The sequence below is a fragment of the Leptospira venezuelensis genome, from assembly GCF_002150035.1.
Classification (GTDB): domain Bacteria; phylum Spirochaetota; class Leptospiria; order Leptospirales; family Leptospiraceae; genus Leptospira_B; species Leptospira_B venezuelensis.
This window is the reverse complement of record NZ_NETS01000010.1, coordinates 1,553,662-1,784,347: the sequence shown is the minus strand read 5'-3', so window position 1 is coordinate 1,784,347 and position 230,686 is coordinate 1,553,662. Positions and strand designations below refer to the sequence as shown.

Annotated in this window: 214 protein-coding genes and 1 pseudogene (2 of these 215 running past the window's edge); 91 read left to right on the top strand and 124 right to left on the bottom strand. The window is 39.0% G+C overall.

All coding sequences use genetic code 11. The features are described from left to right. From B1C82_RS15710 to B1C82_RS15695, 4 genes are all read right to left on the bottom strand, one after another. A protein-coding gene (locus tag B1C82_RS15710) for a sulfurtransferase (protein WP_086448430.1) crosses the window boundary here: on the bottom strand, window positions 1–1,071 show its 5' portion. Its footprint begins 477 nt before the window's first position; 1,071 of the gene's 1,548 nt are visible here — the first part of the coding sequence; its start codon is at window positions 1,069–1,071; its stop codon lies off the left edge, out of view. 306 nt (window positions 1,072–1,377) lie between these two features. Next, window positions 1,378–2,472 carry a hypothetical protein gene (locus B1C82_RS20850; RefSeq protein WP_234008407.1) on the bottom strand — a complete coding sequence of 365 codons (1,095 nt, stop codon included), beginning with the start codon at window positions 2,470–2,472 and terminating at the stop codon, window positions 1,378–1,380. Between the two features lie 94 nt (window positions 2,473–2,566). Next, a complete protein-coding gene (locus B1C82_RS15700; protein ID WP_086448429.1) occupies window positions 2,567–3,151 on the bottom strand; it encodes a helix-turn-helix domain-containing protein in 585 nt (194 codons plus the stop codon). 127 nt (window positions 3,152–3,278) lie between these two features. After that, window positions 3,279–4,661, bottom strand: a complete 1,383-nt coding sequence (locus B1C82_RS15695) for an MptA/MptB family glycosyltransferase (RefSeq protein WP_086448428.1) — start codon at window positions 4,659–4,661, stop codon at window positions 3,279–3,281. 136 nt (window positions 4,662–4,797) lie between these two features. Between B1C82_RS15695 and B1C82_RS15690 the strand changes: the two genes are divergently transcribed. Genes B1C82_RS15690 through B1C82_RS15680 form a run of 3 tightly spaced genes read left to right on the top strand, consistent with a single transcriptional unit; the run spans window position 4,798 to window position 7,788 of the window. Beyond that, window positions 4,798–5,682 carry a sulfurtransferase gene (locus tag B1C82_RS15690; RefSeq protein ID WP_086448427.1) on the top strand — a complete coding sequence of 295 codons (885 nt, stop codon included), beginning with the start codon at window positions 4,798–4,800 and terminating at the stop codon, window positions 5,680–5,682. Between the two features lie 10 nt (window positions 5,683–5,692). After that, on the top strand, window positions 5,693–7,051 hold the full coding sequence (locus tag B1C82_RS15685) for a multiheme c-type cytochrome (protein ID WP_086448426.1): 1,359 nt from the start codon (window positions 5,693–5,695) through the stop codon (window positions 7,049–7,051). A gap of 5 nt (window positions 7,052–7,056) precedes the next feature. Next, window positions 7,057–7,788, top strand: a complete 732-nt coding sequence (locus tag B1C82_RS15680; protein WP_086448425.1) for a glycosyltransferase family 2 protein — start codon at window positions 7,057–7,059, stop codon at window positions 7,786–7,788. A gap of 38 nt (window positions 7,789–7,826) precedes the next feature. On the opposite strand, the gene B1C82_RS15675 is transcribed toward B1C82_RS15680, so the two are convergent. Both B1C82_RS15675 and B1C82_RS15670 read right to left on the bottom strand, forming a co-directional pair. Continuing rightward, window positions 7,827–9,032: an EAL domain-containing response regulator gene (locus tag B1C82_RS15675; RefSeq protein WP_086448424.1), complete on the bottom strand. Its 1,206-nt coding sequence runs from the start codon at window positions 9,030–9,032 to the stop codon at window positions 7,827–7,829. Then, complete coding sequence (locus B1C82_RS15670) at window positions 9,029–10,888, bottom strand: PAS domain S-box protein (protein ID WP_086448423.1); 1,860 nt, start codon at window positions 10,886–10,888, stop codon at window positions 9,029–9,031. Before B1C82_RS15670 ends, B1C82_RS15675 begins: the two co-directional genes overlap by 4 nt. A 107-nt stretch (window positions 10,889–10,995) precedes the next feature. Here B1C82_RS15670 and B1C82_RS15665 point away from each other — a divergent pair, with 107 nt between their 5' ends. After that, on the top strand, window positions 10,996–13,083 hold the full coding sequence (locus B1C82_RS15665) for a PP2C family protein-serine/threonine phosphatase (RefSeq protein WP_234008408.1): 2,088 nt from the start codon (window positions 10,996–10,998) through the stop codon (window positions 13,081–13,083). Here B1C82_RS15665 and B1C82_RS15660 read toward each other — a convergent pair. The 4 genes from B1C82_RS15660 to B1C82_RS15645 form a co-directional block, all read right to left on the bottom strand. After that, window positions 13,080–14,321, bottom strand: coding sequence for an SMP-30/gluconolactonase/LRE family protein (locus B1C82_RS15660; RefSeq protein ID WP_086448422.1), 1,242 nt, complete (start codon window positions 14,319–14,321; stop codon window positions 13,080–13,082). The genes B1C82_RS15665 and B1C82_RS15660 overlap by 4 nt on opposite strands. Next, complete coding sequence (locus tag B1C82_RS15655; protein ID WP_086448421.1) at window positions 14,318–15,208, bottom strand: M24 family metallopeptidase; 891 nt, start codon at window positions 15,206–15,208, stop codon at window positions 14,318–14,320. Before B1C82_RS15655 ends, B1C82_RS15660 begins: the two co-directional genes overlap by 4 nt. Window positions 15,209–15,295: 87 nt before the next feature. After that, window positions 15,296–16,042, bottom strand: a complete 747-nt coding sequence (locus B1C82_RS15650) for a helix-turn-helix transcriptional regulator (protein ID WP_086448635.1) — start codon at window positions 16,040–16,042, stop codon at window positions 15,296–15,298. A gap of 175 nt (window positions 16,043–16,217) precedes the next feature. Beyond that, window positions 16,218–16,616 (bottom strand): hypothetical protein, encoded by a 399-nt coding sequence (locus tag B1C82_RS15645; protein ID WP_086448420.1) that lies wholly within the window; start codon window positions 16,614–16,616, stop codon window positions 16,218–16,220. Between the two features lie 139 nt (window positions 16,617–16,755). On the opposite strand from B1C82_RS15645, the gene B1C82_RS15640 reads away from it, so the two are divergent. The 6 genes from B1C82_RS15640 to B1C82_RS15615 all read left to right on the top strand — a co-directional run bounded on the left by B1C82_RS15640 (window position 16,756) and on the right by B1C82_RS15615 (window position 22,796). Continuing rightward, window positions 16,756–17,847 carry a hypothetical protein gene (locus tag B1C82_RS15640; RefSeq protein WP_086448419.1) on the top strand — a complete coding sequence of 364 codons (1,092 nt, stop codon included), beginning with the start codon at window positions 16,756–16,758 and terminating at the stop codon, window positions 17,845–17,847. Window positions 17,848–17,906: 59 nt separating this feature from the next. Next, window positions 17,907–19,085 (top strand): NnrS family protein, encoded by a 1,179-nt coding sequence (locus tag B1C82_RS15635; RefSeq protein ID WP_086448418.1) that lies wholly within the window; start codon window positions 17,907–17,909, stop codon window positions 19,083–19,085. 75 nt (window positions 19,086–19,160) lie between these two features. After that, on the top strand, window positions 19,161–20,159 hold the full coding sequence (locus B1C82_RS15630; protein ID WP_086448417.1) for a sterol desaturase family protein: 999 nt from the start codon (window positions 19,161–19,163) through the stop codon (window positions 20,157–20,159). A gap of 105 nt (window positions 20,160–20,264) precedes the next feature. Then, window positions 20,265–20,717 carry an LIC_11090 family protein gene (locus tag B1C82_RS15625; RefSeq protein WP_086448416.1) on the top strand — a complete coding sequence of 151 codons (453 nt, stop codon included), beginning with the start codon at window positions 20,265–20,267 and terminating at the stop codon, window positions 20,715–20,717. A 79-nt stretch (window positions 20,718–20,796) separates the two neighbouring features. Further along, entirely contained in the window at window positions 20,797–21,579 is a 783-nt protein-coding gene (locus B1C82_RS15620) for a hypothetical protein (protein WP_086448415.1), read from the top strand. Window positions 21,580–21,638: 59 nt separating this feature from the next. After that, a complete protein-coding gene (locus B1C82_RS15615) occupies window positions 21,639–22,796 on the top strand; it encodes a transporter (RefSeq protein ID WP_086448414.1) in 1,158 nt (385 codons plus the stop codon). 51 nt (window positions 22,797–22,847) lie between these two features. Here B1C82_RS15615 and B1C82_RS15610 read toward each other — a convergent pair whose 3' ends face one another. Genes B1C82_RS15610 through B1C82_RS15580 form a run of 7 tightly spaced genes read right to left on the bottom strand, consistent with a single transcriptional unit; the run spans window position 22,848 to window position 29,039 of the window. Next, window positions 22,848–23,633, bottom strand: a complete 786-nt coding sequence (locus B1C82_RS15610; protein WP_086448413.1) for an ABC transporter permease — start codon at window positions 23,631–23,633, stop codon at window positions 22,848–22,850. Then, the gene (locus B1C82_RS15605; RefSeq protein ID WP_086448412.1) at window positions 23,630–24,337 is read right to left on the bottom strand and encodes an ABC transporter ATP-binding protein; all 708 of its coding nucleotides are present in this window, start codon (window positions 24,335–24,337) and stop codon (window positions 23,630–23,632) included. Before B1C82_RS15605 ends, B1C82_RS15610 begins: the two co-directional genes overlap by 4 nt. Then, the gene (locus tag B1C82_RS15600) at window positions 24,334–25,626 is read right to left on the bottom strand and encodes a nitrous oxide reductase family maturation protein NosD (protein ID WP_086448411.1); all 1,293 of its coding nucleotides are present in this window, start codon (window positions 25,624–25,626) and stop codon (window positions 24,334–24,336) included. The genes B1C82_RS15605 and B1C82_RS15600 overlap by 4 nt, the downstream gene beginning before the upstream one ends. Next, window positions 25,610–26,050, bottom strand: coding sequence for a nitrous oxide reductase accessory protein NosL (locus B1C82_RS15595; RefSeq protein ID WP_086448410.1), 441 nt, complete (start codon window positions 26,048–26,050; stop codon window positions 25,610–25,612). Before B1C82_RS15595 ends, B1C82_RS15600 begins: the two co-directional genes overlap by 17 nt. Then, window positions 26,037–26,645 (bottom strand): hypothetical protein, encoded by a 609-nt coding sequence (locus B1C82_RS15590; RefSeq protein WP_086448409.1) that lies wholly within the window; start codon window positions 26,643–26,645, stop codon window positions 26,037–26,039. The genes B1C82_RS15595 and B1C82_RS15590 overlap by 14 nt, the downstream gene beginning before the upstream one ends. A 12-nt stretch (window positions 26,646–26,657) precedes the next feature. Then, complete coding sequence (gene nosZ / locus B1C82_RS15585; protein WP_411550341.1) at window positions 26,658–28,538, bottom strand: Sec-dependent nitrous-oxide reductase; 1,881 nt, start codon at window positions 28,536–28,538, stop codon at window positions 26,658–26,660. 54 nt (window positions 28,539–28,592) lie between these two features. Next, window positions 28,593–29,039, bottom strand: coding sequence for a c-type cytochrome (locus tag B1C82_RS15580; protein WP_086448407.1), 447 nt, complete (start codon window positions 29,037–29,039; stop codon window positions 28,593–28,595). Between the two features lie 214 nt (window positions 29,040–29,253). On the opposite strand from B1C82_RS15580, the gene B1C82_RS15575 reads away from it, so the two are divergent. Further along, a complete protein-coding gene (locus B1C82_RS15575) occupies window positions 29,254–29,877 on the top strand; it encodes a Crp/Fnr family transcriptional regulator (RefSeq protein ID WP_086448406.1) in 624 nt (207 codons plus the stop codon). A 23-nt stretch (window positions 29,878–29,900) separates the two neighbouring features. On the opposite strand, the gene B1C82_RS15570 is transcribed toward B1C82_RS15575, so the two are convergent. The 3 genes from B1C82_RS15570 to B1C82_RS15560 are packed head-to-tail and all read right to left on the bottom strand — an operon-like array spanning window position 29,901 to window position 33,781. Then, the gene (locus B1C82_RS15570) at window positions 29,901–30,407 is read right to left on the bottom strand and encodes a copper resistance protein CopD (RefSeq protein WP_234008409.1); all 507 of its coding nucleotides are present in this window, start codon (window positions 30,405–30,407) and stop codon (window positions 29,901–29,903) included. After that, window positions 30,404–32,137, bottom strand: a complete 1,734-nt coding sequence (locus B1C82_RS15565; protein ID WP_086448404.1) for a thiamine pyrophosphate-binding protein — start codon at window positions 32,135–32,137, stop codon at window positions 30,404–30,406. The genes B1C82_RS15570 and B1C82_RS15565 overlap by 4 nt, the downstream gene beginning before the upstream one ends. Before the next feature lie 15 nt (window positions 32,138–32,152). After that, complete coding sequence (locus B1C82_RS15560) at window positions 32,153–33,781, bottom strand: FAD-binding dehydrogenase (RefSeq protein ID WP_086448403.1); 1,629 nt, start codon at window positions 33,779–33,781, stop codon at window positions 32,153–32,155. Window positions 33,782–33,989: 208 nt separating this feature from the next. Here B1C82_RS15560 and B1C82_RS15555 point away from each other — a divergent pair, with 208 nt between their 5' ends. The 3 genes from B1C82_RS15555 to B1C82_RS15545 are packed head-to-tail and all read left to right on the top strand — an operon-like array spanning window position 33,990 to window position 36,721. Continuing rightward, on the top strand, window positions 33,990–34,880 hold the full coding sequence (locus tag B1C82_RS15555) for a patatin-like phospholipase family protein (protein WP_086448402.1): 891 nt from the start codon (window positions 33,990–33,992) through the stop codon (window positions 34,878–34,880). Further along, the gene (locus B1C82_RS15550; RefSeq protein WP_086448401.1) at window positions 34,877–35,236 is read left to right on the top strand and encodes a hypothetical protein; all 360 of its coding nucleotides are present in this window, start codon (window positions 34,877–34,879) and stop codon (window positions 35,234–35,236) included. The genes B1C82_RS15555 and B1C82_RS15550 overlap by 4 nt, the downstream gene beginning before the upstream one ends. Before the next feature lie 51 nt (window positions 35,237–35,287). Continuing rightward, a complete protein-coding gene (locus B1C82_RS15545; RefSeq protein WP_086448400.1) occupies window positions 35,288–36,721 on the top strand; it encodes an OmpP1/FadL family transporter in 1,434 nt (477 codons plus the stop codon). Here the strand turns inward: B1C82_RS15545 and B1C82_RS15540 are convergent. The 10 genes from B1C82_RS15540 to B1C82_RS15495 all read right to left on the bottom strand — a co-directional run bounded on the left by B1C82_RS15540 (window position 36,666) and on the right by B1C82_RS15495 (window position 46,469). Then, window positions 36,666–37,598 (bottom strand): SGNH/GDSL hydrolase family protein, encoded by a 933-nt coding sequence (locus tag B1C82_RS15540; RefSeq protein ID WP_086448634.1) that lies wholly within the window; start codon window positions 37,596–37,598, stop codon window positions 36,666–36,668. The genes B1C82_RS15545 and B1C82_RS15540 overlap by 56 nt on opposite strands. A 116-nt stretch (window positions 37,599–37,714) precedes the next feature. Then, complete coding sequence (locus B1C82_RS15535; protein WP_157894145.1) at window positions 37,715–38,110, bottom strand: hypothetical protein; 396 nt, start codon at window positions 38,108–38,110, stop codon at window positions 37,715–37,717. Between the two features lie 269 nt (window positions 38,111–38,379). Then, window positions 38,380–38,742 carry a hypothetical protein gene (locus B1C82_RS15530; RefSeq protein WP_086448398.1) on the bottom strand — a complete coding sequence of 121 codons (363 nt, stop codon included), beginning with the start codon at window positions 38,740–38,742 and terminating at the stop codon, window positions 38,380–38,382. Window positions 38,743–38,776: 34 nt separating this feature from the next. Continuing rightward, complete coding sequence (locus tag B1C82_RS15525) at window positions 38,777–39,655, bottom strand: hypothetical protein (protein ID WP_086448397.1); 879 nt, start codon at window positions 39,653–39,655, stop codon at window positions 38,777–38,779. Window positions 39,656–39,679: 24 nt separating this feature from the next. Further along, window positions 39,680–41,005 (bottom strand): N-acetylmuramoyl-L-alanine amidase, encoded by a 1,326-nt coding sequence (locus tag B1C82_RS15520; RefSeq protein WP_411550342.1) that lies wholly within the window; start codon window positions 41,003–41,005, stop codon window positions 39,680–39,682. A gap of 128 nt (window positions 41,006–41,133) precedes the next feature. Then, on the bottom strand, window positions 41,134–41,889 hold the full coding sequence (locus B1C82_RS15515) for a hypothetical protein (protein ID WP_086448395.1): 756 nt from the start codon (window positions 41,887–41,889) through the stop codon (window positions 41,134–41,136). A gap of 54 nt (window positions 41,890–41,943) precedes the next feature. Further along, window positions 41,944–42,630, bottom strand: a complete 687-nt coding sequence (locus B1C82_RS15510) for an O-methyltransferase (RefSeq protein WP_086448394.1) — start codon at window positions 42,628–42,630, stop codon at window positions 41,944–41,946. A 1-nt stretch (window position 42,631) separates the two neighbouring features. Beyond that, complete coding sequence (locus B1C82_RS15505) at window positions 42,632–43,462, bottom strand: MBL fold metallo-hydrolase (RefSeq protein ID WP_086448393.1); 831 nt, start codon at window positions 43,460–43,462, stop codon at window positions 42,632–42,634. Next, window positions 43,462–44,895, bottom strand: coding sequence for a M16 family metallopeptidase (locus tag B1C82_RS15500; protein WP_086448392.1), 1,434 nt, complete (start codon window positions 44,893–44,895; stop codon window positions 43,462–43,464). Before B1C82_RS15500 ends, B1C82_RS15505 begins: the two co-directional genes overlap by 1 nt. Then, entirely contained in the window at window positions 44,892–46,469 is a 1,578-nt protein-coding gene (locus B1C82_RS15495; protein WP_086448391.1) for a M16 family metallopeptidase, read from the bottom strand. Before B1C82_RS15495 ends, B1C82_RS15500 begins: the two co-directional genes overlap by 4 nt. Window positions 46,470–46,576: 107 nt before the next feature. Between B1C82_RS15495 and B1C82_RS15490 the strand changes: the two genes are divergently transcribed. Beyond that, window positions 46,577–47,185, top strand: coding sequence for a hypothetical protein (locus tag B1C82_RS15490; protein ID WP_086448390.1), 609 nt, complete (start codon window positions 46,577–46,579; stop codon window positions 47,183–47,185). A 17-nt stretch (window positions 47,186–47,202) separates the two neighbouring features. Then, window positions 47,203–47,622, top strand: coding sequence for a lipoprotein (locus tag B1C82_RS15485; protein WP_086448389.1), 420 nt, complete (start codon window positions 47,203–47,205; stop codon window positions 47,620–47,622). Between the two features lie 95 nt (window positions 47,623–47,717). On the opposite strand, the gene mpl17 is transcribed toward B1C82_RS15485, so the two are convergent. From mpl17 to B1C82_RS15455, 6 genes are all read right to left on the bottom strand, one after another. After that, window positions 47,718–48,113 (bottom strand): cell surface protein MPL17, encoded by a 396-nt coding sequence (gene mpl17 / locus B1C82_RS15480; protein ID WP_086448388.1) that lies wholly within the window; start codon window positions 48,111–48,113, stop codon window positions 47,718–47,720. A 37-nt stretch (window positions 48,114–48,150) separates the two neighbouring features. Next, window positions 48,151–48,645, bottom strand: a complete 495-nt coding sequence (locus B1C82_RS15475) for a YajQ family cyclic di-GMP-binding protein (RefSeq protein ID WP_086448387.1) — start codon at window positions 48,643–48,645, stop codon at window positions 48,151–48,153. Between the two features lies 1 nt (window position 48,646). Beyond that, on the bottom strand, window positions 48,647–51,406 hold the full coding sequence (gene alaS / locus B1C82_RS15470; protein ID WP_086448386.1) for an alanine--tRNA ligase: 2,760 nt from the start codon (window positions 51,404–51,406) through the stop codon (window positions 48,647–48,649). An 83-nt stretch (window positions 51,407–51,489) separates the two neighbouring features. Beyond that, window positions 51,490–51,888, bottom strand: coding sequence for a 30S ribosomal protein S9 (gene rpsI, locus B1C82_RS15465; RefSeq protein ID WP_086448385.1), 399 nt, complete (start codon window positions 51,886–51,888; stop codon window positions 51,490–51,492). 13 nt (window positions 51,889–51,901) lie between these two features. Next, a complete protein-coding gene (rplM, locus tag B1C82_RS15460; RefSeq protein WP_008594822.1) occupies window positions 51,902–52,351 on the bottom strand; it encodes a 50S ribosomal protein L13 in 450 nt (149 codons plus the stop codon). A 67-nt stretch (window positions 52,352–52,418) separates the two neighbouring features. Continuing rightward, window positions 52,419–53,234 carry an LA_0442/LA_0875 N-terminal domain-containing protein gene (locus tag B1C82_RS15455; protein ID WP_086448384.1) on the bottom strand — a complete coding sequence of 272 codons (816 nt, stop codon included), beginning with the start codon at window positions 53,232–53,234 and terminating at the stop codon, window positions 52,419–52,421. Between the two features lie 403 nt (window positions 53,235–53,637). Here B1C82_RS15455 and B1C82_RS15445 point away from each other — a divergent pair, with 403 nt between their 5' ends. The 5 genes from B1C82_RS15445 (at window position 53,638) to B1C82_RS15425 (ending at window position 57,246) form a co-directional block, all read left to right on the top strand. Further along, window positions 53,638–54,282, top strand: coding sequence for a hypothetical protein (locus B1C82_RS15445; protein ID WP_086448382.1), 645 nt, complete (start codon window positions 53,638–53,640; stop codon window positions 54,280–54,282). Window positions 54,283–54,439: 157 nt separating this feature from the next. Continuing rightward, window positions 54,440–55,018: a hypothetical protein gene (locus tag B1C82_RS15440; RefSeq protein WP_234008412.1), complete on the top strand. Its 579-nt coding sequence runs from the start codon at window positions 54,440–54,442 to the stop codon at window positions 55,016–55,018. Window positions 55,019–55,225: 207 nt separating this feature from the next. After that, complete coding sequence (locus B1C82_RS15435) at window positions 55,226–55,786, top strand: hypothetical protein (RefSeq protein ID WP_234008413.1); 561 nt, start codon at window positions 55,226–55,228, stop codon at window positions 55,784–55,786. A gap of 57 nt (window positions 55,787–55,843) precedes the next feature. Continuing rightward, on the top strand, window positions 55,844–56,518 hold the full coding sequence (locus tag B1C82_RS15430; protein ID WP_157894144.1) for a hypothetical protein: 675 nt from the start codon (window positions 55,844–55,846) through the stop codon (window positions 56,516–56,518). A gap of 59 nt (window positions 56,519–56,577) precedes the next feature. After that, window positions 56,578–57,246 carry a hypothetical protein gene (locus B1C82_RS15425; protein WP_086448378.1) on the top strand — a complete coding sequence of 223 codons (669 nt, stop codon included), beginning with the start codon at window positions 56,578–56,580 and terminating at the stop codon, window positions 57,244–57,246. 69 nt (window positions 57,247–57,315) lie between these two features. Here the strand turns inward: B1C82_RS15425 and B1C82_RS15420 are convergent, their stop codons facing one another. Then, window positions 57,316–57,960 (bottom strand): YceI family protein, encoded by a 645-nt coding sequence (locus B1C82_RS15420; protein ID WP_086448377.1) that lies wholly within the window; start codon window positions 57,958–57,960, stop codon window positions 57,316–57,318. A gap of 58 nt (window positions 57,961–58,018) precedes the next feature. Between B1C82_RS15420 and thiL the strand changes: the two genes are divergently transcribed. The 3 genes from thiL to B1C82_RS15405 are packed head-to-tail and all read left to right on the top strand — an operon-like array spanning window position 58,019 to window position 61,490. Then, window positions 58,019–58,939, top strand: a complete 921-nt coding sequence (gene thiL, locus B1C82_RS15415; RefSeq protein WP_086448376.1) for a thiamine-phosphate kinase — start codon at window positions 58,019–58,021, stop codon at window positions 58,937–58,939. Window positions 58,940–58,988: 49 nt separating this feature from the next. After that, window positions 58,989–60,317, top strand: a complete 1,329-nt coding sequence (locus tag B1C82_RS15410) for an MFS transporter (protein ID WP_086448375.1) — start codon at window positions 58,989–58,991, stop codon at window positions 60,315–60,317. Window positions 60,318–60,326: 9 nt separating this feature from the next. After that, window positions 60,327–61,490, top strand: a complete 1,164-nt coding sequence (locus B1C82_RS15405) for a DUF418 domain-containing protein (RefSeq protein ID WP_086448374.1) — start codon at window positions 60,327–60,329, stop codon at window positions 61,488–61,490. A 6-nt stretch (window positions 61,491–61,496) separates the two neighbouring features. Here the strand turns inward: B1C82_RS15405 and B1C82_RS15400 are convergent, their stop codons facing one another. Continuing rightward, a complete protein-coding gene (locus B1C82_RS15400) occupies window positions 61,497–65,336 on the bottom strand; it encodes a PAS domain S-box protein (protein WP_086448373.1) in 3,840 nt (1,279 codons plus the stop codon). 166 nt (window positions 65,337–65,502) lie between these two features. Here B1C82_RS15400 and B1C82_RS15395 point away from each other — a divergent pair, with 166 nt between their 5' ends. Further along, the gene (locus tag B1C82_RS15395; protein WP_086448372.1) at window positions 65,503–65,937 is read left to right on the top strand and encodes an MAPEG family protein; all 435 of its coding nucleotides are present in this window, start codon (window positions 65,503–65,505) and stop codon (window positions 65,935–65,937) included. Here B1C82_RS15395 and B1C82_RS15390 read toward each other — a convergent pair. From B1C82_RS15390 to B1C82_RS15325, 14 genes are read right to left on the bottom strand one after another with little or no spacing between them, the layout of a single operon-like run. Beyond that, window positions 65,921–66,541, bottom strand: coding sequence for a hypothetical protein (locus B1C82_RS15390; protein ID WP_086448371.1), 621 nt, complete (start codon window positions 66,539–66,541; stop codon window positions 65,921–65,923). The genes B1C82_RS15395 and B1C82_RS15390 overlap by 17 nt on opposite strands. A gap of 27 nt (window positions 66,542–66,568) precedes the next feature. Further along, a complete protein-coding gene (locus B1C82_RS15385; RefSeq protein ID WP_086448370.1) occupies window positions 66,569–67,078 on the bottom strand; it encodes an SseB family protein in 510 nt (169 codons plus the stop codon). A 1-nt stretch (window position 67,079) separates the two neighbouring features. Continuing rightward, window positions 67,080–68,558 (bottom strand): NADH-quinone oxidoreductase subunit N, encoded by a 1,479-nt coding sequence (locus B1C82_RS15380; protein WP_086448369.1) that lies wholly within the window; start codon window positions 68,556–68,558, stop codon window positions 67,080–67,082. Continuing rightward, a complete protein-coding gene (locus tag B1C82_RS15375; protein ID WP_086448368.1) occupies window positions 68,555–70,204 on the bottom strand; it encodes a complex I subunit 4 family protein in 1,650 nt (549 codons plus the stop codon). Before B1C82_RS15375 ends, B1C82_RS15380 begins: the two co-directional genes overlap by 4 nt. Next, entirely contained in the window at window positions 70,205–72,136 is a 1,932-nt protein-coding gene (gene nuoL / locus B1C82_RS15370; RefSeq protein ID WP_086448367.1) for an NADH-quinone oxidoreductase subunit L, read from the bottom strand. Window positions 72,137–72,140: 4 nt separating this feature from the next. After that, window positions 72,141–72,476 (bottom strand): NADH-quinone oxidoreductase subunit NuoK, encoded by a 336-nt coding sequence (nuoK, locus tag B1C82_RS15365; RefSeq protein ID WP_162494910.1) that lies wholly within the window; start codon window positions 72,474–72,476, stop codon window positions 72,141–72,143. Then, complete coding sequence (locus B1C82_RS15360; RefSeq protein ID WP_086448366.1) at window positions 72,473–73,084, bottom strand: NADH-quinone oxidoreductase subunit J family protein; 612 nt, start codon at window positions 73,082–73,084, stop codon at window positions 72,473–72,475. The genes nuoK and B1C82_RS15360 overlap by 4 nt, the downstream gene beginning before the upstream one ends. After that, window positions 73,078–74,136 carry an NADH-quinone oxidoreductase subunit NuoH gene (gene nuoH / locus B1C82_RS15355; RefSeq protein ID WP_086448365.1) on the bottom strand — a complete coding sequence of 353 codons (1,059 nt, stop codon included), beginning with the start codon at window positions 74,134–74,136 and terminating at the stop codon, window positions 73,078–73,080. Before nuoH ends, B1C82_RS15360 begins: the two co-directional genes overlap by 7 nt. 3 nt (window positions 74,137–74,139) lie before the next feature. Then, window positions 74,140–75,435, bottom strand: a complete 1,296-nt coding sequence (gene nuoF, locus B1C82_RS15350) for an NADH-quinone oxidoreductase subunit NuoF (RefSeq protein ID WP_086448364.1) — start codon at window positions 75,433–75,435, stop codon at window positions 74,140–74,142. Between the two features lie 11 nt (window positions 75,436–75,446). Then, on the bottom strand, window positions 75,447–75,926 hold the full coding sequence (locus tag B1C82_RS15345; RefSeq protein ID WP_086448363.1) for an NADH-quinone oxidoreductase subunit NuoE family protein: 480 nt from the start codon (window positions 75,924–75,926) through the stop codon (window positions 75,447–75,449). After that, on the bottom strand, window positions 75,926–77,140 hold the full coding sequence (locus B1C82_RS15340) for an NADH-quinone oxidoreductase subunit D (RefSeq protein WP_086448632.1): 1,215 nt from the start codon (window positions 77,138–77,140) through the stop codon (window positions 75,926–75,928). The genes B1C82_RS15345 and B1C82_RS15340 overlap by 1 nt, the downstream gene beginning before the upstream one ends. Before the next feature lie 10 nt (window positions 77,141–77,150). Beyond that, complete coding sequence (locus B1C82_RS15335; RefSeq protein ID WP_086448362.1) at window positions 77,151–77,672, bottom strand: NADH-quinone oxidoreductase subunit C; 522 nt, start codon at window positions 77,670–77,672, stop codon at window positions 77,151–77,153. Beyond that, window positions 77,669–78,229, bottom strand: coding sequence for an NADH-quinone oxidoreductase subunit B (locus B1C82_RS15330; protein ID WP_008595348.1), 561 nt, complete (start codon window positions 78,227–78,229; stop codon window positions 77,669–77,671). Before B1C82_RS15330 ends, B1C82_RS15335 begins: the two co-directional genes overlap by 4 nt. Beyond that, window positions 78,220–78,597: an NADH-quinone oxidoreductase subunit A gene (locus B1C82_RS15325; protein ID WP_036089115.1), complete on the bottom strand. Its 378-nt coding sequence runs from the start codon at window positions 78,595–78,597 to the stop codon at window positions 78,220–78,222. The genes B1C82_RS15330 and B1C82_RS15325 overlap by 10 nt, the downstream gene beginning before the upstream one ends. A 537-nt stretch (window positions 78,598–79,134) precedes the next feature. On the opposite strand from B1C82_RS15325, the gene B1C82_RS15320 reads away from it, so the two are divergent. Further along, the gene (locus B1C82_RS15320) at window positions 79,135–79,599 is read left to right on the top strand and encodes a MaoC family dehydratase (RefSeq protein WP_008594866.1); all 465 of its coding nucleotides are present in this window, start codon (window positions 79,135–79,137) and stop codon (window positions 79,597–79,599) included. A 17-nt stretch (window positions 79,600–79,616) separates the two neighbouring features. Continuing rightward, window positions 79,617–80,042, top strand: coding sequence for a MarR family winged helix-turn-helix transcriptional regulator (locus B1C82_RS15315; RefSeq protein ID WP_008594860.1), 426 nt, complete (start codon window positions 79,617–79,619; stop codon window positions 80,040–80,042). Between the two features lie 6 nt (window positions 80,043–80,048). Here the strand turns inward: B1C82_RS15315 and B1C82_RS15310 are convergent, their stop codons facing one another. Continuing rightward, complete coding sequence (locus B1C82_RS15310) at window positions 80,049–81,761, bottom strand: HsdM family class I SAM-dependent methyltransferase (RefSeq protein WP_086448361.1); 1,713 nt, start codon at window positions 81,759–81,761, stop codon at window positions 80,049–80,051. Between the two features lie 147 nt (window positions 81,762–81,908). Then, on the bottom strand, window positions 81,909–82,877 hold the full coding sequence (locus tag B1C82_RS15305; RefSeq protein ID WP_086448360.1) for an ankyrin repeat domain-containing protein: 969 nt from the start codon (window positions 82,875–82,877) through the stop codon (window positions 81,909–81,911). A 207-nt stretch (window positions 82,878–83,084) separates the two neighbouring features. On the opposite strand from B1C82_RS15305, the gene B1C82_RS15300 reads away from it, so the two are divergent. Next, a complete protein-coding gene (locus B1C82_RS15300; protein WP_086448359.1) occupies window positions 83,085–84,575 on the top strand; it encodes an amidase in 1,491 nt (496 codons plus the stop codon). A gap of 5 nt (window positions 84,576–84,580) precedes the next feature. Here the strand turns inward: B1C82_RS15300 and B1C82_RS15295 are convergent, their stop codons facing one another. Beyond that, window positions 84,581–84,919 carry a hypothetical protein gene (locus tag B1C82_RS15295; protein ID WP_086448358.1) on the bottom strand — a complete coding sequence of 113 codons (339 nt, stop codon included), beginning with the start codon at window positions 84,917–84,919 and terminating at the stop codon, window positions 84,581–84,583. Window positions 84,920–85,030: 111 nt separating this feature from the next. Between B1C82_RS15295 and B1C82_RS15290 the strand changes: the two genes are divergently transcribed. The 4 genes from B1C82_RS15290 (at window position 85,031) to ileS (ending at window position 91,195) form a co-directional block, all read left to right on the top strand. After that, window positions 85,031–85,510, top strand: coding sequence for a flavin reductase family protein (locus tag B1C82_RS15290; protein WP_086448357.1), 480 nt, complete (start codon window positions 85,031–85,033; stop codon window positions 85,508–85,510). 70 nt (window positions 85,511–85,580) lie between these two features. Then, entirely contained in the window at window positions 85,581–87,812 is a 2,232-nt protein-coding gene (gene purL, locus B1C82_RS15285; protein ID WP_086448356.1) for a phosphoribosylformylglycinamidine synthase subunit PurL, read from the top strand. Beyond that, window positions 87,809–88,453 carry a leucine-rich repeat domain-containing protein gene (locus B1C82_RS15280; protein WP_086448355.1) on the top strand — a complete coding sequence of 215 codons (645 nt, stop codon included), beginning with the start codon at window positions 87,809–87,811 and terminating at the stop codon, window positions 88,451–88,453. Before purL ends, B1C82_RS15280 begins: the two co-directional genes overlap by 4 nt. Window positions 88,454–88,456: 3 nt before the next feature. After that, window positions 88,457–91,195, top strand: coding sequence for an isoleucine--tRNA ligase (gene ileS, locus B1C82_RS15275; protein ID WP_086448354.1), 2,739 nt, complete (start codon window positions 88,457–88,459; stop codon window positions 91,193–91,195). A gap of 34 nt (window positions 91,196–91,229) precedes the next feature. Here ileS and B1C82_RS15270 read toward each other — a convergent pair whose 3' ends face one another. The 3 genes from B1C82_RS15270 to B1C82_RS15260 all read right to left on the bottom strand — a co-directional run bounded on the left by B1C82_RS15270 (window position 91,230) and on the right by B1C82_RS15260 (window position 93,101). Continuing rightward, entirely contained in the window at window positions 91,230–91,916 is a 687-nt protein-coding gene (locus B1C82_RS15270) for a DUF1003 domain-containing protein (protein ID WP_086448353.1), read from the bottom strand. 17 nt (window positions 91,917–91,933) lie between these two features. After that, window positions 91,934–92,677: an LA_1326/LA_4305 family lipoprotein gene (locus tag B1C82_RS15265; RefSeq protein WP_086448631.1), complete on the bottom strand. Its 744-nt coding sequence runs from the start codon at window positions 92,675–92,677 to the stop codon at window positions 91,934–91,936. Window positions 92,678–92,738: 61 nt separating this feature from the next. Next, entirely contained in the window at window positions 92,739–93,101 is a 363-nt protein-coding gene (locus tag B1C82_RS15260; protein WP_086448352.1) for an STAS domain-containing protein, read from the bottom strand. A gap of 113 nt (window positions 93,102–93,214) precedes the next feature. On the opposite strand from B1C82_RS15260, the gene B1C82_RS15255 reads away from it, so the two are divergent. The 4 genes from B1C82_RS15255 to B1C82_RS15240 all read left to right on the top strand — a co-directional run bounded on the left by B1C82_RS15255 (window position 93,215) and on the right by B1C82_RS15240 (window position 97,695). Beyond that, window positions 93,215–95,041, top strand: coding sequence for a hypothetical protein (locus B1C82_RS15255; protein ID WP_086448630.1), 1,827 nt, complete (start codon window positions 93,215–93,217; stop codon window positions 95,039–95,041). A 21-nt stretch (window positions 95,042–95,062) separates the two neighbouring features. Then, the gene (locus tag B1C82_RS15250) at window positions 95,063–95,779 is read left to right on the top strand and encodes an amidohydrolase (RefSeq protein WP_086448351.1); all 717 of its coding nucleotides are present in this window, start codon (window positions 95,063–95,065) and stop codon (window positions 95,777–95,779) included. A gap of 66 nt (window positions 95,780–95,845) precedes the next feature. Beyond that, entirely contained in the window at window positions 95,846–96,157 is a 312-nt protein-coding gene (locus tag B1C82_RS15245; RefSeq protein WP_086448350.1) for a DUF485 domain-containing protein, read from the top strand. Next, window positions 96,157–97,695 (top strand): sodium:solute symporter family transporter, encoded by a 1,539-nt coding sequence (locus tag B1C82_RS15240; protein WP_086448349.1) that lies wholly within the window; start codon window positions 96,157–96,159, stop codon window positions 97,693–97,695. The genes B1C82_RS15245 and B1C82_RS15240 overlap by 1 nt, the downstream gene beginning before the upstream one ends. Before the next feature lie 24 nt (window positions 97,696–97,719). Here the strand turns inward: B1C82_RS15240 and B1C82_RS15235 are convergent, their stop codons facing one another. Genes B1C82_RS15235 through B1C82_RS15215 form a run of 5 tightly spaced genes read right to left on the bottom strand, consistent with a single transcriptional unit; the run spans window position 97,720 to window position 102,648 of the window. Beyond that, window positions 97,720–98,814, bottom strand: coding sequence for an AI-2E family transporter (locus tag B1C82_RS15235; protein WP_086448348.1), 1,095 nt, complete (start codon window positions 98,812–98,814; stop codon window positions 97,720–97,722). Then, entirely contained in the window at window positions 98,807–99,334 is a 528-nt protein-coding gene (locus tag B1C82_RS15230) for a cyclic nucleotide-binding domain-containing protein (protein WP_086448347.1), read from the bottom strand. The genes B1C82_RS15235 and B1C82_RS15230 overlap by 8 nt, the downstream gene beginning before the upstream one ends. A 2-nt stretch (window positions 99,335–99,336) precedes the next feature. Then, a complete protein-coding gene (locus B1C82_RS15225; protein ID WP_086448346.1) occupies window positions 99,337–99,894 on the bottom strand; it encodes a lipoprotein signal peptidase in 558 nt (185 codons plus the stop codon). Next, window positions 99,891–101,594, bottom strand: a complete 1,704-nt coding sequence (locus B1C82_RS15220; protein WP_086448345.1) for an ABC1 kinase family protein — start codon at window positions 101,592–101,594, stop codon at window positions 99,891–99,893. The genes B1C82_RS15225 and B1C82_RS15220 overlap by 4 nt, the downstream gene beginning before the upstream one ends. 4 nt (window positions 101,595–101,598) lie before the next feature. Next, complete coding sequence (locus B1C82_RS15215) at window positions 101,599–102,648, bottom strand: Gfo/Idh/MocA family protein (RefSeq protein WP_086448629.1); 1,050 nt, start codon at window positions 102,646–102,648, stop codon at window positions 101,599–101,601. Between the two features lie 90 nt (window positions 102,649–102,738). On the opposite strand from B1C82_RS15215, the gene B1C82_RS15210 reads away from it, so the two are divergent. From B1C82_RS15210 to B1C82_RS15200, 3 genes are read left to right on the top strand one after another with little or no spacing between them, the layout of a single operon-like run. Then, a complete protein-coding gene (locus B1C82_RS15210) occupies window positions 102,739–104,151 on the top strand; it encodes a UDP-N-acetylmuramoyl-tripeptide--D-alanyl-D-alanine ligase (RefSeq protein ID WP_086448344.1) in 1,413 nt (470 codons plus the stop codon). A gap of 48 nt (window positions 104,152–104,199) precedes the next feature. Next, the gene (purE, locus tag B1C82_RS15205) at window positions 104,200–104,688 is read left to right on the top strand and encodes a 5-(carboxyamino)imidazole ribonucleotide mutase (protein ID WP_086448343.1); all 489 of its coding nucleotides are present in this window, start codon (window positions 104,200–104,202) and stop codon (window positions 104,686–104,688) included. Further along, entirely contained in the window at window positions 104,685–105,803 is a 1,119-nt protein-coding gene (locus tag B1C82_RS15200) for a 5-(carboxyamino)imidazole ribonucleotide synthase (protein ID WP_086448342.1), read from the top strand. Before purE ends, B1C82_RS15200 begins: the two co-directional genes overlap by 4 nt. 58 nt (window positions 105,804–105,861) lie before the next feature. Here the strand turns inward: B1C82_RS15200 and B1C82_RS15195 are convergent, their stop codons facing one another. From B1C82_RS15195 to rsmH, 15 genes are all read right to left on the bottom strand, one after another. After that, window positions 105,862–107,895 (bottom strand): acyltransferase family protein, encoded by a 2,034-nt coding sequence (locus tag B1C82_RS15195; protein ID WP_086448341.1) that lies wholly within the window; start codon window positions 107,893–107,895, stop codon window positions 105,862–105,864. A gap of 52 nt (window positions 107,896–107,947) precedes the next feature. Continuing rightward, window positions 107,948–109,987, bottom strand: coding sequence for an acyltransferase family protein (locus B1C82_RS15190; RefSeq protein ID WP_086448340.1), 2,040 nt, complete (start codon window positions 109,985–109,987; stop codon window positions 107,948–107,950). Next, a complete protein-coding gene (locus B1C82_RS15185; RefSeq protein WP_086448339.1) occupies window positions 109,984–110,976 on the bottom strand; it encodes a glycosyltransferase in 993 nt (330 codons plus the stop codon). The genes B1C82_RS15190 and B1C82_RS15185 overlap by 4 nt, the downstream gene beginning before the upstream one ends. A gap of 12 nt (window positions 110,977–110,988) precedes the next feature. Next, window positions 110,989–111,900 (bottom strand): polysaccharide pyruvyl transferase family protein, encoded by a 912-nt coding sequence (locus B1C82_RS15180; RefSeq protein WP_086448338.1) that lies wholly within the window; start codon window positions 111,898–111,900, stop codon window positions 110,989–110,991. A 51-nt stretch (window positions 111,901–111,951) separates the two neighbouring features. After that, window positions 111,952–113,370, bottom strand: coding sequence for a lipopolysaccharide biosynthesis protein (locus B1C82_RS15175; RefSeq protein WP_086448337.1), 1,419 nt, complete (start codon window positions 113,368–113,370; stop codon window positions 111,952–111,954). 111 nt (window positions 113,371–113,481) lie between these two features. Beyond that, window positions 113,482–114,588 carry a glycosyltransferase gene (locus B1C82_RS15170; RefSeq protein WP_086448336.1) on the bottom strand — a complete coding sequence of 369 codons (1,107 nt, stop codon included), beginning with the start codon at window positions 114,586–114,588 and terminating at the stop codon, window positions 113,482–113,484. A gap of 6 nt (window positions 114,589–114,594) precedes the next feature. Then, the gene (locus B1C82_RS15165) at window positions 114,595–115,584 is read right to left on the bottom strand and encodes a glycosyltransferase family 2 protein (RefSeq protein ID WP_086448335.1); all 990 of its coding nucleotides are present in this window, start codon (window positions 115,582–115,584) and stop codon (window positions 114,595–114,597) included. 151 nt (window positions 115,585–115,735) lie between these two features. Next, window positions 115,736–117,337: an LA_3751/LA_3752 family putative glycosyltransferase gene (locus tag B1C82_RS15160; protein ID WP_086448334.1), complete on the bottom strand. Its 1,602-nt coding sequence runs from the start codon at window positions 117,335–117,337 to the stop codon at window positions 115,736–115,738. 329 nt (window positions 117,338–117,666) lie between these two features. Beyond that, window positions 117,667–119,076 (bottom strand): UDP-N-acetylmuramate--L-alanine ligase, encoded by a 1,410-nt coding sequence (gene murC, locus B1C82_RS15155; protein ID WP_086448333.1) that lies wholly within the window; start codon window positions 119,074–119,076, stop codon window positions 117,667–117,669. Then, window positions 119,076–120,152 (bottom strand): UDP-N-acetylglucosamine--N-acetylmuramyl-(pentapeptide) pyrophosphoryl-undecaprenol N-acetylglucosamine transferase, encoded by a 1,077-nt coding sequence (locus B1C82_RS15150; protein WP_086448332.1) that lies wholly within the window; start codon window positions 120,150–120,152, stop codon window positions 119,076–119,078. Before B1C82_RS15150 ends, murC begins: the two co-directional genes overlap by 1 nt. Next, window positions 120,149–121,300: a peptidoglycan glycosyltransferase FtsW gene (locus B1C82_RS15145; protein ID WP_086448331.1), complete on the bottom strand. Its 1,152-nt coding sequence runs from the start codon at window positions 121,298–121,300 to the stop codon at window positions 120,149–120,151. Before B1C82_RS15145 ends, B1C82_RS15150 begins: the two co-directional genes overlap by 4 nt. Continuing rightward, on the bottom strand, window positions 121,297–122,409 hold the full coding sequence (gene mraY / locus B1C82_RS15140; RefSeq protein WP_086448330.1) for a phospho-N-acetylmuramoyl-pentapeptide-transferase: 1,113 nt from the start codon (window positions 122,407–122,409) through the stop codon (window positions 121,297–121,299). The genes B1C82_RS15145 and mraY overlap by 4 nt, the downstream gene beginning before the upstream one ends. A 154-nt stretch (window positions 122,410–122,563) precedes the next feature. Continuing rightward, window positions 122,564–124,054, bottom strand: coding sequence for a UDP-N-acetylmuramoyl-L-alanyl-D-glutamate--2,6-diaminopimelate ligase (locus B1C82_RS15135; RefSeq protein WP_086448329.1), 1,491 nt, complete (start codon window positions 124,052–124,054; stop codon window positions 122,564–122,566). Beyond that, entirely contained in the window at window positions 124,032–124,391 is a 360-nt protein-coding gene (locus B1C82_RS15130; RefSeq protein WP_086448328.1) for an FtsB/FtsL family cell division protein, read from the bottom strand. Before B1C82_RS15130 ends, B1C82_RS15135 begins: the two co-directional genes overlap by 23 nt. Beyond that, window positions 124,388–125,344: a 16S rRNA (cytosine(1402)-N(4))-methyltransferase RsmH gene (gene rsmH, locus B1C82_RS15125; RefSeq protein WP_086448327.1), complete on the bottom strand. Its 957-nt coding sequence runs from the start codon at window positions 125,342–125,344 to the stop codon at window positions 124,388–124,390. Before rsmH ends, B1C82_RS15130 begins: the two co-directional genes overlap by 4 nt. A 297-nt stretch (window positions 125,345–125,641) precedes the next feature. Here rsmH and B1C82_RS15120 point away from each other — a divergent pair, with 297 nt between their 5' ends. Beyond that, on the top strand, window positions 125,642–127,636 hold the full coding sequence (locus B1C82_RS15120) for a methyl-accepting chemotaxis protein (RefSeq protein WP_086448326.1): 1,995 nt from the start codon (window positions 125,642–125,644) through the stop codon (window positions 127,634–127,636). Between the two features lie 22 nt (window positions 127,637–127,658). Next, window positions 127,659–129,650: a methyl-accepting chemotaxis protein gene (locus B1C82_RS15115; protein WP_086448325.1), complete on the top strand. Its 1,992-nt coding sequence runs from the start codon at window positions 127,659–127,661 to the stop codon at window positions 129,648–129,650. A 25-nt stretch (window positions 129,651–129,675) separates the two neighbouring features. On the opposite strand, the gene B1C82_RS15110 is transcribed toward B1C82_RS15115, so the two are convergent. The 3 genes from B1C82_RS15110 to B1C82_RS15100 are packed head-to-tail and all read right to left on the bottom strand — an operon-like array spanning window position 129,676 to window position 131,199. Beyond that, window positions 129,676–130,026 (bottom strand): rhodanese-like domain-containing protein, encoded by a 351-nt coding sequence (locus tag B1C82_RS15110; protein ID WP_086448324.1) that lies wholly within the window; start codon window positions 130,024–130,026, stop codon window positions 129,676–129,678. Window positions 130,027–130,050: 24 nt separating this feature from the next. Next, window positions 130,051–130,926, bottom strand: a complete 876-nt coding sequence (locus B1C82_RS15105; protein WP_086448323.1) for a CheR family methyltransferase — start codon at window positions 130,924–130,926, stop codon at window positions 130,051–130,053. A 3-nt stretch (window positions 130,927–130,929) separates the two neighbouring features. Then, the gene (locus B1C82_RS15100; RefSeq protein WP_086448322.1) at window positions 130,930–131,199 is read right to left on the bottom strand and encodes an STAS domain-containing protein; all 270 of its coding nucleotides are present in this window, start codon (window positions 131,197–131,199) and stop codon (window positions 130,930–130,932) included. 176 nt (window positions 131,200–131,375) lie between these two features. Here B1C82_RS15100 and B1C82_RS15095 point away from each other — a divergent pair, with 176 nt between their 5' ends. Next, window positions 131,376–132,125 carry a menaquinone biosynthetic enzyme MqnA/MqnD family protein gene (locus tag B1C82_RS15095; protein ID WP_086448321.1) on the top strand — a complete coding sequence of 250 codons (750 nt, stop codon included), beginning with the start codon at window positions 131,376–131,378 and terminating at the stop codon, window positions 132,123–132,125. 140 nt (window positions 132,126–132,265) lie between these two features. Here B1C82_RS15095 and B1C82_RS15090 read toward each other — a convergent pair whose 3' ends face one another. From B1C82_RS15090 to B1C82_RS15075, 4 genes are all read right to left on the bottom strand, one after another. Continuing rightward, window positions 132,266–132,940 carry an LIC11874 family lipoprotein gene (locus B1C82_RS15090; protein WP_086448320.1) on the bottom strand — a complete coding sequence of 225 codons (675 nt, stop codon included), beginning with the start codon at window positions 132,938–132,940 and terminating at the stop codon, window positions 132,266–132,268. Between the two features lie 83 nt (window positions 132,941–133,023). Next, the gene (locus B1C82_RS15085; protein ID WP_086448319.1) at window positions 133,024–134,379 is read right to left on the bottom strand and encodes an ammonium transporter; all 1,356 of its coding nucleotides are present in this window, start codon (window positions 134,377–134,379) and stop codon (window positions 133,024–133,026) included. 141 nt (window positions 134,380–134,520) lie between these two features. Continuing rightward, entirely contained in the window at window positions 134,521–136,377 is a 1,857-nt protein-coding gene (locus B1C82_RS15080) for a SpoIIE family protein phosphatase (RefSeq protein ID WP_086448318.1), read from the bottom strand. A gap of 237 nt (window positions 136,378–136,614) precedes the next feature. Continuing rightward, the gene (locus B1C82_RS15075) at window positions 136,615–137,841 is read right to left on the bottom strand and encodes an alpha/beta fold hydrolase (RefSeq protein WP_086448317.1); all 1,227 of its coding nucleotides are present in this window, start codon (window positions 137,839–137,841) and stop codon (window positions 136,615–136,617) included. 99 nt (window positions 137,842–137,940) lie between these two features. Between B1C82_RS15075 and B1C82_RS15070 the strand changes: the two genes are divergently transcribed. Further along, a complete protein-coding gene (locus tag B1C82_RS15070; RefSeq protein WP_086448316.1) occupies window positions 137,941–138,375 on the top strand; it encodes a hypothetical protein in 435 nt (144 codons plus the stop codon). A 1-nt stretch (window position 138,376) separates the two neighbouring features. Here B1C82_RS15070 and B1C82_RS15065 read toward each other — a convergent pair whose 3' ends face one another. Then, on the bottom strand, window positions 138,377–139,924 hold the full coding sequence (locus B1C82_RS15065) for a glycerol kinase 5 (RefSeq protein ID WP_086448315.1): 1,548 nt from the start codon (window positions 139,922–139,924) through the stop codon (window positions 138,377–138,379). A 106-nt stretch (window positions 139,925–140,030) separates the two neighbouring features. Next, the gene (locus tag B1C82_RS15060) at window positions 140,031–140,459 is read right to left on the bottom strand and encodes a host attachment protein (RefSeq protein ID WP_086448314.1); all 429 of its coding nucleotides are present in this window, start codon (window positions 140,457–140,459) and stop codon (window positions 140,031–140,033) included. Window positions 140,460–140,867: 408 nt separating this feature from the next. Between B1C82_RS15060 and B1C82_RS15055 the strand changes: the two genes are divergently transcribed. The 8 genes from B1C82_RS15055 to B1C82_RS15020 all read left to right on the top strand — a co-directional run bounded on the left by B1C82_RS15055 (window position 140,868) and on the right by B1C82_RS15020 (window position 149,094). Further along, a complete protein-coding gene (locus tag B1C82_RS15055; RefSeq protein ID WP_234008414.1) occupies window positions 140,868–141,620 on the top strand; it encodes a hypothetical protein in 753 nt (250 codons plus the stop codon). 66 nt (window positions 141,621–141,686) lie between these two features. Further along, window positions 141,687–142,334, top strand: coding sequence for an HmuY family protein (locus tag B1C82_RS15050; RefSeq protein ID WP_086448313.1), 648 nt, complete (start codon window positions 141,687–141,689; stop codon window positions 142,332–142,334). Beyond that, window positions 142,334–144,832 carry a TonB-dependent receptor plug domain-containing protein gene (locus tag B1C82_RS15045; RefSeq protein ID WP_086448627.1) on the top strand — a complete coding sequence of 833 codons (2,499 nt, stop codon included), beginning with the start codon at window positions 142,334–142,336 and terminating at the stop codon, window positions 144,830–144,832. The genes B1C82_RS15050 and B1C82_RS15045 overlap by 1 nt, the downstream gene beginning before the upstream one ends. Before the next feature lie 6 nt (window positions 144,833–144,838). After that, window positions 144,839–145,189: a bleomycin resistance protein gene (locus B1C82_RS15040; RefSeq protein WP_086448312.1), complete on the top strand. Its 351-nt coding sequence runs from the start codon at window positions 144,839–144,841 to the stop codon at window positions 145,187–145,189. Continuing rightward, on the top strand, window positions 145,186–146,043 hold the full coding sequence (locus tag B1C82_RS15035; protein ID WP_086448311.1) for a heme/hemin ABC transporter substrate-binding protein: 858 nt from the start codon (window positions 145,186–145,188) through the stop codon (window positions 146,041–146,043). The genes B1C82_RS15040 and B1C82_RS15035 overlap by 4 nt, the downstream gene beginning before the upstream one ends. Further along, on the top strand, window positions 146,040–147,170 hold the full coding sequence (locus B1C82_RS15030) for a FecCD family ABC transporter permease (RefSeq protein WP_086448310.1): 1,131 nt from the start codon (window positions 146,040–146,042) through the stop codon (window positions 147,168–147,170). Before B1C82_RS15035 ends, B1C82_RS15030 begins: the two co-directional genes overlap by 4 nt. Then, window positions 147,167–147,994, top strand: coding sequence for an ATP-binding cassette domain-containing protein (locus tag B1C82_RS15025; protein WP_234008415.1), 828 nt, complete (start codon window positions 147,167–147,169; stop codon window positions 147,992–147,994). The genes B1C82_RS15030 and B1C82_RS15025 overlap by 4 nt, the downstream gene beginning before the upstream one ends. 14 nt (window positions 147,995–148,008) lie before the next feature. Continuing rightward, complete coding sequence (locus tag B1C82_RS15020; protein ID WP_086448309.1) at window positions 148,009–149,094, top strand: hemin-degrading factor; 1,086 nt, start codon at window positions 148,009–148,011, stop codon at window positions 149,092–149,094. A 53-nt stretch (window positions 149,095–149,147) separates the two neighbouring features. Here the strand turns inward: B1C82_RS15020 and B1C82_RS15015 are convergent, their stop codons facing one another. The 3 genes from B1C82_RS15015 to B1C82_RS15005 form a co-directional block, all read right to left on the bottom strand. Further along, window positions 149,148–149,576 carry a DoxX family protein gene (locus B1C82_RS15015; protein ID WP_086448308.1) on the bottom strand — a complete coding sequence of 143 codons (429 nt, stop codon included), beginning with the start codon at window positions 149,574–149,576 and terminating at the stop codon, window positions 149,148–149,150. Window positions 149,577–149,721: 145 nt separating this feature from the next. After that, a complete protein-coding gene (locus B1C82_RS15010) occupies window positions 149,722–150,294 on the bottom strand; it encodes an MORN repeat-containing protein (protein WP_086448307.1) in 573 nt (190 codons plus the stop codon). A gap of 56 nt (window positions 150,295–150,350) precedes the next feature. Next, window positions 150,351–151,586 (bottom strand): metallophosphoesterase, encoded by a 1,236-nt coding sequence (locus tag B1C82_RS15005; RefSeq protein WP_086448306.1) that lies wholly within the window; start codon window positions 151,584–151,586, stop codon window positions 150,351–150,353. A 133-nt stretch (window positions 151,587–151,719) separates the two neighbouring features. Here B1C82_RS15005 and B1C82_RS15000 point away from each other — a divergent pair, with 133 nt between their 5' ends. Beyond that, window positions 151,720–153,483 (top strand): GAF domain-containing SpoIIE family protein phosphatase, encoded by a 1,764-nt coding sequence (locus B1C82_RS15000; protein ID WP_086448626.1) that lies wholly within the window; start codon window positions 151,720–151,722, stop codon window positions 153,481–153,483. 50 nt (window positions 153,484–153,533) lie between these two features. Here B1C82_RS15000 and B1C82_RS14995 read toward each other — a convergent pair whose 3' ends face one another. Then, a complete protein-coding gene (locus B1C82_RS14995; protein ID WP_086448305.1) occupies window positions 153,534–154,679 on the bottom strand; it encodes a M14 family metallopeptidase in 1,146 nt (381 codons plus the stop codon). A 371-nt stretch (window positions 154,680–155,050) separates the two neighbouring features. Here B1C82_RS14995 and B1C82_RS14990 point away from each other — a divergent pair, with 371 nt between their 5' ends. Together B1C82_RS14990 and B1C82_RS14985 are read left to right on the top strand one after the other, a co-directional pair. Further along, a complete protein-coding gene (locus tag B1C82_RS14990; protein ID WP_086448304.1) occupies window positions 155,051–155,335 on the top strand; it encodes an LIC10816 family protein in 285 nt (94 codons plus the stop codon). 63 nt (window positions 155,336–155,398) lie between these two features. Beyond that, the gene (locus B1C82_RS14985; RefSeq protein WP_086448625.1) at window positions 155,399–156,097 is read left to right on the top strand and encodes a DsbA family protein; all 699 of its coding nucleotides are present in this window, start codon (window positions 155,399–155,401) and stop codon (window positions 156,095–156,097) included. 19 nt (window positions 156,098–156,116) lie between these two features. Here B1C82_RS14985 and B1C82_RS14980 read toward each other — a convergent pair whose 3' ends face one another. The 3 genes from B1C82_RS14980 to B1C82_RS14970 form a co-directional block, all read right to left on the bottom strand. Next, on the bottom strand, window positions 156,117–157,280 hold the full coding sequence (locus tag B1C82_RS14980; protein ID WP_086448303.1) for a hypothetical protein: 1,164 nt from the start codon (window positions 157,278–157,280) through the stop codon (window positions 156,117–156,119). Next, complete coding sequence (locus tag B1C82_RS14975; protein ID WP_086448302.1) at window positions 157,277–157,642, bottom strand: hypothetical protein; 366 nt, start codon at window positions 157,640–157,642, stop codon at window positions 157,277–157,279. Before B1C82_RS14975 ends, B1C82_RS14980 begins: the two co-directional genes overlap by 4 nt. 100 nt (window positions 157,643–157,742) lie before the next feature. After that, window positions 157,743–158,765: a zinc-dependent alcohol dehydrogenase gene (locus B1C82_RS14970; protein ID WP_086448301.1), complete on the bottom strand. Its 1,023-nt coding sequence runs from the start codon at window positions 158,763–158,765 to the stop codon at window positions 157,743–157,745. A gap of 90 nt (window positions 158,766–158,855) precedes the next feature. Between B1C82_RS14970 and B1C82_RS14965 the strand changes: the two genes are divergently transcribed. Beyond that, the gene (locus B1C82_RS14965; protein WP_086448300.1) at window positions 158,856–159,467 is read left to right on the top strand and encodes a TetR/AcrR family transcriptional regulator; all 612 of its coding nucleotides are present in this window, start codon (window positions 158,856–158,858) and stop codon (window positions 159,465–159,467) included. Here the strand turns inward: B1C82_RS14965 and epsC are convergent. The 4 genes from epsC to B1C82_RS14945 all read right to left on the bottom strand — a co-directional run bounded on the left by epsC (window position 159,464) and on the right by B1C82_RS14945 (window position 161,281). Then, complete coding sequence (epsC, locus tag B1C82_RS14960) at window positions 159,464–160,009, bottom strand: serine O-acetyltransferase EpsC (protein WP_086448299.1); 546 nt, start codon at window positions 160,007–160,009, stop codon at window positions 159,464–159,466. The genes B1C82_RS14965 and epsC overlap by 4 nt on opposite strands. A 9-nt stretch (window positions 160,010–160,018) precedes the next feature. Continuing rightward, entirely contained in the window at window positions 160,019–160,420 is a 402-nt protein-coding gene (locus B1C82_RS14955) for a phage holin family protein (RefSeq protein ID WP_086448298.1), read from the bottom strand. A gap of 8 nt (window positions 160,421–160,428) precedes the next feature. After that, window positions 160,429–160,617, bottom strand: coding sequence for a hypothetical protein (locus B1C82_RS14950; RefSeq protein ID WP_086448297.1), 189 nt, complete (start codon window positions 160,615–160,617; stop codon window positions 160,429–160,431). 61 nt (window positions 160,618–160,678) lie between these two features. Continuing rightward, entirely contained in the window at window positions 160,679–161,281 is a 603-nt protein-coding gene (locus B1C82_RS14945) for a hypothetical protein (protein WP_086448624.1), read from the bottom strand. Window positions 161,282–161,464: 183 nt separating this feature from the next. Between B1C82_RS14945 and B1C82_RS14940 the strand changes: the two genes are divergently transcribed. The 3 genes from B1C82_RS14940 to leuA2 all read left to right on the top strand — a co-directional run bounded on the left by B1C82_RS14940 (window position 161,465) and on the right by leuA2 (window position 164,482). Further along, entirely contained in the window at window positions 161,465–162,340 is an 876-nt protein-coding gene (locus tag B1C82_RS14940) for a hypothetical protein (RefSeq protein ID WP_234008417.1), read from the top strand. After that, window positions 162,279–162,890, top strand: coding sequence for a tetratricopeptide repeat protein (locus B1C82_RS14935; protein ID WP_199775804.1), 612 nt, complete (start codon window positions 162,279–162,281; stop codon window positions 162,888–162,890). The genes B1C82_RS14940 and B1C82_RS14935 overlap by 62 nt, the downstream gene beginning before the upstream one ends. Before the next feature lie 374 nt (window positions 162,891–163,264). Beyond that, window positions 163,265–164,482 carry a 2-isopropylmalate synthase LeuA2 gene (gene leuA2, locus B1C82_RS14930; protein WP_234008426.1) on the top strand — a complete coding sequence of 406 codons (1,218 nt, stop codon included), beginning with the start codon at window positions 163,265–163,267 and terminating at the stop codon, window positions 164,480–164,482. 256 nt (window positions 164,483–164,738) lie between these two features. Here leuA2 and B1C82_RS14925 read toward each other — a convergent pair whose 3' ends face one another. The 8 genes from B1C82_RS14925 to B1C82_RS14890 all read right to left on the bottom strand — a co-directional run bounded on the left by B1C82_RS14925 (window position 164,739) and on the right by B1C82_RS14890 (window position 174,914). Further along, complete coding sequence (locus tag B1C82_RS14925) at window positions 164,739–165,686, bottom strand: hypothetical protein (protein WP_086448295.1); 948 nt, start codon at window positions 165,684–165,686, stop codon at window positions 164,739–164,741. Next, on the bottom strand, window positions 165,679–165,816 hold the full coding sequence (locus B1C82_RS20590; RefSeq protein WP_157894143.1) for a hypothetical protein: 138 nt from the start codon (window positions 165,814–165,816) through the stop codon (window positions 165,679–165,681). The genes B1C82_RS14925 and B1C82_RS20590 overlap by 8 nt, the downstream gene beginning before the upstream one ends. A 137-nt stretch (window positions 165,817–165,953) precedes the next feature. Continuing rightward, window positions 165,954–166,217, bottom strand: coding sequence for a hypothetical protein (locus B1C82_RS14920; RefSeq protein ID WP_157894142.1), 264 nt, complete (start codon window positions 166,215–166,217; stop codon window positions 165,954–165,956). 89 nt (window positions 166,218–166,306) lie between these two features. Continuing rightward, window positions 166,307–168,727 (bottom strand): hypothetical protein, encoded by a 2,421-nt coding sequence (locus tag B1C82_RS14915; RefSeq protein WP_157894141.1) that lies wholly within the window; start codon window positions 168,725–168,727, stop codon window positions 166,307–166,309. A gap of 20 nt (window positions 168,728–168,747) precedes the next feature. Further along, on the bottom strand, window positions 168,748–169,365 hold the full coding sequence (locus tag B1C82_RS14905; RefSeq protein ID WP_086448291.1) for a TetR/AcrR family transcriptional regulator: 618 nt from the start codon (window positions 169,363–169,365) through the stop codon (window positions 168,748–168,750). 34 nt (window positions 169,366–169,399) lie between these two features. After that, entirely contained in the window at window positions 169,400–170,005 is a 606-nt protein-coding gene (locus B1C82_RS14900; RefSeq protein ID WP_086448290.1) for a TetR/AcrR family transcriptional regulator, read from the bottom strand. Between the two features lie 5 nt (window positions 170,006–170,010). Further along, a complete protein-coding gene (locus tag B1C82_RS14895) occupies window positions 170,011–173,310 on the bottom strand; it encodes an efflux RND transporter permease subunit (protein ID WP_086448289.1) in 3,300 nt (1,099 codons plus the stop codon). Beyond that, window positions 173,307–174,914, bottom strand: coding sequence for a TolC family protein (locus B1C82_RS14890; protein WP_086448288.1), 1,608 nt, complete (start codon window positions 174,912–174,914; stop codon window positions 173,307–173,309). Before B1C82_RS14890 ends, B1C82_RS14895 begins: the two co-directional genes overlap by 4 nt. Before the next feature lie 451 nt (window positions 174,915–175,365). On the opposite strand from B1C82_RS14890, the gene B1C82_RS14880 reads away from it, so the two are divergent. From B1C82_RS14880 to B1C82_RS14865, 4 genes are all read left to right on the top strand, one after another. After that, the gene (locus B1C82_RS14880) at window positions 175,366–177,666 is read left to right on the top strand and encodes a hybrid sensor histidine kinase/response regulator (protein WP_234008420.1); all 2,301 of its coding nucleotides are present in this window, start codon (window positions 175,366–175,368) and stop codon (window positions 177,664–177,666) included. 42 nt (window positions 177,667–177,708) lie between these two features. Continuing rightward, window positions 177,709–178,677 (top strand): YheT family hydrolase, encoded by a 969-nt coding sequence (locus tag B1C82_RS14875; protein ID WP_086448286.1) that lies wholly within the window; start codon window positions 177,709–177,711, stop codon window positions 178,675–178,677. Between the two features lie 113 nt (window positions 178,678–178,790). Continuing rightward, window positions 178,791–180,002, top strand: a complete 1,212-nt coding sequence (locus B1C82_RS14870; RefSeq protein WP_086448285.1) for an acetyl-CoA C-acetyltransferase — start codon at window positions 178,791–178,793, stop codon at window positions 180,000–180,002. 442 nt (window positions 180,003–180,444) lie between these two features. Next, window positions 180,445–181,719 carry a hybrid sensor histidine kinase/response regulator gene (locus tag B1C82_RS14865; protein WP_086448284.1) on the top strand — a complete coding sequence of 425 codons (1,275 nt, stop codon included), beginning with the start codon at window positions 180,445–180,447 and terminating at the stop codon, window positions 181,717–181,719. A gap of 12 nt (window positions 181,720–181,731) precedes the next feature. Here the strand turns inward: B1C82_RS14865 and B1C82_RS14860 are convergent, their stop codons facing one another. Next, the gene (locus B1C82_RS14860) at window positions 181,732–182,940 is read right to left on the bottom strand and encodes a sensor histidine kinase (RefSeq protein WP_086448283.1); all 1,209 of its coding nucleotides are present in this window, start codon (window positions 182,938–182,940) and stop codon (window positions 181,732–181,734) included. Between the two features lie 59 nt (window positions 182,941–182,999). Further along, window positions 183,000–183,578: a chemotaxis protein CheD gene (locus B1C82_RS14855; RefSeq protein WP_086448282.1), complete on the bottom strand. Its 579-nt coding sequence runs from the start codon at window positions 183,576–183,578 to the stop codon at window positions 183,000–183,002. A gap of 651 nt (window positions 183,579–184,229) precedes the next feature. Here B1C82_RS14855 and B1C82_RS14850 point away from each other — a divergent pair. The 5 genes from B1C82_RS14850 to B1C82_RS14830 are packed head-to-tail and all read left to right on the top strand — an operon-like array spanning window position 184,230 to window position 189,687. Then, window positions 184,230–184,760, top strand: a complete 531-nt coding sequence (locus B1C82_RS14850) for a chemotaxis protein CheW (protein WP_086448281.1) — start codon at window positions 184,230–184,232, stop codon at window positions 184,758–184,760. Window positions 184,761–184,803: 43 nt separating this feature from the next. Beyond that, window positions 184,804–186,420, top strand: a complete 1,617-nt coding sequence (locus B1C82_RS14845) for a HAMP domain-containing methyl-accepting chemotaxis protein (RefSeq protein ID WP_086448280.1) — start codon at window positions 184,804–184,806, stop codon at window positions 186,418–186,420. Window positions 186,421–186,423: 3 nt separating this feature from the next. After that, window positions 186,424–188,247, top strand: a complete 1,824-nt coding sequence (locus B1C82_RS14840) for a chemotaxis protein CheA (protein ID WP_086448279.1) — start codon at window positions 186,424–186,426, stop codon at window positions 188,245–188,247. A 6-nt stretch (window positions 188,248–188,253) separates the two neighbouring features. Further along, entirely contained in the window at window positions 188,254–189,300 is a 1,047-nt protein-coding gene (cheB, locus tag B1C82_RS14835) for a chemotaxis-specific protein-glutamate methyltransferase CheB (protein WP_086448278.1), read from the top strand. A gap of 18 nt (window positions 189,301–189,318) precedes the next feature. After that, on the top strand, window positions 189,319–189,687 hold the full coding sequence (locus tag B1C82_RS14830) for a response regulator (RefSeq protein WP_086448277.1): 369 nt from the start codon (window positions 189,319–189,321) through the stop codon (window positions 189,685–189,687). Here the strand turns inward: B1C82_RS14830 and B1C82_RS14825 are convergent. Both B1C82_RS14825 and B1C82_RS14820 read right to left on the bottom strand, forming a co-directional pair. Continuing rightward, complete coding sequence (locus B1C82_RS14825) at window positions 189,684–190,808, bottom strand: acyltransferase family protein (RefSeq protein WP_157894140.1); 1,125 nt, start codon at window positions 190,806–190,808, stop codon at window positions 189,684–189,686. The genes B1C82_RS14830 and B1C82_RS14825 overlap by 4 nt on opposite strands. A gap of 9 nt (window positions 190,809–190,817) precedes the next feature. Then, entirely contained in the window at window positions 190,818–191,840 is a 1,023-nt protein-coding gene (locus tag B1C82_RS14820; RefSeq protein WP_086448276.1) for a DUF2804 domain-containing protein, read from the bottom strand. A gap of 137 nt (window positions 191,841–191,977) precedes the next feature. Between B1C82_RS14820 and B1C82_RS14815 the strand changes: the two genes are divergently transcribed. Together B1C82_RS14815 and B1C82_RS14810 are read left to right on the top strand one after the other, a co-directional pair. Further along, complete coding sequence (locus tag B1C82_RS14815; RefSeq protein WP_086448275.1) at window positions 191,978–192,865, top strand: LIC_13029 family protein; 888 nt, start codon at window positions 191,978–191,980, stop codon at window positions 192,863–192,865. A 39-nt stretch (window positions 192,866–192,904) separates the two neighbouring features. After that, a complete protein-coding gene (locus B1C82_RS14810; RefSeq protein ID WP_086448274.1) occupies window positions 192,905–194,692 on the top strand; it encodes a transglutaminase-like domain-containing protein in 1,788 nt (595 codons plus the stop codon). Between the two features lie 55 nt (window positions 194,693–194,747). On the opposite strand, the gene B1C82_RS14805 is transcribed toward B1C82_RS14810, so the two are convergent. Continuing rightward, complete coding sequence (locus tag B1C82_RS14805; protein WP_086448273.1) at window positions 194,748–195,341, bottom strand: DUF6962 family protein; 594 nt, start codon at window positions 195,339–195,341, stop codon at window positions 194,748–194,750. Between the two features lie 29 nt (window positions 195,342–195,370). Here B1C82_RS14805 and B1C82_RS14800 point away from each other — a divergent pair, with 29 nt between their 5' ends. The 7 genes from B1C82_RS14800 (at window position 195,371) to B1C82_RS14770 (ending at window position 201,041) form a co-directional block, all read left to right on the top strand. Continuing rightward, window positions 195,371–196,720 (top strand): hypothetical protein, encoded by a 1,350-nt coding sequence (locus B1C82_RS14800; protein ID WP_086448272.1) that lies wholly within the window; start codon window positions 195,371–195,373, stop codon window positions 196,718–196,720. Window positions 196,721–196,781: 61 nt separating this feature from the next. Continuing rightward, window positions 196,782–197,603, top strand: coding sequence for an aldo/keto reductase (locus tag B1C82_RS14795; protein ID WP_086448271.1), 822 nt, complete (start codon window positions 196,782–196,784; stop codon window positions 197,601–197,603). Between the two features lie 81 nt (window positions 197,604–197,684). Next, window positions 197,685–198,134, top strand: a complete 450-nt coding sequence (locus tag B1C82_RS14790; RefSeq protein WP_086448270.1) for a MarR family winged helix-turn-helix transcriptional regulator — start codon at window positions 197,685–197,687, stop codon at window positions 198,132–198,134. Between the two features lie 104 nt (window positions 198,135–198,238). After that, window positions 198,239–198,676, top strand: a complete 438-nt coding sequence (locus tag B1C82_RS14785) for a DoxX family protein (protein WP_086448269.1) — start codon at window positions 198,239–198,241, stop codon at window positions 198,674–198,676. 325 nt (window positions 198,677–199,001) lie between these two features. Next, a complete protein-coding gene (locus B1C82_RS14780) occupies window positions 199,002–200,357 on the top strand; it encodes a sensor histidine kinase (RefSeq protein ID WP_086448268.1) in 1,356 nt (451 codons plus the stop codon). Window positions 200,358–200,421: 64 nt separating this feature from the next. Continuing rightward, the gene (locus B1C82_RS14775; RefSeq protein ID WP_086448267.1) at window positions 200,422–200,703 is read left to right on the top strand and encodes a GNAT family N-acetyltransferase; all 282 of its coding nucleotides are present in this window, start codon (window positions 200,422–200,424) and stop codon (window positions 200,701–200,703) included. Continuing rightward, the gene (locus tag B1C82_RS14770) at window positions 200,700–201,041 is read left to right on the top strand and encodes a VOC family protein (RefSeq protein WP_086448266.1); all 342 of its coding nucleotides are present in this window, start codon (window positions 200,700–200,702) and stop codon (window positions 201,039–201,041) included. The genes B1C82_RS14775 and B1C82_RS14770 overlap by 4 nt, the downstream gene beginning before the upstream one ends. On the opposite strand, the gene B1C82_RS14765 is transcribed toward B1C82_RS14770, so the two are convergent. Then, window positions 201,038–202,276, bottom strand: a complete 1,239-nt coding sequence (locus B1C82_RS14765; RefSeq protein ID WP_086448265.1) for a BaiN/RdsA family NAD(P)/FAD-dependent oxidoreductase — start codon at window positions 202,274–202,276, stop codon at window positions 201,038–201,040. The two genes, B1C82_RS14770 and B1C82_RS14765, sit on opposite strands and share 4 nt — an antisense overlap. A 10-nt stretch (window positions 202,277–202,286) precedes the next feature. Next, window positions 202,287–203,153 carry a pirin family protein gene (locus B1C82_RS14760; RefSeq protein ID WP_086448264.1) on the bottom strand — a complete coding sequence of 289 codons (867 nt, stop codon included), beginning with the start codon at window positions 203,151–203,153 and terminating at the stop codon, window positions 202,287–202,289. A 75-nt stretch (window positions 203,154–203,228) separates the two neighbouring features. Between B1C82_RS14760 and B1C82_RS14755 the strand changes: the two genes are divergently transcribed. After that, window positions 203,229–203,699: an LIC13081 family protein gene (locus tag B1C82_RS14755; RefSeq protein WP_086448263.1), complete on the top strand. Its 471-nt coding sequence runs from the start codon at window positions 203,229–203,231 to the stop codon at window positions 203,697–203,699. A gap of 102 nt (window positions 203,700–203,801) precedes the next feature. Next, window positions 203,802–205,505, top strand: a complete 1,704-nt coding sequence (locus B1C82_RS14750; RefSeq protein ID WP_086448262.1) for a hybrid sensor histidine kinase/response regulator — start codon at window positions 203,802–203,804, stop codon at window positions 205,503–205,505. Between the two features lies 1 nt (window position 205,506). On the opposite strand, the gene B1C82_RS14745 is transcribed toward B1C82_RS14750, so the two are convergent. The 3 genes from B1C82_RS14745 to ilvB form a co-directional block, all read right to left on the bottom strand. Then, window positions 205,507–206,097, bottom strand: coding sequence for an anthranilate synthase component II (locus tag B1C82_RS14745; protein WP_086448261.1), 591 nt, complete (start codon window positions 206,095–206,097; stop codon window positions 205,507–205,509). Then, window positions 206,094–207,512: an anthranilate synthase component I family protein gene (locus B1C82_RS14740; RefSeq protein WP_086448260.1), complete on the bottom strand. Its 1,419-nt coding sequence runs from the start codon at window positions 207,510–207,512 to the stop codon at window positions 206,094–206,096. Before B1C82_RS14740 ends, B1C82_RS14745 begins: the two co-directional genes overlap by 4 nt. 209 nt (window positions 207,513–207,721) lie before the next feature. Continuing rightward, a complete protein-coding gene (ilvB, locus tag B1C82_RS14735) occupies window positions 207,722–209,449 on the bottom strand; it encodes a biosynthetic-type acetolactate synthase large subunit (RefSeq protein WP_086448259.1) in 1,728 nt (575 codons plus the stop codon). Window positions 209,450–209,760: 311 nt separating this feature from the next. Here ilvB and tpx point away from each other — a divergent pair, with 311 nt between their 5' ends. The 6 genes from tpx (at window position 209,761) to B1C82_RS14705 (ending at window position 213,677) form a co-directional block, all read left to right on the top strand. Further along, window positions 209,761–210,276: a thiol peroxidase gene (gene tpx, locus B1C82_RS14730; RefSeq protein ID WP_086448258.1), complete on the top strand. Its 516-nt coding sequence runs from the start codon at window positions 209,761–209,763 to the stop codon at window positions 210,274–210,276. A gap of 31 nt (window positions 210,277–210,307) precedes the next feature. Then, window positions 210,308–210,964, top strand: a complete 657-nt coding sequence (locus tag B1C82_RS14725) for an SGNH/GDSL hydrolase family protein (protein ID WP_234008421.1) — start codon at window positions 210,308–210,310, stop codon at window positions 210,962–210,964. A gap of 10 nt (window positions 210,965–210,974) precedes the next feature. Continuing rightward, entirely contained in the window at window positions 210,975–211,781 is an 807-nt protein-coding gene (locus B1C82_RS14720) for a hypothetical protein (protein WP_086448257.1), read from the top strand. 161 nt (window positions 211,782–211,942) lie between these two features. After that, the gene (locus B1C82_RS14715) at window positions 211,943–212,662 is read left to right on the top strand and encodes a sterol desaturase family protein (RefSeq protein ID WP_086448256.1); all 720 of its coding nucleotides are present in this window, start codon (window positions 211,943–211,945) and stop codon (window positions 212,660–212,662) included. Window positions 212,663–212,671: 9 nt separating this feature from the next. Beyond that, window positions 212,672–213,097, top strand: a complete 426-nt coding sequence (locus B1C82_RS14710; protein ID WP_086448255.1) for a DUF3995 domain-containing protein — start codon at window positions 212,672–212,674, stop codon at window positions 213,095–213,097. A gap of 154 nt (window positions 213,098–213,251) precedes the next feature. Further along, window positions 213,252–213,677 carry an acyl-CoA thioesterase gene (locus B1C82_RS14705; RefSeq protein ID WP_086448254.1) on the top strand — a complete coding sequence of 142 codons (426 nt, stop codon included), beginning with the start codon at window positions 213,252–213,254 and terminating at the stop codon, window positions 213,675–213,677. 263 nt (window positions 213,678–213,940) lie between these two features. Here B1C82_RS14705 and B1C82_RS14700 read toward each other — a convergent pair whose 3' ends face one another. Then, entirely contained in the window at window positions 213,941–215,428 is a 1,488-nt protein-coding gene (locus B1C82_RS14700; protein ID WP_086448253.1) for an aldehyde dehydrogenase family protein, read from the bottom strand. A 402-nt stretch (window positions 215,429–215,830) separates the two neighbouring features. On the opposite strand from B1C82_RS14700, the gene B1C82_RS14695 reads away from it, so the two are divergent. From B1C82_RS14695 to B1C82_RS14680, 4 genes are all read left to right on the top strand, one after another. After that, window positions 215,831–217,354 carry an HDOD domain-containing protein gene (locus B1C82_RS14695; RefSeq protein ID WP_086448252.1) on the top strand — a complete coding sequence of 508 codons (1,524 nt, stop codon included), beginning with the start codon at window positions 215,831–215,833 and terminating at the stop codon, window positions 217,352–217,354. A 146-nt stretch (window positions 217,355–217,500) separates the two neighbouring features. Continuing rightward, on the top strand, window positions 217,501–218,793 hold the full coding sequence (locus tag B1C82_RS14690; RefSeq protein ID WP_086448251.1) for an LruC domain-containing protein: 1,293 nt from the start codon (window positions 217,501–217,503) through the stop codon (window positions 218,791–218,793). Between the two features lie 108 nt (window positions 218,794–218,901). Then, a complete protein-coding gene (locus tag B1C82_RS14685) occupies window positions 218,902–219,951 on the top strand; it encodes a PAS domain-containing sensor histidine kinase (protein ID WP_086448250.1) in 1,050 nt (349 codons plus the stop codon). Beyond that, the gene (locus B1C82_RS14680) at window positions 219,948–220,622 is read left to right on the top strand and encodes a response regulator (RefSeq protein ID WP_008594648.1); all 675 of its coding nucleotides are present in this window, start codon (window positions 219,948–219,950) and stop codon (window positions 220,620–220,622) included. The genes B1C82_RS14685 and B1C82_RS14680 overlap by 4 nt, the downstream gene beginning before the upstream one ends. Here B1C82_RS14680 and B1C82_RS14675 read toward each other — a convergent pair. The 4 genes from B1C82_RS14675 to B1C82_RS14660 are packed head-to-tail and all read right to left on the bottom strand — an operon-like array spanning window position 220,619 to window position 225,919. Beyond that, window positions 220,619–221,230: a DUF1554 domain-containing protein gene (locus tag B1C82_RS14675; protein WP_086448249.1), complete on the bottom strand. Its 612-nt coding sequence runs from the start codon at window positions 221,228–221,230 to the stop codon at window positions 220,619–220,621. The two genes, B1C82_RS14680 and B1C82_RS14675, sit on opposite strands and share 4 nt — an antisense overlap. A 3-nt stretch (window positions 221,231–221,233) precedes the next feature. Beyond that, entirely contained in the window at window positions 221,234–222,061 is an 828-nt protein-coding gene (locus tag B1C82_RS14670; protein ID WP_086448248.1) for a hypothetical protein, read from the bottom strand. A gap of 9 nt (window positions 222,062–222,070) precedes the next feature. Next, window positions 222,071–223,582: a FecR family protein gene (locus B1C82_RS14665; protein WP_086448247.1), complete on the bottom strand. Its 1,512-nt coding sequence runs from the start codon at window positions 223,580–223,582 to the stop codon at window positions 222,071–222,073. Window positions 223,583–223,585: 3 nt separating this feature from the next. Beyond that, window positions 223,586–225,919: an adenylate/guanylate cyclase domain-containing protein gene (locus tag B1C82_RS14660; RefSeq protein ID WP_086448246.1), complete on the bottom strand. Its 2,334-nt coding sequence runs from the start codon at window positions 225,917–225,919 to the stop codon at window positions 223,586–223,588. A 152-nt stretch (window positions 225,920–226,071) separates the two neighbouring features. Here B1C82_RS14660 and B1C82_RS14655 point away from each other — a divergent pair, with 152 nt between their 5' ends. Genes B1C82_RS14655 through B1C82_RS14645 form a run of 3 tightly spaced genes read left to right on the top strand, consistent with a single transcriptional unit; the run spans window position 226,072 to window position 228,844 of the window. Then, window positions 226,072–227,091, top strand: coding sequence for a mechanosensitive ion channel family protein (locus B1C82_RS14655; RefSeq protein WP_086448619.1), 1,020 nt, complete (start codon window positions 226,072–226,074; stop codon window positions 227,089–227,091). A gap of 49 nt (window positions 227,092–227,140) precedes the next feature. Next, window positions 227,141–227,998: an LA_0991 family prenyltransferase-like protein gene (locus tag B1C82_RS14650; RefSeq protein WP_086448245.1), complete on the top strand. Its 858-nt coding sequence runs from the start codon at window positions 227,141–227,143 to the stop codon at window positions 227,996–227,998. 42 nt (window positions 227,999–228,040) lie between these two features. Further along, the gene (locus B1C82_RS14645; protein WP_086448244.1) at window positions 228,041–228,844 is read left to right on the top strand and encodes an SDR family oxidoreductase; all 804 of its coding nucleotides are present in this window, start codon (window positions 228,041–228,043) and stop codon (window positions 228,842–228,844) included. A 351-nt stretch (window positions 228,845–229,195) separates the two neighbouring features. Here B1C82_RS14645 and B1C82_RS14640 read toward each other — a convergent pair. From B1C82_RS14640 to B1C82_RS14630, 3 genes and pseudogenes are all read right to left on the bottom strand, one after another. Continuing rightward, window positions 229,196–230,145, bottom strand: a pseudogene (locus B1C82_RS14640) (class I SAM-dependent methyltransferase). A gap of 13 nt (window positions 230,146–230,158) precedes the next feature. Continuing rightward, window positions 230,159–230,434, bottom strand: a complete 276-nt coding sequence (locus B1C82_RS14635) for a helix-turn-helix domain-containing protein (protein WP_086448243.1) — start codon at window positions 230,432–230,434, stop codon at window positions 230,159–230,161. Then, window positions 230,435–230,686, bottom strand: partial view of a type II toxin-antitoxin system RelE/ParE family toxin gene (locus tag B1C82_RS14630; RefSeq protein ID WP_086448242.1) — the 3' portion only. The gene runs 96 nt beyond the window's last position; the window shows 252 of its 348 coding nt (coding positions 97–348); the start codon falls outside the window, past its right edge — the gene reads right to left on this strand; the stop codon is at window positions 230,435–230,437.

The following is a 230,686-nucleotide window of genomic DNA, read 5'->3' as shown; positions in this document are numbered from 1 at the left end:
AGATCCCGCAGCGGAAGCTCCGTATGCGTAAGTGTTATCCAAAGAAGAACGATCTACTAGATTGTAGTGAGGAACGAATACTGCACCTTTCAAGTGACCTTCGAAAGCAACAGCTCCACCTCCTGACTTAGTAGTTCCAGTGGTGTTCTCTCCACCGTTATACTCTTGCCATCCTGCAGCAGAAGTATACACGCTGATATCGTTGTTATTATTTGCAGTTCTGTTGTCCGAGATAAGAACGGTAGATGAAAGTCCTTTCACACTATGGTGTCCGTTATTCTTAGCAACCTCTATCGTATCTTCAATACTCAACGTAAGAATTCTGTTATCCACATTCTTCAGTTGTTTTACGGAGAAGGTTCCGTTTAAAGGTGGAACGGACTCGTCTGTGTCATTACCCAATTCCGCTTCCGGGAATTGTCCTTTGATACTTCCGTTCAGGATTGCGAGATGTTCGTGAGCCACTCCCCAGTATCTTAATGTATAATGTTGGTGCCCAATCGCTCCGTAGTTGTCTCCGTTACCACTTGCGAATACGATCAAGTCCTTAGTAGGATCGACTCCATAAGTATGGAACCATTCATCTACGTTAGCTCCACTTAAGAGTCCGTTTCCTCCAGAAGTTGCTGTTCCTCCAGGGATCGAGATCAAGCCGTTATATCTAGTCTCTCTAAAAGTTTTCCAAGAATAAACTGCAGTATTGTTTCCTGCAACGGAGACAAAAACTTTCACTCCAGTTGTAGGAAGGATCAAACTTTTGTTAGCATCCGCCCCAACCTTGTTAGCTTGGAAGATCACTAAGTTTCCGGTAATACCTGCAGGCTTATTGTTTGCCCAATTGTTTACCCAGCTTCTTAAAGTTGCAGCAGTGATAAGACCAAATTGGTTATCGTTATAATCGTCCGCAGACTCGATCGATAGATCGGAAGCACTAGCTACTTTTACACTTGATGCTCCACCCCCAAGAGCAGCTAATGCTGCAGCGGAACTGTCAGAAGATCCCTCTCCACAATTCCCGAGTAATCCCAGCGCAATTGCCAGGAGGCTCGAATAAATGAGCGTATTTTTCATTTTGTTCTCCTAAATGCTGGTCCGGTCGGGGTTCCCTCATGTTTATTCCACTGCGGACTCTAAGCACAATGTCGAGAAAAGGCTTCGTTTTTACCAAGGTTATTTCAATATAACGAACATATTATCTAATTAATTGAATAATAAATTAGAATTACGGTGCAATTTATTAAACAAAACAGAATAAACCGTAAAAAATAGGAAACAAAATGACTATGGAAAATGGTTTTTGTAACCGGAAGGACTGTTATTCTCCGCTAAAACGGAATATTCAAAAAGTAAAAATTACCTTTTTATAAAGTGTAGGGCTCAATATATGATACGAGGCCCTAAGTGGATCAGGTTTCCACCCCATTTATAAAATGGATCAAAGAGCAGAAGATATACAAATGCCAGAACCAATCCAGAACTCAAGATCCACTTTTCCTGATTCGAGAAACCTTTTCGAGAACGGATCAGCCAAAGAGCAATCCAGGCTGGATAGAATAAATGGGCAAATACTCTTGTGCTATCTGCAGTAAAGAATGTAATGAAGAAGGCCCCAAAACACACGAGCAGGATCGAAACCTTCTTACGTATCACGTTCTCCAGAAACAGAAATAATAAACCATTCCAGAAAGAAACTAAAGTAAGGAGAAGATGGTTCGTATGCATAAAATACCAGCGAGCGAAACCTATGGACTGAGCAGTATCCAATCTTCTTTCGTTCCATTCGATTCCGTTCAGATAAAAAATCAAATAAGAAGAAATTCTCCCTGCAAATATCCCAAGCAAAAAGACTTTTAGTAGATCTAGATCGATCTCTTTCTTCTCCCAAAAATGTAAAAATAAAACTAAAAAAGAAATCGCTAAGAACTGATAAAAATGGGACCAAGATCCCAAAACAAAAAGGAAGAATAAAACATATAAGATAACTTTCCTTTCTTTGTATTGATCATGCAAATCTAAGAACAAAACAAGTAATATAGACCAAAAGAAAGTAAGATGATCCGGAAATCCGACCCAATTGTTTTGGATTAGATAAACAGGAGAAAGAAGTAAAAAGAAGCCAAGAAAGATCCCAGTAAAATACCCTCTATAATAAGAGGTATAACCGATCAAGACTGCAGAGATAAGATATAATAAAAGTTTACAATACCTTTTAAAATCTTCCGGAGAAAGATCATTTTTAAAAATTCGAAGATGGAGAGGAAATAAGAAAGAATCTGAATCGTATTCGCCGGAAAGATCCGACTTAGAAAGATAATAAAACCCTGAATTGATCACTTGAGATTCAGGAGAAGTTTTGTATAAAAAATAAGATGCTTCCTTTAAGAAAAAAATAGAAATAAGTCCGATGAGTATGGACAAAATTATTCTCTTTCGTTTGTGGAAATAATCTTGGATCTTCTCGAAGGCTTTCATCTAACCAAAGACTTTTTCGTTTAATGAAAAGTCCGGATTATACTCTAAAGACCCTCAAGAATTGCAATTAACAAAACGCAAATTACAATGTATTTCAATCATCAGAAAGAGAAGAGGACCAGATCAGGTAGGAGTCCTTCTCCCCTAAATTTGCAAGTTCTTGCAGATCTTTTCCTAAAAAGGTCATGCTGTCTCCTTCTTGCAGGTCAAACCATTTGCCACCTACTTTCAAACGAAGTGCGCCTGATTGTAGGAACAAATTCTGTCTTTGTTTGGATTGCACTTTCGTAATGAATGTTTTGGCAACTCCTGAGAGAAGTTTAATCTCAAACAGTCTAGTTTGAAATCGAGTTTCTTCATGAAGAAGAGGACGGATCACATACTGATTCTCTTCTACAGAATTTTCACTGGAGTCTTCTTTCCTGTAAATTTTAGGAAATTCCTCTTTAGAAAATTCCATGAGGCTGGATAAAGGCAAACGGATTGCTTTCGAAATTTTCCATAATAACGCTATAGATGGGGCGGCCTTTCCTGATTCCACAAGGCTTAACATTCCTCTGCTTACCTGAGATAATTCTGCAAGCTTTCCAAGAGAGAGACCTAACTCCTGTCTTCTCTTACGAACCAAGGTTCCAATAGATTGGATCAGGCCTCTTTCAATCGGATCGATCGTTGGCATACTCGGTTCCTCACTGGATCGGAATCTTGTTTATTCCAAACAGTTATAATAATAATTCATCCAACTTATTGGAAATACTATCCAAAATAACAATCAAAATTCTTTCAAAGGAGAAAAAAATCTTTTCTTAGCCCAAAAGAGATGGTTTTTCGAGGGAATTGATGCTTTTAGGCGAAAATCGAACCCTATACCAAACGAGAAAAATTGGAAAGAAGGCAAAGCTAACCAAAGCCAAGATCCAATCTGGATGGGCATAATAACCTTTTTCTAATACCAATTTCCAATCTCCTAGATTCGCGTAGTTCAAATAAGATATCTGTCCAAAGAACAAAAACACCCAAGATGGCCAAAAGACTTTGGAATCCTTCAGTAAAAAAGGGGACATCCAAAGTAGATACCATGCATTCACAACAGGAGAGAAGTAGAAGAATAAGAAGAACGAAATCCCGATCTTCTCCTCTTCTCCCAAGCAATAAGAATATCTCTCATTCAAAAAGAATAATATACTTATAATTGTTGGGATAATCCAGAAAACCCGAGCTAAATCTCCGAGTAAGCCATGGAGGATATTATAACCTAAAGGAAAAAATGTAAAACTTCCAATAAATCTAGTTAGGGCCGTAAAATCAGTTTCTTGGGAGAAAAGCAGGAAAGGAGAATACGCTAAAAGAAATCCTAGAACCGCAAAACTCAAATCTATTATCACCTTTTTGAAATCACGCTCATTATTCCAATCTGACTTCAATAAAAAAGGTAAAAGGAATACTCCGAAACCTTTTACAGCCATACTGAGTCCCCAAATAAAAAAGCCTAAACGATACCTAGACTTCTCCGCTAAATAAAAAGAATAAAACAAAAGAAAGAATCCTAGTATATCAGGATGAGAATTTAAGAAGACCTCTTTGATCAGGACCGGATTCCAAAAGTATATTGCAGAAGAACGAATCCCATACTTACTTTTGATCAAAAAGAATAGAAAAATATCCGGAACTAAAAGAAAAAGTTTGAGAGCCCATAGTTTCCAAGGAAATAGAAAATGTATTAGATAAAAGTAAATTTCGAGCACAGGACCGTAAATAGTAGGCCAGTCCGGATGATTGATCCTAGAGAGTAATTCAGTTCTAGTTGGATCCGATTCTCCAAAAAAAGATTCCGGAGTAATCCCATAAGGACTCCCCTTTTCAGAACTGACCCATCCATCCCAAAGATAACGCGCCCAATCATCTTCGAAAATAGGTGTAGAAAAGATCAAAAGAACCCTAAGAAGTAACCCTAAAACAAAACTTACCCTTCCGAAAGTTTCGAAAGTTTTAGAAAGAAATAGAGATACATAGACAATACTTAATCCGCAAAATCCAAGAATGTATATATTTCCGGTTAAACTTCTTTCCTGGTTCCTTACCTCCCAAAAAAGAAAAATGCATAGGTACACAGCTGCGGCCAGAATCCAAATCAGGTTTGCGCGATTTAGGATCTGGCTTCTTCTCTCTTTATTCCTCTCGAATTCCAAGGCCTATCTTTCCTTTAACTGTCAAATACCATTAAAAACATCGGGCTTCCGTCTGTAATATTAAAATTATTCTGCTATATAGGATTTATTGTATTGTTTATTGACGATAATTGATCTCAAACCAAGGTAGGTCCAAATGAAACTCATAATCTCCTTTGCACTAGTTTTTCTAATTTCATCTTCCCTTTTCGCCTCCGAAAAACTTTCAGGAGTCAGAGGATGGTTCATTAGCGCACCCGAAGCATTATTCTTACATGGACAAGGTGCGGTGTTCGTAGATGCAAGAGATGGGATTAGAATTTCCACATTCTCCAAGTCAGTATCATTGGGCTGGCAAGAGATCTCTCAAAAAGAATTTCCTAACCAAGGAAATTTAGTCCAAGCTTCAGATGCAAAGGAACTCCTACGTAAAAAGGGTTTGGATACGAACAAGATCATATTGGTATTCGGAGATCCTACGGGAGGATGGGGAGAAGAAGGCAGAATCGTCTGGTCCTTACGCACATTAGGTTTTTCTAAATCTTTTATCGTGGATGGAGGAGTTAACGCTTTACATAAGGCTTCTAATTCTCCCGTTCCAAACCGTCCAGAAATCCTTTCTAAAATAAATACTTCTCCTTCTGAAAATAAAAATTGGTCGGCAGATTCCAAATTAGTCCAAACAGAACTTTCTGATAGAAAATTCGCTTTTATAGATACCAGAGAAGAAAGAGAATTTTTAGGACAAACTCCTTACGGAGAATCCAGAGGAGGACATCTTCCTGGAGCAAAATGGATCTATTACAAGCAGTTTTTAGATAAAGAAGGATATCTATTGAGTGAGGCTAAAATCACAGCAAAATTATATGAATTAGGGATTTCCAAAGATAAGACTGTGATCTCTTATTGTACTGGAGGGGTTAGATCTGGTTGGATGACATCCGTTCTAGTTTCTTTAGGTTATAACGCAAAAAATTATGCAGGATCTATGTGGGAATGGTCTTCCAAAGGGGAGCAAAACCATCCCCTAGTAACTAGATGATATTTTTATAATGTTCTTAAACAAAAGAAGAAGTTTAATATTAGCGGTCATATCTTTATCTTTGACCGCCAGTTTGTTTTATTGTATATTTACTAAATCGAAAGATAAACCAATCCCTGTGGATGAGGTATTCTCCCAAGCTCCTTGGTCCAAACCTTTACCACATTTACCTCCTCTTACTGCAGTCGGAGAAGTTAGGGCAGAGAATTGCGGAAAATGCCATGTAGAAATTTATGCAGAATGGAAAACATCCACTCATGCAAACGCTCTTTCTGATCTTCAGTTCCAATCTGAACTTTCTAAGTCTTCCTCCCCTCGTTGGCTTTGTTTAAACTGCCATACCCCAATCGCAAACCAGAGAGAAACTCTAGTTAACTACTTAAATAATGGGGATTATAGAACTCCGATCGAAGAACCAAATCCAAACTTCGATCCTAAAATGAAAGCAGAAGGAGTTACATGTGCAGTATGCCATGTTCGTATAGACGAACAAGGAAACTCATATGTATTGGGGGCAAACGGAACTACAAAACCTCCTCATCCAGTGAAAATTGATCCAGAAAAACTGAGGAACAGATGCCTCGACTGTCATAATGCAAATTATGTTTTGGATGACCAATTGGTATGCGCTTTCAAAACGGGAATCGAATTGGAACAAAAGGGAAATTCCCATGGAAAGATTGCATGCGGCTCCTGCCATATGGGAGAATTACAGCGTAAACTGGTCAAACCAGAGCTAAACACTCCGATCAGGACTTCTCATAAACATTCTTTTATTGGCGGAGGAGTTCCGAAAAAATTCGAACTCTATGATAATCAGATTCCTGGAGGATATAGAACCGGCTTAAAAATCGAACCTCTTCAATTAAATAAAAAAGGGAATGATCTGAAATATTCAATTTCCCTTACAAATGAAAAGGCTGCTCATAATATTCCAACCGGAGATCCAGAAAGATTTATACTTTTAAAAATTTCATTATTGGATTCGAAAGGTAAATCTCTATCGACAAAAGAGATCAAGTTCGGACAAGAATGGGAGTGGTATCCTAAGGCAAGACTTGTTGCAGATACTCGTATTCTTCCGGGGGAAACCAAGGTCTGGAAGGATCTATTTACCGGAATCGAAGGCCAATCTAAAATCGTATTCGAAATTTATCATACTCGATTGAAAGAATCCAATGCGGAACATATGAGAAAGAATAGTGAAAATATTCACTCAGATCTTCGCAAAAAGATCTCTAAAATAGAAAATTTTTATCCTTTTTCCAGCATAGTTTATAAAGAAGAAATAGATTTAAACTCGGGAAAGAGTAGGATTTATTCTCCCGAGGAACTTTTCAGGATCTCTAAAAACAGAAGAGGAGAATAGATCTTTTGTCAGCTCCCTGGGCAAATTCCAAATTTCTGATCCCAGCCCTAAATGAAGAGGAAACCTTGCCAAAGGTTTTAGACTCTCTTTTCAGATTTGGGATCTTGCCCGAACAAATTTTAATTCTGGATAACGGATCCAAGGATTCCACTCCGGCGATCGCAATTGATGCAGGAGTGATTTTAGTCCAAGAACCAAAGAAAGGTTATGGAGCCGCATGTTTAGCGGGAATACATTATCTTCAGGAAAGAAAAATTTCTCCTGAGTTTATAGTGTTCATGGATGCAGATGGTTCGGATGATCTCAATAATCTTGAGGATCTATTTTCTGTATTCTCACGAGATCCAAATACAAATTTTGTGATAGGTTCCAGAAATTTAGGATATGCTGAACCAGGTTCGTTATCCTTTTTGCAGAAGTTCGGGAACTGGCTTTCCTGTTTTTTGATCCGCTCTTTTTATGGAGTAAAATTTACTGATCTAGGACCATTTCGTATTTTAAGATGGCGATCCTTGCTTGATTTGGATCTGCAAGATCTTACTTGGGGATGGAATCTAGAAATGCAAATCAAGGCAATCCGAAACGGATTTACGATCCAAGAAGTTCCTGTTCATTATCGAAATAGAAAAGGCGGAAAGTCTAAGATCAGTGGAAATTTGATCGGAAGTTTTAAGGCAGGTACAAAAATACTTTATATTTTCTTTAAGTTAACTTTTTTCGAGAATAGGCCGAAATAAGATTTTTACTCGAGGACATGCTGCCTAGGGTTTTATTGTTAACCGAATTTGGAAAGAATTTCTGGGATTTTTTCGGGATGAACAGGCTTAGAATAATAATATCCCTGGCCCACATCACAACCTGCTTCCTTCATTAATCTTTCTACTTCGGCGGTCTCTATTCCTTCTGCTACAACAGTCATTCCTAACTTATGCCCTAGATCAACAGATGCCTGGCAAATAAACAAAGATTCTCTGTCCCTTGGGGAATCCATAACAAAGGACTTATCTATTTTCATTTCTGTAAAAGGAAACCGATGTAATTGCTTCAATGAAGAATAGCCCGTACCAAAATCATCAATAGATAATCCAATCCCACGTATCCTAAGCCTGGTTAAAATATCCTGAGTAAAACGAATGTTCTCTAAAAAGCCAGTCTCGGTGATCTCCATTTGGAATTGGCTTTGCGGGATACCCTTGTTCTTAATTTTCGCAAGGATCCTTTCTGGAAAGTCCAGTTCTGTCAAAGTTACAGGAGATACATTAACCGCCACACGGAGCTTTCGTCCGTTCGTATGCCAGATTCTTGTCTCATCTAATGCTATATCTATAATTTTCTCAGTCATTAGATTCAAGATAGCGGTTTCTTTTTCCATCAAAGGTAGAAAAGAATCGGGAAATACCAATCCTAGTTTAGGATGGTTCCATCTCACTAAGGCCTCAAAACCTTCTACCCTTCCTGTCTTTAGATCGAATTTAGGTTGATAAAATAATACAAATTGATCAGCGCGAACTGCATCCAGAACTTCTTCCTTTTCGAATGTAGGGCCTGATTTTCCTTGCCCACCAGATTTGGTACGAGAAGAAATATCCGATTCTTTTTCAGCTATTGCAGATAACGTATTTCTAATATCAGAAACTCGAATCGGCTTTTCCATAACAGCAGCAATGTGCAGTCCGTATTCTCCAGCCAATGTTTCCGCGCTATGAAGTGTCCTTCTGTCCGCGCCTGAGATCAATATCACGTCAGGATGAACATCCTTCTCAGACAAGAATCGGATGACATCAACTCCATCCATACCCGGGATCATAAGATCCAGGATCACACAATCGAAACTTGGATCCACTTTATCTAGAAAATCGGGAGCAGTATGCGATAATGAAACCTCAAAACCGCAATCAACTGCGATCTCTCCTAAGATCTTTGCGATCTCTTCTTCATCGTCCAGGATCAGAAGTTTTTTAGAATTTCTTGAATCGGTCATGGAAGAATTTCTCCGATACTACGAACCGCTTCTTTCAATGAGGTCTTGGTATATGGTTTTCGGACCAACGGAACAGTATTAGGAAGTTCTAAACTTTCACCCCGCCCCGAGGAAGTAGCGATTATTTTTCCGGAACCAAATCTTTCCAGTTCTTTTTTTAGATCTATACCCTTAGAATCCACAAGTTGGAGGTCCAACAAAACGAATGAGATCTCTGGATCGCCTGAGAAAAATTTTGCCAATCGTTTCATATCCGAACTCACATGAGGTTCGTAACCCAATTCCCTTAAGTATACACAGGCCAACTCAGCAGTTTCTCGATTTTCTTCCATAACCAAAGTTTTCTTTTTGGTAGGGAGAGCTTGTTCATTTTTATCCTGATTATGCACCGGCAAGAAAATTAGAAAACTGGAGCCATATTCCGGTGCAGTGATAACTTTTAAAAAACCGTTCGATTGTTTTACAAAACCATAAACCATGGTCAATCCCAAACCGGTTCCTTTCCCTCCACCCTTTGTGGAAAAAAACGGATCAAATATACGAGCCTTCGTTATATCGTCCATCCCAGTCCCAGTATCAGTAACGGTGACTAAAAAATAATCCTTTGCTTCCAAACCGAAAATTTTAGGCCCCTTTGTATCTCCATTATGCACAAATCCGGTAGAAATAAATATTTTACCACCTTCAGGCATTGCATCTCTTGCATTCAATGCAAGATTCAGAACCGCATTTTCGAGTCCTGTCTTTTCAATGTCGCAAATCGATATCTCGTCGGAGATCTCATACTCAATTTCAATTTTTTCAGTCTTGATCCGATCCAAAATAGGGATAAAGTCCTTTAATACCCGATTTACGTCGCATGACTCAGGATTCAAGGCCTGCTTTCTAGAAAAAGCAAGAAGCCTTTTGTTGACCTCGACTCCTCTTTGAATTGCGTCTTGCGCAGAACGAACTCTTTTCATTAGATCATCAGAATCTTTCAACTTCATTTCAAGAAGATCTAGATTTGCTAATATTACATTTAATAAATTATTAAAGTCATGCGCCATTCCTCCTGCGAGTTGGCCTACTGCTTCCATTTTTTGGGAATGTCTAATTCTTTCTTCGGTATTTCGTCTTTCTGTAATGTCTCTCTCGATCCCCATCAAGTGAGTAACGATACCATGATCGTTTACGATTGGAAAGATATCCATTTCAATCCAATATTCTCTTCCGTCTTTATCGTAATTAATAACTTCTTCGAAACAAGGTTTGGCTTCTGTGACCGCCTTCCGGATCCGATCCAACGTCGCCCTATCTGTTTTAGGGCCTTGCAGAATTCTAGGAGTTTTTCCTAATACTTCTTCTCTTTTATAACCTGTCAGTCTCTCAAATGCGCTATTTACATATACTATCTTTGGTCCAGGTTCATCGATAGGAGAAGCTTCCGTGATCAAAAAAATATCTTTAGATCTCTCGATACCTATCTTAAGAAGATTTAGATTTTCTACTGTTGACTTAGTTTGTAATACAAGCCGAATAGAACGGTCCAAAAGATCAGAATTCACATTTTCTTTAAGCAAAAGATCTGCAAAATGGATCTTAGAATTTTTAAGGACTTCTCTGCTTTCCTGATTTTCTGCAATTACAATTAAGGAGGGAAGGATCTGGGACTTCTCCAAAAGTTCTAAACTATTTTGAGAACTATATTGAAATAGTATAACGTCAAAAAATTCTGTCTTGGTCCTATTCAAGGCATCCTGAAAGTCCAAGGCTCTTGTACAGCTAGGAGTAAAGGATTCGATGCCTCCTAATAGAGTTCGGATCCAGATATATTCTTCTTCCCTATCTTCTATAATTAAAATACTGGACCGCATCAGGCATTCGACGAAAAAACGAGATGTTTAACCCGTCTTTCTCTCCCTAAAAAAAAACCGATCTAATTATTTTTAGCTATCAGAAATCTGCACGGAGCATAAGCCTATTGAAATTTCTTATCAGGAAGATCCGGATTTTGGGCAAGAATAGAATACCGCATTTGTTCTTAGGATCTATACTATTCTTCTTTCTTTTAGGCTGCCAACCAGGAAAGGAAAGCCCCAAAGTCAGTAAGGGTGTCCTGGACCTCAGGCAATGGAATTTCCAGACAGACGGCAATATTAGTCTAGACGGAGAATGGGAATTTTATTGGAATGAACTTCTTCCTAATCCCAAACCTAAAGAACAACCTTCCTCAGTTACTTATATAAAGGTCCCGGCAAAATGGGACAAAGGACGTAACGTCACTCAAAAATACCCAAGCCATGGCTTCGCAAGCTATAGGGCAAAAGTATTATTGCCTGAAGCAAATACACAACTCAGTCTCAAGATATCCTCTATCAGCTCTTCTTACACTTTATTCGTAAATGGAAAAGAAATCTCCAAAGGTGGAAATGTAGGGAAAGAAGAATCTGAATATTCTCCAGGGTATAAACCGGGGGTTTTTAGTTTTATCTCCGACAAACCTGAATTGGAAATTGTGATACATGTTTCGAATTTTAAATATTCGAATGGCTCAGGGATCTGGAATCCAATCCAACTAGGCAACACATCTGATATCCAACAGGTTTCTCTAAGAGCTACTATGTTAGATTCAATCACATTCGGGACCTTGTTTGTGATGTCGCTATACCATTTTACGTTTTATTTAATGAGAAGAAGGGATCCTTCTGCATTATTCTTTGCTCTGCTCTGTCTGTGTATTGCACTTAGAGTTTCTTTTTATGGAGAAAGGATCTTTTATAATGTATTCTCAATTTTCAAAAATTATGAATTTTCAGTAAGAGGAGAAATTCTATTCCTATTCCTACTTTTGCCAGGTACAATTCTATACGTACAATCTATCTTCAAGGAACAATTCAAAAAGGATAAATTATTCAATATTATATTTTATTTAAGTCTTCTTTTAGTATTTTCTGCCGCATTCCTTCCAACAAAATTATTCACCATGTCCTTCTTCATCAATTCTTTAGAAATCCTGATGTTGGGAGTTTTGACCTATTTATTTTTCAGATTAGCTTACATGTCCATAAAGAAGGTAGAAGGAGCCAGAATTTGCTTTTTCAGTCTGGTAGTAAATCTGATCACCGTTGCAAATGATGTTCTATATCTAAATAAGTTTATAGACTCTTTCTATATGGTTCCATACGGAGTTTTGGCACTAGTTCTTTCTCAATGTATATTACTTGCTTCACGATTCTCTAAAGGATTTGTGCTCGCAGAAGATTTAGGAGAAGAGCTTAAAAAACTGAATGTAAATCTGGAACAAATTGTAGTAGAAAGAACAGAAAATCTAAATGAGTCTTTGAAACTTTTAAAAGGAGATCTTTCTCTCGCTAAAAAATTACAGCAAAAGACTCTACCTACTCTTAACTTAAATGGTAAGAAAGTTTCCATTCATCCTTACTATCTCCCTATGTCAGAGATTGGCGGAGATTATTATGATATTTTCGAATTAGAACCTGGTTATTTCCGATTATTCTTAGTGGATGCTACCGGTCACGGAGTACAAGCAGCCCTTCTTACAATGACCATTAAGGCGGAATTTGAGAGTATTAAGTTTGTTAAAGACCAACCTTCTCGCATCTTAGAATTATTAAATGCGGCTTGTTGCCAAAAATATAGAAGTATCAATATTATATTCTCTGCTGTTCTTGCTGATATCGATCTGAATAATAATGTTCTGTATTATTCTTCAGCAGGACATCCTCCTCAAGTTTTAAAACAAAAACAAGAAGGCGCGGATTATCTGTATTCTAGAGGACCAATTATAGGTCTGAAAAAAGAAGCCACTTATAAAAATGTGACTGTGCCTCTTCTTCCTGGAAATCGGATCTTTTTCTTTTCAGATGGAATTTTCGAGGAATTCGATCAGGAGAAGAAAGAATTCGGCGAGAACCGGGTATTATCCATTTTAAGTAGAAATACAGGCATTCAGGAAGTGGCAGAAGATCTAATCTCGGAACTACAAATTTTTGTAGGCCCGAGAGGATTCCAAGACGACGTCACTTTACTCGCCGTAGAAGTTCATTAGAATTCCTTAATTTTCAAGGAAGATATAGGCAAAGAATACAATCCTCTCGAAGTTTTGTCGAAGGAAGGAAAATATACTCTGTCTTCAAAAGGAACCGAAACGGAAATATCATTAACCTTAGATCCATCATGCATAGAATAATAGAGAGGTTTTTTTCCACTCGGATCGATCACAAGTATCCCAGTATTATGAGATATAGGCAAAATCTTTTGGGGTAAGGATAGTATCAATTGTTTCAGCCAAGGGTTTTTATGAATAAAGTTAACAAGCCCTGATCTTTTTTTGATAATCCCAGCCCAAATCCTTCCTTCTGTATCTCTTTCTAAGCCATCAGCAAGGCCCGGCAGATTTTCGAATAATACTTCTGAGCTTCCTTGTTTTTTTCCGGAAAGAAAAGCTCTGATAATCCTAAACTTACTTGTTTCGGTAAATACCACGGACTCTTCTTTTCCTTTCTCAGAATTTTCAATCAAGATACCGTCCACAAAAGTAAATCCGGTTAAAACAAGTGAGATTGTATTTTTACTTCTGTCCAGCATCCAAAGTTTTCCGTGAGGATAAAGACCTATAGCTTCTGGAACGGCACCGCTTCCCATAGCGGCATCTGATCTTTCGAAGGGTTCTGTGATATAGATCCGATTTCCATCATCCGATACAGCCAAGTCATTGCATAAAGAAAATGACCTCGAATTAGAAAGATTCAAATTTTGAAGAGAAAAGGTAGGCATATCTGCATTAGAATACACTTTTTCGAATTCCTCTTTTTCTAATTTAGGAAGATCTAAAATGATCGGATCTATCTTTTTAGTCTCGATATCTATTTCGTAAAGACCTACCCTATTTTTTTCTTCGTAGGTTTCGCCTCCAAGTATAGATGCACATACTAAAATTTTAGACTTAGCTTTATCTGAATATTGCATGCCTGCTGGATTTACCGGGGGTTTTATCCATTGTTCTGCCTTATCAGTCTTTAGATCCAATCTCCAGACCCAACCGTCCATTCCTGATGCGTAGCCAAATCCTTTGGCACGATCGAAAAGCAAATCGTCATGACCAGGAAGGTCTTTCATTTCCACTTTGAGTCCACTTAAGAAAGGATCCTGTTTGTCCTGAACTTCTGAAATTGAAGAAGGGACTTCTCCTAATTTATATGGTTCTCCTATTTTAATCCCAGAAGGATTACAAGCTCCTGTTAATATAAGAATGATAAATATTATAATTATTTGATTTAATTTCATACTGCTTCCAATAATTTCCCATATTTTTTCATATGAGGGACTTCTTCATCCAACCAATATGCTTTGTCTTTTTCAACTACCAGGATCTCTTCAAATTTAAAACCTGTTTTACCTCTTCCCAAATGAGGTTCTATTGCCCAAAGACCTGTTTTTTCCCCTTCATGATCTGGAGTCAAAAGTTCAGGGAGCACCTTATGACTTAGAAACTCCAAAGATCCTTGTAAGCTGAACCAGCTTGCAAAACTAACTGGCAATAGGGGAAAGGAAATATTAGGTAAATGCACTTTATATACTCTATGCCCGAGCACCGCAAAAGGATACAAAGAGTGTACATTATCGAATCCATGTCTTTTGGAATCCTGATCTATCTTATGCCAGATCTCGGAAGAACTCATAGAAGAAGAAAATAGTTTTGGAAGTTCAGATCTAAGCTTTAATAGATATCTCATTCCGTTATCTAATTCAGAATTTCTAGTTAAAGAAGATGAATACCCGATGTCACCGATATATCCATCCACCACGGGAGAAACATCTAAGATAAAGGATTCGTTTGCTTGTAATCTTCTCTTTTTACTCGGATGGAATTGAGTGAATCTTTTATAACCGTCAAATCTCGCATGCTCTCCGAACCAAGCAAAAGGACGATGTAAAAATACTTTAACTCCATGATCTCTCAGGAATGTATTCATACGTTTTGCTGTTTGGAACTCTGTCCAACCTTCTTGCATTTCTTTTTCTATCTCTGTAACACATTGATATGCTAATCTTTGCGCTTTCAAAAACCCTGCCTTTTCCTCTTGATTAGGCGTATGTATCGATGTGGAATTGTATCTGGAAATTTTGGAGGAGAGTTTGGATAAAAATCCTCTCTGTCTTTCTATTGGCATATTGTTTCTCTAAACTCGGATAATAGAAGAGTAACAGAGAATAAGACATTCTGCTTGAATGATTCCGGTATTGGTAAATATTTTTGATTAGATCAGATCGCCTGATTCGCAGAACCGAACCTCAATCGATTTTAGATGCCCGAAAAATAAAGAAGGTACAAACCCAAAATTCTCCTTAAAGGTTCTAGTAAAATGGGCGGAATCTGAGAAACCTGCGGCATGCGCTGCTTCCGTTAAGCTTGTTCCTTCTTTCAAAAGTTTTGCAGTATTCATGATCCTGACCCATAAAAGGTACCTTCTAAGAGGAATGCCTAGATTCTCTTTAAACAAACGGATCAATCTATCTTCAGAGATCGAAAAATCCTTTCCGATCTCTTTCATTCGAATGCTGTCAGGTATTTCAGTTCTGATCTTACGCGCAATTTGAACGATTCGTTCATCTATATTCTTTCCGAGTTTTTTAAAAGGATACACACACTGTAGTAAGTCTAGATGCAGATCCCAAGCTTCCGAGTCCGTTAAATTTCCGTAATATAGATCCCATAATCTTCCCATTAAAGGAAGGAATGAAGAAATTTCCAGACGTTTGACTACACCAACTCCAGCGTATTCGGAAATAGCTCCGTATTCGTAGGTTTCCGGATCTATCAGTAAGGAAACCATTTTTACTCCAGGGGAGATGGTCCTGTGATAAGTATTTGGGGCGACTAGTGCTACACGATATTCTCCTTTTCCTGCTTCTGTCTCTATGCAGATATTTTCTTCGAGCGAGATCGCCAAAGTAGCAGCATAATGCTCGTGAAAATCAGTTTGCATAACACTAGTGGCAAAGATCACTCTACTATTCCATAAATAGAGTATCCCTTTATGAGGAGAGAGATTATTCGATTCCAATTCCACTCTAATCCGAGAAAATGATCTTGGAATAGGAAATGACTTTATCAACAAAAAAATACCGGAATCATTCAAGTCATCAGGTCAACGGCCTTCTTAAAAACAAAATTCATAGTTAAGATTCCTTAACCTGTTTAGAAGGGATAAAATAAGTAATTAAGGTAAGGGCAGAAGCCAGAAAATAGATCGTAGTCGGTCGATTGATTCCGAAGAATAATAGCATTAAGATTGCATAAGAGAAAAAGGAAATACCGAATCCGAGTGGAAATTTTACATTGAACGCGAGTAAAATTAATAAGATCAGCAAAAAGAATGTTTTTGCATAATATGCTTTTTTTCCTGCTTCGATCTCACTAACTTCATTCTCGTAATTTTGTTCCGTAACCTGGTTGTTCTCTATCTTATAATATTTCGCCCAGATATTTCTTCCTGCAAAGAAATCTATCTGCATAAAAACATTCACAAAAATATAGCCGCCTATCACTAAGCGAATTATCACTTTATTCAGATTCATAATAAAAAGTATTACAAATTATGCATTGGATCAAATCGTTTGTCTTGAATGATTCCGGTGTAAATGAATAATTTTGTTGTCCGAAAACCTATATGAAAATCTATATTCATAGATGGCAAAGATGTCGGAATTTCGGTTAATGTGTTTTAGGAGCAGATTTGTATTTTCTATCCCTTTTGTAATATTTACCTCCTGTTTCCAATCTTCTGGCAATCCTCAATTAGAACAACTTGCTACGATCGCAGGATTAACTAGCTTTTCTTCATCTGGACAAATCGAACTTCCAGAAGAAGCTCCTAAAATCCAAATTCTTTCCATAGAGCCTGAAAATTACAAACCAGGGGATTTGATTACAGTTAATTATAAGATCTCACAAGTAGGTACTGGAATTTGGTCAGGAGCCCTCACATCCTACCTCACAGATTCAGTAAATTGTATGGATTATTGCCAATCCATTAAAGATACGCTCAATACTCAATGGATAATACAAGATGTCGGAACTTTTACTAGCTACTTCAATTCCTCTTCTTGGCCATATGGAAAATATAATTTTTCTCTTTTGGTAAATAATCAAATTATGGCTAAGTCGAAGCCATTAGAAAGTGTAATCACCCATGCAACCGCTTCTACATTAACGATGAATGGCGCTGCACTTACTTCTACGATTACTTCTTCAACAGATGAAAAACTTTTCAAATTGAATGTAAGTCCTACGTATAAGGATTTTATAATAGGCATTAAACTTGTTAGCTCAGGGAATTCTCTTAATAAAGTTGCTCTTTATCCACCCGACACGAACGGATCAGACTTAATGGACATGACTTCGGTCACCTCAGGGAGTGATATTAGTTCCAAAGATTCTGTTAATAATCCGAAAACAATTGGAAATTACCAAATCCTAGTTTCGAATAATTCCTCGGTATCATTTTCTATCCAAGCGAAAAATACTCATGTTACTGGAGGAGGAAGCTGCAACTATATAGGCTCTTTCTTCGAAAGCGATGGCTGTTTCGATTATGACGCAGGCACAGCTATGAATACGACAGAATGCGCTACTTTTCAAGGAGTTTGGAGTGCGACCCAAACCTGTGCACAAAGAAATCCAGGACTGACCGTATTAAAAAAATGTACCAGATTTACGAATATCACTTTTTCTAACTATGAATTCGAGACTCAAATATTTTATCCGAGTACTTTTAACAATGGCTGCATTGACGGCATAACAAATTGATCTCTGCTCTTTGATTCAGATCAAAGACAAAATAAGGATTCTTTCTTATAATAGAAAGGATGAAATCATTTTTAGATTTTCGCTCTGCAATTTGGTCCGTTGCCTTTCGTCCATTTTTTTTATTTAGTTCATTTCATGCTATATTCGCAGTTCTTATCTGGATCTTAATCCTATTTTCAATCATTCCTTCTCCATTTCTAACGGGAGGAATTCAAATACATTCTTACGAGATGGTCTTCGGTTTTGGACGTGGAATAATTATTGGATTCCTTTTTACTGCGGGTCAGAATTGGACGAAAAAAGTTCTAGCAAAAGAAGGATATTTAGCACTTCTATTCGGACTTTGGTTATTAGGTAGATTCGGATTCTTATCAAATCCATATCTTTCCTATATTGCACTTACTGCGGATCTGTATTGTGATCTACTTGTTCTCTTCTACCTTGCACCTCCTTTATTTGCAAAAGGCCAGGAGCATAATCGAGTAGTTGTGGTAACTTATTTTCTTTTGTTTTTGCTGCATATACTCACTGCATTTTCATTTCTAAGTATTTTGCCGGAAGGATGGAGTCTACATTTAATACATCTTTCTCTTTTCATAATACTTCAATTTGTAATCTTGATCGGTGGAAGGATTATGCCTTTCTTCTCTTCAGCAGCTATTCCGGGTTCGAATCCAAAACGATTCCTTAAATTAGAAATTTTGATAAGATACGGTGGATTTCTTTTCTTGGCCATAGAAGCTTGCGCCTTCTGGTTTTCGCAAATCGTTCCATTTGCAGGATTATATTGCCTTGCTTTCGGAATGTTAAACTATTCACGCTGGCTTTTCTGGGAACCGTGGAAATCTAAAAAGGTAGCTATCCTTTGGATCTTACATTCAGGTTATTTCTGGTTATGTACTGGATTTTTAGCATATGGACTTTCTCATTTAGGATTTTTTCCCACTTCTTCCGCATTTCATATCTTTACCGTTGGAGGGATTGGAGTATTCATCTATGGCATGATTACAAGAGTCTCTCTAGGGCATACAGGTAGACCCATTAAAGCCTCTAAATCGATTATCTTCGCATATATTTTGATAAACTTAGCGGTTATCGCCAGGGTATTTCTTCCCTTATTAAATAAATACAGGGAAGCTTACTTATTTTCCGCAATATTCTGGATAATCTCGTTTTTGATTTTTGCAGTTAAATATTCGAAAATTTTAATAAGTCCGAGAGCGTTCACCAGTTCCTGAGATTTCTCAGCTTTTCGTTCGAAAATTTAGATTTGACCCGCTCTTTTCCGATACGGAGAATTCAAATTTAGTTTTATGCAGGCTTACTTTACGGAAATTTTTCGTTCTCTTCTTAGTCCAATAAGGATTATATTCCTACCTTCTGTAAAGATATATTGGTTTTATATTCTAAGTTCGATTTTGATTACAATTTTACTGATTGTATGGAGAGGATGGAAGGAAAAAGGATTTAGTTCTCGGGAATACCTGCGAGAAAATTTATCCAAGAAGATCTGGCTACATGAATCTGCTCTATTAGATTATAAGTATTACGCAATAAACACATTCTTATTCGCTCTATTCTTTGGTTACTTCGTTATATCAGGTGCCAGTGTATCCGCTTTTATTAACGGATCTCTGCTCAAAATATTCGGAGAGGCAAATTTTTCCTTCTCTTCACAAACCTCCTTCATTTTCATCTATTCGATCTTATTTTGGCTGGCTAACGATTTCGGTAGATTTTTCGCTCACTGGCTTCTTCATAAAACATTTCTTTGGGAGTTTCATAAGTTACATCATTCTGCGAAAGTATTGAACCCTCTCACGGTGTATAGAGTACATCCAGTAGAAGCAATCTTGGTGAATTCATTAGGGGCTTTTTGTTCAGGGATCGTAACAGGGATTGCTGTTTTTTTATTTCCGAATGGCATCAATATGTTGTCTTTCTTAGGTGTAAATGCCGGAATTTTCGTATTCAATCTATATGCAAATTTAAGACATTCTCATATAGGCCTTAGATTTCCGAGATGGTTGAGCAGGATACTACTAAGCCCTGCTCAACACCAAATCCATCACAGTGTGGATATTAATCTTCAAAACAAGAACATTGGAGTTTCTTTTGCTTTTTGGGATATTCTTTTCGGAAGTCTTTATATTCCGAAAAAAGGAGAAGCAGAAAATATAGTCTTCGGTTTAGAGGAAGAAGAAGATTCCGACTTCCGTAATATATTAAAGATCTACTTTTTGCCGTTCAGAAAAACCCTGAGTCAACTTAAGAATATGATTCGTACACTAAAACAAGAATCCAAATCTTGAGATAAATCAAAAATATATCTTGGTGTTTCAATCTCCCGGATTGATCGTCATCAATGCATTTTATGTTCATAAGGAGTTAAACTTAATTCGTTAGAGTCTTTCGAGATGAAAACGATTACAGCTTGGCTTTTAACTCTGATCTTTTTTCCCCGCTTGCTTGTTCCTGCGGAAGGAATCGTATTCGAAAAATTGTTTTTAGGAAATTCTATCTGCCACTGCAATCATAATTCAAATCGAGAAACTCACCCAAGTAGGGAAGATGATTTTTTCAGCGCGAAAACGGAACTGGCTAAATCTAGTAACTCCCAAAAACAAGACCGTCCGAACTGCCATTCTAAGTCAGAAATAACCACACACGAATGCGGATGCAAAAAGGAGAGTTCAGATCGAATCTTTTCTCAAATCAGAATCTTCTCCTATTATATAATTACCGCTCATATAAATATTGTTCCTGCTCTCCAATCTACTTTTAAAGTAAAGGAAGTATATTCAGGAGCATTATCAAAAGATCATACCCGAAAATTAAAACGTCCTCCCAAAAATCTTTCCTTAGCCTAATCACCCCATCTTCCAAGATTGCCAAGTTCATTTTTGGAAGAATCGTATATGTCTATTCATAATATAAAGGAAAGTAAATATGCTATCTCGCTATATTTCAACAACCGCGATCATTCTCGCATTCTTTCATTTCGACTGTTCCCAGTTGGGTTCTCTCTCAAAGGGTACTTCTTCCGAACAACAACTTATGCAAACCCTCGTTCTCGGAGTCTCTGCTAAGGAAGGATGTTCCATTCAAAATATAACTCCTATTTCGAATTCTCTCTCTTATGTGCATCCAAAGCGTACAAGATACGATATCCAAAATTGTTCTCCAAATGATTTGGAATCTTTAGGATTTACTGGGAATAGCTCTCAACTCGAAAAAGGGCTAAGTGGCAATTCCTCCGACTCAGTATTTTACAGTTTGGGGAATGCTGTTCTTCCTAGTTCAAGCGGAGGAACAAATTTAGAAGTATCCTTCTCTTTAAAATCTGGTGGAAGCATAACTGCTTATGTTTACGGATCAGGAACTCCGATCTCTGGTCCTGCATTTCGTCTAACAAATTCTAGTAAAGAGCAATTCTATTCAGACATGTCCGGCAACTTTGAACTTGTAAGTAAAGGAACAGCTGCCTTATCTCCCGACACAAATTATACGTATTGCATCGATTTCCAATATGCGAGCTCGGAGCAATGGATCAACGCTTGGCCTAAAGCCTGCTCTGAAGTATCTCAATCCGAACGAAATTCAATGATGATGTTTCCTGTCATGCAGATGATGAGCGTGCCTGTGTATTCCGGAAACAGGATAGGTTTCATCTTGAATGGGGCAAAACTAACGTCTTTTACGATTGGATCGATTTTGTCCCAAGTCGATTGATCATTCCACTGGGGCCGCTAAGCGGCCCTCTTTTTTTATAAGGATACTTGGAGGTAATCATGAAGTATCGTATTTTAATTTACTCTTTTTTAATTATATTTTCTTTTAATAATATTCTTTCTAATGAGGTTGATATTCCTAAGCCTGCAGAAGAACCAGATCCGCATGCACTTCATCGAAAAGAGTCTAACGACCAAGCCCATCAACATGAACTAAGAGCAGATCAGATTGCTCCAGCAGGTATAATGTTCCCTCATGTGCACAAAAAAGGGTCTTGGGTTTTAGATTTTCGTTATATGGGAATGCAAATGTCAGGACTTCTAAACGGAAATAAATCCCTAGGCACCTACGAAGCTCTCTGGTTTCCTCAATTCGACCCAAGTGTTTCTATGCCCACCGGAAGTTTGCTAACAGGAGGACCAAATATTCCTCAAACTTCCGTCAACGGATATCGTTATATGTCAGTTCCAAAGACCATGTTAATGGAATCATATATGACAAGCGCGATGTATGGAATTTCTGACGACACTATGATTATGTTCATGGTCCCCGTCGTAAAGAACCAAATGATGATGGAGACTAGCAATTTCGACTCCTCTGCGATGAAGTCTGGAGGTGTAGGAGATATTTCTTTCTCTGCTGCCCATCGTATTCTAAAAAGGAATGATCATGAATTCTTTTTGAATTTTGGGATCTCTCTTCCCACTGGCTCCATAGACGAAAGAGATTGGATGCCAATGATGGGTAATCAAAAAGTCCCGTATAATATGCAACCTGGAACAGGGACGATCAATTATTTACCCGGAGTCGCATACTCAGGAAAATCAAATCGATTTTCTTGGGGATTCGGAGCCAATGCCAATCTGCGCAGCTCCAAAAATCAAAACCAATATCGTTTCGGAAATATTTATGAACTAAGTTCTTGGATCGCTTATTCTTTATCTTCCTGGGTAAGCGTTTCTATTCGAGTGCAATCCGTTAATTGGGATAATATAAAAGGACAGGACGGTTCATTAGACCCTAAAATGGATCCTCAGAATGATCCGAATCGACAAGGTGGACACCGAACAGATGCGTTAGTCGGCATGAATTTCCTTTTGGAAGAAAAAATTCGATTCGGTTTTGAGGCGGGAAAACCTTTCCACCAACATCTGAACGGTCCTCAACTCGCAATGCAGACAATGGTTAATGTATTCGTTCGTTATGATCTGAATTAATAAAAAATGCAGAAGGCCCCAATCAGTTTATACTATAGGCCTTCTTCTCATTTAGAAATTTCGAACTAAAAACCTTTTGTAAGAAATACTCAAAGGCATTGTAATCCAAAATATTAGGAATAAAATAGACAGTAGGACAACAAAAGATATGCCTAAACTTCTGATTAAAAATGCTCCTGAGAATCCAAGCAGTACAGATGCTTTCGTTTGTAGAATGATCAAAATCCGAACTAGATCGACTGGATTAAATAGAATTACAAGTAATGCAGGGATTTCTACCGGATAATCGCCTAAATATATACTCAACATAAAAACAAACGAATCGAATAGTAAAAAGAAATATAACCAAATAAGTAAGGCTCCTGAAACGATCAGCTCTCCCTTTTTAAAAAAAGAAGCTAATAAAAATCCCAGAGAAACAAATACTAAAATTAATACAGTTCCGAAAAGGAGTAACTCAACAAATAAGATCGTAAGCTTAGGTTCAGTGAAAAGAAATGGTAGCCCCGGAATCGCAAGCCCAACTAGAAAACTTAAAAATAAAGATAAACTGACCCCGAAATATTTCCCAAAAAAATATTGGGTTCTAGTCAATGATTTAGAAAGAAGTACTTCCGCAAAAGGAAGTGAATCGTTGAATGTTAGTCCAGCAAACGTAATGGAGAATAAAGGGACTACAAATAAGACCAGATTCATCTGGCTTACAACTAATCTTCCACCGTTCTCGTCCCCGAAATAGTTGAGTGCTCCCGCAGAAATTGCAAGAAAGCCAGCAAACACAAACATCCATTTGCTTCTAATATTTTCTTTTAGTTCAAATAAGATTAATTCGTTCATCTTTTTTCCGAATACTTAGTATTCCAAAATTCCATTAAAGTGTTCTGAAGATTACCTTTATCTTTTATCTTTACAAAATTTACAGGTGAATCATCGATCAATAAAGAACCTTCTGACATTAGTAAAAAACGATCTGCAACCTCTTCCACCTCGCTTAAGATATGTGTTGAAAAAATAATCAAAGCTCCTTCTCTCTTTTTTCTAAGCAAAATTTCTTTTAGAAGATTCGAAATATAAGGATCTAAGCTTGCAGTCGGTTCATCCACTATATAAATAGGCTTTCGACTTGAAAAACATTGCAGTATATTTACTTTTTGTTTTGTTCCTCCAGATAAAGACCCAAACTTTATATTTTCATAATCCTTTAAACCAAGTAGATCAAATAATTCCTGAAACTCTTTCGAATCGGAAGATTCTAGTTTTTTCAAAAAATCTACAAGCTCGGACACCTTTACATTCTTAGGAAATAAAGGAGCCTGGGGCATATATCCGATTCTATAGTTAGCATTCCCTTCTTCTTTCTTAAATTCTATATGTCCATGGACTGGATTTACTAAACCTACGATACTTTTGAGAACCGAACTTTTACCAGAGCCATTTGGGCCAATCAAAGATAGAATATTACCTGCTTCTGCTTCGAAAGAAATTCCTCTAACGGCGATTGATTTTCCATATTGAACGGTTAAATTTTTTACCTGTATCATACATGGCTCCTCATCTTTGGTTTTGGGTCCTCCAAATCTATTGGAGTAACAATTGGAAATGCCTTTTCGATTGCTTGCAAAAAGTTAACAACAGGGGAATTGTAAAGAACCATTAGAAAAGGATAAACCACTACCCAATATCCGAAAAAATGAACAGGCTTATGAGGAATATCACCGAATGTATCCAGATCTAAATCATAACCATCATAATTATCCCAAAAATTTTCTTTGAACGAATTCGTACTATGTTTTGTATTCGTACTAATATCGAATACATTATCCTTGAATTCGTTCTGCACAAATTGATTAGATTCGCTGTTTCCTAATATTCTAACACCCCATCCATTATCTTTCAGCCTATTATGAGTAAAATAATTGCGATTACATCCATCTGCAAAGATCGCAACGGTATTGTGAATGAATGAGTTTTTCGTAAGAATACTCTCTGAGATTTCTTTTAATAAAAGTCCGTATGAACTATCCCCCCAGTTATTCTCGAAGCGATTGTTTTCAATGAGTATATTCTTACTATACATCACCGCAACACCGGCAGAATTGTTTTCAAAACTGTTTCCTCTAAAATCATTATCTGATGAAAACATAAAGTGCATTCCGTAGCGAATATTATCGTGCGAAATATTCTCCTCTATCTTAAGATTACTTGAAAATTCCAGATAGATCCCATCTCTATGCTTTCTTAATTCATTCCTTTCTATCCTGATCCCTTTGGAAGACCAGAGATGGATCCCGTTCCCTCCGGAAACTTCATTTATTGCATTTCCAGAAGAGGTATTTCCTCGGACAGTACAATCTTCTACTTCTGCCAGATAGATTGCGTACGCATTGTCCTCAAATTCATTATTTTCAATTAAACAGGACTTTACTTTTTCTGCATGTATTCCTGCATATTCTGACGTATCAGAGACTCCACCACCTCTGATACTAAGTCCACGAATTATAACATTATTAGATCGGATATCCAATACATGTTTTTCCTTTTTGCCATCTAAGATGGCACTATTGGAGCCTTCCAGAATCAAAGGTTTCGAAATTGATATCATACCTTCTTGGTAGATCCCTTTTTTAATCCGGATAGTATCTCCAGAATTTGAGAAATCAATTGCTGTTTGAACGGAAGAAAATTTACAATTTTCCTTACATACTTCTAGTTCTTTGGAAAAAATATCAAAAGGACTTAGACAAAAGAAGAAGTATAACATCGCAATAAATCGCGAATATTTAAAGCTGATCAGATAATTTTTGAGGTCCAAATCAATGATCTTTTTCATTGTTTCGAGTCCAGATAGAGCCTTTATGCGTATTCAAAAAATCTTTTGCTCGATCCATAGAGGAGAATGCAGCGAGTCCTTCTCCCATAGGCGAACGCAACTCTGATGAAATGACTAATACTGCTGTTTCTTCCGGAAGCATTTTGTCCGGATTTTCAAAATCTGCATACCATACAGATCCGGAAGAATATCTCGCGGACTCTTTAAAAGAATGAGAACATTCAATAGAATCGAAATAATATCTTCTCCCCTTTTCCGTTAACAACTGTGCATGAAAACGTTTGTCAACGATTGCCATGGAACAGTGTGCGCAAAGTTCTCTCCCGAATTCGGGAAGTATCGGTTCTCGTTTGGAACAGAAAACCGATACCGATACTAATAAGGACAAGATGATCACTGACAAACTTGTCCTAGTTCGAAACATCTGCCCTCCTTCTCTCATTCCATATCACATAGATAAGAAGTCCAAGAGACAGAAACAGAATAATCCCTCCCCAAGAAGGAAAACTGCAAGCAGTGATATTCAACATTTCCTTACATCCCAAAAGTGGAGGCTGGTATGCCATACCCGGAACCACAATCGGAGCTTCCGGATTAAGGTTATGACCGTAATTATATTCCCATCTCCAGAAATCATACATTCCTAGGATTCCTAATATTATTATATTTAGAATTCCTAAAATAACCATATATCCTTTTGGATTTAGAAATGTTACGAACGCGCCGAAGATCAGAAATCCCAAAACATAGGGCATAAACAAAAGTTCGGGAACGGATTCCGAAACAATCTCATGCATTCCTATATAATGATTTAGCAAATTAATATTCTGAAGATCATAAGTAGAAGAGCCTGTGATCTTATCGATCCAAATCTTCATTCCCAAACCTTCCGGATACTGAGGAGCGGCTAACGATATATGCCAGATAGGCAAAAAATAAACAGATACAAACAAAAGACCGACTCCTAAAATTAGGAGCCGGTTCATTTTGGAGATCTTCTTTAAGAGAAGTTCCTGCATAAGATCCCTCGTTTAAGGAAGCACCCTTATATATTGCTGCATTTCTTGGTGAAGAGCCGAACAGAAATCAGTGCAATAGAAAGGATATATTCCAGGCTTAGGCGCTTTCCATTTGAAAGTCCTGGTCTGTCCCGGCATGATCAGAAGGTTAGGCATCTCCGGCGCCCCACTCACTGCAAAACCATGTGGAATATCAAAGTCTTGTTCCAAGTTAGTCACATGAAAGAAGACAGTATCCCCACTTCTTACTTCGATAGTATCCGGTTTGAAGTGAGAACGTATCTGTGTCATATAAACACGGACAGTATTACCTTCCCGAACAACTCTCGCGTCCTTCTCATTCTTGATCGCATAAGGATGTTTATTTTCTTCTAATGGATAAATTTTTGCAGCCTTATCCATTAGAAGTTTTGCAGGGATCATTTGAGAATAGTGAGGTTCTCCTACAGTAGGGAAGTCAGAAAGAAGTTCTGCTTTTCCACCGGAAATATCATAGAGCTGAGCACTCTGAGGTAATTCCATACCGACAGGAAGATATCTATCTTTAGTGATCTTATTCAATGCGATTAGATATTTTCCATAAGGTTCTTTCGAACTACCACCTACGATTGAAAGGTGACCAACACTATAGTAAGCTGGAAGATGTTGCTCCACTTCCCAAGTTCCCAATTCCCATTTTACAACTTCTGAACTTACGAAACAAGAAGTGTAAGCATACCCCTTTCCATCAAACTCTGTATGTAAAGGACCTAAACAAGGTTTTTTAACTTCTCCAGCTAGAGTGGATTCGTATTTTAAGATTGGAATATCCATGATCATTCCAGATCTATGTTCAGGTTTATCCTTCACTTCCATAAGTTTAGAGAATGAGTGAACCGGAATAACCGTTGCGAGTTTTCCTCCTCCCACTATATATTCTCCGGTAGGATCTACGTCTGTTCCGTGTGGACTCTTAGGAGTTGGCATATAATACATTACTCCAGGGCAGTCCTTAGGTTGAAGCATTTTTACTCCGCTTAACTTTTCAGAAACAGCAGGTTGGTTCTCCGGCAAATAATTTCTATAATATTCTCCGCCAAAGTTAGACGCCTTTCCTTGGTCTAAACATTGTTTAGCACGAACCCAGTTGAATGCTAAGATATAATCCTTATCATTCTTAGAGGCCCCTACTTCTATCATCTTATATGCTTGTTCAGAGTTATAAGATGTAAAGAAGCACCAGTCATGGGACTTTCCTTTTCCGCAGTGTGATAGATCGTAATCAAAACCAGGAACCATTATTTGTAGTTCCAAAGAAAGTCTTCCTGATTTAGGATCTACCTTCACCATGGTAACCGTTCCTTTAAAATCTCCTTTGGAAAAATTTTCTATAGGAACACTTGCCTGAGGAATTGGAACAGAGAACCTAGTCGCTGCCATTAAATACTCAGTGTTTTCAGTAGCGAATGGAGATGCGTGGTTACCTGCGCTGTTCGGGATCTCAATGATCTCTTTTGTTTCAAAAGCTTTTAAATCGATCCGAGCAAGTCTAGGAGTGTTGTTTGCATTTAAGAACAACCAACGACCATCTTGTTTTCCATCAGTCATGGAAGCTTCTATATGGTGACTATCATCCCAAGGAACATATCCATGAGTAGTTCTAAGCATATTCTTAGTTTCTTCGTCATATCCATAACCATTCTCAGGAAAAACTGAGAAGACCGGAATGATCTTGAATAAACGAGTAGAAGGAATTCCGTAGACCGACATTTGACCGCTGAATCCCCCAGAGAGGAAGGCATAGACTTCATCCTTCTCTCCCGGCGCTACATATACACGCTTCGCCGCATCGGAAGCTAGGGCAGCAGTTGCGGCCCCACCCTTACATCCGTACCCAAGACCGATGAAGATCATCAGTCCAATAGGTACAAGATTTCTGAATTTGTATTTTATCATTTTCTTCCTCCCTTATTTCTTATCCATTTTTCTGAGATATTCTAGGATCTCTCTGGCCTCAGATTCTTGTACATTTTGGAAAGTCATCTGGGTCAAATGTTCTGCGAGAAGTTCTTGAGCGATTGGATCTTTTTGAGTCATCTCTATAGGATTCAAGATCATATTCATGATCCACTCAGGAGCTCTTCTCTCGGTTACTCCCTTTAAAGCAGGTCCTACAACCTTCTCTTCGAATTTATGACAGGCGCTACATTTGGCCTCGAAGTTCTGTTTCCCTTTTTGAGCCATTCCGTCATCAATAGAGCCTAACGTAACAGAACTGACCGGCCCAATCCCTTTACTTCCGACAGAACTCTCTGCTTCTGCCGGTTTTTCTTTCCCACAATAGGAGAAAGCGATTAAACCTAACAGTACCGGAGTGATCTTACCGAATTTTATGATATTCTTAATTATCTTCATAAACACCCGAGAGTCCGGAACTTTAGTTTTCTGCGATCAGATCCATTGACCGGACTTCAACTCATCTAACTACTTTCGGAGAAGAAGCACCTTGACCAGGATCAATCCAATACAAAACCCACGTATGATAATTGTCATACGGTCTGCAGATGGACTGAATCGTTTTCAGATCGTCAAAACCTATAGAAATGAATCGAATGATAATGAGTAAGATATGGGATTAATGATCTTCGATGAAATATCTAAAGAAGAGATGTTATCTATCTTTTCAGGTGGAAGAAAACGTGTCCTTAAAAAAGACGAATTCTTATTTCATCAAGGCGATGAGACTGATTGTTTACATCTTCTCACAGAAGGTAGACTGCAGATATTCAAATACGACTCGAGTTCTAACGAGATCACTCTGAATTTTTTTAATCCAGTTTCCATGATAGCCGAACTTGCACTTATTAACGGGATCCCATTTCCTGCTTCAGGTAGATTCGTAACAGATGGGGCAGTTCTTTCTCTTCCTTTTAAAGAATTGCGCGAAAGAATAAAAACAGACATCCCTTTAAATCATCTTTTAATCCAATCTTTGTTTAGTAAAATCCAAGCTTTAAATCTTTCCATTAATCGCGGAATGACCATGGATTCTCTCCAAAGAGTCGCTCATTTCCTGTATTATCTCCCTGAAAACCAAGCAACACTTGCTCATTCTCAGATCGCATCCATGCTTGCATTGAGGCCAGAAACTTTTTCCAGAGCCCTAAAACAACTCAAAGACCAAGGTATTATAAACCCGGAAAGAGGCTTAATAGAAGTTTTAAAGAGAGAAGAATTAAAAAACTTTTTCTAATACCAATAAGTATAGAAGGTCCGCTAAAAGGTAAACCCTCTAGAATACGCGAGCCCAAGAACTGCAATCAACAAAGAGACCAGAAGATTGATCCTTCCAAAAATAGATGCATATTTCCTACTCCTACTATCTGATCTAACCCCTTGCTCCATATCCTTAAATGCAGTTGGACCAATCAAAAAATCATGAAGGATTGAACTTAAAAGTAGGAGGATGAACAAGATCATTTTCGCAAGAAAGATACTTCCATGAGCTGATACCCAGTAAGAAAACTGAGAATATACCTCAAAATATCCCTTCAGATACGCAATACTAAGTCCTGAACAGATTAATATTATAAATACATAATAAGAAAGTTTTCTAAATTGTAACGCTATCTTAAGTAGTAGCAGAGTTTTCACATCCGAAAGTTCTTTATCTTTATACACAGGGCGAAAAATAAGCACAAAGAAAAGCATTCCACCCACCCAAAAGGCGGCGGCGAAAAAGTGAAATAACAGAGCTACAAAATACATGAAAAGAAAGCTCAACCAGTCAACTTTCTCCAAAGAGCACGACCGATAAATCTGAATTTTTCACCCAAAGGAAATCTGCCTAAATTTGCTTGGACCACTCCTTTGGTAAATCGAGTGGCCTTAGAATAATCTATCTTTATATCCACTATAACAGGTCTACCTTCGTTTGCGACACGAAATGCCTGTTTTAATACAGACTCTATGTCCTCATTCTTCGCAAGTGAAAGATAAGCTGCACCCGTCGCGTTTGCTATACCTTCTAATCTTAATTCTCCAAGAATGGTGCAAGTTTTGCGAGAATATGGTATCTGCTGGCCTTGAGAGATTTGGCTTAGCTCTCCATCATAAAACACACAGATCACTACCCCAATAGAATTTGTACTTGCAGTAAGTAATTCTAACCCAGTCATCAGAAATGCACCGTCACCAACAATACCAACTACATTTCGATCCGAATTTGCAATCTTAGCTCCTATTGCAGCAGGCACACAATATCCCATGGAATTAAAATCGCTAGGAGAGATAAAAGTTTTAGAGCGAATAGCTGGAAATAGTTCAGCAGCCAAGAAAGTATGATTCCCATCGTCCACAACCAGGATATCTTCTTCTTTCATTTGTTTACGCAGCTCACGAAAGAAAAGAGAAGGATTCACCTTATCCGGAACGGAATGTTTTTCCCATTCAACTTCGTATTCTTTTTTCTTTTTTTGAATTAGAGATTTCATTTTTTCGGATCCTTTTTCCTGAAATCCGTCCTTATGAAACTTTTCTAATATTGCACCCAATATATGTTTCGCATCTCCTTCTAATTCATATTTAGCCGGATAGTTCTTAGAAAATACATCCGGATTCACATCTATATGAATCAAATTTTCAGGCACTTTCATGCTGAAACTTCCGGTAGGAATCTCAGAGAATCTTGTTCCGATTGCCAATAAACAATTACAATTTTCGAAAGCGGCTTCTCCCGCTGGAACAGAATAAGCACCAAACCCCATTCCAGTGTGAAGAGGGTGATTCCCTGGAAACACACTTAATCCTTGCAAGGTGGTTGCAACAGGTGCACCGATCAGTTCTGCAAGCTCGATTAATTCCTTAGTTGCTTCTCTCGCTCCCCATCCGACAAAAATTCCCGGATGCGAGGAATTTTTTAAAAGTTCATAAGATTTTTCTAATGCTGCCTCATCAATTTTCCATACATTTCGTTCAGGAGTGAACTTTGGAATATAGGATACATTTCCTGAAAATAATTGTATGTTTACTGGAATTTCAATAAAAACCGGTCCGGCTTCATCCTCTGTTGCCACCTCGTAGGCTTCGAATATGATCGGGATAATTTCTTCATGAGTTTCAACTCGGAAAAATTTTTTAGTGATCCCTTTTAGAAAGCCAGACTGATCAATTTGATGTAATTGGAATTTTCTTCCAGTATCCGTTCTTACTCCACCTGAAATGATCAACATTGGAATCCCATCCAAGTAAGCTTCTCCTATGCCACTTAAGGCGTGAGTCGCTCCTGCTGCAGGAACAATCACCAGAGTTCCAATAGAAGTAGAAGTTCTACTAATTGCGTCAGCCATAAACGCAGCTCCACATTCATGGGTGACTAGATAGGGAGTGATGTCCTTCGAACTATTTAATTCATCGTACAATTCGGTATTATGAACCCCAGGTATTCCAAAAGTAAATTTTACTCCGATCTGCTCCAAGGCATATACAATCAATTCTGCTCCGGTCTTTTTCATAATGATTCCTGTTATTTAAGGTTTTATAATAGAACGAGCGGCAATTCTGGAAGTAAGTATACAACTTCCTAAGAAGGTTCCTTCAAGAGCGCCTTTTCCGTGGATTCCTCCACCACCGAAGCCAGCGGCTTCTCCGACCGCATACAGGCCCTCAATAGGAGATCCTTTCGAATCCAAAACTCTCGATCTTAGATCCGTTTGGATCCCTCCCATTGACTTTCTGGTAAGTATAAATTCACGTATTGCAATGAGAGGCATTGCTTTGCGATCTAAGATTTTTTGGAATTTACAGGTACGAGCACGATCTCCACGATAATTTCTAAGTTGTGTGATCCTTCTGAGTTGATCATCGTTATGGAATGCTTCCCCTCTTTCAATCATCTCATCATATTCCATGATTGTTCTTTCCAATCGATCTGCATTGATGGAGTGATCTTCATTCAGCTGGTTCATCCCCTCTACCAGTTCCGCAACTGAATCAGCCACTACAAAATCGGGACATTCGGAGCTGATCTTTTTTATAAAAGATTCATTCCCCAAAAAGACAGTTTTCAAAAATCCTAAGAAGTCTTTATTGCGGATCGAGTCGTTAAATTCTGAACCTGAAACAGCAAGTTCTTTAACTGCAATTTTCCAATTCATGATCTGCCAAGAAAACTTCTCTTCTTGAGCACAGATCCTTTCCACAAGATACCTAGTATCAAACCCAGTGACCAAAGGGATTGGCCCGATCCTTTCTCCCTTTGAATTCAACCAAAGAGCAGACTTAGGAGGAACCAAGCTGAGTCCTTCTCCTTCCCATTTTGGATCTGGATGGTGAACTCCTGCAGCATAATTCCACATTTTATCCAAATGAGTTACATTCGCTCCTACCTTGGCGGAAGCAGTATGAAGATCTCCAATTGCAAATTTGTGGGAACCGTTCAATATGATCTCAGGTGGTTTTCCAAGAGACTTTGGCCAATGTTTTCTGATCTTCTTCATGTCTCCTGCAATTCCGCCGCTAGCGAGCACGGTATGTTCTGCGAAGATCTCGTATCTTCTTCCGTCTGTTTCAGATTCTGCGATACAGCCTTGTATCCTTTTTCCAGAGCGGATCAGTTCCTTGGCACGAGTTCCAAATAAAAAACGAAGTCGATTCAGATTTTTATGTGAGTATAAATTTCTCTTTAATGCGGAGATCAGGCCGTCTCCTGTTCCCCAAACCATATGGAATCTAGGAACACTATTTCCTGGTTTGAACATTCCTCTTTCCACCCAATGTACAACTGGAAAGAAGCCAACGGATTTTCCCTTAAGATAATAGAATATATCTTCCAAAGATCGGTTAACGTATTCCTGGGCCCAAAGTTTCGGGAACCTATCTTCTTTTGAAAATTCAGCAGTGGAATTCCAATCTGAAAGAGCTAAAGAAACACTATCTTTTATCCCATTCCATCTTTGGATCGGAGTATCAACCATAAAGATCCCACCAAAAGAAAGTCGGGCAAGCCCTCCTAATTGGTCTTCAGAATCGCGATCTACCAAGATCACTCTCTTTCCAGCATCTAATAGATCCAAAGTGAGAACGATACCGGCAAGGCCGGCTCCAATCACCAAGACTTCCGTAGATAATGATGTTTTTTCCTTCTGCTTATCTTCCATTTACAGAATAAATTTTAACTGAAAATCTTCCAGAAGCAATTGATCGATATCAATGTGCGTATTAACATTTATCATGTTTAATAAGTTGTAATGAATTTCTTAATCTCGAAGTCATCTTGAATTTGCAACATTTTCAGAAGAGATGATCTCATATCTTTTATAAACGGAAATACGGAGAAATTTCCAAATTTCGTTTAAAGGAGAAATTATGGAACTTCCTAAAGCAAAAAAGGGAAAGCGGGCATTATTGGTAGAAGGAGGAGGAATGAAAGGAGCATTCGCTGGAGGAGTATTACATTCGCTCAATTGTATTCTACCTGCCAAAAATTTTGATCTAGTCTTGGCCGTCTCATCAGGAGCTTGTTGCGCAGCATATTATGCAACTACTCCTGATCCTGAACCTGTTTCAGGGGATCACACTCTTTCTATCTGGAAGTATGAACTTGCTGGTAAAAAATTGATCTCGGTCTTTCATCCTCTTTTTGGAAAACCATTCTTAGATCAGAAATATTTAATCGATTATCTATTCCGAAAAAAATATAGGATTTTAACTGAAAATTTAGGGAAAAAAGGTCTTCCTGAACTTAGAATTGCAGTAAGCAATCTTCGTTCCAGATCAGTGGAATACAGAAAAGCAACTAAAGAAAATCTTTTTGATCTACTGAAAGCAGCTACATCCCTTCCAATCGCAACAAAAGGGAAATATAAGGTTGAAGGCGAATATTTATCTGATGCAGCTATCTTAAATCCTCTGCCGTTACAAGATCTTATTCAGGCAGGATATAAGGATATAACAGTAGTATTAAATTCTCCAGTTCAACATTCTTCTCCTCCACTTACATCTATTAGTAGATTTTTATCTTTTCCTCTAGATCGAAAATTATCCAAGATCATGAAATTTTCTCATCATACGAATTATAATACAGCAAGAGAGATTGCTTCTAATCCTCCAAAAGGAGTCCGCATTTATACAATCGCACCTGAATCAAAACTTCCAGTCGGACTGATTACCACTAAACAATCCAGGCTAGAAGAAACAGTCGAACTAGGAAAAGAAATCGGAAGAAAGGCCGCTAAATTTTTAAAACGAAAACTATGAAAACGATCTCCTTCCCCTCTCTTAAACCTGCACTCGATCGGATCAATTACGAATTGATAATGGACTTCGAAGAACATCATCCAAGAGTGTATATTCATCTAGAATGGAATTCTCAAGAATATAAAAAAGAGCCGCGTTACGAATTCCCAGAGGGGGGACTTCTTTTTATCAATGTTCCAACTTGGGAATGGATGGATTTTATAGATGGGATCCAGCCTCCCGAGATGGAGATCCGAGACTTCCGGATCGAATTTATCTGCTTTCCAGAAGATAGAAGAAAAATAGAAACTGCGTCCAGGTTCTCCATCCGCTATCCTGCTTATCCGGAACCGATGGTTTATCTCACCAGATTCTAAACAATTGACCTGGATCAATGCAAAACCTGAGGTATTCTTTATAATTTGAGAATGAATCTCGGAATTATTATCAGAATTGATTTTCCATCCAACCGACGCAAACGAAGGTTGTTCCCCTTTTTAATAATCCTTCTGCTCTTCTTCTCCTCAATCTTTTCTTCTCTTTATGGATTCCAAGGAATCATGCCCACTTCATTCGGAGCGAGGCAAGCTGGGATGGGAGGGGCATTTCAGGCAGTCGGTGGATCCGTCATGGACTTGGAATCAAACCCTTCTCATTTAGCGAGACTCACCACCCCTAAATGGGAATTCGGCACTTCTGTTCATTTTGCGAGAATTGAATATTCAGATTCTTTTATAGACAAAGATCCTAATCTTTCCTATCAAAATCAGATCGTGGAAACTCCAAGAGCGGTTTTTCCTTATATGGGTTATATCCAGCCAGTCACAGATCGTCTCGGGATCGGATTTGCATTGTATACACAAGGTGGAGGTGGAGGTTCATTTTCAAATATAAATCGGATCTCCCCAGGCAAAGAAACTTTAAATGAAACATTAGGCAGCGATGTATCTTTCGGAACAGAAAGAAAGATAAAAGAAGATCTTAAATTCAAATTTATGCTTACAAAGTTAACCGTTGGCACCGGATATAGATTCGGAAATCTATCCGTAGGCTTAGGACTTGATCTTGCATATGCATTCATGGAAATGAAGAAGACAAACTTGGATTTAAGCAGGACAGTCGAACTCCCAGGCAGTCTCGCGTATAATAGTGATCCAGCTTATTCTTATGGAGGAAAATTAGGATTTTCTTATGATCTTTCTTCGAATGTTCGAGTAGCTTACTCCTATACGCTAAGGAATGTTTTACATATGGATGGGCAGATAAAAGTAGAAGGAGAAAATCCAATAGTCAAAAATGAATCTCGAGTATCCAGATATATGGTTTGGCCGGATCGGCATATTTTCGGGATCTCCTATAGGAACAATTCCTGGATTTTTGATTTTGATATTAAATTTATTCCTTGGTCCCAAAGTTTTCACACGAATCGATTTATATTAGACCAACCAATATTAACTACTCCGGTTGGGCTCGAAACAAATGTAATACAAATGAATTTCAGATGGAGAGATCAATATTGTTTCGCTCTAGGTGCCGAATACGATTGGAAATACGGATTTAGGTTCAGAGCAGGATACAGTTATGCCAAAACACCAACGACTCCCCAGGGTTTAAATCCAATGCTTGGAACCACAAATGAACACCACCTATCTGGGGGTTTAGGATATTATACTGCGAGTGGAACAGCACTTCATTTCGCGATAGAATATGCATTTCCAAAATCAATGAAAGGAAGTGAGTCCTCCGACTGGACTCTGGCTCATTCTATCTTCTCCGCAAAAGAGATACAGCTTGCTCAATTCCAATTCAGTAAGTCTGTTTCAGTATTAAGCTTAAGCTTAGGTATTGAAAAAAATATTTAAAGAAGAAGGAGTTCTTATACTGATTTTCCGATGGTTCTGTTAATTCCTTCTGGATCATTTCGAGAAGGATGTTACCTGCCCGTTCATTAATATGAATATCATCCGTTAAAAAAATCCGACCCGACTGTTCCGAAATTTGGTCCCAAGTCTGGAACAGACCGAAATGTCTATATATTGCCCAAAACAATCTAGGAGTATTTTTGGCGTATTCCTTTTCCGGATGATTCGGCTCCTTCTGCAACTCGGCCACCAAAGCTTCGTTAAAAGGTAAATAAGATACACCAGATTCTTTCGCTATCTTATGAATAATTTCGGAATAAGCAATGGATTGTTTCAACGGGGAACTTTCCAAGGCCTCTCCTAAAACAGGAATTGAGATCAAATGAATTTTAGAATGTGTCTCCGCCTTGAGACTATGAACGATCTTTCTTAGGTTTTTTTCATATGTCGTAATATTAGGAATTTCTGGAAGATTCCAAAGTTTATTATAACCTTTATATTCTTCTTCATTTAAAGCCGCTTTAGCATCATTGGTTCCTATTAAAATAAAAATATGCTCAGGGGATAAACTGACTGAGTTCGGAACTTTTTCCAGAATCTGATAAGTCAGCCTGCTATTAACTCCTTCATTCACGAAGGTAAATTTTTGCAAGGAAGGATTCTCAGACAATGCGCGAACATAATCAAAGCTCACAGTTCCGTGAGTAATGCTATCCCCTAAGAACAATACAAACTTTTTGGATGACTTATCCGCAGAATTTAAAAAAGAATCCAGATTATTTTTCGGAACTTTACGGGCTGCGAAATTTGTATATATAGCCGAGCTTATTAAATAAATAAAGAAGAGGGTGAGAATCGAATATAAAAACCGTTTCATAAGAACCAAAAGACAATAGGACAAAATTGGTTTGTATAGCAGAATTTGATTAGGTATTCCTTAATAGGGCACAAATTAGAAAATCAAATTCTATTTCAAAATTCGCATTTAACTTTTTAATCATCCCTAAATCTGATAGTTTTGTTGGTATTATTCTGAATACGAAGGTGTTGATCCTTTAAGTGTAATCGACGATTTTCCTTAATTTCATAATCAATAATCTCCTGGAATTGTGCCGGGAATAGACTGAACCGATAAAACTCACTTTCACCAGTTTTGAAAGTTATCATGTCATCGAAGTCAGAATTGCCTTTCTTTTGTTTGAAGTCCTTAAAATCTATAAATCTCAGACTCCCCTCATTCATTAATATAAGCTTTTCTTGGAACTCCAAATCAGGAGCTCCTGATTCACATTTTTTCTTGATCATATCTAAATCTCCTCCATCCAATTGAAGGAATTTATAAAAATAGATATATAGTCCATCCTTGGCCCAGAGATATTCGCCGACCATAGCTCTCTCTTTTTTAATACAAATTTTCGGATCGATTACAAAGACTACCGTTCCTTTTTTGGAAAAAATAAACGTATCGCCAGATCGCAAGTCGTCGACTCCCACTTCTTTCCATACCCCGGACATTTTGACGGGATGAAGCGGGATATCATCATTGCTTTCTGTGCAATAAAATAAACAAAATACTGCCAAGAATATAAAATAGAAATTTTTACAATAACTCATTTCCGAAAGAGAATAAGACAAACTATATCTTATAGAAGAATTTCTTATTCATTGGAAACTTCAGTGATTAAAGTATCCGAATATTTTTCACCCTTATAAACGGATACTATCTCAATGGCCAATATAGATTCCTGCCTGTATTGCTTGTCTGCGCCCGATCCTAATACGATCGGTTTGATTTTGTATGTCGGAATATTCAATTTTTGGTATCCATTCATATCGAGCAGTGTGACTTCATGAACAGAATAACCGATATAGAGATCAGGAATTTTAGAAGTTTTAACTTGTTGGAGTAAAGTTGGGTTTGAGGATTGCTCACAAATAGACCCTCCATATGATTGAGGAAAAATCTTTTCTGCATTAACAATAAAGAGAAAAAGAAAGATAATTTTAGTTTGTTTGATCATGAATTTACATTCGCTCCAAAGAATCTGTTCACTTCTATTTCTTTACTTCTGTCGATATCATACTTTCAGAATCAAGACTAAAAGTAATTTTAGAATCTCTAGTATGAATGATAATATTTGGAAATTCCGAACTAAAACTTGCAATTCCTGTGACTACAAATCGCGCAAGTTCACTAGATTTTTTAGGGTCTATCTGAAATAATTCTGCGTCGGATTTCGGAGAATCTTTGAAGAATCCATTTTTCTTTTTTCCTCCCGGCAACATCTTCCGAATCTGCACATCTGAGGATTTTTGATCATAAATAAAAACATAATTCTGAGAGTTATAATAGACATAGGAGATGGAATCGCAGGCATCAGTACAATGCTCACTACTTATCGAAAAAACTAAATCGGTTTTACAATTTTTCCAATCGAATGAGTAGATACTATCCGAAGAATCTGCTGCTCCGTAATTCCGAATATTACCCCAGTATACTATATGATCATTCTCGTCCCATTGAATGAAATCATAAGCTAATTCCAAAACGAATCCATCAGGTTTACATTTCTGAGAATCTTGAATCGATTTTTTATCCTCACTCAGAGAGATTTCGTATTTAACTTTTTTATCTACAGTGTCCACGATCTGAAATTCGCAAAGCATGGCTCTCTTAATTGTGTCCCCATCGTAAGCACTTGAAGGTTGGTCGGAACAACCTGGGTTTTCACTCGAGTAAATCTTAAGCTCGTATTTTTTCGAGCTGCTCAAAATTGTTCGTTCCAATTTTCGACTTAACGGCTTATTAAGCTCTGCGTTTTCATTTGTCTCCTTAGGTTTAGGAGAACAAGCTACGATCAAAAGAGTGAAGAATATGAAAGGCCAGGCAAAACCCTTTGAATATAGAGATTGATTGTGAGCAAAAAGGTTCATTCTATGTTGATCTCCTCTTAGGAATTATTCATCCCTTACAATACGGAAGTAATTTCCTTCCTTCAAATTCTCATAACGTGCCCAGTCTATCTTCTTTCCTTTAGGAACGTAAGGCAAATCTGCAGGTTTGATTTTGATACCATGAAATAATGAATATATACCAACTGCCAAACTGATCGCAGTATCTTTTTTTCTTTGGGTTAGGATTTTCATATCCTTTTCCTTATCAATATAACCAATCTCCAGATAAGCAGAGATTGCATTGATAAAAGTTGGAAGGCTATAAGTAGAAATATAGGGCTTATTAATCGGTCCCGGGTTGGATAACTCCTCTTCCGAATTAGGCAAAGTCCTAAGACCATATTGCAAAAATCTCATGAGTTCCGTAGCAGCGTAATGATTGTCGCCGCCGAATCCTTCTGCACCGTCTTCTCTTCTCCAGAGTTCAGGCTCTGCTCTTTCTCTATCCCAGAATTTTCCTTTTGCAGAATACTCTGAATGTTTTTTGGCATAAGGACCAGGACCGTCTAACACTGCTTTATCGATCCAACCCGAAGGATCCGCATATTTCCAAGTTACCATGTTTTGGCGATATCCTTCGAAATTAGCAAGGTCCGTTTTTTTTCCGGATTTATTCGGCCAATAACCGTTAAAATAGATCCAAGCATCTGCTACTGCATTTTCCAAACGAGACCATTCCATTTTGAAACGCATCCATTCACTCCAAGGTCCGTCTTCAAAAGACTTAGAAGATTTTCCTTCTGAGATTTTTCTCAATGAATAGAAAGTTCGATAAGAAGGAGAAAGAACTGCGGCCATTCCGCCCGGATGTCCTTTCCAACTAGGATTCAGGTGCAAAGATAAAACTAAATAGGGACGAGCAGCATTGATCCTGGAAATTCTTCCTGGTTTAATCTTTCCGGATTTTTTATCTGGATAGTCGTATAATCTGTAAAAAGCATTCGGGTCAGAAGATAGATCGGCTCCTTCTTCTTTTGCAGTTTCTTCTCTAGTGAGATCTGAATCTATTCTGATCCATGGAAGTGTATCATTCGTGAATTTTTTTGCGTATGATCTGAATGTTTCGAATCCTTCTGGAGTTTTGGTAAGATCCAAAATTTCTTTTACTTCTTTTGCTAGAGCTAATACCACCTCGCTCTCTCTTCTGGATTTTGTTTGGGCACCTGCTTTATAAGGTTCCAGGTATTTATTAGAGATAGGATCGTATTTATCTCCGTGTTCTTCTTTAGGCTTTAAATCCAAACCGCCATGGCCTGGATCTATAACTATATTATAGGTTCTTTTCGGGGTTGTTTCTTGAGAAGAAACCGGGAACGAAAAAATGAACAATAATGGAATAAATAAAATTTTTCGTATCACGTATGGAAATTTATTTCTCCGGGGATATCAGGCACAGCCTGTTATCCCCATGTGATACGTCAAGGAAGGAATCCGAATGTTTTCGGATTGGAGGTCTTTTAAAGTTTAGATTCTGCGTAAACCATATTGCGGTTATCGCTTAAATCCACTTTGTATTTCTCCCGGACATTTTTACTTTCCTCTTCAGTTTTCAATTTGCTGAGGATAGAAATTCCGTATTCTTTTGCGATCCTAAGATGCATCAGGCTATCCTTAAATCTGGAGTCCCTTCTCATCTTCTCCGCTTGGATAAATTGGTAATAAGCAATCTGAAGTTTGTGTTGGTTATTGGAAACTTCTCTTCCAGCATACCCTTTTGCAGCGGCTCCAGGTCCGGACTTTTGCTCTATGGAAACAATCGCATCCGCACATTCTCCCAATAACTGATCCACTTTTTGGTTATAAAGATCGGAGAATTTTCCATATAGCTTGTTTGTCTCGTCTTCCGTTTCTTTCATCTTACGGCCAGCGACAACATATTTGCGCATTAAAGAATATCGATATGCTTCGTTGTATTTTTTCCAGATAGTATCGAAGTCCTGTTGAGAGTTAGATACCTGAGATCCGAAATTTTTTACCACCACTTCCAAAGCACCTAAATCACCTTTGATCTTGTTCTGAGTGGAATCCAAGGTTCTGGCAAAATGAAATTCCTCCAAATAATCTCCCTGGTATTTAGGATCTTCGGCCGCGTTGGCCAAGGTAGAACCCTTACCGTCATTACTTGTAGGTTTATTTTGTGCTGATACGCCGTACGAAATTATAAAGAATGCCGCAAGAACCGCGACGATCCGAGGGAAAGAAATTTTTGTCATGTGATCGACCCTTCGCGGTAATATAACACAACGCTTAAGAAGCAAACAAGCTTTTTATTGCTTAAAATCGAAACATAATATTCCGTCACCAACAGGGAATAAGGTGTATTCTATCTTAGAATTTTTGATTAGGGACCATAATTGGCGCACCGCCCGGTCAGAAGATGCTTGGTTTTCAGGATCGGCAATCCTTCCATGCCAAAGTACATTATCGTAGATCACTCTTAGATTTCTGGTTTTACCTCCTTCCAGGATCATCTCTAAAATTTCCGGATAACGGATCTTATCACAATCCACAAATATCAGTTCTTTCCGATCCGAGGAAGAAGGTTCTAAAAATTCCTTTGCAACCTCTGAACAGTCCGCATTTGTAAATTCTACTCGATTAGAGTTGGGCTCTATCCTGGCAAAAAATTCTTTCGCCACTTGAATGAAGTCTACTTCTCTATCCACCGTTTGGATCTTTGTATCTTTTCTAACTGCAGAGATAAGCCAGATTAAGGAGATCCCATAACCGGTCCCTAACTCCAAAATTGTATCCGGATCCCATGAAGAAGCTAAAAATGCGAGCACCGCCCCCGATGCAGGTGTTAACACCGGAAATTTGTTTTGAGAAGCTCTTTTCTCCAGATCCTCAAGCCATTCATAAGGACGTTTTATTAATTCTGAATGGATCCAATCTTCCAACCCTTCCTTGTAAATGGAAGTCCCGTATTTCTGTTTAGGGTTTTGAGAGGCCATATTATTCAGGGAGGAAAAGATGTATCCTATCTCTTTCGGAGGGAGGGAGTCTTTTAGATAAGATTTTTCGAATATAAGCAGGAGGATAACGTTTCGAAAAATGGATCAGGACTATTTTTTCATTTTTAAAGGAGGAGATATGATGTAAGATTTCATCCAGATGGATATGCCCCCACTCTCTTGCATTCTCTACATTCCTTTCATGATCTATATATGTACATTCTAAAAATAAGATTTCTGATTCTGCTACATCCTTATGGGTCAGCACATATTCAATTTTGGTATCTCCCGAAAAACTGACTACAGGCTTAGAATGAAATTCGTCAACGTCGATACCTTCTTCTTTCTTTTTCAAAAGTTCATTTCGATCTAATCCAATAAACTCAGATCTTAACTTTTTCTTTCTTTCATAGATTGTATAACCCTGGGAATCCACTCTATGAAATGTTTTCCATACTTTAAAAAAATGGTATGCATCTATTTCTATTTCTTCTCCTTCTTCCAATCCTTTCATCTCATAAGAGTAAGGAAAATCTTCTATCTTAGAATAGAGAGATAAAATTTCTCTCATAGGAGCTTCTAACGTTTTAGGAAGATATATTTTAGGAGGTCCTAACTTACGTAAAGACCTTTGCGAAATATAATAAGGGATTCCTGCAGAATGATCCAAATGCGCATGAGTTAATAATAATCTCTCTATATTGATACGGTTCGGATTCTGATGTCCTATATCGAACATCAAACTCAAACGAGGCATTACAATGGAGGTGCGAATCCCTCCTTCCGAAATCCCTTCGAATAAATATCCCTTATGTTCGAACTTACAATCCATTATGGGATCGGATCTTCCGGACCGATCGTTTTTTGTCCAGGTAGCTCAGAAGAGACGGAAGATTTTGGTCCAGAGATCACTGCTGTCAGTTTATCTCTTCTAAAATATATTTTACCAACTCTTCTCAGATCTTCAAGAGTAACATTTTGGATTTTATCTCTATAATTTTTGAGATAATCCTTTGGCATTTTATGTTCTCTAAATCGAACTTCGTTCCTAAGAATTTCTACAGAGTCGGTAAATAAGAAGATAAATTTATTAAGAATCGCTTCTTTTGCATTTTTTAATTCTTCTTCACTTATATTAGAGAAAGTAGAATCTCCCAAAATTTCCCCCATGAGATTATAAACTTCCATGGTACTTTTGGATTTTGTCTGAGTAAAAAAGTAAATCACTGAGTGATCTTTTTCGAACACTGGATGACTAGAAGAAGAGTAAGCGAGCCCCTTGTCCGAGCGGATTTTGCTCATGAAGTAAGAAGTAAATCCTCCACCTCCCACTAAATAATTCAAAACCTGAACTGCATAAAAATCTTTATCGTTATGAGCAGGTCCTACTCCTAAGAATAAGACCACGTTTTGAGTATTGTCCTTGTCTATGATCAGATTCTTAATTTCTTTCTGCTTTAGATTTTTATTCAACTCATCCGGACTGGAACCCTGGGAATCCATTACCGGAGTTCCCGAAAATGCGGGCAAAATATCTCCTAAAAATTGAGGGATCTCTTCCTGATTCCACTTGCCACTTATAAGTATCGAACGTCTGGAACTCAATAATTGATTTTTATAATATACTTCTAGATCTTCTTCTTTTAAATCGTCGAGTGCTGTCAGAGAAAGCGACTTACCTTTTACTTTCCCTTGATAAACAAGCTCATTTGCCTTTCTAAAAGCAAGACCTACAATATTATCGTTTCTTCTTTTGATCTGTTCGCTTAATTGTAATCTTGCGATCTCGAAAGCTTCTTTTCCAAAAATTGGCTGCTTCAAAAATTCTGCGATCAGTGCCTTGGATTCTTGGTCATATCTGGAAAGCCAAGAAAAAGTTAAAGTTACCGTGTCCAAATCAGAATCTACTCTTAACTTAGAGCCATAAGATTCCCAGACTTCTGCAAAACTTTCGCCAGGATGCGAGGTTGTTCCTCCCTTCTTCCAAGCCTCGGGAAAAATTTCGACTAACTCGAAAGAGGTCTTAGTAAAGTAAGAAGGCCCTGCGTAAAATGTGATTTCCAGAGTTTTGATCGGAAACTCGGAGTTTTCCAAATACAAAATTCGAGTATTCGAATCCTTTCCAATCTCTTTAATTTCAGGAAAATGAAATTCTAAGGCTGGAATCTTTACGTCTTTTACGAAATCTCCAGGGGCAGCTTCAGAGCTAACGAAGGAGAAAAGAATTATAGAAACGGAGATAATTAATCTTTTTAGAATATTCATTTTTTCTCTCCGTCAGAATTAATAAGATCGCCAATGGTCAGATTTCGAGGTGTGAAATATTTCTGGGTTACTCTCATGATATCTTCCGGAGTGACTCTATCCAATCGCGCGTAATCGTCGAAAATTTCTGTCCAATCCCCGGCCACTAATTCATAATAAGTAAGAACATCCGCAAGTTTAGAATTGCTATTCAAACCCCTAATATAGTCGGCAACGATCTGATTTTTGATCTTCGCTAATTCTTCTATAGTAACCGCTTCTTTTTTGAGAGTTTCAATTTCTTCCAAGATCGAAGATTCTATCTTATCCGGGTCTGCGCCTCTTACATTGTTCACATAAATTGCGAAAAGGCTTGGGTATCTTTCTCCAGGCTCTCCTGTCCAACATGCAACTCTTTGTGCAAGTTTGTCTCTAAGCACAAGTCGTTTGTATAATCTTCCGGTCTCGCCTTGGGATAAGACTGCATCTATTAATTCCAAAACAGGTTTATCAGGATGAGGGGAGGCGGGAGTCAACCAACCCATCACTTTCATAGGACCGGAAGAATGTTTTACAGTCACTCTTCTAGTTTCATGATCAAAACTTTCTGACTCATGAGAGAGTTTTGGAGAAGGTCCATCCGGAATATCTTCGAAATATTTTCGGACTAATTTTTCTGTCTTATCGAAATCTAAGTCTCCTACAATTCCGATGGCCATCTTATGAGGCCTATAATTCTTTTTGAAAAATTCTTCTGTTTTATCAATGTCCAAAAAAGGAAGATTCGATTCGTAACCGATTACAGGCATTCCATAAGAATGTTTTGGGAAAGCGGCTCCTAAAAATTTCTCTCTCAGTATTCCCATTCCTTGGTTCTCTACTCTCATCCTGCGTTCTTCCAGGACCACATCCCTTTCAGTATAATATTCTCGTAATATAGGATCTTTTAATCTATCCGATTCCAGTTTTGCCCAGATCTCTAATCTATTTGCGGGAAGTAAAATTTGGTAATTTGTTACATCGTTGGTAGTATATGCATTAAAGCCAGTGCCTCCATTCTTCTCGTAGATGTAAGAGTCTTCGTTCGAAACCACAAACTTACGATGGAGTTCCAGCAGATTTTTAAATCTGACTTCTAAGATATTTTTATCTTTGATGAGTTGTTCCGGAACAGGCTCGCCTTTGGCAGCAAGTTCTCTTTCTTGCAAACGATAAGAATCTAAACGTTTTCCCCAAACTCGGATCTGGTCCAAATATACTTTTTCTTTTTTGGCATCAGTGACACCGATATTTTTAGTACCCTTAAAAAGCATATGCTCCAAAAGGTGAGCGGTTCCCGCAATCTCAGGAGTTTCGTCTGCAGCACCTACCAAAAATTTGGTATAAACTGCAACTGTAGGAGAATCGGCTCTTTTCATCATGAGAAGCCTGATCCCATTCTTCAAAGTTACCTTTTTCACTCTGGATTCCAAAGTAGTTCGAATCTCCGAGAAGATGTCTTCATTAGCCGAGGCTTCGAAGTTTATAAAAATGCAAAGAGTAAAAAACAAAAAGCTGAAACGAGAAATGACTGACTTGGAAAGATATTCCCACATAACCAACAAGATTTCCCCTAAAAGTTATGTTGTCCAGAAGATACCGGGAAAAAATCCCGCTGGTTTTTGTAGAGGGGAGCTTTAAACTAGGAACTATGTTGCGGGTTTTGTCGGTCTTATTCCTGACATTTTTTTTAGTACATTGCGAGCCTGCAGATCCTGAATACAGAAGAAAGGTTTGGGATAATCTAAGCGACTCCGGTTTTATTTCTCACGATTATTTCCAAGTAGTGGTAACTGTTCCGGTCCCAAATCAGGAAAAACCTTTATTAGCGTTGAGAGAAGATTGTAAGGCGAGAGCGATCCGTAAAAGAGACGAGATATCGGTGAACTTGCTATTGGCTCAAGTCTCAGAAGAAAAAAAAACTTGGATCGGGGTCGGGGTCAATTCAACAGTCCCCAAATATGAGGCGCCCCCTGGACCTCCCCAAGCAGTTCGAACCAAGTCTAATTCTCCTATGGGTACAGCATCTATCGCTACCCAAAACGTACAAACCCCAGTAGAAGACGATGCTCCGGAAGAAAAAAAAGAAAAGAAGAAGACGGAAATCGTAAATGCTGATTATTTAACCTACCGAGCTTCTTTCGCTTGGCTTTTGGATAAACTGTTCTTATACAGAGAAGATTATAGCGACCCTAAAAGCTGCATTTTTGTTTTTAGAGTTGTGGATGCGGATTTACTCAAGCGAACTTTAGAATCTAAAATAATTCCATAACGAAGGAATCTAACGCTATGCATACAAAAACGATTTTCGCATTACTAATCGTTTCTCTCATCTCCGTATGTAAAACACCTCAAACGGAAGAACCTAAAAAAGAAACATCTAAGAATGTAGTAGAGGAATCCGCTCCGACTGAAGATGACCAATTTGTTAAAGCAACCGAAGGTTTTATCAGTTCTTCTACTTATCAAGTAGTTGTATCTTCCTTGGATGGTAACGAAAGCGAAGCATTGGATCTTGCTAAAAAAAGAGCCTTAAATCTTTTTATAGCGGAGAAGGGAGATTCATTTCGTCCGACAGACCGCAAATTCCTGAAAGAGTTAGTGGATTCAAAAGGGAAGTTCGTAAAAGTTTCCAAACCAATTAATGGAAAGACATACTATCTCTTCCATGTATCTCAACCAGATCTAAAAATAGAAATTAAGAAGTAATTTAAATCGCGACGATCTAGGAACTTCTACAATCAAATTCCAATAAAAAAAGCGGCTATATTGCCGCTTTTTCTTTCCAAACATATTCTATTTAATTATTGGATTGTCTCTTTTTGTAATATCTTTCCCGGAATACAAATATTCCTGTTATAATCGCAGTAAAAAATTTTCGCGTGAATTTCCAGTTCACCCTTCCCTTCCAGTTTTAACTGCATAGGCTCAACTGATTCGAAATATTCTTTTTTGCGGGATGAAGTTTTACCTTTCAGTTTTAGATCCGCGGAAACCACTTTTAATCCGGATCCAGGATTGAGTAGGATACGATGCGGAGCTTCTTTTTGGACCCCGAAATTTTCAGGGTAAACAACTTTCAAAACATAACCAGAAGGAGACGATTTTTCGATCTTGAACTTGATCGGATTTTCCTCCTCTGCAGAGAGTCCTGAGATCAGAAAAATAGAAATAATTGCGAGAAATGTAAAACGTTTCATACCTAAATTAGACCCTTATCTTTCGGAAAGGTTTTGATTAACCCTTAAAATTTTGGAATTGAACATCAAAAGGAAGATCCGCAGATTTTAAGAGTTTCATGATCTCCTGAAGATCATCCTTCTTCTTTCCCTGAATCCTAACACAATTTCCCATAATGGTAGGAATTACTTTTAGTTTAGAATCCTTTACGATCTTAGTAATTTCTTTAGTCTGTTCTTTTTCAAGACCATTACGAATTTTCACTTTCATCCGAACAGTATTGCCTGTAGCAGGTTCCAATTTGGATTTAAAATCAAATGACTTAAGTCCAAGTCCTCTTTTAGCCATCTTATTAATTAGAACATCGATAACACTTTCTAACTTAGCTTCGTTGTCAGATATAAGAGTCAGATTTTCCTCTTCCAGTTTGATCTCAGACTTGGAACCTTTAAAGTCGAATCTGTTTTTAATCTCTGCGATTGCTTGGGTAACCGCATTTTGTAATTCAGGTCTATCTATTTCTGAAACAACATCGAATGATGGATCGCTCATATTATTTTCCCCCGTTCAAGCTGGAACTAGCCTTTTCTAATGCAGACCTGACTGCTTCTTCTACTTTGGAAACTTCTTTTCCTCCGCCTTGAGCCATATCAGGTTTTCCTCCGCCTTTTCCACCTAAAATTTCACAGGCAGTTTTTACGAGTTCTCCACAATGGATCTTTCCAACCAAAGAAGAAGAGCAAGTGATTACTATACTTGCATCTTCTGTATTTTTGCTGGCAAGAATGGCGACTATTTCCTTTTCTCTGACTTTGATATTATCAGAAAGTCCTTTTAATGCTTTTGCATCCTTGGACTCAAAGATCGCAGAAACAATTTTAACAGAACCAATCATTTTCGAATTTTCGAATACTTGCGCGATCACTTCCGGATTATTCTCAAAATCTTTTGATTCTTTATTTTTCTTTTCTTTCAGGAACTTGGATTGTGTTTCTTCCAATTCTAGGGACAGTTCTTCGGAAAGATCTCTAAGAGAAACTACTGCATCTGCTCCTTTGGATTCGAATGAAGATCTGATCTCATCCGGTCCAGGGATAATAGTTTTTATAGAAAGAGCAGTCCCTTCTGCCCCCAACTCTTCTTTGATCTTAAGATTTAGATTTTGGACTGACTCGGTTAACTCTGCAAATCTGTTTTGAAAGGTTTCCACAACCAGCGGGCCCGCAACTGCTTCTATCCTTCTGTTTCCGGCGCCAGGGCTAGATTCTTTTTTTATGAAGAAGTATCCGATATCTCCCGTATTTCCTACGTGGGTTCCGCCGCAGAACTCCAAGGAACGATCTCCCATCTGAAGAACTCTTACGCTATCTCCGTATTTTTCGTCGAAGGCTGCAACGGCTCCTGTTTTCTTGGCTTCTTCAATAGGTAAAACTTTAGTATCTACAGGAATATGGCGACCGATACTTTCGTTCACCCAGGATTCTATATTACGGATTTCTTCTACACTTAAAGGGCTCGGATGAGAGAAATCAAAACGAAGATATTCGGGAGAAACGATAGATCCTTTTTGGAGAACATGATTTCCAAGCAACGAACGAAGTGCTCCGTTTAATAAGTGAGTTCCCGAGTGATGGAATTTGAGTCTTTCTCTTCTTTCCTTCTCTACTTCTAATTTGGCCTTGTCTCCAACCGAAAAACTTCCGGAGAGAACAGTTCCAATATGAAGAATGATATCGTTCTCTTTTTGGGTATCCAAAACCTTAAAGACAGATTGTCCTTTTCGGATAAATCCTAGATCTCCTACCTGTCCTCCACCTTCCGGATAAAATGGACTGGAAGAAAATACCAATGCACCTGACTCACCTTCTTTGAGTGCGTTGGCTTGTTTATTATCTGAAAATATAAATTTAAGATCTGACTCCGCTTCTAAAACATCATAACCCAAAAATTGGGTCTTATCAGTTTTTATTCCTGTGAATAGGGAAACCTTGTTTGCTTTCCAAGTTTCACGAGAAGATTGTCTATCCTTCTCTAATTCTTCTTCGAAACCTTTTTTGTCGAAAGAAAGTCCATGCTCTGCTACGATCTCTTCCGTCATCTCTGCCGGGAAACCATAAGTTCCATAAAGTAAGAAGCTATCTTTTCCGGAGAATGTATTGGAACCTTCGGACTTGGTTTTGGAAACAAGAGCTTCTATCTTTTCCAAACCAATCTCTAATGTTTTGAGGAATAATTCTTCTTCTGCCAGAAGTGTTCTTTCTACAGAGGAGATATGTTTTTCCAGATCAGGATATCTTTCCTTATAAATATTACATACTGATTTTGCAAGTTTGTATAAGAATGGTTCTCTTAGATCCAGTTTTCTAGCGAATAATACCGCTCTACGGATTAAGCGACGAATAACGTATCCTCTTCCGGTTCTATCCGGATAGATCCCGTCGGATACTGTGAATAATACAGAACGAATATGGTCAGTGATTACTCTGAATGGGACTTTTGTAGATTCGTTATAAGTTTTTCCTGAGATTTTTTCTACTTCTGTGATGATTCCGCGAAGTTCATCCGTATCATAAACGGAATCGACGCCTTGCAAAAGTAAAGCTACTCTTTCTAATCCGGAACCTGTATCAATACCTGTTTGTTTGAGTGGATGAAGATTTCCTTCGGTGTCTTGGTTGAATTGGTTGAATACTATATTCCAAAATTCTAAAAAACGATCGCAATCGCAGCCTGGCTTACACTCGTATTTAACTCCACAATCAGGGAGAGCTTTTTCAGGTCCCCTATCTAAGTATAACTCAGAGCAAGGTCCGCAAGCACCGCTGTCTCCTGCAGGTCCCCAGAAATTATCTTTTTTGCCTAAACGAGTGATCCTTTCTTTTGGAATACCTTTGGAAATCCAGATCTTCTCTGCTTCATCATCATTTTCGAATACTGTGATCCAGATCTTTTCCTTAGGGAATCCAAGATGATTTACAGAACAATCTAACGCGTATTCGATAGCTTCTTCTTTAAAATAATCTCCAAAGCTGAAGTTTCCAAGCATTTCGAAAAATGTACAATGTCTTTCCGTTTTACCTACATTTTCGAGATCTGTAGTTCTTAAACATTTTTGAGCAGAAGTCGCTCTTGTGTAAGGAAGTTCTACTGCACCGGTAAATAATGGTTTGAACTGCACCATTCCTGCAGTAGTGAATAGAAGTGTAGGATCTCCTGCAGGCAAAAGAGAAGACGAAGGAACTACAGTGTGGCCCTTCTCCTTAAAATAATCCAAAAAGATTTTGCGGACTTCGGAAACTTTTTTAAAATTCATGATACCCCTAAAAACAGAAAATGCCCGAGGTCTTGCTGGCAAGAACTTCAGGCATTCCCAAAAATAGATCTAAAAAGCGTAGATTAACGTTTAGAGAACTGAGTTCCTCTACGTGCTTTATGTAGACCGTATTTTTTACGTTCCACCATACGTGGGTCACGAGTCAGAAGGCCTTCTTTTTTAACAGTAGCTCTGAACTCGGGATTATAACGGCAGATCACTCTTGCAAGCGCATGACGGATCGCTCCGACTTGTCCGATGATCCCTCCTCCGGAAACATTTACTTTAAGATCGAACTTTTCAGCAACGTTCATCAGAGTTAAAGCGGTAATAGCTTCTTTGATATTAGAGCGGCTGTTTTGCAGATAATCTTTGTAATCTCTATCATTGATTACAATCTTACCGGAACCTTCTTTTAATTTTACGCGGGCGATTGCGTTTTTACGACGACCTACTGCCCAGATTTCCTTGGCGCTTGCCATATTCTAATATCTCCTAGAGTTCCAGTTTGATCGGCTTTTGAGCGCCGAGATTATGCTCGGTTCCTGGGAAAATTCTGAAATGAGTTAACATTTCAGCACCGAGTTTGCTTTTAGGAAGCATACCTTTTACTGCTTCATACAGGATTTTTTCAGGTTGTTTTACTCTCATGTTTTGAAGAGTAGTAGCTGTCATACCACCCGGATAACGAGAGTGATGGAAATATTCTTTTTGAGTCTCTTTATTTCCAGTCACAGCTACCTTAGCAGCATTGATAACAATAATATTATCTCCACAATCAACGTTAGGAGTAAAAGTAGGTTTATGTTTACCGCGGAGTCTAGTTGCGATCTCCGAAGCGAGACGACCTAAGGTTTTGCCTTCAGCGTCGACTACGTACCAAGCTTTATTAGCTTGTTCCTTTTTTAAGGAAGGAGTTCTATGCGGTTTAGATACGATTGGCATGGGTATGTCCTGTATTGGCCAATTTCGCGTACCGGCCTAAGGGGTCAAGGAAATACGAACAAAATTCCTAGAAACCGAGGCTAAAACTTGCTTCCGCGCCCCAGCCTACTCTTGTAGCAGACCAATCAGGTTTAGGAACAACTGTCCAGGTAACTGGATTAGCAGAATTCCCCTGCTCCCAAGCTTTTCCCAGAAAATAAGTCCGAACCAATTGAGCCAGATACACTCCACCCAATACGTACACAGCTGTGTTATATGCATGAACGGAAGTTTCGTAATCTGCTCTTGCTCCAGGGACTACGGTGAGAAGGTAGAAGTTTGCAATACCTCCTCCATAAATAAATGAGCCTGTAGTACTACTCTTGGAAACTGCATCATCATATTTGCTTTTTGCAGATTCTGCTTCGGATCTGGAATATCCTGCATAAGCTAAACTAGCTAAAAATGCCCCGCCTGTGATCTTTGCCTCTAGTTTATTGTCAGTATACCATTGTCCCCAGCCAGGTAGAATTGCAGAACGCCATACTGCACTCCATCTATTTCTGCCCGGTTCCGTAGACGTTGGAGGGGGGATAATTTGAATTGGCTCCTCAACTACTTGAGGGTTTTCCTGGACTTTCTTCTCTTCTTCCTTACGAATGCGATTCTCTTCTTCTTTTGTAATATCTTTATAAATAATTTTTAATATTTCTCTTTTATTGATGATCTGTTTGCCCGTTTCAGACTGAACAGTGATCGTTTTTTCATTTTGACCCACCACGTTACCGATCACCTTGCCGCCTTTGCGAAGAAGAATGGTCTGATCGGCAAAGAGAAGGCTTGGAGTCAGAAACAATACCAATAAGAAAAAAATTATAGAACGGACTTTAAGATTTGGACGCATCTTGGCAGAAGTAAAAACTTTCAGACAATTTAGTCAAGTGTAATGAGAAATTCATTGAACTTTGTATAGCTCCATAAGGAGTATGGATTATGCGAAATCGATTTTTTGTCCTTATAGTCTTAGTATATTCTTCCCTTTATTACAATTGCCTGAGCGATAAAAGCTACAGCACCCAGGCCTTATTTGCTTCTGTTCTTACTATTCCAAACGGAATCTACATTTATTCCACAGCTACAAAATACCAAGGTAATCTTGCAGCTTATGGTAGTACACCGGAGATAAGCGGCCAAAATATATGCAAGAGTGAAAAATTATTTTCCTCTCTTGCGAATCAGTTTTAGTCCGGATACTAGTGTTCCACAATAGCAACAAATTTCTTGTATAAAAAGTAAAGTAGGTTCGAATGTTAGATGTGAAATCGATTGCCCTTCTTCTTTTTTTGACCCTTTTTTCATTTAGTGCATGTGCAGAAGAAAGTATATGTTCTAAAGAAGATAGAGCCTGTAGCTTTACTGAAATTTTATATTCGTTTATCGCTCCTCCTCCAGGGATTTATATTTACTCGTCATTAAATTCCTACCAAGGCGATTTCGCAAAATATGGGCCTACCTTATTCGATGGCCTTATGAATCTTTGTGTAAAGGATCGCGTCTTTGCACCAATCATTTCTTCTTGCGGGAATATTCTTCCGGGAGTCTCGAGTGATCTAATGTCTATCGATCAATATCCAGCAAATTTCCCAGCTTTCGATGGAGACAATCTCACAATTAGAGGTTCGAGAGGAAATACTGTATCTAAAAGTTTTAATTGGCTAATCGCAATAGGACCTGATGTTGCTTCCCTAAGTAAATCCGGGATCATTAATGAGGAATTTTGGACCTTTACCTCTGCCGGCGGAGGTTATTCGGGGAGTTGTATCGATGGTCTTTCCAAAGCCGTTGGCGATACCGGAGAGGTTGGAAACCCTACCACTCAAAATAATATTTGGTTGGGTGCGAATATCGCGACTTGCGATCAATATAGAAAAATTCTTTGCTTCTGTTATTAAGTCCTAAATTAGCTTATTTCATGCGTAAAGAATTTTTATGCCTGAAGTTTTCCTCAGTAAATTTCTTGCAAAACTGAACCGTTTAGTTTTTAATCATGCGGTGAAATTTTTAATTCAGCTATCCTGCTTCTTTTTTATTTTTTCCTCAAACGCATGTATGAGTTCAAAGGTTTGTTCTGATCATGACAAAAATTGCAATATACAAGAACAAATATTATCGATGATCTCCGCTCCTCAAGGGATATATTTATATACAACTCAAACCAGTTACCGAGGGAATCTGGCTGCATATGGATCTAGTTTGGAAAGTAGTCTCCATAATATCTGCACTTCCAATCGTTTATTTGCATCAATCATTAATACAAGCTGTTCCAATGTTCTTCCTGTAGTTTCTACTGCTACACATTCTATTTCTAATTTTCCAGGAGACTATGGTATTCCTGATAATACTAATTATCCTATAAGAGGAGCCCGGGGAGAGATTATTGCAACTTCTTGGACAAATCTTTTTCCGGGTCTACTATTAAGCTTACAGCAAGCAGGTGTTACCTCCCAATCCTATTGGACATTTTCTAACACAGGAGGAGCTTTTAATACTGCAGACAATTGTATTAACGGTACAAGCACAGGAGCTGCGGGAGCAATTGGATCTCCCTCGGACGTAACAACGAGCTGGCTCATTTCAGGAGCGCCAGCATGCACAGACTCTCATCCAATTATTTGCCTTTGTTATTAAGATGAGAGAGGAAAACGGCTTAATAAGTTGAGCTAAAGCTATAAAAGAGAAATATAATTTCTTGCCTATGAACTAACTCTGCTCTATCCTTGTTGGATGATACGGTGCACTCTTCTTATATTATTCCTTTGTGTTTTTTATACTGGCTGTCTTACAGACAAAACTTGCTCAGAGCAAGATAGGGGCTGCAGCCCTACGGCAACATTAATGAGCCTTCTTATCTCAGCACCCGAAGGAATTTACATGTATGCTACAAATACTAGTTATACCGGTAATCTATCGATCCTCGGTCCAGGATCGATAGACGCAAGTTTAAATTTTATTTGCGGGCAACAAAGGATTTTTTCGAATATTATAGATTCCAAATGTTCTAAATATGTTCCTTTGGTTTCAACTTCTCTTGTTGCTGCGTCTTCTTTGAATGCATTACATTCTGATTTGCCTGTTTTAGGAGTTCCGATTAGAGGTCCCTTTGGCACTATTATCGCTGAAAGTTATTCAGTATTATTCACAGCAGATTTAAATACAACTTTGCAAGGAGCAGGATTAGGAAATCAAACATTCTGGAGTTTCGGAGATGGGAATGGCGGTGGCGGTTTAGACACTTGCTCCAACGGAGACGACGGGACCTCTTCCAGCTTGGGACATATCGGAAATACTTTAGTCTATGTCCAAAGCAGTTGGTTTTCCACTGATTCTCGCTCCTGCTCAGAATCACATAAAGTTCTTTGTCTTTGTTATGTTCCTACTTCAGGTGGGGGCGGCTAATAACTTTATATATTCATAATATAAACTCGCAAACATTTCCAGGATATGGCAAAAATAATGAGACAACGAATTTTTTTAATATTGTTTTTAGGATTTTTAACTCAAACTTGTATGAGTACAAAAACCTGTTCCGATCACGACAGGTCTTGTAGTCTTATGGAAAATTTACTTAGTCTGTTTTCTGCTCCGTCCGGGATCTATGTATATTCTTCTATTCCGACTTATGCAGGAAACTTAGCACTTTTAGGTTCGGGCACTTTGGATGCCAGCCTTCAAACGATCTGCAAACAAGAACGAATTTTTGCTTCTGTACTTGATACTGGATGCCAAAATGTTGCTCCTTTAGTATCTACAAGCCTTACATCTGCTAATAATTTAGCATCTTTCTATTCTGATATTCCGACGAATCTTCCAATGAGAGGAGGACCTACAGGTCTTATACTGGCAGATGATTTGGCTTCTTTTTTCACCCTGGATCTACATATAACTATGGAAGCTGCAGGTTTAGGTACCACCGAATTTTGGACCTACGGAGATGGGAATGGAAATTATGCCGCTGGGGTTACCTGTAATGACGGAGACGATAATACTTCCGCTTCCACAGGATATATAGGAAGTCCACTCTTTTCAGCGGCTGGAACCTGGAATAATGTACAAGCTGCAAACTGCGACCAAGCATATAAAGTATTTTGTATTTGTTATAGGCCAAACAATTCTGGTGGAGGTGGCTGAAAAACATTTGTAATTTATAATATATTTTGAATATTCACCGTTTATCTAGGAACAGATTTATGCTGAATCGTTTATTTATACCCTTATTATTCGCCTTCTTTATACAATCCTGTATTACAGAAAAAACATGTTCTGATAAAGATAGAAGTTGTAGCACAGAAGGACTAATCTTATCACTTTTCACAGCTCCAGAAGGAATTTACATTTATTCTACTATAACTTCTTACCAAGGAAATTTATCGATTTTAGGTGCCGGCGCATTGGATGCAAGTTTGCAACAAATATGTAGCCGAGACAGATTATTAGCATCTATTATCGATTTCAAATGCCAAAGTGTGGCTCCTCTTGTATCCACAACTTTAGTTCCTGCAAATAATTTAAATTCTTTGTATTCGACTATTCCTTATAACGGAGTTTCAGTCCGAGGACCAAATGGCACACTTGTGTCTCAAGAAATGTCCACACTATTTGCATACGATTTAAAGGCTAGCCTGACTAGTGCTGGTATCGAAGGGGGACGTTACTGGAGTTTCTCGGATGGAAATGGAAACTATGGAGCGTCCTGTTCCGACGGCACGGACAATAGCTCTACGATAGGATCGGTCCTAGATCCGACTATCGTAACTCAGTCAAATTGGTTTGCCTCACAATCGCCAACTTGCAGCCAGTATCATAAAGTTCTTTGTATTTGCTATGTTCCAAGTTCCAGTTCCGGTGGGGGCGGCTGAAAATTAAGAATATCTTAAATTTCTAATAGAATGCGGAGAAAGCCATATACTCTCTCCGCTTTTTGAATTTTATTTACAATCTTTCTTTAAAGTAGATTTAATTGTAATTTCCACATCTGGCCAAAGAACAGATTTACCGTCTTTGCTCTTATGTAATTCGCTGCAAACTGTGTTTAATGCTGTCAAAGCCTTACCTGCATTCCAATTGTTTACATCCAAGGAACCTTTTGCCTCTAAAACTTCTCCAGTTAAAGTGAACTGTAAAGGAACATCTTTACTCACCCCATTCCATACAAGTTTAACCACTCCGGTTCCAGATTTCCCATCTGCTTCTAGTTTTGCAGAAGATATTGATCCTTCTATCTTTCCATTCTTCTTCAAATTTCCGAAAAATGCTCCCTTGATCTTGGGATCTCTTTCTGCATTTCCGCTATCCAGGTCTAAAGGATCGATAGAGAATTTTAATCCCTTTAATGCATCCGGAAGTTTAGTTGCGGATTTCGTTCCAGAAATGTTTACTTTAGTAAACTTACCACCCACTCCAGTTTTCTCGGTGAATTTGAAAGCTTTCCATTCAAGACCAGTTGCTTCTTGGCTTATAGAATATTTGCAAGACTCCTCTGCTGATAACGAATTGAATTGCAAACTTCCGGAAAGGGAGAATACTGAAAAAATCAGTGCGGATAGATAAAAAGAATTTATACTTGATTTCATGGCCTTATACTAGGGTTGAAATAAAACAAAGTCAAGATTTTTAGACATTGGAAAACATTTGAACGAAGAAGAACTCATCTCCTCTTTATACCCTCCCGGAAAAGAACAGGAAAACGACTGTTATTCGGATAAAGAAGGAAACTTAATCACGACTGATACGATTGTAGAAGGAACTCATTTCAGACTGGACTGGAGTCGTCCTGAAGATTTGGCAAATAAGTTGGTAGAAGTGAACGTGTCCGATATAGCAGCAGCTAACGGAACACCTCAAAAAGCATTTTTCAATTTTGGGCTTTCTCCTTCATGCAATCGAAAAGAATTTTTAGAACCATTTATCGACTCATTTAAGAAAGCATTAAATTCTTACAAGATAGAACTCTGCGGTGGTGACACTTACAGAACACAAGAGTTAAACTTAACTTTAACCCTACTAGGAAAATCAGATTCTCCTGTAGATAGAAAAGGCGGAAAACCGGGGGACAATGTATATTTAAGCGGTCATATAGGCGCTTCTCTTTTAGGTTATAAAATATTAGAAGGAGCGCATATTTCTCTTTCTCCGGATGTAAAAAAGATAGCTCTAGACAGACATTTAAGACCAAAATCAAGGCTGAACTTAAGCCGTTCTTTATATTCAAAAAACCAAATACATGCAGGAATGGATCTTACCGATGGACTCAAACAAGATGTATTCAAATTGGCAAAATCTTCAGGTGTCAAAATAGAATTAGATCTAGACAAACTTCCTTTCGAAAACGGAATAAAAGAAGCGATCGGGATAGAAGGAGTTTTAACCTCGGGGGAAGAATTAGAACTTTTATTTTTATCACCAGACGAATTACCTTCTTCGTGGGAAGGGATCTCTATCCGAAAAATCGGAACCGTTTTTGCCTTGAGGGACGGTGAATCCCCTCAAGTCAGATATTCTTACGAGGGAAAAACTTACTCTCCTAAAGAATCTGGATTTAGACATTTTTAATCAAATTCTACTTGTGCGGCCGACAATATACGATCATTCTTCCTGATCGATGAGAAACGGTCTATTTTCTTGGATTCTACCGAGTCCTTCTAAACCATTACGTCCGAAGTCGGAAGTCCAAACTTTATATCCAAAGTTTCGTTGGAGAATTTTAGAAGCCACATTCCTAGGATATTCTGTCTTTTACACTGTCCGTAACAATTTTCCAGTGGTTTCGAAGGAGATTGGCCAGGCACTCTCCTATTCCCAAGAGCAGATCGGAAACATTCTAGCAATCACAGCAATCTCTTATGGTATTGGAAAATTTCTAATGGGGGCTTTATCGGATAGAAGTAATCCAAAAATATTTATGCCATTAGGTCTTGTTCTAACAGGGATTTGTAATATATGTTTTGGCGCATCTTCAGATTACCAAACTCATTTGATTTTATGGGGACTAAATGGTTTATTCCAAGGAATGGGGTGGCCTCCTTGCGGTAGATCTTTAGGACATTGGTTCTCCGTTAAAGAAAGGGGAGAAAAATTTGCGGTCTGGAATATCGCCCATAATGTAGGAGGCGGACTCGTTGGAGTAATCGCGGCTTATAGTGCCTCTTGGTTCGGATGGAGAAATGCTTTTTATATTCCCGCTGCTCTTTCTTTCCTAACTGCTATCTATTTATATTTCAGATTATTAGATACCCCCCAGTCTGTTGGACTTCCTTCCATCGAAGAATATTCCGGAACTGAAACCGACTCTAAAAAGGTTTCTGAATCAGAAAGAGAGCTTAGCTTTAAGGAAATTTTTATAGATTTGGTACTTTTAAATAAATATATTTGGGTCTTTGCAATAGCGAACTTTTTTGTGTACATAGTAAGGTATAGTCTTACGGATTGGGGACCTTCTTATCTAAAATTTGCTAAGGGGGCGAGCTTGGAAAAAGGAGGGATCAGCACTCTTATCTATGAATTCGCAGGGATAGGTTCCACTTTACTTGTTGGTTGGTATTCTGACAAGGTAGGAGGAAAAAGAGGATTAGTCAGTTTAATTTGTATGGTCCCGATCTTATTCGCGTTATTCGGAATATTACTTATTCCTTCTGGATATTTATGGGCGGATCTTACTTTATTTGGTGTAGTCGGGTTTTTCATTTATCCACCGGTTATGTTGCTCGGAGTCGCAGGATTAGATTTTACTTCTAAAAAGGCTGTCGGGACAGCAGCAGGATTTATTGGGTTATTCGGGTATTTAGGAAGAACAGCACTTTCTAAAGGATTAGGATGGATGAGTTCATATTCTTGGTTCCGCTGGGAATATTCTATATTTATAATATTTTTTTCTGCAATCCTGGCTATAATCCTACTTGCATTTACCTGGAAATGGAAACCCAAACATTAGGAGATAAATATGAGAGATAGGATTGGGTTTATCGACTTTTTAAGAGGATTTGCACTTTTAGGAATACTTGCAGTTAACCTACCCTATTTTTCCAAACCAATGTATTTGGTTGCTTCTTTAGGAGAAAATTCGACTCTTCTGGATTCTATCGGTTCTTGGATTGTAGCATTCTTCTTTGAGTCCAAATTTTATGTATTATTCTCGTTCTTATTCGGTTATGGCTTTTTTATCCAATTAGAGAATAATCCAGAAACAAGTTCAAGAGCCAGGTATTTCAGAAGAATTTTGGGTTTAGGAATATTAGGATTTCTTCATGGAATTTTCTTATTCATTGGAGACATTCTACTTTCTTATGCAATTTTAGGGTCATTACTCTGGTTTTTGAGAAACAGATCTTCTTCTTTAATATTAAAACTTTCTCTATTTTGTATTATGATCGCTGTGTTTTGTAGAATAGGCATGAGTTTCGCAGAAATAGAACTTAAATCCCAGTTAGAAGCAAATCTCCCCCGTCTGTTAGCGGAAAGTAGAAAAGCATATTTAGGCGGATTCTGGGAAAGTAATGTGCAGAGAACCAAGGATACTATTCTCTCTATTCCATTTTTAGTATTTTACCAGTGGCCTACAGTATTCTCAATGTTCTGCTTAGGTTTTTACGCAGCTAAGAATTCCATCTTTACGGATTGGGAAAGTATAAACCCTGGATTTAAAAAACTTTTCCCTTGGATGTTAGTCCTGGGAATTTTAGGAAATTTAGTTTATACATTACATTCTCGTCATATTCTTCCAGAAAATCCAAGTGTATTCTTGAAAATTCTATATGCAATCATTGACACTTTCAGTGCACCTGCTCTCACATTTTGTTATGTATATTTGCTCGGAAATTATTATAACTCAGGGAAAAGTTTTGCTGATCGGATTTGGTTCGAAACAATGGGAAAACTTTCTCTTACCTGTTATTTAGGAGAATCCTTGGTTTGCACATGGATCTTTTGTGGCTGGGGTTTGGGATATTTCGACCAGATAGGCAGTTATATCGTTCTATTATTAACCGTTCCTATTTGGATTTTCTTTGGAATAGTGTCTCTACTTTGGAAAAGTAAACTTTCTTTAGGTCCTATGGAATGGGTCTTAAGATCTTGGACTTATTGGCAAAAGATCAAAATAATTTAAGCACAATCAACTCATCCAGCGGAAGATAATCCGAGCAAAATCAGCTTTTATTGCAGGTTTACTAATATAATCATCCATGCCGGCTTCTAAACATCTTTCTCTTTCGCCGGAAACGATACCTGCGGTCACAGCAATAATAGGGACTCTAATGCCATCTTTTTCCAAAACGCGTATTGCTTTTGTAGCTTCGTATCCATTCATCTCAGGCATCTGGATATCCATGAATATCAAGTCCGGGTTAATTTCTTTATACTTATCTACTGCTTCACTTCCAGTCTGGGCCTCAACACATTTTGCTTTTGGAAGGATCTTTTTAACGATACTTTTTGCGAGCATCATATTTACAGAATTATCCTCTGCGATCAAAACGGTTGCAGTTTTTTCAATTCTAGGAACTCCCTCCTGGTCCCTACCGTTTAAAGGAAAAACAAAAGGCTCTCTTAAAATCTGATTTTTAGCGAGAATATCAAATAATTTCTGCATATGAATCGGCTTAGAGATTACTTCTTGGATTCCTAATTTTCCCGACTTTTCCAAGAGTAATTCACCTTCTCCAGGATCTACAATCAACGCGATCGGTTGGTCTTCACTTCTTATCTTTAAATCTTCCCTTACCTTTCTGACCAATTCTAAACATTCACCTTCTGGCTTATCACATTCCATTAGGATCATATCGTATCTATTACCGCTCGACAATACTTGTAACACTTCCTCTTCGTTTTGAGAGAAATCTGCAGGAATATTTTGTTTAGATAGCATGTCACCGATCAACTTTATGTTCTCTCGATTTTTATCTGCTACCAAGACCTTTTTGATTGAGCGAAGTCTAATCCAATCTTCTCCTAATATTTCTGAAATATTCAACTTTAGATCGAAATAGAATGTACTTCCTTTTCCCAATTCGCTTTTTAACTGAAGTTTACTTCCCATCATCGACAAAAGTTTATTAGAGATGGCGAGCCCTAGCCCGGTACCTCCGAATTTACGAGTTGTAGAAACATCCCCCTGAGTGAAAGCTTCGAATATTTTGTCTCTTGCTTCGGGCGCAATACCAATACCTGTATCTCTAACGGAGAATCTGAACTCTCCCTCCGTTTCTGATGTTCTGTTAAGAAGTTCTATCTTTAATACAATCGCACCTTCCTCAGTAAATTTTACCGAGTTACTAAATAAATTTACTAGAACTTGTCTAAGCCTGACATTATCCACTCTTACGAATCTAGGTACATCCCAGGCTACATTAACAATCAATTCTAATCCCTTTTTCTGAGCCTGGAATTTGATTGTATTCACAATTTGACTGCAAACTTCTAAAAGGTTAGTCTTTTCGTAGGAAAGTTCTAACTTTCCGGCTTCAATTTTTGAAAAATCTAATATATCATTAATAATATCGAGTAACGATTCGGCAGATTGAAATACAGTCATCATATACTGATGCTGAGTAGCATCCATGGATGTCCTAAGTAAAAGGTCTGAGAACCCGATAATCCCATTCAGAGGTGTCCGGATCTCATGGCTCATATTTGCCAAGAAATCTGATTTAGCTTTATTTGCTTGTTCAGCGGCTATTTTCGCTTTTTTTAATTCTTCTCTCTGAAGACAACTTTCAGTGATGTCTTGGGTAAACATCATTATTCCGCCTATAGAACCATCCAATTGATACCAAGGTCTTACTTCCCATCGAAGGTATTGATCATGATCCCAACCTTCAGGTCTCCAGATATCCTCATCATTTTTTGAAACTTCTCCGGATAAACATCTTTGGTGTATGTCCTTCCATTCTTGAGAAATATTAGGAAATACGTCATAATGGGAGAGACCAATTATATTTTTACCAGACAAGTGATACTCGACTAACCATCTTTCGCTAACTGCAACATACTTGATCTCTGCATCAAACATTGCAACAGCAGCAGGCGCATGTTCAACGAATGCAGAAAGTCTTGATCTTTCTTTGATTGCTTCAAGCTCCGCTTTCTTTCTTTTGTCTATATCGTATAAGGCTCCGAATATTCGAACACACTCACCATTTTCAAAATCGGCACTCCCCACTGTCCTGACCCAAAGTTCATTTCCTTTAGCAGTGACGATCTCCATTTCTAAATCGTATGGAATACCTTTTTCTAAAAGTTGCTTAACGGCCTCGGTAATTTTTTCCCTACTTTCCCCTTCTTTAACAAATTTTAAACCTTCTTCGATATTAGGGACAAAGTCAGGAGGCACCTCGTGCATTTCCTTGGTAACGGAAGACCAAGATCCGACATTCCGCTTAAGATCCATATCCCATCCGCCGATTCTGACCAATTTACTAGTCTGTTCTAATAGCTCCTTAGCGTGAATAAGTTGTTCCTCGGTTTTTTTAAATTGATCGATATCCATGATCTGGGAAATGAAATGGTTTGGTTTCCCTTCTGCATCTCGAACCAAAGCTACCGAGAGAAGAACCCAAACTACCTCTCCATTTTTCTTAACATAACGTTTTTCTAAATGATAACCGGATCTTTTTCCTTCCAAGGTTTCAGATACTAACTGCAGATCCTTTCCAAGATCCTCCGGATAAGTAATATCTTTAAATGTCAGTTTAGATAATTCTTCCCAATTGTAACCAAACAGTTTGATTAAGTTTCCATTTACCTGGATCCATTTACCTTCCGGATCCAAAATTGCCATTCCGATTGCTGAATATTCGAAGGCGCTCTTAAAAGAACTTTCCATTCTTTTTCTTTCACCAATATCCCTCGCAATCTCTGCGGATCCAGTCAGCTTGCCGGAAGAATCGAACATAGGAGAAAGTGTAATAAACATTTCTTTCCAATGTCCTTTTTTGTCTTTGCGGACAGACTCAAAACGAATAGTCTCTTTTTCCGCGATCATCCTTTGATTGATTTTTAATTCAGAATCTTTTGAATCTTTTGAAAGTAGACTTTCATAATTCGATCCCAAAATCTCGTTAGCATTATAACCGAAGATCTTTTCCGCGCCTCTATTCCAGGAGTTAATTGTTCCATCCAGATCCTTTCCGATAATTGCATCGTCCGAAGCTTCCACAATCCTCGCCAATTTCAAATTGGCAGCTTCCGCAATCTTGATCTGGGAAATATCGTTTACGATAACTGAAAAACCGACGACCTTACCTTCTCGAATATCAGGTAAATATTTGGCTAAAGAATAGCGGAAACTTTTCCCATCGGCAGAGGGGATCTTTCTTTCGAATAATTGTGGCTCCCCTTTTAGAACCTTTTCAACATGAGGATAATTTAATTTAAATAATTCCTCACCCAAAACAGCCTTCATATGTAAGCCGACTATTTTTTTGGAATCTATTCCGAACCATTTTTGATACGCATCGTTTGCCAGCCGATTAATCAGATTGGAATCCCAGTAACCAATCATGTCTGGCAAGGCATTGATCACCGAAAGGAAATCTAATTCCTTTTTCATCAAATTCAGTTCCGATCCTTTCAAGACCGTGACCCCGCCGATACAAATACGATCTCCGGATTGATCTCCAAGAATGATAATTTTAGTATCTGTCTCTATTTCGTTGCCTAGAAGAGTTTTGTAGCAAATGGATATAGATGCCGATTCAGAAGTTCTTTCCAACTGACGATCGATGAGTTCATAATCGTTTTTAGAAAAAAGATCTTTCCAAGAAAGCGGAGAAAGGTTTTGGTCTTGATTGGGAAGTCCTAGAATAGATCGAAATTTAGGATTGATCCAAAAGCTGGATCTGTCCGAAAGATCCAAGGCCCAGATACCATCCATTCCTTCGGCCTGAGTGAACTGGAAAGCCTCCCAATCTTTTTGTATCCAGTGATAGACTAACTTTTCCAGGGATTTTTGCATTTTGTATATTAGGTTATTAGACGACGATAAAGGGGCCTTAGATTATTCAAAAAGTCGCTGGAGTCAATGAAAATAGAAATGGAAGATTTTGAAATTCTGTGTCTTTTGCTTGCAGATTATAATGCAAAACCATTCCATTTCTATTTTTGATTTAAAAGGTTTATAAATGCAAAAAGAATATTGGCTTTTACCGATCGGAGCGTTAGTTCTACTGACTTTTTTCGTATTACTACAAATCCCAATTCGTCGCTTATACGCAGGATTTATAGGAAAAGTAATCCCGGACGATTTTAAATTCGGAGAATCCAAAAATGTTCCTCAATGGGTGACTATTGCAAATCGGAACTATATGAATCTATTGGAAATGCCCTTATTATTCTATCTAATCTGCTTGATACAATACTTAACAGGTTTCATTGATCCCTTAAATTTTCAACTATCATGGATTTATGTGGCACTTAGGACTTTGCATAGTACCATCCATCTCACCTATAACAACGTTATCCATAGATTAATCATATTTGCGATAAGCAATTTGATCTTGTTCGGGATATGGGTAAACTATTTCAAAAAATTTTTAGAGATCACTTTCTGGGGATAAAAATTTCCTTAGATAATGCTCTATCTAAAGTTTTTAATCCCATAAATCGTCCTAATCTTTCGTATTCTCCACTTGGAGAATAAAAAGGACTTAAAAATATAAATAAAATCTGATAATAGTAATCGTATGTTTCTGTTAAATCTACAGAACCTAAAAGTTCTCCCTTCGCATTGTAAAAATCTGTACTCATTGCAAAGGAACCTTCTTCTCGATAAGGACGGAAACCCCAACCTTTGGAAAATGCGTAATCTATCCCTCGATCTTCTGCTTGAGATTCTACGATCTTAATTTGGACTTTTAGATCTCCATCAACAGAAGTGCCAACCTCTCTAAATAATCCGGAATCCTCGTATGCGGAAATAAGCAGATTAGTCCAAGATTCTTCTCTGTTTTTTTGTTCTTCTTCTTCCAGATTATAAGCATGATCATCCTTTTCAGGGATATAGATCACTTTAAGAGAAACTTTTTTATAATGTTTTAATACTTTGCCCTCGTTTAAAGCAGATGGAGTAGAAAGTTCCGATCTCGAAACAATGATACAATTAGCAAAGAAACCGGATAAAAGCAGAAGATAGAAAATATATATTCGAAAAGTAGAATACATGGGAAGCGTTCGATGAAAAAAGAAGGATTATTTTTCTTTTTGCAATAATTCCAAATGATCTCTGGAGAGCAACCATAACGTAGAACCCGGATCGATAGCCACCCCTGAAACACCCTTATTCTGTAGACCTAAGGCCCATAATTCCCGCGCAGTGATCGGAACAAGTGCAGTCTCTTTTTTGAAATAACGGAATGATTCAGAAGGATGGGAGAATGCAGGCAGGAACACTCTACCATGCTCATCACTTACATATAATAATACGATCGGTTTCGGTCCTTTTTTAGGAGAAGTTTTCTTTTTTTTAGCGGCTACTTTCTTTTTGGGTTTTGCTTTTTTAGCAGCAGCTTCCTCACCTGCATGAGGGATTAGAAAATAAGCTTTAGTAAGTTCGGCGGAAAGTTTTTCTAAATTTTTCTCAGAACGATTTTTAGAATAAAGATAGATTGCCTCTCTGAAGTTCGCATTTTCTCCATCGAATTTAGGTATAGGTTCAAAATATTCTTTAATAGAAGAAAGAATTTTTTTTAAATTGGACATCTTACTTTTGTAATTCAGCGGATTTGTTTGCGAATTTTAAATTATTCAAATCTTTAGGTTGGATAAAATACCAACCTACTAAAACCGCCGCCAAAGAAATTGCAGATACGAATATCACTCCGTAACTTGCTTTAGGAGAATCTAATTTAGATATTTCTCCATCTTCAGAGTTCATATATGTAAATATTCCAACCTTCACATAATAGTATAACGCTAGTGCTGAGTTTGCGATCCCACCGATGAGTAACCATCTTGAGATTTGATCCGTTCCTTCTGTAATCTTTTGGAATAGGAATAATTTTGCCCAGAAGCCTCCTAAAGGAGGAATCCCTGCTAAAGATAGGAAAAAAATGAATAATGCAAAACTAGTCCAAGGCCTGGACTTTGCGAGTCCGCCAATAGATTCATACGTTACATGACGATTGCCTTCTTCCAAGAAAGAAAGAATAGCAAATGCTCCCAGGCTCATAAAAGAATATATGATCAGATAGAATAAAGCTTCTTCTTTTCCACCCAAAGAAATTCCTGCGACTACGTAACCTGCATGAGCAATAGAAGAATATGCCAAAACTCTCTTCAAACTTGTCTGTTTTAAAGCCACAAAATTCCCGTAAGTCATGGACATCAGAGCTAAAATTCCCATGATCCAGGTCCATTCTCTTCCAGAAACGGAACCAGGAAGTTTTGAAAAAACAACTAGTAATAGTCCCATGGAAGCGGACTTAGAGGCAGTAGCCATAAATCCTGTGACTGGAGTTAATGCACCTTCATATGCGTCAGGTGTCCATGAATGATAAGGGAATAACGCGATCTTAAACGAAATCCCAGTTAATAGAAGTAATAATCCGATTTTCGTAAAATTGGAATCAAATCCTGAACTAAGCAAAGGTTTTAAAGAATCTTGCAAATGTGTAGTGCCTGATCCTCCGAATAGGAACGCCATTCCAAATAAGAAAAACCCTGTAGAAAAACTTCCTAAAAGGAAATACTTCAAGCTAGCTTCTAAAGAATAAACATCACTTCTTGCCATTCCAACCAGAACATACAAACACACTGACATTAATTCCAATCCAACAAAGATCGTAACGGTGTCTGTTCCGGAAGTCATCAGGAACATCCCGACTACTGAGAAAAGAAGAAGAGGATAGAACTCCGGAAATTCCATATTATGTTGTTCTAATACTCTTGGAGAAGCAAGAACAGTGCAGAATGCGGCAATTAAATATAATGCTCCAAACCAGAACCCAATCGTAGAAATCTCATAGTGTCCTGAAAAATAAGATCCAATTCCCGGGTTTGACTGAGAAATAAACAATGCTAAGAACGCAGCAATCAATACCAGTCCGGAGGTAAATCTTACGATCCTAAATTCAAATCCTTGGAAAAAGAACTGCAATCCAAGTAACAATATCCCTCCTCCGGAAAGTACCAGAATAGGAAGTATAGAAATTAGATCGTTGGAATTTGGAATTAAATTCATTCTTCCGCCTCTTGGGACACTGTCTTTTTAGCTGGGATCCCCGTTCCTCTTCCAGAACTGATCCTATCCTCGTAACTAGGAGGCTCGACGCCCAAGGTCCTATAATTTATAAATTTCTTCTTGGTGTTTCTCAAATTACCTTCTTGTTCCAAAAAGGCTCTTTCTTGCAATGCTTGATTAGAAGTCAGGTTCAATACCACTCTTGCACTAGGTTTCAAATACTCGAGCAGAATATTAGGGAAAATTCCAGTTAATATTATAATTCCTGCAACTAAGGAGATTATAAATTTTTCCCTCAAATTTAAAGGGGACAAACCTGAAGATAAAGCATTTGGTTCACCGAATAATAAGTGTTTTGCAAAGTATAACATATACCCAGCAGCAAAGATCACTGCAGATCCTGCTAAGAACCCATAAATAAGACTATATTTAAAAGTTCCGATTAGAACTAAAAATTCTCCCACGAAACCGTTCGTGCCAGGAAGACCAGCACTCGCAAACGCTGCCAGGCCAATCGCAACTGCCAAGAACGGTGCAGATTTCGCAAGGCCGGAATAATCTTTTAATTCATTCGTGCCGGTTCTTTCATGCAAAAATCCTAATATAAAGAAGAGAAGTCCTGAAGTGAATCCATGATTCACCATTTGTAACATTCCACCTGCCACACCTTCTTCAGTAAGCGTTAAGATCCCCAAGATACAGAACCCCATATGAGAGAGAGAAGAGAATGCAATTAGACGTTTGCTGTTTTTCTGAGTTAAGGCCACGAGGGCTCCGTAAACAATCCCAGCAACAGCAAGGGCGGTAAGTAAGTTACGATATTCTAAAAATACCTGAGGGAAAATCGGGATCGCAACTCTTACATAGGCGAATAATCCGATCTTTAATAGAATTCCAGCTAAGTCTACAGAACCGACAGTAGGCGCTTCCTCGTGAACATCGGGCATCCAAGTGTGGAAAGGAAATAATGGGACCTTGATCGCAAATGCAAAACTAAATCCTACAAATAACCAAAATTTAATATTTGCAGGGATAGAATTCAGGGAAACTACTGCTAATTCTTCTAAATCGAATGTATGAGTGTAATGATATAGAACCAGAATACTCGCGAGCATGAAAACAGATCCGGTAAAGGAGAATACCAGATATTTCATTGCAGCCTTAATTCTTCCTTTTTCTCCCCAGATCCCAACCATCAAAGTGAAAGGTAAAACCATCCATTCCCAGAAAACATAAAATTGGATCAGGTTAACAGAAAGAAAAACCCCGATAACTCCGGTTTCTACTAAAAGAAGAAGTATAAAAAATTCTCGAATCCTATGCTTTACATTAGAAAAAGCAGATAAAGCCGAAAGAAAGAACAGAAGTGCGGACATCGTCACAAGCAATAAAGAGAATCCATCTACTGCTATATGATAATCCAATCCTCCTGATTGTAATTCCAAGAAGTTCCAGATCTTATGAGTGAATTGTAAGCCGCTGTCCCCTTTTAGGAATTCCAAAAAGAGAGGACCGGTCATCGCAAGAACTCCAAAAGTTACTATCGAAGACCAGAGTCGGATCCACTTTTCGTTTTTAGAAATAAATAAGAAAGGGATCCCTAAAACAGGAAGAAATAATAGAATGCTTAAATAATACTGGGGCACTTAGATTCCCCTCCATAAGAATACGGACAAGATCAACACGGTCCCTAAAACAATTAGAAAAGCGTAATCTACTACGGTTCCCGTTTGGATTCTACGCAGTAGCGAAGATACTCCCCCGGAGAACTTTCCAGTTCCAGTCAAAACTTTATCGATTAAACGTTTTTCCACTACTTCTGATAAGAATTCGGAGAAGGCAAAGATCGGCCCAATCAAAACGTTTTTGAAAATTTCATCTATGAAATACTTATTTGCAGGAAGAATTCTCCAGCCGGTATAAGAAGATTCATCTATAGGTAATTTTTCTTTTTTACCAAAGAAGAACCAATAGATCCCAACTCCTAATAGAATTGCTCCTAAAGAAAGTCCAGCTAGTAGGAGTTCCAACTGATGGCTTAAATGATGGACTTCCAAAACACCTTTTTGCTGAGAATAATACAATAATCCTTTTGCAAAAACAGGAGAGAAGTATCTCTCTAAGAAATCAATCCCGCCTCCCAAGGATTCAGGAACCAATAAATATCCGGAAAATGCTGCACCGAATGCCAGGATCACTAATGGCACTGTCATGGTCCAAGGAGATTCATGCGGATGCACATTGGGAGAAACTCTGGACTTACCAGTAAATGCCAAAAACGTTAGGCGAAACATGTAAAATGTTGTTAAGAATGCAGTAGCAATCCCCATTCCAAAGAATACAGGATGAAAATAGAATGCTTTTTCTAAGATTAGATCTTTCGAGAAAAACCCACTAAATGGAGGAGCTCCTACAATCGCTAAGGTTCCCAAAAGAAAGGTCAACCAAGTGATCTTCATCTGGGATTTGAGCCCTCCCATTCTTCTTAAATCCTGCTCATCAGATAATCCGTGGATTACGGAACCGGATCCCAAAAACAAGAGTGCTTTAAAGAATGCGTGAGTCAGTAAATGGAAAAGTCCCGCCACATAAGCGCCGGTTCCCATTGCAACAAACATATAACCTAACTGAGAAACAGTGGAATAAGCTAAAACTTTTTTGATATCGTTTTGATAAACGCCGATGGTTGCCGCAAAAAAAGCTGTGAATGTTCCAATACAAACGATCCAAAAACCTACTTTAGGAACTAAAATAAAAATAAAATTCAATCTCGCGATCAGGAATAATCCTGCAGTCACCATTGTTGCGGCATGGATCAATGCAGAAACTGGAGTTGGTCCAGCCATAGCATCTGGTAACCAAACATGGAATGGGAACTGAGCGGATTTGCCCATTGCACCTATAAAAAAGCAAATCGCCACAAAAGGAAGTGCGTTCAGCAAAAACTTTGCCTGAGGCAAAGATTCTGAAATTGTAATAAAAGAAACGGAACCTGCCAACCAATAGGTGAGAGCAATTCCCCCAATCATAGCCAAGTCTGCTATCCTATTGGTAACGAACGCCTTGATACTTGCCTGCGCCGCATTTTCTTTATGTGTATCAAAGCCGATCAGAAGATAAGAACAAAGTCCCACACCTTCCCAACCGAAAAACAGGACCACCAAGTTTTCCGCTAAAACCAAATGGAGCATGAAGAATACGAACAAATTCAGATAAGAAAAAAATCTTCCGATGCTTGGATTTCCTTTCATGTATCCAATCGAATAAAGATGGATCAAACTTCCGATCCCTGTTATGATCAATGCCATAAAAAGAGAAAGTTGATCTACTTGGTAAGCAAGATCCGCTTTAAAATTTCCGACTTCTACCCAATTAAATAGAGTTACAATTTGAGCATCTTGTCTTTCTAAAGGATGGAACTGAAAATAAGCGAATACACTCGCAGCAAAGGAAACAAAAGAGAGCAAGGTTCCGATCGAACCAGAAAGACCTTTCCAATATCTTCCGAATAATGCGTTTAGTACGGATCCAAGAAGAGGAGAAAAAACTAAAACCGGTATAAGGATTTCCCAACTCATTGCATTACCATTTCATTAAATTCATTTCGTCTACGAAACTGGTCTTTTTCTTTCTATGAATTGCAACCACTAAGGCAAGACCGATCGCTGCCTCTACTGCTGCGATCGCCATCACGAAAAACACCACCACTTCTCCCTGGACCTGATGAAGTGATTTTGAAAAAACGACAAATACCAAGTTTACCGAGTTTAACATGAGTTCTATACTCATGAAGATGACTACAGCACTTCTTCTGAATAAAACACCGGCAACACCGATAGAAAAAATGATACAGGAAAGGATCAGCAGATATTCCACGGGGATTCCCGCGAGAGTTGGTTTCAGAATTCCCGGATTCATGGCTCCCCTTCTTCTGTTTTTTTACCTAAATTCTTTTTCCCCAATATAACTGCACCGAGTACGGCGGCTAAAAGTAATATGGAAACTATTTCAAAAGGAAGAAGATAATCTAAGAACATAGAACTACCCACCACAGCAGTATTCCCTTCTGCGATTACATCCGCTTTTCCTTCTTCCGATTCGGATAGAGTATATTCGTAAGAACCCGACTCAGAGTATCCTTTGGGAGAGGCTTCCGTATTTGGAATACCTTCTCTCACTGAATGGATCAACACGATTGCAAGCAATGATACCACGGAAAGAACCAAAACTTTTTTAATTGGATGATTCCAAAGTTTTGCGATCCCTTCGTCATGCAAAGAAAGAAGCATCAAAACAAATACTACAAGCACCATTATAGCGCCTGCATATACTAACACTTGCATTGTGGCCACAAAGACGGAACCGATTACCGCATAAATTCCAGCTAACGCAAAAAAGGAAAGCACAAGTAAGACAGCAGAGCTAATTGGATTCGGATGAAAGACTACTCCTAAGGCTCCTGCAACTAACACTCCGCTGAATATAAAAAAGAGCAGAAGCTGAGGATTATCGAATATTCCTACCATTTCCAGAAACCGTCCAAACCAACGTACACGCTTGCGATTATTATATTTGCCACTGCCCAAGGGATCATTTTTTTCCAACCGATTGTCATCAATTGATCGTATCTGAATCTTGGCAGAGTCCATCTTACCCACATAAATAAAAATGCGAAGAATAAAACCTTAAGAGTAAAAAACCCAAGTCCTGCCCAGGCCTGCCAAATAGAACCGCTCAATAAACCAAAAGGAAGGTGATATCCACCAAAAAATAGAATGGTGACCACACAACTCATAGTGATCATATTCATATATTCCGCAATGAAGAATAACGCGAACTTGAACGCGCCATATTCTGTATGAAAACCTACTACTAGTTCTGATTCTGCTTCCGCTAAATCGAAAGGAAGTCTGTTAGTCTCAGCAAACATTGCTACAACAAAAACAGAAAATGCAATAAAGCCAGGAAGTTTAAAAATATTCCAAAGGCCTATCTGCGCATCATTGATATCTGTGAGTTTTAGAGATCCGGTCAAGATCACGATAGCCGCCACAGACAGACCGAGAGGCAATTCGTAGCTAATCATCTGAGCCGTGGCACGTATCCCACCAATCAAAGAATATTTATTATTACTGGACCAACCAGCAAGAATGATCCCATAAACCGAAAGACTAGAGATCGCAAACAAGAACAAGATCCCCGTGTCCGGATTTGCGATCTGCAGATCTAAATATGGAGAACCGATTTCTTTTGCAAGCCACTCTGGCAAAAGAACCGTTCCACCTAACGGAACAACCGCCCAAGCCATGATTGCACAGGTCATAGATATCGCAGGGGCGATCAAATACATGACCCTGTTCACATTTTTAGGAAAGATCTCTTCCTTAGTTAAGAACTTGATCCCATCCGCCAAAGGTTGCAATAAACCTAATGGACCTGCACGATTAGGACCTTTTCTGTCTTGAATAAACCCGGCTACTTTACGTTCTGCTAATGTATAATATGCACAAGCAGTGATGAACACTAAGAAAAAAAGTGCACTCTTTAATAACCAGAGTAGAACTACATTCCAATCCACGGTTTAGACTCCAGTCCGAGCAGGAATTTGTTCTTCTTTGCCTGCTTTGTCTTTTAATCTGGCTTCGAATTCATGTTTGAATTTTAAGATAGTAGGCCTTACTGCACCCACACATGCGTCGGATAAAGGACAGATTGTAGTTCCGCCTTCCATATTTCTAGCCAAAGAAAGAATTAGATCCAAGTCTGCACTTGTGCCTTCTCCTTCTCTGATCTTATGAAGCAGGTCCCTTACCCAATGAGTACCTTCTCTACATGGAGTACATTGCCCGCAGGACTCATGAGCGTAAAATCTTGCAAATCTGTAAGTGGTTTCTACAAGGTCAGTACCTTCTCCGATCACGATCACCGCTCCGGAACCAAGCATTGTCTTATGAGCCGCCATGGATTCGAAATCCATATTTGCGGTTTTACATTCTTCTGCTGTCAGGATAGGAACGGAAGAACCCCCCGGGATCACAGCTTTTAACGGAACATCGTCCAGCATTCCGCCGCAAAGATCATTCACTAATTCTAATAAAGGAGTCCCAAGTTCGATCTCGTACACTCCAGGCCTTTTTACATGACCAGAAACAGAGAACAAACGAGTGCCTGGAGATTTTTCGGTACCTATCTTAGAATACCAATCTGCGCCCTTGTCCAAAATATGAGGAACAGTAGAAAAAGTTTCCACGTTATTCACCACAGTAGGACAACGATATAAACCTGAAACAGCAGGAAATGGAGGTTTTAATCTTGGATGGCCCCTACGACCTTCCAAAGAATTGATGAGAGCAGTTTCTTCTCCGCAGATATAAGCACCTGCTCCTGCATATAATACCAGATCAAAATCAAATCCGCTGCCTAGGATATTTTTTCCCAGATACCCTTTTGCATAGGCTTCATCGATCGCCTTTTGCATGGAGTCGATACCTTTATTGAACTCTCCGCGGATATAAAAAAATCCTTTGTTTGCACCGATCGCTTTAGCACCGATCACCATTCCCTCGATGATCTGGTGGGGAAGGTTCTCAATCAGTTTACGATCTTTGAATGTTCCAGGTTCTCCCTCGTCCGCATTACAGATAAGATATTTTGGTTTTGGAATATCTTTTGGAATAAAGGACCATTTAAGTCCCGTAGGGAAACCAGCGCCTCCTCTTCCTCTCAAACCTGATTTTTTGACGATCTCTATAATTTCTTCCGGCGCAATTGACAGAGCCTTTTTCATTCCGTCATAGCCGTGAACTGATTCATAAAATTCTAATTCATTCGAACGAGGATCATCTATAAATTTAGTAAGGATTTTCATTTCTGCCATAACGTTTCCCCTTAGGTCAAATCCTTCAGGATCTCATCCATTTTTTCGAACGTTAGATTTTCATAATATGCATCGTTGATCTGGACCATTGGAGCGTATCCGCAGGCGCCCAGACATTCCACTTCTTCCAAAGTGAATTTTTTATCAGGAGTAGTTTCTCCCAATTCGATTCCTAAACGAGAGCAAAGATGTTTTTCGAGTTTATCATTTCCTCTCATATAACAAGAAGAAGTTCCGCAGATCTGGATATGATACTTACCCACGGGCTTTTTATTATATAAGGTATAGAAAGTGGCGACTCCATAAACTTGAGCAAGAGAAATAGGAGAGCCGATCTTTTCCGCAAGCGCTTCCATTCCTTCTCTGTCTACAAACCCTTGTTCTTTTTGTAGGAGGTACAACCCTGGAAGGATCACACTTCTTTTATCAGGGAACATCTCCAACAGTTTGTCTAATCTTGCAACTGATTGGGAGGAAAATTGATAACTCATCAGCAGTCCAACTCCCCTGCGATCACATTCATAGAACTCATAGTAGCGACCGTATCCGCAAGAAGTGAACCTTTTACTAATTCAGGGAAAGATTGATAAAACCAGAAACATGGCCTGCGAACATGTACTCTCCAAGGAGACTTCTCCCCTTCGGAAACGATATAAAATCCGAGTTCACCGTTAGCGGCCTCGGTTGCCATATAATATTCACCCTTAGGAACTTTGATACCGTGCATGATCAATTTGAAATGGTAGATCAACTCTTCCATATTCTTATAAACCTTGCTCTTGTCCGGAAGATAAATATGAGGAATGTCCGCATGGTGAGCGCCTGTTGGAAGACCGTTGATCAGCTGTTCTACAATACGAAGAGATTGTCTCATCTCTTCCATACGTACAAGCGTCCTATGAAGAACGGAACCGTCCTCTCCTACAGGAATATCGAAGTCCACCTTATCATAGAACATATAAGGATCGTCCTTACGAATATCCCAAGGAACTCCTGCAGCTCTCAAGTTAGGGCCGGAATAACCGTAAGAGATAGCATCTTCTGCAGAAATACCTCCCACACCTTCCGTTCTATCCATAAAAATTCTATTATTTACGAGTAATGACTGGAACTCTTCTATCGCAGGACGAAGACCCTTGATGATCGTCTTCACATCCTTTTCGAATTCGGGATAAATATCTTTTTCGAGTCCACCTACTCTACAGAATGTAGTGGTAAGTCTTGCACCTGTGAGTTTTTCTAAGACTTGATAGATATTCTCTCTATGATGGAATAAATGTAACATCCCAGAGAATGCACCAAGATCCACACCCAAGATACCATTGCAGATAATATGGTCCATCACACGAGAAAGTTCAGAGACGATCATCCGAACGTAAGTGACCTTATCCGGAACTTCTATCTGGAGCATTTTTTCGACAGTAAGTATCCATCCAATATTATTCAAAGGAGTGGATACGTAGTTCATCCTGTCGGTGCAGACTAAGAACTGATTATAAGTATAACGTTCTCCTAATTTTTCGAAACTGCGATGTACATAACCAATCACAGATTCTGCATCCACTACCCTTTCTCCATCTAGCTGGATCACATTCTGCAAGATCCCGTGAGTAGAAGGGTGAGAAGGCCCTAGGTTTACAAGAAGATGTCCTTCTGGGAGTTTTTTCTGTTTGAGGCTGAAATGTTCCGCTGTCTTTTCATACATCGCTGCCATCTTAAGCCTCCATATCTTCTTTTAAGTGGATTGTGAGAAGGTCCTCTACCAGATAGTCTTGGCCAAAACCTTCTAATGGATAATCTTTTCTTAATGGATGCCCTTGGAAATTATCAGGCATGATGAGACGATCCATTCTAGGATGGCCTGCAAAACGAATACCGAATAGATCATAAACTTCTCTTTCCGGCCAGTTAGCACCTTTAAAAATACTTATAATACTTGGAACTTGCTCATCTTCTTCTAAAGCCACGCGAAATTGCACTTTTGTAGAGGATTTGTTTCCGGAGCGGAGAAGGTAACAGACTTCGAATCTTGGAGTTTTTTTACCCAACCAATCGATTGCTGTCAGATCGTTTAGATAATTCAGTTCAATTCCTGGAGCTGTTTTTAATGCGGAAAGAACAGGGACGATACCTTCCGGCTTTAAGAAGAATGTAGGAAGATTTGTGAGTATTTCTTCTTCCTTGGAAATAAAATGAGAGAATTTGTCTTTTAGGAAACTCTGGATTGTTTCTTTCATTGGACGACCAGGGGTTTGTTTCTTTCGTTCATTTCCCGGATCTTATCCATTACTTCCTGTCTTCTGGCTTCTAAACCTTGGGTTTTTACTTTTTCCTGAAGTTTGATTACAGCATCTAATAGCGCTTCTGGCCTAGGAGGACAACCTGGAACATATAGATCCACAGGAAGAATCCTATCTATTCCCTGTAAAACAGAGTAAGCATGGAACATTCCACCGGAAGAAGCACAAGCTCCGTAGCTGATCACAAACTTTGGTTCGGCCAATTGGTCATAAATTTCACGAAGCACCGGAGCCATTTTATAAGTGATAGTCCCAAGAACTAAGATCATGTCAGCCTGTCTAGGAGAGAAAGAAGGTCTTTCCGCTCCGAATCTGGCAATATCATAATCCGCACAGGAGGTACTCATGTATTCTATCCCGCAACATGCAGTCGCAAAAGGATAAGGCCATAAGGAGTAACTTCTTCCCCAATTGATTACGGAATCAACCGTAGCGATCTGAAAAGAATCTCCGTAAGACGATCCGGGTTGAGCGAGTTGTTCGTTTAATCCCATTCTAAGGCACCCTTCTTCCGAATATAATACAGTCCAACCACGAGGGTGAAAATAAAAACAAACATCTCTATCAGAAGAAAATTCCCAAGTCCCGCCTCTTTGAACGATTTTAAATTCACGGCATATGGAAAAAGGAAGATCGCTTCTATATCGAAAAGTATAAACAGCACTGCAACCAAGTAGAACTTGATATTAAATAATCCTTTTGCATCCCCATAATAAGGCACACCGCACTCAAAAGTATCGTGAGGTTTGGATTTTTTTTTGGGGTTTAGAAGGAACGCGAGTCCGAGTATGAGAGCGGAGAATCCTACTCCCAAGAGGAATTGAATTAGCAGGGGGCCTAGATGGTCCGGCGAACTTCCCATATCTAACTTCTATCAAACTCCTATACTCGCCTATGTCAATCTAAAATCCCGAACGGGGCCTTTGTAAGAGGTCAGAAGACCGGATTCTATCATTTTCGAATTTTACAATTCTCCTTTTTTCGAAATGAGAACGCCTTTCAATACGGTAGTCAGAGCCGCAAAGATCACGCAGAGTTTTTTCGAAAAAAACAGAACGACTGTTCTATCTCTCAAAATGTATTTTAAGTTTTTATAAAATGAATAAACTCCATGCAGAGACACAGCGCTCTTATTCTCACGCAGAGACGCGAAGCCGCGGAGAGAACACAAGAGTCATGGAAAAATATTATTAAAGTAACCCTATACAAAACTCTGCGTCTTTGCGCCTCTGCGTGCCAATTCCTCTCTGCGACTCTTTTTCCTCTTCTTCTCTGCATGAAAACTTTAATAACCAAACAGAACAGTCGTTCTGGTTTTGCCTAAAAAGTTGGTGACAAAACTATTTATGGGCTCAGGATATTGGACATATAGATCCAGCATTGACAGGGACAAAATCAAATGGCTAAACTCGTACTCTCCAGCTTCGCAGAATTACAGGCATACGAAGGAAAAGAACTAGGCGTATCCGACGCTCACGAAATCACCCAGGCACAAATCGATACATTCGCAAACGCGACCTTGGACCACCAATGGATCCATACTGACCCGGCAAGAGCCGCCAAAGAATCTCCTTTCGGGACAACAATCGCTCACGGGTATCTTACACTTTCTATGGCTCCTTATCTTCTAAGCCAGATCTTAGAATTAAGAAACATCAAGATGGGGATTAACTATGGAATGGAAAAACTCCGCTTTTTAGATCCTGTTAAGGTAGGTTCCAAGCTGAAACTCAGGGCAGAATTGGTTGAATTGAAGGACTTAAGAGGTACTGCAAGAATGACCCTAAAGCTTAGCTTCGAAGTAGAAGGTGCGGCAAAACCTGCTGCTATCGGTGAAGTGATCTATCTCTACCAATTCGCCTAATCGCAAGGAATTCTAAAATGAATCCTCGCACGATTATTTATCTGATTTCTAGGATCAGGGACGAATTCCATAGACGTTTGAATTCGGAACTGAAGGACAAGGGGCTGGGCCAGCTAACCACTACCCATGCTGATATTCTATTCGCTCTTGCAATGTCAAAAAGAGTTCCGATGCAGGACATAGCTCGGATGATAGATAGGGATAAGTCTACTCTCACTGCTCTTGTGGATAAACTGCAAGATTTAGGTTATGTGGAGAGAGTAAGAGATACCCAAGACCAAAGGGTAGTCAATTTACAACTTACACGAAAAGCTTACTCTATACGTCCAGTGATGCTTGGAATTTCCAGATCATTGCTTGCAGGTCTTTATAAAGGTTTTACTGAGCCGGAAAAGAAGGACCTAGTTCGGCTTTTAGATAAACTTTATAAAAATTTAAAATAACTACTATTATAGCCCGGTTAAGAATTCAGTCTCGATACTTTTGAGTACTGCTTCTTCTTCCGGGTTTCTGATCCCTTTTTCCCCTTTTTGTCTGCGGCCAGGAGTCCAAGGACGGATCATATTCCTATAATTATGGAGTAATTTTCCGATCTTCTCCTTCTCTGCTTCTTTTAATTTTCTGAAATCAGGTACAAGAAGAGAATTCAGGTCTCCAGGCTCTACTTTTCGTAATCCTTGAGCATACTCTCTAGTTCTGGATTCCAATTCTTTGCGGACATGAGGAGTGATCAGATAAGCAAATAAGTATTCTTCAAAATGAGCATACTCAGGTTTTGCGGAAAATCCATGAAAGCATGTAAGATGAACTGCAGGACTTTGGTTAAACACGAATCGAACTTCCGCTCTATGGAAAGAAGTAGCTAAAATTCTGCAAGGGCCTCTATTCTCCTGAGAATGCCAAGGCCTTCTTTTAGAAGGAAGAAAACGTTTAGGCACACCTCGTTTTATTCCTTCTTCCAGATACTTATTGATACCTTCTTGTTCATTGGGGTTCGGAACTTCTTTTGCATCTAGAAGCCAAACCTTGGCCCCTTGAGATTTCAAAGTGTTCCAATCATCTCCTGTAAAAAATGGAGAAAGTGCATACTGAGCTTTAGGGATAGAAGATCTTAGATAATTTTTAGGAATAGATAAGTTCGAAGCGTCTTTTTCGGATAAAAGAAAATACCCATTGTCACCAGTTGCAATTCCTCTCCTAAAACTTCCAAATTCCTTGATAGGGACCCATCCTTGACGATTCTTTTCGGGCATAGTCACATAATTATTGTTAGGTGAATTTTTATCATCATTTTTTATGTTTTGTATCGGTTCCGAGTCTTCGCTCAATAATCTAGTCCACTTAGCTTCTGCATCAGGACGGATTTTTCTCCAGATCATCTCGGAAAGCTCTATACTTTCTCCTTTAATGAATGAAGAGGTCCTTGACCAAAGAAAACCTTCTTCCTTCTCTCTTGTATTTTCTAAGTATAGTATACAAGAAGAAGTCACAGCTCCAGTGAACAAGGACCAGGAAGAATCTAAGATAAGTATACGACGAAGATATCCTGATTGAATAATCGCTTTTTTTATCGGAACTCCATATCCAGCGTTCAAGAATTCATAAGGAACTAGTATGGAGGCTCTTCCTCCAGGACTTAAAAGCCTTAGTATACGAAGTAAAAAGAAGACATACAAATTTGCTGTCCCAGGAATCTCCTCCTTGATGTCCTCCGCGAATTGACGGATCATTTTTTTTCCATGTTTAGAATGGCTGAGGCGTAGATAAGGAGGATTGCAGAGTATGATATCGTAGTTTTCTTTCTTTTCATTTTGTAGGAAGTCCCCTAACACCAAATGAAAACGATTTTTGGAGATCCCCGCCTTCTCCAAGTTTTGTATACACTTCGCATGTAGTATTGGATCAATCTCCCAACCGTGAAATTCACTATCTAGTTTTGGAAAATGATCCTGGAATTCTTGGAAAAAAATTCCTTCTCCTGTCCCTGGATCTAAAATTTTAATTTTTTTCCCTTCTAAGATAGCTTTGGTTTCTGAAACCCATTCCAACATAGGGCTCACCAGGGCAGAAGGCGTGAAGAATTGTCCTAAAGCTTTTTCTTTGGCTTTAGTATCCGAATTTTCTAGAGGAGGATCAACTTTGTCTTCGCATGGAATGATCATGAAAGAAATTTTCGCCTATATAACGTTGATATGACGACGAATCTACATGACAACCTTACAATTGTTAGAGGTTTTTAGAAAAAAGTATCCTATGCCGAAATATTAGTTCGGTATACTCTAAAAACTGTATACTAAAGAGATTTTGTATTATTGTGTCTTGGAAGAAAGTTTTTCGGCCAAAATCCGCTCTATTTCATCCAGATGATATTCTTTTGCCAGATCTAGTACCGTCTTACCTTGGTTATCCGCAAGAGTAAGATCGGATCCGAGCTGGATCAATTTCTGAGCTGCAGAAATATTTTTTCTTTGGATAGCTTCCATGAGAGGAGTTTTTCCTTCTGCATCTCTATGATTCAGATTTGTCCCAGCCTTTGCTAAAACATCTAAAATTTTTGGGTCGGTTTGTTTAGGCTCTGTAGCATAGTGAAATGCATTTCTTGCACCAATCTGATGTGTTCCGTTTGGAGTATGAACATCCTTTAATCTACTAGTAAAGACTGCTTTTGAACCGTTTGCTAATAAATACTCAGCAATCGCCAAATTTGAAGGAGATGAAGCGCCTCCAACAGCCAAGAAGAGTGGATATTCTTCGATCCCACCGGGATCATGATTCGGGTTAGCACCATTCTCTATTAAAAATTTTACTAGAACGAGGCTCTGGTTCCGGATCGCCATATTGAGAAGAGAAACTGGTTTTTGATCCTCACCTTTGCGCGCAGAATATTCCACGAGAGCGCCAGACTCAATGAGTCGTTTTGCCTCAGCCAGATCGTCCATATCCGGAATTTTTACTTTTAAGATGGGAAGTAAACGATAGAATAATACGGAGTTTCCATCCACATCCTGGGCATTGATATTTGCTCCATGTTTAATGAGAAACTCAACGACGTCCTCACCTTCTGCGAGCATGATCGCAGTACGGCCATCGTCATCCTTGGCATCAACGGTAGCCCCTTGGTTCAGAAGTAACTCGACCTTACGAAGGTCCCCTTCTTTCACCGCGGATAAAAACTGTTTGTCTAGTTCGGTATCGGCCTCGATCGCCAAACTAAAGACGAAAACGAGCACCGCCCAGCTTCCGCGTCTAAGTTTGCCGTATTTTGCCAATAAATCCATTATTCCGATCACCGATATTTACCCATCCTGATTTTAGCTACGATTCTATAAATGAAAATTCCCGTTGGCTGGGGAATATCCTTGACCCTAGTGGGCGAGGCTTTATGCCTCTCTCCCTTAGAGCATTTTATTCGGTAAATGGTTCCCAGGATTCTGCCTTGGATTTGCCACTTCGACCGGGTCCTAAATCCCTTTTGGCGGAAGAATATGAGTATTACAAAATTTCCATTCGATTCCTATGATAGTATAGGCCTTGCCGATCTGATCAGAAAGAAGAAGATCCAACCCAAGGAATTATTAGATTTTTCTGAAGCAAAGATAAATAGATTCAATCCAGAATTGAATGCGGTTGTTTTGAACACAATCGACAAAGCAAGAGAAGAGTTGAGATCCGGCAAGATACTTAAGGGACCCTTTCATGGAGTGCCACTTCTCATTAAAGATTTATTACATCATGTAAAGGGACAGAAGATCACTTCTGGCTCGAGGGCCTACAAAAATTACGTTCCATCTGAGGACAGCGTTTTTGTTTCCAGGCTCAGAAATGCGGGATTTGTTTTTATAGGCACTACAAATGTTCCTGAATTCGCTTTAATGGGAATTACTGAGCCAAAATTCCACGGTCCTACTCGAAATCCTTGGGATCCAGAAAGAACTCCAGGTGGTTCTAGCGGTGGAGCAGGAGCAGCGGTTGCATCCGGAATGAGTTCTATTGCAACCGGTTCAGACGGAGGAGGATCAATCAGAATTCCAGCTGCCTATTGCGGATTATTCGGATTAAAACCAACTAGAGGAAGAGTTCCAGTCCGCCCTTACGGAAGAGTCTGGCAAGGTGCTTCTCAGGATCATGTTCTTACTAAGTCAGTCAGAGACAGCGCAGCAGTTTTGGATCTTGTCTCGGGTGTTGGGATAGAAGAAGCATTCTCCATGGAGAAAAATAAAACTTCTTATCTTTCCGAAGCGAAGAAGTCTCCAGGGAAATTAAAGATAGCGTATTCTTTTACTTCTCCTATTGGGACACCAGTCAATCAAGATCATGTAGATGCGTTACACGACACAGTAAAACTTTTAAAATCATTGGGCCATAAATTAGAAGAAAGTTCGCCTCAAGTAGATGGGAAACGTTTAGCGAAAGCATATGTAACAATGTATTTCGGAGAAGTTGCTTCGGAGATCTCTCGTTTGGATAAAGTATTGGGTAGAAAAGCAAAGATGGGAGATGTGGAATCTACTACTTGGATCTTGGGACTGTTAGGTCGATCCATCTCTGCAGGTGAATTTGTATCGGCGATCCGCTATTGGGATGAGGCAGCTTATATCTCGGAATCCTTTTTAGAAAATTACGATCTATATCTGACACCAACAACAGCAGAGCCGCCTGCCAAAATTGGAGAACTTGCACCTAAACTATATGAAGAAATTGCAATGCAGATTATCGGAAGGATAGGAACTGGAAAATTACTTTTAGCCAGTGGAATGGTAGACCAACTCGTAGAAAAAAATCTTTCTAGAACTCCTTTCACTCAACTTGCCAACCTTACAGGACAACCTTCGATGTCCGTTCCACTTTCCAAAACAACTCTTGGGCTTCCGATCGGAATGTTATTCACTTCCAAAAGAGGAAGAGAGGATCTTTTATTTAGATTGGCTGGTCAGTTAGAAAAGGAAAGACCTTGGGCGGACATCAAAAAGACCTAAAAGGTTCAGAAACGATCCGTATCTATTTTTTGTTCTGTCCCGAAGGTGCTCAAAACTTCGGGAGTAATATCCTTTCCGCCGCTTAGATTTGTAAACAGGGATTGGACACTGTAGATCGGTCCCCAAGGAAATCCCCACCAGCCGAAAAACAAAGTAAGGATGGTGAACCCCAATCCTTTAAAAACCGAATTTTCCCTCGGGCGAATAAAATACACCTTGGAAGGATTTTTAAAAGTCATTATCAAAATAGAAAATGTATAAAGATAATATACAAACTTTCCACCCTTTTGCACCTCCGAACGTATCTCTGCTTCAGATAATCCTTGGATCCCTTGTATGCTCATAAATTCTCCGAATATTCTATTATACTTGAGGTCGGTTTCAGCCAATAAAACCTGATTTTTTTTTCAGAATTCCCACTTTACAAATACTCTTTCTAAAACTATTTACATTCTATGTCTTTCAGCGCGGACGAATTTAAAAATTCTCTCTCTCATTTTGCATCCGGAGTAACGGTGGTGACTTTTTCAGATACCACTAGAGCCGGAGGATTGACGGTTAGTAGTTTCAGCTCACTCTCTTTGGATCCACCTTTGGTCCTATTTAACCTTCAAAAGAATATAGCAAGTCACGATCCATTACTTGCATCTGGCTTATTCACAGTGAATATTCTATCTTCCGACCAGCAGGAGCTTTCCAACCAATTTGCTTCCGGCAAAATAGACAAACATGAACTGATCCAAAAGTTAGCCTGTGATCTAGGGCATAACGGAGTCCCTTACTTGAACGGTACATTATCCAGAATAGAATGTGAGCTGGAAAAACAAGTTGATGGAGGAGATCATACCATAGTGATCGGAAGAGTATTATTTGCCCTATCCGATGACTCTAAAAGACCTCTTTTATATTACCGTAGGAACTACCATAATATCTGAACCATAAGGACTGTATTTCCGCCCTAAAATAGTTTTCAGTGGGGGCCAAGTCAGAAAAACTGGTCCCGTAATGGAAAAAGAATCCGTCTCCCTCCAAGACGCTCTCGAACACGGTCTTACCTCAGAAGAATTTAGCAAAATCCAGGAAATCCTAGGCAGAGTTCCTAACTCTACAGAGCTCGGTATTTTCTCTGCAATGTGGTCAGAACATTGCTCTTATAAAAATTCTATCCTTCAATTAAAAACTCTTCCGACAAAGTCGGATAAACTTTTGGCCCAAGCGGGCGAAGAGAACGCCGGAGCCATGGACATTGGCCGAGGACTTGCAGTTGTTTTCAAAATCGAAAGTCATAATCACCCAACTGCAGTGGAACCTTACCAAGGTGCCGCCACAGGTGTGGGCGGGATCATGAGAGATATTTTTACAATGGGTGCAAGACCTATTGTATCCTTAAACTCTCTTAGGTTCGGGAACCCTGATGAACCTAGAAATAAATACTTATTATCCAGAGCAGTTAAAGGTATCGGAGATTACGGTAACTCTTTAGGGATCGCAGTCTCAGGCGGAGAGTTATTCATCGACGAATGTTTTTCTAAAAACCCTTTAGTGAACGCAATGACTGTTGGGATCGTAAGACATGATCAAATGGCAAGTGCAACCACCGGAGGAAAGGTGGGTAACGCGGTATTCATCGTTGGCTCCACCACTGGTAGAGATGGTATCCACGGAGCATCCTTTGCATCCAAGGACCTGACCAAAGAATCAGAGTCCAAACGTTCTGCTGTCCAAGTAGGAGATCCATTTATGGAAAAACTACTAATGGAAGCATCTCTAGAAGCAATCCAGAAAAAATTGTTAGTTGGTATCCAAGATATGGGTGCTGCGGGAATTTCCTGCGCTACTTCTGAGATGAGTGCAAAAGGAAAATCTGGAATGAAGATCAACCTTGATCTAGTTCCTTTCCGCGAGACAGGAATGAATGCCTATGAGGCAATGCTCTCCGAAAGCCAAGAAAGAATGTTGGTAATCCCTGAAAAAGGAAAAGAAGAAGAGTTAGTTGCTATATTCAAAAAATGGAATCTAAACGCCGTCCAGATCGGAGAAGTCACAGATACCGGTCTTTTAGAAGTTTATAAAGACGGAAATCTTAAAGCTAAGATCCCTGCGGAGACTTTAGTTTTAGGTGGAGGCGCTCCTAGATACGTTAGAGAAACAAAACGTCCTGCATATTTAGACCAAGTTTCTTCCTGGACCCCTGATTCTTCTCCGGACTTACAAGAGAAGGAAGCAGGCCAAAAGCTACTCAAACTATTAAATTCTTGGAATATATCTTCTAGAAAACCAATTATCGAACAGTATGATACTGAGGTTGGCCTAGTAAAACTGATCGGCCCAGGTGCAGATGGAGGACTGTCTGCAATTCCTGATACTGACATGGCATTGGCTACTGCAACAGATTGTAATTCCAGATTCACCTATTTGGATCCATACTGGGGCGCTGCACTCGCAGTTTGTGAAGCTGCAAGAAACGTGGCAGTTACGGGTGCAGAACCTTTAGGTGTAACTAATAACCTAAACTTTGCAAATCCTTATATTCCAGAAAACTATTATATGTTTTCCGAATGTGTTCGGGGAATGGGAGATGCTTGTAGATTCTTAGGACTTCCTGTGACAGGAGGAAACGTTTCCTTTTATAACGAATCACCTGAGGGACCGATCTTCCCAACTCCAACCATAGGAATGGTGGGGATTCTAGACAATCAGAAGGAAGTAGTCTGGGGAGCTCCAAAAAAAGCAGGACTTAGTTTAGCGCTAATCGGTAAATTTAATCCAAGCTTGGGTGGAAGTGAATACCAAAAAGCCTTCTTGGGCAAAGTGCAGGGAAAAATCCCTAAGTTCGAACTTTCCGATGAAAAATCATTATTAGAAGTTTTAGTTTCTCTTAGAAAGAATGGAAGCCTATCATTTGCCAAAGATCTTTCATTGGGAGGGATCGGAGTAGCACTTGCGAAAATTGTAATACTCTCTGGACTCGGGATCAAAGCGAACTTAAGCCCGATCAAACAATCCAGAAAAGATCTTACTCTTTTTGGAGAAAGTTCAGGTTCTGTCCTGATCGGTTACGAAAAAGGAAAAGAGGAAAGTATCAAATCCCTCGTTTCTTCCAAAGGTTTGGACTTCCACTCCATCGGAACTGTAGAGTCAGATGCTAAACTACAAATAGAAGGATACGAAATTTCCTTTGCTTCAAACGAACTGAAATCGGTTTATGAATCCGGTTTAGAGGAAATATTCAGATGAGATCCATCCAAAAAATCGGTATCGCCTATTTAATCCTTTGCGCAGCGTTTATTATTTCCGATTGCAGACGCCCTGCTTCTGAAATTTTGAACGAGGCAGCCAAAAACCCGACCTCAATAGAAAAATTAGATTTAGGTCTTGGCAAATTAGGCAGTGTCCCTCCAACATTATTCAATTTCCCAAACTTGAAATGGTTGGATCTCAGAATGAATGAACTTACTTCTCTGCCTGAAAATGTAGGAGACTGGAGTAATTTAGAACATTTGAATATTTATGGGAACGATATAGAAAAACTTCCAGCATCTGCTTCTAAACTTTCTAAACTCAGATTTTTTTTCGCAGGAAATAACGACTTTGTTGGAATTCCTACAGAATTACCCGCAACTTCCATCGAAGCAATCTATCTAGATTCTAATAAGATAGAATTCAAAGAATCTGATATAGATATCATCATAGGATTTCCAAAATTGGAAGTTTTGGATCTGGCAAGAAATAGAAAGATCGCATCTTTTCCCAAAAATTTTGGATTTTTAGCAAGCCATCCTAAATTAAGATTATTGATCCTAAAAGAGACAGGCTTAAAACCTTCCCAAATAGAATCCGCAAGAAAACTTCTCCCTAAAGTGAAGATAGAATTTTAATCCATGAAAGAAGAAGATAAGAAGAATCCATATTCAAGTACCGTAATACTCCCTCAAACGGATTTTCCAATGAAGGCCGGGCTTTCCACTAGAGAGCCTGATCAGATTAAAACATGGCAATCCGAAAAGATTCTGCGCAAAATGCAGGAGAAAAGAAAGGATAGGCCTCAGTTCATTCTTCATGACGGACCTCCTTATGCAAACGGTAACTTTCATACTGGGCATGCACTTAATAAAATCTTAAAGGATATGATTGTTAAGTCCAAATTTTTCGCGGGCTACCAAACAGATATGATCCCTGGTTGGGACTGTCATGGTCTTCCAATCGAAGTCCAAGTTCTTAAAAATCTGGGCAAAAAAGCAAAAGAGATCGGTCCGGAAGAATTAAGAAAACTTTGTAGAGATTATGCAGAACAATACGTTCAAAAACAAGGACAGGACCTTTCTAGGTTCTTATGTTTTTGGGAAGAAGGTAAGATCTATAAAACGATGAGCCCTGATTTCGAGGCAAAGATCGTAGAAGTTTTTGGAGATCTATTCGAAAAAGGTTATGTATATAGAGGCAAAAAACCTGTTTATTGGTGTATAGAACTTGCGACAGCTCACGCAGAAGCAGAGATAGAATATTATCCTCATAAATCTCCATCCATCTATGTAAAATTTCCGATCAAAGGGCAGGACGGGAAATTCTGCCTGATATGGACTACTACTCCTTGGACTCTTCCTGCAAACTTGGCAATCAGTTTCAATCCTAAGTTCGCATATTCATTTTATACAACTCCGAGTGGAGAAGAGTTACTACTCGCAGATGGACTAAAGGAAGCAGTCGAAAAAGCAGCCGAAGTTCAACTTACAAAAAAGGAATCTGTTTCTCAGGAATCGCTTTCTAAAATGATATTCCGTCATCCTTTCTTAGACCAAGACTCTATCCCTCTTTTCGGAGAGCATGTGACTCTGGATGCAGGAACAGGAGCAGTTCACACTGCACCCGGTCATGGACAAGATGACTATAAAATAGGTTTGGCGGCAGGATTAGAACCTTATTCACCTGTAGACGATTACGGTAGATATACAGATGAGTTCCCAATGATGAAAGGGATCAAAGTCTGGGATGCAAATCCTAAGATCGTAGAACTACTTAAACAAAAAAATCTACTGCTTCATTATTCTGAATTTGAACATAGCTATCCTCATAGCTGGAGAAGTAAAAAACCTCTGATCTTCCGTGCAACCCCACAATGGTTTTTCCAAATGGATTACCAACAGCTCAGAGAAAAATCCTTAGAAGCGATCGATAAAGTAAGTTGGATCCCTAACTGGGGAATTACCAGAATTCGCTCCATGGTGGAAACAAGGCCTGACTGGTGTCTTTCCAGACAACGAAACTGGGGAGTTCCGATCCCAGCATTCACTTGCGAAAATTGTAATGAAACTCATTTAGATGCAAAATCCGTAAAATTCTTCACTGACTTAGTAAGAACCAAAGGAATAGAGATCTGGTATAGCGAACCTGCAGATTCACTTCTTCCTCCTGATACTAAATGTTCCAAATGTGGATCTTCTTCTTTTAGAAAAGGAAAAGATATTTTGGATGTTTGGTTCGATTCAGGAGTTTCTAACTTTGCGGTTTTAAAAGAAAGAGCCAACGAACCTCCTGCAGATCTTTACTTAGAAGGTTCAGACCAACATAGAGGTTGGTTCCAATCAAGTCTCTGGCCATCTATGGCCCTACGCGGAATTCCTCCTTACAAATCCGTACTAACTCACGGATATGTTTTGGACGAACAAGGGAGAGCAATGTCCAAGTCCTTGGGCAATGGAATAGATCCAACTACAGACATCATCAATGTATATGGAGCGGACATACTCAGACTTTGGGTTAGCTCTCAGGATTTCAGAGACGATGTAAAAGTCGGCAAAGAAGGACTTAAGATCATCGCAGACAATTACAGAAAGATCAGAAACACATTCAGATATCTTTTAGGTAACTTGTCAGGACATTCTTCGGACCAAAATCTTGCGGTTTCAGATTTGGAAGAAGTAGACAAATACTATCTATCCAAGTTGGCACTACTAGCAGAAGAACTGAAAAATCACTATGAGAACTATCAATTCCATCAAGTATATCAGAAACTTCTTCTATTCTGTACTGTAACACTTTCCCAGGATTATTTCGAAATGATCCGTGATAGAATGTATTGTGACAGAAGAGATTCCAAAACCAGAAGATCTTCCTGCACTGCACTCCAAATCATATTAGAAACTCTTTGTATATACTCTGCGCCTATCTTAAGTTTCACAACGGAAGAAGTTTGGAAAGAGAATGGTAAGAAAGAATCAGTATTTACGGAAGAATTCCCAGACCTTTCTACTTTCAGAAACAAAGATCTGGAAGCCAAGTTCGAAGAAGCATTAACTGCAAGGGAAACAGTTCACAAATCCTTGGAACTTGCAAGACAGGCCAGTAAATTAGGAAAATCTTTAGAAGCTGCGGTGGAGATCTCCCCTAAATCAGAGAATAAACTTCAAAAAGATTTCTCCTTAGAAGCTCTGGAGTTAATATTTACAGTTTCTCAAGTAAGTTTTGAAAAATCAGGCAGAGAACAATTGTCCGAATACTCGGATGAACATTTCTCAGTTAGAGTTGTAAAACCTAAAGAAGAAGAATGTCCCCGCTGCTGGAGACACCCTGCAGAAGAAAGACATAACGGTCTCTGTAAACGTTGTGCCGCGGCAGTATAAGGCCGCGGAGAATTTACAGACCCGCGACTTAATCTTATTTACGATTCCCTAATATTTGCATCATCTGCATCTGGATTTGTTGGATCTCAGTTAACCTTCTCCATTGGTTTTTGAGAATATGATCTATCTTTTCATGAAGATGTCGTATTTCTAACTCTGCCTTTAGATTGATCTTATAATCCATCTCGGATCTGGCTCTATCCTTAGCTTCTTGTCTATTCTGGCTCATCATAATAATAGGGGCCTGGATAGCCGCTAAAGTAGATAAAAGTAAATTAAGTAAAATGAATGGATATGGATCGAATCTCCAAATGGAGAAGAATACATTGATTCCTATCCAAACCGCCATGGACAATCCGAACATTGATATAAATGTCCAACTTCCTCCGAAGTCCGCTACCTTATCTGCGACTTTTTGTCCGAAAGTCAGCCCAGATTGAAACGTTTGGTTGAGATCTTCTGAGATCAGTTCCTGGTTTTCCAGACTGTTTCTAACTTCTTCTTCTAAAGAACTTAGTTCTGAAGTTTCCTTTTGGATCATACCTTGGATATACTTCATAGTAGCTAGATTTAATTCTCCGAAGGAGACCATCCGGCTACCTTCTTGAAATCTTGAATCTTTTTTGATCAGATCCAAAACTTCAGGATTAATATATTCGAAAGAAATTAAGTCTTTAGGATCATTGATGGAAGGATTTAAACAGCAATATTCCGGCTCCATCTTACTATATTATCGGATCAAGGCCTGTCATTCTCATCGGTGAGTTTGACTGGTTGGTACTGCTTTCTCGGAGTGAACTTGTATTTGCTTGGATTTTTCATATCAAACACAACCCATTTACGCAGCGGAAGTCCTTCTATTTGCCCGAAGTCTACATTCTCACCTTCTGCAATCTCAGTTCCATCAAAGCCATGAGCAAGTCTGATCTTTTCGATCCTCGTCCAACGACTAAAATCCAGGGCAGCATCTCTATCTACAAGTTCCCTCTTCACACGACCAAATAGAAGATTGATCTTACCTTCTGCCGCCCAAAGAACACAGCTGGTAACCTCGTCAAAAGAGATCACTGATTGAGTATCATCGTATTTAGAAATGATAAGAAGAAGTCTATCATCCGGAAGATTTTTTAAAGTATAAGGAAGGTCCCTTGCGAGTAGGTCCAATTCATGATCCGAAAATACAAAATCCGAAAAGTATCCTACAGAAGAACGTTTAGAATATCTTAAATTTCCAAAATAGTCTTTAATTTTGGCCTGGTCCAATTGGATAGGATGTTCCAATTTAATATCTTCGTTCTTGGAAGTTTTATCAAAATCAGGTAAATCAGATATACTAATCGTGAAAAATCCCATTCCCTCGGAACGGAACATTCTGTCTTTGAAGAAGTAAGGATAACATCCGGAGAAACTTAAGGTCAAAAAAAGGATCAGGGAAGTACGGAGAGCTTTTCCCTTCATAAAATCTAAAAGTGAAAAATTCATTACAGGACTCTTGCCGAATTGATTCATCTATTTGTTGGAACTTTTTAGAAGAGTTTCCGGTTCATTCTACTGTAAGAAATTCCCTAAAGTCGGGGTATTTCTCCAGAAATTCTTCGATGGTGTACAGATTTACAATTCTGTCTAGACCGGAAAGCCTAAAAACGGAATGTAGGGACTTATTTAGCCCGAATATATTCACTGTTCCCTGATGGTCCCGGATCTGATTTCTTACTTTGATGATAATGCCTATCCCAGATGAGTCGATAAATTTAACGAGACCCAAATGAAAGCTCACTACAGGGGGGTACCCCTCTCGAACATTGTCCTCGAACTCGAGGTAAAAGTCCCTGGAATTATCCATCAAGATATCCTCCTGGACCGAAAGTACCAGGTGATTTTCTCGGGCGAGACTTTTAAGAATCATGGGAAAATAACAGGCCCAGGAATTCAGAGTATGTCAAGAAATAAGTATCTTTGTTGATTTATTTCGCTAGAAAGCCAAGATACAATCAGAGCGGTTTCCAAGGAATCCAGTCCATGTCCGAATTCGATAAAACAAGAAAAAGTATCGGTGCTAATAACCTAGATGATAAAGCCAGGCGGGAAATGTTCGACAAGTTCCAGTCGGCTGGCGGAAAAGTAGTCTCTGATAAGGATAAAAAAAGGGAAGAATCTCTTCGCAAACAGAAAGAGCAACCCCAGATCCGGCAAGGTGCAAGAAGCCAGGCCGGGGGAAGAGACCCAAGACAAAATCAATCTTCTCAATCCGGAAGATCATCCTCAAAACAAGTACCTTCTAAGCCCAATCCAATTATGGATCGCAAAGCTTTAGAAGATGAGATGGGAAATTTTTTCAATCGAATGGCGGTCCGATTCAAATGTTGGATCTCCCGGGTAACGTCATTTTCTTCCAGTGACCTTCTGCCTGCTTTTATGTCCGAACTAAATATCGCCGGGAAAAAAGCGCTTCTGGAAATGAACTTTGTAGGGAATGATCTTTTAGGAAATCCCGCATACGCTTCTAAGATCGCAAAAGAGTTGGACGGACAAAATCCTCTCTACATAGAACTCCTGGGCAGAATGCACAAAGCATATGATAGCACTGAGTTGAACCAGCTTTTAGAAGGGCATAACGCAGCTCCCGACCTTCCTGTATCGGTCTCTAGAGTAAGACAACCTCTCTATTCTATATTCAAAAAACTGTATTATATGTACCCATTCCAAGGTTCTTACGTGAAAGCGGTGACTTTGGGCTATCAGGCTCTTGAAAAACTAGAGGGTAAACCTGCTACCATTTACAATACAAAAAGAAAAAGAGCCCTTCAGGAATTTGACACTTTATACGGAACCATTTTTGATAAGCTTTATCTTGCGATTCTCAGAAGTGAGGACAAAAATATCCCTCTTTTGAGCACCTATATGGAGAATGTCCTTGGAATTCTTCCGGAAGAAAAACTTGGCCAAAGAAAACAGGGAGAAGAGTTAGACGAAATCTCCGGGGGAGTTCATCCAGAAGAGGAAGATACGGAAGAAGCTCAGGAAGAAAAGCCTGTAGATCCAGAAGAAGGCCTTAGCAAAGAGCTAAAATACGGCCTAAAACTAATGAGGTCCCTTTCCTTAGACCAATTACGAAAACGTAATGATCCTAGGGGAGAACATGAGATAATCCCTGCTGGGGACAAGGCATTATTAACTTGGTTATTTTTCAAGGAATTCGACGAAGAATATTCATTCGTGATGACGACTAAGAAGATCGATCTAAAACCTACGATCGTAGGCGGGTCTAAAATGGATTACCGTGAAAAACTGATCGATCTTTATGAAACAACCAGAGGGATTCACGAACAATTCAGGATCTATGACCAGTATTACAAAGAACTGGAAAACCATCTCAAAAACCCTGGCGCAAATTATATTGAAGCCTCCAAAAAAACTTCTGCCCTGGAAACTAAAAGAAGTCAACAGTCGCGTAACGTAAGAGTTACCGCTAAGGACTTTTTTCAGAAGGGAGCCGAACTTCTTTCCAAATTGATCGCGGATATGAAAGGCAAAAAAGAGATCGTAACCAATATGGAAACTTTAATGACTTTCGATCTGATGGAATCCAAAAAGAGATTGAATAAGAAACCAATAAAGCAGTGTATTATGGAATCTTATTGTTACGCTCTTGCATTTTCCGAACGTTTGGAAAACGGAGATCTTTTCGGCGGAGTTCCTGAACTTTCCGCAGAAGAGATGGAAAAGGAATTCGGTATCAAGGCTGTGAGCACTGCTCCTGAAGCAGAAATCTTAAGTCCAGGTGGCGAGTCCGGCGATGGGGATGACGATAGTTTCGGTGTGGACCCTTCCATACTTTCCGATTAAATTCAAAGTCGCAGGTAAAGAGTGACCTCAGTAAAAATAACCCTTTTCCAAAAGGATCTATCACAACCGGTTTCCCCGGAACAAAGAACCAAACTTTCTAAGGAAAAATCGGATTTCCTCATTCTACCATTATATTTCCCAGGAGGAGGGAATGGTTCTCCTGAATCATTAGCTTCTCGTGCTAAAACTTTTTTAGATGAGATCTACGCAATTTCAGAAGTTTATAAAGGTGCGATCTTTGGCGGAGGAATGTTCCGCAGAGATGACGAAGGTAAATTAAGATTTTCGATTCCGATCGTACAGAATATAGTACTCGTAGATTGGTACGATGTAAAAGGATTATCTTCGGAAGATTCTCCAGCAGTACCAGGCTCGGGAGAAGATTCTCTAATCCTAGGAGGATTTCGTTTTGGGATCTTTGCAGGCAAAGAGATCCAAGATAAGTCTAAGTTAGAAAAATTAAAAACTGATAGGATCAATTTGGCGTTCCATTTAGATTCAATTTCGGATAATGGAACGAACTATTCTCAAGATCTAAAAAATTACGCAGACCTTTCCTCTCAATATGGAATGTTCCTCGTACGTAGTTCGGGTTACGGCATTCCTTTCGGTAAAAAGAGAATTGGACGAAGCCTTCTTTCCACTCCAACTGGAGTCACTTGGAAGGTGGCAGAGACAGAACAAGAAAAAGAGATTATTAAGACAGTTAATATAAACGGTATCAACGGTTTATTTTAAAAAAGCTTTTTATCCTTGCCAACCGGAGGTATAATTTTATTCTCTTCGCCGTTCCAAGGACTTCACATGAAGATAAAAGCTCATCAATTGATCGAATCCATCGAGTTTAAAAAATTAGTTCGTACTAGATGGACAGTTAGTTTCGTTTTATTATTTTTCCTGTTTCTTAACTATTACGGATTTATACTAATCATCGCCCTAAAGAAAGAACTAGTTACTCAAAAACTGGGTATTTTTGGCAACTATGGATTATATGCGGGTGCCTCTGTAATCTTATTCTCTTGGTTACTCACTTTCATATATGTTTTTTGGGCCAATCGATATTATGACAAAGAAGTAGAAGTATTAAAATCTAAATTAGAATCGGAGAATAGATAATGGAATCCTCTTTAGGCCAACCAAACTTAATCTCCGTTCTATTTTTTGTAATATTCGTAGTCCTTACATTAGGAATTACTTATTGGGCAGCTAAAAAAACCAAAACTTCCAGCGAGTTTTATGCGGCAGGCAGATCCATTACTGGTTTTCAAAACGGCTTGGCTCTTTCCGGAGATTTTATGTCTGCGGCTTCCTTCTTAGGAATTTCGGGTATGGTGGCCTTAAAAGGTTATGATGGAATCATCTATGCGGTCGGCTGGCTCGTAGGTTGGCCTGCACTCATGTTCCTTTTAGCAGAACCATTACGTAATTTAGGAAAATATACTTTTGCTGACGTACTAGCTATTCGTTTAAAACAAAAACCCATTCGTATTGTTGCGTCTATCGGTGGAATTTTAGTAACGATCACCTACTCCATCGCTCAGATAGTTGGTTCAGGAAAACTAATCAATCTAATGTTTGGTCTTCCTTATGAGTTAGCAGTTGTGATTGTGGGTGGGGTCATGTTACTCTACGTATTATTCGGGGGAATGATAGCAACTACTTGGGTACAGATTATCAAAGCTTGTCTTCTTCTTTTTGGTGTCACCTTGCTTGTGATCCTGTCATTGGCACAGTTCAACTTTAGCCTGGAGAATTTATTCTCAGCAGTTGAAAACAAATTCGGAAGAACAGCTTTAGAGCCAGGCGGATTTGCCTCTAGCCCGATCGATTCCATTTCTCTAGGACTTGCTTTAATGTTTGGTCTATTAGGCTTACCTCATATTCTTATGAGATTTTATACTGTACCTGATGCAAAGGAAGCCAGGAAATCGGTGGCATATGCTACTACATTCATAGGATACTTTTACATTATCATTCCGATTGTAGGTTTTGCTGCAGCAGTTCTGATCGGAAGAGAACAGATCGCAGGAATAGATAAGGGTGGAAATATGGCGGCTGCTCTTTTAGCAGAACTTCTGGGAGGAACACCTTTCTTAGGATTTATCGCGGCAGTTGCTTTTGCTACGATCTTGGCAGTGGTAGCAGGTTTGACATTGGCAGCTGCTTCTACCATTTCTCACGATCTTTACTTCAATGTATTTACAGAAGGTAAAGCAACCGAAGACGAACAAGTCTCCGTTGCTAAAAAGGCAACGGTAGTTTTCAGTATAGTCAGCATTCTTTTAGGAATCTTATTTAAAGACCAGAATGTGGCCTTTATGGTGGGATTGGCATTCGCAATCGCAGCAAGTGGGAATTTCCCTGCATTATTCCTATCCATTGTATGGAAAAATTTCAGCACAGTTGGCGGAGTACTCTCTATCTTAATCGGCTCTATTTCCGCGACCTTATTTATTATATTCAGTCCTACTGTTTGGGTGGATGTTTTTAAATTCGATCAGGCAATTTTCCCATTAAAAAATCCTGCTATTGTTTCAATGAGTTTGGCATTCGCCTCTGCATTCATTTTTTCTAAACTGTTTCCAGACGAAAATGCTACTGCAAAATATGAATCCGAAAAAGTTAGAGTCTATTTAGGAATTGGAGCCGAGTAAAAAGCTAAGTAAAAGCTGCTTTATTCAAAGCAGCTTATGGTCTTTCATAGATCGATAAAGAGAAGCAATTGTCACTTTCAGGATAGCAGCTAACGGCACTGCAACAAGCATTCCGGCTATTCCGAGTAAACTTCCCCCCACAGTTACAGCACCAACAACAATCACAGGATGTAGAGAAACTGCATCTGAGATAATAACAGGTTGAACAAAAAAATTATCCACCGCTTGTGCGATCAGAACTACTACCAAAATCGCCACCATCAGCTCATACATTCCCATTCCCTCGTTGATACCATTCGGAGTAAAAATCCCGGCTCCTTGTGTCAAGGTCATGAATAATGGAGGGACCATTCCAATGATTGGTCCTAAATACGGAATTGAATTTGCGATCCCAGCGAATAAAGCAAAGATATAAAAGAACTTTAAGCCAATCACATAAAATCCAATCATAGATATCACCGTGATGATCGCACTTTGGATTACGAGACTTCTTAAATAATTGGTAATCTGTTCGTTGATCTTTGAAGCGACCATTAAGGTCATTTCAAAATACCGATTTGGAACAAGACTAACAATATTCTTATATACGCCGTTTCCGTTTAACAGAAACAAGAATGCAAACAGTGGCGTGACCACCAAATACCCAATCAATGTAGGAATTACAGAAACTAAACCGCTAACCTGAGCGTGGATAAATTCCGCCGCTTGTTTTACCAATTCGTCCGGGCGGATTGTATCTTCCCAACTTGCAGGATAATCGTTAAACCTAAGCTGAAAACCAACGACCAAATACTTGAATTTTGCATCATCTATATCCTGTTTCCAGTTCTTTATGATAGGTTGCAAAGTTGATACGATTGGAGGCGCAACTTCTGTCGCAATTAGATAAATAGGAAGGCAGAGTAAGAAGATGAGTATAGCTACTGAAACAATCCTGGGTACTCCCAATGTTTCGAAGTAGTTTATAGATCCGTTAAATATATAGAATAGAATTAAGGAAAGGGCAATCGGCACTATAAGAAGTTGAAGGCCGATTACAAAAAATACGATAGCCGCTCCGACTAAAAAGAAAAATATAAATCGGATTACGTATGTAGAAAGCGGTCTCGTATCAGGCATTTTTTTGTTTGCCCTTATAATATGCTTTTTCTAATAGCTGATTGGTTTTCTGGAGCCTCTCTACTACAACTCCAGTAAGACTTAAGAGTATCTCGATACCTATCTTAGGTTTTGTTTCGATAATTTCTTTCAGGTCAGGTTGGAAAAATCCGAGTAAGGTAGATGGTTCTTGTGCGATCGCAGTCGCAGTCCTTCTCTCTTCGGAGAATAAGGAAAGTTCCCCGAAGAACGAATGTTGGTCTAAATGAGCCAGATCCAATTCCACCCCTTCTCTAATTGAACGAATGGTAACTTTTCCGTCGAAGATCATATAAAATCCTGCTCCGGCTTCTCCCTGTCTAAAAATTTCCTCCCCCTCCGAATATTGTCTAACGTGGACTAGTCTTGCGATCTCATGCAAGGTCCTTCTTTTCAATTTTCCGAATACAGAAGTTTCTCGAAGGAAACGTATGATCTCCGGATTGGAGGTTCCCTTCTTTTTTAATATTTTTTTCCAGATGGGGAGTTGTAGAAAATTCAAAACTATTTCTTATCCTCTTCGATTTTCATGGTCAGGATCAGGATTACCAATCCTACACTCACGCAGGAATCCGCAAAGTTGAACGCCGGCCATCTTTCAATAAAAAGCCAGTTCGGCCAATCGAAGTCTAGGAAGTCCACTACTCCAATAAATCTTCCTTCGTAACGATTTTCTACAAATCCGAACTCTGCTCCGATCCCGATAATTTTTACGAAAAACTTATCTATAAAATTTCCGAATGCTCCTGACATTACAAGCGCCCAGCCAGCAGGATGACCTAAGTCAGAATTTTTCCAACGATATGCAATTAATACTAAGATCGCAACTGCTGTTAGAGACAAAGAGGTCCTTGGAAATCCTTGAAAAAGACCCATCACAAAACCGGTGTTGAAAGTCAGAGTTAAACGGAAAAAATCCCCTAGCAATTCGATGGGGTTATGAGGTCTTAGGTATAGTATAGCGATATATTTGGTAACTAGGTCTATAATTGTTCCAACAATCACGCTGATGATAAAGATAGGCGGGTATACCTCTAAGAACTTCTTTTCGAAATATTTCACGGACGATTCCTTTTAGAGCTGAATTTATTTTTGATAACGGATAGAGCAAGGAGGATTCCGAAGAAAACGGATACTCCATAAGCAGCCATCGCTTGAGTTTCGATCCCTTTATCTAATCTATCGGTTCCATAATGGACACCAAAAAGTATAAATGCAGTGCTAATGATCTGATGACCTAAAGAATACATCTTCTTTGTATGTTGTTCTAGATCCGGAAGTTTATAGGCCTGCTTGCCTCGATTTAAATTTTTAACTGCCTGTAATAATTCCCCAGGAAGAGAAACAGCCTGACCCCAGATACCTCCTTCCTGGACGAGAACTTTCTGCCATTGGTTTTCTCCTTGGAAGACTAAACCTTTAAATGGTTTTTCGCCGTAATCCAAAACCGTACGATAAGGATCCAGGTTTGCAGTAATTCCCACAAGGAGACCAAGTACTCTTTCCAGAGGGACAAGAGCAGTTGGCAATTGGATCATTCGGAGAAGTCCGCGAAGACTAGAATTGATCTCTTTTAAAAATTTCAGATCTTCTGGAGTGTGGATCTGCTCGAACTTTATATTCTTAAATGAATCCGTATCGGATAAGAACTTGGAAAGTTTTTCCATGGAATAACGAACCACTTCTTCCAACTTATCTCTATCCGCTTTTTTGGAAACTAGTCCTAGTTCATCTAGAGCTTCTACAAGTGCAGGATAGTCCTTTGTCATTGCGCAAAGAATGATCTTTCTAAGAGCAACTGCTTGGCTAGGAGGGATCTCTCCCACGGCTCCGAAATCGATAAAACAAAGTTTTTCATCCGGAGTATAGATCATATTACCTGGATGAGGGTCCGCATGATAAAATCTATATTCAAATATCATAAGAATATAGGCCCTAATAAGAAGATCAACCGGCCTAGACTTTGCCTGTCCTTTCTTTAAAGTACCTGCTTGAGTGATTCGTTTCCCTTCTATAAATTGAGCAGTCAAAACACTTTTTCCGCTCCACTCAGGTATTAGTTTAGGAAAAACATAATCAGGTTCTTCTGCAAAATATCTAGCCATACGATCCATGGACTCAGCTTCTAAACGGAGGTCCGTTTCTCTTCCGACTAACTTTGCAATTTCCTTATGAACTATTTTGAAATCGAATGTGACCAAGAATCGATTGATCCGCTTTAAAAATTTACGGACCGCCTTCAGATCTTTTTCGATAATCTCTTCGATACCCGGATATAAAATTTTTACTGCAACTTTTTCACCTTTAAAGGTGGCAGAATGTACTTGCGCGATGGATGCAGAAGCCAGAGGCGCTTCCGAAATATCCGGAAACACTTCTGCGATTTCTTTTCCAAATTCTTTTTTAAATCTTTCCTTAATTTCTAAGAAAGGATGAGGCGGAACTCTGTCTTGCAAGTCCTGCAATGGTTCTGTAAAACTTTCAGGGAATAAATGAGAAAGTGATGCGAAATATTGGCCGAGTTTCACGTATACCCCTCCCATTTTCAGGAAGAAGTCTCTGCACTCTAAACCCAACGATTTATAAAATTCTAATTCTTTCTCTTCTCTTGATTCGGAAGAAAGGAACAATCTTACAAATTTATAATACCAGAATAGGCTTATTATTTTTTTCCAAAGAAAGAAGCTACCTCGATAGTATCTTCCTCTCGCTGAATAAGAAGGCAATTGATTTGAATTTGTAGATTGGGGACTTGCGGGCATAGGCTTAGATTTCCGAAACCGTTCTGATTTCGGCGCCGGCTTTGATCTTATGTAAAAGTTCCATGATACCTAAATTTTCTCCGATATCCCCGGTGATTCTTTCCGACTTTCCCGTAAGAACATTGCGTATCTCCGCATAAAGGTTCATGAACGGGTTCGATCCGAGGAATGATTTTTCGGGAAATGAGACTTCCGTCAAACTATTAAATCCTTTGTATTTTTTAGAGGGTTTGGAAACGAAAAGTCTCATACCGTCGTTGGATAGAAGGATGCGAGCCTCTTCGGTCATAATATCCATTTCGAATTGGAAATACTTCCTCGCACCCCCAGCCTCCAAGAACACCGCTTGCCCGGACTTATATTCTAAGAACGCGAGTGCCCTATCTTCTATTGGAATACCTTTCCTTCTAGTCAAAGAAGAACGAATCCGATCCGGTTTTCCCAAAAACCAATAGATCAAATCTACTGCATGAGTTCCATCATGGAATAATGGGCCAGTCCTTCCTTGGAATGCCCTACCGGGAGCCAAAGCAGAAGTCAAAACGGAAGCGCGGATCGTTCGAATTGGTCCGTATTTTTGAGAGTCCAAAACCTGCTTTGCCCATGCATATTTAGGATGGTATCTTCTCTCATGATTGATCCAAATACGAATTCCTTTCTTACGGGAAATTTTTTCCAAATCCTTAGCTTGTAAGAAAGTTTCACAAATCGGCTTTTCAATCAGAAAATTTTTAATGCCCCTATCGATCCATTCCAATGCATTTCTATAATGATTTTCAGAAGGACTCGAGATGATCGCAAGATCAGGTATGATCTTAGAAGGAAACTGATCTGAACCAGAAAAGGTCATCTCTTCGGAAAGTTTCCACTGTTTGCGAAACTTCTCTATTTTATCTGGATTAGGATCCACTCCTCCCAAAAACTCAAAATTCTTTAACCCCCAAGAAGAGAATAAGACCCCAGAATGAGTACAGGGTTTGGATCTATACGGATCTTTTTCCAAGGAAGAAGCGATCCTTCCTAAACCGATTAAAACGACCTTGGTTTTTCGCATCCACATACTTGAAAACCGGAACCGGAAGCTTGCAAGAGGAATTTTTAAAAATAGACTGCGAGTATTTTAGGTAGGAAGATATTGGGTCTGATGAAAGCCCCATTTCAATATGATCCGGAAACAGTAAGAAGGATACTACAAAGTTCATCCGACTTCTCCTTTCAAAAAGAATCAGAGATCACAAGCATCAGCACTGCTTCTGGAATGGTGGAACCTGGGACTTTATTCGTACCTTTAAGAGGAAATAGAGACGGGCATGAATTTATATTGGATGCCTTGGAAAAAGGTGCCTCTTACTTTTTATGCGAGAAGGATCATCCTATCTTAGAAAGTCTTAGTTCCGAACAAAGATTTAAGGCAATCCAAGTAAAGGACACATTACTCGCATTAGGAAAGCTTGCTACATTTCATAGATCCAGATTTAATCCAATCTTAATAGCGGTCACTGGCTCCAGCGGAAAGACCACCACAAAAGAGATCTTATCCTCTTGCCTTTCATCATTGGAAGAAGGTTTGCTGGTCACTGAAAAAAACTATAATAATGAAATTGGAGTCCCATTCACATTATTTAGAATCAACTCAAAGACTAGATATGTTGTATGCGAGATGGGAATGAACCATGCAGGAGAAATTTCCCGACTCACAAAAATGGCAAAGCCTGATTATTCAATCATCACCACAATCGGAACAGCACATATAGAATTATTAGGGTCCAGAAAAGGAATCGCAAAAGCTAAAGCAGAAGTATTGGAAGGGATGAGTAGAGGTGGAGCGTTATTCTATCCTGAAACGGGTGAATATAAAAATTTCCTAAAACGCAAATGTTTACGATACGGGATTAAATTTAAAGCCATCCCCCTTAAAAGAAGAATCGAAATAATAGAAACAAACAGAGAAGGATTTAAGATCTCTTTTCTGAATTATTCCCTGAACTGGAGCCTTCCTGGAATTAAACTTTTAGAAAATCTAGCGTTATGCGTATCTCTACTGGAAGAACTTGGTACTCCTACAGATTGGATACAGGATGGAATCCAAAACTTCAGAGCCGGCGACAAACGATTGGATTTCCAAGCAGGACATTATAAAATTCTGAACGACACTTATAATGCAAATCGAGAGTCCATGTTATCCTCGCTGGAAGCTTGTTCCCAAATCTCTGGAGAAGAAGGATTTTACGCAGTGTTAGGAGACATGAAAGAAGTAGGAAATTATTCTCGAAAGTTCCATACTGAGATCGGAAGTTTTGCAGCAAGTTTAAAGAACTGCAAAGGAATCTTTCTATTCGGAACAGAATCTTCGCATGCTCTCAAGAGTTTTCGAAAAAAAGCGAATCGAGGTCTTCTATCCTTCTCCTTTCCTGGAGACGAAGAAGGCCTCAAAAACCTAGTGAATACGATCCGCAAGGAAGTGCCTCCCGGCTCTTATCTATTAGCAAAAGCCTCCAGAGGAATGAAATTAGAAAGAGCTGTGGAAGAATTAAATTCAGGAACTATGACGTCATAGAACGTTTTCCGGCTTGCCGGTGAATCGATCTTAAAGGAATTTGCAAGTGTGAAAACGAAAGTTGCTATTATAATGGGAAGCAGTTCTGATTGGGAAACCATGAAAGAAGCCGTATCGATCCTAAAACAATTTGGGATAGAAAGCCATACTGAAATCGTATCCGCGCATCGTTCTCCAGAGTTATTATTCGAATTTTCTAAATCTGCAAGATCCAAAGGTTTTGAGATCATCATAGCAGGTGCTGGTGGAGCGGCTCATCTTCCCGGCATGGTTGCCTCTCTTACTACTTTACCCGTGCTCGGAGTACCCGTACAAAGTAAGGCTCTTTCCGGAATGGACAGTTTATTATCCATTGTGCAGATGCCAGGAGGAGTTCCAGTAGGAACACTTGCCATCGGAACTGCAGGAGCAAAAAATGCGGGATTACTCGCTGCGAGAATATTATCACTTCAAGACGAAACATTATCACAAAAATTGGAACAATACAGAAACGATATCAGAGAAGAAGCATTGTCCAAGAACAAAGATCTAATATGACAAAAATTTTAGTTCCTCCTGCAAGGCTTGGAGTAATGGGATCCGGTCAGCTCGGAAGAATGTTCGCGCAAGAAGCAATCCGAATGGGTTATCAGGTATCCGTTTATTCTCCGGAAAGAAATAGCCCTGCTTCCTTGGTTGGGGCTTTAGAAACAGTAGCTCCTTATGAAGATGAAAATTCACTTCAAACTTTTTTAAAGTCAATAGATGCACTTACATTCGAGTTCGAAAATATACCAGGTGCCGAACTAAACCTTATCTCCGAATATTCCAAAAAAAATTTGCTTCCTGTTTTCCCAAGTCCGGAATGTATACGGATCGCACAACACAGGATCAGAGAAAAAACATTATTTTCTAAATTAGGACTTCCTACTGTACCTTTTTATCCCATCACAAATAAGATAGAAGCTACAAAAGCAGCCGAGACATCCAAATTTCCTGCAGTTTTAAAAACTTCTTCTTTTGGTTACGATGGAAAAGGACAAACCAAATTTAAAACCAAAGAGGAATTTAGAGCTTGGGTAGGCTCACTCGGACAAGAACCTCTTGATCTGATCTTAGAAGAATGGTATGAGTTCGATACAGAAGGTTCTGTGATCTTAGCAAGAGATCAGAAAGGAAATATACTTTGTTATTCTCCTTCTGAAAATATTCATAAGAATCATATCTTGGATCTCACCATTCATCCTGGAAACTTTTCGAACTCTGTCAAAAAACAAATGATAGAATCCGCTAAAATCCTAGCAGAAGGAATTGATTACGTCGGTGTATTCGGTCTGGAATTTTTTATTAAAGGTGATAAGATCGTCCTGAATGAATTTGCTCCAAGACCTCATAACTCTGGGCATTTTTCTCAGAACGGAGCTAATATTTCACAATTCCAACTTCAGCTCAGATGTCTTACTGGACTTCCTCTTCCTTCTGAACTTACTTCTCAACCTTCATCCATGAAAAATATCTTAGGACAAGATTATCTTCCTGATTCTTCTCTTTGGGCAAATTATCTTGCCGATGAAAGATACACTTTACATCTTTATGGAAAGTCCGATCCGAGACAGGATAGGAAGATGGGACATTGGAACTATGTGGGTGAAGGAGCGGAAAAGGCGTTTTAGAAGATAAGAAAGATCAGCTCAGGCAAAAAGCCCAAGCTAATCTTAAAAGAATCAGTACTTATTTTGGATCGTATTTTTCTCCCAACCAGTAAGAGCCTTCCATAGAAAGGTGGTTACTATCCCTATATAAAAGTTTTCCATCGGCCATTGCGTAACAAAACTTTTCGTCGCATAAACTTTTCCAAGCTTCCCAAATCTTAATGTTCGGGAAATTCGTACGTATTGAGTTTACAATTTCATGATATTCTCGATTTCGTTCCTCGAAATCTTTACGATCAATTCTACAATTGGAATCGGAGCTTGTAAAATCCAACCTAAAAGGTCTTAGAGGAACGCAACGTTTAGGATCAAATCCAATTTCTGGAATATCCACAATGTATACGATTTCCTTTCCTGCTTTGGTAAATCTTGTAAGCGTATCAAACATTGCCTGTTTGAATGCTATTTTCGGGTCAGTAATGTCCCGGTATTTTGCACCGCCGCTAGCCTTCGATTCAATTTCCCCATAACCCTTTCCAGTCATATATCTAGGCCCGCGACTGTTTAAGATAATTTTCTTGATCTTGGGGTCTCTTTCCAGTTGCTCGAGTATAAAATTTTCGCTATGACAAGGTCTTTTAGGATCGGCTTCTATTCCAAAGAATGGAGGACAACCTCCTCTTCCCATATTCAACAGATTCAATCCTTCTTTTTCGAATTTTCGGATCAATCCGTAAGCCAAAGAATTTGCATGACTATCACCCATCAGAACTACATCAGGCTCTTTCTCAGTAGATCCAACAAGGCAGCAAAAGATATTTTCGCCGTATTTAGCTCTAAATTTTTTGACACAAGTAGGTTCGTTTATTTGCCAACCTTCGAAAATTTTTGCGTTTTCTTTATACTCTCTTACTCTCCATTCCCAGCCGTTCCTTTTATAGATATTATGCCCAAGGAAAGCGATCACGATTAATAATCCGACCAAGCTACCCAATACAAGACGGCTCTCTCTAAATCGAATGTTCTTTTCTACAAAATGCCATGTTAAGATTGAGAATAGAAACGATAAAATAACAGCTAAGATTCGCCACTCTTGAGCAGGTGTCCCCGCTTCTACAATTGTTGCAAAAGATAATAATGGCCAATGCCATAAATATAATGGAAAGCTAATTAACCCGACAAATACAATCGCTCTCAAACTAAGAATTTTCCGGTTCACAATTCCTTCCGGACCGGACAAAAGAATAAATAGTGCACCTAAAACTGGAAGCAAGGCTGCAAAGCCAGGAAAAGCTGTGTCCTTATTATAAAAGAAGACGGAAATAAGAATCAGACCAAATCCTAAAATCGAAATCGAATTTTGTACGATTCTTTTGTTTAGTAATGGGAAAGAAATTGGGTATTTCGAAAATTCAAATTTTCTAAAATAATTCGGTAACAAATCTCCAACTGTTTCAACTTTACTAGTTTGGAACCAAGCCAAGATCGCACCGAACAATAATTCCCAAACCCTTGTATAAGGAAGATAAAAAGTGAAGATCGGATTCCTATTAAATTCTATCAAATTCCAAAAAAAGGAAACCATTGCGGATACAAAAGTAATAAGAAGTAGATTGAACCTAAATCTCCAAGTGATATACAAAGCCAAAGGCCAGAATATATAAAATTGCTCCTCTATCCCAAGGGACCAAAGATGTAACAAAGGTTTCATCTCTGCCGTTGTGTCAAAATAATCCGTTAAATCATCCAAAAGAGCTATATTAGAATAAAATAAACTACCCGCAACCGTGTGTCTGCCTAATTGTTTATACTCTTCTCCTAAAAGGATAAAATAACCTACAATCGCGCAGAAAAATAACACGACCAGCAAGGCTGGGAAAATTCGGCGAACCCTACGAGCGTAGAAATCACCGAAACTGAAAGTCCCCTTCCCTAAGTTTTTGAAAAGTATGCTGGAAATAAGATAACCAGATATTACAAAAAAAACATCTACCCCGACAAAACCTCCAGTTATTACGGAAGGAAATGCATGGAATAGGACTACGGAGAGAACAGCTAACGCTCTTAACCCGTCTATATCTGGGCGGTATTTCACTAAATCATTATGTTTCATGTTTTTTTCTTAATTTTATAAATATCAAAATATTTCTTAAACTTTGAGATGTTCACTTTGGATCATATTTTTTCCCTAACCAATAGGACCCTTCCAACGAAAGATGGTGACTATCCCAATACAATAACTTCTCATCTTTTAGAGCGTAACAAAATTTTTCGTCACAAAATTCCTTCCACGCCTCCCAGATCTTTACGTTAGGAAAATCCTTTCGAACGGAATTTACGATTTCATGATATTCTTTATTTCTATTATCAAAATCTACTCGTCTGACCCGGCATGATTCTTCCAGATTTTTGGCGCTCAGACGGAATGGCCTCAATTCAACACAACTCTTTGGATCAAAATCCAACTCGGGAAAATCCACAATATAAATAATCTCTTTGCCGGCTTGAGTTAATCTTCTCATCGTATCATAAAAGGCCTGTCGAAATGCTTGTTTCGGATCCGAGATATCCGGTCTGTATTGATATCGAATACCTTTAAGAGTGGTCTTATCATCGTAGGTACTTAAATTTACATACCTCGGACCTGCACTATTCAAAATAATAGTTTTAAACTTCGGATCCTTCTCTATAATTTCCAAAGCCCGATTTTCTTTTTCGCAAGGCCATTTTTCATTTCCAATCATTCCGAAAAATGGAGGGCAACCCCCAGATCCCATGTTTAGTAGGTTCAATCCTTGGCTTTCAAATTTTCGGATCAATCCGTAAGCATAAGAATTTGCATGACTATCACCAATCAAAACAACATCTGGTTCTCGGTCCGCAAAACCTAAAAGACAGTATCCAATATTATCCCCAAATTTTGGCTTAAATTTTTGAATGCATGCGGAAGAATCAACAACTTGCCAACCTTCAAAAATTTGTGCATTCTGTTTATACGCTTTAATTCTCCATTCCCAGCCATTCTTTTTGTTGATATTTTGCCCGATAAATGCAACTACCAATAAGAATCCAATTAGCGCACCTAATACAAGTTTTCCTTCTTTAAAACGAATATTCTTTTCTATAAAATGCCATGTTAATACGGAAAGTAGAAACGATAAAGATATTGCTATAACTCTCCATTCGATAGAAGGAGTTCCTGATTCTACAATTGTCGCAAAAGAGAGTAAAGGCCAATGCCATAAATATAAAGGAAAACTAATTAATCCGACAAAGACCATAGGCTTTGTACTTAGAATTCTTTTATTGATGATTGCATGCGGACCGGAGAGTAGGATGGCGATTGCCCCAATCACGGGGAGTAAAGCCGCATATCCCGGAAAAGAAGTTTCTTTATTATAGAAGAGGACAGCAATCAGAATTAAAACGAATCCCAAAATAGAAAGACTGTTCTGAAATCGTTTTTCACCTAAGAGTGAAGCAGAGATGCTATACTTTGAAAATTCAAATTTCTTAAAATAATTCGGCAATAGTGCACCTATCGTTTCGACCTTATACACTTGGAACCAAGCCAAAATTGCTCCAAATAGTAACTCCCAAACTCTTGTGTTAGGCAAATAGAAGGTGTAAATAGGATTCCTATGAAGTTCTATTATATTCCAAAAAAATGATATAATAGCTACTATGAGAGTGACAAGAAATAGATTGAACCTAAATCTCCAGGCTACATATAATGCTAAAGGCCAAAATATATAAAATTGTTCCTCAATCCCGAGCGACCAAAGATGTAATAAAGGTTTCAACTCCGCAGCTGGGTTAAAATAATCTGCAAATTCATTTAACAAAGCTAGGTTTGAAAAGAAAAGACTGCCTGCAAATGTATGTTTTCCTAATTGCTTATATTCTTCTCCCAACAGAATAAAATATCCCGCGAACAAACAAAAGAATAGAACGACGAGTAAGGCAGGAAAGATACGGCGTATCCTTCTTGCATAGAAATCGAAAAAGCTAAAAGTCCCCTTTTCCAAATTTTTAAAAAGAATACTCGAAATTAGATAACCTGAAATTACGAAAAAGACATCAACCCCTACAAATCCCCCCGTAATTAGGGAAGGAAAAGCATGGAATATTACCACTGATAGAACGGCTAATGCCCTTAACCCGTCTATATCTGGACGGTATTTTACTAAATCATTATGTTTCAAGGGGAGATCCAGCCTAAGTCGTAATACATTTTTTTATACTTTTCAAATGTTAAATCCCAATACTCCAACACCCGACTTCTGAGCATTTCCGGTTTAACTTTTTGAAATGTATCTTTATACAAAAGAAGACCCAATATTTCTTCGATCGAAGTCCCTTCAGGAAATATTCTATCTCCAGGTAATTCGTATTCTGGGATAGAACCCAAAGACCAGCCCACAACAGGAACTCCTAAATAATGTGAAAGAATCAAGGGCCCGTTTGCCTCTCCTACGGAATCAGTTCGGAAACAAGTAACATAATCGGCTTTTAGAATTTCATCATTTAGGACTTCATCGTCACAATAGCCCAACACTTTTAAATTAGATCCCTTATACTTCTGAATAAATTTTCTAGTTTTTTTATCCTTCACACCCCCTGCAATTACCAAGGTAATTTGAGGATATTTCGAAAGAGCTTTTACTAATTCAGGCAACGCTTTAGCTTTTTTGGCAACCCCTGGTTGGCATAAACGAAGGATTGTTTTTCCCTCTTCTACTTCAGCGTTCAACCGAGATGCTCTTTCCATTTTTATCGAGGCATATTTTTCTATATCTAAAGAATCGTTTAAAGGATGAGGTCCCATCGGAAGTACGTCAATGGGTTGATTATATCCTAATCGAGTAGCAAGTCTTTTCGCATACTCGGAATGAACCACTAACTTATGTTTTCGAAGAAAAAATAATTGGATATGCTCTGTAAAAAACCTTAGTATCGGCTGCCTCGGAACAACATCATGCATGGTAACGATCGCTTTTCTTCTATGGCGAAAAGCAGAAGTTAATAGCTCTCGCCCACTATTACCTATATGAAAATGTGCGAAAGAATCAGGACTCGAAGGCTGTTGTAAAAACTTTATGTTTATACCTTTCGATTTAAAAATCGATTCGAAGTCTCTACAGTATCTTGTAATACCTAGTGAATTTTTGGGTGAAATTAATTCAATGGTCACTGAATCGGAACGCTACTCTTTGTCTTTATAACTACTCTTTTGGATCTCTTTGACTTTTTCAATTTCTTTCTCCAAAAGGTTATCTAGTTTATCAATTACCTCATTGTCCGATATAGTAAAGGTTTCGACATGAGAGAGCGCCTGCAAAATTTTTCGCTGAACGACGTTTTTCGCGAAAAATTCGACATTAATTCTATTAAGAGTTGCCTTGCTGATTATTTTTCCCAACAAATACTTCTCATATAACTTAATCCCTGTAGATCTGCTATCCGCCTTATTAATGGATAAGAGCCAATCATTCCACTTGAATTCCGATACTAACGGACCTTCAGTATAGGGAGTAGATAAAATGAGGCGATGCCAAGGCACTCGAAAAGTATCAGCTAAAATAGCACCATGCATAGCTTCCGTTATCAAAAATTTGGATGCCGCGATTTCTTTAAGTGTAAACTCAACCCCTAACTCATTTTTACTTGAAATCAGATGGATTTTCAACTTCTTACAAATCGTTTCCCAATCGATAAAGCTAATGGATTGATAATGTGGCATGAAACTTATTTCGTATTTCTTCTTTTGATTAATTGTATCTCCAAAGAATTGTGTTTGTCTAACGCAGTATGCAGGATCAGTAATATATGAATATCGGTTATCCAAATAACTGGAAGATAAAGGTCCCCTTAAAAATAGAATTTTCCAATTTCCAGTCGGATCAAACGAATCCGGCATTGGACGGATCCCACTTCCAAAAACAATTTTAGTACGATCTTTGCTGAATATTTTATTATTGTTAAAAAGGATTGAACCAATTCCAACTAAATCTAAACCATCAGACTCATCTTCTTTGCCAAAAAGATGCTCCCATAACCACGGGTTCAAATCATCCCCGAAATTTCCCTTCTTAGCTTTGTAGTATATAAATTTCATTTCTAACTCAAATTATTCGTAGATTTGCAAAAATTCCATCAATCGCATAGATCAATTCTCTGCAACTTTAGTCATTCGACTCAATCCAAATCGAATGCCACTATGGATCATCTTTCTATTCAAATATGTAAAATACACAACACATCCAAATGCATTCAATAGCTGGACCCAAAACATGCCTGAAATCGAACAAATTCCAAATAAAATGATAAACACTAAATTAACAAATAAACTTTTGATCGGAAAGGTTATCTCAAAGAAAGATCGAGAATGGAAATAGCGAGCAACAAACAATACTATATTTCCGACTAATAGAGAGATCGCACAACCTAACAAACCTAAATACGGAATTAAGATCAAATTTAAAGTTATATTCACCAAAGCGCCGATCACAGTTGTATAAAATGCACCAGTCGTTTTTTTTGCAGCCAGATATCCTCCTCCATAAAAGCTTCCCAATGCTTGAAAACAAACTGCATAATAAAAGACAGGTAAATACTGCCCGACCTCAAAATAACTTTGGTTTACTATAAACGGCAATAAGAGTTTAGAAAATCCGATCGCGAGTGCCGTTAACCCTAATAATAATTTTAGATATTTATCAATCACATTGTCAAAATATGCTCTACTACCTTCCATCCCATATAAACGAATTACTTTTTCTTGCCATGCCTGATTAAATATCAGATGCAAGATCAGCAAGATATTAGGAAACTTCATTGCAATTGCAAACAAACCATTTGCAGCAATTCCTAGAAAATATAGAATCATATATCTATTAGATTCAGAAATTGCCCACCAACTCACCTGATTAGGGATCAAAGGCACTGTATAACGCAACATAGATCTCAATAAAGATGGGTCGAATACACGAAAACTGAAATAAGAGATGAACTGGGTTTTATATGTAAGAAATAATAATGTTAAAAAGGAAGAGAACAAATTAGCAAAAATAATTCCCTTCAATCCGAAATCAGAGATCGAAATTACGAGTAAGGCACCTAAAGTAAACGCTCCAGAGTAGATCACTCCCGACAAAGCATATACAAAGTTTAGAGATCTAGATCTAGCAAACTGTAAAACAATCGTATAGAATACCTGGCATATTAAAAATAAATAAATAAGTAGGCTAAATGGAATTTCTATTATGAGTGCTAAAATCCAGTATGCTACGGAGAATATAAGGACATTTAAAGAGACCGCTATCGTCGCGCCGGAAATTACTTTCGAAACCTCACTCGAGTCATGGGCCTCATTTAAGCACCATCTAAGAATCCCATCATAAAGTTGTAAGGAGATCAATGGAACTAGCAAAGTGGAGCTGGTTAGAATAAGATCAAAGGCCCCAATTTCTTCCTTTTTCAAAAAGAAAGTGAAAACAAAAAAAATTACAAAAGTTAACCCTTTTGAAAAAATATTAGCCACCCCGTAAATCAGAGTTAGCTTACTTAAGCTTAAGTTATTTCCCATAATGACAATACAAGGTAGTCAGTTTAAATTCGAACTTTTGCAAAATGAAATCAATACCGGTTTATAACGCAGGTAGCAAAAAGCTTTAATCTTTTCTTTTTGTTGGCTATCCTATTTTCTCCATTCGAATCTCAAAACTTTCTCAGCTACATGTTCCCATGTAAGCTCCTTTTTGAAATCGCGGATTGCGTTTTTCATCCCAGCAAGCTCTTTTCTAGAAATCACCTTGAGCTTTTCGGCAATTGCTTCTGCGGAGTCAGGCTCAACTAAATATCCAGTCTCTCCATCTGTTACAATGTCGACAAGCCCCCCTACACGAGTGGCAATAATCGGACAATCATATCGATAAGCAACCGCACCTACTGCAGTTCCAGATGCAGAACGATAAGGAAGAACAACGGCATCCGATCTAAAAAAGTATTCAGCAAGCTCTTCTTCTTTGGTATATGAAAGATGTAGTTCTACATTTTGAAGATCTAAACTTTTAACTATATTATAAATAATATCCTTATCTTCCCAAGTTTCTCCCGCGACCGTCAAATACACTTCCCGATCATTTAATTTAGCAAGGGCATGGAATAAAATATCCAGACCCTTATACGGTCGAATAAAGCCGAAGAATAAAAGCTCTAACCTTCCCCTTTTCTTTAATAGGCCTTTAGGTTCAGGAAATTCTTCATAAGCAGGAATATGAATTTTTAATACAGGTTTTTCGGGATACTTGGATTTTAGGAAATCCTTATGTTCTCCGGAATGGACAATATAACCGTCCGCGTTTGATAATAAAAATTCAACGATTGATTTTTTTAAACCTTTGGACCCATGATCAGATAGGTTATGGCAAAGAAAGATGACAGGGATCTTTTTTCTACGAAGGAGAAAAGCAATAAAAGCAAATCCTGGAGCCCAGAACAAAGTCCACCAGGTAAGAATAACTAAGTCAGCCCTACTTTTAATGATACTATTTGCAACTTTAATTAGGCTGAAAGGATTTAAAGCATCGAGTAAATAATTTACTTCAGGATCTCTACCCATTGAAAAAGGATCAACGTCACTTTCTCCAGGATAAAGAAACTTAGGATATTGCCTTTTAAATGAGATCGTTTGTAAATTACAGATCTTTGAAAGAGAACTTTTTAGGAAAGTTGTATATTGCGCTATCCCGCCTCGATAAGGAGCAATCGGCCCCAAAAGAGAAACATTCTTCACATTCGACATAACCGATTACTGACGAGACTTTGACACTTTAGAAGAACCTAAACTGCCAGCAGAGTAATTTCCTGAAAAAGTTCTCTTCTTTTCAAAATACAAAATCTCTTCACTCAATTTTCGATTGATTCCTATTAAAAAAGCCAGAATCCCAGAAACCAAAAACAATCCTGAAATAATTACTAAAACTACAGCGAACAATAAAGATTGCACATGTCCCTTTCCAATCCCTAAGAAGAAAAAGATAAGAAAGCGTATGGCAATCGCTAAAGCAGGAATAAAAGTAGCAATAGCCAAAACTCCAAAAGAATGAAACGGCCTATATATAATTAAGAGTCTTACCAATGAGGTTCCAGACTTCCACATATGTTGGAATATATTTTTAAACAGCCGAGACTTTCTAGTCGGAGGATTTGTAGGGATCGGAATAGAAGAAACAGTCAGATCCATTTTAACTGCTTGCACGATCGTATCTAAAACATAAGAAAACTTAGTAGTGACGTTTAATCTTAAAAGACTTTCTCTGGAGTAGGCTCTAAATCCAGAAACGGTATCTGGAACATCAGTACCGATTAGATTTCGAACAACTAAATTCCCAAACCATTGAAGTATCTTTTTTAAAGGAGAGAAATATTCTACCTTCCAAGGCACTCTATTTCCAATGGCAATGTCTGCTGAACCGGTCATAACTGGAGTGATTAAATCTGGAATATAGGAAGAAGGATATTGGTTATCCGCATCAGTATTTACAAAAATATCCGCACCACCCTCCAGGGCAGCCTCTACTCCGGACTTGAATGCTCGACCCAATCCTAGGTTTTTTTTGTGCGAAATAATTTTACAGCCGTAGCTTGCCGCAATCTCAGAGGTACGATCCGTAGATCCATCATCCACGATCTGGATTTCTATAGTTTTAATACCGGGAATCTTTTTCGGGATTTCGGCGAGGACCGTAGAAAGAGTTTTTTCCTCGTTATAGCAAGGGATATTAATTACTAACTTCATTCGATAAATTTAGTGTCTACCAGACTAATTCATAATCGAATATAGTCCAATGATTTTTCCACAGATTATCAATCAAAAAGACCGCATTACACCACATAACCTAAACTTTCGACAGGCTCAATCTGGGGCTTCCGTTCAAAATTTATCGTTATTATTTGGTCTCAAAAATATAAATGGAGTAAAATCGAGTTTCCTTACTTTCAAGCAACCTGCTTTTCCTAGAAAAGTAGCCGAGTAATTGTCCAGATTCTTTACTAGTAATATCCGGGTATTGGATTACATGTGGTGTTACATATTTCAGGAATTTGAGAATTATATCTTCTTCTTCCCCATCCATTTCCTGGGCGATATCTTTCGTTTTATATTTAGAAACAACAAACCCGATCTTTTTGTTTGTTTTCTCACTAAATAATCTATCCGAAATTATTTCTCCATCACGAGAAGTTCTGATGTAAAAACAAGGAATTGAAAGTGAAAGACGACCGAAATGTCCGCTAATAATCTCGCTCCCAGTGACAATATAATCAGTCTTATATTTTTCGAATTCTCCGGACATTACCTTAATTTGTTTGTAAGAAGCTCGAATCATCGAAAGCCCCTTAAGGGTAGCTGCAATGGAAAATGAAACGAAGATTATTAAAGCGGCGACACCTAACTTAGAGAATGCTTTTTTCGATTTAATTCGATACCAATCATCCAAAAGGAATAAGCCCGGGAAAATACATAGGGATAAATAACGTGGTCCCCAACTGACAAAGGCTTCCGTACTAACAGAAAAACTTAATAAAGGAATATAAATTAATAATAAAAGTATGATAACCTTCTCACGAAGATTTAGCGCAGTTTCTGAAAAAGTCCGATCAAAAATAACCCATAATAAAATCGGCATATAGCCGAAAAACCCGAGTTTCCAATACCCGAAAAAAGCTATAACGAAAAGTTGTTTTAACTTAACGGAGATATCCCAGGCTACATTACTGTTAACTTCGAAACGAGGTCCTAAATAACTTCCGTACGCGTACGTGTTAAAAAATACAAAGACAAGTATCGGGAGGATAATACCTAACGCAAAAATTCCGTTACCTTTCCAGAAATCTAGACTGAGTATTCTCTTGTATTCTGCTATTAGAATAGCTAAACCGAGAGCCGGAATAAAAATAAAAGGCTCCAACCGAAACCACACTGTAACCCCTAAAAAAAATCCAGCAAGGAAACGATCGGAGAACCTCCAATCCAAACTTGGATTTTTGAAATACAATGACAGTCCAATTCCCGCAAATAGTAAGAACAAGGTATTCTCACTATATTCTAAGGAATAAAGGAATATAGGAGTACAAAGTAATGCGAAGAAGATTGTAAATCGTTCCGGTTTATAGATAATTTTAAATATAGCTATAGATAAAAAATAAATTAAGATACAAAATGGTACTAATGCTGAAGTGCCGAACAGATACAAAATTGGCGCAGTAACCGCTGCGAAAAAAATCGAATACTGTCCCCAATATCCCCCATCCGGTCTTAAAATCAAAAATTTTCTGTTTGGATGAGCTAGATAATCAGGATCCCATTTTTTTCCTAGATAGAATACTTCTTGGTCCGAATAGGAAGTTGCCAAAAGTCCTTTCGCTTGAAATAATTTAAGCGCTGAATCCGAGTTAAATCCATCATTTGTCGGAACAGTAAATAATGTATAAAGTACCAGAGCAATGGGTGCTATCCAATAAGCATTTTCTAATAGAAATTTACGAAACATTAAGCTCCTCAAATATCATCCAACTTATATAAGCAAGTAACGCATGCACCCGAGAGAAATTCTCAAAAAAAATACTCGTTTTCGAAGAGTTTAATTTTGTAATATAGAATATTTCTCTTTTAAAAGCCGAACTTGTTCAAAATTCTTTACGCTGTGGCAATCAGGTTGCTGAAAAAGATCCATCCATATTCCTAACAAACAAAAGTTTATCTCCTGAATGGGGTATTTTAAAAAATCAGAAACAAATCGAATCCCGTTAGGTATCAAATTTCTCTAAAAATAAAATTAGATCTCCATCAAACTAGACTATACCGGAGAATTTTTACAAGTTATTTCTTTTCTTCACTATCCATAAAGGCGAGTCCCCAGTCTCTCACGTTCCCCGCTCCAAGAGTAATCAGCCTATCTCCAAATTTTAAGGTGTTTCTAATAAACGTAATATCTAATTTAAGATCGCCGGACAATAATAGAGGTTTCGTTTTCATAGAATTAGCGATCAACTCGGAAGTTATTCCCGGAATTGGCTCTTCTCCAGCGGAATAAATCGGAAGAAGGAAAACGATATCTCCTGCATCTAAACTTTTTGCAAATTCTCTATATAAATTTTTAGTTCGAGTAAATCGATGAGGCTGAAAAAGGATAACAGCTCTTCCATCTCTGCCAGATAGCTCTTTTATTGAAGAAAGAACTGCCTGGACTTCAGTTGGATGATGACCGTAATCATCATAAATTTCTACACCGTCCTTGTTTCCAATATATTCCAACCTACGCTTGACTCCAGCATACTCGGAAACCGACATGGAGGCCTTTTCAGGATCAGCTCCTAAAGAATAAGCAGCAAGTACTCCCGCAAGTGAGTTTGTAAGATAATGTTTTCCGGGGAATCGAGAAGTGATCTCAAACTCTTTTCCATCTAAAAAGAATATTAGCTTCTTATTTTCAATTTTATAATGTACTAAATTTTTAAAACCATTCGATTTAGCATTTGATCCTAAAGAAGAAGTGAAACCGAAAATTTTAGATTTGTCTTGGATTAGATCGAGACAATCTAATATTCCAGGATCGTCCATATCCAAAACTACAGTGTGTGTTCCGGCAGAAATAAATTTAGAAAATGCTTCTAACAGTTTTTCTCGAGTATGATAAAAATCCAAATGGTCTTCATCTATGTTAGTAAGAATACGCACCTGGGCTTTATGATTTAAGAATGTGCCATCGGATTCGTCCGATTCAAAAACACCTATCTTTCCAGGAGAAAATCTTCCGCCTACACCATTCAAAAAGGAAACATCACCTCCAACCATAACAGAAGGAGAATATCCTAAATCATTAAGTATATGAGCGGTCATAGCTGTGGTCGTTGTTTTCCCATGAGAACCGCCTACCGCAATGCAGGTAAGATGTTCAAAGCATAGATGTAAAACTTCTGATCTATGAAAGAATCGGATTCCTTTTTGTTTAAAAAAATTGGCAATAGGGTGAGAATCCAAACGAATGGCAGACGAATAGATTGCAGAATCGTATCCGATATTCTCTTCGAGATCGGAAAGTTTAGAGAATATTTTTACTCCCTTCTTCTCTAAGTTTTCAGTGACCTGGCTTTTTTTGCCATCGTAACCCGAAACTTCGAGACCTGCATCTGCCAAGATATGAGCCAAACTGGACATACCAGAGCCACCGATTCCTAGGAAAAAAGGTCTGGAAAATCCCAGTCTTTGCTGGATAGATCCGTTTTCCATTATTTAGTATTTTCGAAGAAGAAGCTGGTAGTTTCAGTAGATGCTTCTACATGAGAACATTCTAATGATCTAATGGACATTTCGTTCAAAAGCTCAGGTTTCTCCGCAAACTGATCCAAAATGCGGAATAATTTGCTTTCATCCTCATCTCTTTGCTCAAGCAATGCTGCAGCACCATTTGCTTCCATATACTTTGCATTCGCAGTTTGATGATCATCTTTTGCAAAAGGATAAGGAATTAAGATCATTGGAAGTGCATAAGCGGCACATTCTGAAAGAACTCCAGAACCAGAACGAGCAATCACCATATTGGCCCAATCATAATGTTCTGCCATATTATCTGAATAAGAGATTAGATCTGCATCCTTAGTTTTTTTGGAAACTTCATCGTAAAGAGCAGTGCCTGTTAACATTCTAAAACGGAATCTTTCCTGGATCACTTCATGTTTCATCAGGTTGACTACCATATTATTGATCTGTCTTGCACCCTGAGAACCACCCATTACTAAAACGTTAAATTGTTTTTTCTTTTTAGGATCCCATTTTTCGCTGAACTTCAAAGCAAGTTTAGGTATAGTTTTAGATCTTAAAGGATTTCCTAATATTTCCCAACTACAAGAGACTTTTGTATCCTTTGGAGGGAAACTGAAAGCGACCTTATTTGCAAATCTGAAGAAGATACGATTCACTTTTCCTGGAATACAATTCTGTTCACATAGATATAATTTTTTACCGAATATCACAGCGTATAAAAGAGCAGGAACACTGGAATATCCGCCCATTCCGACAACTGCATCCACACCAAGCTGTCTGAACTTGATCCAAGACTTGAAAAGTTGGAATATATATCTGAAAGGTAATAAAAGAATATTTCCAGAGAGAGACGGAGTATTATGCCAGACAACTTCGCAAGGAGCTTGTTTCAAATCTGGATTATCCTTATTTCGGATAAGAGAATGTAGAAAAACGTTAGAGATACCTAAGGAATCTTTTCGACTTACAAGACTTTCTGCCAGCGCAACCCCTGGGGAAATATGCCCCCCGGTCCCGCCGGCTGCGATTAAAACCGATCTCATACGCCTATGTTTTCTTTTCTGGTTATATTGACAAGAATTCCGAAGGCCGCCAAAACCACGAGAAGTGAAGATCCTCCGTAGCTCATAAACGGTAAGCTAATCCCAGTAATTGGAAAAAGACCCGTTACCACATAACTATTGATAACAAATTGGGTTCCTAAAATAAAAAGTAAACCTGCCCCCAAATAAAAACCAAATGGGTCCTCTACTCTTTTTAACAAAACATAAACCCGAGACAAGAGTATCATCACTAAAGCAAAGAAGAATAAGAATCCAATAAAACCAAAATCCTCTACATAGGTCGCAAGAACGAAGTCTGTATGGCTATAGGTTAAATATCTATGAGCATAACCACTCGCTAATTTATTTCCAAACCATCCACCATCCAAAAACGCTCGAAAAGAAGTTACCAATTGATGGCCTTCATCGTAACGAAAGCGGTATGGATCCAACCAAACTTCCATTCTTTTCCTTCTGTAACCCACTTGGCTAATCAAAAGATATGCCAAAGGAAGAGATACCAAGCCTACAAGTAGAAGATTACGGATTGGAAATCCGAATAAGAATACGAACGCGATCACAACGAATAAAATTTCCATCGTGGTCCCGAAGGCCGGCTCTGCTAAGATCAAAATTAGAACTGTAAGTAATAAAACAGCAGGAAGAATGAACTTCTTAGGATCTCTGCTCTCTTTTAATTTCAGTTTTACTATAAGAGAAGATAGATAGACTACCACAGCCAATTTTGCAATCTCGGAAGGCTGCAATTGATAAGGTCCAATCCCAATCCATCTATGGAAATTTCTTCCATAATAGGTACCGACCGCTTTCCCGATACCTGGAATAAATACTAAAATCAAAAGTAGAACACTGATTACAATTCCGCCTAACGCAAATTTTTCTAAACGTTTATAGGGAAAATTTGCAAAAAAGAAAAATACCACTAGGCCGATGATTGCCCAGGCCAATTGTTTTTTTAAAAAATACTCTGAATCTTGGAATTCTCTCCAAGCAGTCACAGAGGAACTGGAATACATTACGCATATTCCAAATAGTAAAAGAAAAAATACTGATCCGACTAAGACTAGATCGAAGGGGGAATCGGGAGATTCCCAAAAATCTTTGAACTTTCTCCCGAGAGCCTTCATTGTATTTTTAAACTAGATAAGGAGATGATCGCAAGAATGATGGCTGCGATCCAAAATCGGATGACTACCTTAGTTTCTGGGACTCCTCCCAATTCGAAATGGTGATGCAAAGGCGCCATTTTGAAAATTCGCTTCTGGGTAAGTTTAAAAGAACCTACCTGCAAGATTACCGACAAGGATTCTGCAACAAAGATCCCGCCCAAGATAACAAGTAGGATCTCTTTCTTCAACATTACGCAAGTAAGTCCAATGGTTGCCCCTAAAAATAAGGATCCTGTATCTCCCATGAATACTTGGGCAGGATGACTATTGAACCAAAGAAAACCTATCAACGCACCTGTTAATGCGGCAAGGAATACACTATATTCGTGAGCATGAGGAAGGTAAGGAATATTCAGATAATTTGCAGCAACGGGAGTTCCTGAAACATAAGCAATCAATCCAAGAGTCCCAACTACAATCCCGGCAGTTCCTCCAGCAAGACCGTCTAAACCGTCAGTCAGGTTTACTCCATGAGAAGATCCTAATATTACTAAAATCGAAAATGGAATCGCAAAATATCCCCAGGATAGAACAGGGCCTTTTACGAAAGGCAGGAATAGATCCGTCAAATGGAATAAAATTTTACCAGTAGTACCTTTTGGAGCTTCTCCACTAGAATACAAGAAAACTAAACAAAAGATCGCAGCTAAAACTACCGAAACCGCAAACTTAGTGCGGGCTCTCATACCACCTTTGATCTTTTTTACGGATTTCATATAATCATCCATAAATCCCAAGGTCGCAAAAGAAATAGAACAAACGAGCAACAAAAGAATATTAGGATTTCTTAAATTTCCCCAAAGAAGAACGGACGCCACTAGGGCAGATACAATCATGAGGCCGCCCATTGTTGGAGTTCCGGACTTAGCGCTATGAGATTTCGGTCCATCATCCCTTACACTTTCTCTGAATTTTAATCCGTGCAAGAAATCGATCACTCTTCCACCAAACCAAAAAGTCAGGAACATAGAAGTCAGTCCGGCCATTAAAGCCCGAACGGTTACATAGCTAAAAAGTCTTAAAGAATCTAGGTCTTGGAAAAATCTTTCGTATAAAAAGTAAAACATATCATTTCTATGAAGACAGATTCACTCTAGCCGAGCACGAGTAAACGTAAAAAAAGAAAATCGTCTTCTTTGGCTTAATTATCGACGTAAGTCAGGATCTGAGACATTTTTTTTGGATTTAGAGCCGGTACAATGCCGGCTTCCTGGTTTGCGATTATAGACCGAATGCCTTTCGGATCTCTTCCCCATCATCGAAATGCCTTTTCTCTCGGCCAATGATCTGGTAATCCTCGTGTCCCTTTCCAGCCACAAGAAGACATCCCCCCTCTTTTAGGTGAGAGATCCCGAAAGAAATTGCCTTTGCTCTATCAACTTCTCGTAGCAATGGAGAATATCCGGAAGGAAAACCAGCTTGAACATCATCTAAGATGTTTTCAGGATCTTCTGTTCTTGGATTATCAGAAGTGAGAATTACCTTGTCTGCAAGTTCCCAGGCGATCTTTGCCATCTTTGGTCGTTTGGTTTTGTCTCTGTCTCCGCCGCATCCAAAAAGTGCAACGAGCTCCTTAGGCTTAGATTCCCGGATACTTCTTAAAATATTCTCCAGTGCGTCGGGAGTATGAGCATAGTCAACAACAGCCATGCGAGATTTATCTTTGCTATAATAGATCTGAAATCTTCCTGGGATCTGAGGAATACTTTCCAAAGCGGAAAGAAGAGATTTTTTTTCCCAACCTAAACCGAGCGCGGTTACGAAAGCAAGTGCGGTATTCCTTACATTAAAACCGCCCAAAAGATTAGTACTAATATTAGTATCCCCACCCCATTCATCCGGAAGTCGAATTTGGTAAGAAGTTTTTTCTAGTGAGAATGCTTCTGAATGTATCTCAAAATCTTGGGAACTTCTTCCAAGAGAGAAAATTTTTAAATTCGGAGAAGAAGTTTCTACTACAGATTTAAAATCTTTTCCACCTGGAGCATCTGAATCGATTACTCCAAAAGTTTCCGGATGCAAAGCTACGGAAGAGAATAAAAGAGCCTTACTATTTCGATAATCTTCCATATTTGGATGAAAATCCAAATGGTCTTGAGTAAGATTGGAGAATACTCCTACTTTAAAATGGACTCCGTTGGTCCTCCCCAATTTTAATCCGTGAGAACTCGCTTCCATAAAAACATATTCCACTCCAGAATCGTACATCTCTTTCAGAATGGATTGAAGACTGCTTGGATCAGGAGTAGTATATCCTGTGTCAGATAGGACTCCTTTAAATTTAACACCTGTAGTACCAATAATACCGCAGGATTTTCCCTGAGATTCTCCAAGATAAGCTAGGATATGAGTTAAAGAAGTTTTACCATTTGTCCCTGTAACTCCGATCACTTTTAGTTTGGAAGAAGGATCACCCAAAATGAAAGAAGCAATCGGTCCAGCCAAACTTTCTGGATCAAGGTTGCTCTTAAGAACGATCTTGTTTTCTAATTTCGGGATTTTTAATTTAGATCCTATTAATAGATATCTAGAAGAAGAGGCCTTTGCATATTCTACACCTTTATCTCCAGAAGAATCTGGAAGACAGAATAGATCATTCGGTTCTAATTTTCTGGAATCTGTACGAACAAAGTCGAACGTTTCATCCGGAGCATAAGATCCTGAGATTATTTTAATATCTGGAAAAAGATTAAGGAGCTCTGAAAGTTTCAAGTTCCGCCTCGTTTCTTTCTGGAGGAAGAGTAACTGTAATGATCCGATCTCCTACTGTGATCGGTAAATAATGATATGTTTTACGATATAAGGCTTCTATCCTACGGGCAGAAGTATAAGTTGCCATTCCAATTTTTAAATCATCATTCTTCTTTAAAAGTTTTTCTTTTTCTTGGGAAGCGATAGCAAGTTCACGGTTTAATCTGGAAACCTGAACATTTTGCCAAACAAATAAAAGTGCGATACTAAATGGAGCGATAATCCAGCCAAACACTCGGAATAAAAATCCAAGATCGGGCCAAAGACGGAGGGATAAAAATTCTGAAACCCTGCTCATTCTTCCTCATCCTCCTCCTCTTCAGTATCGGTAGGAAGTGATTTATGAATGACACGTAATTTTGCAGAACGAGAAGCAGGATTTTCCTTTGTCTCGATATCTGATGGAAGCACGGGCTTTTTGGTAAGGAGTTTAGCTTCTCCACCTCTTGCGTAATCTCTGAATAAATTTTTAATAATCCTATCTTCCAAAGAATGGAAAGAGATGACTTGTAAGAGTCCACCTTTTGCGACCAGATCCAAAAGTTTTTTAACTCCTATCTCTATATGAAGAAGCTCTTGATTTACTTCGATCCGCAAAGCTTGAAAAACTCTTGTAGCAGGATGTCTTCCTGGAGGCCAAAATTTCCTAGGAATCACTCTGGAGACCAATTGTGCAAGGTCACCTGAGTAACCGATCCTAGAATGTCTTCTTCTTTCTAGGATTGCCTCTACAATCTTCTTAGTCCAACGCTCTTCCCCGTATTCGTAAAAAATTTTACTGAGAGCCTTTTCTGGATAAGTATTGATCACATCTTCTGCAGAGATACCGCCGGAAGAAGAAAGTCTCATGTCCAAAGGTTCGTTCTCCCTAAAACTAAAACCTCTTCCAGCATGTAATAGATGAAATGTAGAAATTCCCAAATCCAAAAGGATACCGTCTGGGGGACTGGAAACACCGAAGCCGCTCAAGAACTCTGAGTCGAGGTCGGAAAAGTTTGCTTCGATAGGAATAACTCTGGGAGAATACGCGGAAAGTCTTGCTTGGGCCCTGGATAACATGACCGAGTCTCGATCTACCAAAACCAGTTTAGAATTAGGGAATTGTTCTAAGAGTAGAAGACTATGTCCTCCTTCTCCTGCCGTTCCGTCCAAAAAAAGGAGTTCTCGATCCTTATCGAATACAGAAAGGAAGAAAGAAATTATCTCCCGATAGAGCACCGAATAATGGACAGGTTCCAATTCGTTTTCCAAATTCTACCTGCTTATCCAAAACGCAACTAAGAACCGTGCCGATTTAGTATTCTTTCTGGGGGTGTCGGAACTCCAACAATCGTGGCAAACCAATACATAGATAATCCGAAGTAAGTAAGCATACAAACTCACTAACGCAAAAGCACTAAAGTCTTGACTGCACCCTTTTCCTAGATACAATTCGCCTTCTTCATAAAGAAAAATCGCTCTAGTGACAAAGAGCCTGAAAGGATTTGTCCAATTAGGCCGACGAATTATTATAACTCTTAGCCTCTTCAGGAAGGCCTTATTATAGGTATGCAAAAAAGCAGTTTAAAGTTCATTCTTCTAGGCGCAGGTATCGTTATTCTTACCGTGCTAACGTTATTGATCTCGGGTAACGCCTATTATTTTGGCCAAAAAAAGATCACAGAAAACCATCTCAATCAAATGCAGAATGTGGTGGCAGTAGTTGCTCAAGAGTTCGATGCATTTTTACTCTCTCATACTAACGTGGCGAAGACATTAGCGGCGGATCCAAGAGCAATACAAACCGCGCTTACAGGAAAACCGATCGCTGGAGATTTTTTTAAAGAAGTTCACCAAAGATATGGGATTTACGAAAACATTTTCGTAATGAGCTTGGATGGAGAAAAAAGAATCTTAGCAGATAGCCTAGGCGGGAAGTCTCTCGGTTATAAGGCCCAAGGTGACGAATTAAAAGATAATATAGAATCCGTAAAAGAAGGAAAATCTTATTTAGGTCCTCCACAAAAATCTCCGATCACAGGACTTCCAGTTGCAGTCATCTCTGTTCCGATCCGAAACGGAGGAACTATTGTAGGAGTATTGAATATCGCGCTCTCCTTCGAGGATGTTTCTGAAAAAGTAATCAATAAGATCCGTATCGGGGAACAAGGTTACGTTTCTGTAATGAGCCAAACGGGCTTAGTGATTGCTCACCCTAAAAAAGAGATGATCATGAATTTGAATGTGGCCAAAGAACCTTATGGCCAGAAGATGCTGGAACTAAAGAGCGGAGAAATTTTTGAATTCAGCTTCAAGGGTGCAGATCGATATTCAACTGTTTACAGATTAGATCAATGGAGGATGTCTGTAATCGCAATCCAGCCCAAAACAGAGATCAGAGAAGCATTAGGAGAATTATTACTTTCGATAGGACTTATAAGTTTAACCACAGTTGGAATTTCTATTTTCTTACTTTATATTCTTCTAAAGAAGAGATTGGATCCATTGGAAAATGCCAGCAAACTTTTCCAAACAATGTCCCAAGGCGATCTAACGGCTGACATCCAAGTTGTGTACAACGATGAGATTGGTGCAATGAGCGCGGATTTGAATTCATTTATCACAAGCCTCAGATCTTCTCTCAAAGATATACAAAGGATCGCGATGGAGCTCGCCTCTTCTGCAGAAGAATTGACAGTTTCTTCTCAGAGTTTTGCTACGGGAGCACAGTCAACAGCTGCCTCTTCCGAACAAATGTCAGCTACTGTAGAAGAGATGTCCGCAGGGATGGAGAATATCTCTTCAGTCACAGATAGACAATATTCAAATATATTAGAATTTCATACTAAAATAAAGGAACTATCCTCTGGAGTAAGAAAGATAGGATCAGAGATCAAAAACACTCTGCAGATCGCCGAGTCTATCTCCCAAGAAGCAAAAAAAGGAGAAAGTTCACTCACAGGAATGAGTAACATGATAGAAAATATCCTGAAGTCTTCCGGAGAGATGAAATCCATCATCGGGATCATCAACGATATCTCCGATCAAACTCAGCTCCTTGCGTTGAATGCAGCGATAGAAGCGGCAAGAGCTGGAGAAGCAGGTAAAGGATTCGCAGTCGTTGCAGAAGAGATATCCAAACTTTCTGTCAAAACCGCATCTTCTATCAAATCGATTGGGGAGATGATCAATAAGAACAATTCCGAATTGGACGAAGGAGCCAAAGGAATTCGGTCCTCAGTGGAGATCCTGCATAGTATCATCAAAAATGTGGATTCAGTTGGCGAAGCGATGAACCATCTATTCGAGATCACTTCTGCGCAAGAATCAGTGAATAGATCTGTAGACGAACAATCGGATCGAGTCGGAACAGAAGCAGAAGGTGTAAAACTTGCGACCGACGAGCAAAAAAGAGCAGTAAGAGAAATTGCACAGGTAATCACTCAAATCAATGAACACACCTTAAATACTGCATCCGGTTCAGAACAGATGTCCTCATCTGCCCAGAACTTAGCCACCACAGCGGAAATACTAAAAAATATAACTGAAAAGTTCAAAATATAATTCGACCCGGTTCGACTCACAAATGCAAAGAAACAGTTTAAAGATCATTATCCTAGCAGTAAGTACAATTACAATCGTTCTACTTACAGTGGGAATTTCCTCATTCGCATATTTTACCGCAAAAAAATATGTGGAAGAAGCCTATATTGATGAGATGAAAAAGATCTCAAAACTCGCAGGAAAACACATTAAGTTCTTCTTCGATCAGCAAACCGTTTTGGCGGAGTTTGTAACTTCCAACAAACCGTTCATAAAAGCTTCAATCGCCAGAGATAAAAACAGTCTTAATCCGGAACTTGCCAATATATTCAAAAATTATAATACATATGAGAACGTATTCCTCTCTACTCCAGAAACAAATCCAATGGTCTTTGCAGATGCCACAGGTAAAGCCAATAATTTCCGCTGGGGAGGAACCGGTTTCGATGATAATATTAAAGCTGCCTTAGAAGGAAAAAGTCTTTTGAGTAAGGTAAACCCTTCTCCGGTTACCGGAGAGGCTGTCGCAGTTCTAACTGTTCCTGCAAAAGACGGAAATCAGGTAGTAAGTATATTAGGTTTTGCCATTTCCCTCAGTAAAATGACGGAGACCGTTGTGAACGGTATCACAATTGGTTCCGATGGATACATTGCAATCACAGACCGACATGGGGTAGTAGTAGGACATCCCGATAAATCCCTCATCTTGAAATTAGATTTAAGTAAAACGGATTGGGGCAAAAAATTAATGACCCTTCCTTCCGAAGAACATATGGAGTATTTTTTCAAAAAAGATAAAATCGCAACTGTTTACGATGTTCCAGAATACGGCTTAAGAGTTTCCGCTGTTGTATCCAAAGACGAACTTGCAGAAGTAGTCCATCAAATGTTATTCAGGATCATTGCATTTGCCTTTATTTTCCTAATCGTTTCTATATTTATTATTTATAGAATAGTGAATGTTCGCCTCCATCCATTACTAGAAGCAAGAGAATTATTCCGTTCCATGTCCACAGGAGACCTTACAGCTAGTTTAAAAATTTATCATGAAGATGAGATTGGAGATCTCAGTAAGGATACCAACTCCTTCTTAGAAAGTTTGAGAACTTCCGTAAGAGATATCCAAAAGATCTCCCAAGAACTTGCCTCTTCCGCAGAAGAACTATCTGCAAGTTCTGAAAATTTCTCTAATGGAGCTCAATCTACAGCTGCTTCTACCGAAGAAATGTCGGCCACAGTCGAAGAGATGTCCGCAGGGATGGATAATATTTCCGGTTCCATCTATAATCAGTACAAAAACATTTCAGAATTCCAGATCAAGATCACAGAACTTTCTCAAAGCGTGAATCAAATCGGCAATGAAGTTCAAGCCACATTGAATATGGCGAAATCAATTTCTCTACAGGCAAAAAAAGGAGAAGAATCACTCTCCGGAATGAACGCAATGATCTCGAATATTCTGAAATCTTCTGGAGAGATGACTGCGATTATCGGAATCATCAACGATATTTCTGAACAAACCCAGCTACTCGCTTTAAACGCTGCAATCGAGGCAGCAAGAGCAGGAGAAGCTGGAAAAGGATTCGCAGTGGTTGCCGAGGAGATTTCCAAACTTTCGGAAAAGACTGCTTCTTCTATTAAATCCATCTCAGCGATGATCAACAAGAACACAGGAGAGTTGGACAGTGGAGCAAAAGGAATCCAAGCTTCGACTGAGATCATTCATGCGATTATCCGAAATGTGGATCAGGTTTCCGATGCTATGGATAGATTATATTCTATCACTGGTTCCCAAACAGATATCAACCAGGCCGTGACAGATAACGCAGGAAAAGTAAGAACTGAATCGGAAGCAGTAAAATTAGCCACGGACGAACCGAAAAAAGCAGTTTCGGAGATCTCTCAGGTGATCATGCAAATAAATGAGCATACGATCAATACTGCATCGGGCGCGGAACAAATGTCCTCTTCTTCCCGAAATCTATCGAATACTGCCGAGATACTCAAAAATATCTCTGAAAAATTCAAACTCTAATCGTTCAGAAAATTAAACTAAAAATTTACTCAGACACTGCGGAGAATAGGCGATCTATTCTCCCTGCGTCCCTTACTTGAGAAAAACCTTCTTCTTCTAAGAAGGTTTTTGCTCTTAAGCTACGGCCACCCGATTGGCAATACAGAATGATTTGTTTGTCCTTAGAGCCAAGCTCATCTACTCTCAACGGCAAACTATCGATCGGAATATTAACAGCTCCAGGAAAATGGCGTTTTTCATATTCAGTCGGAGTTCTAACATCAACTACAAGTGCGCCCTTCTTCACCCATTCTGATAGTTCCTTATCCTCTCTATTCTTACAGGAAGAAAATGAAAATAGAATAACGATTAGAAAAATGTAAAATGATTTAAACATAAAACTTTCTCCGACTAACTATGATCAAATTTTAGGCTTTTTCTGATAAACAGTATGACCTAAGAATTTGTATGCTTCTGAAATACCAAAAAGAGTTTCAGAATGGCCTATCACCAAAAGTCCTCTGTCCTTCAACACATGCTCGAAGTTTTCGAAAATTTTCTTTTGTGTGGGCTTATCAAAGTATATTATCACATTCCTACAAAAGATACAATCCACCTTTTCTCTGATCGGATAAGGAGTTTCCAAAAGATTTACCTTATGAAATTCGATCATAGATTTAATTTCAGGTTTTACTTGATAGGTATCCTGATTTTTTCCGGAGAGATCCTTCACTTTTAGAAAATATCTTTTTTTAAGAGCCTCGCTCACTGGCTCCAATCGGTCAGCTTTGTAAATACCTTCTTGAGCGGTCTGCACAACATTCGTATCAATATCGGATGCAAAAATTTTAATATCCCAGCCTGGCTTATGCATAAAATATTCAGCACAAGTAATTGCGATCGTATAAGGTTCCTCGCCTGTGGAACACGCGCTAGACCAGATACGAAGCTGTTTTTTCCCGGACTTTAGGGCCTTCTCCTCTACGGAAGGAAAGAAGGTTTCTTTCAAAAATTCGAAATGATGGTTTTCTCTGAAAAAATCAGTTTTGTTTGTGGTGATACGATTGATTAGTTCGGTAAGTTCACTTTGGAAAAACTTACGGTCGGCCTGTAGACCTCGGATATATTCCGAAACATTCTGCATCTTATGCATTCTGGCCCTGGAATTCAGCCTGGATTGGACCATTATTTTTTTATGATCCGCCAGGAATATTCCAGTTTCCTTATACATCAAATCCTTGATGAATTTGAACTCTTCGTCTGTAATCTGAGAGAAGCTGGAAAAATTATCATCCATAAATCAACGAATACCCAGTGCCTGGTCCAAAGAGACTAACTTAATAATTTCCAATAATTTAGGACTGACGTTGATCGTTTCCAAAAGCACTCCCTGGCCTCGAAGACGATTTGCGAAAGCAACCAAGGTTCCTAAAGCGACCGAGGTAAGTACTTGCACCTCATCCAGATCCAAAATTACGGAAGCAGGATTTCCTTCTATATGGGAATTCAAATAGGCACGCAAAGCCTCATGATCACCATTTAGGATCTCATAATCTACTTTGATCAGCATCGGTTTCGACGGACTCATTCCATAGATTGGACGAACAGGTCCCTACCCCGGAATACAGTCGGGAAACAGCCTGGAAAAGGAAAGGAAAAAGTAATTTTTCTGGCTTAGATGAGAAGTATCGTTTTTCTGGTAAATAGGCTAAAAAAACGGATCTTTTTTCTGGAAAAAAACAATAAGTGAGAATCGGAATCGTTAAACACCTGAACGCCCGTCCCCTAACCTGGGGATTTGAGCAAAATTCAGAACATAAGGTCGTACCAGAAAATCCCTCCCTCCTAAAGGACTATTTATTGAGAGGCCTGGTAGACGTAGGACTGATATCCTCCATAGAATGCCTACGAAATGAGGACGTACTTTCAGTTTCCATGAAAGTCGGGGTCTGCGCCTCCAAACAGGTCCGCTCCATTAAGTTTTTCAAAAATAAGAAAGAGAACTATCCTCCTTACAGAATCCTCACAGACAACGGATCCAGAACCAGCATGGCTCTGGTCAGAGTATTAGTACATAATGATTCCGGAAAATTGCCCGAAGTAGCTCCGACAGACCCTAAGATCATTAAAGAAGAAATTTCCATAGGACGTGGGTCCCATATGCTTTTCGGGGACAACGCATTATTCGCAGAATGGGATCCGAAAGTTTATGAGGTAAAGGACCTGGCAGAATGGTGGTATGAAACCACGGGAACCTCTTTCATATTTGCACTTTGGGCATCAAAAAAGCCTTTGGAATTACCGGATAGTTTCTATGAGGATTCCTTAAAATACGGGCTCGCACATATCGAAGAGATCATCCAAAAAGAATCCAGACTTCCTTCCGACCTAGTCAGAACCTACCTCACCCAAGAACTACATTACGAAATCACAGAAAGCGATCGAAAAGGTTTTGAACTCTTCGGTAAGTACTGCAGCGAACTGGGGATTTTGTAACAACACCGCCCAACCCAACAACATGGCGGCAACCCAATTTACACAGACGAAAAATTAACCTAAGTACCAGCTTGTCGACGTTGCCCGTAGGGCAATGTGCCGAAGGCCTTGCGACAAGCACCCAATCTTCACTTAAAGAATCAATACACGAAGGTGATCCTGTAGTCCCAGGATTTGTTCCCGAACTTCTCCACAGTGTCTGCGAGAGGTAATCTGTAAGCCAATCTTCCTAAACTTTGTTCTCCACGATTCGTATAACAAACAGAAGTGATAGGAAAATTCACTTTGAAGTTAAGTGCATTTCCACGGATCAGTCTCAAAGTTTCACTTAAGACTTTTTTCTCTCCATCCATCTGCATCGATTCTAGAGATTTGCTGATCGAAGGGAATTCTCTTTTGATATAGATAGTATTCGCCTTCTCTTTTTTGATCTGAACGTTTCCTATAAGCACGTTCTCCAGCTGAGAAATATCGGTGAATTCTAGTTTATAAGAGACTTTTGCTTTTTCACGGAATGCGCCTGGCTCTGCTTCGGAACTTTCTAATTTTTGGAAGGTATAATCTTTTAGTACGAGACTTTTGGCAAAAAAACCTTTGTTCAATCTGCTCTGGATTTCTTCCTGTCTAGTAGGAAGAAATTTGATCAGAGATTCTTCCGACTTACGTTTGGTAGGAACCACATAAGAGATTTCCAAAGTACCGCTTAGGTTCGAATTGATGGTCAGCGTCTCTTCGTATTCGAAGCAGCCGAAAAAAAGAAAACAGAGCAAGAAAAGCGATTTTGGGAAAAAGCGGATGGAAAATCCAGAACGCATACCTCAATTCGGGAGGAACCTTTCTTTTTCGTCAACGTAAAAGAAAACCCCCGCAGTCAACCGCGGAGGTTTTCGGAAGTTCGTTATTTGGAAATTGGATATGCTTCGTTTCCGTGTTCCAGAATATCCAAACCTTGGATCTCTTCGTCTTCGGAAACTCTTAGACCGATGGTAAATCTGAGTCCTAAGAAAATCACTAAACTCGCGCCGAATGACCAAACAAATCCGATCCCTACACCTTGTAGCTGAACCAATAATTGGTCGATCCCGCCACCGAAGAATAGGCCGTTCACTCCGCCAAAAGCCTGCTCTGCAAATAGACCCGCAGCGATAGTTCCCCAAGCGCCACAAACTCCATGAACAGAAACGGCTCCCACAGGATCATCTACATGGATCTTATCGAAGAATAAAACGCTGAATACTACGAGCACTCCGCCTACAAGTCCGATGATGATCGCAGAGCTGATACTTACGTTTGCGCATGGAGCAGTGATTGCCACAAGTCCAGCTAAGGCACCGTTCAAGGTCAGACCTATATCCGGTTTTTTGAAAAGGATCCAAGTAACGATCATGGAAGAAACTGCACCCGCAGCCGCTGCGAAGTTAGTTGTAACTGCAATGATTGCGAAAGTTCCCCCACCTACAGAAGTAGTAGATCCTGGATTAAATCCAAACCAACCCAACCATAGAATGAAAACCCCAAGAGCAGCGATCGTCATGTTATGACCTAAGATGGGAAGTACTTTCCCGTCTTGGTATTTGCCGATACGAGGTCCGAGCACAATAGTTCCTGCCAGTCCTGCCCATCCACCTACTGAGTGCACCACTGTAGAACCAGCAAAATCAATAAACCCCGCTTCTACCAAATAACCTTTGTTATCCGGGTTGAATAAGTTAGACCATGCTAAGGAACCGAAGATCGGATATACAAAAGCAGTGATCAATACAGAGAAGATTACGTAATCCACGAACTTGGTCCTTTCCGCCATAGCTCCAGAAACGATTGTTGCAGCAGTTCCAGCAAACACCAATTGGAATATAAAGAATGTAAACTTGCTCGGATCAGGTTTTCCATCTACCATCAAGAGACTGTCAGCTAAAGATATGGAACCGAATCCAATACCGCTGAGGATCTGTGGTCCAAACATAATCGAAAATCCGATCAACCAGTACGCCAAAGAACCCAAGGAAAAGTCCATGAAGTTCTTCATTAGAATGTTTACTGTATTTTTTGCTCTGGTAAATCCAGCCTCGACTAAGGCGAAACCCGCCTGCATAAAAAATACCAAAAAGCCTGCGATACAGGTCCATAACCAATTCGTTTCATCTCTTAAAGTTGCGACGGCGCTTAACGCAGATTCGGCGGTCGCAGGGGCAACTTCATCGGCCCATATTCCGCTCGAGGCAAAGGCGAGCGTAAGTAATATCAATATGCGCATATTTTTCCTAAATCTCCTATATATTTCTTTAAACACGATTCCTGAACTTCGCTTATAGTCCGTCCCTAAACTTAGTTTATCGATCAACACCAAGTCTAGGGCTTCAAGATCCTGGACCTTTAGGTCCGGGAGCTTATTAATTTAAACCGCTTCTTTTCTTTGTTCTGAAACGACTAGATCTCCTGATTTTCTTTTTACTAATTCCTCCAGCTTTTTAAGGGAAATTTTTAGATACTCGTTCGTAGGCGCACTTTTGATCCCTTGTTGCAGTACCTTGATCGCCTTAGGAGTTTCATTATCTTTCAAATAACATCTAGCTAGTCTTAAGCTGGACTTCGCGTATGTATGATCAATAGCAAGAGAACGTTTTAATGCCCTCTTAGCTTCTGGAATATTCTCCAGTTCATAATATGCTCTTCCCAAAAGATAATGGATATGCTCGGACTCTTCTCCGCTGGTTTTGATATACTTCTCTAAGAACTGAACGCTCTTTTCGAAATTTCTATCTCTGTAATACATTTTTCCGAGGAGGACCAAACTGTCTTTGAGAGACTCATCCATTGAGAATACTTCCAAAGCTTTGTCGTATGCGACTTGGTCTTTTTTGGCTTTTGCAGCAGACTTTGCTAAAGAAAGTAACGTCTTAGCTTTCCCGAGCTCAGGATTGCATTGGAGTGCGAGTAAAGAAACGTCGTCTCCGTTTCTCATATCTCCTTTATATCTTTTGAATCTTCCGATTAATGAACCAACCAAGTCAGAAACATAGATCTTATCTCTTTGTTCTTCTATGGTCGATTTTTCTTGACGGATCCATTCTATAAAACGTTGATTCCCTAACTCTTGGCGTTGTTCATTTTTCTGTTCAGTAATACCGTCGGTAGGTAAGAACAAAATATCTCCGGGTAAAATCCTTCCGTGTTTCTCTTCGAAATTACTTCTCTCCACTTCGAAAATACCAAGAGGAACTCCTTGGGTATCTAACTCTTCTATTCTTCCATGGCCATTATGGTAATGTAACATTTTCTGGTGAGCCGCATTCACATAAGAGTAGGTGTAGTCACTATATACTTTCAGAATAAACGCAGTAAAATAAGTTCCATCCGGAAGCTGTGGCCGGATGGATTCACCCAACTCGGCCAAAGTTTCGGATAGTCCCATACCAAGGGATGTACAACGTTGGAATTGATAGTGGATCGACATTGTGACTAACGCGGCGGGGATACCGTGCCCAGACACATCCACTATGATCGCAGTGATCGAGTTTCCTTGTCGGACCACATTGAAGTAGTCACCGGAAACTTCAGTCATAGGCTCATAATAAGTTCCGAAATGTAGACCGTTCCAAGGAGCAATCGCAGTCTCTACGATCTGACTTTGGACGTTTCGGCCCATTCTCATATCCCATTCCAATTGTTTTAGGATCTGAGCTTCTCTTTCATTCGCGTGAACCAAACCTTGGATCAAACGAACACTTGTGATTGCAAGAGCGAGTTGGGAACCGAGCGCTTCTAAAATTTCTAAGTCATCTTCTCTATAGAAAAACTCAGTATTTGACTCTACAGCGATTGTGCCGAGACAATCTTCCTTATACATGATTGGCACACACATGACTGCTCGGGTAGTCTCCCCTTCGTCTATGTATTCCGCGTGATGTGTTAAGTCTTGGATAAGAAGAGGCATCCTGGTCTTAAAAGTGAATCCAGAATAACCTTCGTCCTGACTGAGATCTCTACGAGGCGGGACTGTTTCTTTAAAAAAGCGAGAAGGGACCAAAAGATTTCCCTTCCACATTCTAAGAGTAGTATTATCACACTCGAAGATATCTTTGCAGAGACTTATTACGATATCGTAAAGTTCCTCTTCCTTATCCGCGTTGGCGAATTCCTTGCTGATATAAAGAAGAATATCGATCTTATTCTTCTCTGTTAAACCGCCGACAACCTTCCTTGCCCCGCGAAAGTTAACGACTTTTCTTTGCCCAAATTTGAGTTCTATCATGGTCAAGCACCTCTACGTATCCGATTCTTTTTCTCTTTGGATTCGTTTCGCTCTACCGAGATCTTATGCAATTAGCGTACCAATTCTTCAGATTCAGATATTATGCCCAATTTCTGGGTACAATTTTATAATATGTTTATTATTTAGGCATATATATATTGAGACATACTTAGGATTTGGTGAGATATGAGGAAGAATGCTACTCTTTTAAGGCAGCAAAAAGGGGATTATGTCTGATTAAGTCCGAGCTTTCTGTCTGAATTTTCTTTTTAATCTCAGAAACCAGCTCTGTTTTTTAGAAGTTCCATTCTCTCTTAAGAAGGCTTCTACTTTTGGGAACACGTCGTCTTCCGCCTTCTCCGCAAGGATCAAACAACCATGACCGTAATCGTCGCTTGCTCCTTCTTCTTTAGAGATCACTTGAAATTTTTTGACTTTGGCACCTGCCCTCTCATACACGAATCGCACCGTGTCAGGAGTCGCGATCGCATCATTTGCGCCCGCAATAAAAAGACTCGGAACAGTGATCTCTTTTTGCAGATCTATATAATTATAAAAACCGTTTAAAGAACTCATCTTCTTAGTCTCGATCCAAGACATGAATTGTTCAATTAGTCCTTCGCTGATATTTTCAATCGCGTTTTTCATTACCTTCTTCACTATTCTAGGTCGAGTAGCTTTCGGGTTATATAGTATCTGATCAATAGGTGTATAAATTTCTCCTGCTAAAGGTGCTAACATAGAAGCTCCGAACTTAAGATCCAAAACTTTTCGAGCACGAGGAAACCTGGATAGTAAACCGATCAGACTCAAGCCGAGATGGTTCAAATTTCCAGGCCCACCTAAAGAAACAAAACTTGCGATCTTTTCTTTTTCAGATTTGGATGTTACCCCTAAGTAAGAATAAAAGATCATGGCACCCATAGAATGGCCAACCCAACTCACACGTTTACTTTCTGTCAGAGAAAGCACCTTGGAGATGATTGCAGGAACATCATATTTTACTAAATCATCAAATGTAAAATCTTCGTATCCTCCCCTGCTCTCATGGTAAGAACTTCCGGCTCCTCTTAAAGAAACTGCAAATACTTCGTAACCTCTTAACTTTAGATAATAAGGAAGAGAATGTCTTTTGTCCAAATCGATCACATACTTATTCGTAGCGATCCCATGTACAACGATCACAGGAGCAAGTTCAGGATTCGGTATCGGGGGAATATGTCTGTGTAGTGCAATATTCCATCCGTCTTTGGTTTTTGCAAAATGTACCTCGTCAGCAATATCTTCCTGACCATATAGGCGGGAAAACCAGTCCAATAAAACAGGATATAAAACTAAAACGGCAATCAGAAATAAGGAAAACAGGATCGCAAGAGAGGACGCGAATACTGCAAAAAATATGATCGCGAAAAACGTAGTGATCAGATAAAAAGGACCTCTTCTGTTTTTCAGGATGGCAATCACAAGAGAGAAGGATCTTGCGAGACAACACGAATGTCAAGTATTCCCAAACATGCTTGCCTGGATTTTTATCCGGATTAAAATGACAAAATAGTTTCTACAATGGATAAAAAGTTAGATTACAGACTCTATCGTTCTCCCTCCGGCTGGTACAGCATGGTGATCCCAGGCCATTGGCAGAATATTGTGATCGAAGGTATCCCTGCGTTTTTCGAGGAGAATGGCGGCGGTGCGATGCAAGTTTACGCTTTCGAAAATAAAGAAGGCGGTTTCAATCCAGAAGAAGAAATAGAAAGATATCTTGCTACTCACAAAATTGAGTTTGTAAGAGAAATGGCTGCATTCTTCGAGAACAATGAAGGTTCAAAGATCATAGCTTGTGAATTTTTAAAAGAAGACGGAAGACATTGGATGGTCTATCTTGTCTCGGCTAAAAAAAGAATGATCTTAATCACTTATAATGGAGACGAGGAGCCAACAGAAGAATTGGCGGAACAATTGACAACAGTAGTCAGCTCCATTCGTATCCAAGAATAATCTAATCTATCTTTAGAGTGGATTGAACCGCTCTATGCCAACGCTCCAATTTTAATTTCCTGAATTTTGGATCCATCTTAGGTTTAAAAATTTTATAACCCCTTTCGAGCTTACGCAGTTCCTCTAAACTTTTCCAATAACCGGAACCAAGGCCCGCTAAATATGCAGCACCAGTAGCAGTCATATCCGGCTCAGGCGCACGTTTCACTTCTACATTACAAAAATCTGCTAGGCATTGCAGAAGTATATCTGATTGAGAAACTCCACCGTCCACCATAATAGAACTTACAGGAACATTCGTGTCCTTCTTGATACCTTCTAATATATCAAATAAAGATAATGCAATTCCTTCGAGAACTGCTCGAGCCACATGTCTTCTATGAGTTGCAAGAGAAAGTCCAAATACAGATGCCTTTGCATTCGGATTAAAATGAGGATATCTCATACCAGAAGCAGTCGGAACAAATATAACTCCCTCAGTATCATTTGCCTGTGAAGCGAGTTCGTTCAAAACTTTCGGAGTATCGGAAAGACCGATTCCTTTTCCGAGCCAATCGATCAGAGTTCCTACAGTGCCAGTATAACCTTCCAGCATATAAGTTGCCTTTCCGTTTAACCTCCAAGCCACCAGTGGGAATAAACCTCTTTTAGAAAGTTTAGGTTTATCTCCCATATTCATATCCACGAAAGCGCCTGAACCTTGGGAAATTTTAACTCCACCTTTCTCGAAACATGCATGCCCGAATAGAGCAGCCATCTGATCTCCAACCACCGCCCTGATTGGAATTCCAAAACCGAATAGAGAAGGATCTGTATTTCCAAAATCTGCAGCAGTATCTTTTACATTTGGGAATATTTTCATTGGAATGCCGAAGATCCCACAAAGTGGAGCATTCCATTGTAACTGAAAAGGATTGAACATCCCGGTCACAGTAGCATTAGAAGGATCGCTAATATGTTCTTTACCTTTGGTGAGTCTGTAGACGAACCAAGTATCTAATGTACCAAAAAGTATTTCGCCCTTCTTCGCTCTTTTTCTAAGTTCCGGATTTTTATCGAATACCCATTTCAAACGAACGGAAGCATGATCCGTTGTGAACTTGAGCATATAAGTCGCGATCAACATTGGATTACCAGTGATCGTTCCAAAAATCCTGGAAACAAATTGGATCACTTTCCAGATCTTATTGGAGTTCATCTCCATTGAAGTTTTGCCCGCTCTTACATCTGCCCAACTGATCAGTTTTGTTAAGGGTTTACCCGTTGCTTTATCCCAAAGAAGAAAAGACCCTCTTTGGTTGCATATCCCAAGTGAATCCACATTTGCAGCCTGGAACTTTTTATTCTTAAAAGTTTTTTTGAGAATGGAAACAAGTGTCTGCCAAAGTTTTTCGGGATCATGTTCCAAGGCACCTGGCTCGCTTACGATAGGAGGAGTTTTTTCGTATTGCCTAGAAACTATTCTGCCCTTCTTATCGAATAAGATAGCCCTGATCCCACTTCCTCCACTATCGATAGAAAGAATATATTTTTCTTTTAAGGCAGCCATTGAACTCTCTCCAATTTTTTACTGAGGTAGAATCCTTTAGGATTCGGAAGCGTCAATAAAAAAGCCGCCATGAAGGCGGCCTTAATAACATCGAGTCGAATGGATCCTAAGCTTCGCTTACAAGTACACTCTTAAGATGGTTCATCAAATTGGACTCTCTTTCATGTACGATATCTTTAGGCATCTTATGATAGATCCTTTCCCGAGATTTCTCGTCAAGTTTGCTTAGGATCATCCCCATAAAGCCAGGTTCTGAAACCAAAATAAAATTTGAGAAAGAATCTTTCTTCCTTTCCAGGTTCATAAAATCGCTAAGTTTGCCTGCAAACGCCGCTGCCACTCTCTTTTTCGGTTCGTGAAAAAAATCAAAATCTGATCTGGAAGCCTGGCCTGCTCCAGTGACTAAATCAGAATTTCTGAGTCGGCCTTCGGGATTTTCCATCATTTGCACCAGCTTCAAACCGTTAGTCGGTCCTTGGTATTCGAAAATTTTTGCCTCGCTTCGGTTTGCAACCACCACCCATTTTTTCTTCATACTTTACCCTCCTACATGAAACTCACCGTCACCAAAAGGTTCGGATTTCGGCGAGAGTAGTTTTAACCTAAGGAGAGCGACCTATCAATTACTTTTCCCAAAACCTTCTTCTTTAAAGATTAGAAAAACCAAATATAGTTTCTGTGATAAGATGGAACCTCTCTAAATCCATAACTCTTCCGATCCTAAGTCAATTTAGCAGACAAATATCAATTTTCAGGACTGCCAAAATACCCGGCTTTTCCGTAATTCTTTAGTGGACTTTTCCTTATCGCTTCTGAGAATTGTTCTCATTCTTGATTGACAGATTCCAAGAGATTTTAATTTTGAGTTTTAGACTCATTTCAAAACCTAAACATACAAACCATGACTCCTACTAATGAGAACTGAGTCTCAACAGGAGAGAACATGAAACGGAACACAACCAAGACGCTATTGACGATGATTCTAGGAATATCCTTCTTAATGAATTGCGACCAGGGCTCAAAAGAGTCGAACGCTGCACTTGTACTAGGAGCTTTAAACAGCGCCTGCGTAGATGCTGCAGTGGCAGATGATGAGATCGCAGAGACTTCGATCACCGCAGGGATCAACACATTCCAGTTGATCTCCATTCCAACTGCAGGTGCAGCACGACATATCAGGTTAGAAGGAGTGCTGCTCCAAGCATTAAGCGGACACGGCACAATCTACCTCGCAACTGGGTACACGGATTCTTTGGCAGGAACTACTTCCACACCTACCACAGCCGCAGGTGACGGAAGGCTCGTAATGAACATCTACCAAGGTGGGCCAATGGTTTACGCGGGCTATTCTGCGACCACAGCTTATGGTACGGATGATGGAACTGCAACAGCAGCACTCGGAGGAACTGGAAAAAGTCTTTTCCACTCCTTCACTTCTACTGCAAGCGATGTTTGTCTAGATATCAGCGCAGACACCACTCCCAAGGTTACTATCTGGGGAAGCGGTTACAAAGGCGCTAATTGTAGGAAGAGATGTACCCTAACTGAGTCAAACGCGATCGTCAATAAAGCGGATTGGCCAAACGGAGCCGGTATCGGTTCTGCTGGCAGCACTAGCACATATTACAAAACCGGCAGCTCTGCTTCCGGGGTAACCGCTACTAAGGTAGTAACTTATAGCACTACTGCGCTTTAGAAATTTTAGGCGGTCGGGTTCGGCCGCCTATTGTCTTTATTAATTTTGAAACAGGGGGATTTTATAATGAAAACATTATATTCAATTTTCATTATTCTCATAGCGACTTTAACTGCTTTTTGTGGGCCAAGCACCGGTGGAGACGATGGTCTTGCGATTTTAGCCGCATTGGAAGAAGGCGGCGGCGGATGTATCAAGGTGTCTGGCGAAACTACTACAACACCCAATTCCCCATCCGCAGGAATCAACACTACTATGGTTAATGCAACAGCAAGCGGCTGTTGGGTTTACATAAACCTGAAAGCTGGCGGAGTAGAAACTACTCAATCAGGAGCTTGGGACTTAAAATTTAAAAGATTCGTAATAGGTACGAATAGCGGGACGAGCGGTTCTGGAAGTGCAGGCGCATGTTTCAATGATGGCACTGATATAAGTAATGTTACGAATAATTCGTTTTGCACTCCGATCGAAATCGATGAACACATGTCGCAAGTCGGAGGAGGAGGATTCGGAACTGCATCTGAAGATGCAAACCCTGCTCTCTGGGAATGGTATAATTACAATGGAACTACTCATGAACTCACATCAAAGAATAGAGGGTATTTAATCAGAGGTTCTAATGGGACATCTTATTTTGGATTAGAGGTCACAGATTATTACGATGGAGCAGGAACTAGCGGATTTCCTACATTTAAATGGAAGGTGCTTCCTTAATGCGGAAGATAAGACCTTCTTCCATTCTTAGAACTCTTTATCTGATTTTATTCTCAGGTCTTTGTTTTTTAGGAGTTCCTATCTTCTCGCAAGGAGAAGTTCTTCCTGAAAAAAAGACTGAAGAAAAAAAAGAAGATTCTGATAAGCCAAAGGTAAATCCTGAAGCCGGAAAAGATATTAGTAATGGAAATAATGATAGAGGTTCTATTATCACTGTTACTGGTACTCGTAGAAAAGGTTTTTTAAAAGACTCTACAATCACAACTGAAGTAATCACAAGAAAAGATATAGATGCTATGGGAGCGAGAGATATCTCCCAAACTTTAGGTAACGTTCCGGGTATAGAAGTACGTCCCGCTCAAGCCGGAGAAAGAGGATCCACAGTTCGCTTACAAGGTCTTGCAGGCCAAAATGTTTTGATCCTAGTCGACGGACAAAGAACTACTGGAAGATTCAGCGGCTCTATCGACCTAACTAGATTCAAAGCTGAAGATATAGAAAGAATTGAGATCGTAAAAGGTGCATCATCCGCGCTTTACGGTTCGGATGCCATCGCCGGTGTGATCAATATCATCACCAAAGAACAAAAAGATCCTTACTCCGCGAACTTCAGAACGTTTATGGGAGGAGGAAATCCTCTCTATTATGGCACTGGAACAGAATTCCGTAATTATGCTTCGGTTGGAGTTCGCAGAGGAATTGTTTCTACTAACTTTACCGCAGGCTGGCATAGAGGAGATGGTTATGACCTAACCCCAGACGCTACCTTGGGACCTAAAAACGGAAGAATAGAGAGTCTTTCCCCAAGTTATTCCCCCTTCCCCACTGACACTCCTCTCTCGACAAAACTTTTTATTTATCGCAAAAAACTTCCTTATGAAGGTCCTTTAGAATCCACTTCCGGTAGCGCATTCGAAGATATAAACGTTTCTAACAAAACCACCTTTGACATTTCGGAAACTTTTAAATTAGGATTCCAGTTCTATTATAGATACTTAAACCAAAACGCTGTAGACGCAGTTCCTCCAAGAGCAGTTTATGATAGAAGTAATAAAACCCATGACTTCATGGGAGCTCTCAATGCAGATTGGGAAATCACTAAAACATTAAATTTAAACGTAAACACTAATTACGCTCGATTCTTCGACACTTATACATACGACCAAAGAAAATCCGACGCTCAAGATAAAAGAGAAAAGTTGGACAACGCAGTTACCGAGGTTAGGACCCGCTTAGATCATAGGATCTCAGAAGGACATGTGATCTCCTACGGTGCGGAAACATTAATTGATCAATTTTCTTCTGCGAGAATTGCACCAGACTGTAAGAGAAATTTTCCGAATATTTGTGCGAGCGATATCCTCGGAACCGATAGTTACCAAACCCAAAACGGATACGCCCAAAGACAAAGAAATGCGTTCTACGTACAGGATGAATGGAGAGTTTCCAATGCTCCACGGATCCAAATTGTTCCTGGTATCCGTTCTGATCATGACTCAATTTATGGAGGACAAGTTCTTCCTAAATTAGCTGTTCGTTATGATGTAACCGACAAATTTAGAATTAGAGCCGCCAACGGTTTAGGGTATAGAGCTCCTAGTTTTCAAGATTTATATTATAATTTTATAAATCCCGGCGTAGGATATAGGGTTGCGGGAAATCCAGATCTTAAACCTGAACTTTCTCGTAGTTATAATTTAGGGGGAGAATGGGAGCCGAATAAGTTATTCTGGTTCAGCTTCAACTTCTTCTATAATAATATAGACAACTTGATTGGTTTTAGGACCAACCCGACAAGAGACGCATCCGGATTACAAATCTTTAATACATCCAATTACCAAAAGGCACTTACGAAAGGTTTCGAATCTTCAGTAACTCTTAGAGTTCATCAAAATGTCTCCTTGGGCGGCGGTTATACATACACAGATACAAGAGACGAATTGACTAACCTTCCTTTAGAAGGAAGAGGTTATCATAGATGGAATGCAAATATTCGTATAGATCATCAACCTAGTGGCTTCAGCTTCTCTTTATTTGCGGTAATCTTTGGAAAACAACCGTATTACTGTCAGAAAAACCCGCTTTGGTGCGATCCTCAGTTGCCTACTGAATTTTCTGCACTTAGTGCCCAGCTTACTACCCAGGCAACAAATACGATCAACGCATTATTTGGGAATATTCCAGGTGGGATCCAAGAGTATTGTACAGAAAGAAACATGTCTTACTGCACTACTTCAGCGACCTACGGAATCCGGATGGTGAATCCTCATACAAATTTGAACATCCGGATTTCCCAAAAAGTTCTGGGTGCCTTCGAAATATTCGCCGGTGTGGATAACGTTTTAGACACCTTCGATCTGACCTATAATCCCCAGAAACCTAGGTTCTATTACGTAGGAATAGACGGAAGATTCAATGCTACGTCCGGTCCTGCAGATTATTCAGCGGCGCCGATGCCTTCAACTTCGCCGACTGCAGTTCCATCGACACTTAGGTAAAGAAAAATGAAAGATCCAAAACTACTCTCGATCGTTCCCCAACTTCCGGTTTTAGATCTTTCTATATCCCAAAAATTCTACACGGAAGTTTTAGGTTTCGAGCTGAGGGCAGAATATTCTAATCTACTAATATTCTTCTTGGACGGACAAGAACTTCATTTATGGGGTTGCGACGATCCCAAAATTCCGGAAGTATCAAGCTGTTATATTCGTGTTCAAAATATAGAGTCTTATTTCGCAAAATATAAATCCGCGATTCATCCCAAAGGGACCCTGGAAGACAAACCATGGGGGATGAGAGAATTTTACGTTTTGGATCCCGACAAAAATCTTTTAAAATTCGGAGAACCGATATGAAAAAAATCCTAGTATGGGCCTTGTTCCTTTGCCTTCCAATAAGTTCAGCTTTTGCTGAAAATAAAGAACTTAGGATCGTAACATTAAACGGAACTGTTTCTGAGATCGTTTTCGCATTAGGAAAAGGTAAACTAGTTGTAGGAAACGATACTTCTTCTCTTTATCCTCCGGAAGCGGTAGCACTTCCTAAAGTGGGTTATCAGAGAATGCTTTCCGCAGAAGGTATTCTATCCTTAAAACCTAATTTGATCTTGGGATTAGAATATGCAGGTCCTCCTGAAGTAATTGAACAACTTAAATCTGCAGGTTTAAAAGTGATTATCTATCCTGGACAACCAGGAGTTGAGCCTGCGTTAAATAATATTCTTGCGATCGGAAAAGAGATAGGAGCCGAAAAAGAAGCCCAAAAGATCGTACAGGATATCCGCAAAAAAAAATTCAAAATTGCGGAGAAGGTTTCTAAATTAAAATCAAAACCGAAGGTCCTATTCTTATATCATAGAGGAACAAGCCTCGCTCAAGTTTCCGGAACAGAAACCCCCGCGGATGAAATGATCCGACTCAGCGGAGGGATTAATGCAGTAAATGGATTCAAAGGTTTTAAACCGATCACTCCAGAAGCTGTCATTGCTGCGCAGCCAGATATAATCTTAATTCCAAGCAGAGGCCTAGAAAGTCTTGGTGGAAAAGACGGAGTATTCAATCTTCCGGGAGTGAAAGATACTCCTGCGGGAAAAAAATCCAGAGTGGTTGCAATAGACGATTTAATTCTTCTAGGTTTCGGCCCAAGACTTGGTCAAGGTATCGAAGAATTATTCGAATCCTTTCATCCAAAAATATCGGATAAGAAATGATCGTATCCTCTCCAGAAATTTCTTCTCCTGAAATGAAAATTAAAGGGGAAGAAAAGAAGAAAAGAACAGGACGTAAAGTCCCCGCGACACTCGTATATGCGTTGTTAGTTGTTGGACTTTTCGGAATAGGGATCCTTTCTCTCAAATTTGGATCCATCCAGCTTTCAACGGGAGAGATCCTAAGAGTATTACTATCTGGACAGGATTCCCTATCCGAGTTGGAAGTCCCACATTCCATTTTGGTCTGGAATCTGAGAATGCCCAGGCTTGTTTTATCTATGTTAGTTGGTGCATGCCTTGCTTCTGCAGGAGTTTGTATACAAGGATTATTCCGAAATCCGTTAGTTGAACCTGGATTTATTGGAGTAAGTCCTGGAGCGGCATTAGCCGCTTCTACTTGGATCGTATTTTCAGAAAAAATACTTACGTTCTTTCCGGCCGAGTTAAGAGGAAAAGAAAGTTTCTTATTACAGTTATGCGCTTTTGCGGGAGCACTTTCAGTTTCATTCTTTTTGCATATTGTATCAAAAAGAGAAGGCGGAGGATTTTCACTAGTTCTGGTGCTCGCTGGAATAGCAGTAAATGCAACTGTAGTTTCTTTTTTAGGATTTTTATCTTATCTAGCAGATGATACACAACTTAGGAACCTAACCTTTTGGAGTTTAGGAAGTATGGCGGTTGCTAGCTGGCATAAGATTTATTTACTAGGAACAGTTCTTTTAGTTGTTACCTTCTTCTTTCCTGTTTTATCCAGGGGTTTGGATGCATTAGCATTAGGAGAAGCAGAAGCTTTTCATACAGGCTTCAAGGTTAGAAGAATCAGAAATCTTACCATCGTTCTTGCAAGTCTCTTAGTAGGGGTAAGTATTTCTATCTGTGGAAACATAGCATTCGTCGGCTTGATCGTTCCTCATATTCTAAGAATGGTTTTAGGGCCAGGCCATAAAACATTATTGCCTGCTTCTTTATTCGGAGGAGCACTTCTTCTTGCAATAGCAGATCTAACAGCACGCACCATCGCATTCCCATCTGAACTTCCGATCGGTATAATCGCCGCAGGGATTGGTGGTCCATTCTTCTTATTCTTAATCTTACAAGCAAAACGTAGAGAAGGAGAATTCAGATGAGTTTAGTACTATCGGATATTTCCTTATCCAGAGGCGGAAGGTTCTTATTATCGGGAGTCAATTTAAGTTTGTATCCTGGAGAACTTTTAATCGTGCTCGGTCCGAATGGAGCGGGAAAATCCACATTATTAAAATTATTTTCCGGAGAAATATCTCCAGATAAAGGATTGGTGCTATTGGATGGGATCCCTTTATTAGAGTATGATTCGGAAGACTTAGCTCTCAGAAGAAGTGTTCTTTCTCAAGAATCAGAGATCCATTTTCCATTTATCGCAGATGAGATCGTTCGGATGGGAAGATCCTGCTCTAAATTAAGAATACCTAAACCATTAGAGGACCAAATCACTGAAGATGCATTTCATGCGGTTCATCTAGGAGAAAGAGAAAGATTCCAAACTTATAATAAACTATCTGGTGGAGAAAAACAAAGAACCCAGATGGCGAGGGTTTTAGTTCAGGATAAAGAACCAACCCAAAGAGAAAGTTACGTTCTTTTGGACGAACCGGGTGCCTCTCTTGATCCGAACAGAATACATTCTTTATTAGAAAAAGCAAAACAACTGAGTAAAGAAGGAAGAGGAGTTCTCTGCATTCTTCACGACTTGAACCTTGCTTTAAGATACGCGGACCGGATAGCAGTATTAAAAGAAGGTAAAATACTAGCGGATGGATTTCCAGAAAATATTCTAGATGAGGAATTTGTCTTAGAACATTTCCGATTGAGAACTAAAAAAGTTCCTTTCCCCGAAGGAGGACATTATCTTATCCCCCTCGGTCCAGCAGAACCAAATAAAATAAACGGCCTACCCTACACACAATGCTAAAGGAGTCAAAGAAAATGTCCATCGCTGAATCGTTAGAAATCGAGAATATCATTAAAGATTGGAAAAAGATCAAAGAAACACAACCTCGGCTTAGAGCTAGAGAGATTGCTACCCAGCTTAAAACTTCCGAAGGTGGACTACTTGCTGCCTCCGAAATTTCAAAGACAGAAGGATTTCCGCAAGTTTCTTCTCTCCAAACAAATTGGGGAGAATTATTCTCCAAATTCGGAGAGTTGGGTCATGTAATGGTACTTACTCGAAATGAAGCTTGCGTACATGAAAGAAAGGGAATATTTGAAAAGGTAAGTTCAGGTCCTGGACATATCTTAGTCGTTGGAACCGATATTGATCTCAGACTTTTCCCAGGTATCTGGAAATTCGGGTTTGCTGTAGAAGAGCCTAAACAAGATTCCATACAAAGGTCTTTTCAATTTTTCAACGAAAATGGAGAAGCAATGTTTAAACTTTTCCTTACTGATAAATCAAATATATCTGCTTGGGAAAAATTAAGATCAGAATTTAAAAACGGATCTCCCGACTTCTCTCCCTTATTTTCATCTGAAACTAAGAAAACAATTACAAATGTTGAGAAAAAAGAACTCAGTCTTGAAGCCAAAGAAGAGTTTCTGAACGATTGGGAAAAATTAGAAGACACTCACGAATTTTTCTCTCTATTAAAAAAACATGGTGTATCTAGGATACAATCTATGGAACTTGCTAATGGAAAATTCACTAAGACCGTAGAGCCAAAAGCAGTATTAAGAATGTTGGAAATGGCTTCCTTGGATAGAAGCCCTATAATGGTCTTCGTAGGAAATCCAGGATCTATCCAGATCCATACGGGAGAAGTTACCAATATTAAAGTTTTAGAATCCTGGTGGAATGTTCTGGATCCAGAATTCAATCTACACCTAAGAACCGATCTGATCTCTAAAGTTTATATCGTAGATAAACCTTCTAAAGACGGAGTCATCCACTCCATGGAAGTATACGATGCAGATGGAGAATTGATCGTTCAGTTTTTCGGGAAAAGAAAACCTGGACAACCGGAAAGAACCGACTGGGTAGGATTACTAGATAGAGTATCCGAGCCGGCTTAAGAAAAGAATACCGTTAGCTCTTTAGAATATTAAAGAGCTAACGAAGCGTTCCTTTAAACACTCTTATGTGTTTCTATATAAAAATCCGCCGAGATACGACCGGATCCATACAAAGAAAAGTGCAAAAGTAAAAGTAGGATCATGGATGCATAAGGTAAATTCGATCCTGCGGACACAAAACCTTCTCTCGCGTGGATGAACAAAACGGCTCCGACTAGTACAGGCAATTGCAAAATCGCAGAGAATCTAGTCAGAAGTCCTACCATCAGCAGCAGACCTCCACAAATGTGAGCAATCACTATATAATGAGCTAGCAATGTGGAAGCGTAAGGAGCATTATTCAATTCCATGAGTCGGATAAGCGCATCCGTGTCAGCAAGGAATGCGAGTCCCTTATACACCAGAACCCCGCCCAAATATACGCGGACCATATCGATCCACCAATCCCGATGAGTCTGTAACCAATCATGCCATCTTTCCATAAGGACCTCCGTCCTGCGATGGAACATTCTATCTTTCTTTTTTTGAAAAGCAAGACCTCTTGCAAAAAAGAGATCCAATATAATCGAACAATCGTTTATTAATATTTATGCAAGCTCATCCGAAAGGATTATATTTTAATAAGTATCATTTGCAGAATAGCTTCCGATTCTCTAATCTGCATCGAGTAGTTTTACCGGCTTTGGTATACTTGCCGTTGCCATTCCCTTCTGCAGTAAATGATCCACTAAAAACAGAACCGTCTCGAAACACATAACGTCCTGCGCCTAATTTTTTATCTTCAGACCAATTTCCTTCGTATCTGTCTCCATCTGAATAAGCTAGAGTCCCCCAACCTTCTCTCATCTCTCCTGAAAATCTGCCCGAGTAGACATCTCTTGTATCATAAAGATAAACACCTTCACCGTTCTTACAATTTCCCTTTTTACATCCAGGAGAACCACTTGCAAAAGATCTTAAACTTACAGCCGGAGTTGGTTCAGGTTTTCTTTCGATAGGCTTGCCATCTGCATCTTCATCGAAATATTCTCTAGAAGAAATATCAGAATCTTGATCTCTATCATCTGCTTTCTTTTTGGGCTTTAATCTTTCGATCTCTGGGTTGGACTTTGGCTTAGGTTTGGAACAATTAAAAAAGAAGAAGTAACTGGAAGATAAGAAAACGGATAATGCAATAGAACTGAAAATTTTTTTGACCATTCTGGATCCCGGATTCCCTACAGAGAGCCCGGGAAGATCAGAATGTCAATAAAGTTCTAAGAATGTTTTTCCAAAACAAGAAGAGTAATTTCAGAAGGAGCACCTATTCTGATAGGAGGTCCCCAATATCCTGTACCTCTACTCACGTAAAGTTGGGTATCTTCCCATTTACTCAAACCAGCCACAAACTTTTGGAATAGATGGATGAAAACATTCCCAGGAAAATATTGGCCTCCGTGAGTATGACCAGAAAGCTGAAGATCATATCCCACCTTAGCAGCTTCAAAAACTGAATTTGGCTGGTGAGCAAGTAGCACCTTATAATGGGCATCTTCTATTCCGATAGAAGCTTGTTTCGGATCTGTTCTATGACCAGGGATCACTGTATGAGCTTTATAATCAGTCACACCTGCAACTGCGATCTTCGCACCATTATGATCTATTAGTTTATTCTGATTTAATAATACATTAATTCCAAGGTCTTCTAGTTCTCTGATCCAAGCAATTACTCCAGAATAATATTCATGGTTTCCTGTAACGAAGAATGTACCATACTTTGACTCCAGATCTTTCAAAGGAGAAACATGGTGTTTCAGCATATTTACTGTTCCATCTACTAAATCTCCAGTAATGGCAACTAGATCCGGCTCGAGAGAATTTGTTTTTGAAACTACACCTTCTAGAAAATTTCCTTTGATTGTAGGTCCTATATGAATATCAGAAAGTTGTGCGATCTTAAAACCATGAAGCCCGTCAGGCAAATCTTTTACTTTAATCCTCACATGCTTGACTGTAGGCGTTTTTTTAGCCTGATAAAATCCGAAAGCAGTTAAACCACCTGCAAGTCCCAAGAGAGCGAAAGAAGAGAATCTTGCTAAAAAATCCCCTCTACCAAATCTTTCCGATCCTAATAATGCCTCGGTTTCGGCTGATGCGACAGAAATACTTTTATATTGTAGAAGGTCCGAAAGATAGATAACGCCCTTCCAAGCCAAGTTTCCCAGATCCTTGAATACCACAAATGATACAAGAATAGTAGCAAATCCCAAAGTGGTAAAAGCGGAGTAAGCCCAGAACTTTTGCCACTGAGTTTCTCTAAAAAATAAACTTAAAAGATATGCACTAGGCGTGAGAAGGACCAGAAAAACTACGCCGATCCAAAGAGAAACCTTCTGAAAAGTTCCAAGCTCGAAAGGTGCGATCAAACGACTGGTCGCATAAGAATAACCTATCAAAAGAATTACGGTAAAAACACTGAGAAAAATCACTAACCTTTGCAAATCGAACTCCATACACAGGACTCTAATATCCGACCGAAAAAAAGGGTGGGAGTTCCTCCAAAAAACGCCTTTCTAACTTTTTGTTACTACGGAAAACGACAATCCGTTGACTTACTTTCCGATCCATGAGAGTCTTGCCCCATCTATGTCCACAATTGACTCGGAAGCCAGAAAATACAAAAGCCTACTGAACACGAGTACGATCCTAAACGCAAATCTGGACCTCTACCAACTTCTACCTTTGATCATGCTGTATTCCAAAGATCTGTTGGAAGCGGAAGCAAGCTCCCTATTTCTCTTAGAGGAGAAGGACGGATTTTTATACTGCGAAGTGGCCCTGGGCGAAAAAGGAGAGATCGTTCAAAAATATGCAAGGCTGGAACCTGGACAAGGAATTGCAGGCTGGGTAGCTAAAGAGAAAAAAGCAATCATACTTGAAGACGCATATACTGACCCAAGATTCAATCCTGCCTTGGATCAAAAAACTGGATTTAGGACTAGATCACTTGCATGTGTCCCTTTATACATTGCAGACAAGGTGATCGGAACTCTGGAAATCCTGAACAAATCTGACAACAGAAGTTTCGAAGCTTCAGATGTAGAGGTACTTAATTCACTTTCCGAAATGGCTGCGATCGCAATCAAAAATGCACAGGCTCATGAAACTCTGAAGAAGAGGGTGCTAGAGCTAAGACTACTTTACGAATTCGAAAAATTAACAGTCGCAGAAAAGAGTATTCACGAATTAGGAAATTGGCTCTTAGATAAGGTACTCGAATTTTTAGAAGCAAAAGCAGGAACAATCTACTTAGCAGACCCGACCTTGGAAGTATTAAGAGTCTTAGCTGCTAGGGGAATCCCAGAAGATGCAATCCACAATATACAAGTCCCTTATGGAGAAGGAATTTCAGGCTGGGTCGCAAAAGAAAAACAAAGCCTACTCATCCAAAATCTGGACGAAGACCCAAGATACGACAAAAGTGCAAAATATAAATTCGAAGCAAACTCGCTTATCTCCGCTCCATTATTATTTAGAGGAGAATTATTGGGAGTTATAAGCGTTAACAATAAATACTCAGGATTTGCATTCACACATGCTGATCTAGAAATGTTAGGCGCTATTGCAAATCGTTTAAGTGTAACTATCAAAAACGCAAACTTATTCCACAAAGTTTTGGATACGGACAGAGAACTAAAACGTGCCAGAGAAGTAATGCATAAGATACTTCCATCAAGTCTTCCATACGTGGGAGGCCTTGAGTTTGGAGTGCAACATATCCCTTACGACAATGTGGGTGGGGATTTTTATAACATTCTAAAATTGGATGAGAACCGAAGCGGTGTTTTAATCGCAGATGTTTCCGGTCATGGACTATCCGCCTCGGTAGTGGCCACAGTCATTCATACCGTAGTAAGTACATTCGATTCAGAAACATTAGGAAGTCCTTCCAAATTTTTCACCGCCTTAAACTACGCATTGTATAATAAATTAGCTGGAAATTTTCTAACTGCTTTTTATGCGATCATTCATACTGGGACAAATACAATGTCCTATACAAACGCAGGCCATAACCCACCTATCTTGTATAGAAAGGCAGAAGGAAGTTCCTTACATTTAGAAACAAAAGGAAAATTAGTCGGAGTTATCCCTGATCTTTTCTTTGAAGAGTACGTAACCGCTTTCCAGCCTCAAGACAGATTGGTATTATACACAGATGGACTTACGGAACATTCTAATTCAGAAAGAACAAGAAGATATAGTGAGGATTTGCTTACCCTAGCGGTTCGAAATCATTCTCAAGCACATTCTGCGGAAGCTGCTGAAAGTTTGATTAAGGAATGTAGAACCTATTGCCATAGATCTGATTTCGAAGACGATGTTACTCTGTTAATCATAGACAGGGTTTGATTTATCATCCTCAATTGGCCGTAGCCGGCGAACTGCGAGTCAATTCCTAACTATAACTTAGAAAACCTAGTTATCGCTTCCGGAACGATTCCGAAAACATGATCCATTGCGGCAAGTCTCCAGTCTTCTCTGTTCGGATAGAACATTTGTTTAAATTCTTCCCTCACTTTATCCGCTTCCGATTCGGATTTTGATCCATGGAATCGGATACGGTTTTCACTAATCATCAAGAAACTTCCTCGAATAGCTCCCATCATATTTAGGTTTCCAAAAGTCCCTAATTCAACTGTGAGAGGAAATAGATCCTTTTCTTTTCCTAAAACTTTTCCAAAGAAGTCCGTAAAATCTCCTGAGGTTCTATAAAAATCCTCTTCTCCTTCGTTTAAAAGAAGTCCGAAATCGCCGAAAACTTTTTTGAGATTTTTATCCGTCTTAGTACCGCTTTCTGCATTATGCATAAGGCTGAGACCGTTCTTTGCTCCATAACCTGTATGGAAGTCCAGGATCAAAATACGGTCATAAGGTTTTAAAACTTTTTTAAAGTACTTTCTTAAAACTCGGACCACAGGCTCAGGCTTTCTTCCTCCGTAATAGATCCCTTTCGGAAATTCATACTGACCATTTACTGCTGCATCCAAAACATATTTTGCACCGAAACGGATCAATACTCCGAAAAACCTGATAATAAAGAATATATACTCAAATAGAAAATTTCCGAATTCGGAACCTGGGTTTAAGAATCTTTGGATCTTTCTATATTTTTTATTTTTGAACTTCTTATGAAGTTTATCTCTTTTTAAAGCAAAGTTACGATTTAAGTCTACATTCCTTTCATTTACTCTAAGGAAATTTTTGAAACCGTGTGCATTGATACCGTGTAAGATCAGAAAGTCAGAATTTTTAGGAAGTTTGTAAGTGTTTTTATCATCTAGTAGGAATTCCTCAATCCACCTGCGCTGGAATGCGGAACCCGCAAATCCTTCTACCCCATGGATGCCAGAACTCATGATGACCAAACGTTTTGAAGTTTTCTTTTTTTCTCCCAAATAATAAACATCCAATTCCCCTCCGTCTTTAGGGATCTCCAGACATTCATAGTCAAAGCGTTCAAACTTGGATTTTAACTGTTTTCTATAGGATAAGAAGGCCTTTCTACAGGCTTCGTAGGTTTCTAAATAGTACGATAATACATCCACTGAATCACGAACATACTTAACACCGTTTCCCGGTCCAAAGAAAAATTTTACCTTTAGATTACGATTCGATGAAAAGAAGAAGGTCCGTTTGCGCCGATGATCAGCGACAGCAGGACTTCCGCGCGGCTAAAATAAAATAGTATATTAATTTATTATAATTATATAATGTAATTCAATTGACAAGACGGAAGACTATCACTTCCGTGATACATAAAATAAAAACATAATTTAACCCTTAAGAACTATAATGCAAAACTTATTATTAACCACTCGTTATATTACATGATGTTTTTTTAAAATAATTTTTCAACTCTTGTGAAATGTGCGAACCCCCTCATCGGTCTAACCTAGTACCTTAAGGAGGTATGAACATGGATACAGTGACCATCTTCGCATTAGCGCTTTTGGCTGTTCCTGTGTTTGCCCGGTTTGCCCGAGTATCCAAGGATGCGATGAATCGCTATCACCTAATCGGATTGGGAGGTCTTTTCCTAATTCTTGGTGAAGCTACGAAGATTACTGCGACTAAAGTTACACCTATAGCCGCAGTTCTTCCTATGATTGATATCGCAACTGCGATCCTAGCTTACGCGGGGGTACTTTTCGGGGTAGTATGGCTATCGCTCTACTACGTCAAACACCCGAACGAAATCTAAAAAGAATCCTCCTATTTGAAAAGGAAAGGAAAGGAAGGCGGGACAAGTTCCCGCCTTTTTTTGTTGGAAAAGATAAAAGAAAAATTATCTCTGTTCTCTGTGAGCTTAGAATTCAAACGTCCGGATACCAAACATTCCATCTTATACGTGGCCGATCCAATCTGTGCCTGGTGTTATGGCTTTTCCCCTGTTTTTGAAAAGATTAGAGAAAAATATTCCGACAAGATAGAATTTACATTAGTACTTGGTGGATTAAAATACGGACCCGATGCGGAGGAATTCACTGAAGACGTCACTGAAAAACTAAAATACCTTTGGAAGGAAGTAGAAAGGATCTCCAAAAGAAGTTTTAACTATAATATACTCCAAAATCGAAATATCAAATACGACTCTGAGCCCGGTTCCAGAGCAGTAATCACAGCACAAAGGATCAATCCTGCTTTATCTTTTGCTTTTTTAGATAAGCTACTAGAAAGTTTTCATGCAAAGGGAAAAGATCCAAGCAGTTTCGAAACGTACGCAGAGATCGCTTCTGAACTTTCACTTCCTTTAGATGAATTTAAGGAATTATACTATAGAGAAGAAACTCTTTTAGAGACCAGAAACGATTTCAATTATGGATATATCTTAGGTGTAACTGGATTTCCTTGCCTGGTGTTTTCGGACGGTTTAGACAGAGGAATTTTAACCAAAGGATATGCTTCTTTTGAAGAAGTAGATGCACTTTTAGGGGATTATTTCAGATCAATAGGAAGTTTTTAAACTATATTATATATTCTCTTTAATTATTTCCGTTAGCAGTATTTGCAGGAAATCTTTCCAAAATAATCTGTATGTCCTTTTCTTTACCTATTTCTAAAATAGCGCTGATATAATTTTTCAAACTAACTTTCGGAAGTTGTCCTGAAACTAATAACTTAGTTATTGCATCACTTCCTGTTGAAGATTTAATTCGAACATAATAATTCAGTAAAATCTCATCAAGCTGAGGGTCCTTATTCAATAATTGAATAAACCCTGATTCGTATTCTTTATCCTTGCCAGCGTAGCTGTAACGAATCTTTTCTTTGAGCTCGTAAAGTATCTTTTTCTTCTTATCAGTAGTCTTTAAATATAAATTCACTAAACCTACAACCGGCTCAGCTTTACCAGAATGTAATATTGTACGAATGTAAATATCCTCAGCTTCTTTGGAGACTTTTTGGGAGGTAAGAATGGAAAGCATAAGTGAAGTTCCCGCTAAAGAGCTAGATTTTACGAAATATCTCCCAAGAGCCCGATCCACTTCTATGTCCCTCTGTAAAAAGGTAATTAAATACGAATCAAATTTTGATTCATCTTTAACCGAGATACTATCTACCATACGAATCAACGAGAGATTCACGATCTCAGAATCCGCTCGAAATTTCTCGATCACCTTTTGGCTCAACTCAGGAGGCCAGTTATGGACCGGAATTTTTAATAATGCCAAAATGGTTGCCCTATCTCCTGATTCTAAAGCTTCCAAAACTGTCTTTTTAGGAACTGGGTTCGATTCTATTCTCGAGCGATCCACATTACCGTTGATGTCGAAGGAACTCCTTGCGAACAAGTCCAGAGTAAATACGATTGGGGTCATGACAATGGATATCGGAAGAAATCCCATATTCGTCACATAACCATTCCCTCGAGGTGTCCACAAAAGGTTAACGGTATCTCGAAACGCATCCGGAATCCTAATAATTGGATGAACGATGAGTAAATCTAAAAGACCAGCAACTAATCCCACGGAAATAAAAACGGGTGCTGCGAGAATTTTATAGCCTGTCTCCTCTGGAACTAAATTCTCCTCTACCTTTACAACCAAAGGAGTATTATTCCGATTGAATACTGCACAATTGGAAAAACCAAAAAAGAATATTAAAAAAATTGAAATTGCGTTTATGAAAAATTTCGAAGTTTTCATATATCAAAACCACTTCTTCCCAGAAAAGTGACCAAAAAAAACAAAGGACTAATCACTACTTTTGGCAAAAATACCACTGCTTGGAAAACGACACCACCTGACGGATCCTTCCAGACTGCTTTATAAGTATCATCTATCGCGTCCGGGATTACTGAGATAGGGTGAATTATAAAAACATCCAAGACTAAAGAAGTCAATCCAACCGGAATAAAGATCGGGGCTAACGCAATTTTTGCAGGAGTAGATTCAGGCTCTACTTTCTTGTCTAAATAATTAGTGAGTATTCGATTCTCTTTACGAAAAGAAGCACAGCTCGAAAAACAGATCGAAAATATTAAAATGAAAATAGCAGTCTTCTTCATGGACTCGGTAGACTAAAAAGAGAACATGAGGGAAAACGAATTGTCCACCTTTTTAAAAAAAATAAGGACGAGTTTCCCCGTCCTTGAATTCCAATGTACTTTATCTTACAAGTATCAACTTAGTCTCCTCTTCCAAAAAAGCATCCGCCGCCTCCGACCAAGACGCTTTGCGTGTGGTGACTTTAGAAGGATCGAAACCTTCTTCTTCTACTAATCTCAAAATTTCAGGGATCCACTCTCTGGATCTTACTCTTCCTAAGCGGATTGTGGCTCCATTATTATATAATTCCAAATAAGGAATTGGAATATTATTAGTCCAAAAAATAGAGGCACATCCATATTCTCCTTCTATCCCGAGAGATCTAAGACCGCAATCCCAACCTTCTGCAGTTCCGTTTGCATCTGCTACGATGTCAAACTTACCAAAACTTTTGGGAAAAGAAGTGACCTGCTCCACTTTCACTCCGTAAGATTCTGCAATCTCCAAACGTTTTTTATCCGTGTCTACATAAACAAGTTCGGCGGCACCCATATGTTTTGCAAGAGCAGCAGTATATAATCCGATGCTAGAGGCAAAACCTCCTAAAACAAGTACTGATCTATTCTTGTTTTGTCGGAGATGTATACCTACCAATTTCCAAGCTTCTACAATATTATCACTGATGCTTGCAATTGCACTAGGATCAGTCTTATTAGAAAAAGGAATTAACATTTCCTTTGCATATGGAACCAAAACTAAATCGGAAATTGCTCCGCCGAATTCTTTCGCCCCCTTCCCCATTCCATACGCGCTTGTATGCGGAACAGTACTACAACTCTTAGTCAGGCCTGTTTCACAATTCGCACAATGACCGCAAGAAATCTGGAATGGAACTGCGACACGAGTTCCTTTAGGAAAGATTGAAGCTAACTCTTCGCTTGTTTCAATGATCTCTCCCACGAACTCATGGCCTAATGGAAAAGGAGGGCGGAATAATGTTTGTCCTCTTAAAATAGGAAGATCCAAATCGCATCTGGCAACCGCCAGAGGGCGGACCAATGCTTGGTTCGGCCCTGAAAGTTTAGGATCCGGGACTTCTTCCCATTCTACCCGATTTCTCTTAGAAAATAGCAATTGTTGCATGGTTTTCCTCCAATAGACCAATTAGTCTATCCGCAATCGTCCTCATAAAAATAGGATAGACCAGTTAGTCTACAATTTTATTTTAGTCCGATGGGCAAACGAAAACCGGAACCTGCCTCCCTAGAAGGCCCCTTTGAGAGAATTGCATCCACTGCGGTGCGTTTAATGTATTCTCAAGGGTATGCTGGGACTTCTATCAATCAGGTGATTGATGAGTCGGAATCGCATAAGGCAAGTTTTTATAGATACTTCCAAACAAAAGAAGATCTGGGAAAAGAATACTTAGAACGCCAAGGTAAGGATTTTCAAGCGGGTTGGGAAAGACTTATGGAAAGATCCGAAACTCCCCAAGAATTTGTGCATAGATGGATGGCACTTTTGAAAAAGCAGGTTAAATCCGGAAAATATTTCGGATGCCCTCTCGCTAGATTTATGGGAAGTTTAGATAAACCAGAGCCGGATCTTGCGGAGAGAAGTTCTTCCGTATTGGAATCTTGGACTTCTTGTCTGGAGAATTATTTCGAGAAGAATAAGAAAGTTTCTGCACTTCCTGCAAACTTCGATTCCAGAAAAAAAGCTGAATTATTTCTGAAATTATTCCAAGGCAATTCACAATTTTATGTGATGACCCACGATCCTAAATATTTTAATGAATTAGAAGAGGAGATGCTTTCCGAATTGAAAAGTATCATAAAAGCTTAAACTATTTTTGTCTTCTTAAGAGAGATCTTCACTTTCTTTCCTTTTAATCTTACGATTTTTCCTGGAGCGCCCACCACTGTACAATTATCCGGTATATCATGATCAATGACCACAGCTTCCGCACCTATCTTCACATTATTGCCTATATGCACCGGGCCTAAAACCGTTGCCCGGGCACCGATTAGCACATTATTCCCTATTGTGGGGTGACGTTTCCCCTGGTGATTTCCTGTCCCACCTAGAGTAACTCCATGAAATAAGACACAATCATCTCCTATCTCTGCAGTCCCGCCAATAACGATACCCATTCCATGGTCTATAAATAACCCACTCCCTATTTTTGCACCTGGATGGATTTCAATTCCTGTTAGAAAACGATTAAACTGGGAAATAAATCGCGCCAAGAATTTTAATCTTATCTTATATAAAGGATATGCAATATACTTGTGCATCAGAATGGAATGTAAACCTGGATAAAGTATAAATTCCATTCCCCTAGCGGCAGGATCATTTTTAAAAATTGCTTGGATCTCTCGAATCATTCGGAAAATTTAATGGGACTTTTTCTTTTTACGATCTGATCTGGAATATTCTTCCTGACTTTCCCTTTTGGCTACATAGTTTGCCAAGGTGAGAATAGCTCCTCCCCAGAAAGCAGCCCAAAAGCCAGGCACGAATATTTTGTCAGGAAATATATTTGCAATCCAGAAGAGAACGATTGCATTCACAACAAGTCCAGCAATTCCCAAAGTCAGAAGATAAACCAGATATCCTACACCAAAGGTGACTAGGACCAAAAACCATCGTAAAACGAAATTTAGGAAACCGAAGAATAGAACGATAACTATAACGTCCCAAACACGATCGCTGACGCGAAATCCCGAATCAATGAGAGGAAAAACGAATACTACTACCAAGGATTGTAGTAAAATGGAAAAAAGAAGTCTGTACATCTATGTCCTTAAACTGTAGAATCTAGGAACTGTCCCAAATGAGGAGGTAATCCGCCTGGAGGAACCACCACTGTTTGCGGCTGCACTACGGCATTATCCGAGACGGAAGCTATATCTCTGGGTTGGTCTCCCACTAAAGCAGGAGCCGAAGAATCGGAATATAAAATTTGTCGAGATCCGACCGCCATATAAGGCATATTCTTCTTCCTTTCTGTTATATTCTTCCTATTAGACGAATTAGAAAAGCAAAATTATGATCTAACCTTCTATAACTAAACCACAATCCATCTTTTCTACTACGAATCCGGTATAGATCAATGGATAAAGTAAATAAGTCCCAAGACCTACCACCCAAGCTAGTCCAGTACGAGGAGTATCTTTCACTCCAGTACTTTTGAAAAATAAACGAAGCGATCGGAATGGTTTTTTTCCCGAGTCAGAGAATGCTAAAGTATTATCTGTAATCCCCAAACCACAGTTATGAGTGAGCTTATTTCCTTCGATAGAGATAAGCACTTCTTTTCTTTCAGATTTGCTCCAAGAAACTCTTCGAGTAACTGTACCTTCTAATTCTAGTTCTTTGGATCTAGCGCCTGTTCCAACTAAGATCGGAAATTTAGCGTATTCTCTATCCAATCTTCTGTCTTTGCCTTCAACCCCTGTGGCGAAAGTTGCCATTAAAGTTTTTACATCGTATTCCAAATCATCTTCAAATTGGACAAGCACAGGCATTTCGGATCTTTGTTCTCCGGAAGAAGGTATCTGAACTTCTGGATTTTGCCTTTCCGCTCCGGAGCAGGAAATAGCTAGAGAAAGAATAGATACAAAAAGTATAATAGAATATTTAGGGAATAAATTCATAAAATGCCAGGCACTTCTATGAAACCCCGTAAAGAATTTCTGTCCAGCGAAAATCGCGGTTTGACGGATACAAATCAGCAAAGGTTACAAACAAAACAGGTTATAGAAATTTATTTCCTATGTCCGACTTCGAAATTGATCAGGATATAAAATAAGCGCCAAGACCAATTGGGAAGGCCTATTATGCGAGCTTTATCAATAAACCATCAAATACTTCTAATATTTTCACGAACAAAACCTAAACGCAAATTTTCCAAACGAATCCAAATCCTAATTTTATTATCTATTTATTCTTGCTCTTCTTTTCCAAGAGGAGATAAATCATTAATTTCAAGAGAACACCAATATTCTTTATTCTACACGAATGAAGAAGGTAATATATACAGAACAGACCTGAGTCTTAAGACAAAATACAAAGACGCATTTGCAGATCTGGAAAAATTCGACTCAGAATTCATAAGCCCTCAAAAACAGAAATATACTGATAGGATCAAAGAGGTTTCCTTATATAAATCCGAACTCAAGAAAGATAGCAGTTCCATTGTTAGAAAATTAGGAGGAGTTCTTGCAATCGCAGCCATTACTCCGGTTCCATTTGCATTTGAGACCGCATTAGTTTTAGGAACAATCTATGTAACGTATCAAAAATTGAGTGAAACTTCAGAAGCAAAGATCAGAAAAAAACATGTAGAATTCCTAATCAATGAATGTGCTAACTCGGAAGATAGTTTGGAAGATTTCAAAGAAGATCATTTGGATAAATTTGTTTCCCGTTGGAAAAAAGAATTTATGAAAGAATCCAATCATTTTGTGAATGCAGACGATTGGGAAGATGTTCGCTTATTGGATACTCTTACTGAAAAATACCAAATAGATAAGGAATGGCTCAAGATCAATGCTGAATGGGAATGGAGAGCCTCCTCTCAACATTGTAATAGGGAAACCAAAGAGGAAAAAGATAGTCGTATCCATAAGGAAGAAAAGAAATGGAAAAAGAATGGATCCAAGACTGAAAACCGCATTGGACTATCTGAAAAAAGGGGACTCGTATTCCGCTAAGTCCGTACTCATCTCTTGGACAGAGTCTGAACCGAATAATCCTAACTCATTCTTTCATTTAGGAATGTGCCTCTCTCAATTGGGCGAAATGACTCCCGCAGAATCCGCGCTGCAAGAATGTATTCGTTTGGAACCCGCGCATGTACAAGCCTGGGTGGGACTTGGAGTTTTATTTGCCCGAAAAAAGGATAAACCCAAGGCAGAGTTCCATCTTTCCAAGGCATTGGAGTTAGACGATAACGATGTATTTGCGAAAAAAAATTTAGCAGCAGTTTATACAGGAGCTTCTAAATTTGATCGCGCATTAGATCTTCTTAAGGATCTTCCGGAATCTGAACTATCGGATTCCCCTACTCTATACGCATTAGCGATTTGTTATGTAAGAACAAATCGTTTCGAAGAAGCTAGAGAAACTTTCCATAAATTAGAGATCGTAGGAATTCCTGACCAAGTCAAAAAAGAATATCTTCAACTCAAACAATTGTTGGAAGAGAAACAATTCGAACAAGGCGGCATCTGGAGTTTTCTGAAAAAAGAAGAGGATATCTGATCAGGGCCTGCGACAGCGATGTGCAGGGGAAGTCGCAGAGCGACCGAAGCGCTAGCGTAGCCCGTAGCAGCGCGGCCCCGCGGGGAGTCGCCCAAATTTTTTCTTTTCTACTTGACTTCCTTTTCCAATTTGCCGAGTCTAAAACTAAGTATGGCGCAAAATTTTATCCAAGCTAATATGCTCGGTCTCCTCTTACTCCTTCTTTGGAGTTGAGAGGACGGAAACTTGCGCGTGCAAAAACCCGCCTCTGAGCGGGTTTTTTTGTTTTAGGGCTTATCCCGGCAAAATCTCTCGCTTGAGGCCGGAAAAAGAGAGTGCCCATGGAACAAAAATCAAATGCGATTATCGCGTCACAATATCCTTCCATCCAAGAGATGATCATACCCGGTCAGGGTTTGAAAACTCCTCCCGTCTCTCCATTCTTTATGGATGTTACATTAAGAGATGGTAACCAAGCATTACGTAAACCTTGGAACTTGGAAGAAAAAGAGATTATATTCAAGAGACTTGTAAAGTTAGGAGTGCAAGGGATAGAAGTTGGGTTTGCTTCCGCAAGTAAACAGGACTTTGACGCGTGCTCTTATCTTGCTTCTTTAGCTCCGGAGAATGTTGCGATCTCCAGTCTTTCGCGAGCCGTGGAGAAGGAGATAGATCTTTCTTGGGAAGCGATCCGAAAGGCACCTCGCCCAAGAATTCATATCGTTTATCCGATCAGTGATTTTACGATTAGGAATGTACTAGGAATTTCCGAAAAAGAAGTTAAAGAAAATATAATACGATCAGTCTCATATGCGCGAAAATTGGCAGGGAATTACGGAGAAGTCCAATTCTCCGGAGAACATTTCGGAGATTCTTTGGAGAATATGGACTTTGCAGTGGAAGCTTTTCAGGCCGCATTGGATGCAGGTGCTGATGTTGTAAATCTTCCGAATACAGTGGAAAGATACAGACCTTGCTTGTTTGTAGCAATGGTCCGAAAAGTTGCAGAGTCATTGCCTGGAGGAAGTAAAATTTCAGTCCACACTCATAATGATTTGGGAATGGCAACCGCCACCACTGTGGAAAGTTTTTTTGCAGGAGCCACTCAATTAGAAACTGCGTTAAACGGTTTGGGAGAAAGAGCTGGAAACACAAATACGTATGAGGTTGCAATTGCTCTTCACAATTGTGGCGTCAAAGTAGATTTGGATCTTCAGACAATTTATGAAACTTCCAGGATCGTTTCTCGGATGTCAGGAGTTCCAATCCCAGAGAAAGCTCCTTTGATCGGGGAAGATGTTGTCGCTCATAGAAGCGGGATTCACCAAGACGGAGTTTCTAAAACAAAAGACATGAAGAAGGGAGCTTATAGAGCTTTCGATGCAAATCTGATCGGAAGACCGGAAGGAGATAGAATCGCCTTTACAAGCCAATCAGGAAAATCGGCAATTTATGAAATTCTAATGCAATCTGGAATTTCCGTCTCCAAAGAAGAAGCTTCCAAATTGCAGCCTATTTTGAAATCCATCTCTGAGAATTCCGGAGGAGGAGAATTGTCCATCGAGGAGATCAAAACTGAATTGGGGAAATTGAGATTATTAGAAGCGCATTAGTATTTATCACCTTTTTATAAAGCGTTTGATAATCTACTTTCAAATTTAGATTTTGAAAAATTTCAGGAAAGCAGCAAGGAAAGTATATATACCCTATACTTTCCTTTCGTTTTTCTTTTTTGATATGTGTTCGTTTACAATTTAATTTTTAAACATTCGAATATCGCTCTGATTAAAAGGGAGGTGTGTATCTTCCGAAAACAGTTAGCAGAAGTATCTATCGAAATCGATTCAGACCACTATACTAATCCCGCCTTCAATCAAGACAAGTTATCATATCTGAATCAGAAGTTCGCCACCTATGCTTCCGCTTTGCGATTTTAATATTCAAAAAAGGTATTTTATCTCTATTCGCAGATTCATATTGAATTATAACATTATTAGAAATAATTTGTGGAAAGTCTATCTTGAGTTTTGACTCCCCTGAAGGAATTTCGAAAAGAAATTCTTTTTCCGACAATCCAATGTTTCCTTTGATATAATAGTTAGCAAAATCATCCTTACATCTTGAAATCTCAATTTCCTCAATTTTATAATTGCAATTCCAATCTATCTTTAATTTGGCGAAATGGCTGACACTAACTGGAAATTTTGGTAGCTTGCAGATATCAATTTTACTTTTAAGTTGTATTAACTTTCCGTTATTATCTATAAATTGAACACGAAGCTCATTTATACTTAGTTGTTCCTTGACTCCTATTTCTTGAATGAATAGTAGAATTTGTCTAGAGAAAATTCCAGATGAAATAATGGGAATAATCAAGAAAATCAAAAAAAAGTTGTTATAAGTTGGTGTATTAAATTGAGCAGAGCTTTTTCTCTTTGTGGGAAACGCGAGGGATTTTATTGCAAGAATAGATTCAAAAACTAAAACCCCAAGAAGGAGAAAATGTAAAATCGGAATATCTGGAAATTCCGCGAAGAAGCAAACGACGCATAAGGAGAACGCTGCAACTGACAATGTTTTGAAAATTACTTTTGAATATCCGAATAGCTGAGTATTATAGATAATTCCAAAAATAGAAAGCAGAAGATAGCTGATTGAGCCAAATATCAATTTGCAAACCAGTACAATAGAAGGGAATGTTATTCCAAAATTATCTTTCCATTGCCAACTATGAATTGCATAAGTTAGAAATAATACTGCAATAAAAGCCCTGATTAAAAAATAAAAAACTGAGATAAACTTTTTAAGATCAATCAACTTTGACTCCATCAATTTCTTTCACAGGAGTGTAATTATTCTTATCCCACCATCCAGGATCAATTGACTTTATTTTATCTATAGTTGGACCTCCTTCAATGTACACATCTATAGCCCTGTGTTCGAACATTGTGGTAACATTTTCCTTTTGCTTTTCTTGGGGTTATTTTTGACGATAAATTTTGCTTTCGAGGGTTCTATTTCGTTTTTCAAAATTTCCGGAATATGACATTCTTTTAGAACTAGATTGGAGACTAAACCTCCAATCTAGTTGCCTGTGCAATGTTTTTTGCCGTACGTTCCTCTAACACAAGACCCAGAACCGATACAATCGGCATCCGAAAAACATTCGTTTCCTGATTTTCCGCTGCCGTGGTCAAATTCAGGTTTTTTAGTACAAACTCCACCGGTGCATTGCATTCCAAAACCGCATTGAATATCTGCAGTGCATTTTTCTCCCTTCTCCCTATCCCCGGCGAAAATACTACAGGTGAGAAACATTAGTATTAGATGTAAGTATACGTATTTCATTTTTAATCCTTCAACAAATTGTAAAATTAGCTTTTGAGGCTCTGATTATTATATCAATCGATGCGAATTTAAGGACATTACTTTTTATATTAAATTCTTTTTAGAAAAATTCTTTGGATCTGGACTCCTGATTTGCCTGCTACAAATACTCTGAACTCGACATCATCTATAACCGAATTTGTAATTTCAAACAGTAAGGTTTTGGAGTTGGGAACTTCTCCTTTTTCTTGCGGAGACAAAAGAGATAATCCTTTATTATAAGCTACATCAAATTTAGCATGATCTAAATTTCTGCCTGAATAATCTAATCTATACTTACCTTTAGAAAGTGTCAAAAAAGGACCATAAACTAAATTACCTTCGTGCCTTGTTGCAGAAATTGTTCCATCCTCATTGGTTTTTCCGCCAGAAGACAAAAAGCCAGATTCTCCTGGGATCCACTCAAATTGAATTGGATCAGGCTCTTCGGCTTTTTTACTCTTCTCAATCTTATAAATTTGGTAATTTAAATTTTTTTTATATAAAAATTCTGGAAATCTATATATAGATTCATCTGGAAAAAGGCCCGATAACTGGAGATCCCCAGTTAAAGAAAATTTCAGCTTGGCACTTGATCCGGACAAATCTCCATTTTGGATAATATAAATATTTTTCCTTTTTGTCAGTAGATCAGGGACTCGCCTTATAAATTCTTCCGAATCGTTTATCAAAAATATATTCTTTCCGTAAATATAACGAAGAGGGGAAGCGATTTGAACCTTATTAGTAAAGTAGATTGACTCTCCATCTGATGGTCCTTGGACAAAATTTTCATACCCTTTCACATAACCTTCCATCATTGATTGTGATAGAATTAATTTTGATCTCCAATATGTGTGAATGGTAGCGGCTCCTCCAAAAACGAGCAAAACTAAAAGTTTAATTGTTCTATTAGATATTGGAATATTCCGAATTCCGACTAAAGACCCTAATATTGCAAAAGGAATGGAAAATAGCATCCATCTTCGCGAAGCCCATAAGTGGTCCGCTGCAATACTAGGGTTTAATAAATAAGATACCAACAGAAATGTTCCGAGTAAAAATAAAAATATCGAATGAGATTTGTTTTTACGAATAAGATAAGTATCTAAAGCGAAAGGGAGAAAGATAAACAGCCAAACAGGAACATACCACAAAAAAATGGGAAGAGAATTTAACGCAAAAAAACTTCCGGGCTGAATACCACTGAATATTTTTGCTTGGATTTCTGGGCGAATAAAATATGCGTAAATCCCTAACGCGGAAATTGACATAAAAAAGAAAAGTCGAATGAATTTTATATTTTTATGATATATCCCTCTAATTTTATCTAAAACCCCTTTATTCCGCCAAAGAGAAATTTCTAACATCAGAACAAATATAGAAATCAGCGAAAGAGTCAGGACAATTTCCAAAAACCCCCTTTCCCAGAGGTGAGCCATATACACTCTTGAATAAAAATAAGCATAAACCAAGGATAAAATATTTAAAACAAGGAATGTAAATATAAAATATAAAGTATTTTTAAAATACTTTTCAGAAAACAAGAGAACGAACACGGAATATAAAACAATAACGGGGAAATATAGATAAGAATCTACCCTAGCAAAAAGCGAAAGCCCGAAACATACTCCGATCAGCGAATAAACCCACTTGTTCGTTTCTCGAAAGAATGTTTGAATGGAGTATACCGTAAAAAGAATTAGAAACTGAGAAAACGTTTCAGTCAAAACTGATCTAACGTTCCAAAGTTGAGAAACATTCAATACATATAATATGATTGCAAAAATCGCCGAAACAGGATCTAAAATTTTTCTAACGATTAAATAAAAAAAGAAAACTGAAAAATAACCGAAGATAGAATTTACCCGAAATAATCCATCCATTCCGAAAAGATCATACCCAATCGCAAAGTAAGCAGGCACCAAATGAAAAAAGTCAGGTGATCTATGATCTTCTGAATTTGAAAATCCTTCTAGAAAGCTATAATGAATGGAAGGAAAGTCTAGGCGCACAGCTTGGCCGAAAGTTTCACTTATCAATTTGGTATCAGAAATTTCTAAATATAAGCCTCCATTTTTTGAGATATTAATGCCAAAAATCGTATAAAGTCCGGGGTCCCTTCCTCCATCCAAATACCAAGTGGGAAATCCTGCATAAAGATATAAGGCAACAAAGGAGAATAAAATGATAAATATAAGTTCTGGTTTTTTTATTTCGAGTCTAAACGATTTACATGTTTCTTCTTTTCTATGAACAAATGTATAAATAATCGAAAGAGTGGAGAGTACATATAAAGAAATGATAATTTTTCCAATACTGTAAATCCCAAGTATAGTAAGTAGAAAGGAAATAATCCCCATGTATAGTAAAGGGGATACTACAGATAAAAGAACTGTCCCTATTCTTCCTGGGCCTTTAAGCCTTTTAAAAAGGAAAAATAAGAATGTTGAAGATAAGATCCATCCGGCAAAAAAAAAGAATATGATCAAAAGTGAAAAGTTTTCCTGCTTTAGATATCTTCTCTTTTTACGATCCCGTAAAAGATAATATTGTCCAGCTCTTGGACCAGATCTCGGATCGAATATGGAGTCTGTGCTAAGAAGTTCGGATCGAACATTGCTTCCGATGCTGCAGAGTGAATGAGAAGTACGATATCAGGATTTACATCAGAGCGAATTTCACCGTTCTTGATGCCAGTCTCGATCATCTTTCTCATTGTTCTGTTGATATTTTTTTCTTTAAGAGACTGGATTTGTTTCCAAATATCCGGTGCTTGGTCTCGGATCTCTCTTAAAAATTCATTCATTCCGTGAGGGATTTCGGAAGAGAGGCAACCTCTCATTGATTGGATCTTTTCTTTAATGGATTTGTCAGGGTCTTGGAAGATACCTTCGATCCTGCCGTGAATTCTGAGATGTTTATCAGTCATCACTTCTTTTAACAATTCATGCTTATTGGCGAAGTGTTTATAAAGTGTTTTACGACTGATCCTAAGAGTTCGAGCGATCTCTTCCATTCGAGTTTTCGCAAAACCGTATCGTAAAAATAGCTCGAACGATTTTTCGAATATTCTCTCTCGGACTTCGTCCTTCTCTTGGGTTAGTTCTTGTTCCACGGCGCTGTGCACTTTATTATCCCCCTTCCGCTTAGGAAACGATTTTTCAATCTAAAGACGATTTTAACGTCTCCTTTCCTCTGCGTATTATGCCATAAAGAAAAATATTGTCCAGTTCGGATATATTGGCCCGACGCTCGGTCGGGCTTTGTTCCCACTTGTAAATCGCATCTGAACAGGCGATTAATGCCATGATGAACAAGTCGGGCCTTAAGTCCGCTCTGAATTCTCCTAATTTTTTCCCCTCTTCCAATAAGCTTTCAATTTCAGTATCTATTAATTGGACTCTTTTGGCCTTCACCATTCTCCATATTTCGGGAATTTGATCCTGCAATTCCTTCCATAATGCGAAATGGCCTGGCTTACAAACATCCAATAGTTCCTTGCTCATCTTCACAAATCGTTTAGAGAAGTCTAGAGCCCTATTATTTCGAATTCTTTTAAGCTTAAAGGCGGCTTTGGTTTGGCGATACTCTGCAGCAGCCTTTAAAACTTCTTCTTTATTCGAATAATATTCGTATAAGGTCTTTTTTCCGATTTTGGACTCTTCTACCAAGTCCTCCATTCTAGTTTTCGCATAACCTTTTCGTTGAAAGACCCGAGATGCCCCGAGTAAAACTCGGAGCCGATTTTTTTTCTCGGTGAAGTTCATGATATTTATCGCGCATCCGGATCCGGAGAATTTCTACGGACCAGATTGTTCAACTTCTCTATATAGGAGAATGCAGCCGGAACCACTACTAACGTAAGAACGGTAGAAGAGATCAATCCGCCTATGATCGCGACCCCCATACTTGTCCTTTGTTTGGATGCTTCGTTTAGTCCAATCGCGATAGGAGCCATACCCGCGATCAAAGCGAATGAAGTCATTAGGATAGGACGAAGACGTTCTCTTCCTGCTTCTATAATCGCTTCTTTCATTTCCACACCTCTTTGTATGAGCTGGTTCGTGAAGTCCACGAGTAAGATCGAGTTCTTGGTGGCCACCCCGATGAGCATGATTAGCCCGATCATGGAGAATATATCCAAGGATTTTTGGGTTAAGAATAGAGCGATAAACGCTCCGCAAAGTGCCAGTGGGAGAACCAACATGATCGCAATAGGTGTGATAAAACTTTCATACAAGGAAGCAAGAACCATATAGATGAATAACACACCAAGTCCCATTGCTATCCCGAGAGAAGTTCCCATCTCCTTAAAGTTCTCGGCCTGTCCGGTATATCCGATACGAACTCCCGGAGGAAGCGGCAATTCTGTTTGAGTAAGTTTTGCTACTTCTTCCATTGCTCCACCCATACCTGGTCCATCCGGATTTACATCTGCATAGATCTCCACTGATTGGTTTCTGTTCATACGGTTGATAGTAGCAAGACCAGTTGTCTCTTCTGCTCTAGCAACGTTTTGGATCGGGATCATCATGTTGTTAAAGTTAGGAACGAAAGAATTATAAAAGTTATCCTTCAAATCTCTCTGGCCTTCTTTTAATCGAACACGAATATCGTATTCCACTCCGTTCTCTCGATAGACTGCAGGAGTAGTTCCTTCTACCAATGTTCTTAATTCGGATCCGATCACAGTTCCCGGAATTCCAAGCAGAACTTCTCTTTGACGGTCTGGTACGACTCTGAATTCAGGTGCACCAGCTCTATAACTTGTGTCCACGTCCAGAAGTGCTTTAGATTCTCTTAATTTTTCGAAAAGTTTTCTGGAATATTCTTCTACAACTTTTCCGTTCTGTCCGCTTACGACCAGAGTGAAAGGTCTTTGTCCTCCACCCACGTTATCTATATCTTTAACGATAGGATTCGCATAAGAGAATGATTCCAATTCTTTACGAAGAAGGTCTTTGAACTGAGAAGTGTTCATGTTCCTTTCTTTCGCTGGGATCATCTCCACGAACATAGTCGCTGTCCTGTTTGTATTGAACATAGCTACCAATTTAACTTCTTTATGAGAAGATATCTCTTTATATGCTTCTTGAGCGATCTCCGCCATTTTTTGCACGGAAGTTCCAGGAGGCATGTCCAAAGTGACTTGGAATTTTCCTTGGTCCTGAGCAGGTAAGAATGTTTTCGGAATATACTTGGTCAGCATCAAACTAGCAACGAAGATCAAAACCGCACTGCTTAATATGAACACTGGACGTTTTAAGGTAAACTTTAGAACGCTTGCGTAAATATTTTCTAACCAAGTTTGGAATACGTTAAATCCAGATAAGATCGAATCCAATCCCTTCTCAACAGGAGAAAGAATTCTTCCTAAGAACCCGAATACAAGCTTCAAGAGTTCGAATAATGCAGAGAACACTCTGGAAATGATTCCTTTCGGAGCCTCTTGCGCCCTGATCTTAGAGAACGCAATCTCTTCCAAGGTAGTGGTTTCATTATTCTTCTTCTTTTTCTTTCCCTCTGTAGGAACACTTAAGAACTCTGGAGAGGAATGTCCATGAGCTCCTTGCGCATGTGATCCAGAAATTTTTCCACCAAAATAAGCAGATAGCATTGGAGCGATCGTAAGTGCGTCATAAAGAGAGATTAAAAGAGCAAAACAAACTGTTAGTCCAAATTCTCTTAAGAACTGTCCGACTACACCACTTACAAACGCAATCGGTAAGAATACAGCGATCACTGTCATAGTGGTCGCGATTACCGCTAATGTTACTTCCTTAGTACCTTCTGTAGAAGCTTCTCTTGCAGTTTTACCCATCTCTCTATGTCGGAAAATATTTTCCCTGACCACAATTGCATCGTCGATGAGAAGTCCCACGGCCAAGCTCAATGCAAGAAGTGTCATTACGTTTACTGTAAATCCAGCAACCGCCATTAAAATGAACGCGCCTAAAAGTGAGTTAGGTAACGCAAGTCCAGTAATGATCGTAGATCTTACACTTCCTAAGAACAGAAGCACCACTACGATAGTGAGCGCGATACCAATGATGATTGTTTCTTTTACATCGTAGATATTATCATCAATCTGAATGGAGTTATCGTTTGCGATCGAAAGAACTGCGCCGCCTTCTCTTCTTGCGAGTTCCTTGTTTAGATCCTCAATTCGTTTCTTCACTTCTTGCGCAACAGCGACAGTATTCGATCCTGATTGTTTGAATACCAGCAAGAAGACTGCCTTCTTACCATTAAAATACGCGCGAGTGCTCTCATCCTCCAGAGTATCTACTACTTCTCCCAATTGTCCGATCTTGACAGGAACTTCATTCCCGAATAAGGAAATTGGAGTGTCTCTGATCTCTTGCGGAGATTTGAATTCGTTTATAGTTCTGTAAACTAACTCTGAATCCGCCTTACTTACTTTACCCGCAGGTATATTTGTTCCACCGGAGGCCAAACGATTGGAAACCACGGAAGCAGGGATCATATGTTGTTTTAATTTTTGTCTATCTAATGCAACATGGATCTCTCTTTTACGTCCGCCATAAATGGTAATATTTCCAACATCCTTAGCGGTTAAGAGGTTTTGTTTAATCTCTTCGTTTGCGATATCATAGATCTGCGCTTCACTCAAGTTTGCATTCAGTGCAAGAATAATGATTGGCTGATCGGCAGGGTCTATCCTTCTGATGATAGGCTCTTTGATATCATTCGGTAATTTAGGTTTTACCGCAGAAACCTTATCCCTTACCTGTTGTTCCGCGTATTTCACATCGGTTTCCAAGGTAAATTCAAGGATGATAGTACCGGAACCTTCGCTACAAGTAGAACGGATCCTTTTCACTCCGGAGATAGTAGAAAGTTCATCTTCCACAGGTTTTGCGATCAGAGTTTCGATCTCGTTAGGCGCTGCTCCAGGATAAGGCACAGTTACTGTGACTACCGGAATAGTTACGTTAGGAAAAAGGTCCACACCCAACTTGTTCAGGGAAAGATATCCCGAAACAAGAATGATGAGAACCGTACAGGTAATAAATATCGGTCGTTTGATCGATAGTTCTGCAAAATTCATTTTTGATCTCCGGTGTTTTGGTTCAGAACTTCTTCGGCATCCATTCCGTATTTGCGAAATAGAGTCCCCTTAGAGAGTTCGTATTGTACTAGCGCCGAGTTATAATTCACTTTTGCCTGCATCAGTCCGTATCTAGCCTGAGCTACTAGGTCCAATGCGTTTTTAACGTTTACGGATGTGGCTCTTCCGTATCTGTATCTGGGCAGAATGCCCGAATAAAACTTCTCCGCTTGGGAGAGATTCTTTTTGGATTCTTCTAAGATCTCATGAGTTGTATTGATCTTTTGTAATCCTTGTCTCACATCTGTTTTGACCTGCTCTTTGGTTTGTTCCAAAAGGAGATCCATCTTTCTACTTTGTGTTAAAGAATTTTTATATTCCGCTCTGGCTGTATCATTCCCGAGAGGATAATCCATCTTGATCTCTGCGGAATTTTGGGTAAATCTACCCGCACCAATTCCATCGAAACTTTGTGGAAAATTACGATCATATTCACGAGAATTATAAGTTCCACTCACGTAAAGAGAAGGTAATAGCCCGTTTTTAGAAATTTCCAGAGCAGTTCCTGCATTCTGTTTTTGTAATGCAATACTTTTGAAATCGTATCTATGCTGGAATGCTTCTTCTGTTTCTGAGTCTTCGGTTCCAAGAGAAGGAAGAGAATCGTCCAAAACCAATGCGAAATTCACTTTAGTTTCAGGATCTTTTCCGAGAGAAACAAGTAAGTCTCTTCTAACTCTATCCTTTTCCAGTTTTGCCTGTCTGAGCTGGTTCTCTGCAGTGATCAGAAGTGCGTTCCATTGTCCCGATTCATAATCTTCTGCCACTCCCATTCTCACTTTGGAAGAAGTGATATCTTTCACATTCTTTACGCTCTTAACCAGAAGCTCAGCCGTTTTAAGATTTTCGTCCGCTAATGATAAATTCCAAAAAGATAATAAAGATTGGACCACGGACCTGGAGAGAGTATTCATCGCATCCAATCTTCTGACTGCGGAACTTCTTCTGCTAATCTCCAAAGATCTTCTTTGTTGGTATCCGAAAATATTTTTCAGTAATTCCTGTTTGAGAGTGAAGCCGAGATTTGCAAAGTGAAGACTTGGCTGAGCGAATTGTTGAGCGATTGTTCCTTGTTGTTCCGGTCTTTTCCCCGCATCGGTTTCATAACGGTTGTCGGAAACCGTTAAACCGGCAGTGGTTCCAGTATTAAAAACTTTTGATAGACCTGCAGAAAGTGTATTACTTGTGATCTCTCTACCTTGCAATGTATACTGAGGTAAAGGTAAGTTATTCGTCTTTTGAGTATTAGCGGTTAAGGTCCCAATAAAATTATATTTACCGTTTTCCTTCTCCCAATCATACTCAGAGTTCTCCAAGTCCAGTCGGCTCATCTTCGCCTGAACTGAATTTTCCAAAGAGTAACGAATTAGAGAAGTAGTGGTCCATACTCCTTCCTTCTCCAAATCGTCCCGAGTCTCGCTAGCGATAGAAACAGCACTTAGAAAAATACCTAAGTAAATAACGCTGCGAAAGGTTGCCTGATTCTGTTTGTGTTGCATAACATCCAACTGGAAACATTTATAGTGTATTTTGTTTCCACCCATAGGAAACAAAATATCTTTTTATTGTTTCCTATGTCAACAGAAAAATATTTGAAATAAAAAGATTTTATTGATATTGAGTCTCATTATATAATAGTTTGGACATGAGCATACGTGGAGCCTCTTCCCTTCGCTACCCATTCCAAGACCTTTGCAGAAAGCTTGAATCCAGCCAAAACGATAAAGAAATATTAGAAACTTATCCTTCCGGGTCAGAAATCTGGAAACTTATCCCTCAAAATTCTGAAAACGAATTTATGAGCACGGGACAAAAGGGAGAAGTTTCGTAACTCTATAACTTTCCTTCTTCTTCACCCGAAAAAATCCTTTCCAACCCCTTCTTTTCAGATACTAAACGGTGGCATTCTCAACGGATTTATTTAAGGTCCCTTTCATGAAATTCCGGGGTCTTTTCCGTATCTTCGCCGTCCTATAGTGATATAAATGCCTTAGTATGATGAACGAGATCCCGACAGACATTCTCACCTTCATTAAGTTTTTTGAACATTCAGAGGGGACATCCGTATATGTGAATGAACTTCTCCGAGACGAGAGCGGCAAGATCAAAGATATAAAATTGCATTATTGCAATGAACAAGGCGCCAAACTCTTACAAATGGAAAAGGTTTTCCTAATTGGAAAGAATTTCACTGAGTTCAGGCCAGGAGTAAGCATAATTAAGCCTGAAATGGCCGAGTTTATGAATTCGATCAGTAGGGCTGGGTCCGAGTGGAGGGGAATTCGTCAGTCAGTAATCTCGGGAAAATATGTTGACTCCACTATGCTCTGCCATCGGGACGATTGGATCATTTCGATCGCAAAAGACTTAAACCAAGAAATCAAAGAAAAGGACATTTTTAGAGAAGCGGCGTATAGGAATGAGGACGCAATATATTATTTAGAACCGATTTTTAACGAGAACGGAAATATTATAGATTTCATATATAAGGATATGAACCCTGCAGCAGAGACAGAAATGGGAATACCCAAAGAGATCTCGATCGGCAAAAATTTATACAGTGTATTCCCTGAAAATGTGGATTTGGGCATGTTCGATCTTTTTAAGAGAGTTTATCTCACACAACAGGCGGAAAAGAAAGAATATGAGATTAAAGATGCTCAAGGAAATCCAGGATTTTATCTTCTTCATATTAGCAGAGTTTACGAGGGCCTCGTAATTACTAACAAGAATGTTACAGAAATTCGAAATGTAGAAAACCAACTTAGGATACAAAAAGAGCAGTTAGAATTCACCTATCTTGCATCCAATGACGGATATTGGGATTATAACGTAAAGACTGAACAACTTTTTCTTTCTGAAAGATGGAAGACTATGCTTGGCTTCACCGACAAAGAGATTGAATCAGATGACATCCAGCTCTGGAGAAAATTAGTACATCCAAAAGATCTAAGAATTGCACTCTCTGCATTCCAAAGACACCAATCCGAAGAAACCGAAAGGTTCGATAAGGTTTTAAGATTCAAAACAAAAGCTGGGGAATATATATTTGTCCGTTCAAGAGCACTTATCATTAAAGATGAGAATGGAGAACCTACACGAATTGTTGGAACTCATACTGATATCTCTGCTGCAAAACAATCAGAGCATGCCTTAGAAAAAGCAAAAGAAAAGGCAGAACAAGCTGACAAAGCCAAGTCGGAATTTTTAGGAATGATCTCTCATGAAATGAGAACTCCATTGAACGGAATTTTCGGAATGGCCAGCCTACTTTCAGGTTCAAAATTAGATTCGGAACAAAAAGAATATCTTAAAGATCTTTCAGATTCCACTGCGATCCTATCTAGGCTTATTGATGATCTATTACAAATCATCACCTTAGATTCTGCAAAAATGGAAATCAAGGAAGAACCTTTTGAGATCAAAACATTCATAGACTTTATTCGTATATTAGTAGAACCTAAAGCATTCGAGAAGGATATAGAATTCAAAATCCTTATTTCTGAAAAATTCCCGAAAGTGATTATCGGAGACAGAACTAGGATCGAACAGGTATTATTGAACCTCATCACAAATTCCGTCAAATTCACGGACAAAGGTTCAGTTACTCTTTCATTAGATACAGAAGGAGAAACTTCTATCATATTCAAAGTAAAAGACACAGGCATCGGAATCAAAGAAGAAGCAAGACAAAGGATCTTTGATGCATTCCACCAAGAAGATTTGGCGGACACGCGCAAATACAAAGGAGTGGGACTTGGACTCTATATTGTCAAAAGGTTAGTTTCTAGAATGAAAGGAGAAGTTCATTTGAATTCAGAACCTGGGATTGGTTCTGAATTTTCAATCTCTCTCCCTTTAAAAATGGAAACGAGATCTTCTCTCAATCCAGTACAGATCGAATCTGATTCAGTTCCTACATTCGTATCTAGTTCAGTTCTGATAGTTGATGATAACGAGATTAACGTTAAAATACTTGCTAAACATCTAAGTAAAACAGGAATACAATCCGACTCTGCCTTAAGCGGCAAAGAAGCATTAAAACTTTTAGATACGAATGAAAAAAAATACGATCTGATCCTATTAGATCTACAAATGCCTGAGATGGATGGATATCATACTGCAGACGCAATACATGCTTTAAATTCCTCTAATGCAAAAACTCCTATCGTAGCAGTTACAGCTAGCTCCTTTTCTGAAGCATATGAAAAATGTGCTCAACATGGAATAGAAGGTTTTATCGGCAAACCATTCCAACCAAAACAATTGTATAAAGTTCTTACAGATTTTCTCTAACGAATGCTTGTCTCATAAAACCTGATCCGGAAAATTGTCGGCATGGACCTTCGTCCCTTCAAACCCCCCATTCATCTCCGACATCCTTTTGTACAAACAGTTTTAGCTTCTTTAATGAGGCAGAATACTCCGGATCATCCTATGGACAGAGCCGCTACTCCTGTTGTAATAGATGCAGGCAAAGGTGTTCGATTATTAGGTCATTATTCCAAATCTCCACAAGACAAGGCATTACTCGTTCTTATACACGGCTGGGAAGGAAGTATGGATTCAAATTATATCCAACGGACTTCCAGAAGATTTTTTGATAAAGGGATTTCTATCTTTCGGCTGAACTTAAGAGATCACGGAAATACTCATCATCTAAACCCAGAGCCATTTAACGGAAGCTTAATAAGGGAAACTTACGAAGCGGTCCGCAAAGTTGCAAAAGAATACGGAAATAAACTTCCAGTTTATTTGGGTGGATTCTCTATGGGTGGCAATTTTACGATCCGGGTAGCAAGAGAACATTCTAGGAATAAACAAAACATCCCGAATTTAAAACATTGTATTGCAGTAAGCCCTCCCCTTCATCCAAAGTCTGCAACCGAAATGATGGATTCTAAACTGATCATAGGAAAATATTTTTTGGATAAATGGAGACAATCCTTAGCTAAGAAGAATGTTCACTTCCCAGATCTACATCCCTATCCAAATATCATGAAAGGAAAATCAGTTATGGAAATGACTGATAGGATAGTGGCTTCTACTTCGGAGTTCAAAAATTCTGATGATTATTTTAATTCTTATACATTGGGTCCAAAGGATTTTGAAAAACTAAAAGTCGATCTGACTATAGTCACATCCGCAGATGATCCGATCATACGTCCCGACGAATTTAATGAGATCCCCAAAAATTCCAAACTTAAGATATTCATCCAGAAGTATGGAGGCCATAACGGATTTTACGAAAACTTAAAAGGAGACTGTTGGTATTTCAGAGTCTTCGATAAAGTTATATTCGGATGAGAAGAAGTAGCTTGCTTTTCCTTCCTTTCTTCTAAACTCAAGCCGTAAGCATATTTCGTTTTTGAACACAAGTTCAAGAATAACCGAACGGCTTTCGTTATAGGAGAAATACTATGTCCAACGCATACGTTATCGATGCGGTTCGCACCCCAAGAGGGAAAGGTAAAAAAAGAGGAACACTTGCATCCGTTCACCCGCAAGAACTTTCCGCCTCAACCCTATTAGCAATCCAAGAAAGAAACGGATTAAAACCAGAAATCGTAGAAGAAGTTGTTTTAGGTTGTGTCTCCCAAGTGGATGACCAAGCAGCATGTATTGCGCGTTATGCGGTTATGGCTGCACAATGGCCAAATTCCGTTCCTGGATATACGGTAAACCGTTTCTGCGGTTCCGGACTACAGGCAGTTAATAATATCGCAAACCATGTTCAATCAGGAGCAATGGCAGTTGGTTTAGGCGGTGGAGTAGAATCCATGAGCCGCGTAAAAATGGGAGCGGACTTAGGTGATAGGGATTTTAATATAGGAAATCCTAATATACAAAAACATTATAATCTTGTCCCACAAGGAATTTCTGCCGACCTGATCGCTACCAAGTATAATATTACCAGAGAAGAAGCAGACAAATTCGCAGAGTCTTCTCAATTGAAAGCTGACAAGGCAATCAAAGAAGGTGCATTCAAAAAATCCATTATTCCTGTTAAGTTAGAAGACGGAACAACGGTGGATACCGACGAGAATCCTCGTATCGAATCTGATTACGCATTCCTTTCAAGCTTAGGAGCTGTTTTCAAAACAGTAGGAGAAAGAGAACTCGATGCTATTGCATTAAGATCTTATCCTGATGTAGGAAAAATCAATCATATCCACACACTAGGAAATTCTTCCGGTATCGTGGATGGTGCAGCCTCTGTTCTACTCGCTAACGACGAAGGAATCAAAAAATATGGATTAAAGCCAAGAGCAAAAATCCTGGCGACTGTAGCTACAGGAGAAGATCCAACTATCATGTTGACTGGACCTGTTTCCGCTTCTAAAAAAGCGCTAAATATGGCAGGACTCAAAGTAGAAGATATTGATCTTTGGGAAATCAACGAAGCATTTGCTTCTGTAGTACTATATACGCAGAAGACTCTAGGAATTCCTCTGGAAAAGATCAACGTAAATGGAGGAGCAATCGCTTTAGGACACCCTCTCGGAGCAACTGGAGCAATTCTTCTTGGAACCGCTTTGGACGAATTAGAAAGAAGGAACAAACGTTACGCACTCATTACCCTCTGTATTGGAGGCGGAATGGGAATCGCGACCGTAATCGAAAAAATTTAATTTTTAATTTTTCGAGCCATCTAACGCCGTTTTTCGTCCTGAAAGCGGCGTTTTTTGTTTTTATACATTCCCTCCAAGCTTTTAATGAAAAACATTTAATCCCTGCAATGCGGGACCCGCTAAACATAAGTTAAAATCTTCCCTTATTTCGAACAAACCCCAGAAATAAATTTCTAATAAAAGATAACACGTTCTGTTTAGTCTAAAATTGCAATATACTCCAAAAGTGTTAGTATATTTGTATTTTATGATGTAATAATTTGTAATATCTGATACTTATAATTTAGAAAAACATTTTTTTCATTTCCTTCATCTTAGTATACAAAACTTGTAAAATTTAATATTTCAATTTTGTACGTTATTCTAGAGTTATGGCTCATTAAAAATATATTACATAGATATTTTCCGAATATTCGGAAATGCTTTTGGATGGAGCGCGTCTATGACGAACGCTGAAATAGAAAAAAAAGATGTTCGGCAATCGGATGGCCGGACTAAAAAAAATATTTTATTAGTTGGGACCGATCCCGAAAGAACGGAATTGATCACTAAAATCTGTGAAGATGTGGGTCTTACTGTTTTTCAGTTTCCTTTATTGGAAAACGCGAAAATTGACAGGGACTTCGGGATCGTTTACTCCGAATTGGATATCTCTCAATTCGAAATATTGACCCGAAAATTTTCCACATCAAAAAGATCCCCTTCTTTCATTTTGGGATTAGAGAATCCGGATACTAAAACAATAGTCAAAGCATTACGATTAGGAGCCTTCGATTGTATTGATATTAAAGAAACTACTCCGAAAGAGATCAGCGAAACTCTCAGAAACATAAAGGAGAACTGGGAGTTGGATCTATTGCAGGATAATCTGGAAACCGAAAGATTTAATAAGATCCAAGGAGATCTTGATTGGAATTCATTTCGCAAGGATCTGATTAGGAAAGATTTACAAACCAAAAGTGCTTATTTGATCTCAAATATTAGAACTTCCTTAAGTCAGGGCTCTGGCTTTGGAGCATTGGTATCTGCGATCGGCCTAATACGTAAAAAAGCAAAAAAGAACGGAACTCATTATGAGGTTCCTGCCGCACTAATCGATTTGCTATTGTCGAATGCAGAAACGGCAAATAGGATCATTGAAATTTTCAATGAGATGGATTACTTCATCCATAACCCTCAAATCAAAGAAGAATACTCCATCTCACAAATACACAATCTGTTCAGAAAGGAAATTCAGAATGTATATGAACTGGCAAGATTCAAAAGATTACACATCAAGATTTGTGAAGATAAGTATATAAGCTCCAGAGCTGCCGTAGGTATCCATGAAGAAAGTTTTAAAAAAGCAGTTGGAGAATTATTACTCAATGCGATCAAATTTTCAGAACCAGAAACAACAATTTATGTATTATTCACTCTCAAAAAAAGAAAACTCCTGATATCTGTTTTAAATTCTCCTAAAATAGAAGGAGGAAGTAAAAAAGGGATCCCTAACGAAGAATCCGAGTTTGTATTTCAACCCTTTGCAAGGCTAACAAAATATGTTCACGAAGACATCCCTACTCTGGATTATGGATTAGGATTGCCTTTAGTAGAAAAAATAGTTTCGAACCATGAAGGCAAGATTTCTACATTTAATGTAACAAGCTTTTTGGATGAAGAAGAAGAAACAATGGTCCTAATGGAAATGGATCTGCCCATTTCTCAGAAAGTTTAGAAAGTTTATCCGCTATTCTATTACAGGAAAACGCATCGTCAGGCAGATTCCTTCTTTTCTGGTGTCGTCCAAATTTAGATTCATTGTCTGCAGATGGACTTTTCCATTCTGTAACTCTACCAACTTTTTGACGACTGGAAGCCCAAGTCCCATCCCGAACTGTTCTTGATCGAAACGTTCGTCCATGAACTTGACTCCTCTATAGAAAGGTTCAAACACCAAATCTTCATGAAATTCCTCCAAGTATCCTGAAAAAGGAGGATCATTGATTACTTTAAATTGTAACTCGTCTCCGATCCGAAGTACAAGAATTAGAACGTTAGATTTATCTGGAGAATATTTTAAAGCATTAATCAGAACTTCTTTTGCTATCGTAAATATCCAAGCTTTCTTAAATCTCAAACGATTAGAAAGAATATGCAAATTATCTGATACTAAGATCTTCTGATCTTTAAGAGCAACAGAAGGCCGGATATCGTCGATCACTTCTCTCAATACGTCCACAAACTCTGCGACTGTCCCAATCTCATCCGGAGTCTCGCTCTCTTCGAATAGTGCCTGGGCAGAAGATAAAAATTTAGTAAATCTAGAAGCGCTTGCCACTCCATCCTGTAAAAGATCGAAAAGATTGGAGCGTATTTCTACGAATTCACTCCCCTCTTTTTTCTTTGCTTTGGAAAGTATCATAGAAAGTACAGTCATTAAACTTCCGACGCCAGTCCCTTGCATCAAAGTGATATTAATCTGTTTAATTGCGGAATCCATCCAAGCGGTAGAAGAATATCTATCCTTGAGGGATTGTTTCCAATCGAATAGTTCTAAGGCTTTGCGATAAATTTCTATCTCTGCCTTCTTTACACTTTCCCCAGTTGAATGAACAGAAATATTTTTGAAGTCAGAGGGAAGTTTAGCCTCCATAGGCAGGAATAGAGTTAATAGATACCCATCTGTAGTTTTAGAAGTAACTGTATGATATGCTAAATAGATCTCATCTGTATTTTTCAGACGCTTTATCATTTCATAATGTTTAAGACTTGGATCTTTTTCCCATAAAGAAGCCTCATGCTCTCTATCGACGGGATGGATCCAATCGTGATAATCAAAAGTGGCATCCAATTCTTTACCGATCAATTCAGCGAACTTGTCATTGGATTCTATAATTTTACCGTTTTCTTCAGTAAGAATAGCAGGTGATAGCAAATTGCGTACGAGGGAATTCAATCGTTTCTCCTAGGCGGTGCCGATAACTTTTTCTGAACGATTTAATTGTTCGTTCAAAATTAAAAGAAAGTAGTCGGCGTTTTTTTCCGCATATTCTCCCGTATTTTGTCCAAATAAGCCGCTTCGTTTTTCTCGATCATGTTTTTCTCTAGATCGATCTGCACACGTTTTACAAACACCTCGAAAGTATGAGTGAAAAAGCGTAGATTTCTATAATATTGGCCTCCGGTTTCTTCTCCGGAAACAGAAATTTCTTCCGATTTCAAAAAATCTTTCACGAACCCTACGTTCTTTTCGCCAATTGGAACACTTTTAGAGCCTAATCTTAAAACCTTGCCGCCACCTATTATCTTTGCTTGTAAACGACTTCTGGGAATCCCTTTTTTAACAAATTCATTGATCAATAATTCCATAGCGTTGATGCCGAATCTTGCTGAATCGTCCACGCCTGGTTTTCCGGGAAGAAGTATATGATTCATGCCGCCGAATCTATTGAATGGATCGAATAGGCATACTGATACGCATGAACCTAAGAGAGTTTTCATCGCAACTGGAGCTTGAGAAAATAAACATTCTCCAACATTAACAAACACCGACGGAATTTTCTCCTCTTCTTCAATTACTTTATTTGATTCCAAACGATCCGCCCGTGCTTAGTATACTCTAATTCGACTCAGTAATTCAACCTAATGTAACAACACTTCTTTAAGAAGAAAGAGAAATTATATTTTTCCGAAAATTCTAAAAATAATTTCATAATATCTATTTACGTTTTCTTGAAATACTAAATTGAACCTCCCTCCCCTCAAACGAGCGATTATAAAATTGTTCATCAAAGAATAACGAGTAATCCTTTAGCTCTAGTTTTCTGAAATATTTTATAAATAATTTTATAAGATCTTAAAGTATGTTCTGGTTTTGCTATATTAAATTCGTCGTATTGAAAATTTAGAAGCCAGGAATCAAAAAAGAATAGAAATATATTCGGATTATTTTTTTATCCATCGAACATCTTGCCGGTCCATTTTTTACAAAAGGTACAAATGTAAAAAGATTGGTTTAGAAGAAACGAAATTCGGATCTTTCATCAAACAAATTAGAGAGTTCCAAGAGCTTCGTAAATAATCCGACATAATTTAAGGCTTCAAGAATCTTTTGAAATAAATTATTTTAGTATGTCTGCTCGCGATCTTTATGCTAAAATCGATGGGCTATGTTGAATTCGAAACAGACAAAACAAATTCTATTCGAGTACCGAAACTATTCGAAAAAGAATATCGAGGATAGATATGGCAGAGAACGAAATAGATCTTCTTTTGGAAGAAGATGAAGCGGATGATGAAGATACATTAGAGAATAAATACTTAGTCTTTTCACTGGCCGACAGAGAATACGGATTAGAGATCAAATATATAATTGAAATCATCGGGATGCAGCCGATCACAGAAGTTCCCGATATGCCTGCATTTATCAAAGGAGTAACCAATCTCCGAGGAAAAGTAGTTCCGTTAATTGATGTTAGGCTAAGATTCCATATGGAATCCATACCTTATACAGAAAAAACCTGCGTAATCATCTTAAACATAGAAGGAGAAAGTCTAGGACTCATAGTGGACACCGTCCGCGAAGTAGTCAGCATTCCTTCCGAAAATACGGAACCGGCTCCAAAGATGGGAGATGGCGAAGCAAATCGTTTCATCGCTTCGTTCGGCAAAGTAGAAGACTCAGTTAAGATCTTACTCGATGTACGCAAACTCTTAAGAGACGATGAGTTGGAAGTCCTACACGATAAACTTCCTGAAACTGGGACACCAGTTTAGTTAACCAAACAAAAGAAATTTATAATAAAGCAAGGATAGAAGAATGAGCGTCAAAGCCAAATTAACCATAGGATTCTCAACCGTAGTCGTTCTGTTGATCTTCGTAGCAGGATTTGCTATTTATCGTTTAAATACTTTTAATGCAGTAGTAACAAAAGCAGTCAATGTTTCCGCTAAAAAATCAACTATGCTTTTAGCAATGCGAACTGCAATACTTAAGGTCACCCGAGCAGAAAAGAACACCATTCTTTCCACCGAAGAGGACGACATGAAAAAGTATATCGGTGAAACGGAAACAAATTTGGCGCTTTTACCTCAACTGGGCACTGATGTTTATCCTCTCTTGCAAGAAGCAGGCAAGAAGAATATGGAAGAATTCAGACTAGTGGAAAAAGATTATAGAGCAACTCTGAAGAAAGTTTTAGATCTCGCATACATTAACAAAAACGTAGAAGCAAGACAGATTTCCCAAGTACAATTAAGAGCACACTTAGACAAGATGGAAGGCTTTCTTAACCAAATGATCGATCGTGCCCAAAAGGAATTGGATGATGCAAATAGGAACACAGATGAATTATATGCAGAAACCACTTTCCTGATGATCCTTATTCCGATTATTTCTTCTTTGATTGCTGTGGCTTGCGCTGTATGGATCACAGTTTCAGTCAATAAGGCACTAAGTACTGCATTGGAAGTAGTTGGTTCCGTTTCTTCTGCGGCAGCTCAAGTTTCTGCTACTGCATTCTCTTTGAGCCAATCTTCCAACGAACAGGCTGCAAGTTTAGAAGAAACAACCGCAGCTGTAGAGGAAATGTCTTCTACGATCGAACAAAATTCACATAACGCAAAAGAAACAAACTCAATGGCAGAATCTTCTTCGAGAGACGCAAGTAAGGGCAGAAAATCTGTATTAGAAACCTTAAATGCGATGAAAAAGATCTCAGGCAAAGTTAATATCATAGAAGAGATCGCTTATCAAACCAACCTATTAGCTTTAAACGCTGCTATCGAAGCTGCACGAGCTGGTAAACACGGGAAAGGATTCGCAGTAGTTGCTGACGAGGTAAGAAAATTAGCAGAAAGAAGTCAAATTGCAGCCCAAGAAATCAATGGTCTTTCTAAGGATTCGGTAGAACGCGCGGAAGATGCAGGAAAACTTATAGAAGAGATTGTTCCAAGTATAGAAAATACCGCAAAGTTGATCCAAGAAATCTCAGTTTCTTCAGACGAACAAGCAAGAGGTATTACTCAGATCAATACTGCAATGGTTCAGCTAGACCAAGCGACACAAGAAAATGCTGCGGCCTCAGAAGAGTTAGCTTCTACAGCAAAAGAATTGAATGAACAAGCAGAAACTCTTTTGGAAGTGATGGGAACTCTGATTAAGATCAGAGAAGAAGTGTTAACTGCTTCCAAAGGGAAATCAAGAAAGCAGGATAGAGGACCTTCGGCTGCAACTCAAACGATCAAATCGCACTTTCATGCTCCTCATTTCGATCTGAAGCATGCCGCTTCTCAATTCGGAAATGCAAAACGAGATTCAAAAAAAGCTTCCAACGGAAAAAATTTCCTTCCGTTGATAGAGGAAGAGTCTGAAACAACTACTCAATCAGAACATTCCTCTGGCTCAGAAGAAAACTCCGGCGAAATAAAAGTATAAAATATGGATCGAGAACATCTACTTTCGGAATTCGTTTCGGAAGCCCGGGACCTGATCGACTCTGCTGAAACTTCTCTTTTAGCACTAGAGGAGGAGATTGAAACTTTAGGGCAAGGAAATCCGGAGACTTTAAACAAAGCTTTCCGTTTTTTTCATACCCTTAAAGGTTCCTCCGGGTTATTGAAATTAGAAACAGTTGTGAAAATCACTCACCTGGGTGAAACACTTCTGGATATATTAAGAAATCAAAATAAAGTTACAGAGTTCGCTTTCAGTGACGATCTGATGGAGACTCTTGATCTTCTTCGCAGAATATTCGATCGGGTGGAAGAAGAAAGAACTGATTCCGGTTTCGAACAAGAAACTGAGATAATTAGAAATAAACTGAAAGAACAATTAGAGCGAATTTCTAAAAGTTCGGAAAAAGAAAAGGCCGTCCCAGAGAATAAATTCGGATTTTTTGAAGAAGCGACTCCGGCTCCTTCTAGTTCGAAAGGGTTCGGATTTTTTGAAGAAGAGACTAAGCCCGCAATCGTAGAGAAAATTCCGGCTACTTCTCCTGATATTAATCCAATTATACAAGAAGTTCAAGTTATAGAAAAAAAGAAAGATATTCGTATCACAACGGATAAGCTGGACCAGCTTATGGACTTTATGGGAGAATTGGTGATAGCAGAGTCTAACGTGATCCATCATCCTGAATTAGAAGGATTAAGATTAGAAGGCTTTCGTTCCTCGGCTAGACATCTCCATAAGATCGTACGAGATCTACAAGAAGTTACATTATCCATGAGAATGGTGCCACTATCTTCTACTTTTCAAAAAATGAACCGGTTAGTAAGAGACTTACAAAAACGTTCTCAGAAAAGATTAGATTTCAAAATCGGTGGAGAAGACACTGAAGTAGATAAATCTGTAGTAGAGATCATACAAGATCCGATCATTCATCTATTAAGAAATTCTATTGATCATGGTTTAGAAATTCCCGAAGAAAGAGCGGAGCTCGGCAAAAAAGACAAAGGAACTATTCGTTTACAAGCAAGACAGTCTGCAAATGAAGTCTGGATCCTAGTAGCAGATGACGGAAGAGGGTTAGATCGCGAGAAGATCATCAATAAGGCCAAAGAAAAAGGTATTTTAAAAGGAAATCCCGAAGAGATGAGTGATAAGGAAGTTTTCCAACTTATATTCACTCCTGGATTTTCTACCGCAGAAAAACTCACAGATATTTCCGGCAGAGGTGTCGGAATGGATATCGTTCTTCAAAATATCAAAAAGCTGAACGGTAAAGTAGAGGTGCGCTCTAAAAAAGGAGAAGGCACTACTTTCATTTTAAGAATTCCTCTTACTTTAGGGATTATTGAAGGAACTGTTTTTGAAGTTGGAGGAACTTATCTCACTCTACCAACGATAGAAATCAGTGAATTGGTGAGTCTAAAAGATCAGAAATTGATCCATCCTTATAAGGACCAAGAGGTATTGGATCTAAGAGGGATCTATATACCCGTAATACGGATTAACGATCTGCTTGGTCTCAGGGAAAAGTTAGAATACAAAAGTAAAAATCCAGTCTTGATCATCTTAGAGAATGAAGACAGATTCTTGGGAATACTCGTGGATGAAGTATTAGGTAATCAGAATATTGTAATCAAACCTCTTTCTTCCTCAATCCAAAAGGCCCAAGGTGTAAATGGATTTACTATTTTAGGAAATGGAAGAGTCAGCTTGATCCTGGATACTAAATTCCTATTCGAAAAATTTCATGGAACAGCTACCGGTGCAGCAGCCGCTGAAAACTCAAATCTAAATTTAGAAAAAATGGCCTAAATTAGAATGATACATGTGTATATCATAGACGATAACCGGATTGTCCGTGAGATAATCGCTTCTCAATTGCAAGAAGACCCTAGATTCAAAGTTGTTGGATCTTCTACTGCAACTGAGGCGATGAAAGATATTATAAAAGCAAAACCGGATGTGATCACTTTAGATGTGGAGATGCCTGATATTAGCGGGATTGAATTCCTACAATGGTTAATGCCTAAATTTCCTATCCCTGTTATTATGCTTAGCTCATTTACTGAAGCTGGAGCAAAAGTTACATTAGATTCGCTGCAAGCAGGAGCCTTAGATTTCGTTCAAAAAGCAGATGGAAGTGAAGAAGATTTCCTCAGAATGATGCTAGAACTTAAAAATAAGCTACGAGCTTGTGCGAAAACAAATGTTTCAGATGTTTTAAATCGAAACCAAAAGGCCTCTTTAACAAAAACTCAAACTAGTTCCACAGTTTCTAAAATTAAACTGATAGCCATCGGAGCTTCTACCGGCGGAACGCAAGCGATAGAATATATAATTCGAAATCTTCCGGGAGAACTTCCGCCTATTTTGATTGTACAACATATGCCTGAATATTTTACCGGAATGTTTGCAGAAAGGTTAGATTCCGTTTCTCTTCTAAGGATACAAGAGGCTCAAGAAGGTCAAAGTATCTCTAAAGGAAACGTGTATGTGGCAAGAGGAGATCATCATATGGAATTAGGAGATCCCCCATATTATAATATTCGAATACATAAAGGCGAGAAGGTCACAGGCCATAGACCGTCCGTGGACGTATTATTTCATTCAATTTCAAGATCCCCATTAGCTTCTTTTTGTGCAGCCTTTCTTCTCACTGGAATGGGAAAGGATGGCGCAAAAGGACTCAAAACACTTTCTGAAAAAGGAGCAATGACTTTTGGGCAAGACGAATCTACATCCGTAGTTTATGGAATGCCCAGGGAAGCTTACGAAATGGGTGCAGTAAAAGAACAGATCTCATTAGACAATATCCCTGAAAGAATTTCAGATTTATGTTTCGGGACAGCAAATAGTTATAATTAATCAAAGGTAAGGTAGAAAATGACAAAGATATTATGCGTAGACGACGCTCCAACGGTTTTAAAACTTTTAGATTTCACTCTAACGGAAGAGGGATATTCCGTATGTAAGGCCGCAGGCCCAGACGAGGCGCTTACTAAAATAGAATCTGAAGGTCCTTTTGAAATAGGGATCTTCGACGTGAATATGCCCGGCAGGACAGGAATAGAACTCACTAAGGAAGTTTTAAGAACTGAAAAAGGAAAAAGTATGAAGATACTGATCCTAACTACCGAATCCAGCGATGCAATGAAATCACAAGGGAAAGATGCAGGAGCAAAAGGATGGATGATCAAACCTTTTAATGACGAGGACCTTCTCGCCGCGGTAAAACACCTGATCGGTTCTTAAATTCTCCAATACAATCTTTTTTTATCCAAAAAGAAAAGGATCAAAAACCATAAGACCAACACGGTTATCGAATATAAAAACGAACTCGACTCCGGAGAATCTATCCAGCTTTTATAATATTCTAGATAGATCATATTTTTCAAAGGGATCTTTTTCCCTTCCGGAGAAGAGACCATGATTATATTCAAACTTCTGGCAAATATTCCTGATCCAAAAAAAACAAGTAGAGCATTCTTCCCGAACGGGAGAAGAAAACTTTGTAAAGCCTCAAACCCAAATCTATTAAATTTTTCTAAAACTAAGAATAATGAAATAATAAGTAAAGCCCAACCAGCAGTCCAGAGAGAATAAGTGCCGGTCCATAAACTTTTATTGATCGGATAATAAATTCCCCAAATCCCACTCACAAACAATACAGCGAATGCACCCAATGCTATTTTCCAAGACATAGAAAGAAGGGATTCTTTCTTCTCCAAAGAAAACTTTATAAATTCTCCAGCAAAAATCCCGCAGAATACTGATCCAATAGATGTGAAAGAAGTTAGAAGACCCTCTGGATCCCAGACTTTACCGAATTTCCATAAATGTGCCTGGCCGAAAACTTCTCTATCAATCCAAGCTCCCCAGTCTTTTCCTTCTTTCATGCTTGGCTCTATAGTACCAGGAGGGGGAACAAATTCCTGCAGGTACCAATAAGAGATCAGTAAGCTAATAAATAGAAAAATCCGGAATTTTAAATTTTTCTCACGATATAGAATTGCTCCAAAAAGATAAGCAAACCCAATCCTTTGCAAAACCCCTGGAAATCTAAGATTGGAAAAACTCCATTCTCCAAAAAAATTCAAGAATAGTCCCAGAAAGATCAGGACAAATGTACGCTTTAGTATTTTAGGAAATTCTTGTATTCCATTGGAAATAGAATACGGAATAGAAGCTCCCACTACAAAAAGAAAAAATGGAAACACTAAGTCAGTAGGAGTACATCCGTCCCATTTTGCATGTTTGAGAGGCCAATACATATTGGACCATGTCCCCGGATTATTTACCAGGATCATACCAGCCACAGTAAGGCCTCTCAAAAGATCAATGGATAAGATACGAATCGGATTTTCAGATTTCAATTTATGAAACTACCAGAGGGATCTGTGAAATTCGGTGAAACCCCAAACATCTTTGATCTGAACTTCCTTTCCTTTCTCCGGCCTGAAACTTCCAGAAAATTTTCCTACAAATTGCCTGAAGTATAATTTAGTCCAGATCAGATTCACTTTCTCTTGTCTTTCTCCTTTTGGCTCGAACTCCAGACGGATACGTCCTTCTTCGTCCCAAAGCCTCCAAGGTTTATAAGGATCTTTATGAGAAAAATCGAATATACATCTACTGACTCTTTGTCTTTCAGAATCGATCCAATACGCGTTCTCCGGGAAAAAACTTTCGTTTACCAGAGCCGCAAAATTAGCCCCTATCTTGGTCCGATCTGGAAGAACAGAAGAGAATGCGGCCCAGTACCAATTTGTCTCTCTTCTCAAATAACCTCCGGACCAATCATAGACCATAGTTGTCCGCGAAGGATCTCGAACCAGTTCCTTCTTCTCATACTTTACACTGATACGATCAGGAATCAAAGGTGAACATTTTTCTGTGAATGTCCAACGACTTGGCTCAGAAGGATTTAGTACTCTAAGAGGATTATGAGTAATCAGAGAATATGGGAATTCCCCTGAGATTTCCAATTTATTTCCAAAGTTTGCATCAAGCAGAAGTTTTCCTTCTGAATGTGACTTGCGAATATTTAGGAAGGACTTTCCCTTTTTGAAAGAGATCTCGTATTCATCCGGATTAGCGGGGAATTTTAAGGCAAGACCTAAGTCGGGTCCTTTTACATCGAATTCGTAGACTTTGCCCTGATCGAATTTATACAGATAAGCAAACACGTTATACGCATATCCAAGACTCACAGCCGCGATCCCGACCAAACAGTCTTCCATCATGATCCCTAGATAATTGAAAGAATGGAACGCGAACTTCTTTTTAAGCCCTTTGATCTCCTTTCCGAAAAAATCCAGAAGAGTAAAATCGTGATGATTAAATTCGATCGGACCATCCCAAACTCCATAGTGTACTTGATTTTCGGGTCCGATAATTTTTTGCATAGATTTCGCTCGATTTTCGAACGCTTAGTTGAAAAATCAATGGGATTTCTACCTCATCAACCAAATCTGCTTTACAATTAACTTTTTCGTACCAAGATCGACCTAACATTCGTTCGGGAATATCGGCATAACCATTCATGGGAGAAATCCAGAGCAAGCCTGCAGGAAGTAGAGAAATTCTAGAAGCTTCCGACTTAAAAACTCTGAAAGATAAAAAAACTTCCCGAGAAATCTCAGTTCTTCTCTATCGAGTTTTATTTCGAAGTGAAGAAGTTCGAGGAGGTTCGGTAAAAGTAGTTAAAGAGACTTTTATCCGCACCCATTCGAATCACCCGGAACAATTTCCTATCCTAGACAGAGCTAAGTTCGTTAGGGATATGATCTCCGTTTTCAAAACTTCTACTGTACTTAATCCAGAAAAGTTAGAAACATTCTTTGCCTCCATTCATGCTGCATTCCAAAATGAGATCAGATATTTTTTAGGCAAATCCACTCAGTTCACGTTCGACATTATGTTTCAGGTGATTGAATCTATCCTTCAAGAGATGAGTCATCCTGAAGACCAAAGAACAGTGGATGTAAAAGATAGAGAGCTTATCCTAAAACATTTTAGAGCCTATAACGATCTTTCCAAATTTTTCAATAAGATGGGAACTTCGAAGGCTGTGATCGATAAAAAGGACGATATCATCACCGAGATCTCTATCAATCATAAAGAGATCACAATCGTTTCTATCGAAAATATGTTTCGAAATATTCTGGCCCAGATCCTTCTTTCCAGAAAGTATAATTGTGGGACCCTGATCGATAAATGGTCTAGCGAATACGGCTTCGGCCCTGAACAGGCCCAGTCTATGAGAAATTATATCCAAGAGACTGCCCCTCTGACTGACTTCAGAACACAATATGCTAACGCATTGCGCGCTATTGGAACGGAGAATGATATGGACCTAATGTTCCTTAGAACATTATCCAACTATTATTCATCCTGGGTAACTCAGGTCTCGGAACAGATCCCTGCTTAAAACGGTTTGATTTTTAGAACCGTATCCGTCCAAAAGCGGATGGATTATCTACGCGTTCCTTTAATATCAGTCCTCGTATTTCTCTGTTTATTCGTTATGGAATTGGCCTCAGAAGGGGCTTATTCTTCCATGAAATGGGATGTCGCTGAACCGAAGACATTCTCTCTTTCTCCCTTAGCCCCCGAAGAGAAGATTAAATCTTCCCAAGGAAGTTTATTGGTAGGAGAAGATCTTTATATACCTGCTAATTTTCCGGATACGAATGGAAAAAACACAGGCGGTCTACTTATTAAGAATATAAAGACCGGAGCCACAAACCGGTTGGACCTAAAGGAAACTGTAAGAGGTCTTGCATGGGATGCTGACGAAGAACAAATTTATGTAAGGCTGAAAAAGGAGATTGTAGTTTTCAAGAACGGCTCCTTGGAAATCAAAAAAAGGATCCCCTTTTTTCAAACAACATCCCTTTGGGGAAACATTGGTTTTGCTCAGGGAAAACTTTTCGAGATCAGAGAGAATAAACTCGTTTTTTATGAGAAGGAAACAGGATCCGAAATAGAACAAAAAGATCTGCCTATTCCCAAAGTTTCTTTCGTATTCGATTGCTCTGGAAAAGAAATCTTTTTTTGGTATTCTAAGGACGGAACAAATTTACATTCTTATGATCCTATTTTGAATAAGATCAAAAACAGTTTTACCGTACATTTAGAATCCAAAGAGGCAGGTAGACTCTCATGTCTTAAAAACGATTTGGTGATCCTCAGTCCAGAGTCTGAAATTTATCAAAATCTAATAAGGATCGGGAAGGATTATTATCCGGGGAAACAAGAAAATTTCGTACTCAAAGGAAATCTAAGTTATAGGTTTTCGCCAAGCAAGGATACAATACGCTTTATCTTAAAGATCACTCCTAAGGAAAATTCTCCCGAAACGGAGATTGCAGTAGCCATTCCACCTCAAGAAACCTCGTCTCAAATATTGAGCGAGGAAAAATTCCATGCGAATGGAAAATTGACCGAAGATAAACAGAGCAATCGCACCTTACTTATTCCTATTCCTGCATTGACCCCTGGGCAAATCTGGGAAGAAACAGTATATTCAGCTAAATTAGCAAGATATAATATAGATTCCGGGCTAACTAGTTTCCAAACTCCTTGGGAAGATTGGAAAATTCCGAACGAATGGAAACAATATTTAGAAGACACTTCCGCATATAAGATCTCTGATCCTGAGATTATTCGGATCAGAGATGAGCTTAAATCCTCTAGCTCGAATGTAGAAGAATATATACAATCGGTATATAGCCATATCCGAAAAAACATGGTCTACAAGCAAGATGGTAGATTCGATCCAGCACCGATAGCTCTCCAAAACGGTCATGGTTCATGCACGGAACATAGTTACGCTCAGATCTCATTACTCAGGAGTGCAGGTATACCGGCCAGAATGGCTTGGAACTGGCTACCTGTAGGAGAAAAGGTGGAGTTAAATCATAAAATTGCGGAAGTATGGCACCCTTCCTTCGGTTGGATTCCTATGGAACCCTTGGCCCCTCCTAGAACAAGAGCTGGGTTAACATATGCAAAACATATAATATTCGCAGTACTCAATCAGCCAAGTCACTCCATCATCAAGGGAGGAGACACTTTAGCTAATTTTACTAAACCTGCAGGCGGGGCGACCAGATCGATTTCCATAGAATTGACTCCGGAAATCTCCCATAGATCTACAAAACGATCCGATCTTGAAGCCGAAGAAATCTATCAGAAATCGAATCCTGTAAAAAATCGTATCTTAGAAAAATCGGAAGAGAGGATCGTGGAATAGAAACGAAGAAAGTATACGCCGCAACTGCATACTACTTTTGCGGCGCATCTTATAATTATCCAATTCTTTTTAAGGAATATCCTAAGCAGTAAGAAGCTACAGCTAATCCATAATGGAATAGATCCACCCGAGGAAGTCCCGCAATGGTTCCAACAGTTCCTATTACAAGACCGGATAGAATAAAAAGTAAGGCTCCTGCAATTCCATATAATGCAGCTGTCTTATGAGAGCCTTTGTATTTTTGAATACATACTACTAAAACTGCGATCAACGCAATCGCTCCGATCACTGTGGAGTATAATCCAAAAGGATAAAGATAACTTAATATAGCTAAAACTAAGAGAATAAGGCTAAGCAGATTCCAAGTTTTACCATCTATCTTTCCGAAACCTGCATTAAAAAATGCAATCCCGATCCATGGAACCCCAACTACTCCTGCAACATGCACGATAGGTCTATAAATTGGGCTGATCCAATCCCCGCCTAAAAAGAAAATCACCCCGAGAAGGGCACCTAATCCAATCAAAAAAAGGCCATAGGCTCCTCCCTTTTTTGAAACGTTTCCTTTAGAGGAAGACTGGACGGAAAGACTGGACCATACGGCGAAGATCGCCAATACTAAATCAGATATAGCAGTACTAATTTGCATGACAAACAAAGAATCCGATCCAAATCAAAATGCAAGAAGGATTCATTTTAAAATTGATTTTCCTAGAGTCTTCTCTACTCTCAGGACTTTTTATTATGAGTTTGGACACTTGGATCACTACATCGGATAGCATTCGTAAAGAAACTAAAAACCCCTATTCTGGTGGATGTATATTCGTCATTGGTATCTTGGCTTTTGGTGTTTTCGGAAGTATTGCTTCTTTATTTTTCGGAGTAATGCTCCTAACTGGAGAAGATAAAATCTTCCCTGGTTTCGGATTCTTCTTCTGCATATCACTCGTTACTATTTTTATTATTACAATGCGGAGTTATAGAAAAGCGTCTCATATCATTAAAACGATAGAGATCCAAACTAATACTTCCATCCTTTCTCTTAGAGAGACAGAAAAATCGGACGTAGAACTTCCACTGTCAGAATTTATTTCTTATATGATCATATTCCGAACGGAAAGATCTTCTTCTACCGGGAATAGCATAAACACGAACAGCACCTGGAAATATTGGGATCTATACTTGGTTTATAGAGACGGAAGTTGTATTTTATTAGAAACTTTTAGAGACGGAAATTCTCTCCAACAAGGATTAGAATTTTTCAAAACAAGACTTCCTCTACCTGTTCTGGACAGATCGGATCTAAAACTTACCAATCCAGAGTCAAAAGATATTCCGCATAAACAAGATCCAAAAAAGATAGAACCTTCTCATTGGGTCAAAACTGAATCGAAAGATCAGGGAACCAAGATCGAAATCATAGAGCCTAAATCCATAGGAAAAACCTTTATTACACTGCTTGTCCCTGCATTATTTTATGGAGCTTGGTTCACGATCCTAAAATCTTTCCTTGCAAACTTTGTGGATCTAATCTTCCTGATCTTCTTCGTTCCTTTTTCGGTTTTCTTTTTAGGAATCGTCACATTGATGACAATTTTCATTTTATTTAAAAAGACAGAAGTGATCGCGAATTCCCTTGAATTAAAGCTTCGTTATTCCACCAGGATACCTATTCTAAGCAGTTTATTATACAAGGAGAGAAGTATCCCACTAGTTTCTATAAGGAATGTGCGCACAATACGAATGGAAAAAGATAATCAGATACTTTGTGTCGCATTAAAATCTTCTAATGAATCTAAACAGAGAACTTTTTTAGAATTTCTGTATAATATACAAGCAGTCAATCTTTCGAGTAAACAACTGCCTGGAGATGCAGAACTTCTTGGAATTATAGTTTTGGGTTCTTGGCTGCCTAAAGGTCCTGGATATAGCGATCTAGTATACGCAGAAAAATTACTGGAATCTACTTTAAACCTAAGAGAAGAGTCCCTGACATTCTCAGATCTTTCTCCTTCTACCAAAAAATAAAACTGCATCATTTAGAAGTAAGAATAGATCCAATCTAAACAAAAGGAGTCTAAGAACAAGTATGCAAAATTTAGTCTTAAACCAGTCCGTTCAATTGAATAACGGAGTAGAAATGCCAGTCTTCGGCTTAGGAGTTTGGAAAACAAAATCCGGAAAAGAATGTATTGATTCAGTTCTGAATGCTTTAGAATTCGGATACAGACATATAGACACCGCTAAAATTTACGGGAATGAATCAGATGTAGGAGAGGCCATCAGAAAGAGCGGAATTCCTAGGAAAGAATTATTCATCACTACAAAACTTTGGAATAGTGATCAAAGAGATCCGCGTAAATATTTAGACGAGTCCTTAAAAACATTAGGATTAGATACAATAGATTTATATCTCATTCATTTCCCAGTGGCAGGAACCAGAAAACAAGCTTGGAAAGAATTAGAAAAAGCCTACAAAGAAGGTCTAGTCCGAGCGATCGGGGTAAGCAATTACACAATCCCACATCTACAAGAATTATTTCAATATGCGGAAATTATTCCCGCGGTAAACCAAGTGGAATACCATCCATTCTTAAACCAAAACGAACTCCTAAACACTTGCAAAAAGAATAATATAGTCTTGGAAGCATATAGCCCCCTCGCCCATGGCCAAAAAATTTCAGACCCAAAACTTGTTTCTCTTGCGTCAAAATACGGAAAAACTCCCGCTCAGGTTTTAATCCGATGGGCAATCGACAAAGGATTAGTAGTCATTCCTAAATCAGTCAAAAAAGAAAGGATCCTAGAGAATTCTCAAGTATTTGATTTTAAGCTAAGCGAGCCAGATCTACAAGAAATGGAAACCTGGAATGAGAACTTCCGGACCTGCTGGGACCCAACTGGAGCCTAAGTAGACTTAGGTTTAGCAGCTTTTTTTGTTGACTTTTTTCTTTTGGATGTCTATACATTAATAGTTCAATCTTAAAGTATTATGGCCACTCATTATAAAGGAAAGCCTAGAGATGTAAAGGTATTAGATGCTTACATCAAATTAAGCCGCTGTGCGGATTCTATTCGCACAATGGAGGAAAAATTCCTGAACCAATATAATCTGACTAGTGGCCAGTTTGGATGTTTGGAAACTCTTTACCATCTGGGCCCTATGTGCCAAAAAGAGATTGGTCAAAAAATATTTTCCTGCGAAGGGAATATCACTCAGATCATAGACAACTTAGAAAAAAGAAGTTTAGTGCTCAGAGTCAGAAGTGAAGAAGACAGACGTTATTTTATCATCAATCTTACCGACAAAGGAAAGGAACTCATCGGAACTTCTTTCCCTGATTATTTAGAGCAGTTGAAGGGCAAGATGTCCTGCCTCAGCGACGAAGAACTCAAAAATTTAGGACAGATCTGCAAGACTGTCGGACTCAAATCCGCGTAATATGAAAGGAGGGATCTATGTTTTTCGGATTTTTCGGCCCATTACTTTAATAATAAACTATTAAACAATAGACTATATAAACACGAATCAATCAGGAGGTGACTATGATTCAGAAAATTCTCAAAACAGATGCGGATATAACTTCCCTAATTCTAAGAATAACTCTCGCAGTTGTGATGTTCCCACACGGAGCACAAAAGGTCCTAGGCTGGTATGGCGGGTATGGATTCTCCGGGACTTATACATACTTAACCAGCGCAGGCTTTCCAGGTTTCTTGGTAATACTTTTATTCATCGCAGAATTTCTTGGACCAATCGGATTACTTTCAGGTCTTCTTACTAGAGTAGCCGCAGCAGGAATAGGAGTCGCGATGACAGTCGCAATACTTCCCCATGCAGAACACGGTTTCTTTATGAACTGGGCAGGAAGCCAAAAAGGAGAAGGTTTCGAATTCCATCTATTGATGGTAGCAATCTCCCTAGCATTAGTGATCAAGGGAGGAGGAAAACTCTCTGTGGATGGAGCAATCTCCAAAAACTAAAACGTACCATTATACCTAACTACCAACTTCAGAGAGGTCTTCGGACCTCTTTTTTTTTATCCGCATAACGTTCCGATCTTTCGAATAACGTGCAATTTTCACGACGAAAAATTGTTTTAAAAAGCGATTCAGATTTGTGAAAAAACAAAAAACTAATCACAAGTATTTAGTATTCAATTTATTTCAGGCTATTACTTAAAGAAGAGAATCCAGGATCTTACATAATTCATTATGAAAATAGAAACAATTAAAATTCCCTGCCGCTTTTTATTCGAACTAGAGTATTATTGTTTTGATAGATTCCAGTAGTCTATTGATAACAACTATGGAAAAAGGAAAAAAATTCGGTCCCCTTGATCGGATTTTCAAATCGATCCAAGGATATTTAACTCCAAAAGCTCCGAGCTCTTCCGGACTTTCCTTTTGGAGGGAACTCATTTTAACTTCTATCCTATTTACTATGGCGATACTAGGGACCATAGTATACTTTCCGAGCGTTTACCTAGCGTGGACTGAAGGTAAAACTGAAGTTTTATGGATAGATTCATTTTCATTAGGGCTCATATATATTCTTCTACTCGGCAAAAGAATAAATTTTTCGATCAAGGCTACATTGATCCTAGCTATGAATTATTGTTTAGGACTTTCACTTTTAATTTTCGTAGGACCAGAAGGAGGAGGATTACTGTGGTTATTTCCCTTTCCAGTTCTTGCGGGAGTTTTATTCGGCCTCACTCCTTCTCTTTTCGGACTTTTAGCAAATATGATCGCGGTCTTCATAGCCTCTCAAGCTCAATTCTACCTGAGTCTTCCTTGGTCCATGGCTCCGGAAAGATTATATGTAGTAGGCTTAAACTTTCTAATTGCAAATACGATTGTATGCGTTCCACTTACAATTCTAATGAGAGGGTTACAAGAAAGTGTGCAAAGAAGGCATGAATATCTTACCAACCTTAGATTAAGAAAAGCTCATATATATAGATCTAAACGTACTTTAGAAAAAGAAATAGCGAACAGAATAGAGATCGAAAGGACCTTAGAAGAAAATTTAAGAGAAAAAGAAGTACTTCTTCATGAGATCCACCATAGGGTAAAAAATAATCTTCAAATTGTTTCCGGAATGTTGAACTTACAAAACATGTATTCAAGTGAGTCCACTACTTCTGAAATTTTATCTAAGGCTCAAAACAGGATCACAGCGATGGCAATGATCCACGATCATCTTTATAAGCAGGACAAATTCGCAAACGTGGACATGAAGACGTATTTGGACTCTCTTTTGAGACACCTTGTCACTTCATATTTTCCATCCGGAAATCGTATTGGGTTCGAAGCCGATATTGATCCAGTCAGGCTTTCTATGGAGAAGGCGATCCCTTGTGGTTTAATAGTGACTGAGCTGATCTCAAACTCTCTCAAACATGCATTTCCTGAAGAATCAAAGGGAAACATTTCGGTTCAGCTAAAGTTAAAAGAGAATAAAGTCCATCTGACTGTCAAAGATGACGGTGTTGGAATGCCTTCCATTCAAGAATGGTTCGGGCAATCTTCTTCTCAAAAGCAAGATCAGGATTCTTCTTTAGGACTAATGATCATTCGTTCTTTGTGTAGTCAACTTAAGGCAGAGCTAGATCTGAAAAACGTAGGTGGAACTTCCGTTTGCTTGATTTTTAAAACTTGATCGAATTCCATTGATTTGGCGTTACTAAACTTTTCCCAAAAGAGTCGAATCAATAGAGGGCAAAATGAATTCAGTCCAACACGATATTGCAGCCAAAAAATTCCTAATCATACAAGATGGAAGAGAAGCTCATTTAGTTTATAGAGAAATTGGCGCCCATGTTTGGGACTTGTATCATACATTTGTTCCGACTGATTTTAGAGGGAAAGGTATCGCCTCTCAACTCGCAGAAGCCGCTCTTAAAACCGCAAGAGCAGAAACCAAAAAGGTCATACCCAACTGCTCTTTTGTACAAACCTATCTGAAAAGACACCCTGAATATTCAGACCTGGTGATTATGGAATGATCCATCATATAGCGATTTCCACACAAGATCCGGAAACATTAAGAAAATTTTATATAACTATTCCTGGATTATCTTTCGAAAAGGATCATTTTTACCAAGATGGCAAACTCAGATCTTCCTGGTTTTTAGCAGGATCTATTCGCATAATGATAGAAAAAGAAGAAGATCCCAAGGCCCCTCATGCTCTCATCTTCTCCGCGCCAAAAAGGGAAGAAAGAGAAAAGATAGATTCCTTATTCGGGAATTCTTTTATAGAAAAGACTGATTATACAAAATATTTTAAAGATCCAGACGGGAATCGTTTAGGATTTAGTTCTTATCCTGAACTTTGGGACTAGTTATCCGCTATTGCTTTGGCTGCGATATAAGAAGTGGTCCAAGCGTTCTGAAAATTAAATCCTCCTGTGATACCATCTATATCCAAAACCTCTCCAGCAAAATAAAGTCCAGGATGAAGCCTACTTTCCATTTTGGAAAAATCCACTTCCTTGCGACGAACTCCACCACAGGTAACGAACTCATCTTTAAAAACTCCTTTTCCTGAAACTTTCAGAACGGTTCTTTTTAAGATCTCTTCTGCTTGGTGAAATTCTTTAGAAGATATTTCAGACCATCTCTTTTCGGAGCCACAAGACTTCTCCCAAACTCTTTCCCAAAATCTGGAAGGAAGATCAAATTCGGAACGACTTGACGGCTTTTTGGAAGGACTATCCTTCTTCTTTTCTAAAAATATTTCTCTCAATTCTTGTCTGGAAAGGTTAGGAATCCAATCTACAAGTAATTCTGCTTTATAATCTGAATCGAATAATTCCCTTGCCGCCCAGGCAGAAAGTTTCAAAACCGCAGGACCACTTAAACCCCAATGTGTAAAGAGAACGGGACCTCTTTGTCTTAGTTTAGAGTTTTTGAATATAATCTCTACATCCGAAACCGTAAGCCCCTGAAACCCATCCAGCAATGGATCCGAGATCTCAAATGTAAATAAAGAAGGAACGGGAGATTCTACTTTATGGCCCATATTTTCCAGCCAACCCCAAACCTTGCGAGAGGAACCACTTGCTACCAGGACAAAATCGAAATATTCTTCTCCTTCTTCTGTCTGTATCCTGAACCTTCTATTATTCGGATCTTCATTTTTATAAATTCCTAATATAGAAATTTTAGTTTGGATTTTGACCCCTGATTTTTTGGCTTCTTCTAATAAACAATTGATGATCGTTTCTGAGTTATCGGTTACGGGGAACATTCTACCGTCGTTCTCCGCCTTTAATTTAACTCCTCTGGATTCGAAAAAACGGATCGTATCTTTAGGCTGAAAGATCTCGAAGGCTCTTTTTAATTCCTTCTCTCCTCTAGGATAACGTTTGGATAATTCCTCCGGATCAAAACAGGAATGAGTGACATTACATCTTCCCCCTCCTGAAATTTTTACTTTGGATAATACGTTTGGAGATTTTTCGTATAATTTTACTGATATTCTTCCTTCTGAAAGAATTCTAGTTTGAATGGCTCCGAAAAAACCGGCGGCACCGCCGCCGATCACTGCTAATTTTTTGGTCTGGACTTCTTCCATGAATGGGGAGTTATATTGTCCCCATTTTTCCTGCGGAATAATCCTCAAAAGCCTGTTGTATTTCTTGAGGAGTGCTCATCACAAAAGGGCCATAACGTGCTACTGGTTCGTTCAGAGGTTGTCCTCCTAAGATCAAAACTTCCCAAGCAAAATTTTCGGGAGCCCTAAGGCCGATACTACCTTCTCCGCCTTGGTAAAATACGGTCTCACCCTCTACTAGATCGTGTTCAGCATCTGCATCGATTACAGTACCTTCTCCCACGAATGGATATGCCAGAATATTATAATCTTTTGGTACAGGCACTTCTGCATATGAACCTGGAGAAAGTTTCAAATGGAAGAATACGATTGGAGTCTGAGTTTGGATAATCGCATTGGTTCCCCAAAGATCTCCTGCTATAACCTTTGCCCAAACACCGTCTTTTTCTGCCACTGGAAGTTCGGACGAATCCATTTCTTGATAATTCGGGGAAATAAGTTTTTTATCCCTTGGGAGATTGACCCAGATCTGGAATCCATGCATTCTTCCACCTCTGGACTGAAAATCAGCAGAAGGAAGCTCTGAATGTACAAGACCTGCGCCTGCAGTCATCCACTGGATTCCACCTTCTTTTAATTTTCCTGCATGTCCCCAGGAATCTCTATGCTCCATTTCTCCGGATAAAAGATACGTAACGGTTTCGAAACCTCTATGAGGATGATCTGGAGCGCCGATAGCTTTGCCCGGTTCGTAGACGACAGGTCCCATTTCATCCAACAATAAAAATGGATCCCAATAAGAAAATTGCGGAACTGGGAATGGTCTGCGGACTGGAAATCCTCCACCTTCGATAGTTTTTTCGGCGATTCTTGTTCCGGTTATTCGTCTAAAACCCATATTTCCTCTCTATATTACATTGGACTCGAAAAAGGATCCTAAGGGAATTCTTTTTAAAGAAAGAGAGAAGTTTCCATGGCGACGACTACTATTGCTTTTACTGTGCCGATTTCTTTAAGCAGAGCGTTCGATTACGTTTCTAATTTCGAACGTTTGCCTGACTGGTCAGGAAATATTCTCTCCTTTAAGAAAAATGAAAGTATTCCTGGTTTTCAAGTGAAAACTAAGTTTTCATTTTTCACATGCAAGTTCGAATACCAAATTTTAGAATCCAAATATCCAAGTCGATTGGTAGTGAGAATCAAGAGTAGATTTTCAGATCAGATTGAGACCTTCTCCTTTTATCCAGACCCAAAGGGTTCAGACACTGACACTAAAATACTTTTTACAAGTCAGATGGAGTTATCCGGATTTTCTAAAGTTTTCAGATCCTGGATCTTCTCCAGAGCGTTCAAAAACACGAGAAAGGATATCCGAAAATTGCAAGAGATCCTTTCTCAAGGCAAAACCTTAGGAATTCGTAATTTTCAAGTCATCCATGATTGATACTGAAAATAATCTCTAAAGAGTTAAATCCTTGTGTTTTTGCTTTCACTCAGGAGAATATGGCCCATCATTTTTTAGTCCTATAATATACAATATTTCATTATGGAAAACCTTCCCTATAGTGTCGCTCCCCTACCCGAAAACGAAAAAGATAGGGTACAAGCATTAAGACGTTATAGAATCTTAGATACTCCTCCTGAGGAAAAATACGACGGGATCATAAAGGCAGCCTCCCTAATTTGTGGAACTCCCATGGCTTTAGTTTCATTGATCGATTCAGAAAGACAATGGTTTAAGGCAAGAATGGGTCTGGAAGTAAATGAAACTCCTAGGCAAATTTCATTTTGCCAATTTGCAGTTTCCGAAAATAAGGCCTTGGTAGTTGAGGACGCTTTAAATGATCCTAGATTCCGACAAAACCCTCTCGTATTAAATGATCCGAATATTAGATTTTATGCAGGCGCTCCGTTACGTACGCCTGACGGTTATGTACTTGGCACACTTTGTGTGATTGATACCCAACCGAAAAAGATATCCGAGGCGGAGGTAAAGGCGCTCGAAGCATTAGCAAACTCAGTAGTTTCCTTTATGGAGTTAGATGCCAAGTCTCAGGCGCTGATCCAATTACAGTCTGTAGCATTAGAATTACAAAAAGCTAAAGAACAATTTTTTATTAATATGAACCATGAGCTTAGGACCCCAGTACATGGTATTCTAGGAATGGTGGATCTATTACATCAAACGAACAACATAGAACTTCAAAAAGAATATCTGGGATCTTTAACTGAAAGTTCAGAACATCTGATCCGATTAATCAACGATGTAATCGATTTTAGTAAGGCCGAATCAGGTTCATTACATTTTAGTTTTAAAGAATTCGACCTGATCACTCTTTTAGAAAGATACACTGAAGAAGCTTCAGACAAAGCATTTAAGAAAGGATTAGCGTTTAAGACTATTTTTCCGCCTGCAAGAGAAAGTATCGATGTGAAATCGGATTCTATTCGTGTAAGACAAATCCTTTCGAATTTAGTTTCTAATGCATTGAAGTTCACCGAAAAAGGTGGGATCACTGTAGAGTTAGATGTAGCGAAGGAAACCGAAACGGACATAACACTTTCGCTGAGCGTGAAAGATACAGGTATAGGGATAGAAACAAATAGGATCCCGATTTTATTCGAAGCATTCTCTCAAACTGATATTTCTATTTCCAGAAAGTATGGCGGAACAGGTTTAGGACTTTCTATCTGCAAAAGAGTCTGCGAAGCATTGGATTGGAATATATCTGTCGAAAGTGAATTAGGCAAAGGTTCAAAATTCGTTTTAGAAATGACTCTTCAGAAAGCAAATCTATCTGAAAAAGTTAAAATTGCAGAATCCAAAAATCGGACCAATTTTAATTTCTCGGAACATGGAGATCTGAAAATCCTTGTGGCAGAAGACAATCCAGTTAACCAAAAGTTAATCCAGAAGATGTTGGAAAAATTAGGGTTAAGTTGTGCGGTTGTTTCTAATGGTATAGATGTATTGGTTTATTGGGAGGAGAACGATGTGGATCTTCTTCTTTTAGATATACAAATGCCCGAGTTAAGCGGACTTGAAGTAGCAAGGATCTTAAAGAAAAAGCCTAGTGCCAAAAAAGTTCCTTGGATCATCGCAGTCACCGCCCATGACAGCACCGAAGACAGAAGAGCCTGCGCAGAAGCTGGCATGGACGATTATCTAGGAAAACCATTTCGAATAGAAGATCTGGGAGAAAGAATCCAAGAATTTTTGAAAACTCCCCGTTCTTCCATTGCGTCCTAAATTATATTAGGAAATTAGAAAGCATCTTTCTTCCCCCTTCGGTGGCAAAAGACTCGGGATGGAATTGAACACCCTCCATTCTTTTTTCTCGATTCCGAATCCCCATAAGTTCTGAGCCTGCATAAGCAGTTCTTTCCCATTCTTTTCCGAGAGAATTTTCATCCACCAATAAAGAATGATATCTCATCACTTTTAGATGGGAAGGAAGATCCTGAAATACTCCCTTCCCATCCGTTTTAATCTCAGAAATTTTTCCATGCATCGGACATTCTGCTTTTATAATATTTGCTCCTGCAAAATGTGCTATACCTTGCATTCCCAGACAAACACCTAAAATCGAAACCTCTCCTTCTAGCTGTTTTAGCATTTCCATAGAACAGCCGAAATATTCTGGGTCCTCAGGAGTTCCAGGTCCTGGAGAAAGTATAATTCTATCGTATTTCTCTTTCAAGACCTTAGAAACATCCGTTTCATTCTGGCGGATCACATCTAATCTAAATCGATAAGGGAACTCTTCTTCTAAAATTTCTCCTATAAGTTGGAATAGATTATAGGAGAAAGAATCATGATGATCTACTAATAGCACTTTCATTGAGCTGCCTCCATTGCTTTTAAAACCGCTCCCAATTTATGACCGATCTCTTGGTATTCCGCATCCGGATCTGAATCCATAACGATCCCTCCTGAGGCCCGAACCACTGCCTCTTCTTCTTTTCTGAAATAACTTCGGATTGGAATGCAGAAGGAACAATTTCCATCAAAGCCGAATCTTCCGACAGCTCCGCCATACGGCCCTCTTGGATCATTTTCTATTCTATGAATGATCTTCATAGATTCTATTTTAGGAGCACCACTTAACGTTCCGGTAGGAAAGGAAGAAGTTAATCCGGTAAACATATCCTGACCCGCTCTCAAGATGCCCGAAACTTCCGTAGACAGATGTTGCACGTGACTGAATCTTTTAAGAGCAAAAGAATCTCTTACCTTCACAGTTCCGAATTTGGAAACTCTGCCGAGATCGTTTCGATGCAGATCCACAAGCATATTATGTTCTGCAATTTCTTTCGGGTCGGAGAGAAGTTGAAGTGCAAATTTTTGATCTTCTTCTTCGTTTGTCCCTCTCCGAATTGTTCCTGCTAATGGAAAACTTTCTGCGAGTCCGTCTTTCAGCCTAAATAAAAGTTCAGGACTTGCTCCTAAATGAACTTCTTCAGGAAAACTCATGAAGAACATAAAAGGAGAAGGATTTATCTTCCGAACCGATTTATATAATTCGAAGTCTCCTTTCTTTCTATCTGCTGCAGTTTCACCCTCTCCTACTAAGGATGTTTTTCGAAATCCTACCTGGCATTGGAAAGTATTTCCTTTCCGGATCTCATCTAAAACTTCATCCACCATGGATTTGTGTTCTTCTTTTGTTTTAGAAAAACCTAAATCAACTGATTTAAATTTTCCTTTATCGGGAGTTTTCTTTTTATAAATTCCCTCAAACAAATCGTATCGATCTACTCCATAATGGAAATATTTAGATTCTCCCGTTCTTCGGTCTAAAAGAATGCCGTCTTCCATCCAAGCAAAACAAAACTTCGGGAATTTAGGATGTTCTTTTAGAAGAAGACTAGGCTCCATATCATTCGCAGCCTCATAAGAAAGGTATCCGTATAAGCCTCCACCTCCTGCCTCTGTATATTCTAAGAAAGATTTTCTTGGAGGAAAAATTTCGGAAAATAATTGGTAAGGGTTTCCTTTCCCGATCTCTTTTCCGTCACATTCTAATTTATCTCCCTTTGCTTTAAATACTCTCTTTGGAAAACCTGAGATAAAACTATATCTGGAATTATCCGATTCAGGCCCTAAACTTTCGAATAGAACTGCGATCTCAGTTTCCTCCATTAGTTTTTGAAAATATTCCAAGACACCTAGTTCCTTTAATGGGAAAGATCGGAGTGTTGGTCGTGGGAAAAGTGAGTTTACTTCTTTTCTGATATTTTGGATCTCTATGGACATATTAGTCTCCTTAATTTTGAACCAAATAGGCTCAGTAACACATTAGAAAAAAGGAATATGTAGATACGATTAGGCCCGGGAGGGCCACCAAGAGAAATTGCAAGACAGGATAGAAGAAGAGGAATTAAATGAGGAAGACTCGGACTTCTCGATCAAATCTTTGACCGAGAAGCCTCGTAGAAATAAACACCGTCTGTAAACGGAAATTTTCAACCTAAGAGCATCTCCAAATTACTTTTTCCGGGAGGAACCATCGGAAGAACTTGAAGATCTTGATCAATCGGAACAACGATCAGTCCAGGCCCCTTCTCTTTTAAGAAAGTTTCTAGGTTTTCTAATTTTTTTTCCTCTTCTCCCAGATCTAAACTGGAAATCCCGAAAGCATTTGCTATCTTAGAAAACTTAGAAGAAGAAGGATAGGAGCTTCCATTATACCTACTTCCGTAGAATAAATTCTGCTGCTGACGAACCAGCCCTAGATTCCTATTATCGAATATTATAATTTTCAAATCTGATTGTAGCTCACTTAAAGTGTCCAATTCCTGGATATTCATCAATATAGACCCATCTCCGGAAAAACAAACGATCTTAGAATTAGGGTCCCCAAGTGAAGCTCCAATTGCAGCAGGTAAACCGAAGCCCATAGTGCCCAATCCACCGGAAGTCAAAAAGGTTCCGCTTTTCTGAAAAGGATAATATTGAGCAACCCACATCTGGTGTTGACCAACATCTGTAGTGATCCTTGCTTTCGGTCCTAAAAAGTTTGCAACGGACAAAATAATATCCTGAGGAGAAAAACCTTTAGAAGTATTAACAGAATTTAAAGGATACAATTCTTTATAAGAAAGGATCTGTTCTCTCCATTCTTTTCTTTTACGAATGGGGAATTCTCCCATATTCTGCAAAAAATATTTTAGATCGGAGCAAAACCCGAAATCAGGTTTTCTTAATTTTCCAATTTCCTTATAATCTATGTCTACATGGATCACTTTTGCATTTGGACAAAATGTGTCTAATTTTCCAGTGGCCCTATCATCAAAACGAACCCCGAAAGCTAAAAGAAGATCAGATTCAAATAATAATCGATTCGTATAAGGTGCGCCGTGCATTCCAAGCATTCCCAAAGACAACTCGTGAGTTTGGGAAAAGGAATCCAATCCCATCAAAGTACAAACAACTGGAATATTCTGAGCTTCCGCCAATTGTAAAATTAGTTCTTCTGCACCTGAACCTTTTACTCCCCCGCCTAGATACAAAACGGGTTTTTTAGAATTTTCTAATAAAGAGAAAAATCTAAGCTTATCTGCTTCTGAGATAAAAATCTTATGTGAATTTGTTACTTCCTGAGAACTCCAAATTGATTCTATCTGGGACATAGAAAGTGATATTGGCGAAGCCTGTATATCTTTGGGAACATCTATCCAAACAGGTCCAGGTCGCGGTCCTTCTGCTATTTGAAATGCTTCCGGTAAAACACGGATAAGCTCAGATACGGAACGAACCAAATAAGTCTTTTTAGTAATAGGTAAAGATAATCCATAAGTATCTATTTCTTGGAAAGCATCTGTTCCAACGAGAGATAAGGGCACTTGGCCTGTAATTGCGACTAACGGTATAGAATCCGATTTTGCGTCCGCGACTGCGGTGATCAGATTAGTAACTCCTGGCCCAGAGGAGGCTAGACATACGGCAGGCATTTTGGTAACTCTGGCTTCTCCCTGAGCCATAAACCCACCACCTTGCTCGTGTCTTGCAAGTATATGACGTATTCCGCTATTATGAAGCGCATCGTATAACGGCAAATTGGCGCCACCCGGGATACCATAAACATTATGGATCCTTCTTCTTTTTAAATAAGCAACGATCAGTTCGGCTCCATTTTGCGGAACCTTATCTTCTCTAAGCCAGGCCTTGTTTTTTTCAGTAATCGTTTCCATTTTGCCTCACACAGTGTAGAAATAAAAAAAGCCCCCCTCGGCTTTACGCCGAGAGGGGCTTTTCGAAGATTGCAGACTACGAAAGAACCTTAGGGCGTAATTGCCAACCATGGTAGCGTGACCACTACCACCATCCAGAGGACGACCCAAAGGGTTTGATTAGACTGTAGACCTAATTTATTCATTACTTAGTAAAAATGACAGATAAACCCGCCTAAGATATTCACGATTTACTCAGAAAAATTTGCAAGAACTTTTTATCGTTGCTCAAATCCGATCACAGCATATCATCCCTTCCCAAGGAAACAAAAATGGCAAGCGTCACTCTTAAAGGTAACCCAGTTCAACTCGAAGGAAAATTATTAGAAGTAGGTGCAAAGGCCCCCGACTTTCACGGAACGGCAAAAGACTTAAGCACCAAGTCTCTCAAAGATTATAATGGAAAAGTGAAAATCTTGGTCTCGGTTCCAAGTTTAGATACATCTGTGTGTGCAATGGAGACGAAAAAATTTCATGAAAGAGCAACAAAGTTAGATGGAATCGTAACAGTTGTTGTTTCAGGAGATCTTCCTTTTGCAATGAATCGTTTTTGCACTATGGAAGGATTGGATTCTCCAAATCTAGTTACACTTTCTCAATTCAGGGATTTTTCTTTTTCTAAAGCGTATGGAACACATATTGCTGATGGAGGTTTACAAGGGCTTTCTGCAAGAGCAGTTTTCGTTTTGGATAAAAATGATACTGTACAATATGTAGAATTAGTTCCTGAAATCGCAAGTGAACCGAATTATGAAGCTGCGATCGGAGCTGCTAAAAAATTAGTTTAAACGAAACATTCTTTCTAGAAAGAATGTAATCATGCAGAAGCTGAAAGGCCATTGGAAAAGGTTACTTATAAACGTAAGACCGGCCTTGCTTCTGCTTTTAACATTTCCGCTTATCAATTGCGATAAAGATCCTTCTTCCGATCCTGAAAAACTAATTTCTTATCTTTCTAAACCTTCTTTAGCGATGTACGGAGACAGCATAGTAGCGTCTTGGCCTGTCGATGACCAACTTTCCGGTTTCAACGTAGTCAAGTTTGCTTTTCCTGGGATAGATACGAATAAAATCCTGTCATCTGTCCAAAATGATAAAAATCGTTATAATGCATGTTTATATGAAGGAGGGATCAACGATTTTTTAGGAAATTATTCACCCACCCAAGCTCAGGTAGACGCGACAATAAACAGGCAAATCCAAAGTATACAGATCCTTTTAACAAGGTGTGAACATGTAACTGCATTAAATCTTTGGAATATTAAATTCCCGTGGCCCACTCTTGCCGTTGCAATGATCACTGCGGAAATGAAAGAAAAGATCGATTTTGTTCCAAGAATAGACACGGAACTATTGATCCAAGACGACATGTTGACGGATGGGAATCATCCCAACAAAAATGGTTACTATATTCTCTCCAAAGCAGTTAGAGAAAAACTACAACCGTTCTTCCCGATATTATATCTGAGCGAATAAGGCAATAAAAATGAAAAGAAAAAGTTTTATAGCCTGCGCTTTCATATATTCATCTTTTATAATCCCTTTATCACCCGCTCCAGGAAATGAAGAAAGACCCGTACATCCAAATCTCAACCAGGAATTGGCAGTATACAATAAAGTATATATTTCAGGAACAGCGGCAGATAGGACTCCTAGACAGGAAGATGGTTACGAAAGAGATAGAAAGATCTCAACATCCGGCGAAATGAAACTTACCGATTCATTTTCAGTTACTGCAAATTACGGATATGTTGATCATTATTCCACTACTAGAAAAATTTGGAGTGGCTGGGATAGGTGGGCAGTAGGTGCAAAATATTATGTAAAAACAGATTTTGCGGCATTCGGGGGTGGAATCCAATTCTTAGGACCTTCTGTTTCTCAACCAAGAGAAGCAGATATCAATCCAGATCTATTTTTGATCCGCGCTTATTTTGGCGGATTAAAAAGATTCGGTGCGTTTTCCATCCAAGGAACTGTAAATTTCGAATCAGAAACCAATTCTTCAGGAAAGGAAACTGCAGAAGAGAACTTTAAAAGATTCTTATATTCGGGAATTACTCTTTCCTATAGCCTATCTTCTAAAACGAATCTGCTCCTGGAATTCAGTCACAGAACTACCGTTTCAAATACAATTACTCCCTACTCTGATTTTTTTGTGATCGCACCTGGAGTCCAATACCCGATAATCCCAAATGGATATCTCACTTTCTCTATGATGCTGCAAACAAGGACCGATTCGAATATGGATCGCGGATTTAAAATAGGATATCTATATTTCTTTGGGGATTAAATCTCGATCTTTGAAAAGAAATCGCTTAGACGATATTCGCTCTTCCAACCTTTAAAAATTAAACATACCACATAAAAAATTTCTCCATATTTTTCGGGACCTGATTTTTCCGACCAGGTTCTTATCCTCCAAATCAATTCGAGGTAAATAACGTAGAAACTATGTTGGCTGAAATATTTATTATAGCTGGGATATGCCTAGTAATCGAACGTATCATCCCTGGTTGGAAATTACCAAAAGTAAAAACTTGGCCGATCCGAGTAATCGCAGTGAATTGTATCCAATTAGCTGTAGTTGTATTAGCAGGTTTTACTTGGGAAAAATGGTTTTATGGAAATTCAATATTCCATATTTCAAAATTTTTGAATCCTGCAATCGGCGGAATATTCGCTTACTTTATCGCAACTTTCATTTTTTATTGGTGGCATCGATGGCGACATACATATGATTTTCTTTGGAGGGGTTTTCACCAAATCCATCATAGCCCGCAAAGACTCGAAGTAATTACCTCCTTCTATAAACATCCTGGAGAAATGATTATCAATTCAATCATAGGAAGTATATTAATTTATGTGATTCTAGGATTAAACTACGAAGCAGGAGCAGTTTATACTTTCTGCACCGCTATCGGAGAATTCTTTTATCATACAAATATCAAAACCCCACGATGGATTGGATATTTTTTTCAAAGGCCGGAGATGCACAGAATACATCATCAATATGACAGACATAAAAATAATTATGGAGATATAGTATGGTGGGATATGCTTTTTGGAACCTACGAAAATCCTAAAACCTTCGACTATACTTGCGGCTTCGACCCAGAAAAGGAAGAAAGATTGCTGGACATGCTTTTATATCAAGACGTTCATAAAGGGTAGAGGTTTTAAATGCAGATAGAAAGATATATTGGTATGTTCACGAGTGGTATTTTATTCTTTTTGTCTGCATTACATGTCTACTGGGCATTCGGCGGGAAATTAGAATCAGTGACTGTCATACCTGAAACTAACGGTAAACCAACATTTATTCCAAGCAGAGGATTGACACTACTTGTTGCGATAGGGCTATTCGGGTTTGGCATGGTAGCACTTTGGGCCTCCGGAAATATTTTCTTCCCAAACAAAACATGTGCAATCTTCTCCTTATTAATCTCCTTGATATTTTTAGGAAGAGCCGTCGGAGACTTTCGATTCGTAGGCTATTTTAAAAAAATCAAAAATACTAAGTTCGCAAAATACGATTACTTACTTTATTCCCCCGTTTGTATAATATTAGGAATCTCTTATTTATATCTGGGATACATTAATTTTTGAAAATTGCTGATTGTAGCAGAAGTCAATATGCCTGTAACTACAATCCTAAGCCCTATACTTTGTTTTTCCAACCAATAAATAATTTGATATAAAACAATAATTTCCCTTTTCCGAATTTCCTTCATCTTCAGCTTGGGAGAAATAGGAGCCCAATATGCAAATTTCTAAATCATTCTTTTATGAAATCCCGGTGCTATGGAGCCAATGTGATCCGAATGGCCATTTGAATGTTGGAAACTTCCAAGTATTTCTTCATGAAGGACGAATGGTTGCTCTGGAAGAGGCTGGCCTTTCTTTTTCTCAAATGAAATTGGAAAATATAGGCCCAATGATACTGAGAGGAGAAACAGATTATAAAGCAGAAATTCGTTATCCAGATACCACTCTGATAGAAACTAAGTTCGGAGAAATCTCAGGCTCCAGATGTAAGGTATTTCAAAAAATGATCAGAAAATCCGACGGTAAAGTGTGCTGCGAATCCATCTCACATTGTATTATGTTTGATTTCGGCAAGAAAAGACCTTGGAAGTATACAGACAAATTTTTAGAAGGATTAGGACTTTTGGAGTTCCAACGTTAAGAAAATTGGGCGGCCCCCTCCCTAATCTCGGGTTGCGCTCCTTCGATTTTGTAGGAGCTCCTACAATGAATACGTAAAATTATAGTTGTGAGTTTTAGAAATTTCTGATACAGGGAAAAAAGCTTCTCCCACAAGCCCACCTCCTCCACCCGAACCTGGGCGGGGGCCGTCTTCCACCCTATGTAGGAGTTCCAACGTAGTTCCCAGAAATAAAAAAAGCCCTCCGAAGAGGGCTTTCAAATCGAAGAAAGTAGAAGATGTTTTTAAACGAAGAACTTTTTAGTGAATTGAAGCATTTTATCCACAAAGCCTGTGTATGGTGGATACAACATTTCAATAGAGGAGAATGGAGCTTGTTTGAATACAGATTTCTCGTGAGAGAATGTTCTGAATCCATACCAGCCATGGTAACTTCCATGTCCAGAGTGATTGATCCCTCCGAATGGTAGATTCGGGTTTGCCAAGTGTACGATAACGTCATTCACCGCTGCTCCTCCGGAAGATGTTTCCTTTAGAACCTTGTTGATATGTTTGTTATTGCTTCCGAACACATAGAGTGCGAGTGGTTTTGGTTTAGAGAGAACCTTCTCCACTGCTTCATCTAGGTCTTTGTAAGTTAAGATGGGAAGCACCGGTCCGAAAATCTCGTCTTCCATGATCCTTGCATTTGCTGGAACATTAGCAATAAGTGTTGGTTCAATATAGTTTTGAGAAGAATCTGTTTCTCCTCCCATCACTACTTTTCCACCCTTCTCAACTGCTTCGTGGATATATCCGGAAACTCTTTGGAAATTCCTTTGGTTCACTAAACGACAAAAGTCTTTGTTACTTTTGATATCTGCAGAAGTTTCTCCATAGAAAGATTTCACAGCGGCCTTCGCTTGTTTTACGAATTCTTCTGTTTGTCCTTCTGGAAGAAGTAGATAGTCAGGTGCAACGCAGGTTTGTCCAGCGTTCATGATCTTTCCCCATACCAATTTCTGAGCTGCTTTTTTCAAGTTCGCTCCAGGTACGATGATAGCAGGAGATTTTCCTCCCAACTCTAAGGTTACAGTAGAAAGATTTTTAGCAGCTGCTGCCATTACGATCTTTCCTACATGAGTACTTCCGGTGAAGAAGATATGATCAAATGGTAATTCCATTAGAGCCGTAGAAACAGTATGATCTCCTTCGAATACCGCAACTTCGCCTTCTTGGAAGGTTTCTTTTACTAGCTTAGTTAGTAGTTTAGAAGTTTCAGGTGTGAATTCAGAAGGTTTGATGATCGCTGTGTTTCCTGCTGCAAGTGCCGCAGTTAATGGCGCAATCGCAAGATAGAATGGATAGTTCCAAGGAGAAATGATCAGTGTCACTCCCTTTGGTTCATAGGAAATGGAACTTCTTGCTCCAAAGAGTGAAACTGGAGTTTTTACTCTTTCCGGTTTCATCCAAGTTTTTACGTGTCTGATCGCATCTTTTAATTCCGCGATAGAAGGCATAACTTCTGTCAGATCTGTTTCGTGAGGAGCTTTTCTAAAATCGTTTTGTAAAGCCTGTTTGATTTCTGGAGTAAGTCTTTCTACTGCTGCCAGTAATTTTTTCAATAATACGACTCGATCTTTGGCTTTGGATACTTTCAGAACCTTATGAAAATGACGTCTTTGGACATCGAATACTCTTTGCATCTCCTTAGGGTTCGCAGCGGGAAATGAAGCCGTTCCACTGGAAGCGGGAGAGACTGAGCTCGCCGGTTGTGTAGCTGTGCTGGACATGAGGGGTCTCCTAAGTTCTAACATTCTTCCGGTCGATCCGGATTGGTAGAGAACCAAGGTATAATTTCATCAAATTAAGGATTTTGATGCAACCTTTTTATTGAATGATCATTCCGTAACTTTTCAAGAAAATATCCCCCCTCTGGACCCAAGTCGCTTTTTATTCTACCCGTTATGATAAAAATTTTCCTACTCAAACAAGTGATAAATTAGTCCAAAGGGACTATTCGCGACTGACGTTTTTGGAAATTTATTTCTGACAAAAATTGAAAGATAAATATTTCTCTTGGTTATTTTTTCAAAGTTTGATCCGTATAATTCGCTTAGCAGGATCTTATTTTTCATTTATAAGTTTCTCTAATTCTTGACAGAGACCACTAACGTTTTTCAGAGTTACATGATATGAGCCAAGGGAAAACCCTAGAACTTTTCCATCACAAAGACCAAGGTATATTCAGTAATCTGAAGGACCTGAATCATCCTATTTCCGAAAACACCCCGTTTCATTTTAAATTTTTCAATCTTACCGAAAATGTAGATAGCATTCTCTCTAAGACACTGGATCGTTATCTTTTACATTTAGATATCATATTCGTAAGAGATTCTGTCCTCGCAGCTTTAAAAGAAACGATTACAAATACGATCAAGGCTAATATTAAACGTATTTATTTTAGAGAACTTCAGGCTGATATCCAAAATCCAAGTGTGTATCGCAGTAAGATCACCGGTTTTAAGCAAACTTATCTAGATAATAAGGAGAAGTATGAAGATCTTCTCTTTAAAAACAACTATGTTGTACTTGTTTCTTTCATTCACAATAAGGATGCAATCCGTATCCGTGTGATGAATAACGTAAAACTCAGCCCCGAAGAAGTAGATCGTATCAATGAAAGGATCGAAAAAGCAAAAACGTATAACGACCTTGCAGAAGCATTTTTAGAAAAAGGGGACGAGACAGAAGGAGCAGGTCTTGGACTCATCATGACTCTCATGATGTTGAAAAATGACGGCCTAGGTGCAAGTTCCTATAAGGTAGAAAGCCAAGGCAATAATACTTCTGTCATTATCGATATCCCTATTCGCATTCAAAAAGAGAATGTTCAGATCCAAAAAGCAGAAGAGATCATTAAAGAAGTAGACCAACTTCCTACATTCCCCAAGGCAATCCAGGACATCCAATCTGCTATCGACAAACCGAATTCAAGCATCGGCCAGATTGCAGAGATGGTGAAGAAGGATGTGGCTCTTGCAGCAAACATTCTGAAATTATCCAACTCGGCAGCTTTCCGAAGAGGAAACAAAGTAGAATCTTTGGATAGAGCGATTCAGCTCATCGGTTTGAAAGAGTTACAGGTTTTATTATATTCTCTTGGAACGAAACAGATCTTAGAGAACAAATTCCCTGCATTCTTAACAATCTGGGAAAAATCTAACCAGTGTGCATATTACTGTAAATTGATCGCTCAAAGATTAACTATGCCTAAGGATGCAATGAGTAATCTGATGTCAGCAGCACTTCTTCATGATATAGGAGAGATCATTCTTCTTTCCTTAGAACAAGAACGTATGGGCAAGATCCAAAATTATTCCGCATCCAAAGAAATCGCCTCTTCTCTTTCTATGGAAGAAGCAGCATTTGGTATTACTCATACTAAGATCGGTGCATTGATCGCTGAAAAATGGAATTTCCCTGAACTATATTCTAAAACGATGGAATACCATCATAGACCACAATTGGCGGATGAACAATATAAGGAGATTATCTTCCCTATTTATTTGGGGGATATGATGATCAAGATCAACAACGAAGAAGCAAAGTTCTCGGAAATCCCTGAAGAAGTATTAAAACATTGTAAGTTTTTCTCTTCCGGAGATTTCCATTCTTTCCGGACCAAGGCTTTAGAAAGTTTCCAGGCTACTCTTTAATTCGCCGGTTCTCCGGCAATTAGAGACTTCTTTCGAACAAAGTACCAAAAATAGTATTAACCGAAGGTTATTGTAATCTAAACCTTCGGGCGTATTGCTTACCTGTGGGATATAGGCATAATGATGACATCCGTACGGGTGCATATATGACAAAAAAAATCCTAACATGCTTTTTAGCCTCTCTCAGTATCTCTTTCGCCTCCTGCGCATCTTCCAGCGATCCTAACTACGCATGGTTGATGAGTCTTGTAGCAGGAGCCACTGCGGTGGAGGCTCCTTCTGGTCCTACTGATTTCGGAATCGATATCAATGACGAGACAACCCCTGTTGATTTCGTATTCGATACTACACGTACTATTACAGTAAACGTTCAAGTTATAGATCCTGTTGCTCCTGTGAACGGCAGTATGGTGCAAGTTACTGTTCCTTCTGCCACACCTGGCGCCGCTAGTAATAAATCTGTTTTCAAAGCTTATACAAATCCAAGCGGAGAAGTTACCGGAAGTTTTACAATTGATGGTGATACGAAAACCGTTCATCTATCGGTAGAGGCTTATGGTAAATTTTACGAAGCGGATATTTCCATCGTTACCGTAAGTAAGGTAGATAGAAGGATTTCCATCGGGTTCACTGCAAGCACTCAACAGATCATAGACACTGATGGAGATGGTGTGCAGGACTTTGAAGATGTATTCCCTAACGATCCTACAAGAGTTAGCTCAATCCGTGTTCCTGCAGAAGATTATTACACCACATCCTATGAAGACTTATTTCCTAAACAAGGAGATGCAGACTTCAACGACTATGTGATCCGTTCTTATTTCGAAGAAGATCTGAACAAATCCGGAGAAGTTGTAAGAGTGAGAGGATATTTCACTCATGTTGCAAAGGGCGCCGGTTATAATCACACTCTTCGTTTCGGATTGCCTGGAGCTAGTGTAACTAGTTATTCACTTCTACGCTACGCAGCCGATGGAACCACATTGGAGGAAAACCTAAGTGGAACTCCAACATCTATTTCTGATCTGGAAATTTTAGGAAATAGTTCTACTACGATCTCCAAATCAAACGCGTCCAAAACAGACACAGTCTTCGTAAAAGGTAAAACTGCAAAACTGGAAATAATTCTGTCTGCTCCAATCTCCAAACTGGTGTTAGGACCTGCTCCTTATGATACATTCATAAGAGTGGTGAACACCGGCAAAGATATACATGCTGCTGGTAAGTATTTTGATGCGGAAGGTAAGGACATCTATAGAGATGCTACAGGTTTTCCTTGGGTACTTCTTGTTCCAGGCAATTTCCAATGGCCTTACGAAGCTACTGACATAAGGAACTCCTACCCTACCTTCAAAACTTGGTATGAATCTCTTGGAACCACCAATACCGATTGGTTCCGAACTCCGAATACTTCGGATGTGTTTCCGTCTACGCCCTAATTTGGGACTCCTGAAAGAGTAAAAGCAACCTCCCCCTTCCCTCATTCGGCCGAGGGGAGGGGTTTTTTTCTTTTCGATCCATAAGCCGGACTATATCCTGATCTTTAAGTGGCTTCAGGACTTCTCAAACGAAAAGAAACCAAACAATCAGGCTCATACTCTGGTAAGGAGCAGGCCTCTAAATTTTTATCCTTGGTAGAGGAGATCTCCCCAATCGTAGCCTTGGACGAAAACAATATAGTCCGATTCGCGAACGCATCCTTTAAAAAAGAGTTCCGACTTAGATTTGCAAACCCTGCAGGCAAAAACCTATTCAATCTATTAAGATTGGATTCAAAGGAAGAAGCCAACCTAAGAGAAAATCTTCATAAGGCTCTCAAAACAAAATTACAAAACCAAGAATTCAAAAAAGGAAAGAAGTCTTACGGATATTCTATCTTTAAATTCAAAGACAGCCTGGGAATGATCCTAAAGGATATCACAGAGAATAAAAAGTTAGAGAAGAAGATCGCAACTCTACACACACAAGTGCTCGCATCCCAAGAAGAAGAAAGATCCAGACTCGCAAGAGAACTTCATGACGGAGTGGGTCAACTTATACTCGCGGCAAAATTACATTTCCAAGCGTATCAAAAATCTGAGAAGGAACATCCAGAATCGTTTGGCTCCGGTCTTGGACTCATCGATAAGGCTAGCCAAGAACTCCGCGAAATTTACACAAATTTGCAACCTTCTTCATTAAAAGAACTCGGCCTGGAAGCGGCTTTAAACTCTCTAGCGAACCAAATTTTTCCGATACAAAAAATTAAAATAAAATCTGAATTTAAGGTTCCCGAAAAAATTCCTCAGGAAATACAGAACCAAGTTTTCAGAATATTACAGGAAATTTGTGCGAATATTCTAAAACATTCCCAAGCAAATAAAGTGGAGCTAAAGATCTTTTCCGAAAAAGATACTCTTGTAGTTTCTGCAAAAGATAACGGAAAAGGATTTAAAGAAAAAGAAGCTAGAATAAAATCTACCGGATACGGATTGGAAAATATTCGGAGAAGAACCGAGGACCTGAACGGTACTCTTTTTTTAGAATCGGAACCCAATAAAGGCACTCAATACGTGCTAAGGATCCCGTTAAAAAAACGTTCCAAGGAGAAAGTATGAACGCCCAACCCTCCGTTTGCAAACTCTATCTTGTAGACGACCACGCTATTTTAAGAGAAGGTCTTAGACTGATCATTTCCGGACAAAACGATTTGGAAATCATTGGTGAAAACGGGAACGCCGAACAAGCGCTAGACGAGATCGGCAAATTAGAACCTGATATTCTGATCACAGACATCTCTATGCCTGGAGTTAGTGGTATAGACCTCGTAAAGGGAGTCAAAAGATACTATCCTAAGGTTCAAGTCATTATTCTATCCAGACATGATAACGAAGAATACATCCAAAAACTCGTGGATCTTGGTATCAACGGTTACGTTCTGAAAGACGATGCTGGAGAGGATCTACTCAGAGCAATCGATGCTGTCCGCAGAAAAGAAACTTATTTAAGCCCAAGAATTGCAACTCGAGTTCTTTCAGGAATCGGACGTAAAAAAACGGGAGAGCTTCAGGAAGAAGGCCCATCCGTATTCTCAGTACTTTCCGACAGAGAAAGACAGATTTTAAAATTGATCTCAGAGGGGAACTCCAACGAGAAGATAGGCAAACTTCTTCATATATCTCCTGCAACCGTAAAGGTGCACAGAGCAAACATCATGAAGAAGTTGGACTTACATAAGGTGGCTGACCTTGTGGTCTACGCAATCCGAGCAGGTATCGTAGAGAGTTAATTTCTAACACAAAGCAGACTTAAGGGAGTATCGCAAGTATTCCCGAATCCTGCACCCGAATCAAACGCAGTCTCAGTCTGACTACCTGGGCTGCCATAATTCGCATCATCTGTGACATTTGACGATCCCCAATTATTACAATTCGTTCCTGAGCTGTATCCGGCACCTGTATTCGAAATTCCTGTCCAATAATCGCCGACTCCTGGAATCCCGGTTGCGCTGCTCATCGGCAAAACAGGAAGTCCAGACCCATTCGTACGAAAGATCAAGGTTTGTCCAGGATCCATTGCATAATAATTCGTATTTGGAAATAGAGGCCAGCCTGCTCCACCCGGAACTCTGGAAGAAGCAGCAAGTAAGGCCATATATTCCAAAGGTAAGCCAGGCAGATCTGGAACCTCAGCATTTTTCGCACTTTGACAAATCAAATCCGCGCCTGCAACTCCGCCGAGGTCTCCCGTATTAGTAGAAGTAGTAACGAACAAATAACGTGTCTTGCCTAAAATCCCGAGTAGGATAAGCTCGTCCCCTCCAGGAAACGGCTTAGAGCAAGCCGAACTAAACAAACCGGAAAGAAGAACGAGGAAAGTAGTAACTCGAAGAGCCATAGATCAAAAGCTCCTTGTATATTGGACTTCCCATCTGTTCTGAGAAAATCCGGTATTCGCAAAAGTATTTAAATTTCCGCTTCTGTCAGGACTCACCTTGAACTGAACAGTATCTCCTTGCGGAAGTTTGTTTTCCAACCAAAGAGAAAGTCCTACACTTAGGATTGCAATTCCGCCGATGAGAGCCTGATTGTTTTGGTGTATTTCGTATTCCTTCTTATCATTCTCTCTTGCCTGCCAAAGGTAAAGAGTGAATGAAGAAGGTAGATTTAAACTTAAAACTGCAATATTCATCGGGTCGTTTAACGGTTTTGAGGCGAGGATATTCCCGGCTTCTCTTTCTGAATTTCCGAGATACGCAAGAGCTCCAAACCATGCCCAAATACTGTAGGACTTCCATCGTTCACCTTTAGAATAATATCCTGTTCCAGGAATCCAAACAAACTTAGAAGTTTTGGTTCCTTTACTCGCCTCTTCTTTTTCAGCCAAGGCAACTGCTTTAGGGCGGTCTTGTTCTACTTTAAAATTAGTCCAGGGTGTATAAGAAGAAGGTTTTCCGAATCGATTTAACGCGGCAATCCTGTATTCATAGGTGCCTGCTTCTAAGGAGAATTCTATCTCGTTCTCGGAGACTTTCTTTTCTAAAAATAATTCTTGAGGAGGTTCCGTTTTTCGGACTTCTACCACGTAACCGCGGCTGCCCTTCACTTCTTTCCATTCTATATAATATACGAAACTTTTTTTCTCAGCGAATACGCCTGAGGGTATGGAAAGAAATATTAGAATAAACTGAAATACAATAGCGAAATTTTTTCCGCGGAACAAGAACATGTATTCTCCTTAAGGGCGGGCGCCACTGGATTTTGTTTCCGGGGCTTCCAATTCTTCCCTAAGCATTATTTTGAAATCCGCTTCTGATCTTAAGCTAGGGTCCGCATCCGATTCTATAGTCCATCTGAATGTTCCCACATCCAGTTTTTCCAAGTCTTTGAACACTAACCTGTCACCTTTTGTCTTTTTTTCGTAAATCAGCTCGTCGCTTGAGCCTCTCTTATAGAAAAGACGAAATTTCCACTCGCTTTGTTTCTGTTTGGCGGAGAATTTCCAGCGGAAAGAGATACTTTCTTTGCCTGTCATATCCACCAAAGTGCCGTTTTTCGGGAAATCTACTGAAAGATCCGAACTTGCCTGCGTTTCAGAAGTCGTAGCGATTTCTTGTTTTGTTTCTGCAACCTGGATCACTGGAAGAGAGATAGAAAATTTACGCACTTCCGAAAATGTTTCTGTTCCAGGAAGATTCGTATAAGACTGAATTCTCCAATAATAAGTTCCAGGATCTAATGTGAGTGAAAAGTTCGTACGGAAAACTTGGGTTTCGGAAACCGATCCGAAATTAGGATCTGTGGAGATCTGTAATTTATAACCGCTTGCTATCTTTTGTTTTGCCCAAGAGAATGCGACGGTTCTATCATCTTGAGAAAGATCTTTTTTAGGATAATGTAATTCTACTGGAAAGTTGGGGAGAACTCTGAACTTTCTTACTTCGGATACTTTTTTTCCATCCTTAGAGTTGATTCTCCAATAATAAATACCTTCCGGAAATTTTTGTTTGTAATAAGGCTCTTTAGAAGGTCTTTTGGAAATATAAACGGAGAAGTCCCGTCTAGGCGAAATTTCTAATATACCTTCTTCTCCGCCTTCCCAGCGGAATTCAACGGCCTGCTCTAATTCAGCAGGAAAATATCGATGAGAATCCTCCGGACTTACCAGGCTCCAATTTTGATTCAGTTTATTTCCGTTTAACGAACTTTCTTTTTCGCCTAATGTTTGTTTAACGGTTCCGTTTTCGGACCATTCTACTTGTCCTCTTTCAACATCTACTCTAGTGCCATTTTCATTTTTGGTGACTTGGAATTTGGAACCTAATTCAGCTTCTAAACCTACTGTTCCTGCAATTACTGAGAGTACTTTTTTTCCACTCTCTACCAATATATTCCCTTCGTTCAGATCCAGGTTTTCCTTATTCTCTTTTAATTGGAGAACCACCATTGATTGAGGGTCTAATTCTATTCGAGTTCCTGATTTTAAAAATACAATCGCTTCAGATGCCTCATCTGTACGGATAGAGTCTCTATCGTATACAGGCATTCCTTGTTCCAAATCTTCCCATAACATTCTATCCGGAAATTTTCTTTGTGCGGTCTTATATCGGAAGGAGACAGTTCCCATAATCTCCTTCCCAACCCCTCCATTGGATTTGGATTCGAAATATAGAAGGTATAAAGATAGAAAGAGTACAACAAAGCAGCCTATACCGACCTGCCATTCTCTTTTGTATATTCTCCAGTCCATATCTTATTCCGCGATAGCCTTTGAAGGAGAATCAGGTTCAGGTATTCCACAAACTTTGCGAAGTTCCTGTAAATTTTTAGGACAATCCGGATCCTCTAACCAACCTAATACTGCATAGAGTTGTTGGGGTTTTTCCTTGCCTCGGATCCAAACAGGAGGAAGTGTTTCAAATTTATAATGATCTTTTACTTTTTCATAAGATGTTTCAGAAACCAGTATATCCGTTCCAAATTCTTTAGTTAAATATTCTATCCGAGAAGCGAGATTGACTGCGTCACCGATGACGGTGAACTCTAGTTTTTTTTCGGAACCTATCTGACCTACTACCACCGGCCCAGTATTGATCCCACATCCGAATCTTGCTTGAGGTCTTCCAATCTCGTTACCAATTCGATTAAACTCGAATAAAGCATTTCTCATCAATAATGCAGAGTTGATCGCGTTTCTTGCATCGTTCTCATCAGTATACAACGCACCCCAGTGAGCCATGATAGCGTCTCCGATGAATTTATCCACGATTCCTTCTGTGAGATAAATACATTCCACCATCTCAGTAAAGTACGCATTTAGAAAATCAACGACCTCACTTGGTTTTAATTTTTCCGACATCCCCGTGAAGTTTCTTAAGTCAGAGAAGAATACTGTTACATCCTTTGTAACTCCGCCTAAGGGCATGTCTCCGGCCAAAGCGCGCTCCGCGATTTCTTTGTTCACGAATTTTCCGAAAGTATCTTTAATCTTCTCTCTTTCTTCTAATCCATGAGCCATTTTGAGGAATGAGTTTGTTAGAACTCCAACCTCGTCTCTTGTAACTGGTTTAATTCCTACTTTATAATTTCCTCTTTCGATCTGTCTTGTGGCGCTTAATAGATTGATTAGTGGCACCGTTAAAGTTCTAGAGAATAGGAAAACGACTAAAAATGCAAGGCTCAAGATTGAGATCAGAATATAAAAGTTTTGTCTTCTGATCTTATATACCGCTTCGAATGCTTTGTCTGCTTCGATGGAAGATACTACTGCAAGGTTTCCATCTTCTAATTGTTGAAAAGACCCCAGAGTTTCTTTTCCTTCGAAGATAGAAGTTTGGGATCCATTATCTGCGGGGCTTCTTAATAAAAATTGCACCAACGGATTTTTAGAATAATCTTTTGCAGAAACTGTTTCGGATTCTTCCGTATGAGCGATCAACCTTCCTCTGGAATCCACTACCCAAATTGCAAATAATTCAGTTTGTAAGGCTGACCTAGCTGCTTCCCAAAGATCTTGAGGAGAAATTAAGAAAAAGCCGAGTCCTTTTCCGGATGCGTCCTTCTGTATAAAAAGTACAGCGGGGAATCCAAACTTAGAACTAATATTTTCCAATCGAGTGGAATCAAATTCAGAAGCAAAAAATTTTTCTTTTTCTTCTTTGGGGATTGAAACCCATAAACCGCGGATCTCATCTTCTTCTTTCCTAAGATCTCGGATAAATCTTGGATTAAAAACGAGGGCAGATTCTCCCTGTTCGTATTTTCCCCAGGCAAGTATTTTAGGATGATTAGAGAAGAACCCGGCGATATGAGAAGGTGCCGAAATCTTCTTAGAATCAGAACCTTTGGAAGGACGAATATTCCATTTATCCGAAAATTCCGCTGATTTGTTGGAAAGTTCTTTGATCCTAAGACCTACTTGTAGTCCAGTCAATCTCGCCAAACTCAAGTTATACTCTTGGATAAGTGACACCGTATAATTTCTGAAAAGACTCGTGGCGAGCCCAATAACAAGTCCCATACTCACGACTACAATAGCTGAAACGATCGCAAGAAGTTTGACTCGAATCGTGATCCTAGATGCTTTGAAATCTTCTCCATGATTCTTAGGAGGTTCTTCTTTTTCTTTTTTAGGTTTATCAGAAGTAATATTAGGAGAGTATGGTGTATATACTTTGACAGATTCTTCCTTTTTGCCGGAAAGGATCTCTTCCATCAATCTTACGAATTCATTAGATTCATTTTCAGAATAACAAACAAGTACGGAACCCAAATGAGATCTAAGAAAACGATCTAATTTTCTCGCAGAGTCCGGAGAAGAACGGAACTTCGCTCCGTCCATTGTCGAAAGACGGATTTTATCTTCTTGGAGTTTTTTCACCAAATCCTTGAATACTTGGCTATTTTTCCAACCGCTTGCTTCCGATTTGGTTCCCCAAAAAACTACGTCTTGGATACCTCTAGCATGGATCTCATTCATCCATTCAGAAAGGTTTCCACCTTCTTCCGGAAATCGTAAGGCGTATGCGGACATAGTGTCCGTCAGAGGAACTTCTAAAATTTGATTTTTTCCGACTCCCTCTTGCATGGGGATAGGAGTCTCCGAAATCACTCTAGTTTGTCATTACAAAATCCAATTTTATCTCTCTTTAGATTTGCCCTCGGTTTGCCACATAATTCGGCACTTCCATTTTTTCTTTTCGATAAAATACTTCCTCTTAATCTGGGAGAATGATTTGGATGGACTCTGTTTTAGGTTCTAATTGGTTATTAGGAGTCATTTCGGTTATTTCCGGAATTCTTTTGGGTTATCTTTTTGGTGGGTTCATAGTCCCTAGGCTCGCAAAAACTCTCACAAAAGATAAGTTAGACACAAATCATCCTCTTTACACTGCACTTCTCTCGTTAGTTAGATTTTCCTTTTTTATTTTTGGATTATATACTGCTCTTCGATTCCTAAAATTAGATCCTTCATCAGAAGAAAAAATTTCTCTGTATCTGAAAGTGTTCGGGATTTTAATATTCACGTTCTCTTTTGCAAGAGTTGGTTCCGGAGCTTTTACATTATATTCTTCAAAAGCAGAAGGACTTCTTCCATCCGCATCTATATTAAATAATATAGTCAGAATGCTGATCTTACTCACCGGGGGTTTGGTCGCATTACAAACCCTTGGGATCTCAGTCACTCCTGCCTTGACCGCGTTAGGCGTAGGAGGTCTTGCATTTGCATTAGGTTTACAAGAGACTCTTTCCAATTTATTCGCAGGGCTTGGAGTTTTGCTCGGTAAAAAAGTATCAGTAGGAGATTATATTTCTTTAGAAACTGGAGAAGAAGGTCTAGTAGAAGATATCAACTGGAGAACCACTTCTCTAAAAAAGAGAAATGGAAGCACCATTATTATTCCGAATGCGAAGATGTCCAAAACTACTTATACAAATTATAGCCTTACTAACGCAGGACTTTGGACTGAGTTAGAGGTTAGTATTCCTAAAGAAGGAAATTTAGAAAAATTAGAATCCATACTTGGAGAAGCTGCTAATTTTTCATTAACTCAAATCTATGGAAAGAATGGTTATACTGAATCCAAAATTTCATTTCGTTATGTTTCTTTCGGTCAATCTAATATCGATTTGGTGGTCCATCTTCCTCTAAAAAACATAGATGACTCTGGACAAATTAAGTCCATATTCATAAAATCCTTGCATTCTCAATTTAGATCAGAAGGAATCGATAACATATCCGCGAAAGCAGTAAAATAATCTGAAACAACCTAATCTATTCGCGGAAATAAGTCGTAATAGAGATCGTATGCGAAACGTTTTAGAAAACAAACTTTGGTTTTATGTTCATGTCCTAAGCTTGGATATTTGTCTTGGCGTTTTAGGTTCTGGTGCCTTGGCAACAATAGTGACCGGTGCCAAGATGAAAACCGTCTGGTGGTTTCTTCTTCCATTAAGCGTTTGGGTAATCTACACCTTGGACCATTTATTGGATGGAAAGAAGGTGGCAGAAAATTCTATCAACCCGCGTCACAAATTCCACTACGATCATTCCAAAGTTTTGACAATACTCTGCACAATTGCGGCAATCATCTCTGCAGTTCTTGCATTCTTATTATTGAGAGAGATTGTTTTATTAGGCGGAGTGCTATTAGCTGCCTTGGCAGTTCTTCATTTAGGAATTGCACGCTGGGGAAAGATACGTTTCGGAAAAGAATTTTCAGTAGCATTGATCTATACTTTAGGAGTTTGGTTCGGCCCTCTATTGGTTGTTGGGTTTCGTTCTTGGACAGTTCCACTTCTACTTTTCTTATTCTTCTTAGGTACAGTCCTAAATTTAGTCATGAACTCTCTCATGGAAGCTGAGTTAGACGCGAAAGAAGGTCAGGTATATCTATTAGGAGTTCTCTCTCCCAAACTTGCTAAGGAATGGGTGTTACGATTGTCCTTGCTCGGATTTCTGGCTGCCTTAGTATTGGCCGGCGGAATACGGAAATGGGCGCCCGGCACCTCGGTTTCGGCCTCTTTGGTGATCGCTCTTATCTGTGCAGTTCCGGGAGGAATTTTGCGGTACGCGGATAAATTCCAAGATTCTCAAAAGTATAGGATCGTCGGAGAGGGAGTTTTTATCTTGGGGTTAGTTCCTTGGTTTTTAAACTCCTTTTAGATCTAAAAGACCGCCTAAGAAATTTAATATCGGAGACAAATAATGGGAGAATTTTTTAAAAACAAAGTCGTGTGGATTACAGGAGCTTCTTCTGGGATCGGTGAATCTTTAGTGAAAGAGGCGGCAAGGAGAGGAGCGACTTTAGTTCTTTCTTCCAGAAGAGAAAAAGAACTCAAAAGAGTTCGTAAAGAAAATGGATTAACAGATTCAAACAGCATGATCCTTCCCTTGGATCTAGAAGATTATAAAAAGTTAGGAAAAGCCCCCGCTCAAGTTATCAAAACTTTCGGAAAGATCGATGTGCTCATCAATAATGGTGGGATCAGCCAACGCTCAATGGCTCACGAAACTTCCCTTGAAACTTATGAAACCTTAATGAAGGTAAATTATTTCGGAAATATCGCTCTAACTCTTGCAGTGCTTCCTCATATGAGAGAAAGAAAACAAGGTTGGATTTCCACAATTGCAAGTGTTGCAGGACTTATTGGGGTTCCTTTGAGAACAGGATATTCCTCCACAAAATTCGCTTTAACTGGTTTTTATGAAGCTCTTAGAGCGGAAAACACTAAAGAAAATTTGAAAGTCACTTTGGTTTATCCAGGTTTCGTGAAGACCAATATTTCGCATAACGCTCTCAAAGGTGACGGAACACCTCAGAAAAAAATGGACAAGGTGATTGAGAATGGGATCGATGCGGATGAATGTGCACGCAAAATTCTGGATGCAATTGAGAAGGAAGATCTTCAAGTGATTATCGCCGGCGGAAAAGAGAAATTCGGTTTATTCCTAAGACATTATTTTCCTAAGTTTTTCGCGAAATTCTTATCTAAGACTGCAGTAACCTGAGATAAAATTTTGGGCGACTCCTCGCTACGCTCCGAACGCGCTTCTGCGGGCTCGGGCAGTCGCCCTCGTCCGGGATAAATCCCGGACTAAAGCCCTCCGCATCGCTGTCGCATTTAGTCTCGCAGAAAAACTAAAAGATCCTTCCTTATATATCCAATAACTCTGCATGAGCAATCGTCTGAGATCGAAACATGTTGGAAATCCAACATGATATGTAAAAATGGCCCCCGCCCTGGTTCGGGTGGAGGAGGTGGGCTTGCGGGAGAAGCCTTCTGTCCTATATCATAATATTGCAAAATTCACAACTACAAATTCCTGGAAACTTTGTAGGAGCTCCTACAAGCATTGAACTCACTTCCTCATTTTCCAAACAAATCGTATCTTTTCATTCCGAAAGTCTTCTGGATGAGTTTGTTTGGTAATATCCTGAATATCTTCCCAAAGAATTTCATCTTCTTCTACTTGAACTTTCTAAAATTTGTAGAGAAAAAAAGAACAGCGCCGGGCGCTGAAAAATCTCTAAAGATCGAATTTAGTAGAAAGGAATAATCTCTTTGCACATCAAAAATATCTCTCATCTTCTTACTGTTAGAAAAAGTGGGAGGGTCAACTATTATTAGATCATATTGTATTCTTTTAGGATTGTTTCTTTCTCTCTTCAACCATTCAGAAATATCTTCTCTAATAAACTCATGATCTTCATAAAAAAATCCGTTTAGTTCAAAGTTTTCTTTTGACCAGTCCAAATATTTTTGAGAAAGATCCACGCTTGTGATTTTTTTAGCTCCACCATCAGCAGCATAAACCGAGAATGCGCCGGTGTAAGAATATAAATTTAGAACATTCTTTCCGGATGCTTCTTTTCTAAAAAGATCTCTAGTAGTTCTATGATCCAGAAAAAGTCCCGTATCCAAATAATCGCTTAAGTTTATCTTAAACTTTAATCCGCCTTCGTTTACTAAGGCAGATTTTTCCTGAGAGTCTAATTTTTCGTATTGGAGATTCCCTTTTTTACGTTCTCTAGTTTTCCAAAATAAATTTTCGGGAGCAATCTGAAGAATTTCGATGATAAAATTGCGGATCGTATTTCTTTCCGATTCTCTTTCCTCATCGGACATCGGATATGAATTTAAGTATTCGGAGACCAAACAAAAATTTTCGTATAGATCTATTACAATCGGGACCTGAGGAATATCTCGATCATAAATCCGAAAACAAGTGATCCCTCTTCTTCTCGCCCATTTTTTCCAATGCTTCGACATCCTGGTCAGGCGATTGGAGAACATTTCTAAATGTTTCATATGTATATTAAAACTATCGAATGCTTATATGCAGTTTTTTACCTAAAACTTTTGCAACTTTTTCCAAAGTAGACAAACGGATATCTTCTGCATGGTTTTCCATACGAGAAATCACACTTTTTTTGGTTTTCAGTCGGACTGCAAGATCTTCCTGGGTGAATCCTTTTTTGATCCTGAGCTCTCTTAAATACAGTCCTATTTTAAAATCATTAAATCCAGTCTCAAAATTTTCTGCAAATTTCGAGTCCTTTTTCTTTCGTTTATTAATATATTTATTTAGATCACTCATTTACCTTAGCCTATCAAAGTAATTCTTTCTGTATTTTTCTGCTCTTTCTATTTCCTTTATGGGAGTTTTTTGAGTCTTCTTTTGGAATCCGTTGGTTAAAATGAAAGTATGATTACCTGACCAGAAACCTAAAATTCTATAAGCATTCGAACCATAATCGATCCTACATTCCCAAATTTCGTCTCTTCCACTCATCTTTTTTAAAAATTGTTTTGAGATATTCTCTCCTTCTTCGATAATTTTTAAAACCCA

Bases quoted from the DNA above. Each gene is read 5' to 3' on its own strand.
- B1C82_RS20850 (WP_234008407.1), bottom strand. From the start codon at position 2,472: ATGAAAGCCTTCGAGAAGATCCAAGATTATTTCCACAAACGAAAGAGA.
- B1C82_RS15700 (WP_086448429.1), bottom strand. From the start codon at position 3,151: ATGCCAACGATCGATCCGATTGAAAGAGGCCTGATCCAATCTATTGGA.
- B1C82_RS15690 (WP_086448427.1), top strand. From the start codon at position 4,798: ATGAAACTCATAATCTCCTTTGCACTAGTTTTTCTAATTTCATCTTCC.
- B1C82_RS15685 (WP_086448426.1), top strand. From the start codon at position 5,693: ATGTTCTTAAACAAAAGAAGAAGTTTAATATTAGCGGTCATATCTTTA.
- B1C82_RS15675 (WP_086448424.1), bottom strand. From the start codon at position 9,032: ATGACCGATTCAAGAAATTCTAAAAAACTTCTGATCCTGGACGATGAA.
- B1C82_RS15670 (WP_086448423.1), bottom strand. From the start codon at position 10,888: ATGCGGTCCAGTATTTTAATTATAGAAGATAGGGAAGAAGAATATATC.
- B1C82_RS15660 (WP_086448422.1), bottom strand. From the start codon at position 14,321: ATGAAATTAAATCAAATAATTATAATATTTATCATTCTTATATTAACA.
- B1C82_RS15655 (WP_086448421.1), bottom strand. From the start codon at position 15,208: ATGCCAATAGAAAGACAGAGAGGATTTTTATCCAAACTCTCCTCCAAA.
- B1C82_RS15645 (WP_086448420.1), bottom strand. From the start codon at position 16,616: ATGAATCTGAATAAAGTGATAATTCGCTTAGTGATAGGCGGCTATATT.
- B1C82_RS15640 (WP_086448419.1), top strand. From the start codon at position 16,756: ATGTGTTTTAGGAGCAGATTTGTATTTTCTATCCCTTTTGTAATATTT.
- B1C82_RS15635 (WP_086448418.1), top strand. From the start codon at position 17,907: ATGAAATCATTTTTAGATTTTCGCTCTGCAATTTGGTCCGTTGCCTTT.
- B1C82_RS15630 (WP_086448417.1), top strand. From the start codon at position 19,161: ATGCAGGCTTACTTTACGGAAATTTTTCGTTCTCTTCTTAGTCCAATA.
- B1C82_RS15625 (WP_086448416.1), top strand. From the start codon at position 20,265: ATGAAAACGATTACAGCTTGGCTTTTAACTCTGATCTTTTTTCCCCGC.
- B1C82_RS15620 (WP_086448415.1), top strand. From the start codon at position 20,797: ATGCTATCTCGCTATATTTCAACAACCGCGATCATTCTCGCATTCTTT.
- B1C82_RS15615 (WP_086448414.1), top strand. From the start codon at position 21,639: ATGAAGTATCGTATTTTAATTTACTCTTTTTTAATTATATTTTCTTTT.
- B1C82_RS15610 (WP_086448413.1), bottom strand. From the start codon at position 23,633: ATGAACGAATTAATCTTATTTGAACTAAAAGAAAATATTAGAAGCAAA.
- B1C82_RS15605 (WP_086448412.1), bottom strand. From the start codon at position 24,337: ATGATACAGGTAAAAAATTTAACCGTTCAATATGGAAAATCAATCGCC.
- B1C82_RS15600 (WP_086448411.1), bottom strand. From the start codon at position 25,626: ATGAAAAAGATCATTGATTTGGACCTCAAAAATTATCTGATCAGCTTT.
- B1C82_RS15595 (WP_086448410.1), bottom strand. From the start codon at position 26,050: ATGTTTCGAACTAGGACAAGTTTGTCAGTGATCATCTTGTCCTTATTA.
- B1C82_RS15590 (WP_086448409.1), bottom strand. From the start codon at position 26,645: ATGCAGGAACTTCTCTTAAAGAAGATCTCCAAAATGAACCGGCTCCTA.
- nosZ (WP_411550341.1), bottom strand. From the start codon at position 28,538: ATGATCTTCATCGGTCTTGGGTACGGATGTAAGGGTGGGGCCGCAACT.
- B1C82_RS15580 (WP_086448407.1), bottom strand. From the start codon at position 29,039: ATGAAGATAATTAAGAATATCATAAAATTCGGTAAGATCACTCCGGTA.
- B1C82_RS15575 (WP_086448406.1), top strand. From the start codon at position 29,254: ATGGGATTAATGATCTTCGATGAAATATCTAAAGAAGAGATGTTATCT.
- B1C82_RS15565 (WP_086448404.1), bottom strand. From the start codon at position 32,137: ATGAAAAAGACCGGAGCAGAATTGATTGTATATGCCTTGGAGCAGATC.
- B1C82_RS15560 (WP_086448403.1), bottom strand. From the start codon at position 33,781: ATGGAAGATAAGCAGAAGGAAAAAACATCATTATCTACGGAAGTCTTG.
- B1C82_RS15555 (WP_086448402.1), top strand. From the start codon at position 33,990: ATGGAACTTCCTAAAGCAAAAAAGGGAAAGCGGGCATTATTGGTAGAA.
- B1C82_RS15550 (WP_086448401.1), top strand. From the start codon at position 34,877: ATGAAAACGATCTCCTTCCCCTCTCTTAAACCTGCACTCGATCGGATC.
- B1C82_RS15545 (WP_086448400.1), top strand. From the start codon at position 35,288: ATGAATCTCGGAATTATTATCAGAATTGATTTTCCATCCAACCGACGC.
- B1C82_RS15540 (WP_086448634.1), bottom strand. From the start codon at position 37,598: ATGAAACGGTTTTTATATTCGATTCTCACCCTCTTCTTTATTTATTTA.
- B1C82_RS15535 (WP_157894145.1), bottom strand. From the start codon at position 38,110: ATGGTCGGCGAATATCTCTGGGCCAAGGATGGACTATATATCTATTTT.
- B1C82_RS15530 (WP_086448398.1), bottom strand. From the start codon at position 38,742: ATGATCAAACAAACTAAAATTATCTTTCTTTTTCTCTTTATTGTTAAT.
- B1C82_RS15525 (WP_086448397.1), bottom strand. From the start codon at position 39,655: ATGAACCTTTTTGCTCACAATCAATCTCTATATTCAAAGGGTTTTGCC.
- B1C82_RS15515 (WP_086448395.1), bottom strand. From the start codon at position 41,889: ATGACAAAAATTTCTTTCCCTCGGATCGTCGCGGTTCTTGCGGCATTC.
- B1C82_RS15510 (WP_086448394.1), bottom strand. From the start codon at position 42,630: ATGGCCTCTCAAAACCCTAAACAGAAATACGGGACTTCCATTTACAAG.
- B1C82_RS15505 (WP_086448393.1), bottom strand. From the start codon at position 43,462: ATGGATTGTAAGTTCGAACATAAGGGATATTTATTCGAAGGGATTTCG.
- B1C82_RS15500 (WP_086448392.1), bottom strand. From the start codon at position 44,895: ATGAATATTCTAAAAAGATTAATTATCTCCGTTTCTATAATTCTTTTC.
- B1C82_RS15495 (WP_086448391.1), bottom strand. From the start codon at position 46,469: ATGTGGGAATATCTTTCCAAGTCAGTCATTTCTCGTTTCAGCTTTTTG.
- B1C82_RS15485 (WP_086448389.1), top strand. From the start codon at position 47,203: ATGCATACAAAAACGATTTTCGCATTACTAATCGTTTCTCTCATCTCC.
- mpl17 (WP_086448388.1), bottom strand. From the start codon at position 48,113: ATGAAACGTTTTACATTTCTCGCAATTATTTCTATTTTTCTGATCTCA.
- B1C82_RS15475 (WP_086448387.1), bottom strand. From the start codon at position 48,645: ATGAGCGATCCATCATTCGATGTTGTTTCAGAAATAGATAGACCTGAA.
- alaS (WP_086448386.1), bottom strand. From the start codon at position 51,406: ATGAATTTTAAAAAAGTTTCCGAAGTCCGCAAAATCTTTTTGGATTAT.
- rpsI (WP_086448385.1), bottom strand. From the start codon at position 51,888: ATGGCAAGCGCCAAGGAAATCTGGGCAGTAGGTCGTCGTAAAAACGCA.
- rplM (WP_008594822.1), bottom strand. From the start codon at position 52,351: ATGCCAATCGTATCTAAACCGCATAGAACTCCTTCCTTAAAAAAGGAA.
- B1C82_RS15455 (WP_086448384.1), bottom strand. From the start codon at position 53,234: ATGCGTCCAAATCTTAAAGTCCGTTCTATAATTTTTTTCTTATTGGTA.
- B1C82_RS15445 (WP_086448382.1), top strand. From the start codon at position 53,638: ATGTTAGATGTGAAATCGATTGCCCTTCTTCTTTTTTTGACCCTTTTT.
- B1C82_RS15440 (WP_234008412.1), top strand. From the start codon at position 54,440: ATGAGTTCAAAGGTTTGTTCTGATCATGACAAAAATTGCAATATACAA.
- B1C82_RS15435 (WP_234008413.1), top strand. From the start codon at position 55,226: ATGAGCCTTCTTATCTCAGCACCCGAAGGAATTTACATGTATGCTACA.
- B1C82_RS15430 (WP_157894144.1), top strand. From the start codon at position 55,844: ATGAGACAACGAATTTTTTTAATATTGTTTTTAGGATTTTTAACTCAA.
- B1C82_RS15425 (WP_086448378.1), top strand. From the start codon at position 56,578: ATGCTGAATCGTTTATTTATACCCTTATTATTCGCCTTCTTTATACAA.
- B1C82_RS15420 (WP_086448377.1), bottom strand. From the start codon at position 57,960: ATGAAATCAAGTATAAATTCTTTTTATCTATCCGCACTGATTTTTTCA.
- B1C82_RS15410 (WP_086448375.1), top strand. From the start codon at position 58,989: ATGAGAAACGGTCTATTTTCTTGGATTCTACCGAGTCCTTCTAAACCA.
- B1C82_RS15405 (WP_086448374.1), top strand. From the start codon at position 60,327: ATGAGAGATAGGATTGGGTTTATCGACTTTTTAAGAGGATTTGCACTT.
- B1C82_RS15400 (WP_086448373.1), bottom strand. From the start codon at position 65,336: ATGCAAAAATCCCTGGAAAAGTTAGTCTATCACTGGATACAAAAAGAT.
- B1C82_RS15395 (WP_086448372.1), top strand. From the start codon at position 65,503: ATGCAAAAAGAATATTGGCTTTTACCGATCGGAGCGTTAGTTCTACTG.
- B1C82_RS15390 (WP_086448371.1), bottom strand. From the start codon at position 66,541: ATGTATTCTACTTTTCGAATATATATTTTCTATCTTCTGCTTTTATCC.
- B1C82_RS15385 (WP_086448370.1), bottom strand. From the start codon at position 67,078: ATGTCCAATTTAAAAAAAATTCTTTCTTCTATTAAAGAATATTTTGAA.
- B1C82_RS15380 (WP_086448369.1), bottom strand. From the start codon at position 68,558: ATGAATTTAATTCCAAATTCCAACGATCTAATTTCTATACTTCCTATT.
- nuoL (WP_086448367.1), bottom strand. From the start codon at position 72,136: ATGAGTTGGGAAATCCTTATACCGGTTTTAGTTTTTTCTCCTCTTCTT.
- nuoK (WP_162494910.1), bottom strand. From the start codon at position 72,476: ATGAATCCGGGAATTCTGAAACCAACTCTCGCGGGAATCCCCGTGGAA.
- B1C82_RS15360 (WP_086448366.1), bottom strand. From the start codon at position 73,084: ATGGTAGGAATATTCGATAATCCTCAGCTTCTGCTCTTTTTTATATTC.
- nuoF (WP_086448364.1), bottom strand. From the start codon at position 75,435: ATGGCAGAAATGAAAATCCTTACTAAATTTATAGATGATCCTCGTTCG.
- B1C82_RS15345 (WP_086448363.1), bottom strand. From the start codon at position 75,926: ATGAGTTATCAATTTTCCTCCCAATCAGTTGCAAGATTAGACAAACTG.
- B1C82_RS15340 (WP_086448632.1), bottom strand. From the start codon at position 77,140: ATGTATGAAAAGACAGCGGAACATTTCAGCCTCAAACAGAAAAAACTC.
- B1C82_RS15335 (WP_086448362.1), bottom strand. From the start codon at position 77,672: ATGAAAGAAACAATCCAGAGTTTCCTAAAAGACAAATTCTCTCATTTT.
- B1C82_RS15330 (WP_008595348.1), bottom strand. From the start codon at position 78,229: ATGGGATTAAACGAACAACTCGCTCAACCCGGATCGTCTTACGGAGAT.
- B1C82_RS15325 (WP_036089115.1), bottom strand. From the start codon at position 78,597: ATGGGAAGTTCGCCGGACCATCTAGGCCCCCTGCTAATTCAATTCCTC.
- B1C82_RS15320 (WP_008594866.1), top strand. From the start codon at position 79,135: ATGGCTAAACTCGTACTCTCCAGCTTCGCAGAATTACAGGCATACGAA.
- B1C82_RS15315 (WP_008594860.1), top strand. From the start codon at position 79,617: ATGAATCCTCGCACGATTATTTATCTGATTTCTAGGATCAGGGACGAA.
- B1C82_RS15310 (WP_086448361.1), bottom strand. From the start codon at position 81,761: ATGATCATTCCATGCGAAGACAAAGTTGATCCTCCTCTAGAAAATTCG.
- B1C82_RS15305 (WP_086448360.1), bottom strand. From the start codon at position 82,877: ATGGATTTATTGGCAAAATACGGCAAACTTAGACGCGGAAGCTGGGCG.
- B1C82_RS15300 (WP_086448359.1), top strand. From the start codon at position 83,085: ATGAGTATTACAAAATTTCCATTCGATTCCTATGATAGTATAGGCCTT.
- B1C82_RS15295 (WP_086448358.1), bottom strand. From the start codon at position 84,919: ATGAGCATACAAGGGATCCAAGGATTATCTGAAGCAGAGATACGTTCG.
- B1C82_RS15290 (WP_086448357.1), top strand. From the start codon at position 85,031: ATGTCTTTCAGCGCGGACGAATTTAAAAATTCTCTCTCTCATTTTGCA.
- purL (WP_086448356.1), top strand. From the start codon at position 85,581: ATGGAAAAAGAATCCGTCTCCCTCCAAGACGCTCTCGAACACGGTCTT.
- B1C82_RS15280 (WP_086448355.1), top strand. From the start codon at position 87,809: ATGAGATCCATCCAAAAAATCGGTATCGCCTATTTAATCCTTTGCGCA.
- ileS (WP_086448354.1), top strand. From the start codon at position 88,457: ATGAAAGAAGAAGATAAGAAGAATCCATATTCAAGTACCGTAATACTC.
- B1C82_RS15270 (WP_086448353.1), bottom strand. From the start codon at position 91,916: ATGGAGCCGGAATATTGCTGTTTAAATCCTTCCATCAATGATCCTAAA.
- B1C82_RS15265 (WP_086448631.1), bottom strand. From the start codon at position 92,677: ATGAATTTTTCACTTTTAGATTTTATGAAGGGAAAAGCTCTCCGTACT.
- B1C82_RS15260 (WP_086448352.1), bottom strand. From the start codon at position 93,101: ATGATTCTTAAAAGTCTCGCCCGAGAAAATCACCTGGTACTTTCGGTC.
- B1C82_RS15255 (WP_086448630.1), top strand. From the start codon at position 93,215: ATGTCCGAATTCGATAAAACAAGAAAAAGTATCGGTGCTAATAACCTA.
- B1C82_RS15245 (WP_086448350.1), top strand. From the start codon at position 95,846: ATGAAGATAAAAGCTCATCAATTGATCGAATCCATCGAGTTTAAAAAA.
- B1C82_RS15240 (WP_086448349.1), top strand. From the start codon at position 96,157: ATGGAATCCTCTTTAGGCCAACCAAACTTAATCTCCGTTCTATTTTTT.
- B1C82_RS15235 (WP_086448348.1), bottom strand. From the start codon at position 98,814: ATGCCTGATACGAGACCGCTTTCTACATACGTAATCCGATTTATATTT.
- B1C82_RS15220 (WP_086448345.1), bottom strand. From the start codon at position 101,594: ATGCCCGCAAGTCCCCAATCTACAAATTCAAATCAATTGCCTTCTTAT.
- B1C82_RS15215 (WP_086448629.1), bottom strand. From the start codon at position 102,648: ATGCGAAAAACCAAGGTCGTTTTAATCGGTTTAGGAAGGATCGCTTCT.
- B1C82_RS15210 (WP_086448344.1), top strand. From the start codon at position 102,739: ATGAAAGCCCCATTTCAATATGATCCGGAAACAGTAAGAAGGATACTA.
- B1C82_RS15200 (WP_086448342.1), top strand. From the start codon at position 104,685: ATGACAAAAATTTTAGTTCCTCCTGCAAGGCTTGGAGTAATGGGATCC.
- B1C82_RS15195 (WP_086448341.1), bottom strand. From the start codon at position 107,895: ATGAAACATAATGATTTAGTGAAATACCGCCCAGATATAGACGGGTTA.
- B1C82_RS15180 (WP_086448338.1), bottom strand. From the start codon at position 111,900: ATGAAATTTATATACTACAAAGCTAAGAAGGGAAATTTCGGGGATGAT.
- B1C82_RS15175 (WP_086448337.1), bottom strand. From the start codon at position 113,370: ATGGGAAATAACTTAAGCTTAAGTAAGCTAACTCTGATTTACGGGGTG.
- B1C82_RS15170 (WP_086448336.1), bottom strand. From the start codon at position 114,588: ATGTCGAATGTGAAGAATGTTTCTCTTTTGGGGCCGATTGCTCCTTAT.
- B1C82_RS15165 (WP_086448335.1), bottom strand. From the start codon at position 115,584: ATGAAGTTAGTAATTAATATCCCTTGCTATAACGAGGAAAAAACTCTT.
- B1C82_RS15160 (WP_086448334.1), bottom strand. From the start codon at position 117,337: ATGTTTCGTAAATTTCTATTAGAAAATGCTTATTGGATAGCACCCATT.
- murC (WP_086448333.1), bottom strand. From the start codon at position 119,076: ATGGAAAACGGATCTATCCAGCAAAGACTGGGATTTTCCAGACCTTTT.
- B1C82_RS15150 (WP_086448332.1), bottom strand. From the start codon at position 120,152: ATGAGATCGGTTTTAATCGCAGCCGGCGGGACCGGGGGGCATATTTCC.
- B1C82_RS15145 (WP_086448331.1), bottom strand. From the start codon at position 121,300: ATGAAGGCTCTCGGGAGAAAGTTCAAAGATTTTTGGGAATCTCCCGAT.
- mraY (WP_086448330.1), bottom strand. From the start codon at position 122,409: ATGTTTTACTTTTTATACGAAAGATTTTTCCAAGACCTAGATTCTTTA.
- B1C82_RS15130 (WP_086448328.1), bottom strand. From the start codon at position 124,391: ATGAGCAGGGTTTCAGAATTTTTATCCCTCCGTCTTTGGCCCGATCTT.
- B1C82_RS15120 (WP_086448326.1), top strand. From the start codon at position 125,642: ATGCAAAAAAGCAGTTTAAAGTTCATTCTTCTAGGCGCAGGTATCGTT.
- B1C82_RS15115 (WP_086448325.1), top strand. From the start codon at position 127,659: ATGCAAAGAAACAGTTTAAAGATCATTATCCTAGCAGTAAGTACAATT.
- B1C82_RS15110 (WP_086448324.1), bottom strand. From the start codon at position 130,026: ATGTTTAAATCATTTTACATTTTTCTAATCGTTATTCTATTTTCATTT.
- B1C82_RS15105 (WP_086448323.1), bottom strand. From the start codon at position 130,926: ATGGATGATAATTTTTCCAGCTTCTCTCAGATTACAGACGAAGAGTTC.
- B1C82_RS15100 (WP_086448322.1), bottom strand. From the start codon at position 131,199: ATGCTGATCAAAGTAGATTATGAGATCCTAAATGGTGATCATGAGGCT.
- B1C82_RS15090 (WP_086448320.1), bottom strand. From the start codon at position 132,940: ATGCGTTCTGGATTTTCCATCCGCTTTTTCCCAAAATCGCTTTTCTTG.
- B1C82_RS15085 (WP_086448319.1), bottom strand. From the start codon at position 134,379: ATGCGCATATTGATATTACTTACGCTCGCCTTTGCCTCGAGCGGAATA.
- B1C82_RS15080 (WP_086448318.1), bottom strand. From the start codon at position 136,377: ATGATAGAACTCAAATTTGGGCAAAGAAAAGTCGTTAACTTTCGCGGG.
- B1C82_RS15070 (WP_086448316.1), top strand. From the start codon at position 137,941: ATGGATAAAAAGTTAGATTACAGACTCTATCGTTCTCCCTCCGGCTGG.
- B1C82_RS15065 (WP_086448315.1), bottom strand. From the start codon at position 139,924: ATGGCTGCCTTAAAAGAAAAATATATTCTTTCTATCGATAGTGGAGGA.
- B1C82_RS15060 (WP_086448314.1), bottom strand. From the start codon at position 140,459: ATGAAGAAAAAATGGGTGGTGGTTGCAAACCGAAGCGAGGCAAAAATT.
- B1C82_RS15055 (WP_234008414.1), top strand. From the start codon at position 140,868: ATGAAACGGAACACAACCAAGACGCTATTGACGATGATTCTAGGAATA.
- B1C82_RS15050 (WP_086448313.1), top strand. From the start codon at position 141,687: ATGAAAACATTATATTCAATTTTCATTATTCTCATAGCGACTTTAACT.
- B1C82_RS15045 (WP_086448627.1), top strand. From the start codon at position 142,334: ATGCGGAAGATAAGACCTTCTTCCATTCTTAGAACTCTTTATCTGATT.
- B1C82_RS15040 (WP_086448312.1), top strand. From the start codon at position 144,839: ATGAAAGATCCAAAACTACTCTCGATCGTTCCCCAACTTCCGGTTTTA.
- B1C82_RS15035 (WP_086448311.1), top strand. From the start codon at position 145,186: ATGAAAAAAATCCTAGTATGGGCCTTGTTCCTTTGCCTTCCAATAAGT.
- B1C82_RS15030 (WP_086448310.1), top strand. From the start codon at position 146,040: ATGATCGTATCCTCTCCAGAAATTTCTTCTCCTGAAATGAAAATTAAA.
- B1C82_RS15025 (WP_234008415.1), top strand. From the start codon at position 147,167: ATGAGTTTAGTACTATCGGATATTTCCTTATCCAGAGGCGGAAGGTTC.
- B1C82_RS15020 (WP_086448309.1), top strand. From the start codon at position 148,009: ATGTCCATCGCTGAATCGTTAGAAATCGAGAATATCATTAAAGATTGG.
- B1C82_RS15015 (WP_086448308.1), bottom strand. From the start codon at position 149,576: ATGGAAAGATGGCATGATTGGTTACAGACTCATCGGGATTGGTGGATC.
- B1C82_RS15010 (WP_086448307.1), bottom strand. From the start codon at position 150,294: ATGGTCAAAAAAATTTTCAGTTCTATTGCATTATCCGTTTTCTTATCT.
- B1C82_RS15005 (WP_086448306.1), bottom strand. From the start codon at position 151,586: ATGGAGTTCGATTTGCAAAGGTTAGTGATTTTTCTCAGTGTTTTTACC.
- B1C82_RS15000 (WP_086448626.1), top strand. From the start codon at position 151,720: ATGTCCACAATTGACTCGGAAGCCAGAAAATACAAAAGCCTACTGAAC.
- B1C82_RS14990 (WP_086448304.1), top strand. From the start codon at position 155,051: ATGGATACAGTGACCATCTTCGCATTAGCGCTTTTGGCTGTTCCTGTG.
- B1C82_RS14980 (WP_086448303.1), bottom strand. From the start codon at position 157,280: ATGAAAACTTCGAAATTTTTCATAAACGCAATTTCAATTTTTTTAATA.
- B1C82_RS14975 (WP_086448302.1), bottom strand. From the start codon at position 157,642: ATGAAGAAGACTGCTATTTTCATTTTAATATTTTCGATCTGTTTTTCG.
- B1C82_RS14970 (WP_086448301.1), bottom strand. From the start codon at position 158,765: ATGCAACAATTGCTATTTTCTAAGAGAAATCGGGTAGAATGGGAAGAA.
- B1C82_RS14965 (WP_086448300.1), top strand. From the start codon at position 158,856: ATGGGCAAACGAAAACCGGAACCTGCCTCCCTAGAAGGCCCCTTTGAG.
- epsC (WP_086448299.1), bottom strand. From the start codon at position 160,009: ATGATTCGAGAGATCCAAGCAATTTTTAAAAATGATCCTGCCGCTAGG.
- B1C82_RS14955 (WP_086448298.1), bottom strand. From the start codon at position 160,420: ATGTACAGACTTCTTTTTTCCATTTTACTACAATCCTTGGTAGTAGTA.
- B1C82_RS14950 (WP_086448297.1), bottom strand. From the start codon at position 160,617: ATGCCTTATATGGCGGTCGGATCTCGACAAATTTTATATTCCGATTCT.
- B1C82_RS14945 (WP_086448624.1), bottom strand. From the start codon at position 161,281: ATGAATTTATTCCCTAAATATTCTATTATACTTTTTGTATCTATTCTT.
- B1C82_RS14940 (WP_234008417.1), top strand. From the start codon at position 161,465: ATGCGAGCTTTATCAATAAACCATCAAATACTTCTAATATTTTCACGA.
- B1C82_RS14935 (WP_199775804.1), top strand. From the start codon at position 162,279: ATGGATCCAAGACTGAAAACCGCATTGGACTATCTGAAAAAAGGGGAC.
- leuA2 (WP_234008426.1), top strand. From the start codon at position 163,265: ATGATCATACCCGGTCAGGGTTTGAAAACTCCTCCCGTCTCTCCATTC.
- B1C82_RS20590 (WP_157894143.1), bottom strand. From the start codon at position 165,816: ATGTTCGAACACAGGGCTATAGATGTGTACATTGAAGGAGGTCCAACT.
- B1C82_RS14920 (WP_157894142.1), bottom strand. From the start codon at position 166,217: ATGAAATACGTATACTTACATCTAATACTAATGTTTCTCACCTGTAGT.
- B1C82_RS14900 (WP_086448290.1), bottom strand. From the start codon at position 170,005: ATGAACTTCACCGAGAAAAAAAATCGGCTCCGAGTTTTACTCGGGGCA.
- B1C82_RS14895 (WP_086448289.1), bottom strand. From the start codon at position 173,310: ATGAATTTTGCAGAACTATCGATCAAACGACCGATATTTATTACCTGT.
- B1C82_RS14890 (WP_086448288.1), bottom strand. From the start codon at position 174,914: ATGGGTGGAAACAAAATACACTATAAATGTTTCCAGTTGGATGTTATG.
- B1C82_RS14880 (WP_234008420.1), top strand. From the start codon at position 175,366: ATGATGAACGAGATCCCGACAGACATTCTCACCTTCATTAAGTTTTTT.
- B1C82_RS14875 (WP_086448286.1), top strand. From the start codon at position 177,709: ATGGACCTTCGTCCCTTCAAACCCCCCATTCATCTCCGACATCCTTTT.
- B1C82_RS14870 (WP_086448285.1), top strand. From the start codon at position 178,791: ATGTCCAACGCATACGTTATCGATGCGGTTCGCACCCCAAGAGGGAAA.
- B1C82_RS14865 (WP_086448284.1), top strand. From the start codon at position 180,445: ATGACGAACGCTGAAATAGAAAAAAAAGATGTTCGGCAATCGGATGGC.
- B1C82_RS14850 (WP_086448281.1), top strand. From the start codon at position 184,230: ATGGCAGAGAACGAAATAGATCTTCTTTTGGAAGAAGATGAAGCGGAT.
- B1C82_RS14845 (WP_086448280.1), top strand. From the start codon at position 184,804: ATGAGCGTCAAAGCCAAATTAACCATAGGATTCTCAACCGTAGTCGTT.
- B1C82_RS14840 (WP_086448279.1), top strand. From the start codon at position 186,424: ATGGATCGAGAACATCTACTTTCGGAATTCGTTTCGGAAGCCCGGGAC.
- cheB (WP_086448278.1), top strand. From the start codon at position 188,254: ATGATACATGTGTATATCATAGACGATAACCGGATTGTCCGTGAGATA.
- B1C82_RS14830 (WP_086448277.1), top strand. From the start codon at position 189,319: ATGACAAAGATATTATGCGTAGACGACGCTCCAACGGTTTTAAAACTT.
- B1C82_RS14820 (WP_086448276.1), bottom strand. From the start codon at position 191,840: ATGCAAAAAATTATCGGACCCGAAAATCAAGTACACTATGGAGTTTGG.
- B1C82_RS14815 (WP_086448275.1), top strand. From the start codon at position 191,978: ATGGGAGAAATCCAGAGCAAGCCTGCAGGAAGTAGAGAAATTCTAGAA.
- B1C82_RS14810 (WP_086448274.1), top strand. From the start codon at position 192,905: ATGGATTATCTACGCGTTCCTTTAATATCAGTCCTCGTATTTCTCTGT.
- B1C82_RS14805 (WP_086448273.1), bottom strand. From the start codon at position 195,341: ATGCAAATTAGTACTGCTATATCTGATTTAGTATTGGCGATCTTCGCC.
- B1C82_RS14800 (WP_086448272.1), top strand. From the start codon at position 195,371: ATGCAAGAAGGATTCATTTTAAAATTGATTTTCCTAGAGTCTTCTCTA.
- B1C82_RS14795 (WP_086448271.1), top strand. From the start codon at position 196,782: ATGCAAAATTTAGTCTTAAACCAGTCCGTTCAATTGAATAACGGAGTA.
- B1C82_RS14790 (WP_086448270.1), top strand. From the start codon at position 197,685: ATGGCCACTCATTATAAAGGAAAGCCTAGAGATGTAAAGGTATTAGAT.
- B1C82_RS14785 (WP_086448269.1), top strand. From the start codon at position 198,239: ATGATTCAGAAAATTCTCAAAACAGATGCGGATATAACTTCCCTAATT.
- B1C82_RS14780 (WP_086448268.1), top strand. From the start codon at position 199,002: ATGGAAAAAGGAAAAAAATTCGGTCCCCTTGATCGGATTTTCAAATCG.
- B1C82_RS14775 (WP_086448267.1), top strand. From the start codon at position 200,422: ATGAATTCAGTCCAACACGATATTGCAGCCAAAAAATTCCTAATCATA.
- B1C82_RS14770 (WP_086448266.1), top strand. From the start codon at position 200,700: ATGATCCATCATATAGCGATTTCCACACAAGATCCGGAAACATTAAGA.
- B1C82_RS14765 (WP_086448265.1), bottom strand. From the start codon at position 202,276: ATGGAAGAAGTCCAGACCAAAAAATTAGCAGTGATCGGCGGCGGTGCC.
- B1C82_RS14760 (WP_086448264.1), bottom strand. From the start codon at position 203,153: ATGGGTTTTAGACGAATAACCGGAACAAGAATCGCCGAAAAAACTATC.
- B1C82_RS14755 (WP_086448263.1), top strand. From the start codon at position 203,229: ATGGCGACGACTACTATTGCTTTTACTGTGCCGATTTCTTTAAGCAGA.
- B1C82_RS14750 (WP_086448262.1), top strand. From the start codon at position 203,802: ATGGAAAACCTTCCCTATAGTGTCGCTCCCCTACCCGAAAACGAAAAA.
- B1C82_RS14745 (WP_086448261.1), bottom strand. From the start codon at position 206,097: ATGAAAGTGCTATTAGTAGATCATCATGATTCTTTCTCCTATAATCTA.
- B1C82_RS14740 (WP_086448260.1), bottom strand. From the start codon at position 207,512: ATGTCCATAGAGATCCAAAATATCAGAAAAGAAGTAAACTCACTTTTC.
- ilvB (WP_086448259.1), bottom strand. From the start codon at position 209,449: ATGGAAACGATTACTGAAAAAAACAAGGCCTGGCTTAGAGAAGATAAG.
- tpx (WP_086448258.1), top strand. From the start codon at position 209,761: ATGGCAAGCGTCACTCTTAAAGGTAACCCAGTTCAACTCGAAGGAAAA.
- B1C82_RS14725 (WP_234008421.1), top strand. From the start codon at position 210,308: ATGCAGAAGCTGAAAGGCCATTGGAAAAGGTTACTTATAAACGTAAGA.
- B1C82_RS14720 (WP_086448257.1), top strand. From the start codon at position 210,975: ATGAAAAGAAAAAGTTTTATAGCCTGCGCTTTCATATATTCATCTTTT.
- B1C82_RS14715 (WP_086448256.1), top strand. From the start codon at position 211,943: ATGTTGGCTGAAATATTTATTATAGCTGGGATATGCCTAGTAATCGAA.
- B1C82_RS14710 (WP_086448255.1), top strand. From the start codon at position 212,672: ATGCAGATAGAAAGATATATTGGTATGTTCACGAGTGGTATTTTATTC.
- B1C82_RS14705 (WP_086448254.1), top strand. From the start codon at position 213,252: ATGCAAATTTCTAAATCATTCTTTTATGAAATCCCGGTGCTATGGAGC.
- B1C82_RS14700 (WP_086448253.1), bottom strand. From the start codon at position 215,428: ATGTCCAGCACAGCTACACAACCGGCGAGCTCAGTCTCTCCCGCTTCC.
- B1C82_RS14695 (WP_086448252.1), top strand. From the start codon at position 215,831: ATGAGCCAAGGGAAAACCCTAGAACTTTTCCATCACAAAGACCAAGGT.
- B1C82_RS14690 (WP_086448251.1), top strand. From the start codon at position 217,501: ATGACAAAAAAAATCCTAACATGCTTTTTAGCCTCTCTCAGTATCTCT.
- B1C82_RS14680 (WP_008594648.1), top strand. From the start codon at position 219,948: ATGAACGCCCAACCCTCCGTTTGCAAACTCTATCTTGTAGACGACCAC.
- B1C82_RS14675 (WP_086448249.1), bottom strand. From the start codon at position 221,230: ATGGCTCTTCGAGTTACTACTTTCCTCGTTCTTCTTTCCGGTTTGTTT.
- B1C82_RS14670 (WP_086448248.1), bottom strand. From the start codon at position 222,061: ATGTTCTTGTTCCGCGGAAAAAATTTCGCTATTGTATTTCAGTTTATT.
- B1C82_RS14665 (WP_086448247.1), bottom strand. From the start codon at position 223,582: ATGGACTGGAGAATATACAAAAGAGAATGGCAGGTCGGTATAGGCTGC.
- B1C82_RS14660 (WP_086448246.1), bottom strand. From the start codon at position 225,919: ATGCAAGAGGGAGTCGGAAAAAATCAAATTTTAGAAGTTCCTCTGACG.
- B1C82_RS14655 (WP_086448619.1), top strand. From the start codon at position 226,072: ATGGACTCTGTTTTAGGTTCTAATTGGTTATTAGGAGTCATTTCGGTT.
- B1C82_RS14650 (WP_086448245.1), top strand. From the start codon at position 227,141: ATGCGAAACGTTTTAGAAAACAAACTTTGGTTTTATGTTCATGTCCTA.
- B1C82_RS14645 (WP_086448244.1), top strand. From the start codon at position 228,041: ATGGGAGAATTTTTTAAAAACAAAGTCGTGTGGATTACAGGAGCTTCT.
- B1C82_RS14635 (WP_086448243.1), bottom strand. From the start codon at position 230,434: ATGAGTGATCTAAATAAATATATTAATAAACGAAAGAAAAAGGACTCG.